The organism is Fundidesulfovibrio agrisoli (assembly GCF_022808715.1).
Classification (GTDB): Bacteria; Desulfobacterota; Desulfovibrionia; order Desulfovibrionales; family Desulfovibrionaceae; genus Fundidesulfovibrio; species Fundidesulfovibrio agrisoli.
The window spans coordinates 1-201,830 of the sequence record NZ_JAKZKX010000005.1; the positions used below are offsets into that span (position 1 = coordinate 1).

A 201,830-nucleotide genomic window follows, 5' to 3' on the forward strand; every position below is an offset into this window, starting at 1 on the left:
CCGCGCGGCGCAAGCCGACATATCGGAAGAATATCGTCATGCGCCGCACGGGCAGGGCCGCTCGGATGACAACACGGTTCACGGCGGCAGCCCGGGGAATGAGGCCTCGCCCTGAGACTTCGTTCCGGGTGGGCATCCGCAGATTTCGAGGGATGGACGTATCGGCACGGGGTGTCGAAGCCGGACGCGAAGCCATATGGGAGTCGAGAGGGAGGAACTCCCTCTCGCGGGGTCCAGGGGCGGCGCCCCTGGCCGCCGGAGGCGTCTCCCCGCCTTTTATACCTGCTTCAGAGCGTCCAGATCGGCCCGGATGGCCGCGCTGACCTTCTCGGCGAAGGCCATGGCGATCTTCTGGGCGTCTTCCAGGCTGCCGAACTTGTCCTTGAGGCTGCGCTGGCCCACCTGCACCTTCCAGCCCGCCGGGGTCAGCCGGTCGTAGACCACCGTGACCAGCAGTGCCTTGCCCAGGCTCATGTAGTAGGTCGAATCGTCGTGCTTGGTCCATTCCGGGGCCATGGTCGACTCCTTGGCATCGTGTGCCGCCACGCGTAGCATGCACCCCGCCAAATAGCTATGTGGAGGGGTTCATGTTCGTCGTCATCCTGAATTATATCAAGCCTGTCGAGGAAATCGACCGCTGGCTGGAGGAGCACCGGGCCTTCCTGGCGGAGAACTATGCAGCGGGGCGCTTCATCGCCTCGGGGAGGCTGGAGCCGCGCACGGGCGGAGTGATCCTGGCCAGGGGCGGGAGCAAGGCGGAGCTGGAGACAATCCTTGAGGCCGACCCCTTCAAGCGCGAGGGCCTGGCCGCATACACCGTGCTGGAGTTCCTGCCCGCCATGCACGACCCTCGCTTCGCCCCCTTCGTGGAGGGCGGGGCCTAGTTCAGGCGCGCTTTTCCGGGTTCGGCGTCCGCCTGGGAGAGGGTCCTGGTGGTGAGCTTCATCACGCCCATGTCCGCGAAGGTGGTGGCCTGGCGAAGCACGATGGAGTCCTTCTCGGTCACTGTGAAGCTCTGGCCCAGGGTGACGGGCGTGTTGGAGGCGAACACCTGCACCATGGCGGCGGGGCCGTTGCCCTGCACGTCGGCCAGGGTGTAGCGGCCCGGGGCCAGCTGCAGCGGTTTGTCCGGCGACCAGGGCACGGTGAGGGCCTTGCCGTCCTGGGTGGTGAGCACCAGGGAGTGCACCACGCGGGGCTTGAGCACGATGGTGAACTTGTCCTTGGCCTGGGACGCGGGCAATCCGGGGGTCTCGCGCACCACCTCGCAGACCACGTCGCCGCCCGGCTGGGGAGCCAGGAATTTGGGGATGAAGCTCTTGGGGTCCAGGATGATCTCCTGCCCGGCGTCCTGCCCGTCGTTCTTGCCCACGCGGCTCACATAGCCCTTGAGGTTGAGCACCTCGTCCTTCTTGCTGCCCCAGACGCCCTCCAGCACCAGCTGGTCGCCCTGCACGGCCTCCAGCGTGCCCCCAGCGGGCACGTGCACCAGCTTGCCGCCCAGCCAGCACACGAACTTCGTCGGCCCGGACTGCTCCGGCGCGGGCCAGGAGCCTGTCCATTGCAGGGTGGCCTTGGCCAGCACCTGGCCGTCGGAGCGCACGTCGAGGGTCTGGAAGGGGGCCAGGGGCAGGCGCGGGGCCTTGGCCAGGTTGAAGCCCGGCCTGTCGGAGGCGAACACGGCGGTGACGGGGCTCAGACCGGCCTGGTCCTGCGGGGGCTCGCAGCGCACGTCCAGCGTGGCCCCGGGGGCCAGGCTCAGGGCGGGCTTGCGGGAGTCGAGCTCCCGGCCGTTGACCACTATCTTCAGGTCGCGCGGGGGGTAGGCCTTGAGGTCCTGCGGGCGCGGCTCAGGGGCGTCCACCTCGATGCCGAACTGGCGCAGGAAAAGCACGGTGCCCTTGAGCTGGGCCGAGACCTTCCAGCCCAGGTCCGTGATGTTCTTGCTGACCTCCAGGGCCACGGCCGGAATGCCCACGCGGGAGAGGGCGTAGTAGGTGAGGGACTTGCGCTGCTCCAGGTATTTGGAGCGGTCGTTGAAGGTGTCCATGTTGAAGAGCTGGAAGTGGTACTCCTTGGGGGAGACGCCCTCGTTGAGCCTGGCCAGCACCTGCCTGGCCGCGCGCTCCAGGTTGGCCACGTTCTTGTAGCCCACCGCGTCGATGATCACGGACTGGCCGTAGCGATTGGGGCCGCGCAGGTCCGAGACCTTGACCGGGTTGTAGAAGCCCGAGCCCTCGTGCAGGTGGATGAGCGCCTGGCTCTGGGAGACCAGGAAGCGGATCAGGCGGGCGAGCCTGTCCTCGTAGAATTCGTTGTAGTCCTGGTCGAAGCGGCGGTTGAGGTCCACGTTGATGGCGCGCCTGCGCTCGTGGATGGAGGGGGGGTTGGCCCTGGGCACCACGATCACGGTGCCCTTGCGCACCTTGGCCCTGGTGAGCAGTTGCGCCGTGAGGAAGCCGCCGGTCTCGTCGCCCTGGATGCCGCCCTGCACGAACACGGTGGGGCCGGGCTTCTCGCCGCGCAGGAAGTGCACGTCCAGCGCGTACTGGGTGCCGGGGAAGAAGGTGACGACCTCGGCCCAGGCCGGCATGGAGAAGAGCAGAAAGAGGATCAGCGCAAGGCTACTGCGTTTGAGCAAGGGGATAGGTCTCGCTGAAGATTGTTTTGCCCGTGCCGTTGGCCAGCACCAGCCTGAACCCGAAGACCTGGGCCGGGTCCAGCCCCTGGGGCAGGGGAGCCTGCACGGACACCTGCTTGAAACGCTGGATGTTGAAGGTCAGCTCGTCCTTGCCGGGCTGCACGGGGAACACCGCGCCTTCGCGGCTGATGGCCAGCAGCTGCCCGCCCCCGGCCTGGGGCTGGGGCATCAGGTTGGAGAGGTCGAACCCGGCCTGGACGCCCTTGGCGTCCGCCTTGGCCCGGAAGTTCTCCACGGCCACCTGGCCCAGGTCCACGCGGCCCATGATGTCCGCCAGGTCGAAGCCCGCGGGCTTCTCCGGAGCGGGGGCGGGGGCGGTGGCGTTCTTGCCCTGGTCCTTCCCGGTCTTGGCGGCCTGCTGCGCGGGTTGGGCGGGCTGGGTCCTGGCGGCGGCGTTTTCGATGCCCAGGCCCGCCAGCAGTTGGGCCAGTTCGGTGGGGTCGGAGGTCTGCAGGAGCTTTTCGATGTTCTGCAGGCGCTCCAGCTTGAGCAGCGTCTCGGAGAGGCGCTTCTCCACGTCGCGCTTGGCGGTCTGCACCTCCTGGGTGCGCCGCCAGAACTCGGCCGCGCCGAACAGCCCGCCCGCGGCGATCAACAGCAGCAGCACCAGGAGGTAGGTGAAGGCGCGGATCCAGCCCACGCGCAGCCTGAGCCTTCTGGCCGGTTCCTGGTCACGGAACCAGATGATGTTGATCTTGCCGTTCGGGGCCATGCTACATCTTGCTCCAGTCCTCTTCGAGGATGGCCCAGCCGTTCCCGACGGGGCCAAGAACCAGCTTCTTGCGGCCCTTGTCCGCGTTGCCGTCCTTGCTGGCGTACTCCTGCACGAACTCCACCTGCACGCCGTCCTGGGTGAGGCTCATCTTCATGTCGCGCAGGGCCACCTTCTTGGGGGCCTTGCTGCCCGTCCAGAGCTGCTGCTTCTGCTCCCGGATGGCGGACTTGCCCCTGCGGTCGCCCTGCACGGCGTTGTCGGCGTAGTACTGCATGTAGTCCGCCACCTTGCCGCGCTCCCAGGCCTGGCGCCAGGCCTCCACCAGGGTGGTCACGTCGGGGCGCACCCGGGCCAGGTACTTGCCTTCGAGGCCCAGGCTCACTTCGTCGTAGTCCATGCCCACGATGACGAAACGGCCCTTGTCGTTGCGCTGCCAGTAGAGGCGCTTGATGCCCTCGCTGCTGAGGGTGGGCGAGCGGTAGAGCTGCCCGAAGTAAGTGACCCAGTAGTCGGGGCCCTGCACGGCGCGCACGTCGTCGAGCAGCACGTGGATCCAGGGCAGCTTGGCGAAGAGCTGGCGCTTGTGGCTGCGGAACTCCTCGAAGGGTTCGCCCTGGGCGATGGAGAACTTGGCCGCGTCGTGGAAGGCGAAGAAATCCTCGGTCTTGCGGGACCAGGCCTTGGCCCACTCCAGGGTGGCGGCCACAACCTCCTGGGCGTCCTTGTTGGCGGCGGGGTTGTCCTTGGACCAGTGCACCGAGTTGGCGATGACCACGGGCAGCACGCGCTTGGTGAGCATGGGGTCCAGGTCCTTGACGTCGCCGTTGTTCAGCGCCACGCAGCCCCGGCTCTCGTTGGGGGTGATGGGCCTGCCCCGGCCGTGGATCCAGATGCCGGAGCCCTTGCGGTTGTTGATGATGTCGATGGGGTTGGGATAGTTCAGCGTGAAGGCCAGGTCGCCGTAGAGGCCGAAATCCAGCCCGCTGCTGATGCGCTGCTTGATGAAGTAGACGCCCTCGGGAGTCTTGAGGTCTCCCTCGCGCCACTTGGTGCCCGGCTCCTGCCCTGTGGTGCAGGGGAGCTGCTTCACCGGCTGCAGCGGGCTCTTCTGCTCGAAGAACCAGAAGGTCTGGGATGACTTGTCCACCGCCAGGAAGCGCTCGGGGCCGTAAGGGTCGGCCTTGAGGTCGGCGGTCCAGCCGTCGTCGGCCCTGGCGATGCCGGAGAGCGTGAACAGGAACAGGGCTGCCGCGATGCAGCCGGAGGTGATGGAACGTGCGTGTGGCAAGGCCACGGTCTTGCTCCTCCTTGAGTAGACGGTGGTCTGAAAGTTCCTCAGCTCCCCTTGGCGGCCACCAGGTCCGCCCGGGTGAAGATGGGCAGCAGCTCGTACCCGGCGGCGGCCAGGTTCTCGCGGCCGCCTTCCTGGCGGTCCAGCACGGTGAGCACGGCCACTATGTCCAGGCCGGCGTCGCGCACGCGCTCGCAGGCCTTGAGCAGCGTCCCTCCGGTGGTGACCACATCCTCGAGCATGGCCACCTTCTGCCCGGGGGCGAAGTTGGCCAGGCCTTCCAGGAACTGGTTGGTGCCGTGTCCCTTGGACTGCTTGCGCACGATGAAGCCGGGCAGGGGCCGCTTGCGGATCCAGGAGACCACGGTGACCGAGCTGACCAGGGGGTCGGCGCCGAGGGTCATGCCTCCGACGCCCATGACGTCGACGGATTCGAGCATGTCGCAGAAGATGGACCCGATCAGAAACGAGCCTTCGGGGTGCAGCGCGGTGGGCTTGCAGTCGAAGTAGTAGTCGCTCTTGCGGCCCGAGGTGAGGACGAAATCGCCCTCACGGTAAGACTTTTCCAGAATCAGTTGCGCGAGCCGCTGTTTCACGATCCGAACACCCTCTTGAATATGAAATCGGCCTGTTTGAGAAAATTCGCGGGATTGAAGATTTCGTCGAGCTTGTTTTCACCCAACTTGTTGACGATGGCCCTATCACGCCGCACTTCGTCGGAAAAGAGCTTTTTTTCCGCCCAGCAGCGCATGGCCACGCCCTGCGTGAGCTCGTAGGCCTCCTGCCTGTCCATGCCGGCGTCCACCAGGGCGATGAGCACCGCCTGGGAGAAGAACAGCCCGTAGGAGCCCCAGAGGTTGCGCTCCATGTTCTCGGGGATGATGCGCAGGTTGGAGAGCAGGTTGGCCAGGCGGTGCAGCATGTAGTCCGCCAGGATGGTGGAGTCGGGCATTATCACGCGCTCCACCGAGGAGTGCGAGATGTCGCGCTCGTGCCACAGGGGCATGTTCTCCATGGAGGCCAGGCCGTTGGTGCGCAGCAGGCGGGAGAGCCCGGCCAGGTTCTCGGCCGAGATGGGGTTCTTCTTGTGGGGCATGGCCGAGGAGCCCTTCTGGCCCTTGCCGAAGCCTTCCTCCACCTCCAGCACCTCGGTGCGCTGCAGGTGGCGCAGCTCCACGCAGATGCGCTCGATGCCGCCGCCCAACAGGCCCAGGGCCGTGAAGTACTCGGCGTGCCTGTCGCGCTGCACGATCTGGGTGGAGATGGGGTCCGGCGTGAGGCCCAGCAGCTCGCAGGTGATGGCCTCCACCTCGGGGGTCACGTAGGCGTAGGTGCCGACCGCGCCCGAAATCTTGCCGATGGCCACGCCCTGCACGGCCCGGGCGAAGCGCTCCCGGTGGCGGGAGAACTCGGCGTAGAACCCGGCCATCTTCAGGCCGAAGCTGGTGGGTTCGGCGTGGATGCCGTGGGTGCGGCCCATGCACAGCCTGTCCTTGTGGGTGTGGGCCATCTCCTTGAGCACGCCGAGCAGCCGGTCGAGCCCTTCCAGGATCTTCTCGCCCGCACGCTTGAGCAGCACGCCGTTGGCCGTGTCCACGATGTCGGAGCTGGTGCAGCCCAGGTGGATGAAGCGGGCCGAGGGGCCCACGATCTCCTCCACGCTGGTGAGGAAGGCGATGACGTCGTGGCGGGTGCGCTCCTCGATTTCGAGGATGCGATCCACGTTGATGTCGGCCTTGTCGCGGATGGTGCGCATGTCCTCTTCGGGGATGCGCCCCAGCCTGTGCCAGGCTTCGCAGACGGCGATTTCGACTTCCAGCCAGACGCGGAACCTGTTCTCCAGGCTCCAGAGGCGGGCCATATCCGGGCGAGAGTAGCGGTCGATCATGTGTGGGGGGGTGGGGGTATGCCCGCTTGCGCGGGGCGTATAAACAGGCAAGGCAGCCTAAGCTGCCTTGCTTACCAGCACATTTCGTCAGTTGCCGGATGCGCAGGTCGCCCCGCAGCCGGCGGCGCAGGGCGAGGATTCCGATTTGGCCGCCGGTGCGGGTTCGCTGGCGGACGCTTCAGTTTTTTTTTCACCCGGCTTGGAGTAGAGATCCGCGTACCAGCCGCCCCCCTTCAGGACGAAGGACGTGCTGGAGATAAGGCGCTCGGCCTTGGCCCCGCAGACGGGGCAGGGCACTTGTCTTTCGGCGAAGTCCCTCTGCCACTCCTCGAAAGTCTGCTGGCATTCGTTGCAGCGGTATTCGTAGATAGGCATGGTTTGCTCCTTGGAAAACAAAAACGTAACAGCACCGGAGATAAGCAGCCCCGGCGCTATTGTCAAATATGGCAAACGCTCAGGCTAGGACTTCTTGGCGGCCTTGGCCTCGCGGATGCGCTCCTTGTTGCGCTCCTGGCGGCGTTTGCGGCGGCGGTCCAGCTCTTTTTTGCGCTCGATCTTCTTGTGGGCCATGATGATTCCTCCTGGGCGGTGCGAACTCGAAAGAAGGCCCCTATGCCATACGTAACGGTGCTGTCAACAATGAAGGCTCTCAGGGGCGAAACGGAAAGAAGGCAATGGAGGCCTCCGGCGGCCAAAGGAACTTCGTTCCTTTGGAATCCCTTTCCGCTTCGCGACCGTTTTCGGCCCGGCGTCCCTGGCCCAGTGTCCCTTGACGGCGTACCCGGCGACCCGGCGGGACTCCCGGACCGGCTTGCCCGCTGCCGGGGCATGCGCTAGCGGGGAGCCATGGAATCTGAAGCCGACCGGATAGTTGGGCTGTACCGCCGCCATGCCCGCGCCTGGGCGGAGGCCCGGGGCGACAGGCTGATCGAAACGCCGTGGCTGGACAGGTTAATCGGTCTTCTGCCCGAAAGCCCCGCCGTTCTCGACATCGGCTGCGGGCCGGGCGTGCCCATAGGGCGCTACCTGATGGAGCGTGGCTGCCGCCTGACCGGGGTGGACTCGGCCCCGGAGATGATCGCCCTGGCGCAGAGTAACCTGGCGGAGGGCAATCTGGAGAAGGGCGGCCTGCCGCAGGCGACTTGGCTCGTGGCGGACATGCGCTCGCTGGATCTGGGCCGGGCCTTTCAGGGCATCCTGGCCTGGGACAGCTTTTTCCACCTGCGCCAGGAGGACCAGCGCCGCATGTTCCCCGTCTTCAGAAGGCATGCGGCCCCACGCGCCGCGCTCCTCTTCACCAGCGGGCCGTCGCGCGGGGAGTCCATGGGCTCGTTCCAGGGCGAACCCCTTTACCACGCCAGTCTGGACCCCTCGGAATACCGCGCCCTGCTCGACGAGAACGGCTTCGAGGTGGTGGCGCACATGGTCGAGTATCCGGCCTGCGGCCGCCACACGGTCTGGCTCGCCCGGCTCAGATGAGCGGAACACCTCGCCTGGCCTGGGCGGCTTTTCCCCGGCCTCTCAAGGAACTTCGTTCCTTTGGAATCCTTTTCCGTTTCGCGCCCATCATCGGCCCCGCGTCCCCGGGCAGGCCCACAGGCCAGACTCAAACACTCAATGCCAAACCGGGGTTCCAAGGGGCGAAGCCCCTTGGCCGCCGGAGGCCTCCTCCCCAAAATACCACCGCACCATCTCACGCCATCAGCTTGAGGGCCTCCCGGGCGGCGGCCTCCACCAGCAGCGGGCACCTGGACTTGAACAGCCCCTTGTCCGCCGCCTCCTTGATGCCCGCGTCCGTGGCCATGTCGGTGCCGAGCAGGGCGGAGCAGTCCAGGTCGCCGAACTCGCCTTTCATGGCGGCCACCAATTGCCGCACCTTGAGCTTCACCGCCTCGGGCGAGGCGCTGTCGCTGTCGCGCCCGTAACGGAGCCCCAAGGCCATCATGGCCCCGGTCACGGCCCCGCAGGTCAGCCCGCTCCACATGCCCGCGGCGAAGGGCGTGGTGACGCGCGTGACCGCCTCCGGCGTCAGCCCTGCCGCGGGGCCAAGCGCCTCCAGCACGGCCTGCGTGCAGTTCCAGTGGGAGAGGAAGCGCTCCCGCGCGAAGGCGGGCGCGTCCGCCCCGGCGGGGGCGGCCGTCGGGGTGCCCGCTTTGAGCGAGATGCCGGCGGCCAGCGCGGCCCCGGCGCAGCAGGCTCCAGCCATAAACATGCGGCGGTTGACAGCCATGAAAACCCTCAGTTCAGATGTGGCGGCCTGCCATCAGGCCAATGCTTCTTAGATATGGTTACTTCCTGGGTGGAAGTAAAGACCCTGATAATTCGCCGCACTGCACCGGCCTGTGGCCGATAGCAGCCCGTGGCGGTGGGATCGCAGAAAAATGACCTCCGGCCTCGGCGCGGATTCGGACAGGTGCTCAACCAGGGGTGGGATCGCCGCACAAAAAAAAGCCCCCCGGCCACGGCGCGGGGGGCTTCTTCGTGCGTATCGGGAGGCTATTCCGAGACGATGCGCTCCTGCGCTTCGGTCAGCAGGAACTCGCCGCGCTCGATCTTGGCCTTGAGCAGCTGGGCGATCTCCAGGGAGAGGGCGTAGCTGGTCAGGGGCACGGTGCGCACGGTCTGCTCGTTGACCTTGATCTCGCCGCTCTTGAGCTCCTCGAAGGTGGGCTGGGCCAGCACGTTGTTGATGCCGGCCTGGTAGTCGTGCCCGTAGTCGCGCACGGGCATGGTGATGTCCGCGTCGCTGACGCCGGTGAAAAAGGCCATGTCCTCGTCAAGGATGGGGATGGGAATGCCCACGCCGACCGACAGCGAGCAGCCGTAGCCCAGGATGGAGACGCCGCGCACCCACTTGGGGTCCATGCCCGCCTTCATGTCGCCCTTGAGCATCAGGGTGCCCGAGGCCGTCAGCGGGATGCCGCGCTCGTTGCGGGCGGGCTTGGGGTTGTGCTGCGTGCCAGCGCCGATGACCCAGCCCGTGCCGCCGCCCAGCCAGATCTTGGTGCCCAGGCCGATGGTGCGCAGATAGGGGTCGTTGAACAGGGGCGAGAGCTGGCCCGCGGTGGCGTAGTTGGCGTTGCGCATGCCGGGCTTGAGCGGGCCCATGTAGGTGTAGGCCACGGCGCTGCCCGTGTTCACGGCCACGTTGTAGCTCTGGTAGCAGTTGCGGGGGTTGAGCAGCTGGGCGTACTTGAGGTCCGCCAGGGTCACGGACTTGTCCAGCTCGCGCCGGGGGTAGCAGTCCGTGCCGTAGGCCAGGGCCTTGAGGCGCACGGCCTTGCCGCGCAGCAGATCCTCGATGACGTGGCCGCCGCCGTAGGTGAAGCGCCCTGGGTGCACCTTGTTCAGGGGGTCGTCGCTGCGGGGCTCGGTGCAGCCCAGGTAGGCGTCCACGGCGGCAAGGCCCGCGTAGCAGGGCACGTCGTTGAGCCACACCTGCGAGGCCTTCATCACCGGGGGCTCTTGCCCGAAGTTGAACAGCATCCCCGAGGAGCACATGGGCGAGAAGGTGCCCGTGGTCACCACGTCCACTTCTTTGGCCGCCGCTGTCTTGCCTTTGGAGCGCACCAGGTCCACCATTTCCTCGGCCGTGAGGATGACGGCTTTTCCCTTTTTGATGCGCTGGTTGATCTCAGCTATGGTTTTCGTAGGCTGGGCCATGCCTCTTGCCTCCATTGGAATCGCAAAATGAGGGCGGATCATGCTCAAAATCGCCGCGCTTGGCAATGGGCCCAGGAGCCCCGCCCGCCGGTTGTTGCGGTCCGGCCCGGATTGGACTAGGCCCTAGGCGTCCCGAACGCCGTCTTTCCCGGTACGTCCGTGCTCAAGAACACACTGCGCAGCCATCTTTTGCAGACAGTCACCGAGGCCGACCTCCAGCGCTGGTTCGACCCCCTTGAACTGCTGCACGACAAGGACTCCTCCGAAGTGGTGGTGGAGTTCCCGCACGCCTATTTCGCCCAGTGGTTCGACGCCCGCGTCAAGGAGCACTTCGAGAAGCAGCTCGGCCTGCTCATGGGCCAGGGCTGCGTGCTGCGCTACCGCAGCGGCACCCGGGACCAGGGGCTGGAAGCCTCCATGCCCAGGCCCCAGCCCGTGAGCGTGGATTTCCCCTTCGGCCACGAGTACACCTTCGAGCAGTTCTTCACCAACCACAAGAACCTCTTCCCCCTGGCTTCGGCCAAGGACATAGCGCAAACCCGCGACCCGAAGTTCAACCCGCTGGTCATCCAGGGCGAACCCGGCACGGGCAAGACCCACCTCATGCGCTGCATGGCCAACGAGGTGAGCAAGGGCGTGGACAAGAAGCTCGTGTTCGTGGGGGACATGGACGAACTGGCCGAACTCTACGTCTCTGGCAGCAGGGACCCCGGGCAGAGCGTGCGCACCGGCCTGGCCGCCTGCAAGGCATTCTTCCTGGACGACCTGCACCGCCTGGATAACTACCCGCTGCTGGCATCCGAGATTCTGAGCCTGTTCAACGCCTACATCAACTCGCGCAGCCTCATGGTCTTCACCACGGCCATGCCCCTCGGAGCCTGCGCCGGGCTGCCCCCCGAGCTGCGCACGCGGCTCGAAAGCGGTCTCATGGTCCAGCTCGCCCCGCCGGACCTGGACGTGCGCATGAAATACGTCCAGGACCGCAGCCAGAAGAAGCAACTGCAACTGAGCAAGTCCCAGATGCTCACCCTGGCCCAGAGCCACAGGGATTTCCGCGGCCTGCTCGGAGTGCTCAACAAGTTCCAGGCCTTCCGCGAGCTTCTGAAGCGCGACATATCGGACGCCATCTTCGAGAACATCCTGGGCCGCTCCAAGACTGCCAAGGCGGCCAAGGCCACGCCCGATTCCATCCTGGAACTGGTTGCCGAGCGCTTCAAGGTGGACAAGCGCGACCTGCTGGGCTCCAGGCGCACCAAGGACCTGGTCCTGGCCAGACAGGTGGCCATGCTGCTCTGCCGGGAGGAGCTGGGGCTCTCCTACCCGGCCCTGGGCAAGCTCTTCGGCGGGAAGGACCACTCCACCGTGCTGTACGGTGTCAAAAAAATCCATAAATTGCAGAACAATAGTAACGATATGAAAAATCTTGTGAACTCGCTGCGGAAAAGCTGTCAGCAAACGAACGCCTGAGTCGCCTTCCGGCCCCTGAAAACGCCGTCCGGTTCGTTTCCCGCACGAGGATAATCACTTTTTTAATGTTTCATTCAAGCTGGTTGCGTGCATTTGGAACAAAAGCGGCCCCTCTACAAAAGCTACTAATTTTTTCAAATACCCTTGAGTAGGAAGAAGAGACGCCTGTTCCTTCCGGGCGGATGGGAGAAGAACCTAAGTGCGGCCCAGCCTCCCGGATGAAAACCCGCGAGAACTGGACGGGGCCTGTCCGGGCTGTGCCGGTGCAGGACATCCCTCCAGACCGGAACATTCCAAAAATGGTGGCCCTGGTTTCTTTTTCCCCTTGCAGGCAGGGCGGTCCCTGCGCGGGGAATGAAAAGAGCTCCTAAAGGGAGAGAGGCAATCAGAAGAAGGCGCATGCGCCGGACCGGCGCCGTCCGTCCTTGGGCAGATTCCCCGTATCGCCCTGACCCCACCAGTGAGTCATCAGGTCGCACGCGCGCAATGGTCGAACAGGCCGGGGAGCGGATCTCCGGTTGCGAGTCCTCCGGGCGCGTGCGCGCCATGGAACCCTGAGCCTGACGAAGCCTCCGGGAGGGTGTTCGAGGCGGTGTTTCCCGTGATCGGGCGAAGCTGAAGTCGTCGTGTTGTTTATGACATGGCGCGCCCCAGGGGCCTGCGCCTAAGGCTCTCGCGTCCTGTTTTCCGGGCCGGGGAGGGCGGCCTTGCGGGGCTTGGCCCGGTCCCCGCGGCGGGCTGGCGCTTCGGCCCGCCAACCCGCGCCATTGCTTGATCCACAAGGGCTTGTGCTTTGGTTTTTTTTCCGTATACTCCCGCTTGCCCCAACTATGATCCAGACAATTCCCGACCATAGCCGCCCAAGGAGATGACCCCAATGTTCGTCAAGGTCACCAGAACCGATATTATCGAAGGCCTGCAGAAATCCGCCAACATCATCCCCGCCAAGACCGGGGCGGCCTTCCTGCGCACCATCTGGCTCTCAGCCGAGAACGGCGCTTTGCGGATCATGTCCACCGACTCCTCGCTCGAGTTCGTGGGCTCCTACCGCGCCGAGGTGGTGGAGCAGGGCCTGTGCGGCGTGCAGGGCCGCTCCTTCTTCGATCTGGTGCGCAAGCTGCCCGCCGGCGAGATCCAGCTCAAGCTCGACCCCACCGGACAGACCCTGCTGGTCAGCCAGGCCGGGCGCAACTACAAGCTGCCCACCAGCGAGAAGAGCTGGTTCCAGCCCTTCGCGGAGTTCCCCCAGGGCGAACACGTGATGTGGTCGGGCGACTTCCTGCAGGAGCTCATCGACCGCGTGTTCTTCTGCGTCTCCGACGAGGACACCATGGAGGCCATGGCCTGCATGTACATGCGCGCCGTGGAGGAGAAGGTCGAGGTCTGCGGCCTGAACGGCCACCAGTTCGCCATGTGCGGCTTCGTCAACGACGACGTGCGCGGCATGCTGCCCCCCGAGGGCGTGCTCATCCAGAAGAAGTACGTGCTGGAGCTCAAGAAGTGGCTCACGGCCGACGAGATCGAGCTGGCCATCAGCCAGAAGCGCCTGTTCTTCCGCACGCAGGACCAGCGCGAGAGCTTCAGCCTGCCGCTCTCCTACTTCCAGTATCCCGACTACAAGAGCTTCGTTGGCAAGCTCTCCACCCCGGGCGTCTCCGAGCTGCAGGCCGAGAAGGCCGCGCTCTCCGAGGCCCTGGACCGCATTTCCATTTTCAACACCGACAACAACCGCTGCACCTACTTCCAGCTCGAGACCCCCGGCCAGCTCACCCTGCAGTCGCAGGGCAACGACACCGGCGCGGCCACCGAGTCCATGGAAGCGGGGTTCGCCGGCGAGCTCAAGAAGATCGCCTTCCCCACGCGCGACCTGCTGGAGATCCTGGGCCACTTCCATTCCCCCAAGGTGCGCTTCACGCTCACCGGGGCCGAAGGGCCTTGCGGCATCACCGGTGAGGACGACGCCGACTACCTGGTCATCATCATGCCCATGAAGATCGTGGAGGAGACGTACTACAGCGAGGAAGCCTCCGCATGAACCAGCCTTCCCAGCCTTCCGGTAAAACGTACGACGCCGCATCCATAACCGTCCTGGAGGGGCTCTCCGCCGTCCGCAAGCGCCCCGCCATGTACATAGGCTCCACGGACATCCGGGGCCTGCACCACCTCGTCTACGAGGTCATGGACAACTCCATCGACGAGGCCATGGCCGGGTATTGCGACCGCATCCGGGTGGTCATCCACCAGGACAACTCGGTCACCGTGGCCGACAACGGCCGCGGCATCCCCGTGGACATGCACCCCAAGGAGAACCGCCCGGCGGTCGAAGTGGTCATGACCGTGCTGCACGCGGGCGGCAAGTTCGACAACGACGCCTACAAGGTCTCCGGCGGCCTGCACGGCGTGGGCGTCTCCTGTGTGAACGCCCTGTCCGAGCACCTTGAGGTCACCATCAAGCGCGGGGGCTTCCGCTACCGCCAGCGCTACGAGCGCGGCGTGCCCGTGACCCCGGTGGAGAAGCTGGGCGAGGCCGAGGGCACCGGCACCACCGTGCGCTTCCTGCCCGACGAGGAGATCTTCGAGACCGCGGACTTCAACTTCGCCACCCTGTCCAAGCGCTTCGAGGAGCTGGCCTACCTCAACTCCGGCCTGACCATCGAATTCAAGGACGAGCGCACCCAGGAGGAGGCCCAGGTCTTCCATTACGAGGGAGGCATCCGCCGCTTCGTGAAGGACCTCAACTCCGGCGAAATGGCCATCCACGAGCTCATCTCCGGCAGCGCCACCGTGGACTCCACCATGGTGGACTTCGCCCTGCAGTACAACGCGGGCTACAAGGAGCAGATGCTCACCTTCGTCAACAACATCCGCACCCAGGAGGGCGGCACCCACCTGGCGGGCTTCAAGACCGCGCTGACCAGAGCCATCAACGTCTACGTGGAGAAATCCGGGCTCATCAAGAAGCTCAAGCAGAAGCTCACCGGCGACGACGTGCGCGAAGGCCTCACCGCCGTGCTCTCCGTGAAGATTCCCCAGCCGCAGTTCGAGGGCCAGACCAAGACCAAGCTGGGCAACTCCGAGGTGGCGGGCCAGGTGGCCAAGGTGGTTTTCGACGCGCTCAACACCTACTTCGAAGAGAACCCCAAGGACGCCAAGCTCATCGTGGACAAGAGCGTTGACGCCGCCCGCGCACGCGAAGCAGCCCGCAAGGCCAAGGATCTGGTGCGCCGCAAGGGGGCCCTGTCCGACAACGCCTTGCCCGGCAAGCTGGCGGACTGCCAGTCCAAGAGCCCGGAGCTCTCCGAACTGTTCATCGTCGAGGGCGACTCGGCAGGCGGTTCGGCCAAGCAGGGGCGCGACCCCAAGTTCCAGGCCATCCTGCCGCTGCGCGGCAAGATCCTGAACGTGGAGAAGACCCGCTTCGACAAGATGCTCGGCAACAAGGAAATCAGGGCGCTCATCACCGCCATGGGTCCGGGCATCGGCGAGAACGAGGTGGACCTGGAAAAGCTGCGCTACCACAAGATCGTCATCATGACCGACGCCGACGTGGACGGCGCGCACATCCGCACCCTGCTCTTGACCTTCTTCTACCGCCAGTACCAGGAGCTCATCGAGCGCGGCTACCTCTACATCGCCCAGCCCCCGCTCTACCGGGTGCACAAGGGCGACTGGGAGCGTTTCATCAAGGACGAGAAGGAGCTCTCCGAGTTCCTGCTCTCCCGCGTCACCGAGGACCTCTCCATCACCTGCCAGAGCGGCGCCGTGTTCAACAACGGCCCCCTTCAGGAGATCCTGGCCAAGATCCAGCTCCTGCAGACCCGCTTCGGCGAGGCCCAGCTCTACGGCATCCCCGAGCCCCTGCTCTGGGCCTTCCTGGACCACCCCACCCGCATCCAGCCCGCCGACTTCGAGGACGGGGGCGAAAATGCGGGCAACAATGGGGGAATTGGCGCCCTGCGCACCTTCCTGGCCGAGCGCGAGTACACCCTCACGCTGGACGTGGAGCAGGACGAAGCGGGCGAGAGCCGCACCTGGTGCGTGTTCGTGAACCGCAACGCCGTCAAGACCAGGCTGGCCATCGAGTTCTTCTCCTCCCGCGTCTACCGGGCCTGCTGGAACACGCTCAACGAGCTGCGCCAGACCCTCGGCGGCGAGGAGTTCACTCTGACCCGCAAGGAAGCCAGCCAGAGCGTCCAGGGCGTGTTCGGCCTGCTCAAGACCGTGCTGGACGAGGCCCACAAGGGCATCAACATCCAACGCTACAAGGGCCTGGGCGAGATGAACCCCGTGCAGCTCTGGGAGACCACCATGAACCCGGACAAGCGCACCTTCCTGCGCGTCTCCATCGACGACGCCGTGGAGGCCGACGACATCTTCTCTGACCTCATGGGCGACAAGGTCGAGCCCCGGCGCGAGTTCATCGAACGCAACGCCCTCTCCGTGAAGGAGCTCGATATCTAGGTTGTGCCCGGTGGAGCAGGGCGGGGGAGAGCCTCCGGCGGCCAAAGGGCCTTCGGCCCTCTGGACTCCCTTATAGGTCTTTGCTTCCTGGAACACTTCCGGCTGATCGAGAGAACTTTGATTATTTAAAACGGGATTCCAAAGGGCGCAGCCCTTTGGCCGCCGGAGGCCTCTCCCAAACCGCACCCCGCCCCCGGCGCCGAACACCATACGAGGCATCACGTGCTCGACCAGAACGCTGAAGACAACAAGAACATCTCCATCGAGGAGGAACTCAAGAAGTCCTACCTCGAGTACTCCCTTTCGGTCATCGTGGGGCGCGCCATTCCGGACGTGCGCGACGGCCTCAAGCCCGTGCACAGGCGCATCCTCTACGCCATGCACGAGCTCTCCAACGGCTGGAACAGGCCCTACAAGAAGTCCGCGCGCATCGTCGGCGACGTCATCGGTAAATACCACCCCCACGGCGACTCCGCCGTGTACGACGCCCTGGTGCGCATGGCGCAGGACTTCTCCATGCGCGACCCCCTGGTGGACGGCCAGGGCAACTTCGGCTCCATCGACGGCGACGCCGCGGCGGCCATGCGTTACACCGAAGTGCGCATGTCCCGCCTGACCAGCGAGTTTTTGGGCGACATCGAGAAGGAGACGGTCGACTTCCGGCCCAACTACGACAACTCCCTGGACGAGCCCTCGGTGCTGCCCACCAAGGTGCCCAACCTGCTGCTCAACGGCAGCTCGGGCATCGCGGTCGGCATGGCCACCAACATTCCGCCGCACAACCTGGGCGAACTCTGCGACGCGCTGCTGCACATCGTGGATTCGCCCGATTGCAGCGTGGATTCGGTCATCGCCCACATCCACGGGCCGGACTTCCCCACCGGGGCCTCCATCTACGGCGGGCAGGGCCTGCTTGACGCCTACCGCACCGGGCGCGGCTCCATCAAGATGCGCGGCACTGTTGAGATCGAGCCCCAGAAAAAGGGCCACGAGCTGGTGGTCATCCGGGAGATTCCCTACGCCCTGAACAAGTCCACCCTGGTGGAGAAGATCGCCCAGCTCATCAACGAGAAGAAGATCGACGGCGTCTCCGACCTGCGCGACGAGTCCGACCGCAAGGGCATCCGGGTGGTTCTGGAGCTCAAGCGCGGCTCCATCCCGGACATCGTCATCAACAGCCTCTACAAGTTCACCCCGCTGGAGACCAGCTTCGGCATCAACATGCTGGTGGTTGCGGGCAATCGCCCGGCACTGCTGAACATCAAGCAGATGCTCACCTACTTCCTGGACCACCGCAAGGAAGTGATCCTGCGCCGCTCCCGCTTCGACCTGCGCAAGAGCGAGGAGCGTGCCCACATTCTGGAAGGCCTGCGCATCGCCCTGGACAACATCGACGAGGTGGTGCGCCTGATCCGGGCCTCCAAGACGCCGGTGGAAGCCAAGGAACGCCTGATGGAGCGCTTCGCCCTGTCGGAGCGCCAGTCCCAGGCGATCCTGGACATGCGCCTGCAGCGCCTGACCAACCTGGAGCGCGAGAAGCTGCTTGAGGAATACGCCGAGCTGCTCAAGCTCATCGAGTACCTGCGCTCCATCCTGGAGAACGACGAGGTGCTGCGCGGGGTCATCCGCGACGAAATCAAGGATCTCAAGGAGAAGTACGCCACTCCCAGGCGCACACAGGTGCTGGAGAGCCTCGAAGGCATCGACATCGAGGACCTCATCCCCGACGAGAACGTGGTCATCACGCTGTCGCGCCGGGGCTACATCAAACGCACCCCGCTGGACACCTATCAGCAGCAGCGCCGTGGCGGGAAGGGCATCGCCGGAGTGCACACCTCCGGTGAGGACTTCATCCAGAGCTTCTCCATCACCACGAACCACCAGTACCTGCTGCTCTTCACCAACCTGGGCAAGATGCACCAGCTCAAGGTGCACCAGATCCCCGAGGGCTCCCGCACGGCCAAGGGCCAGCACATCGCCAACCTGCTGCCCATGGACAAGGAGGAGTTCATCGCCACGGCCATCACCATCCGCGAGTTCTCCCCAGAGCGCTTCTTCCTGTTCGTGACGCGCCGGGGCATGGTCAAGCGCACCGCGCTGGACCTGTACAAGAACGTGCGCGTAGGCGGCATCCGGGCCGTGAACCTGAACGAGGGCGACGAACTGCTGGACGTGAAGGAAGTCCCCTCCAACGCCGAGATCCTGCTGGCCACCGAATACGGGCAGGGCATCCGCTTCAGCGTCTCCGACGTGCGGCCCATGGGCCGCAGCGCCACCGGCGTGAAGGGCATCGCCCTGGCCGGGAAGGACCGCGTGGCCTCGGGCGTCGTCTTCGGCGACCCGGACCGCAACCAGGTGCTCACCGTTTCGGCAAACGGCTTCGGCAAGCGCTCCGACGTGGACCTCTACCGTTTGCAGACCCGCAGCGGCAAAGGCGTTATCAACATGAAGGTCACGGCCAAGACCGGCCACGTCGTCGGGGCGGCCCCTGTCTCCGAGACGGACGACATCCTGCTGCTCACTTCGGCCAACAAGATCATCCGCACCTCTGTTGCATCTGTGCGCAACGTGGGCCGCGCCGCCCAGGGCGTGACCCTGGTGGCCATGGACAACGGGGACCAGGTGGTCGGGTTCGACATCGTGGAATCCGAATCCTCGCCGACCCAGCAGCCCGAAAAACCCGATACCGTCTAAATGGGCCGGAATCTGCTCTATATCGCGTTGGCTGGCTCGGCTGGAACCCTGGCCCGTTTTTTCCTTTCAAACGCGGTACAGAGGATTTGTGGGGCCGACTTTTCCTGGGGCACCTGGGCGGTGAACGTGCTCGGGTGCTTCCTGTTCGGCCTTGTCTGGGTGCTCTCGGAGGAGAGGTTCCTGTTCTCCTCCGAGACCCGGCTCATCATCCTGGTGGGCTTCATGGGAGCCTTCACCACCTTCTCCACCTACATCTTCGAGAGCGCCGCTTTCGGCACCAGCGGCGACATGCTGCGCATGGCCGCGAACCTGCTGGGGCAGAACATAGCCGGATTCGCCGCCCTGTTCCTGGGCATGGCCAGCGGGAGGATCGTCTGATGCAATGGACCACCCTTGAGCGACTGCGCATGTACATGGGCGAGAACGACCGCCATGAAGGCAAGCTCACCTACGAGCACCTGGTCCGCCGGGCCTCTGAGCATGGCCTGGCCGGAGCCACCGTGCTGCGCGGCATGATGGGCTACGGCGGTCACAAGCAGATCCACACGGCCAAAATCCTTGTGCTCTCGGGCGAGATGCCTGTGATCGTGGAGATCATCGACAGGGCCGGCAAGCTGGAGGATTTCTGCCGGGACAACGAATCCGCCCTCTCCAACGTGCTGGTCACGCGCGACAGCGTTTCTGCCTGGGTGCGGGAGAAGCCCGGGGAGTAGGGGGGTCAGTCGGCCCTGATCGGGCCTTTGCCGAAGCGCAGCTTCATGACCATGATGGACAGCGTGAGCAGCAGGCTCACCCCGTTGGCGGCCATGACAGCGATGGAATCGATGACCACCCCGTAGAGGAACCAGAGCGCCACCCCGGAGCAGAGCAGCATGTACATGCGCAGGGAGATGTCCTCCACGGAGCGCGTGCGCCAGGTGTGCAGCACCTGGGGCAGATAGGAGGCCGTGGTCAGGCATCCCGCCGCGATTCCCAACCCTTCCTGAAACAGCTTTTCCACCAGCAACCTCCCCTTTGACAGCGCAACCAACCTCATACATGATCGGCCAATGCTGCCACACCACCTGAAATTCACCGTGCATCACGGCGAGCGCGTGCACCTTGGAGTAACCGGGAGCATCGCAGCGTACAAGTCCCTTGAGCTGCTGCGCATCCTTAGCGAGCTTGAGCTCATCGTGAGCGTCACGCTCACGGAGGCGGCAACGCGCTTCATCACCCCGCTGAGCTTCGAGTCGCTTGGCGCGAGCCACGTCTATTCCGGCATGTGGACCGGGTCGGACAGCGCCTTCGGGCATTTGGAGCCCTCCCAGGAAGCCCGCTGCATGGTCATCGCCCCGGCCACCGCCAACACTATCGCCAAGCTGACGCACGGCATCGCGGACGAGATCCTCTCCACGCAGGCCCTGGCCTTCGCCGGCCCCATGCTGGTGGCGCCGGCCATGAACCCGCGCCTCTGGGACGCCAAGCCCACGCAGCATAACCTGGCCATGTTGCGGGATCGCGGCGTGACCGTCATCGAGCCCGAGTGCGGGCAGATGGCTTGCGGCGAAACCGGCAAAGGGCGCATGCCCAACCCGCACGACATCGCCGCGCAGGTGCTCAAAGCCATGACCAACCCGGACATGGCCGGCACCCGCGTGCTGGTCTCGCTCGGCCCCACACGCGAATTTTTCGACCCCGCGCGTTACTGGTCCAACCCTTCCACGGGGCTCATGGGGGCCGCCCTGGCCATGGCCGCCTGGCTGCGGGGCGCGGACGTGACTGTTGTGCACGGGCCGGTGGACCTCTGGCTGCCCGGCAGCATCCGGCGAATCCCCGTGCAGACCGCGCAGGAGATGTTCGAGGCCTGCACCGGCATCTGGAAACAGCAGGACTACGGCATCATGACGGCGGCGGTCTCCGATTTCTCTCCGGTTCCGTACGGCAACGAGAAGTTCAAGAAGCGCAGCCTTGATTCCGACGAGATCATGATCCCCTTCAGGACCAACCCCGACATCCTGCGCACGCTCGGTGCCATCAAGGCGGAGGGGCAGAGGCTGCTTGGCTTCTGCGCCGAGACCTCCGACCTCGCCCGCTACGCCTCCATGAAGCTCAAGGAAAAGAACTGCGACATGATGGTGGCCAACTCCATCGCCGTCACGGGTCCGGGCGCTTCCAGCGGCTTCGCGGCCAAAACCAACCAGGTGCTTGTGGTCGATTCCCTGGGCCGCAGCGAGCAGTGGCCCACGCTGAGCAAGACCGAGGTGGCCTGGAGGCTCCTGGAATGGATGACACAACTTTTGCCTTGAGCGGCCCTTTCCGGGTGCTGCATCAGGCCGGTATCCGCTATTTGCTGCCTGGACCACCTCCTCAGAAACGAGTGGACGTCCCTTCTGGTTCGGCCCCCGGGCAGGAGGCCACCCCCTCGCCCTCCAGTGTTCAGGAAGTTCCGTTTGAGGCCCCTTGGACCGATTTCCTGGCCAAGGTTCCTGCCTCGCCCATCTTCCTGTTCACCTACAAAGCCCTCGGCGCCGACCTGGCTGGGGGGGGCTCCTCCGAGCGCTCCGCTTTGTGGCGCTCGATTGTCGGGGCCCTGAGCCTTCCCCGTGGCAGCGTCGGCTTCTGGCCCTGCCTGCGTCCCGGCACCGAGGATGACCCGGTTCCCGCACCCCAGTTCGGCGAAGGTCTCCGGCGCATCGCACCCCGCGTTCTGGTTGATTTTTCTGCCGAAGGGGAGGGCGGGTTCGCGCGTCGCTGCTTGATGGATGCCAACGCTGCTTTCGGCCTGAACATTTCATATTTCCCGGCGCCATCGCCGGAAGAGCTGCTGCTTGCTGGTCCGGAGGGTTGCAACACAGTGGCCCGTCAACTTCTGGAGCTTCTGCAAGCGGGCTGACCGCCAAGGCTTGACAAACCCGCACCCCCCTCATTACCAGCACTGCATTCCACAAGAACTGCAAAAGGCCCATTCGCTCACGCACACGCCACGCCATATCACACCGAAGGATCGTTCATGAAATTCCTCATTACCGGAGCGGCCGGATTCATTGGCTTCCATCTTTCCCGGCGGCTTCTCGGCATGGGACACACCGTTGTCGGCCTGGACAATCTCAATCCCTACTATTCGGTGGCCCTGAAGAAGGACCGCCTGAAGATGCTCCAGCAGTCCGAACAATTCACCTTCGTGAAGGCGGACCTTTCCGATCAGGAGGCCATCAGCTCCCTGTTCTCCACCAATCAGTTCACCCACGTGGTCAACCTGGCCGCCCAGGCGGGCGTGCGCTACAGCCTGGAAAACCCCATGGCCTACGTGCAGTCCAACATCGTGGGCTTCACCAACCTGCTGGAAGGCTGCCGCCACAACAACGTGAAGCACTTCGTGTTCGCCTCCTCCAGCTCGGTGTACGGGCTCAACACGAACATGCCGTTCTCGGTGCACAACAACGTTGACCACCCCATCAGCCTCTACGCGGCCTCCAAGAAGTCCAACGAGCTGATGGCCCACTCCTACAGCTACCTCTACGGGCTGCCCTGCACCGGGCTGCGCTTCTTCACCGTGTACGGCCCATGGGGCCGCCCGGACATGGCCCTGTTCCTCTTCACCAAGGCCATCCTTGAGGATCAGCCCATCCAGGTGTTCAACCACGGCAAGATGCGCCGCGACTTCACCTACATCGACGACATCGTGGAGGGCGTGGTGCGCGTCACGCAGCACATTCCTTCCGCCAATCCCGACTGGGACAGCAACAAGCCCGACCCCGGCACCAGCGTCTGCCCCTACAAGATCTACAACATCGGCAACAACAACATCGTCGAGCTCTCCGCCTACATCGAGGCCATCGAGAAGGCCCTGGGCAAGGAAGCCAAGAAGATCATGCTGCCCATGCAGCCCGGCGATGTGCCCGCCACCTTCGCCAATGTGGATGATCTCATCGAGGATGTCGGTTTCCGCCCCGCTACCAGCATCGAATACGGCATCTCAAAATTTATCGAATGGTACCGCGACTACTACAAGGCCTGATTCTATTGACAGCGTGGCGAGCGTTCCTTACGACATCAAAGGATTTCATTTCACCCCGCAACGACCACAATAAAGGTAATGGAGATGGATTTCAGCGCGTTGAAAGCCTCGATGGATGAGACCTTTCAGAAAATTCTGGACCTGACCCAGGACGGGCAGATGCCCGACGAGAAGCTCGCCAATCAGTTCGCCCGCCTCACCACGCAACTTCACATGCAGGCTGACGAAGCCTGGGCTGGTGAAGCTGAAGATTTCGCCCATCTTGCCAACCAACTGCTCCAGGCTGTGAAAAAGGGCAAACGCGAAGATTCTATCCGCCTTGTGGATTCCCTTCAGGACGCCCAGGACTACTGCCATCGGACCTACAAATCCTAGATTGTTTCACGTGAAACAATCCGGGTGACTACCGGAGGATCGGTGCTATGGCCCGATGCATTGTGATCGCCAACCAGAAGGGTGGGGTGGGCAAGACCACTACGGCCGTCAACCTGGCCGCGGCCCTCGCCGTGATGGAAAAAAAAACCCTGCTGATCGACTGCGATCCGCAGGGTAACGCTTCAAGCGGCCTGGGCATCTACCCGGACGACTTCACCGAGAATCTCTACTCCGTTCTGTACGAGCCCGCCAAGGCCAGGGAGGCGGTCTACGAGACGTCCTTCCCATATCTGCACGTGCTGCCCTCCACCTCCGATCTTGTGGCGGCGGACATCGAACTGGTGGATAAGCCGGGCCGTGAAATCTTTCTGCGCAACCTCGTGGGGGAGCTGGGCGACGAGTACGAGTTCATCCTGCTGGACTGCCCGCCCTCGCTCGGCCTCGTGACGCTCAACGCGCTGTGCGCCGCCAACGAGCTTCTGGTGCCCCTGCAGTGCGAATACTACGCCCTGGAAGGCGTGGCCCAGTTGCTCAAGACCTTCGAACTGGTGCGCAAGCGCTTCAACACCGGGCTGCAGCTCCTGGGCGTGGTCATGACCATGTACGACGGGCGCAACAAGCTCAACCGGCACGTGAAGCGCGAAATCTGGAAGTGTTTCCCCAAGCACCACTTCGAAACGCTCATCCCGCGCAACGTGCGCGTGTCGGAAGCGCCGAGCTACGGCATGTCCGTCATCGGGTACGATGTGAAGTCCAAGGGTGCGGAGGCCTATCTGGCCCTGGCCAAGGAAGTGCTGTGCAGGGTCCCCGCCTGAGCGGGGTGAGAGAGTGGGATCAAGGGCAGGAGCCGGGTGGCTCCTGCCTTTTTATTTTTCAACGAAGGGGCGGCAGTCCACGTCGATGTGCTTCTTGAAGTGCTTCTTGATGATGCGGGCCTTGCACTTCTGGCACTGGAAGTTGACCAGCCCGCCCAAGCTGGCAGAACGCAGCCTGAACACGCGGGGCTCGTCCTTCTGCCAGTCCTCGGTGTGGGAACCGCACTGCTTGCAGCTCACGTCGGTGGGCAGGGGGTAGTCGAAATCCCAGAACTGGATCAGGGCCTCCCAGTCCTTGATGGGTTCGGGCTGCTCCTTGACGCTCTCGGGCGAGAGCGCTTCAAGGGCTTTGTCGATCACAGGGGAGAGGGCAGCCTGGGCCTTGAGCCACAGTTCGGGGCTCAGCCAGATGCCTACCAGGTTGCGGTCCTGGTCGTAGAGGGGTTCAAAGTGGTTTTTCAGGCCGGGCACGTCATCCTCCAGGGATAAAGACGGTTAGAGTCGGGTGGTTGCGGTTGCGTTTGGTTCAGGCTTGAGGGTAAGGAGTTCGAAGATGATGTCAAGAAGTGCGCACAATGCGGCGAAGGGGGGGCCTATGGCCGGAGCGAAAGGTTTGGGACGCGGACTCGACGTCCTGCTCAAGGGCATGGCGGTGGATCGCGATCACCCGGAAGTGACGGTGCTCAAGCTGGAGGACATCGTTCCCAACCCGCGCCAGCCCAGGCTCGAATTCGATCCCCAGGCCCTGAAGGACCTGGCCAGCTCCATCAAGGAGCAAGGCGTGCTCCAGCCCATCCTGGTGCGCCCGCTCAAGGGCGCGGCCCACGGCTACGAGTTGGTGGCGGGGGAGCGCAGGCTGCGCGCCAGCAAGCTGGCCGAGCTCACCGAGATTCCCGCCATCGTCCGCGAGGTCAGCGAGGAGCAGAGCCTGGCCCTGGCCCTCATCGAGAACCTGCAGCGCGAGAACCTCAACGCCCTGGAAGAAGCCAAGGGCCTGGACCAGTTGCTCAACGCCTTCGGCCTGAGCCAGGAGGCCCTGGCCCAGAAAGTGGGCAAGAGCCGCTCCACCGTGGCCAACAGCCTGCGCCTGCTGCAACTGCCACAGGCCATTCAGGACAGCCTCTTCCAGGACGGCATCAGCGCGGGCCACGCCCGGGCCCTGCTCGCCATCACCGACCCCGCCGTGCAGGAGGCGCTCTGGAGCCGCATCGTGGAGCGCGGCCTCTCGGTGCGCGAAACCGAGGACATGGCCACCCACTGGAAGCAGCACGGCGTGCTTCCCGACGTGCTGCCCGGCCCGGTTGAGCCCACGCCCAAGGGAGCGGTCAGAAAGCGCCCTGTGCTGCCGGAGGAGCTGGCGGGCATCCAGGGCCGTTTGCAGGGTAAATTCAACCCCAAAGTGAAGATCAGCGGAGACCAGGGGCGCGGCAAGATCACCTTCAGCTATGCCTCGCCGCAGGAGCTTCAAGCCCTGCTGGAGGAGTGGGGACTCGCCGATGGCTGAGAGCCCGGCCCCCCCGCCTCTGCCTGACACGCAGGCCCTTGCCGCGGCCGTGGACCGTCTGGCCGGGGTGCCGGTGCTGGTGGTGGGCGACGTCATGCTCGACCACTATCTCTCGGGCGATGCGGAGCGCATCTCTCCCGAAGCGCCGGTGCCCGTGGTGCAGGTCACCGGGGAGCGGCACATGCTGGGCGGCGCCGGCAACGTGGTGCGCAACATCGCGGCCCTGGGCGGCAGGCCCGAGCTGGTGAGCGTTGTTGGCGCCGACGGTCCAGGCCGCGCCATCCAGGATCTGCTCGGGCGCGAGGGGGTATCCTGCCATCTGGTGGCCGAGAAGAACCGCAAGACCACCATCAAGACCCGGGTCATCGTGCGCAACCAGCAGATGGTGCGCGTGGACAGGGAGGACACCGCCCCCCTGACCGGGCAGAGCCTGGCGGCGCTGGAATCCATCCTGCGGGAGGTTGCGGCGGGGCACGGCATCGTGGTGGTTTCCGATTACGGCAAGGGCGTGGTCAGCGAATCGGTGATGCGCGTGCTGCGCTCCCTCAAGGAGGAGCGGGGCGGCGGCCTCACCGTGCTGGTGGACCCCAAGGTGGTCAACACCGGGCTGTATACCGGGGTGGACCTGCTCACGCCCAACGCCAAGGAAGCCGGAGAGATGGCGGGAATCCCCGCCAAAGGCCGCGAAGGCGTGATCCGCGCCGGCCTGGCCATTTTCAAGAGGCTGCGCTGTGCCCAGCTCTGCGTCACGCTGGGGCCGGAGGGCATGGCCGTGTTCACCAGGCCGGGCTCGGTGCTGCACGTGCCAACGGTGGCGCGCCAGGTCTTCGACGTCACGGGGGCGGGCGATACGGTCATGGCGGTGCTGGCCCTGGCCCTCGGTGCGGGCATGGCCCTGCCGGAGGCGAGCATCCTGGCCAATTACGCCGCAGGCTACGTGGTGGGGCAGGTTGGTACGGCGACCGTGGGCCCGCGTGAGCTGCGCGAGGCGCTCACCACGCTGCGCCAGCCCGACGTGGAGCGCTGGCTGGAAATTCAATAAGGTGGTTCGTCATGTCCGATGAGCAACAAACGCCCTGGACAGCCACTGCCGACCAGGCCGCAGGGTCGGCCCGCATAGAAGGCGAGCTTGATTTCACCAACTCCCTGGCCGTGCGGGACTGGCTGAAGGATCTCTGCGCGCAGACCACCGGAGAGCTCAAGCTGGACCTGGAGGGCCTTCGCTACATCGACAGCTCCGGACTGGCCATCCTCATCGAGATACGCAAGTTTTTGGCCGCGAAGCAGCGCGGCATACGCATCCTCAAGGTGTCGTCCCAGGTGAGCAAGCTCTTCTCCCTGACCCAGATCGGCGAGCTCTTCGGGATATAGGCGGTTGTCATGACGGGCGATTTCGAAAGATTCATCTGGCTCGTCAACCGTCTCCTGGGCTGCCTGCGCCATCCGTTCACCCGGAAGCCCTACATGCGCTGGCAGACCTGGCGTCATTTCGCCTGGATCGGCGCGGACTCCCTGCCCATCGTCAGCGTCATCGCCTCCTGTACGGGCATCATCCTGGCCCTGCAATCCGCCGCGCAGTTGGAAAAGGTCGGCGCGCTCTCCTACGTGGCCAACCTGGTGGGCATCAGCATCGTCATGGAGCTCGGCCCGCTGCTCACGGCGCTCATCCTGGCGGGCAGGGCGGGGGCGGCTTTCACGGCCGAAATCGCCACCATGAAGATCTCGGAGGAGATCGACGCCCTGGAGGTCATGGGGCTGGACAGCGTGCGCTATCTGGTGTGGCCCAAATGCGTGGCCATGTTCCTGATGATGCCCCTTCTCACGCTCTGGGCGGACTTCACCGGCATCATGGCCGGCGGGCTGTTCTCCACCTTCGTGCTGGGCCTCTCCGGCCCCGGCTACTACGAGCAGACCGCCAGCTTCATCAGCATGCGCAACCTGTTCTCGGGCCTCATCAAGAGCTTCGCCTTCGGCCTGGCCATCACGCTCATCGGCTGCTGGCAAGGCTTCCTGGCCAGGGAGGGCGCCCTGGACGTGGGCACCCGGACCACCCGCTCCGTGGTGCAGTCCATCTTTCTGATCGTCCTGCTGGATCTGTTCTTCACCGCGCTGACGTACATGGTTACCTGATATGGGCGAGGACTGGCTTACAGGACACGGCGCCCCGGACGTCACCCTGGAGGGTGTCAACGCGGGCTACAACCACCGGCTGATTTTGCAGGATATCAACACGGTGCTGCCCCAGGGGCGCATCTCCGTCATTCTTGGCGGGTCCGGGGGCGGCAAGTCCACGCTGCTCAAGACGATTCTTGGGCTGTTGCCGCCGTCCTCCGGGCGGGTGCTCATCGGCGGAGAGGACCTCTACAGCCCGGAGGGCGCATCCTTGAGGGACATCCGCCGCCGCATGGGCGTGCTCTTCCAGGATGGGGCCCTGCTGGGTTCGCTGCCCCTGGGCGAGAATGTCGCCTTGCCCTTGCGCGAGCACACCTCACTGGATGAGGAGACCATCGAGACCGTTGTGGCGCTCAAGCTTCGGCTGGTCGGGCTGGAGCAGTTCTCGGGCTATTTCCCGGCGGAGCTTTCGGGCGGCATGCGCAAGCGGGCAGGGCTGGCCAGGGCGCTGGCCATGGACCCGCGCATCCTGCTCTGCGACGAGCCGACCTCCGGGCTGGACCCCATCACCGCGGCCGACCTGGACCAGATGATCCTGGAGCTCAAGGAGGCCTTCAACATGACCGTGGTGGTCGTCTCGCATGACATGCAGAGCGTCTACCGCATCGCGGACAACGTGGTCATGCTGAACAAGGGCCGCACGGTGTTCCAGGGAGGGGTCCAGGCCCTGCGCGAGAGCGCGGACCCGTTTCTCAGGCAGTTCCTCGACCGTCAGCCATCCAAGCGCCAGCCGGTGCGGGAAAAACAATAGGAGCAGGCACGGTGTTCTCCAAGACAGCTCACGGCCGCAACATGGCCAAGGCCTTCGGCGCCATCGTCCTGTGCCTGGCGATACTGGGGGCATTCAGCGTGGTGCTGGGCGGGTTCCGCTTCTGGGAAACGCTCGACGTCTACAACCTGCGCTTCCGCAGCGTGAAGGACCTCTCCGCCGGCAGGCCCGTGAAGTACGGCGGGCTTGACGTGGGGCGGATCCTCTCCATCGGTGTGGACGGGGAGGACCCGCGCCTGATCCGCGTGGTCATCGGGCTGAGTTCGCCCGTGCCCATCCGCGAGGGCGTGGTGGCCAGGATCGCCCAGAAGGGCCTTGTGGGCGATTATTACGTCTTCCTGGACCCGCAGGGCACCCTGGGCGAGGTGCTGCCCCCCGGCTCGTTCATCAAGACCATGGAGACCGTGGACATCGCCCAGCTCGCGGGCATGGCCGGGGAGATACTTTCGGAGCTCAGGCCCCGGCTGGAGCGGATCGCGGAGCACATTGAAGATGTGCTCAGCAATGAAAATGCTGCCAACATCAAGGAATTGATGGAGAAAGCGCCAAAGCTCGTGGAAGAGCTCAACACGACGGCCATGCAGGTCCGCTCTGATTTCAGCACCTTCGCCACCAGCGGCAAGGGGACGGCGGAGCAGGCCACCAAGGCCCTGAAAACATTCGATGAAACGATGCGCTCCATACAGGTGGAGGTCGACAAGACCTTGGCGAGCATGCGCGGGGAGATCCACGCCGTGGGCGACTTGACCAGCACCGTGCACAAGGCCGTGGCGCACGACCAGGCCCAGGTGGAGGACATCCTGGCAAATATCGAGCGCATGAGTGAGGATCTGAAGCAACTGTCCTCCCGCCTGCGCGAGAGGCCCTGGGAGCTTTTGCAGAAGCCGCAGGAGGGGAAGAAATGAAGCGCCATCCGTTGATGTGGCTCGTGCTGCTGGCCGCCTTGAGCGGCTGCATGGGCAAGCCCGGCCCGGCGGAGCAGTATCTGAGGGTGCTTGGCCCCGAGCCTGACTGCGCCAGGGCCTCACAGCCGCAGGCTGGCGCGGCTCGCATGCCGGTGCTGGCGGTGCGCCCCTTCAAGGCCCTGGACGCGCTGGACCGGCAGGGCGTGATGATTGCCGAGGGCAAGGTCATGCAGGCCAGCCAGCGCTGGTACTGGGAGGCCAGCCCGGGCAGGCTCGTGGAGCAGTCCGTGGTGCGCGCCGCATGCGGTGAAGGCCTCGCGGCCGCATGGCCGGTGCGTTCCACCACGGAGGCCAGCGTGTGGGTCTCCGGGCTGGTGAGCGATTTCTCGGTGCACACCCGGGAGATGAGGGTGGTGCTGAGCGTGGAGTGCCAGCTCTGGGACGCCTCGGGTGGGGTGGCCCTGGGCAGCGGGACCTTCACGGCGCAGGCGCCTGTGGCGGCGCTTGACGCCGGGGCCGTTGCCGAAGCCGGGGAAAAGGCCCTGAACGATGTCTCCGCGCGGATCGCCCAGTGGGCCAGGCAGTCGCTGCCCGCGGGCTCCAAGGCGGGCAAGTGATGTTCAAGGCCATCGCGATCGTCGCGGAGGAGCGCATCCGCACGGCTATGGAGCGCGGCGAGTTCGACAACCTGAGCTGCGCGGGCCAGCCCCTGGACCTCGACGACGACGCCCACGTGCCGCCCGAGCTGCGCATGGCCTACCGTCTGCTCAAGAACGGGGGCTACCTGGAGGACGACACGCGCCTGGAGCGCGAAATCCAGAACGTGGAGTCCCTGCTGCCCCGTGACGGGGAGGAGCGGGCCAAGCTGCGTCAGATGCGCAAGCTCCAGGTGATCGAATCCAGGTTCCAGGAGAGGGCTGGTCGCGGCCTGCGGGTCAGGGATGACGATCCCTATTACGACAAGGTCGTGGACGCGGTCGGCGTGAAAAAACCCAAGGAGCGGCCATGAGCATGAACAATCAGGAAAGTCCGACATGCGCGCCGGAGCTCATCAGACGGTTGCAGGCCATCCCCTTCGTGCGGGTCACCCCCGAGGGGGATGTGCTGATACCATCGGACAAACTGGACGATTTCGTGCGCCGGTACCTGGAGCTCACCGACAGCCGGGAGCACATGGAGCGGCTCCTGGCGTATGTGCGGGAGGATAACCGGTGCGATCCCTCGGGATCGGCGGACTAGGGCGTGAGGAACCTTCGCCTCGGCATCGTCGCCGGTTCCCTGCTGGCCTGGTGCCTGTTCCCTTCAGGCTGCGGCACCTCCTGGGCCCAGAACTGCGACAACCCGGCCTCCGACCAGGACTTGGCCGAGTGCGCCGGGCTTCGTCTGCGCGCCGCGGAGCGCGACATGGCCGTGCTGTTGGACAGGCTGGAGCAGTCGGAGGACAAGGAACTGGTGGAGGCCCTGCGCGGCTCCCAGCAGGCCTGGACGGCCTGGAGGGAGGCTGAGGGCAGGTTGGCGTCAGTTGGTGCCAGGGACCCGCTGCTCAAGCTCTACGCCCGCAAGAAGCAGGAGGCCCAGATGACGGAAGACCGCGTGAAGGATCTCAAGAGCCTGGCAGAGTGATCCAGGCGGCCGTCCCGGCCGCCTCTCCTACCGCTTTCTGAAAGAACATCCCCACATGGCCTCGCGCAGAGGCAACCCGGGCTGCGGTTCGGCCATGCCGGTTCGCTCCCATCCGGCCTTTTCCAGGAAAGCGGCCTGGGCCTCGTTCTCGCCCTTGGTCATGGTGCACGTGGCGTAGACGAGGGCCGAACCCGAAGGCATGAACTGGGAGAGCTGCTCAAGGATGGAACGCTGCAGCTTGGCCAGGTTGCGCACGTCGGCCAGGGTGCGCTTCCACTTGGAGTCGGGCCTGCGGCTGAGCACGCCGAGCCCGCTGCAAGGCGCGTCCACAAACACTGTGGCGGGTTTGGAATGAAGCGGCGGCTTGGAAGCGTCGGCCAGGAACACCAGCGGTTTGTTCAAGCCCAACCTGAGGATTTCCCTGTCCAGCCCGCGCAGCCTGCGCATGTTGGAATCGGACGCCCACACTTCTTCATGTCCCGCTTCAAGAAGCGCGGCGGTCTTGCCGCCGCGCCCGGCGCAGCAATCCCACACCGGCCCCTTCCAGGCGGGCGCGTCCAGCTTGGCCAGCAGGTAACCCGCGGAGACGGTCTGGCGCGAGAGCCTGCCCTGGGCCTCGGCCTCCAGCAGGCCGGGGTCGGCGGCGGAAAGCGAGGAGGGCAGGGCGGCGAAGTAGGGGAAGGCCCCGGCGGCCCACTCGTATGTTCCCTCGATCTTGGCGTAGAATTCACGGGCGTCCGGCCTGGCGGCGTTGACGCGCAGCCCGGTCAGCGGCGGCAGCAGCTGGGCCTCCATGAGCTCCTCGGCCCGCTTGTGGCCGTAGTCGTCCATCCAGAGCTTCACAAGCCAGTCCGGCAGGGAGTACCAGGCCGCCAAAGCCTGTGTATTGCGATTGGCCCCCGATGTGTAATACTCACGTTTCATGGCGTCCGCGCCCAGGGCCTGGATGCGGCGCAGCACGGCGTTGGCCAGGTTGGCCTGGGTCTGGCCCAGGCGGGCCTTCACCGCGTTCACGGCCCAGGAGAGCGTGGCGTGGGGCGGCACGCCGTCCAGGAACAGCAGCTCGTAGATGGCCACGCCCAGCACCCGCATGATGAGCGGGTGCGTGCGCTCGGGCTTGGAGAGGTGCCTGGCGGCCAGGTGTTCCACGCGGCCTTTGTAGCGCAGGTAGCCGTAGACCAGCTCCGTGGCCAGGGCCTTGTCCCTGGGGTCGGGGGAGAGGGAGCGCAGGGTGGCGTCCAGGCCGGCCTGGAGGTCCTGCCCGGAACCGCCGCCCACGGGAAGGATGCGCTCCAGGGAGGCCAGCGCGGCCATCCTGGAGGGGGGAAGAATCTGTTCGGCGGGCATCAGGCTTCTCCGTGTTTGCTGTCGAGTAAGGGGCCGGGCTTGGGGGCGAGCCTGGGGATCACAGGGGCGGGAGCGGCCTTGGAGCCGAGGAAGTGGCGCAGGGTGTTTTCCAGTACGGTCAGGGGGACCAGGGTGTCCAGGCAGGGGCCCTGGGGGCGTTCGTTGAGCACGCCGAAGACGGGCAGGGGGTAGGCGTCCTGGATGCCGCTGGCCAGGTCGCGCTCACAGGCCACGGCCACGATGAGCTTGGGCCGCTTCTGCACGATGATGCGCCGGGCGATGGTTCCGCCGGTGGCGATGGCCATGTGCACGCCGTAGGCCTCGGTGAGGGCCAGGAGCCCGTGCACCGGGCACAGCCCGCAACGCTTGCAGTTGAAGATGTCGTAGGTCAGGCGCACGGAGCAGCGCGAGGACTGCAGGCAGTGCGGCAGCAGCAGGAGCACCTGGCCGGGCTCGTAACGCTTGCCCTCGGCCAGCACCAGCTCGTTGTTGACCTTGATGAAGGAGTTGCGCACCCGCTCTTTCGAGATGCCGAAGATGCGGGCGATGATGATCATCAGGGGCAGGAAGAGCTTGATGGTCAGGCCGCGCATGCGCCGGGTGAAAGGCAGGTGCCGCCCCAGGGCCACGGAGAAGGTCAGCCCCAGGCAGGCCCAGAGCACGAACAGGATGGCCACGCCCATGAGCGCGCCCCAGGCCGGCACCGCCAGCGGATGGATCTGGGCCAGGCCGATGGTGGGCACGATCCACAAGAGGGCCAGCACGCAGCAGACAACCAGGGTGCTGGCGCTGATAAGCCCGATGAACAGGCGCTTGCGTGAGCTTTCGGCGATTTCCATGTGGGTTCAGACTAATTGGTTTGCGGGGAAAAGCAACATGCCGCCGGTATAACCCCGAGCGGGCAGGGGAACTTCAGGAGAGGAAGTCCGCCGGGGGAGGGCACACCGGGGGCAGAGACGGGTCCATCTTACTCAGGTAGCCGCAGGCGAAGGCGGTGGCGTCCATGAATTTCTTGCCCGCGGGCTGCACCGATGGAATGTAATAGGTTCCATTGGCGCAAGCTATGGCAAGCCGCCCCGACACAAGCCCCAGGACGCATCCTGGAGGGGTTCCTGGGGGTAAGTCATGCGAATAGCTGCCAGGAGCGGCCAGAAGGCGAATCTGGCGATTTTCGCCCTGTACGGGAAGCATGAAGGCGGCGCCCGGTCGGGGGGACATGGCGCGGATGCGGTTGTGCACCTGCTCCACGGTTTCGTCCCAGCGGATCAGGGCGTCCTCGCGGGTGATCTTGGCCGCGTAGGTGGCGAGGGCGCCGTCCTGGGGCTCGGGCTCGACCTGTCCGCCCGCGAGCAGGTCAAGGGCCTCCAAGGCCATCTCCCCGCCCAGGTCGGCCAGGCGGTCGTGCAGGCCGCCCGCCGTTTCGTCGGGGCCTACGGGAATGACGCGCCTTGTTAGCATGGGGCCGGTGTCCAGGCCCGTCTCCATGCGCATGATGGTGATGCCGGTCTCGGTGCAGCCGTCCATGATGCAGCGCTGGATGGGCGCGGCCCCGCGGTAGCGCGGAAGGATCGAGCCGTGCACGTTCCAGGGGCCGAGCGCGGGGATGTCCAGCACGGACTTGGGCAGTATCAGCCCGTAGGCGGCCACCAGCAGCACGTCCGGGTTGTAGGAGGCCAGCTCGGCCACGTGCTCGTGGCACTTGAAGTTGAGCGGCTGGAGCACCTCGATGCCGTTCTCCAGGGCCAGCACCTTCACCGGGCCGGGCACGCACTTGTGGCCCCGGCCGCAGGGGCGGTCCGGCTGGCAGTAGACCGCCACGACCTCGTGGCGGCACGATGCGATCACCCGGCGCAGCACGGTGGCCGCGAAGTCCGGGGTGCCCATGAAGACGATCCTCAAGCTCACCCCTCGGCCTTGCGGGCCTTGAGCCACTTCTTGACCTTGTTGTCGTACATGGCCCGCTTGAGGCGGCTGACGTGGTCGATGAACAGAACGCCGTCCAGGTGGTCGATCTCGTGTTGCAGGCAGATGGCCAGGATGCCGTCCGCCGGAATCTCGACGGGCTTGCCCTCCAGGTCGGTGGCCTTGACCACCACCTTCTCGGAGCGGCGCACCTTGGAGCGGAAGTTGGCCACGGAGAGGCAGCCTTCCTCATCGTCCACCTGACCCTCGCGGGAGACGATCTCCGGGTTGACCAGGAACATCAGGTCCGTGCGCTCGTCCGGGCCGGAGACGTCCACGGCGATGAGCCGGCAGCACTCGCCCACCTGGGGGGCGGCCAGGCCCACGCCGCGTTTCTCGTACATGGCCTCGGCCATCTCCTCGGCCAGTTGGCGGATCTCGGGGGTGATCTCGCAGATGGGCTCGGCCTTCTTGCAGAGGATCGGGTCGGGGTACTTGAGTATCTTTCTGGCCATGGCTCAGGACGCTTCCTTGCCGGCAGTCTGCTCTGCGGCTTCCTTGCCCGGGGCTCCGGGGGCGGCTGCTTCCTTGGCCACGCTCTCGCGCAGCTTGATGCCCAGCTCGCGAAGCTGCTTGGCGGCAACGGGGCTCGGGGCCTCGGTCATCAGGCAGGTGGCCTTCTGGGTCTTGGGGAAGGCGATGACGTCGCGGATGGACTTGGCCCCGCTCATGAGCATCACCAGCCGGTCCAGGCCGAAGGCGATGCCGCCGTGCGGGGGCGCGCCGTACTGCAGGGCGTTCAGCAGGAAGCTGAACTTCTCCTCGGCCTCGGCCGGGTCGAAGCCCAAGGCCTCGAACATGGCGTTCTGCTTCTCAAGTGTATGGTTGCGGATGGAGCCGCCGCCGATCTCGTTGCCGTTGAGCACCAGGTCGTAGGCGCGGGCCAGGGCTCCGGCCGGGTCGGTCTTCAAAAGTTCCAGATGGCCGTCCTTGGGCGAGGTGAAGGGATGGTGCTTGGCCACCCAGCGCTTCTCCTCGGGGTCGTGCTCCAGCAGGGGGAAGTCCGTGACCCAGAGGGGCTTGAACTGGCCTTCGTCGATGAGGCCAAGGCGCTCGCCCAGCTGCACGCGCAGGTTGCCCAGGGCGGCGTTGACCATGTCGGAGGCGCCCGCCTGGAAGAACACGATGTCGCCAACCTCCAGGCCCAGGCGCTCGGCCAGGGCGGCGCGCTCGGCGTCGGAGAAGAACTTGGCGATGGGGGACTGCCACTCGTTCTCGCGGATCTTGATCCAGGCCAGGCCCTGCGCCCCGTAGATCTTCACGAACTCGGTGAGCTCGTCGATCTCCTTGCGGGTCATGGTCTCGCCGCCGGGCACCTTGAGGCCCTTGACCAGCTCGGCCTTGGCGAACACGCGCAGTTCGCAGCCGCGTACGATGTCCGAGACGTCGGTGAGCTTGAGGCCGAAGCGCACGTCGGGCTTGTCCACGCCGTAGTCGCGCATGGCGTCGGCGTAGGTCATGCGGGGGAAGGGACTCGGCAGCTCCATGTCCAGGCACTCGGAGAACAGGGTGCGGATCATGTTTTCGGCCATGCCCATGACCTGCTCCTCGTCCACGAAGCTCATCTCGATATCGATCTGGGTGAACTCGGGCTGGCGGTCGGCGCGCAGGTCCTCGTCGCGGAAGCATTTGACGATCTGGTAGTAGCGGTCCATCCCGGCCACCATGAGCAGCTGCTTGAACAGCTGGGGCGACTGGGGCAGGGCGAAGAACTGGCCCTGGTTCACCCGGCTGGGCACCAGGAAGTCGCGCGCGCCCTCGGGGGTGGACTTGGTGAGAATCGGGGTCTCCACCTCAAGGAAGCCCAGGCCGTCAAGGTAGCGGCGCACGCTCTGGGCCGCCTTGGAGCGCAGGATGAAGTTCTGGGCCAGCTTGGGGCGGCGCAGGTCCAGGTAGCGGTACTTCAGGCGCAGGGCCTCGCCCGCGTCCTGGCGGTCCTCGATGGTGAAGGGCGGGGTCTTGGAGGTGTTCAGGAGCTTCCAGTCGTTGACGACGATCTCCACCTCGCCCGTGACCATGTTGGGGTTGGCCATGCCCTCGGGGCGGGGGCGCACGGTGCCCTTGATGGCCAGCACGTACTCGGAGCGCACCACGTGGGCGCGGGCGTGGGCCTCGGGCGCGTGGTCCGGGCTGAAGACGACCTGGGTCAGGCCCTCGCGGTCGCGCAGGTCGACGAAGATGAGGCCGCCGTGGTCGCGGCGGAACTGCACCCAGCCCATGAGGCAGACGTCCTGCCCGATGTCGGCGGCGGTGAGCTTGCAGCAGCTGTGCGTGCGGCGCCAGTCGCCAAGGGCGTCGGTGGCGCGGGGGGTCTCGTCGGGGGAGGTGATCTGGTCCATGAGGCGTATGCTCCGCTGCCCGCTAGGGGGCTATGATGTCCAAAAGGGTGTCTTGGGAAACGGTTTCCTGGGTACCGGCCAGCATGTTCTTTACCACCACGGTGCCATCGGCCAGCTCGGATTCGCCGAGGATCAGGCAGTAGCGCGCGCCGGACTTGCCCGCCTGGCGCATCTGGGCCTTGGCGGACTTGGCCGCCAGGGCGCACTCGCCGGAGAGCCCGGCGGCGCGCAGCTTCTGCGCCAGCAGGAGCCCGGCGTCCAGGCCCTGGGCGCCGAGCACGGCCAGGTGGAAATCCGGCGCGGCGGCTCCGGCGTCGCCCATGAGCAGGGCCAGGCGCTCCATGCCGCAGGCGAAGCCCACACCGGGCAGGTCAGGCCCGCCGAGGTTCTTCACCAGGCCGTCGTAGCGCCCGCCGCCCGCAACCGCGGACTGGGCCCCGATCTTGCCCGAGGTGACCTCGAAGGTGGTGCGCACGTAGTAGTCCAGCCCGCGCACCAGCCTGGGGTTCAGCGTATAGTCGAATCCTGCCGCGTCAAGGACGCCGGTGACAGTGGCGAAGTGGGTGCGGCAGTCGTCGCAGAGGTAGTCCGAAATCAGGGGCGCGCCCTTGGTCAGCTCCTTGCAGCTTGGCACCTTGCAATCCAGCACGCGCAAGGGGTTGGTCAGCTTGCGGCGCAGGCAGTCCTCGCAGAGCTGGCCGCCGTCGAAGCCCTTGAAATAGTCGTTCAGGGCCTGCTGGTAGGCGGGGCGGCAGTCAGGGCAGCCCAGGGAGTTGAGCTCGAAGTTGAGTTCGCCGATGCCGATCTCCGTGAGGAAGTGCCCCAGCATGAAGAGCATCTCGGCGTCCAGGTGGGCCGAGGGCGAGCCGAAGGCCTCCACGTCCAGCTGGTGGAACTGGCGCATGCGGCCCTTCTGCGGCCGCTCGTAGCGGAACATGGGGCCGTAGGTGAAGAGCTTGGTCAGCTCCTCCTGGGCGTGCAGCGCGTTCTCCACGTAGGCGCGGACCATGCCCGCCGTGGCCTCGGGGCGCATGGTCAGGGAGCGGCCCTTGCGGTCGGGGAAGGTGTACATCTCCTTCTGGACCACGTCCGTCTCCTCGCCGATGGAGCGGGAGAAGAGTTCGGTGCGCTCCAGCACGGGGACGCGGGCTTCCTTGTAGCCGTATTGGCCGAAAACCCGGCGCGCGGCGCTCTCGAGGCGTTCGAAGACGGTGGCCTGATCCGCGAGCAGATCGGCGAAACCTTTGATTTTCTGGATTTTTTCCATAGGGAACCCCAGGGCGGCGTGCGCCCGGCAAAAGAGGGCTGTTAGCCCCAACACCTCGGGTTGTCAAAAACTCTTTGTGGGCTGCGCCCCCGCGAAGGAGAGCAGCGGCGTCAACGGCGGCTCCGCGGTGAGGTCCGCCGCGCATACGCAGTAGGCCCCCACCGGCAGGGGCAGCACCATCTTGCCCAGCCCCCACAGGGGCGGGCCGTCGCGCCAGGCGCACTCCGGGAAGGGCAGCACGCTGGCCTCCCGGACCGGTGCCAGGCCCAGGGCCTCCCGCAGCATGCGGTGCATGGCCCAGGGAGTGTACCATTTGGCCTTGGCCAGCAGCCTGTGCCTGCGGGCCGAGAACCGGTAGAGCGAGAAGGCGTTCACGTAGCCCACGATCACCCCGCGCCGGGCCACGCGCGCCGCTTCGCGCAGGGCCAGCTCCGGGTCGTCCAGGTATTCGAGCACCGTGAGCAGGGCCACGTAGTCGAAGCTGTCCGGGTCGTAGGGCAGATGCATGGCGTTGCCCACCGAGCACTCCACCCGTTCGCCCAGGCGGTGCCGGGATGCGGCAACCATCACCGGGGAGGCGTCGCAGCCGGTGACGTCGAACCCGGCCCGATGGAAGAACTCCAGAAACATGCCCGGCCCGCACCCAATCTCCAGGAGCGTGCGCCCCCGCCTGGGCCAGCAGGCGGTGAGCTTCTCGATCAGGCGGCATTCCTGGGCGAAGGCGTAGGCCCCGCGCGGGGTGGCCAGCCAACGCTCGTAGAGTTCAAGGTCGCTTCGGTCCCAGTACATGATGTCATTCCATACGTGGAATCGGGGAGCGCGCAAGCGGCTTGCGGAGGGCTAGCACGCGGGTTCACCTGGCGAAACGGTGAAAATACGAACCATCCCTGGCGAATAGCTGGCTTTCGACCCCGGTGAGCTCGGCGCGCAGCACCGTACCGGCTGGAAGCGGGGCGGGCAGCCGGACCAGATAGTCCGCTCCGATGGGGGTCCAGCCGTCTCCTGTGCCCAGGAGGTCGAAAAGTGGCGTTTCCGGCTCGCCCTCGTGTTCCAGCAGCAGCCGCACCCGAGAGCCGACGCCGCTGACGCGCGGGGAGAAGGCCAGGTAGTTGACGGGCTCCGACAGCCTGAACCGCATGGACGCGATGCGGTCCCCCCCGGGGGTGGCGTAGGTGAAGCCTTCGCCCTGCGCCACGACAGGGGCTTCACCCCCGGGGGCGGGCTCAACCGTGAGCGCCACTGGCACGCGTTTTCCGTGGTCGAGGCGCAGGTAGCTCTGGCTGAGGTCCTGCAGGTAGGCGCGCGGATACCCGGCGAGCAGGGGCTCCCCGTAGCCGTGGAAACCGGCGGAAAAACCCATGAGCCTGACGGTTGAGAAATTGAGGCCCGGATAGACGGGCGTCAGGGGCATGGCCGTGAGCTCGACGGTCAGCCGCAGGGTTTTGTAGGCCTTGTCGCGGGGAATGGTGATGAAAGCCGAGCGGAGTGGGTCGGGCCAGGCCGTGACGAAGGCCGTGCACTCCGGTTCGTCGTCGAAGCGGGCCAGCACCCTGAGGCTGTTGCCCTTGCCTGCAATTTCGTAATCGATGCGGCAGGAGATGAGCTGGGGGAAGCTGCCGGTCTGTTCGCTGAAGTCGTAGCTCACGCGGCTGGGCTCGCCCACGCGCGTGGGGCAGACCCCGTCGCCGAAGTTGGAGGCGAATTGAACGCTGTTCCAGGCGGAAGTCTTTGAAATGAAGTCGCCGGGGGTCATGGAGACGGCGCGCCGGTAGGGCAGGGAGGTCACGGCGGGGGAGGGGTCCCTGGGGATCCGCCACTGGAGCAGGCGTTTCCCGCCGATGAGCTCCTCGTGCGTTGGCGGGCCGAGTTGCCGCGCCAGCGCCTGGGCCGAAGCGCCGAAAAAGGCGTCGCCGTAGAGGGCGAAACCGGCGGACGGGTCCTGGGGCGTGGCGCTGTTCTCCACCATGTAGTTGCGGCGCACGTTGTTGGCGTAGAAGTACTCCAGCGCGTTCCAGGCATCGTCGGAACTCATGCCCATGATGTCCGTCCTGGTGAGGCGCTGGGCCATGGCCGCGGCCAGTTGGCGTTCGCACTCGCCGCATTGGGCCGGGTCGAGGATGTCGCCACCGGAAAGCCGGTGCACGGCCGGCGGGATCAGCAGCAGGGCGGCCAGGAAGGCGATGACCGCCGGCGCGGCCCGCCCCGGCAAGAGCCTGGCCGCCAGGGCCCCCAGCAACAGGGCCAGGAAGGGCACCAGGGGCTGGACATAGCGGTAGACCACGTAACCGTGTTTGAGGATGAGCAGAATCACCCCGGGCAGAGCGAACGCCAGAGCCAGGTGGCGAAGCACGTGGGGGGCCCGCGTGCACCAGCGGGTGAAGGGGTAGGCCAGGGCGGCGGCGCACAGCAGCAGCACCGCAGGGAAATATGGCTGCCCAGCGAGCGCGGGCCAGGGGAGGCTGAATTCGAGGACCTGCCTGTAGGCCAGGGTGATGGGTGCTAGGATGTCGATGCGGCTGGAGTTCGAATTGACGAGCGCACCCCCCTTAAGCACGACCGAGATGAACGGAAGCACCGGCAGGGCCGAGAAGGCGAAAGAGAGAGCGAACAGGCCGAACGTGGCCTTGGTGAGGGTACGTGTGCGCAGCAGCTCCAGAAGGACGACCACGGCGAAGCCCACAACAAGCACCGCGGACATGTAATGGCACATCACGCCCAGGGCATTGCACAGGGTGAAGCCCGCCAGGTGTTTCAGCGAGCGGCGGCGGAACCAGTGCAGAAGGAAATACATGCCCCCGCACACGAACAGGACCGACAGGGCATGGGGGCGGATCATATCCCCGCTGCCCCTGGCCAAGGGGGAGGCCGCCATGAGCAGGGCGGCGATCATGCCGGCCGGCCTGGAGATGAAATCCCGCCCGGTGGCGTACACCAGGGCCACCGTGGCCAGGAAGGCAGCCGTTGAAATGAGCCTGAAGAAGGCGGGCTGGTCCATGACCGTGGACGCGGCCTTGATCAGGTAGTGGTAGTAGGGCGGGTGCATTTCCACGCTGGCGGCCCAGTGCCAGATGTAGGACAGGGGCGTCCGGGACATGATGAGCACGAGGGTCTGGTCCCAGTCGATGCTGAGGGTATCCAGCCCGTGGGTGCAGATCAGAAGCAGGCAAGCCAGCACGGCGTACAGCAGGAGGCTGTAAAACCGGCCTGATTCATTGGGGCGTGTGCTTGGCATGGCGGCGTGCAATAGGTGGCGATGAGGCCCGGACTCACACGCCGGGCGGTGGGCCGGGCCGCCGGGTGCGCACCCGGCGGCCCGCCTTATTGTCTAGCTTTTCTTTTCCTGCTTGGCCCAGGAGTCGCGCAGGCCCACGCTGCGGTTGAACACCAGCCTGTCCGGCCCGTGGTCGCGCCTGTCGGCCACGAAGTAGCCCAGGCGCTCGAACTGGAAGAAGTCCTCGGGCTTGGCAAGGGCCAGGCTCGGCTCCACCGGGCAGGCCGGGAGCGTCTTCAGGGCCTCGGGGTTGATGTAGTCCTTGAAATCCTTGCCTTCCTCCACGTCCATGGGGTCGGCCTTGACGAAGGAGCGGTCGTAAAGGCGCACCTCGGCCCAGGCGGCGTGCCGGGCAGAAACCCAGTGCAGCGTGCCCTTGACCTTGCGGCCGTCGTCTGACCACCCGCCCTTGGTCTTGGGGTCGTACTCGCAGACGATCTCCGTGACTTCGCCGGTCTTGGGGTCCTTCACCACGTCCACGCAGGTGACGTAGTAGGCGTGGCGCAGGCGCACCTCCTTGCCGGGGGAGAGGCGGTGGTAGCCCTTGGGCGGCACTTCCCTGAAGTCGTCGCGCTCGATGTAGAGCTCGCGCGAGAAGGGGATGCTGCGCGTGCCCAGCTCGGGCTTTTCCTGGTGGTTGGGGCACTCGAAGGTCTCGGTCTGGCCTTCGGGGTAGTTGCGGATGACCACCTTCACGGGGTCGAGCACGGCGAAGGCCCTGGGCGCGCGGTCGTTCAGGTCTTCGCGCAGGCAGGCCTCCAGCATCTCGATCTCCACGGTGTTGGCCGCGCGGGCCACGCCGATGCGCTCCGCGAACATGCGCAGGGATTCGGGCGTGTAGCCCCTGCGGCGCATGCCCTGCAGGGTGGACATGCGGGGGTCGTCCCAGCCGGTGACGTAGCCCTCCTCCACCAGTTGGATCAGCCTGCGCTTGCTCATGACCATGTAGGTCAGGTTCAGGCGCGCGAACTCGTACTGCCGGGGCCGGGCGGGCACGGGCAGGTTGTCCAGCACCCAGTCGTAGAGCTCGCGGTTGTTCTCGAACTCCAGGGTGCAGATGGAATGGGTGATGCCCTCCATCGCGTCGGAGATGCAGTGCGTGTAGTCGTACATCGGGTAGATGCACCACTCGTCGCCGGTGCGGTGATGGTGCGCGTGGCGGATGCGGTAGAGCGTGGGGTCGCGCATGACGATGTTGGGCGAGGCCATGTCGATCTTGGCCCTGAGCACCCGCGCCCCGTCGGGGAATTCGCCCGCGCGCATCCGGCGGAAGAGGTCCAGGTTCTCGTCGACCGTGCGGTCGCGCCAGGGGCTGTTCAGGCCCGGCTCGGTCAAGGTGCCGCGCGTCTCGCGGATCTGCTCGGCGGTCTGGTCGTCGACGTAGGCCAGGCCCTTCTTGATGAGCAGTTCGGCGTATTCGTAGAGCTTCCCGAAGTAGTCGGAAGCGAAATACATGCGGTCGTCCCAGGTGAAGCCCAGCCAGCGCACGTCGGCCTGGATTGCGTCGACGTACTCCTGCTCCTCCTTGGTGGGGTTGGTGTCGTCGAAGCGCAGGTTGCAGGTGCCGCCGTACTCCTTGGCGACGCCGAAGTTGAGGCAGATGGACTTGGCGTGGCCGATGTGCAGGTAGCCGTTGGGCTCCGGGGGGAAGCGGGTGGCCACGGCGGTATGCTTGCCCGAGGCCAGATCCTCGGAGACGATGGTGCGGATGAAGTCCAGATGCTCTTTGGCGTTGTCGCTCATGCGTGCGTCCTTTTCACCTTTTGGGTTAACCAGGAGGCAATAGGGAAAAAGGCGCGTGCGGTCAAACGCCGCGCCAGCGGGGCTTCGGGGCCGGACGCCTTGCCGGGCGGACGGCCCGGATGGAAAGGGGCGGGTGGCGCGTGGAGAGCGCCTCCTGCCCGGGCAGGGTTGCCGGGGCCTGGCGCAGCAACTGGGCGCGGGCGGAGCGGGGCGGTTCAGGGTGCGCCCGGGGCTCCCAGTCCGATGGAGACCCCGGGCGGAAGATCAGTCCTTCTTGGGCAGCTGGTCCGTTCCGTGGACTTCGTAGACTTCCTTCTGGGCCAGCTTGAACTCGTCGATGTCGAAGTCGTAGCCGTTCTCGCGGATGAAGGCCCAGTTGCACTCGGCGTCCTCGCACTGGTTGACCTTGCGGCGGAACTCCGGGTCGTCGCGCATGCGCTGCATGTATGCCTTGGCGGATTCGATGCTCATGAAAAGCTCCTTGGGTTCTGTGCCTTGTAAAATAAGCGGTTTACCAAAAATGGCAAGAATCGTTCTTGGCGATAGATTTTCTTGATAAGCCGTGTGCCTGGTTATAGACGTGAATCATGAAACTGAGCACCCAGCAGCGCGAGCGCATCGCGGCGACCCTGGACGAGAAGTACCGCTCCGTGGCCTCGGCCCCGGAGGGGCAGTTCCAGTACCCCACGGGGCAAGCCGGCCTGGACGGCCTGGGCTACGAGCCGGGCTGGTACGCCCACATCCCGGGGGAGGTGCGCCGCTTCTTCTGCGGCGTGGGCAACCCCTTCAAGGCCGGGCTGCCCGCGCCGGGGCAAAGCGTGCTGGACGTGGGCTGCGGCGCGGGCGTGGACACGCTCGTTGCGGCAGCCCTGGTCGGCCCGGAGGGCCTGGCCTGCGGGGTGGAGCGGTCGTTCCCCATGCTTGAGCGGGCCTGCCGCAACCGCGAGGCCTGCGGATTCGTGGAGGCTCAATTCGTGAGCAGCGTGGCCGAGGCCCTGCCCTTCGCGGACGGGAGCTTCGACATGGTGATCTCCAGCGGGGTCTACAACCTGGTGGTGGACAAGCGCGAGGCGCTCCAGGAGGCATACCGGGTGCTGAAGCCCGGCGGTAGGCTCCAGGTGGCGGACCAGATGCTGGTCGGGCCGCCGCCCATGAGCGAGGAGGAGGCCGCGCTCTCCTGGTTCAGGTGACAGGGCGGCGCCATACCGGGAACGGAGTTCCTGGCCATGCTTGGTGAGATAGGGTTTGTGGAGGCTGTGAGCCTGGGCGAGAGCGGGTTCAAGAGCTCCAGGGTGACTATGGGGATGGTGTTTGCGGCGGTGAAGCCGGAGAAGTGAATATCGGACCGAGAGGGCGCTGCCCTCTCGGGCTCTCCCGCCAAAGGGGTTCCCCCTTTGGAATCCATTTCCGCTTCGCGTCGATCTCCTGAGGGGCGTCGCCCGATCGGAAACCCGTCGCCGGGGTCCGGGGGGAGGCACTCCCCCCGGCGGGGGCCAGGGGGCGGCGCCCCCTTCGTCCAACCCCTTTCAATCTTCGTTAGTCGTCGCCGCGTTCGCTCGCCGTCACCAGCTGCCCGCAGGCGGCGAAGATATCCTTCCCCTTGCTCTTGCGCAGGGTCACCGTCACCGACTTGTCCCACAGGATCTTCTGGAACGCCTCCACGTCCGCCGGGTCCGGGGCCTCGTAAGGCAGCCCGGGCGACGGGTTGTAGGCGATCAAATTCACCTTGCCCTTCACGTGGGACATGAGCCGCACCAGCTCTCTGGCGTGTTCCGCGCGATCGTTCACTCCCCCCAGCAACACGTATTCGAAGGTCAGCTTCTCGCGATGGGCCAACGGGTACTGCCGCAGAATCTCCATGAGCTTGTCCAGCGGCAACCGCGCGGCCTTGGGCATGAGCCTGGCCCGCAGCTCCTGCGTGGGGGCGTGCAGCGACACGGCAAGCGACCCCAGGCCCGTGCGCCCGAACTCCAGGATGCCCGGCACGATGCCCACGGTGGAGACCGTGATGCGCCGCGTCGAGATATCCAGCCCCTGCGGGTGACGCAGCGACTCCAACGCGTTGACCAGGTGCTCGAAGTTGAGCAGAGGCTCGCCCATGCCCATGAACACCAGGTTGCGCAGCCGAAGCGCGCTGCCGGAGGCCTCCAGGTCGGCCCGGGCCAGCAGGATCTGGCCCAGGATCTCCCCGTGGGTCAGGTTGCGCTTGAGGCCCATGGTGCCCGTGCTGCAGAAGGTGCAGCCCATGGCGCACCCGGCCTGGCTGGAGAGGCACTGGGTGATGTGGGTCTTCTCAGGGATGAGCACCGTCTCGATCTGGGCGCCGTCTGCAAGCTCCAGCACGAACTTCACCGTGCCGTCGGAGCTTTGCAGGCGCTTGGCCACCCTGGGCAGCACGATGCAGGAGGACTCCTCCAGGCGGGCGCGGAGATCCTTGGAGATGTTGGTCATCTCCTGCGGGGAGGCCACGGCGTTCTGCCAGAGCCACTGCCAGACTTGTCGGGCCCGGAAAGGTTTCTCCCCGAGCCCGACGATGAAGTCCTCAAGCTGATGGAAGTTCAAATCCAGAAGATTCGGCTTCCCTTGGGTATCGGTCATCCCTTGAGCTGCTCCCGTGCGGTGTACTTCTTCACGAAGTCCACGGCCTGCTCCACGGTGGCCACGTCGCCCATGACCTGGGCCTTGAGCAGGGCGTCGCGGATGATGCCAACGCCCGGTCCGGGGGGCATGGAGAGGATGGTCATGATCTCGTTGCCGTTGAGCAGCGGCTCGAGCTCCTCCTCGCGGATCTCCGTGCGGTCGAGCATTTTGAGGTTGTGGTTGAATTCCTTGTAGTTGCCGTTGCGGGCCTTGATGTCGGCGCGGGCCAGCTCGATCAGGCGCGGGTACTCGTCCAGGCTCTTGAAGCGGCGGATGCCCTTGTCCGTGAGCATGAAGTGGAAGCGCATGTGCTGGCGCACCAGGTGGCAGATCAGCTCCATCTCGTCCGGGGCCATGCACAGCCGGGCCAGGATCTTGCGGACCACCTTGGCGCCCACGCGGTGGTGCTGGTGGAAGGTCCAGTTACCGTCCACGATCTCGGCGGTGTAGAGCTTGCCCACGTCGTGGAAGAGGCAGGCCAGGGTGCCGAACCAGTCGTAGGGCAGCTCCTCGGGGTAATGGCGCATGACCTCGAGGGTGTGGTCGAAGACGGATTCGTCCTCGGTCTCGTTCTTTTTCTGCTTGATGCGCGCCAGGGCGGCCACCTCGGGCAGCAGGGCGTGCAGGATCATGGATTCGTAGAGCAGACGCACGAACACGTGCATGTTCTCGGCCTCGACCTTGCGCCACTCGTTCATGATCTCGGAGACGGGCACGTAGTCCAGCACGCGCTGGCCGCCGCGCAGGATGGCCATCCAGGTGTTGGGGCCGATGGGCAGGCCGAAGTTGGCGGAAAAGCGCATGGCGCGCACCGCGCGCAGGTAGTCCTGCTTGAGGGTCTGGTCCTGGATGCCCTTGAAGCGCACCACGCCCTCGGAGAAGTCCGCGAAGCCGTCGTGGGGGTCTTCCACGGTGGGCATGTAGGGGCAGGCGAAGTAGTCGGGCATGTTCTCGCGCTCGGCCAGGGTCTTGGCCAGGCGGGGGGTTAGGCGCACGAGGCACTCCTCGGGGTGGGAGGCGTCGGCACTGTTGGACTGGTAGAAATGCAGGACTGTGTCGCCCTCGATCACGCGGGCGAAGCTGTCGCCCCCGTCGCGCTCCACGTTGGGGATCAGCTTCTGCAATTCGTCGAAGGCCACGTCGGTGCAGATGTCCAGCTCGGGCTGGGCGTCGGCGGTCAGCAGGCTCTTCTGGAGCTTGGCGTTGATGACGTAGGCGTCGTACCCGTTGCGGATGATGGCCTTGCAGATAGCGACGGCGTCTTTGAACGGCTGGCTCATGAACACTCCGGATGTTACGAAACGTGTTTGCCCGCCACGTAGAGCGCTTTGACCACGCCGGTCAGCTCGCGCCCCAGCAGCGGGGTGTTCTTGCCCTTGGACAGGAGCGCCTGGGGCGTGACCTTCCAGCGGGCGTTGGGGTCGAAAAGGATGAAGTCCGCAGGGTCGCCGAGCTGGAAGCGGTTCAGCGGCAGGCCGAAGATCTCGGCCGGGCGCTGGCACCAGGCGCGGATCAGGGCCTCGACTGACAGCTCCCCGCGCGCGGCCAGCTCCCAGGTGACTGAGAGGGCCGTTTCAAGCCCGGAGATGCCGTTGGGGGCCTCGTCGAAGGGGGTCTCCTTCTCGTGGGCGGCGTGGGGGGCGTGGTCCGTGGCCAGGGCGTCGATGGTGCCGTCCTCAAGGGCGGCCAGCAGGGCCTGCCTGTCCTCACCGGTGCGCAGGGGCGGGTTGACCTTGGCGTTGGTGTTGTAGCCCTCGCAGGCCTCCTCGGTGAGGATCAGGTAGTGCGGGCAGGTTTCGGCGGTCACGGGCGCGCCCTTGGCCTTGGCCGCGCGGATGATCTCCACGCTGCGCCTGGAGCTGATGTGCGCCAGATGCACCGGCACGTTCAGGTATTCGGCCAGCAGGCAGTCGCGCGCGGCCTGGATAGCCTCGCTGATGTCGGGGTTGCCGCGCAGGCCCAGGCGGGCGCTGACCACGCCCTCGTTGACGCCGGTGGCCGGGGCCAGCCAGGGGTCCTCGCAGTGGTCGATGACGGGCACGCCCAGGTCGGAGGCGTATTCCAGGGCGCGGCGAAACAGTTCGGAGTCGGACACGGGCCGGCCGTCGTTGGAGAAGGCCTTGCAGCCGGCCGTCTTCAGCTCCTCCATGGGGGCCAGGATCTTGCCCTCGAGTCCTACGGTGAGCGCGCCAACGGGGTAGAGCCTCGGCCCGCGCGGGTGGGAGCGGGCTGCCTTGTCCAGCATGGTTTCGGTGATGGGGGCCTGGTCGTTGACGGGGTCGGTGTTGGCCATGCACATCACGCTGCCGAAGCCGCCCTTGGCGGCCGCGGCCAGGCCGGTGGCGATGGTCTCCTTCCACTCCTGGCCGGGCTCGCGCAGATGCACGTGCACGTCGGTGAGGGAGGGCAGCAGCAGAAGCCCCTCGGCCTCCACCACCTTGGCCCCTTCGGGCGCGGGCTGCGAGCCGGAGGGGAACACGCCCAGAACGCGGCCCTTGGCCACGAACAGGTCCACATAGTCCTGAGGGGCCTGCGCAAGCGCGGCCCGGCGCACCACGAGATCAGCTTGAGACACGGGCTACTCCTTGCGTTCCTTGCGGGTGAGATAGAGGTGGAGCAGCGCCATGCGCACGTCCACGCCCGAGGACACCTGGTCCAGGATGAGGCTCTCCGGGGCGTCGGCCAAGTCCGAGGCGATCTCCCAGCCGCGGTTGATGGGGCCGGGGTGCAGCACCACGCAGTTCCTGGCCGCCTTGGCCAGGCGCGCCATGTTCATGCAGTAGCGGCGGGAGTACTCGCGCACGTCGGGCAGCAGCCCGGCCTGCTGGCGCTCCAACTGGAGGCGCAGGCACATCACGGCGTCCACGCCGCGCACGGCCTCGTCCAGGTCGTTGAACACGGGCACGTTCCAGCTTTTCACCGCGTGGGGCATGAGCGTGCGCGGGCCGCACAGGCGCACGTTTGCGCCCAGCAGCCGCAGCAGATGCACGTTGGAGCGCGCCACCCGGCTGTGGGCCACGTCGCCCAGGATGAGCACGGTCTTGCCTTCAACGCCGCCCCAGCGCTCGGTGAGGGTGAAGGCGTCCAGCAGGGCCTGGGTGGGGTGGGCGTGCCAGCCGTCGCCGGCGTTGATGACGGCGCAATCAAGCCGCTCGGCGATGAACTGGGCCGCCCCGCTCATGTTGTGGCGCATGACGATGCCGTCGGGCTTCATGGCCTGCAGGGTGAGCACCGTGTCCTTGAGGGACTCGCCCTTGACCAGCGAGCTGCCGCTCTTGGCCAGGGAGAAGGTGTCCGCGGAGAGGCGCTTGCCCGCCACGTCGAAGCTCGTCTTGGTGCGGGTGGAAGGTTCCGCGAAGAAAAGGATCACGGACTTGCCCTTGAGGATGGGCACCTTCTTCACGGGCCGGGAGTTGATCTCCTGGAAGGACTTGGCCGCCCTCAGGATTTCAAGGGCATCCGCCCTGGAAAGCTGGGTGACGTCGAGAAGATCCTTGTGTGGCCAGGTCATAGGGCTCCTTGGGGATGGTGGGGGTGGCCGAAATATGCACCCGCCATTTTCCATAGGATTCGGCCGGGCGTCAATCGCGCAGTGCTCGCTCCAGCGCGGAGGGCAAAACGGCCGCGCGCGCGGCTTTGCCGGGTGTAAGCGCCCCCAGGCGGGCGAAGCCGAGCACCCGGGCTGCGTTGGTTGCAAGCAAGCCCACGGATTCGCGCAGGGTAATAGGGCAGAACTCCAGCAGGGCCGCCAGTTCCGCCCAGATGTCCAGGTCCGGGGCGGAGGCCAGGGAGTCGGTTCCCAGACAGCAGGGCACGCCCGCGTCCAGGAGCGCCCGTACAGAGGCCCGCCCCACGCCGATGACCGCGTTGGAGCGGGGGCAGAGGCAGACGGTCGCCCGGCTGGCGGCCAGCCGGATGATGTCCTGCCCGGAGAGATGCACGGCGTGCACCGCCAGGGTGGACTGGTCCAGCAGGCCCAGTTCGGCGGCCCAGGCCACGGGGCTGAGCCCCGGTGCGGCGAAGGTGGGGGGCAGGATGCGCTGGCGCATGAAGTCCGCGAAGGCTCCCGAGCCCTGGGCCAGCAGCTCGACCTCGCCCTCGTGCTCGGCCAGGTGCAGGGAGAAGGCCTTGCCGTGGGCCGAGTCCCAGGCTTTGGCCCGGCGCAGTGCCTCCGGGGCGGTGGAGTAGAGCGCGTGCCCGGCCAGGCTGCCGCCGGGGCTGGGCGTGATGGACGAATCGTCATACGAATAACCGAACACTTCGTGTTGGATAACGTAATCCAGCGGCGCGGTTTTCAGCACGGCGGCCACTTCCGCGCCTTTGCGCGTGGCGATGTCGGCCACGGCGGCCGTGCCGACGGCCTCCATCTGGCTCACGGCGGCGCGCACGGCGTCCGGGGAGAATTCCCCTACGGGCTGGGCGATGAGCCAGCGCACCCACTCCAGGAAGCCCGCGCCGAGCACGGGCGGCAGGCCAAGGTGGGAAAGCTCCAGGTGGCAGTGGGCGTTGACGGGCGCGGGCACCAGGGTGGCGGCCCCCATGTCGCGCACGTCGGCCGGAGCCCGGGCCTTGAGCTCGCGCCAGGGGCCGGTATCGGCCACGAGGCCGCCGCAGACGATGATCGCGCCGTCCTCGATGATGGGAGCGTCGGGAGAAGTCAGCACGCGCCGGGCGCGCAGAACGTAGCTGCCGGTATCAGTCATTTTGCACGTCCAGTTGGAAATCGTCCCTGTCTTCAAAATACACGCGCTCGCGCTCCAGGCCCAGCCCGGCATACGGCTCCGCCAACTCCCTGGCGTGGCCCCAGAAGCCGCCGCTGGCGCTCGCCGGGGCGCGCAGACTGTCGGCGCGCCTGCCGCCCAGCAACTCCTCCACATGCCTGTGCAGGGCCAGGGCTCGAACCCGCATGCCGAGAGCCGGGTGGGTGGGCCCGGCCAGCACGGCGGCCTCCAGGTCCGGCTCGTGGGCCAGGCCGATGCGCGTCACGGCAATTCCGGCGCGCCAGAAGCGCAGCACCGCAGGGGCCAAGGCCGCGATGGCCCGCTCCAGGCTCCAGGGTTCATACCCGCCCGCGCGCCAGAGCTGCTCCAGCCCCGTGCCTGCCAGCACCAGGCAGGGGTGCAGGCGCACGGCCTCGGGGCCCAGCGCCACAGTCTGTTCCACATCCCGGCTGAAATCCTCGGGGGTGTGCCCGGGCAGGCCGGGCAGCAGGTGCAGGCTCAGACCGAGCCCCGCCTCCCGCACCGCCTGGCAGGCCGCGAGCGAGGCTTCCGCCCCGTGGCCGCGCTGGGCGAGGCGCAGCGCGTGTTCGCTGAAGGTTTGCACGCCCAGTTCCACCCTGTCCAGCCCCTGCGCGGCCAGCGCGCGCAGCAGTCCCGCCGGGGCGCGGTCCGGCCGGGTGGAGCAGCGCACGCCTGAGACCGCGCCGCGTTCGCGGTGCGGTCTCGCGGCCGCCAGGAAGCGTTCCATCCACGCTTCAGGCAAGCCCGTGAAGGTGCCGCCGTAGAAGCCGACCTCCAGGGGGGCGTCCGGCCGGGCAGCCTCCAGGTTTTGTTCCAGAAATGCGAGGGCCTGCTCCAGCGAGGTGGTCTTCACGCCGGTCTGGGCGTGCTGGGCGCAGAAAAGGCAGCGCCCCGGGCAACCGGCCAAAGGTAGGAATACCGGCAGGATGCGAGGCCTGGCCTTGCTTGGCGCGGGGTGGGCGAACTTCAGGGAGGCCCCACGAGGGCACTTGTTTTGAATTCCCTCTTGCAAAAAAAAATCTCCCAAGCTACCAAATGGTTATAGTGCTGGTGGAACGCCAGCGGCTTCGATTCGAGGTGCCCATGTCTGCCGATTGCCTCTTTTGTAAGATCGTACGCGGGGAAATACCCTGCGCCAAGGTCTACGAGAACGACGCGGTTCTCGCCTTCCTGGATATCGCCCCCGTGAACAAGGGCCACACGCTGGTGATTCCCAAGGCGCACCACGCCGACATCTACGATCTGCCCCCCGCCCTGGGCGCGCAGCTGCTCGAAGCCGTACAGGCCGTGGGCGCTTCGTTCAAGGGGGCGCTGGGCGCGACCGGCATGAACCTGGGCATGAACAACGGGGCTTCCGCCGGGCAGATGGTTTTCCACGCCCACTGGCACCTGATTCCCCGCTTCGAGGGCGACGGCTTAAGCCTGTGGCCCCAGAAGAGCTACGCAAACATCGACGAAATGAGCGAATTGGCCCGGAAGATAGCGTCTTATATCCGATAACCCCTCGACGCCCCTGGAGGACGCCATGAGCGGGAAGACCCTCACGAAAGCTGAAATCGTGGATTACATCTACGAAAAGACCGAAAAGAACCGGGCGGAAGTGAAAGTCCTGGTGGACAACCTGCTCGAAATCATGAAGCAGGCCATCAAGCGGGACAACTCCCTGCTTATCTCCGGCTTCGGCAAGTTCGACGCCTATGACAAGCGCGCCCGCAAAGGCCGCAACCCCCAGACCAGCGACTCCATCGTGCTGCCGCCGCGCAAGGTGGTGGTGTTCCGCCTCTCGCGCAAGTTCCGGGCTGAGCTCAACCCGGACGAAGAACTCTAGCCCCTTCCCGCAAGGAGCTTCAGGGCGGGCGGTTTCCCCCTAAGGGATGCCGCCCGCGCTCCATCGCCCCCGCATGCCCTCCGCACGCCACGGGCGCGCTCTTGAGGTGCGCGCCGTGGTGCTCAGGCACATGCCGCGCCCGCCTTGTCGCCCTCTCAACCGACGCGTCCGCCCAACCCGCAGCGAAGCAATGCGGGAGTCCAGAGGGGCGAAGCCCCTTTGGCCGCCGGAGGCCCTCTTCAAACACGCGGTAGCACCCCGGGGAAAGCCTCCGGCGGCCAAAAGGCTTCGCCCTTTGGATTCCCTTTCCGGGATGCTTGGGGCGTGGGGAATCTTTGGCTGGCGCGACCCCATGCCTGGAGCCGCGAGCCCTCGGGCAAAGGCGCATACCCCCGTCCCCAGGGCAAAACGTGCGGCGGCCCCGGCCTCCCGGCGTTGCTCGTTATACCCCTCCCGGTCGCAGCTCAGTCCCTGGCGAGCACGAAGCAGTCCGGGAAGTCGGCGGAGAGCCGCTCCTGCGCGGCCTGGGCCTCGGCCAGGGTAGGGAAGGAGCCCGCCTGCACCCGCCAGAGCATCACGCCGGTCTGGTCTCCCTGCTGGATGCGGGTGTCCGGGTAGCCGCGCGCGGTCATGCGCGCCTTGAGCCGCTCCGCGTTGGCGGTGACGGCGAAGGCCCCCACCTGGACCGTGAAGGGGCCGGGCAGCTGGCCCTCCTTCATGCCGGGCACGTCGCCCTCGGTGCTCAGGCGCACCCTGGTGGTGCCCCGGCCGTGGAAGCCCAGGGCCTTGGCCCCGGCCGGGGTCAGGTCCACGCAGCGCCCGGCCACGAAAGGCCCCCGGTCGTTGACGCGCACCACCACCGAGCGGGAGTTCTCCAGGTTGGTCACGCGCACCATGGTGTTGATGGGCAGCACCTTGTGGGCGCAGGTAAGGTCGCCCGAGTGCAGGCGCTCGCCATTGGCAGTGGTCTTTCCGGAGAACCAGCCCGGTTCGTACCAGGAGGCCAGGCCCTCCTCCTGGTAGCCGTCGGCGCTGGCCAGGGGGCGATAGGTATGGCCCTTGATGGTGTAGGGGCGCTGCGTGCCCTTGCCCGCGGGCTTGGGCGCGTGGGAGGCGCAGCCGCAAAGGGCCATCGCCAGCATGAGGCCCATGGCCAGCGGTAAAAGCCATTGCAGGGCGCGCGGATGGAGTTGTTTACGTGTGAAGCACATGCCCCGAGGCTAGGGGAAACAAAAAATGTGCGCAAGAGTGTTGACATTCCGGGGCGAGCGGCATAGGAACGCTTCTCCGCCGCGCTGGGGGATCGTCTAGCGGCAGGACTATGGACTCTGACTCCATCAACCTAGGTTCGAATCCTAGTCCCCCAGCCAACTCACATAGCGCGTCCCCATCGTCTAGCCTGGTCCAGGACGACGGCCTTTCACGCCGTTAACAGGGGTTCAAATCCCCTTGGGGACGCCAAAGAAAAACAGGGACTTACGGAAGAAACGCCGTAAGTCCCTTTTTCTTTCCCCACACTCTTCCCCACACGCCCACGGTTTTCCGCACAAAACCCCACACCGGTGGGCAGGGTGGTTGTCCCTATTGCTGGTCACTTTTTACCCCCAAATTAATACAAAACTACGCGTGGAATTACGCAGTCGGTCCAGATTTGGGGACGCCCAGACATTTGCCCCCCCTCCCCGATTTTCATTTTGCACGCGCGAAGAAATGGGAGCGCATCCGGTCTACGGCACGACGGCTCCAGACATTTGACCCGCCCCTTGTCCGTTCTGTCCCGCTCCTGTGCCTAGGCTGCCAGCGACCAACTTTTACCAACCTCGCCCTGTCTATGCAGATGCGGGGGGATGGAATCGTTCCGTATAGTTATGCACAAGCCCCGAATGTAAAAGGCCCGCCCTCGGAAGAGGACGGGCCAAAGTGGAATGCTCCCCGTGCGGTGCGCAACGTCCGCCTATTCGGCCAGAGGCCGGGGTCTGTGCGTCTGACAGGCCATCAACGGGGAACAGTTTGGCAATATGCTTCCGTGGGTCGTTCTGGCAACCCGGATCGGGTCGAGCTAGGAAAGCGAACGGCCCGCCCCTGAAAGAGTGCGGGCCGAACAGTTGATGCCGGGCATCGCTGGGCGCTTGTCCTGCTAGCCGATCTTTGCCTTGATTTGAGCCATCATGTCCCGGCCCGTCGTGGCTTCTTTCATGGTCGCCCACCAGAAGAGGGCCTTGCCGTCACTTTTGCTTTCCCACAGTTCGCCCATGTTCTTCTTGTCCTGGTCTCCAGCCTCCAGGTGCGCGCCCTTGTATTCCACAACCATGATCCGGCCATCTTCGAGCAGGGCCACGAAATCCGGGTAGAATTTATGGCCGTTGGAAAGAGGCAGCCAGAATGACGTCTTGGGGAAGCTGTCCAGGTTCCGTACCCACCATTTCACCTTGGGGTGTGCGTCAATGATTTGGGCGCACTGGAACTCTTCCCCCTTGTTTTTCAGGTCGCGGATCACGGGGTAGAAGTGCTTGCGGAAATCGAAGCGCCCGGCGTAGGCGGGCAGGTTTTGCGGGTAGGCGTCCGGCAGGAAGCGGAAACCGTAGTCGAAGCGGGTTTCCACCTTGGCTTGCGGCGCGAAGAGCAGCGTTTGATAGTCTCCTTGAGGGATTGGAGGCGCAGCCGGGCGATCTTGTTTTTCAGGGCCGCCGCAAGCGCGTATTTGGCCCGGCACCCCCTCTCGCACTCCAGGACGGTCGCGCCAAGCCGCGCCCGTAACGTGACGTCACGATAGCATAAGATGCTTGACAGTGATTGAATTACGGAGCAAATGTTATGTTGCGATGCTTATTTAGTTTGTATTTTGCAGGTGGAACCGATGAAGACTGGCCTTGATGACAATTTAAAGACTGCTGAAAGACTTGCCTTAATAGCAATAATTGGCATGACATTCGTTTTACGCTTCCATGCCATCGGCACGCCTTCGATGTGGTGGGACGAAATGCTTGTCCCACTTATCGCATCAAAGCCGATTGCTTATATCTTGGAACGAGCAAGGCTTGAGGACTTTCACCCGCCATACTACTATCTACTAATCAAGGCGATTTGTTTCCTCGGGAAATCAGACACTGTATTACGCATTCTTTCGGCGTTGGCAGGGGCTGTTTCTGTCTTTGCTATTTACAGACTCGGCTTGGTTTTGAAAGGCAAAACTGCTGGCATCATCGCAGCGGCGATTCTTGCCGTCTCTCCGTATCACGTCCTGCTCTCAAGACAAGTCAGGCCGTATACGATTATCTTTATGCTGAGTTGCATTACACTGTACTTCGGCGTGTCATTCATCAGAAGTAAATCACGCAATGACCTTTTGAAGCTGGTCGTTTTCAACGCCATTTTGGGACTTTGGCATTACTCGACATTCCTCTTTTCCGCTTCAAGCTATGCAGTCATTCTCATCATCTGTGCAATGCGACGTGAAAACCGCGCATGGAACATTGGCATTGCCATCGCTGGCGGAATTTGCTCCGTCCTTCCAGCTTATCTGTTCTACCATGCGTCCGCATCCGAAGTCATGTCTGCAACATATCTACAGCCTGCTACACTCTACTTCGGCAAACTATTGGAGTGCATCTGGAATGACAAGTCTTTGCCTGCTTACGTTGTAGCTGGCATCCTCTTTGTTCTCGGCACGGTAGCCCTTTGGAGAAAAGGCAAGATTGAAGCAACCTACCTGCTCTGCATCCTGCTTGTTCCCCTCGCGATCCTGTGCGCCTTCAAATACGGCAGCTATTTTAACTTTTGGCATCTGTTCGTACTGGCTCCTGCCGCCCTGGTGCTTATCGCCGCAGGACTGGACGTTGTGTTACGCAAAGCCTGGCCAATCACCTTCGCCGTGGCTTTCTGTTTTGCGCTCTTCCTGTTCCATCTGACCTTGAATCATGATCGCTTTTACGCCGAATGGAGCCACACAGGGCACTATAAACAATGGGCCCATGACGTTCTCGCACACAACAACGACAACGCCTTGTGGACTTTTCAGGACGGCTATGACGCTGATGCGACTGAATGGTATATGAAAGAACGCGAAGGAACACGCTTCAGCAACTACACCGACAACCCGGCAGACCGCTTTTACAAGCTGCATTTCCTGCGATTCAGCGACATTGACTTTGCCGGAAAAGACGAAGATTTTGTCCTGTACGCCGACAGATCGCAAGAATTGGCCACCTTCGGACGGGCCAAGCTCTATCAGCTTGAAATCGACAAGCGCTCCGAGCATGTTATGCAGTCCCTACCCTATGCCCTTTCCCTGTCCGGCGATCCCAGCGGCATCTTGAAACATGCCTCCACCGTTTCAAACATTACGTTCCACCCCTACTTTAAAAGCTCGGCGATCACCTTCAGACCCGAAAACCCCGGCGTCCTGCAATACGCCCTCCGCAATGGGACCGGCCAAGCACCTCCCTACTTCATTGCGGTGGATATCTTCACAAGCTCGACCTATCCGAAGAATGTTATTCGCATCTCGTATCGCTTTGACTCTGGAGATTGGATTGACGGTGGTGTTTTGAACTGCGCCTCTGAACCCCAGCACAATAAACTTATTGTCCACAGGGCGAATTCATTCGAACAAATGGACTTCCGAATTCAGCTCATGCCGGATCATAACGCGCCTTCCATGACTGGCAATCCATCCGGCACTCTCCGCCTGAATAAGCTGCAATTCTACTGCAACACAGTCTCCGGCGAAGAATTTTCTTCTCATTCCTTGATGACTTCCGAACAAGGCATCGGAGAAATCGAACCCACTCTGCCCAAAGCTTTCCGCTGGTCTGATGGGCCGCAAACTCAAATTCAATTTTTCACCGTGACGTCTCGCAAGATCATGCTTGACTTTCAGATGAACAACCAACTCCCTGGCCAGGATATCTCCATCATGTTCAACGGCCAGGCCGTTCATAAATTCGACAACATGCCTGTCGCTCCGTGGCTGCACTCTTGGCTGACGCTTCACGAAGAATTGCAAAGCGCGCCAGGCATGAACACTTTGGAAATCACCTATTCGAAGTGGAATCAGAAAGATGAACCGGGGGGGAAGGTCGTCCTGTCCGAAATCGACTTGAGGCCCATGGGCGTTGCCATCGGGCGACTCCTGCTCAACCTCGATCAACCTGCCAACGAAGATTGGCACGTGATCTACTAGCCAAACCCGCCAGGGCCGGAGCCTGGCCCTGGACACGGCGTTGCACGGCCTGCCACTCCCCGCCGTTGACCCGAACGCGGAATACCAACTTCAGCGCGTGGCCCAAGCCTTGAAACGAAACGCTGGATTTGCCGTCAGCCCAGCGAGTCCAGGTAATGAGCCCGGCCTTTCCCGCGTCAAAAACGCCGTCCCTATGCAGGCTCCGCACCTCCAGGCGCAACATATCCCCCGTCGTTTGCTTCCCTCCAGACCGGCCCGAACCATATCCGCCCATGCGCCCTCCGATGGTTTATCGAAATCATTTGGCTTAACGCAGCTGTTTGATGCCTGAAAAACACGCGCAACCAAGGCGGGGCTTGGGTTCAGGGCGGTTTCTCAAAAGTGCGGAAAATGCACGTTTCAGGGGCGTTAATTCCGCCATCTCCGCCAGCCGCCGCCGGGCTTCGGCCTGGATCGCAGCCGCCCAGCGCGGGAGCAGGTGCGCGGGCTGCCCCTCTTTCTGCTGGCCAAGCCAGGCGATGACCCCGCGCGGGTCACGCTCGAACGCGGCCAGTGCCTCCAGGTTGGAGGCGTCGGCAGGAATGGAAGCGGAGTCTTCGCGTATGGGGCTCCGGTCAGAGCCGTTTTCTCCCGGGGCGGAGTGCTTTGGGGGTGGGACAAAACTGGCCGCGAAATCTGCGTTTTGTCCCACCTGTTTTCTATCTGTCTCACGGAATGTCCCATAATTTGTCCCACGCGGGACAGACAGCAAAACCTTGGCGGCCAACGCCTTCAGGCTGGCGGGCTCATTTCCTGTCCCACCGCCTGTCCCACGCTCTGGGGTTTTGTCCCACTGTCCCACGCTATAGGGAATGGGACAGTGGGACAGGGGAGCGCTCGGGGTAGGGGCGCTCATCTAAGCCGCCTTCAGCTTCTTGACCATCCGGTGAACGGTGGACCGGGCAATGCCCGTTTCCTCGGCAATATCCCGGACCGTCATGCCTTCGGAATGCAGCGCCTGCACCTGGGCAAGGCGCACGTCCTCTATGTCCTTGCAACGCCAGACCAGGGCCTCGCCTTGGGCATCAAGCGTGGCCTCGAAACTCTTGGCTTCATCACCGCAGATGCCCCGCGCCTTTTCAAGATGGACCTCGAAGCGCGCGCCCTCTTCCTGCCGGTAGTCCGGCGGACGTTTCAGGGCTATCACGGTGTCGAGCACGTCTTCCCGGCTGGACGTGCCCCGCTGCTGGCCGCCCTTGCCCGCGTGGTGAATCAGGCAGACGCTCAGGCCGCGCTGGCGCAGGCCAAGCATCCACTCCTGTACGGGCAACCAGCCTTCGGCGTCGTTTTCCCGGCCAGCACGCGCCAGTGTGGCCAGGTTGTCCAGAATAACCAGGTCCACACCTTCCAAGTGGGGCAGCAGAGCCGCCTGCCCCTCGGGAGTAGCCAGGTTCGGCATTCGCGCTCCGATGCCTTGGAGGTCCGGCGTGATGAAGCGCAGCCAGTCCGGGCCGGGCAGCTCCTGTTCAAAACCGGTCACGATGGCCGCCAGGCGTTCCTGCATGGTGCTGGCGGGCATCTCACCGTCCAGGTAGAGCACGCGGCGGGGCTGGGGAGCCTGCCAGCGGAACACCCGCTGCCCGGACGCCACGGCATAGGCCAGCGTCAAGGCCACGAACGTCTTGCCTACGCCGCGCGGAGCGTAGATCATCACGAGGCCCTGGCGTGGAATGACGGGGTTCAGGAAGTATTCCCGCTGCGGCAACTGCATGGAAAGGAGCTGCGCTGCGTCCGCCACCACGAGGCGGGGCTTGCCCGCCACGACGGCGGCTCCGAGGTTGCAGGCCATTTGAGCCAGGTCGGGCAGGTTGGCGGAAAGATCATGGCCGCCGTCATACAGCGCGAGGCCCACGCCGATGACCTTCCGGCGCGCGGTCATCTCCTTGAGAATCCCCAGATGCTCCGGGAAGTTCCCCAAGCAGCCCAGGCTTGCGATTTCCGCCAGCCGAACGGAACCGCCCACGGTGTCCAGTCTGCCCAGGCGGGACAGCTCATCCGCCAGGGTCAAGAGGTCTACGCCCTTGCCGTTGCTGCGCAGCGCTAGCATCGCCCCGTAGATGGAGCGATGGTCGGGCGCGTGGAAGTCCTCGGGTGTCAGGCTCTCCGCAGCCAGGGTCAGGCGCTCCGGTTTGAGGATGGAGGCGGCCAGCACTGCGGCCTCCGCATCCGGCGCGGCAGGGGGCGACTTGGATAGGTCTATTGCCTTGACTCGTGAACAGGGCTCCGGCAGAAAGAAGGTGTTGCAGCTTCTGTTTTCAGCACTACCCCGGTGGCCGCCGGGGTTTTGCTTTTTCTGGGCGCTACTCATGGGCAGCACCCTTGCCAGGGTTGATCCGGTGTGCGTCCAGGAACGCGTCCAGGTCTTCCAGACGATAGCGGACGCTGCGCCCGATTTTCAGGTAAGGCGGGTCTTGCCGCTCGAAGCGGCGCTTCTGAAGCGTGCGGACGGAAAGGCCCAGGTGTTCGGCGGCTGCGCGTTCGTTGAGGGACTTGTGGGGGCTGGTCATACGGCGCTCCTGTTGTGTGTTGTCAGCGGATTCTGTCTGAAATGCCTTCATTTCTTTTTCCTCCTGAACAAAAAAAGCCCGGCTAAACCGCATGGTGTGCGGTTCAGCCGGGCTGTAGGTGGCCTTTTGGGCGCTACGGTTGCCGGACGCTAAGGCCGTGTGGCCTTATGTCTGTTGGAATATCACAGGTTGTTCTTTTGGCGTTCCAGATGCCATGTGAACGCCGAATAGGATCATGCCCGTGAATCCTCGCGCTCTCGCGTTGAGCAGAACGCCGCCAACATTCTCCAGTACAGGGATTAGCCTGGGGTGTATCCCAGAAAAAACGTCATGAGACAGCCCTGTGGGCTGCTTGTCCTTGATGGACATTAAAAATCTCCTTTGGGCGGCTATGGTCGGGAATTGTCTGGATCATAGTTGGGGCAAGAAAAGCGTAACACAGGGAAAGCCAAAATCAAGTACCCTTGTACCAGGGCAAAATGCGGTTGTAATAATCTGAAATCACAGGTTATTATGCAACACCGTCTACTTGTCGCTACAAAAAATATCATTAAATATCGAAATGTTACGCGTGTGGATTGGGTGGCAATAGCGTGCGGATCATGAACCTCGTATTGGGCGAGTTTTGGAGTAATATCCTGAAATAAAATAGTTTAAATTTCAAGGTTGAGGTTCTGGCGGCAAGGAAACCTTGTCGGGGGACACGCTCGATTTGTCGTTTCAAGTCCGTCAATGATGAAGACGGCGGGGATAGACTGCACTTAACGTGGGGGCCGCTATCCCCCTTGGGGCTGTCAGGTTGGTAGCGTGCTGAGAGAGACTGATGTTCAAGGAGGTAGGACGCCTCACAAACCCTACACGCACCGCAACGCCTCACCGCCTTTCATGGGGGGCCTTTGCTTCGTCGTAGTGGTCGTATGCGTCCATTTCCAAGGAATCCCAATCGGACGCGAGAGCCTCCAGGCGGGCACGCGTCTCCTTGGCTTCGAGCACGGTCAGCCCGAACACCTCAACCGGCCTACCTGCGGAGCGTTCCGCCAGCCGGTCCTGGATGGCCTTCCACTCCTCAACTGGGATCAGCACGGCCAGTTTGTTCCCGGCGTCATCCGTCACGTACTGGATGCTCATTGCGTTGCCCCCACTTGGGTGCTGCGGCAATCCCGTAGGAATGCCGCAGGCCCTTCATGGTCTCAATTCCCCATCACGCTCTCTATCGGTCCTGGCTGCGGCTGTCCATATTGACCACGTTGGCGCTCCTGGCTGCGTCCTGCCCCTTGGCGGCCAGTTGTCCAAAGATATCCCCGGCTACGTCCGAGGCCCGCTTCATGGCTTCATCCCGCAGGTGGGCATAGCGCTTGGTCATGAGCGCGTTTTTGTGGGTGAGCAGCTTTTGCAGGGCGTACAGGTCCACCTCGCCGCTCGAAGCCAGGGTGGAGGCGAACAGGTGCCGCAGGCCGTGCAGGGGTCGAAATTCAGGGGGAAGCCCGGCCCGGGCCTTGATCTTGTTCGAGGCAACCTGGATGGTCCGCCGCTGTCCGCCGCCCTGGCCGGGGAACACAAACGGGCTGCCCGGCGTGGGGGAGTGTTCCTCAAGAACCCTGCGGGCCATCGCGTTCATGGGTATCTTCTGGCTCTTGCCGCCCTTAGGCGCGCGGATGTGGATGAAGCCGCGCTCGAAATCCAAGTCGCGCCACTCCAGCTTGAACAGCTCTCCCCGGCGCATCCCGGTGTAGAGGGCCAGCAGCATGAGGCTCCTGGCCTGGAGGTTTGTTTCCGCCTCCAAAGCCTGGAGCAGGCGGGCCAGCTCCTCCGGGTTCAGGTCTTCCGTGGTTTCGTTGTCCACCAGGGGGATGGTGATGTGCAGCTTGCCCGGTCCCGGCGCTGCTGCAAGGCCCTTGATCTTCCCGAAGCGGATGATGCGCTTGAGCAGGGCCAGCACATGCTTGACCGTCTGGGGGCTCTTGGACTTGAGCAGCTTTACCCGCAGGCGGTCCACTTCCAGGGTGATGATCTGGGAGGGCTCCTTGTCGCCGAAAGGGGTCAGCAGATACTTCTTGAAGCGGGAATCGTCGCTGCGCAGGGTGTGTGCGCCGGGGCGCTCGGGATGATGCGCCTTGTACTCTTCCCAGAGCTTGGCCAGGGTCCAGCGTCCGGCCTCGGCATCTCGCGCGGCCCGCTCCGCCTCTCGCCGCCGTGCGTTGGATTCCTCCATGCCTTCCATACGCCGGGCGCGTAGGGCGTTGGCCTTCGCGGGGGTCATGTCGTCCTGGAACTGCCGCCCCGCCTTTTCCTCTACCAGCTTCCCGTCGCGGCGGTAGCGGATGTAATAGATGCGCTCAGGCTTGCCGGTGGCGACCGACTTCGCTTCGATGAAGGTTACGCCGGGGTACTGCGTCTTGATGCGTTTAGCGGCAGGCATGACAGGCTCCTTTCGGTGTTGCCTGGGAGAGCCGTCAAATTTCTTCCCCACACTCTTCCCCACAGGCAAGCTGTAAATAGAGGGTAGGGTGGAGAAGTCAAGAGTAAATAAAATCAATGATTATCGTAGATATGACGGCAGTGGAGAAGCGCAGGAAAATGTATGGTTATGGCCTTTCACGCCGTTAACAGGGGTTCAAATCCCCTTGGGGACGCCAAAGAAATCAAGGGTCTACGAAAGTAGGCCCTTTTTTCTTGGCCCTGGAAACAGATTGTGGATACAGATTTTAAGCCTGCTGGATCAAAGCCAGTGGGCATTTGTTGTTTTGGCACACAGGGCCGCGTTTCTGAAAAACGTCGTTGAGCACGATAGCGGCCCACCGCAGGTTATGCATGTACTTGGCTGCCGTGGTCGCTGACGTTCGCCGAAGGATAGCCTGCATGTTATCCAGGGGTACCCTAGCCTTATCAAGGAGACTGGCGCTCAGATACAGGATGGCGGGCCACGATCGGCACTGCAACTGAAGGTGTAGTGTTAATCCCTCCGACGATCTCTCATTCGTGCAACTAGTGATTGAATGTTTTGATGAAAGTCTCCTTCTGAAAAATCCTCCCATCTCAAGTCGTAGAGCAGCATCTTGATGTGAGCAGGCATGACCGACATTAAATATCTTGGGTCGACTAGCGTAATCGGAATAATATAATCCATATAATTATTTTTAGCAGCGTACTCTACTGCAACTTCAATCTCTGCGATTGTAGCTGTGGAGAAGATGGAAGTTTGAGTTAGTAAAAATAAGACGAAACCGCAGTCAAGTGCCTCACGAATCAAGGATGTCATTGATTTGGAAAAGTCAGTTCCAAAATCTAGAAAACTTTTTAAAATATAGTCGTGCTTTTCGAGCTCTTTAGCGATATTAACGCCAACATCCAGATCATCCCTTGTATGATTAATATAAACAGTGGCACGCTTGATCAGTCTGTTAATCTTGTCAATTTGATCATGAAGTGGGCCGTTCAGGTCAATGGCTTCATAATACTTCCCAGTAAGTTGTTTTATATAAGAGACTTCATTCTGAACCCATTTTGATTTTTGTGCATTCTCACTGTCACACAAAAGAAACCATGAGCGTGATTCAATCTCAAGCTTTATCAATCTGTCAAGCTCTTGGTCATCATCCATGCATTTAAGAAAGAATAAAAGCGGTCTGTTCCCTTTTTCTTCAAGATAGTTGCGGACTTTCCGGACCTTATTCCAGTCCTTATTAGAGTGAGACAGAAATATCCAGGCACCGTCTTTTTCCATGGAGTCACCTCTTCCGCTTCTAACGGTATATATCTACATCTCTGGTCAGTTAAGTGCAATTACAGGCTTTGCAGTCTAATTCTTGAGTAGCTGGTCGGCTATGGCTACTACTTGAGATTGCGTATGGAGACGTGCGTAGGCCGTATATATGGCCCTATGGTCTCTGTGTCCATGCAATTAATCGGAATCGGTAGCTAATCAAGTGCGAATTGGGTGGGACAACATTTCTTTCACGCCGTTAACAGGGGTTCAAATCCCCTTCGGGACGCCACGAAAATCAGCGGCTTACGCCACAAGCGTAAGCCGCTTTTTCTTTGCTCCGCATCGCAGTCATGCCTCGGCGCCTGCTTGGCGCGGGCGGTCTCTTATCACGAAGAAGCCACATGCCGTCGGGGGCCTCGCAGGCGGGCCCCGCCGGAGCCGACCCGCTTCGCCGTGCCGGGAGCGGCCAGGCCGTCTACTTCGCCTTGCGGTAGGTGCCGCCGAAATAACCCGACATGCCGCACTCGCCGCCCTTGGACTCCACGTCCACCACGGCGGCGTCCCCCTTGAAGGAGATGGTGAACTTGATGCCGTCGTCCCTGGTGCCGCCCTTGGCCGGGAGGTCGTCGTCCACGCGGCCGCCGCCCTCGTCCATGGGGGTCTCGAAGGTCTCGAAGTCGCACATCTGGCCGTTGCTCGTGCTGGTGGTCTTGAACTTGAAGACGTAGCCCGGCCCCATGCGCGAGATCGTCATGGTGCCCTTGTAGCCGCGCTCGTTGTAGACGTAGCGCCCGGTCACGTCCCTGGCCTGGCATTCGCCGGCCGGCGACAGGCCCAAGGCCGCCAGGGCCAGGGAGGCGATGAGAAACCCTTTGACCATGCGTTCGCTCCTAAACGGTCGGTTGCGCGCCCACGGGCGGGGCGCGTGCGGGATCATACGATACGCAACCGGCCGAGTCTGTAAGGGGAATCCCGGGTATGCGGTCGCGGCCGCAGCATCGCTCCGGGCGGCTTCCGCTTTCGTTTTCTTCCGATCAATCCCGAGGCCGGGCCGCATCGGCTGCGCGCGCCCGAGGGCCGCCCCCGGGCGCGCTCCCCTTATTGAGGCCTTTCGCCGTTGGATTTCATGTGTTCCTGCATGATCCTGCGCACCTCGCGGATGGCCAGCGGGTTCTCGTGCGCGCCGTGGCCGGACTTCACGATCAGCTCCGTCCGCGCCCCGTCCAGGTGCGAGCTCCAGTAGGGCACCACGCCGTCCGTCCCCCCGGCCACCCCGGCCTTGTCCTCGTTGCCGATGATGGAGTGGAAGGGCACGGCCACGGGCATGGAGGCCGTGGTGGTGAGCATGGGGTTCTTGGGGGAGAGGCTGTCGATTCCGGTGGGCAGGCCCTTCAGTTCGACGCCCGCCTTGGGCGTGCCCACGGTGGCCAGCAGCGTGGCCCCGGCCTTGGCCAGGGTCAGGGGCAGGGTCACCAGGGCCCTGCCGATGCTGCCGATGGTGCCCAGGGCCATCGCCGAGCCCCGGTGCGGGGTGCTGATGAACACCGCCTCAGTGATGAAGGGCAGCGGCTTGTAGAAGAAGGACTTGTTCAGCAGCTCGCGCACGTCCGGCGGCAGGTTCAGCTCGGAGGGCTGCTTGGCGGAGAACAGGTTCCAGAGCCGGTCCCCGCTGTCCTGCACCATGGCCTTGCTCAGCAGCCCGCCCATGCTGTGCCCCACGATGAGCATGTTGTTGAAGGCGGGGTTCCTGCCCTCGGGGTCGTAGGTGCGGCGCACGTGCTCCAGGGAGTCGCGCAGCAGCGTGGCCGAATAGAACACAGGGTTTCCCGTGGGGTAGGAGAAGTACCAGAACTGGTAGCGCTCCCTGAGCTCCGGGTCGCCCATGAGCCCGTTTATCATGGGCAGCCAGGTCATGGGCGAGCTGATGAGCCCGTGCACGAACACCACCGGTATCTTGTCCGGCTGGTAGGGCTGGAGCATGTACAGGCCCTGGGCCGCCTTCATGGCTTCGGGGTCCATGAGGCCCTTGATGCCGCCCTCCGGCTTGGCGTGGGCGGCCATCCAGGCCAGGGGCGTGGTGGTGTCGGACTCCAGGGGCACGGTCTCGGCCCCCACCTGCACGGTGCTGGCGCGCATGGGGTCGTAGAGTTCCAGGCTGCTCCGGTAGACGGCCCCGCCGCCGGGGTCCGCTCCCGGTTCGGTGTCGATGCGCAGGAAGAGCGTGGCCGCCAGTACCTGGCGGACCTTGGGCAGGAAGCGGTCCTCGGGGCGTTCATCCTTGGGCGAGCCGTCGCGCACCAGTATGAGCGGCACGCCCATGCCGGGCAGGGAGTAGGTGACGTCCAGCCCGGAGACGGCGAACTCGAAGGCCAGGTGCACGTCGGAGATGTCCTCGGGGTCGAAGGGCAGCCCGCTGCGCCGCTCCTCGAGCACCAGGGACCCTGCGGCCAGGGGCAGGGCCAGCCCCTTCTCGAAGCGGATGCCCGCCTTGCGGGCGAACAGCAGGTACCGCGTCAGGGAGCGGTTGTGGAACTCGGCCGCGAGCCGCATGTTGGGGCGCAGGTAGCTTTGCGGCGTGGCGACCCTGGGGTCGAACAGGAACAGGTAGGCGTAGAGCGCGCAGGAGAGGTCGTAGCGCGCGGCCTTGTCCGGCTGCGCGGCCAGGCTCTTGGCCTGGAGGTGCGACAGCTCCACCAGGGCGAACAGCGTGCCCAGGCCCGGGTCGGCGTGGTACTTGGCGTCCAGGCGGGCGATGAGGCCCTCGGGGTCGTTCTCCCATTGGGCGGCCATGTCGCGCTGCTTGAGGAAGCCCAGGGTGAGCTCGCTGGGCCTGGAGGAGTTGATGGCGCTGCGGTCCAGGGCGTCGAAGCGCTGCGATATGGGGCTGGGCTTGACCGTGACCCCGGCGCAGCCCGACAGGGCCAACACCAGCAGGAGAAGGGCCAGCACGGTCAGGGCGGCACGGCGTGCCTGGCCGGGGGCGCCCGCTCCGTCTCGGAAATCGTGGGTGTTCATGCTCCGCCTTGTCGTCAGGTGTTGGGGGGTCGTGGGTGAGCCCTCCCTTTCGTAGGCCAAAGCAAATCCGGCGTCGAGCGTCGATTGCGCGCCGGGCCAGGCAGGCCGGCTCCCGCCAGGCAGTGGTGCGGCCATGACGGACGGTCGCGATGCCGGATCGGAAAAGGAGGAGGCCATCTTCCGGCCGACGAGACGTATCTTCCGGCAGCTAAGATGCAAAACAGGCCGCGCGACACGAAAGTAACGGGGTGGATCGCCCGTGCAACACAAGACATACTTTGGCGGGAGGAATGAACGTCGGTTCGCGCGGGTGATTGGCGCAGCCGCAATATTGGGGTAGGCTTGGCGCAAGAATCCATTCCATACCGGGGAGACCCGGAAACGGAGCCGCCCATGCGCCTTCACCCGCCAACCCTCGGGCCGAGCCTGGCCCTGCTTCTGATCGCCTCGCTCCTGGCCGCCTGCGGCCACGAGGCTCCGCCACCGGCCGTGAGGACGGTCACGGCCCGCACCAACGTGCTCAGCGTGGAGGAGGCCGTGGAGTGCCGCTCCTTCCCGGCCCAGGTGGAGTCGCGCAACAGCGTCACCCTGGCCAGCAAGCTCTCCGGCGCGGTGGTTGAGGTCATGGCCCGCGAGGGCGCGGCCCTCAAGGCGGGCGACCCCATCATGCGCATCGACGACAAGGACCTGCAAAGCCGCGCCCAGGGCCTGACAGCCTCCGCCGCCCAGGCCGCCTCCGAGCGGGAGGCCCTGGAGGCCCGCGCCGCCCACGCCAAGGCCAACCTGGAGCGGCTCACGAAGCTGCTGGCCCAGAAGGTCATCAGCCAGGACGACTACGACAAGGCCAGGACGGAATACCTGGCCCTGGCCCGCGAGGTCGAGGCAAACGCCGCGCGCGAGAGGACAGTTGCCGCCCAGAAGGAGGAGCTCAAGTCCCTGGGGGCGTACACCCGCATCGCCGCGCCCTTCGACGGCGTGCTGGCCCGGCGCTACGTGGACCTGGGGGCCTTCGTGAACGCCGGGCAGCCCCTGGCCATGATCGACGACGTGGCCAGCGGCTTCGACCTGGTGGCCCAGGTGGACGAGAGCCTGCTGCCCGGGCTCAAGCTGGGCCAGCAGATTGTGGGGGCCGTGCCCGCGCTGGGGCCGGAGCCCTTCGCGGCCAAGGTGAGCGCCGTGGTGGGCCGGGTGGACCCGGCCAGCCGTACTTTCAAGCTCAAGGCGGAGCTGCCCAAGGCCGGCGCGGCCCAGCCCAAGGCGGGCATGTACGGGCGGGTGTTCCTGCCGGTGCGGACCTCCAAAAAGCTGCTGCTGCCCCTTGATTGCCTGCGCATGCGCGGGGACCTCCCGGCGGTGTTCGTGGTGGGGCCATCAGGCACGGCGGAGTTCAGGGTGGTCAAGCCGGGCGGGCGCTTCGTGAAGGTCATGCTGGAGGGCAAGCCCTTCCTCACGGATTCCGAAGCCTTCGACGCGCCCGGCGCGCCCGGCTACGTGGAGGTGCTCTCCGGGCTCTCCGGCGGTGAGCGCGTGGTCTGCTCCGCCACGGAGACCCTGCGCCAGGGCGACCGCATCGCCGAGGCGGGCCAATGAGCGCCCACGAGCCCCCCAAGCCGCACGGGCACGACGCCCTCACGCGCATCACCGCCTACTTCGTGGACTCCAAGCTGGTGCCCCTGGTCATCCTGGCGGCCCTGCTGCTGGGCGTGTTCGCCGTGACCGGCACCCCCAGCGAGGAGGAGCCGCAGATCGTGGTGCCCATGATCGACATCCACGTCTCCATGCCCGGGGCCGGGCCCAAGGAGGTGGAGAACCGCGTGGTCGAGCCCATGGAGAAGCTCCTGTGGGAGATACCCGGGGTGGAATACGTCTATTCAACCGCGCAGGACGGCGCTGCGCTCACCGTGGTGCGCTTCAAGGTGGGGGAGGACACCGAGAAGAGCACGGTCAAGACCTACGCCAAGCTCTACCAGCACCTGGACTGGATTCCCCAGGGCTGCTCCCAGCCCATCCTCAAGCCGCGCTCCATCGACGACGTGCCCGTGGTGGCCCTGACCTTCCACGGCGGCGGTCTGGATTCGCGCCAGCTGCGCACGGTGGCCCTGCAAGTCAACGAGGAGGTCCGGCGTATCCCCGGCGTTTCGGAAACCTCGGTTATCGGCGGGCGCAAGCGGGCCGTGATGGTGGAGCTGGACCAGGAGCGCCTGCGCGCCAACGGCCTGGACGCCGTGGACGTGCTGGAGGCCCTGCGCGGCCAGAACCAGGGCGAAACCGTGGGCGAGACCATGCAGGACGGCCAGGCCGTGTCCGTCCGGCTGGACAACTTCTTCCGCTCGCAGAAGGAGCTGGCCCGCGCGGTGCTTACCGTGCGCGATTCACGGCCCGTGTACCTGGGCGACGTGGCCAGGATCACCGACGGCTTCGACGAGCCCGGTGACTACGTGTTCTTCCTGCGCGGGCGCGCCTCCAAGGCTGCCAAGGGCCAGACCCCGGACATGGAGCCCGCCGTGACCCTCACCGTGGCCAAGCGCGCGGGCGAGAACGCCACCCGGCTGGCCGAGGAGGTGTTCGCGCGGGTGGAGGGGCTCAAGGGCTTCGTTATCCCCGCCGGGGTGGAGGCGGAGACCACCCGCGACTACGGCGAGACGGCCCGGGCCAAGGTGCACGAGCTTCTGGAGCACCTGCTCCTGGCGGCGCTCTCCGTGGGCCTGATCGTGGCCCTGTTCCTGGGCGCGCGGGCCAGCCTGGTGGTCATGGTGGCCGTGCCCGTGACCCTGGCCGTGACCCTGGCCGTGTACTGGCTGCTGGGCTACACGCTCAACCGCGTCACGCTCTTCGCGCTCATCTTCTGCATCGGCATCCTGGTGGACGACCCCATCGTGGACGTGGAGAACATCGTGCGCCACCTGGACCTGCCGGGCAGCGCCAAACGGCCCTTCAGCCAGGTCATCATCGAGGCCGTGAACGAGGTGCGCGCCCCCCTGGTGCTGGCAACCTTCACGGTCATCGCGGCCATCATGCCCATGGCCTTCGTGGGCGGGCTCATGGGGCCGTACATGCGGCCCATGCCCATCGGGGCCTCCCTGGCCATGCTGCTCTCCATGGGCGTGGCCTTCGTCATCACCCCCTGGACCTCCAAGCGCGTGCTGGGGCGCAGGCCCGCCAAGGCCCACGCCCACGGGGACGACGCGGGCACCAGGCTCTACAAGCGGCTCATGGCCGGGCTCATCAGGCAGCCGCGCAAGCGCTGGGGCTTCCTGGCGCTGGTGGGCGGCCTGCTCCTGCTGGCCTGCGCCCTGTTCCCGCTCAAGCTGGTGCTGGTGAAGATGCTGCCCTTCGACAACAAGAGCGAGTTCCAGGTGGTGGTGGACATGCCTCTGGGCACCCCCCTGGAGCAGACCACCCGCGTGGCCGGGGAGCTGGCCTCCGAAATCCTCAAGCGGGGGGACGTGGCCGACGCGCAGGTTTATGCGGGCACGTCCGGCCCGTTCTCCTTCAACGGGCTCATCCGCCACTATTACCTGCGCCGGGGCCAGAACGCGGCGGACATCGCCGTGAACCTGGCCCCCAAGGGCGAGCGGAGCCTGCAAAGCCACGAGGTCGCCAAGCAGGTCCGCCTGGCCCTGGCTCCCATCGCGGAGAAATACGGGGCCAGGCTCAAGGTGGCCGAGGTGCCCCCCGGCCCCCCCGTGATCCAGACCCTGGTGGCCGAGATCTACGGCCCGGACGACGCGGGCAGGCTCAAGGTGGCCCGCCAGGTCAAGGAGGTCTTCGCGCATACCCCCGAAGTGGTGGACGTGGACTGGTACGTGGACGACCCCCAACCCGAGCGGCTCATCCGCATCGAGCGCGACAAGGCCCTGGCCAACGGAATCGAGCCCAGGCGCGCCCTGGAGGCGGTCACCACGGCCCTGCGCGGCACACAGGCCGGGCTGCTGCACGACGAATCCGCCCAGGAGGACGCCCCCGTGGTGGTGCGCCTGCCTCTGCGCGACAGGGCCCACGCCGACGACATCCCCGCCATCCCCCTCCGGGGGGCGCAGGGCCAGATGGTCTCCCTGGAGCAGATAGCCAGCATCCAGGAGCGCACGGTTCCCTCGGCCATCTACCACAAGAACCTGCAGCCCGTGGTCTACGTCACGGGCGACATGGCCGGCAAAGAGGAGAGCCCGGTGTACGGCATGGGCCGCATCACCCGGGAGCTCGAGCGCCTGGGCTCGGAAGGGCAGGGGGCCTGGCAGGCGGGCGGCCGCGAGCCCCTGCCGGTGCTCTACACGGCGCAGCCCAAGTCCCTGGCCGGGTACTCCATGAAGTGGGACGGCGAGTGGCAGATCACCTACGAGGTCTTCCGGGACATGGGCATCGCCTTCGGCGTGGTGATGATCCTGGTGTACATCCTGGTGGTGGGGTGGTTCGGCTCCTACACCACGCCCATCGCCATCATGTCGCCCATTCCGCTCTCGCTCATCGGCATCATCCCGGCCCACGCCCTGGCCGGGGCCTTCTTCACGGCCACCTCCATGATCGGCTTCATCGCCGGGGCGGGCATCGTGGTGCGCAACTCCATCATCCTGGTGGACTTCATCGAGATGCGCAGGCGCGAGGGCGCCAGCCTCGAGGACGCCGTGGTGGAGGCGGGCGCGGTGCGCTTCCGGCCCATGCTGCTCACGGCCATCGCCGTGGTGGCCGGGGCCTTCGTGATCCTGTTCGACCCCATTTTCCAGGGGCTGGCCATCTCGCTCATGGCGGGCGAGGTGGCGGCCACCGTGTTTTCGCGCATGGTGGTGCCGGTGATGTACTACCTGGACCAGCGCCGGGCGGCCGCCGACGGCTGACGCCTGCCCCTGGAACTCCGGCGGTTTGTCACCGCAAGCTGTGAAAGCGTGACCCGTTGGACAATATTGACATAATTGGTATTCCTGAACACGGAGTGCCGAAATGAAACAGCAGGATCTCGTAGCTGCCCTGGGAACCCTCGGTGACCAGGAGCTCAAGGACGTTTTGGATCGGGTGGCCCAGGCCCGCCAGTGTGTTGGGGCGGTGCTGCCGCGCAGCGGCCCCGGCAGCGGTCACGGCTGCGGCCCGGACAAGGCCCCGGGGGGCGGGGGCAAAGCCCCGTGCCCGGCCATGGCCTTCGAGGTGCCCGGCGAGGTCAAGCACCTGGATTTCATCCACCTGCACGACCTCACCGAGGCCTTCCGCCACTGGTACGAGAGCGCCAAGAGCCCGGCGCGCAAACGCGCCCGGGGCCGCATCTGGATGCTCTATCTGCTCATCCGCTACGGCGCGCTCAAGCTGGGCGAGGCCCTGGCCGTGGACGACCGCGCCGACTTCGACTTCGAGCGCGCCTGCGTCATCATCCGCGGCGACAACGACCGCGAGGTGCAACTGCCCCGCGAGATAGCCAACACCCTGGCCAGGCTCCTGGACGACCCCATGAACGCCTCCCTGCGCGGCGAGGTCTTCCGGCTGGACCAGGGCTTCGTGCGCCGCAAGTTCTACGAGCGCGCCCAGGAGTGCGGCATCCCCAAGGACTACATCAACCCCCGGGTGGTGCGCCACTCGCGGGCAGTGGAGCTTCTGCGCGGCGGGCTGCCCCTTCAGGTGGTGCAGGCCATCCTGGGCCACCAGAGCATCACGCTCACCGCGCAGTACGTGGCCTTCTCCGACGACGACGTCAGCCGAATCGTCAACCACTACATCCTGAAGGAAAGAAAGATGAAAACAAGCGCGCGCAACGCGTTCACCGGCAAGGTCAGCAACATCCGCAAGGGCCAGATCCTCTTCGAAGTGGAGCTGACCACCCCAAGCGGCCTCAAGGTGGTCTCCACCATCACCCACGACAGCATGGACACCCTCAAGCTGGAGCTGGGTTCGCCCGTCACGGCCACGGTCAAGGCCCCCTGGGTCATCCTGGTCAAGGACGACATGAAGTTCAAGACCAGCGCCCGCAACAAGTACGCGGGCAAGATCGTGAGGATCACCGAAGGCCAGATCGCCGCCGAGGTGGTGGTGGAGCTGCCCGACGGCACCAAGGTCTGCGCCCTGGTCACCGACGAGTCCGTGAAGAGCCTGGACCTCAAGGTGGGCGACGATATCTGCACCCTGTTCAAGGCCTTTTCCGTCATCCTCAACGCCGAATAGGCGCTTCGCGGGGCGCGTCAGGCGCGCCCCGCGCCCCTTCCCTTGAGGGTTCAGTTTATCCGCATTGTCCTGTAAGAAGCCCCCTGGGCGGCCGCAGCCGGAAGCGCGGCGGCCCCCACGGAGGTTCACGATGCTTATCCGTACGATCATTCACGCGGCCTTGGCCGCGCTGCTCCTGGCCGCGCCCGCGGCCGCGGAGACCATAACCTTCCAGGGCAAGACCTTCAGCCCCAACGGCTACGACCTGGGCACCCCCCACGCCTCCGAGGCCGACCTCAAGGCCTTCGAGGCCGAGGCCAAGGCCCAGAGCGCCAAGAAGAAGGACGACGAGGAGGAGACCCTGGTCCGCCCCTTCACGGGCTCCATCAAGATCATCAAGGTCCTGGTCAACATCGGGGACACGGTGGTGCCGGAGCAGCCCCTGATCGAGTATTCGCTGCCCCTTTCGGTGGTGGAGTCCGAGCTGCACAGGCTCTCCAGCTATGACCTGCGCATGCTCGACACCCAGGTGGAGCGCCTGCAGATATCGCTCGACAAGCGCAACGCCGATTACAAGGAAATCAGGATGCGCGCCGAGCGCGGCCTGGCCTCCGACCAGGAGATGACCGACGCCCGGCGCGAGATCGACCTGGCCCGCATGAAGCTGGAGATCAACCGCCAGCTCTACAAGGCCGAAAAGGACCAGCATCAGGTCTTCGAGGAAATCTTCGCCTCCAAGTTCGGCAAGGTGAACCCCAAGGCCCAGAAGCACCTGACCTTCACCGGCAAGATCCAGGCCCCGGACGCCGGGGTGGTGCTGGCCATCAACCCGGCCATCATGCCCGGCATGGAGATCAACAAGCCCACCTACGTCATGCGCATCGGGCCAATCGACCCGCTCATCATCCGGGCCCTGGTGCACGAGTCCCTGGTGGTCAAGCTGCGCGAGGGCGACAAGGCCAAGGTGAGCTTCGACGTGCTGCCCGGCAAGACCTTCGAGGCCGTGATGAGCCGGGTGGGCATCTCCTCCGCGCAGTCGGACCCGCAGTTCCCCTCGCACTACGAGGTGCAGCTGACCCTGCCCAACCCGGACAAGAGCCTCCGGGAAGGCATGCGAGGCAACGTCACCGTGGAAGTGCCCGATACGCCCCGGAGTTAGGCCCCGCCAGTCAGCCGTCCCCCATTCCGGCCCGGAGTGCGCCACGAACGCGCTCCGGGTTTCGATTTTCGCGGCAGCCTGTCGGGAATTGCCTGCTGGCGAAATCCGCCAGGCCAGGCTCCGGGGCTTATGCCCCCACGGCGGTTTCGCGCTCACCGGAGCGCGGCTCGAACCCCTCGCCCATGTGAAGCCGCGCGCCGCCCATGCGGTCCTCGTAGACTTCGCCCCATTGGCGCAACTGGTCCAGAATGGGCACCAGCCCCGCGCCGAGCTCCGTGAGCCCGTACTCCACCCTGGGCGGCACCTCGCGGTACACCGTGCGGTGCACCAGGCCGTCCGCCTCCAGCTCGCGCAGTTGGCGGGTGAGCATGCGCTCGGTCACGCCGGGCATGCCGCGCCTGAGCTCGCTGAAGCGCAGCACCCGCGCCTCCGAAAGATGATACAGGATGATGGGCTTCCACTTGCCGCCCATCACTTGCAGGGTCAGTTCGAAAAAACAGCGGTACTGCCTGCCGTTCAACTCCTTGGTCTTGCACGCCTTGGCCATGGCTCGCCTCACTATACAAAATGATAGTATGGCACATTTCAGACCATACTTGCGTTTTTATCCGCAAGCCCGCATATGGCAGCCAAGAACACCACGCGTCAAGAACGCGCAGGAGGTCACACGCATGAAAGCCATCGCCATCAACGGCAGCCCGCGCAAGGGCGGCAATACCGAAACCCTGCTCAAGGCCGTGCTCGCCCCGCTGGAGGAAGCCGGCTGGGAGACGAGCCTGGTGCGCATCGGGGGCAAGAAGGTCCGGGGCTGCAAGGCCTGCTACAAGTGCTTCGAGCTCAAGAACGACCGCTGCATCATGGATAACGACCTGCTCAACGAGACCCTCCGGGCCGTGCTGGAGGCCGACGCCCTGATCCTGGGCTCGCCCACCTATTTCGCCGACGTCTCCGCAGAGATGAAGGCCTTCATCGACCGCGCGGGCCTGGTCTCCATCGCCAACGGCGGCCGCCTGGCGGGCAAGATCGGCGCCTCCGTGGTGGCCGTGCGCCGTGGCGGGGCCACCCACGTCTTCGACACCATGAACCACCTGTTCCAGATTTCGGGCATGATCATCCCCGGCTCCACCTACTGGAACATGGGCTACGGCCTGGCCCCGGACGACGTCTGCAAGGACGCCGAGGCCCTGCGCAACATGGGCCACCTGGGCAGGATGATCGCCTGGCTGGGCGAGGTGGTGGTGAAGAACAAGGCCACCATGCCCGGCATGCCCGCCGTGGGCGAAGGCTGAGGAGGCGCGCCATGCCGCAGGTGACCGTGGTGGCCACGCTGGTGGCCAAAAAGGGCTGCGACCAGGAACTGGAGAAGCTGCTGAGGGGCCTTGTGGGCCACTCCCGCAAGGACGAAGGCTGCGTCCAGTACGACCTGCACCGGGGCATCGAAGAGCCTCGCGCGTACGTGTTCTACGAGATCTGGGAGAGCATGGAGCTCTTGCAGAAGCACTCCAAGACCCCGCATCTGGAGGCGCTGCAGCGCGACGGGGCCGCCCTGATCGAAAGCAGGGACATCAAGGTGCTGGAGAAGATCGCCTAGGAACGGGGCGGAAGCACCCAGCCAAATAGAAAGCCCCTGTCCCGTTTATGCGGGGCAGGGGCTCTGTTGTTCTAGCGTAGGTCGGAGGCTCTATTTCTTTGGCCGCTTGAACCAGGCGGCGATGCCCACCAGCCCGATGATCCAGCCCAGACCGCCGACGATGTCGCGCATCCTGGCGGACTGGTCCTGCTCGGCCATGCGGGCCAGTTGCAGGCGCAGGGGGGCCAGCTTCTCCTCCACGATGGGGGGCACGGCCTTGGCCACGGCCTGTTCCACCAGCGCGGCCAGCCTGGCCTCATCCATGGTTCCGGCTGGCGCGGCTGGCGTGGCAATCGCGGCCGGGGCGCCAGCCGAGGCGGGGGAGGAGGGGGCCGGGGCCGCGTTGGCGGCCAGGCCCTGGTTCTGCCCCAAATCCTGAGCGGTGAGGGTGTAATCGTTCTGGTGGCCTTCCCCGGCCTTGAGCACCAGGCGCAGCGGCGGGGTGTAGGAGGCGGGAAGGGGGATGCGGAAAGCTCCGTCCGCCCCGGTGCGGCCCTGGGCCACCACCGCGCCGCTGGCGTCGTACACCTCCACGGGCGAGTCCATGGCCTTGCCGCCCCCGCTGAAATAGGCCTCGCCCACCAGCGCGCCGTTCTCGGCCACGGCGAACACGTTGACCTTGTGGGCCAGGGCGGGCGCGGCGCAAATGAGGCAGGCCAGCAGCGGGAGGGCGGCGAAAGCGCGCACGGCTATTTCCCCGCCACGGGGTGGAAGTAGACCCAGATCACCCCGCCGAGCTCCACCTTCTTGTCCTTGCCGTCCTTCTTGAGCCTGGCGTCGTCGTCGGTGAGCGCGGCGAAGCCCCACCAGCCCGCCCAGGGCGCGGCGTAACTGAACACCCCGGCCCCGTCGGTCTTGACCACCTGGGTCACGTAGGCCTCGCCCGGGGCCTTGCGCGCGCCGTCGGCGTTGAAGAACTCCACCTCCACCTCGGCGTTGGCCAGGGGCTTGCCCTTGTGCAGCACCTTGCCCGTGAACACGTTGCCCGCGTACAGCGCGAACGGCTTGACCATGGGGACGATCTCGAGCTTCTGGCCCAGGGGCTTGTCCCACCCGTCCTCGCCGCCCAGGGCGCTGACCACGGTCTTGGTCAGGTGCAGGATGAATTTGTCCTCAGAGGGCTCGAAGTAGGGCTGCGGCGTGACCGTGAACATGTACACGCCAGGGGCCTTCACGGCGTAGTTGGCCATCCAGGCCTGCTTGCCGTCGATGGCGGCGGGTTTCAGGGACGCGCTCACGTCCTCGGGTTTCCCCTTGCCGGTGACTTCGAGCTTGGGCTTGGCCATGTCCATGCCCTGGTTCTCCATGGGGTGCCAGAAGCGGATATCCAGGTTGAAGGCCTTGGGGCCGTCCTTGGTGACGATGTTGCGGTCGGGCACGACCATGCCGAAGTGGGCCTGCGCCGGTACGCACAGGGCGAGCAGGGCGAGCAGCGAGAGCAGGGCGACGCGGGACATGGAGTTCCTCCTGGTGTTATGGATCGGCAGATCGTGTAACCCAGGTAATACGAATTTACAATGCGTGTTACCGGCCTATTTGCGGGCCAGCACCTGCCGCCAGTCGTCCCCCACCATCTTGAGCAGGGCGGCCCGGGCCACCAGGTCGTAGCCGGAGCGGGCGTAGGCCGGGTCATGATAGATGGAGTCCATCTGCGTCACCACGTCCTCCATGGGCAGCGGCATCAGGGCCTTCATGCAGGCCTGGCCCTTGGGCGTGTCGCCCATGCGCTGGTTGCACAAGCCCACGGCCATGTCGCCGAAACCCTCCAGGAAGAACATCTTGGCGAACTGCTCCGCCCCCAGCCAGGTCTGGGCGAAGGTGGGCTTGGAGCCGGAGCTTTCGGGGATGAAGGCGTCCAGGTCGATGGGCCAGAGCCAGGGGTAGTCGAAGAGCAGGTTGTCGTCGAACTGCGGGTCGCGGATGGGTTCGCCGGTCTCCTTGAAGCGGATGCCCTTGTCCTGCGCCATCTGCAGGCTGCGGTAGGCGGTCAGGATCATGGGCTGGCGCTGGTAGAGCGGGTCGGAGGCGAAGTGGTCCATGTTGGTGACGGCCTGGTCCACGCGCACGCGCTTGAGCTTGGGCTCGCCCGGGGTGATCTCGGCGAAGGCGCGGGTGCCGGCGGCCGCGCCGGTCATGTAGCACTTTTTCGCGTTGGCGGGCATCTTGGCCCAGGAACCGGTGGAGGTCCTGTCCTGGCCTTGGGCTTGCGCTTGGGCCTCGGGCAGGACGCAGTCGGGGGAGAAGAGGGCGGCGAGCAGGAGCAGTGCCAGATTGAGGCTTAGACGCATGGGGGGTCTCCGCTGGTTGAGGTGTGGGCGCAGTGTAGCCCGGCCCGGGAGCGCGGGCAACGCCGGAATGTCTCCCCCGCATTGACGGGGTGTGGCGGCTGGCTTTATTCGGTGGATCTGATGCGCCTTCCGTGCATCCCAGAGCTTTCCGAGCCCCGCGCGGGGTTCACAACCGGCCGCAGCGCCAAAGGATGACCCCATGCCCAACTTCGCCGCGAACCTCTCCATGCTGTTCACGGAGATGCCCTTCGAGCAGCGTTTCGCCGCAGCCGCCAAAGTGGGCTTCAAGGCCGTGGAGTACCTCTTCCCCTACGACTACCCGCCGGAGCGGCTGGCCGCCCTGCTGGCGGAGAACGGGCTCAAGCAGGTGCTCTTCAACCTCCCCGCCGGGGACTGGGCCGCCGGGGACCGGGGCATCGCGGCGGACCCGGCCCGCGTGGGCGAGTTCCGCGCCGGGGTCGACCGGGCCATCATCTACGCCCGGGCCCTGGGCGTGAAACAGCTCAACTGCCTGGCGGGCAAGGAACGCGAGGACGCGCACCACGCCGACCAGTGGGTCACCCTGAAGGAGAACCTGCGCTTCGCCGCCGACCGCCTGGCCGAGAACGGCCTGACCCTGCTGACCGAGTTCATCAACCGCCGCGACATGCCGGGCTTCTTCCTCCACACCCTGGAGCAGGCTCTGGCCATGGTGGAGCAGGTGGATCGGCCCAACCTGTTCATCCAGTACGACGTGTACCACGCCCAGCGGGCCGGGGGCGAACTGGCGGCCAGCCTGGCCCAGAACCTGGGGCGCATCGCCCACGTGCAAATCGCGGACAACCCCGGCAGGCACCAGCCCGGCACCGGTGAGATCAACTACGGGTTCCTGCTCAGCGAGTTGGACCGCCTGGGCTACGAGGGCTTCGTGGGCCTGGAGTACGTGCCCAGCCCGGACACCGAGTCTTCGTTGGCCTGGCTGCAAAGGCACGGCTTCTCGCTCTAACCGCCGTCACCGGAGGACGACGCCATGAAGAAGATAGGATTCATCGGTCTGGGGATCATGGGCAAGCCCATGTGCCGCAACCTGCTCAGGGCGGGCTATCCGCTCACGGTCTGGAGCCGGACCCGCAGGGATGTGGACCTGCTGGCGGCGGACGGCGCGGTGGCGGCGGATTCGCCCAAGGCCGTGGCCCGCAACTCCGAGATCGTCATCACCATGGTGCCCAACTCCCCGCAGGTGCGGGAGGTGGTGCTGGGGCCGGGCGGCGTGATCGAGGGGGCCGAGCCGGGCTCCATCCTGGTGGACATGAGCTCCATCGCTCCCCTGGCCAGCAAGGAGATCGCCTCCCAACTGGCGCTGCGCGAGATCCGCATGCTGGACGCCCCGGTGAGCGGCGGGGAGCCCAAGGCAGTTGAAGGCACGCTTTCCGTGATGGTGGGCGGCGCGCAGGCCGATTTCGACGAGTGCCTGCCCGTGCTCAAGGCCATGGCCTCGTCCGTGGTGCGCGTGGGCGAGATCGGCGCGGGCAACGTGACCAAGCTGGCCAACCAGATCATCGTGGCCCTGAACATCGCGGCGGTGTCCGAGGCCTTGACCCTGGCCACCAAGGCCGGTGTGGACCCGGAGCTGGTCTATCAGGCCATCCGGGGCGGGCTGGCGGGCAGCACCGTGCTGGAGGCCAAGGCCTCCATGATGCTCGCGGGCGACGTGAAGCCGGGCTTCAAGGTGAACCTGCACGCCAAGGATCTCTACAACGTGCTGGAGACCTCCCACGAGCTCAACGTGAGCCTGCCGCTGACCGCGCAGGTCATGGAGATCGTGCAGGCGCTCAAGGCGGAGGGCTTCGGGGATTCGGACCACAGCGCCATCATCCGCTACTACGAGAACCTGGCCAAGGTGCAGGTGCGGCGCTAGTGTGCCTTTTACTGGTTGGGATTTTATAGCCGCGTCCGTGTGAACGGGCGCGGCTTTTGTATTTATTGGGTGGGCCAGCCTGTGGCGTCGCGCGTCCCGGCGGGGCGATCCTAGCTGCCGGGCCTGCGGCCCTCTGGCGAAGCGCCAGCTCGGGATCACCCCGCCGGGACGCGCGACACCACAGACTGGCCAGCGGCAACACGTGGCCTGCGTGATGAAGCGATTGGGGGGGGAGGGGCGCGGTATCCGGCCCAGCGCGAAGCTATATGGGATTGCAAAGGGAGGAACTCCCTTTGCCCGCCGGAGGCATTCTTCACTCCGTGCTTTTCGTCTCCCGGCTTCTCAGGTCAGGGCTTCCCCGGCGCGCAGCTTGGTCCTATAGCCGGAAATCTCCTCCTCCATGTCGCGCAGGCGGGCCAGCACGGCCTGCTCTTCGTCCGTTCTGGCCAGGACGGCCTGAACGGCCCCGTGGCGGATCACCAGCCGCCTGTGCGCGGAGAGGGCCAGCACCGGGTCGTGCGTGGCCATGACCACGATCTTGTCGCTTTTGACCAGCAGCTCCAAGGCGCGGCGCTTGTCCACCCCGGCGTTCTCGATCTCGTCGATGAGCAGCACGGGCGACCAACTGAGCAGGGCCGTATCCGCGATCATGAGCGCGCGGGACTGCCCGCCCGAGAGCTGCGTGAGCTGCGCGTCCGGCCCGAAGGCCTCCCCGGCCAGCTCGTTGGCGGCCTCGAACACCTGCCGGGCCACGGCGTCGGGGTCCCGGGCCTCGCGGCTCAGGGCGTGGGTGCGCAGGAAATCCATGACCTTCATGTCCAGCACGAAGTTCATGTTCTGGGTCAGCTGGGCCACCAGCCTGCCTTGCAGGGCGAAACGCCCGTCCGCAGTGGGGGCCGCGCCGTCCAGCAGCAGGGTGCGCCCGGTGGGGGTGTCCGCCGCGGCCAGGGACTCGATGTCGGAGAGGAAACGACTCTTGCCCGCGCCCGTGGGGCCGAGCAGGGCGGTCACCTCGCCCGCGCGGAAGTCCACGCCGTGGGCTTCGGGATTGCCGGACTTGTCCCGCCCGGCGGTGAGGGTCATGGAGCGCAGGCTCAGGATGGCGTTTTCACCCGTCATGGCGGGCTCCGAAGTCGGCCTTCTTCACGTTGCCCTTCTGGTAGCGCGAACCGATGCGCGTCTCGCTCAGGCAATAGGAGCACACGGCCGCGGGCATGGAGAAGCGCAGCTTCATCTCGGTCACTCCGTCCACGGCCGGGGCCTCCTTGAGGATGGCGGCCAGGTCCAGGCAGCCCTGCCCGGTGAGGCCGTTGACGTTTCGTATTACGGCCCGTTTGTTCATCTGGCGGATGCGGTAGCGGTATACCTCGCGCTCCGCCTGGGAGACCAGGTCCCCCTTGGTGACCACCACCAGGTCGGCCATGCGCAGCATGGGGCCGATCTTCTCCGGGGCGTCTATGCCCATGAGGTTGTCGATGACGCACACGCCGAGCACCCCGCGCAGGTGCGGGGAGCAGCGGTTGCACAGCCCGGCAGTCTCGATGACGCAGCAGTCCGCCCCGGTGGACTGGGCCCAGGCGAAGGCCTCCTCCAGGTTGGTGGCGAAGAAGTGGTCCGGGCAGAGCCCGCCGGAAAAGACCACGGAGACGGGCACCCCCGCTGCCTTGTAGAGTTCGCCGTCGCGGCTTTGCAGGCAGTCGAACTTGATGACCGCGCAGTTAAGCCCGGCCTGGGCCAGATGCCCGCAGGCCCGCGCGATGACGGAGGTTTTGCCGCAGGAGGGCGGCCCGGCCACGGTGACGAGCTTCATCTAAGCCCCGCCGTCATCTTGCGGAAGGCGTCGCCCAACTGGTCCCGCAGGGAGTTGACGTCGTGGCGGGCCACGAAGTCCCAGCCGACCCACTTGAGCGAGGCCCCCTTGGGCAGGGGCGAGGGGCCGGAGAGGCCCAGGGGCGCGAACCAGGCCGCGCTCTCGATGGTGGAGAAGCCGTTGGCGAAGAAGTCCAGCACGGGGCGCATCCTGGCCAGGCAGTCCTTGCGGGCCAACAGGTAGAGGGGGCTGGCGGCCGCGCCGTCCTCGGGCCAGACGATCTCCACGTGGGGCGGCTGCTTCACGCTGTGGGCGAAGAAGGCCGGGATGATGTAGATGGAGCCTGCGTCCGGCTCGTTGGAGCCAGCGATCTTGGCCATGCGCGAGGAGTGCATCAGGCCTTTGACGTTGGAGGCGAAGTCCCGCAGGCCCTCCAGGGCGTAGTCCTTGAAGAGGTTGAGCAGCACGGCGTCGGCCATGTCGTCGCCGTCGCCGCACATGACCAGATGGCCCTTGTAGCGCGGGTGCATGAGCTCCGCCCAGGTGCGGGGCACGGGCAGGGGGCCCAGGCGGCGGGTGTCCGCCACGAAGATGTAGGGGGTCGCGCCGTAGACGGTGTAGGCCCCGGCCGGGTCCATCATGCCCGCGCGCACGTGCAGGGGGCTGATGTTCTCGGGGCGCACGGCCTCGAACACGCCCGTCTGGACGAAGCGCTCCACGAAAGGCTTGCGCCAGAAGTCCCCGAAGCCGATGGAGGCGATCACCGCGGGCAGGCGCTCGGGGTCGGTCTCCTTGTAGACGGGGTCGTAGGGGTCTATGGAGGTGCAGCCCATGGGGATATGCCAGGTGAACTCCTGGGAGGTGCCCGCCACCGAGGCCGCAAGGAGCTCGATTCGGTCCTTCACGGCCAGCTTCACGGGGCAGGGGGCGTAGAGCAGCAGGTCGACGGGTTCGCCCGGGCCCTGGGCGGTTTCTTCGCTGCCCATGGACTTGATCTGGGCCATCAGTTCCTGGAGGCCTTCCATTGCGCACACTCCTGACGCGCGGTAGCGCGTTGCTGCAAAATTGTCGGGCGAGCTACAAAATTGTATGGTTTTCGGGCCCGCACGGCAGGTCCGTGGGGCCTGCAAGGGGTTGAGCAACCGCCGTGCCAGCCTCGGCATGGTATGGACCCCTGTGCCCGGACCGTTGTAACGTGATGCGCGCCGGAAACGACAGCTACACGACACACCTGACGTTCCCCTCCCGGGAGAGCGCGAGCCGAAAAGGAACAATCATGCCCTCTGAACAATACACGCCGGATCGGCCGGGCGCAAAACGCCGCCTGGCGCTCTGGGTCCTGCTGGCGGCCCTCGTGGCTGCCGGGGCGGCCTGGAAACTCCTCGGCCACGGCCCGGACCGCCCCGCGGGCGACACCCCGCCTGCGGCCCAGGGCCAGAAACCGGGCCAGGGTCCAGGCCAGAAACCGGGCCAGGCCTTCAAGCCCGTGGTGGGCGCGGCCAAGGCCGCCCGGCGCGACGTGAACGTCTACCTTTCGGGGCTGGGCAGCGTCAGCGCCCTGAACACAGTCACCGTGCGCAGCCGCGTGGACGGCCAGATCATGGAGATCCGCTTCCGCGAGGGCGACATGGTCAAGGCCGGGGACGTGCTCGTGCAGGTGGACCCGCGCCCCTTCCAGGCCCAGCTGGACCAGGCCCAGGGCCAGATGCTGCGGGACAAGGCCCAGCTGGACAACGCCCGGCGCGACCTGGCCCGCTACGAGCAACTGGTGCACACCGGGGCCATCGCCCGCCAGCAGGTGGACGCGCAGGACTCCCTGGTGCGCCAGTTCGAGGGCGCGGTGCGCACCGACCAGGGGGCCATCGACAACGCCAAGCTCCAGCTGACCTACAGCCGCATCACCGCGCCCCTCACCGGGCGGGTGGGCCTGCGCCTGGTGGACGTGGGCAACATGGTCCGCGCCACGGACCAGACCGGGCTGGTGGTCATCACCCAGGTGCAGCCCATCGCCGTGGTCTTCACCCTGCCGGAGGACGTGCTGCCCCGGGTGCAGTCCAGCATGGCCGGGGGCCGCACGCTCCAGGTGGAGGCCTTCGACCGGGAGCAGAAGCGCCTGCTCGCCACCGGCGAGCTGCTCACCCTGGACAACCAGATCGACCAGGCCTCGGGCACCGTGAAGCTCAAGGCGCAGTTCCCCAACGCGGACATGGCCCTGTTCCCCAACCAGTTCGTCAACGCCAGGCTGCTGGTGGACGTGGTCAAGGGCGCGGTGGTGGTGCCGGCCTCCGCCGTGCAGCGCGGGCCGCAGGGCGCGCAGGTCTGCGTGCTGGGGGCGGGCAACGTGGTGCAGGTCCGCAAGGTGGACGCCTCGGACAGCGTGGGCGGCGAGGTGATCGTGCGTTCCGGCGTGAGCGAGGGCGAGACCGTGGTGGTGGACGGCGCGGAACGGCTGCGCGACGGCCTCCAGGTGGAGGTCAAGGGCGAGCCCGCAAACGAAGGCGGGGCAGCGCGCCAGGGCGGCTGATGAACATCTCCGAACTCTTCATCCGCCGCCCGGTGGCCACCACGCTCCTGATGGTGGCCATCATGCTGGCCGGAGCCGTGGCCTACCGCCAGTTGCCCGTGGCGGCCCTGCCCCAGGTGGACTACCCCACCATCCAGGTGCGCACCTTCTACCCCGGGGCCAGCCCCGAGGTCATGGCCTCCTCGGTGACGGCCCCGCTGGAGCGCCAGCTGGGCCAGATGCCCGGCCTCACCCAGATGACCTCCAACAGCTCCGGCGGGGCCAGCGTCATCACGCTGCTCTTCAGCCTGGACCTGAGCCTGGACGTGGCCGAGCAGCAGGTGCAGGCGGCCATCAACGCCTCTTTCAACTTCCTGCCCAAGGATCTGCCCAGCCCCCCGGTGTACAGCAAGGTCAACCCGGCGGACGCGCCCATCCTGACCCTGGCGCTCACCTCGGCCACCATGCCCCTGACCCGCGTGGAGGATCTGGCCGACACCCGCTTCGCCCAGAAGATCTCCCAGCTGCCGGGCGTGGGCCTGGTGAGCCTCTCCGGCGGGCAGCGCCCGGCCGTGCGCGTGCACGTGAACCCCACGGCCCTGGCCTCCTACGGCCTGACCCTGGAGGACGTGCGCGCCGCCGTGGGCGCGGCCAACGTGAACCTGGCCAAGGGCGGGTTCGACGGCCCCAGGCAGGCCTCCATCATTTCAGCCAACGATCAGCTCTATTCCTCCGAGGAATACAAGCCCCTCATCATCGCCTACCGGGCGGGCGCGCCCGTGAAGCTCTCCGACGTGGCCGACCTGGAGGACGCCGCCGAGGACGAGCGCCAGGCCGCCTGGATGAACCAGACCCCGGCGGTGGTCATGAACATCCAGCGCCAGCCCGGGGCCAACGTCATCGAGGTGGTGGACCGCATCAAGTCCCTGCTGCCCCAGCTCAAGGCCTCGCTGCCGCACTCGGTGGAGGTTGCCGTGCTCACGGACCGCACCACCACCATCCGGGCCTCGGTGGAGGACGTGCAGTTCGAGCTGCTGGTGGCCGTGGCCCTGGTGGTCATGGTCATCTACCTGTTCCTGCGCAACCTGCCCGCCACGCTGATACCGGGCGTGGCCGTGCCGCTCTCCCTGGTGGGCTCCTTCGGGGTGATGTACCTCTTGGGCTTCAGCCTGAACAACCTCTCGCTCATGGCCCTGACCATCTCCACGGGCTTCGTGGTGGACGACGCCATCGTGATGATCGAGAACGTGGCCCGCTACGTGGAGCAGGGCATGGAGCCCTTCGAGGCCGCGCTCACGGGCTCGAAGCAGATCGGCTTCACCATTCTCTCGCTCACGGTGTCGCTCATCGCGGTGCTCATCCCGCTGCTCTTCATGGGCGACGTGGTGGGCAGGCTGTTCCGCGAGTTCGCGGTGACGCTTGGGGCCTCCATCCTAATCTCGGCCTTCGTTTCGCTCACGCTCACGCCCATGATGTGCGCCCGGCTGCTCAAGCACGTGAAGCCCGAGGAGGAGGGGGCCTTGCACAGGGCCACCCAGCGCTTCTTCGACCGCGTGATCGAGCTTTACGGGTCCAGCCTGCGCGTGGTGCTGCGCCACCAGGGCCTGACCCTGTGCGTTGCCGTGGGCACGCTCGCGCTCACGGTGGTCATGTACGCGTATTCGCCCAAGGGCTTCTTCCCCCAGCAGGACACCGGCGTGATCGTGGGCGTTTCCGAGGCCCCGCAGTCGGTCTCCTTCGCGGCCATGAGCCGCCGCCAGCAGGCCCTGGCCGAGGTCATACTGCGCGATCCGGCGGTTGAGAGCCTGTCCTCCTTCATCGGGGTGGACGGCACCAACCCGGCCATGAACACCGGGCGCATCCAGATCAACCTCAAGCCGCTTGAGGTTCGCAAGATCAGCGCCGCCCGGGTGATGGACAGGCTGCGCCCGCAGCTGGCCGAGGTGCCCGGCGTCTCGCTGCACATGCAGGCCGCGCAGGACCTCAGCGTGGACGTGCGCCAGAGCCGCACCCAGTTCCAGTACACCCTGGAGGCCCCCAGCGCGGACGAGCTCAACACCTGGGCCCCGCGCCTGGTCAAGGCGCTGCGCGTAAGCCCCGAGCTGGCCTCGGTGAGCAGCGACCAGCAGGACCAGGGCCGCCGGGTCATGGTGAACATCGACAGGGCCACGGCCTCGCGCCTGGGCATAACGCCCCAGCAGATCGACGACGCGCTCTACGACGCCTTCGGCCAGCGCCAGATATCCACCATCTTCACCGAGCTGAACCAGTACCGCGTGGTGTTGGCGGCCAAGCCCGAGATGCGCGACAACCCGCAGGACCTGGGCTCCATCTATCTGCGCTCGCGCGACGGAAAGCAGACCCCGCTCACGGCCATCGCCGCCATCAGCGAGACCACCGGGCCGCTGGTCATCAGCCGCCAGGGGCAGTTCCCGGCAGTGACCATCTCCTTCGACGTGGCCAGGGGCGGCTCCCTGGGCGGGGCCGTGGAGGCGGTTGACAAGGCCGTGAGGGAGACGGGCCTGCCGCCCTCGATCCAGGGCGACTTCCAGGGCACGGCCAAGGCTTTCCTGGCCTCGTTGGAGAACGAGCCCATCCTGATTCTGGCGGCGCTCATAACCGTGTACATCGTGCTGGGCGTGCTCTACGAGAGCTTCATCTACCCGGTGACCATCCTCTCCACGCTGCCCTCGGCGGGCGTGGGCGCGCTCCTGGGCCTGGCGCTCTTCGGCATGGAGCTGGACGTGCTGGCCGTCATCGGCATCATCCTGCTCATCGGCATCGTGAAGAAGAACGGCATCATGATGGTGGACTTCGCCCTGGAGGCCGAGCGCGAGCAGGGCGCGGCCCCCGAGGAGGCCATCTACCAGGCCTGCCTGCTGCGCTTCCGGCCCATCATGATGACCACCATGGCCGCGCTGCTGGGGGCGCTCCCCCTGGCCCTGGGAGGGGGCGTGGGCTCCGAGCTGCGCAGGCCGCTCGGCGTGTGCATCATCGGCGGCCTGGTCATCAGCCAGATGCTCACGCTCTACACCACGCCGGTGATCTACCTGGCCTTCGACAGGATCGCCCGCAGGTTCTCGCACCGCAACGGTGAGGAGGGCGCATGAGCGCCGGCCCGGAACAGACCGGCCCGGAACAGGCCGGCACTGAGCACGCGCCGGGCCAGAGCCCCGAACCCGCCCGCAGCCGCACGGACGCGGCCCTGCGCGGCCTGAACCTGCCCGGCGTGTTCATCCGCAGGCCCGTGGCCACCACGCTGCTCACCCTGGGGCTGATGCTGGCGGGCATCGTCAGCTTCCGGCTGCTGCCGGTCTCGCCCCTGCCGCGCGTGGACTTCCCCACCATCTCGGTCAACGCAGGGCTGCCCGGAGCCGACCCCGAGACCATGGCCACCTCCGTGGCCGCGCCCCTGGAGCGCCAGTTCGGGCGCATCGCGGGCGTCACGGAGATGACCTCCACCAGCTTCCGGGGCTCCACGAGCATCACCCTGCAGTTCGACCTGGACCGCAACATCGACGGGGCCGCGCGCGACGTGCAGGCCGCCATCAACGCGGCCCGCAGCCAGCTGCCCGCCAACCTCCCCAACAACCCAACCTACCGCAAGATCAACCCGGCGGATGCCCCGGTGCTGATCCTGTCGCTCACTTCGGACACCGTTTCGCGTGACAAAATGTATGACGTGGCCTCCACGGTGCTCCAGCAGAAGATCGCCCAGCTGGGCGGAGTGGGGCAGGTGTTCGTGGGCGGCGGCGCGCTCCCGGCGGTGCGCGTGGAGCTCAACCCCGCCGCGCTCTCGGCCTACGCCATCGGCCTGCAGGACGTGCGCGCCGCCCTGGCCGCCACCAACGCCAACGCACCCAAGGGCCAGGTGGCCGACGCCGACACCGCCTGGGACATCCAGGCCAACGACCAGTTGCGAAGCGCCGCGGGCTACGACTCCGTGATCGTGGCCTACAAGGACGGCAGGCCCGTGCGCCTCACGGACGTGGCCAAGGTGGTGGACGGCGTTGAGGACGTGCGCACCCTGGGGCTCATGAACTCCACCCCGGCGGTGATGATAATCATCTTCCGCCAGCCCGGGGCCAACATCCTGGAGACGGTGGACAACGTGCGCGCGCTCATGCCGCAGCTCCAGGCCAGCCTGCCCGAGGGGGTGAAGCTCTCGGCCGTGGTGGACCGCTCCCCGCCCATCCGGGCCTCCCTGGCCGAGGTGGAGCTCTCCCTGGTGATCTCCTGCGCGCTGGTGGTGCTGGTGGTGTTCTGCTTCCTGCGCACGCTCAGGGCCACGGCCATTCCTGGCGTGGCCGTGGTGGCCTCCCTGGTGGGCACCTTCGCCGTGATGTACCTGCTGGGCTACAGCCTGGACAACCTCTCGCTCATGGCCCTGACCATCGCCACGGGCTTCGTGGTGGACGACGCCATCGTGGTGCTCGAGAACATCACCAGCCACCTGGAGCGAGGCGAGACGCCCCTGCGAGCGGCCCTGAACGGCGCGCGCGAGATCAGCTTCACGGTGGTCTCCATGAGCGTCTCCCTGGTGGCGGTGTTCATCCCCATCCTGCTCATGGGCGGCATGGTGGGCAGACTGTTCCGCGAGTTCGCCATGACGCTCTCGGCGGCCATCTTCATTTCGCTGCTGCTCTCGCTGACCGCCACGCCCATGATGTGCGCCCTGATGCTGCCCAGGGGCGGCAGCGGCTCAGGAGCCAGGACCAGGCTCGGCGTGCGGGCGGGCAACTGGTTCGAGGCCCTGCGCGAGGGGTACGCCCGCTCCCTGCGCTGGTCGCTGGGGCACAGGCGGCTCATGCTGCTGCTCACGCTGGTCACCCTCGGGCTGAACTTCTGGCTCTACGCCGTGGCGCCCAAAGGCTTCTTCCCCCAGCAGGACACGGGCCGCCTCACCGGCGGGATCCAGGCCGCGCAGGACATCTCCTTCCAGGCCATGAGCGGCAAGCTGGCCCAGGTGGTGGAAGTCATCCGCTCCGACCCGGACGTGGAGTACGTCATCGGCTTCACCGGGGGCGGGGGGGGCGGCGGGGCCACCACCAACACGGCCAGGCTGTTCGTCACGCTCAAACCCCTGGGCCAGCGCAAAATTTCGGGCGAGCGCGTTATGGCGCGGCTGCGGGGCAAGCTGGGCGCCATCCCGGGCGCGCCCACCTTCTTCCAACTCGTGCAGGAGCTGCGCGTGGGCGGTCGGGCCAGCAACGCCATGTACCAGTACACCCTGCAGGGCGAGAGCTTCCAGGAGCTCAACACCTGGGCCCCCAAGGTGTTCGAGGCCATGCGCGGGCTCAGGCAGCTCACGGACGTGAGCAGCGACCAGCAGGACAAGGGCATGGAGACGCGCGTGGTCATCGACAGGGACACGGCCTCCCGCCTGGGCATCTCGGCCCGGCTGGTGGACAGCGTGCTCTACGGCGCGTTCGGGCAGTCCCAGGTGTCGACCATCTACACCCAGCTCAACCAGTACCATGTGGTCATGGAGGTGGACCCGCGCTACTGGCAGAGCCCCGAATCCCTCAAGGACATCTTCGTGACCTCCGCGTCAGGGAAGATGGTGCCGCTCTCGGCCATCGCCCACATCGAGAACAGGCCCACCTCGCTGGCCGTGAACCACCAGGGGCAGTTCCCTTCGGTCACGGTCTCCTTCAACCTGGCGGAGGGGGTCTCCCTGAGCCAGGGGCTGGACGCCATCCAGGCCGCCACCCGCAAGCTGGGGCTGCCCGGCGCGGTGCAAGGCACCTTCCGGGGCACGGCCCAGGCCTTCCAGAGCTCGCTCAAGAGCCAGCCCCTGCTCATCCTGGCGGCCCTGGCCGCCGTGTACATCGTGCTGGGCATGCTCTACGAGAGCTACGTCCACCCCATCACCATCCTCTCCACGCTGCCCTCGGCGGGCGTGGGCGCGGTGTTGGCGCTCATCCTGACGGGTACGGAGCTGAACCTCATCGCCATCATCGGCATCATCCTGCTCATCGGCATCGTGAAGAAGAACGGGATCATGATGGTGGACTTCGCCCTGGAGGCCGAACGCGGGCAGGGGCTCGAACCTGTGGAGGCCATCTATTCGGCCTGCCTCAAGCGCTTCCGGCCCATCATGATGACCACCATGGCCGCGCTGCTGGGCGCGCTGCCCCTGGCCATCTCCCACGGGTCCGGGTTCGAGCTGCGCAGGCCGCTGGGCATATCCATCATCGGCGGGCTGCTGCTCAGCCAGATGCTCACGCTCTACACCACTCCGGCCATCTACCTGACCCTGGATTCGTTCAGCAAACGCAGGCAGGCGAAGAAGGCGACTTTGACTGCGGGGGACTAGCCGTAGCGTTGCCTTTCGGTAACTCATGTGTTACCATTCTGCATGGGCATCGAGGTTCAAGAATACCTGGACGAGAGGGGAAAATCCCCGTTTGCCCATTGGTTCGTGACCTTGGACGCACACGCAGCGGCCAAGGTCGCCGCGGCCCTCTACCGCCTGGAGCAGGGCAATTTCTCCAGGGTCGAGGGTGTCGGAGGCGGGGTGTTCGAGTGTAAAATACATTTCGGGCCGGGCTACCGGGTCTACTTCGGCAAGGATGGCGAAAGGCTGGTCATCCTGCTCGGTGGCGGCTCCAAGAAGCGGCAGGGTGCGGACATTGCCGCCGCCTCGGCCTGCTGGCAGGATTACAAGAGGCGGAGACGCTAAAGGGCGGACTATGGCGCTTACACGTGGATTTCGGGCGACTCTGCTGGAGCGCGCCCAGCAAGATGCGGAGTTCCGGCAGGCCATGCTCGTGGAAGGCATCGACGCCATGCTGGCCGGGGATGTGGCGACAGGCAAGGCGATCCTGCGGGACTACATCAACGCCGCCATCGGCTTCGGCCCCCTGGCGGAAGCGACCAACATACCGGCGAAAAGCCTTATGCGCATGCTTGGACCCAAAGGTAATCCCCGGGCGGACAACCTGTTTCACATCATCCATCATCTACAGGACCGGGAGGGCATCCATCTGGGCGTCGGCCCCTGCTGAACGCATGGCCTGCCCGGGCGCTGGATCGCCCGGCATTAGGCCCTAGCCCGCCTTATTGACCACCAGCTTGTCGCGCAGGCGCAGCGCCGGGAAGAGCCGCATCCACAGGGCCACCACCACCAGCGTCCCGATCCCTCCCAGCACCACCGACCCCACCGCGCCGAACAGGGCGGCCGTCACGCCGGACTCGAACTCGCCCAACTGGTTCGAGGTGCCGATGAAGATGGAGTTCACCGCGCTGACCCGGCCGCGCAGATCGTCGGGCGTTTCCAACTGCACCAGGGTGGAGCGGATCACCACGCTGACCATGTCGCTTGCTCCCAGGCAGGCCAGGGCCGCAAGCGACAGCGGGAAGGAGGTGGAGAGCCCGAACACCACCGTGGACACGCCGAACACGGCCACGGCCCCGAACATCTTGTGCCCCACGTGGCGGTTGAGCGGCACGCGCGCCAAAAACAGCGACATGGAGAGCGCCCCCACGGCCGGGGCCGCGCGCAGCATGCCCAGGCCCCAGGGGCCGGTGTGCAGGATATCCTTGGCGTAGACGGGCAACAGGGCCGTGGCCCCGCCCAGCAGCACGGAGAACAGGTCCAGGGAGATGGCCCCGAGTATTTCCGGGCGTGAGCGGATGAAGGAGATGCCCCCCAGCACCGAACGCAGGTTGGGCGGCTCGCGGCGGGCCTGGGGGGCCTGCCGGGGTATGGAGAACATGGCCGCCGAGCCCAGCACGAAGCACACGGCGCACACGCCGTACACCGCCTGGGGTCCGGCCGCGTAGAGCGCGCCGCCCAGGGCCGGGCCGACGATCACCGCGCTCTGCCAGCCCGAGGCGCTCAGGGCCAGCATGCGCGGCAGCATGGCCGTTTCGGCCAGGCCCGGCAGCAGGGCCTGCATGGTGGGCATCTCGAAGGAGCGGGCCGCGCCGATGGCGAAGGCGCAGGCGTAGATGGCGTGCTGGTCCACCAGCCCGGCGAAGCTTCCGGCGGCCAGCGCGGCGGCCAGCACGCCCTGTGCGGCCTGGCAGGCGAACACGATGCGCCTGCGCTCCATGTGGTCGGCCGCGTGCCCCACCACCAGGGTCAGGGCCAGCTGCGGCAGGAACTGGGCCAGGCCCACCAGGCCGAGGCTGAGCGCGCTGCCCGTGAGCTCGTACATCTGCCAGCCAACGGCCACGGTCATCATCTGGTAGGCGAAGCCCGAGGCCACGCGGGAAAGCCAGAAGCGCTTGAAGGAAGGATTGGAGAAGACGGACGTCTGCATGTCAAAGCCCCCTGGGGTCGAGGGGCTTGCGATGGCTCATTCCCCAGGCGAGGTCAAGCCCGGCGGCGGGGCGATCTCCACGCGGTTCCGGCCCGATGCCTTGGCCCGGTACAGGGCGTCGTCCGCGCGGCGCAGCATGCAGGCCACGTCGTCCCCCGGGTGGTAGGCGGCCACGCCGAAGCTGGCCGTCACGCGCTCCACCGGGGGCAGCGGCGCGCAGGCCAGCACGGAGCGCAGGCGCGAGGCCAGCTCGCCCGCGGTATCAAGCCCCGTCTCGGGGCACAGCAGCAGGAACTCCTCCCCGCCCCAGCGGCCCACCATGTCCATCTCGCGCACGTTGGCGGAGAGGATGTCCGCCACCTGCACCAGCACGCTGTCGCCCACCAGGTGCCCGAAGGTGTCGTTCACGGTCTTGAAGGAGTCCACATCCAGCAGGATGACGGAGAACTGTGTGGCGTAGCGCCTGGCGCGCTGCACTTCCGCCTGGAAGGCTTCGTCGAGCTTGTGGCGGTTGTGCAGCCGGGTCAGGCGGTCGGTCTGCAGGAGCACCTCCAGGGCGCGGTTCTTGTCGTCGAGCTCCTGGTTCTTGAGGTCCAGCAGGGTGTAGGCCTCGTTGAGGCGGTTCTTGGCCTGGGCGAACTCGATGTGGTTCTTGACCCTGGCCAGCACGATGGGCGGGCTGAACGGCTTGGTGATGTAGTCGATGGCCCCCAGGCTCAGGCCCTCCAGCTCGTTGGTCTCGTCGCTCTGGGCGGTGAGGAACACCACCGGAATGGAACGGGTGGCCGGGTTGTCCTTGAGCCTGCGGCAGACCTCGTAGCCGTCCATCTCCGGCATGGAGATGTCCAGCAGCACGAGGTCGGGCGTGAAGGATTCCGCCAGGGACAGAGCCATGTGCCCGTCCGTGGCGAAGCTCACGGAGTAGCTTTCCTTGAGGAGCTCCCGCAGCAGCTTGATGTTCACCGGCATGTCGTCGACGACGAGCACACGCGGCCTTACGGCGCCTGCTGTCATAGATGCCTTCAATCGGGCTGGAGTCTGGTCTCCAGCTCCTTGAGCACCGCGAGGGCGGTTTTGTAATCCAGTTGGGAAAGGTGGTTCTCCAGCTCGTCGAGCAGGGGGGCGTGAAGCCCGTCCGATGCGGCCCGCAGCCTGGCCAGCGTGTCCGCCGCGTCCATGTCGTGGGCCTGGAGCTGGGCGCGCAGGCCGTGCGCCAGGGCCAGCAGCGCCCGCGGATCGCCGGCGGGGCTCGCGGGGCCGCCAGGGGCGTGCCGGGCCCCGGTTCGGGGCCCAGCACCGGGCAAGAATCCAGGCAGGGCGTCGAGCCCCTGGCGCACCGTCTCCAGGGCATCCAGCAGCCGGTCGATGATGGGCTGCAGGTCCAGGTTGGCGCCGTCCTTCAAGGCGAGTTCAAGATGCTGCGCCGCCTCGTACACGCCGCCAGCGGCCATGTTCGCTGACACGCCCTTCATGGCGTGGACCATCCCCGGCAGCTCGTCCGGATTCTCGCGGAGCCCGCGGCGGAGCTCGTCGGGGAAGGCGCGGACCTGGGCCGCGAACCCCTTGAGCAGCTCAAGGTACACGGCCGCGTTGCCCATGACCCTGGCCAGGCCGGCCTGGATGTCGATTCCCGGCAGGGATTCGGGCAGGGCCGTGGGCGCGGGCTCCTGGCCCTGCTCCTGCCCCGGCTCCTTCGTGGCGTCGCCCTGCGGGGTGGCCTGGCGGCCGGCCTTGGGAGGTATCCAGCGCAACAGGGCGGAGAACAGTTCGGCCGGGTCGATGGGCTTGCCCAGGTGGTCGTCCATGCCCGCTTCCAGGCAGCGCTGCCGGTCCCCGCTCATGGCGTGGGCGGTCATGGCCACGATGGGCAGGTTCCTGAGCCGCTCCACGGCGCGGATGGCCGCCGTGGCCTGGAAGCCGTCCATGCCGGGCATCTGGATGTCCATGAGCACAAGGTCGAAGGGCTGGGCCAGCACCTTGGCGATGCCTTCGGAGCCGTTGCCCGCCACGTCCGTCGAAATTCCGGCGTGCTGGAGCAGCTCCACGGAGACCTGCTGGTTGAGGGGGTTGTCCTCCACCACGAGCACCCTGGCCCCGCGCAGGTCCTCCAGGCGGGAGGCGTCCACGCCTTCGGCAGGCGGGGGAGGGGGCGTCGAGGATGCCCCGTTCTGGCCGGAGGCGCGCCCCAGGACCTTCAGCACCGCGTCGAAAAGGTTGGACTGGGTGAAGGGCTTGGTCAGCACCATGTCCACGCCGGAGCTCGTGGCCTCCGACATCAGGCCCATGCGGCTGTAGGCCGTGAGCATGAGCAGCGCGGGCTGCTTGTGGATGCGCAGGCTGCCGCGCACGCGCCGGGCCAGCTCCAGGCCGTCCATGTCGGGCATGAGCAGGTCGATGAGCGCCAGGGCGAAGGGGTCGGCGGGGTCGGCCTGCTCCAGGATGCGCAGGGCGTCGCGCGCATTGGAGGCCGCGCTCACCTGCAGCCCGTAGCTGCGCAGGAATTCCGACACCAGGGCCAGGGCGTTGGCGTTGTCGTCCACGGCCAGCACCTTCAGGGAGCGCAGGGAGGGCTCCGGCGCGTAGCGGCGGCGCTTTTGCCCCTCCACGCCGAAGACGGCCGTGAAGGTGAAGGTGCTCCCCGCCCCGTATTCGGATTCCACCGTGAGCTGGCCGCCCATGAAGTCCACGAGGCGCTTGCAGATGGCCAGCCCCAGGCCCGTGCCGCCGTATTTGCGGGTGATGGATCCGTCCGCCTGGGAGAAAGGCTTGAACAGGTTGTCGAGCTGGCCGCGGGTCATGCCCACGCCCGTATCCCGCACGGAGAAGCGCAGCACGGCCTTGCCGTCCTGTTGGCTGTCCTGGGCGATGCGGATTTCCACCTCGCCCTTGTCGGTGAACTTGAGCGCGTTGCCCACCAGGTTGAGCAGCACCTGGCCCAGGCGCAGGGGGTCGCCCATCAGGTCGGTGGGGACGTCCGGCTCCTTGCGCATGATGAGCTCGATCCCCCGCTCCCCGGCGCGGGCTCCCAGCACGTTGGACACGTCGGCCAGCACGTCGTCCAGGGCGAAGGGCACGCGCTCCATGTTGAGCTTGCCCGCCTCGATCTTGGAGAAGTCCAGGATGTCGTTGACGATGGCCAGCAGGGAGCGGGCGGAGGAGTTGATCTTCTTCAGGTAGTCCCGCAGGCGCGCGGGCTCGTCGCTGTCCAGCCCCAGGCTGGAGAAGCCCAGGATCGCGTTCATGGGGGTGCGTATCTCGTGGCTCATGTTGGCCAGGAACTCGCTCTTGATCCTCGTGGCGGACTCGGCGGCCAGGTTGGCGGCGCGCAGCCCCCGCACGGCCCCCTCCAGCTCGTCCTTGGCCTTGGCCAGCTCTCCGGTGCGCTGGCTGACCTTGGTCTCCAGGTCGCCCACCAGGCCGCTCATCTCGGTGGCCATGGAGTTGAAGGTTTCGGCCAGTTCGCCGAACTCGTCGCCGGATTCCACCTCCACCCGGACGGCCAGGTTCCCGGAGCGCAGCGCGGCGGCCGAATCAGTGAGCGCCACCAGCTTCCGGGTGACCGAGGCGTTGACCACCCAGGCGATGAACAGGGCGCAGACCAGGCCCAGCAGGGCGGTGACCGCGATGATCGCCGTGGCGGAGCGGCTCACGGCGTCGATGTGCGCCCTGGTGCGGTTGACCTCGGAGGTCACCAGGGCCTTGAGGTCTTCCGAGATGGGGTCCACGGCCCGGGATTGAAGGGCGAAATCGTTGAATTTGCCCGCTATGGCCGTGTCCACGTTGGCGATGTCCTCGCCGATGGAGGAGGCGTTGCGCAGGATCTCCCTGGCCTGGGCCTTCTGGTCGGCGTTGAGCTGCTTCGAGCCCGCCAGGGCCTTGCCCAGCAGGAAGCCCTCGTTGAGCGCGGCCTGCATGTCCGGGCGCTGGCGTGTGAGCTGGTACTGCTTCTGCTGGGCCAGCATCTTCAGGTACAGGCGGGAGAGCTCCTCGCTAGCGTCGGCCAGGGGGGCCAGCGCGGCCATCTGTCCGTCCAGCCTGTCCTGCAGGCCGGTCTCGGGCGCGGCGAGGATGGTCACCAGGTCCACGAGTTCCAGGAAGGTCTGGGTGAAGCGCTTGGCCGACGAGAGGTAGAGGTTGATGTCCACGTTGCGGCGTTGCAGCGCCTCGCTGACGTCCGGGCCGGAGACCAGGCGCTTGAGCTCGTCGCTCAGGGCCACCACCCGGGCGATGGCCGCGATGGAGGGCTGGAAATAGAGCTCGTGGGCCTTGCTGAAGCCCACCGAGGGGTAGTTGAGGAAGAAGTCGCGGTGCAGGCGGCGGGCCTTCTCCAGGCCGGCGTCCATCTCGTAGACCCGCTGCCTGATCTCGGCGCTGTTCAAAATCACGTTCTCGGCGTGGCGCACCGAGGCCAGGGCGAAGAAGCTCACCGCGGCCACGAGCGTGAGCGTGGCCAGCAGCAGGGCGAAGGACAGCCCGAGCTTGTAGGTGATGGAGAGGTTGCGCCAGAACGACGTGACGATCTTCATGCAGGCCTAACGGGCATTCCCGGGCGCGTAGGTGAAGAGCACGTTGGCCCGCAGGCCATCCACGCCCTTGGAGAGGTCGTCGAGGCGCAGCACGTTGAAGCGGGGCGGGGCGCAGTCCCCGAATTCGTTGCAGCCGAGCGTGCCGGTGACGCCCCGGAAGCCCGCGGTGGCGTAGAGCGCGTCGCGCAGGGCCTGCCTGCCCACGTGCAGGGTGCCCTTGGAATCCCTCTTGGCCACCTTCTCGATGGCGTCGAAGAGGATGTTGGCCGCGTCGTAGGCGCTCTGGTAGTACATGGTGGGCGGGTCCATCTTGTACCGCTCGATGTAGGCCTGGCGCAGGGCGGCGACCTCGGGGGTGAGGTCCGGGGGGGTGGGGCCGACGAAATACATGCCCAGCGCGTCCTGCTGCACGTCCGCCAGGAAAGTGGCCTCGATGAGCGAACCGTCGCTCATCAGGGCGATGTTCTTCATCTCCGGCATCTGCCTGGCCTGGCGCAGCACGTGGTTGCCCTCGGGCTGGAACAGGGGGAAGAACAGCAGCTGCGCCCCGGAGTTGACCGCCCCCGTGAGCACGGGGGCCATGTTGGTGTCGCTCTTGTTCACCGTGGCCGAAAGGGTGATGCGCCCGCCCAGGCGCTCGAATTCCTGCTTGAAGCCCTCCGTGAGCCCGGAGGTGTAGATGTCGCCGTCGTTGACCGTGGCGGCCTGCCGGATGCCCAGGGTCTTGAAGGCGTAGGTGGCGGCGGCCGGGCCGGAGGCCTCCTCGTTGGGGGCGGTGCGGAAATATCCGGGCTGCCACTTGGGGGCGCGCCTGCCCGCCACCGAGGTCAGGAAGGGGGCGCTGTTGTTGCCGGAGATCATGGAGAGCCCCGCCTCGGACATGACCATGGACGCCGTGGCCGCGTCGCCCGAGCAGGTGGTGCCGAAGATGGCCAGGACGGCCGGGTCCGCCACGAGCTTGAGCGCGGTGTTGGCCCCGCCTTCGGGCCTGCACCCGGTGTCCTCGGTGGGCAGGTCGACCGTGCGCCCGGCCACCAGGCCGCCGCGCTTGGCCAGGGCCAGCTCGAGGCCGCGCACCTGCTCCTGGCCGAGGCTGGCCACCTTGCCCGAGAGGGCTTGGATCACGCCGATTTTCACGGGGTCGTCCGGCCCGAGGTCCACACAGCCCAACTTGTCCGAGCAGACAAAGGGCTCGGGTTTGCCGGAGCAGGCCGCGATCAGGGCGGCCGCAAGCGCACAGGCTAGGAGGGCGCGGGAAAGGAAACCGCTGGAGGGGGTGCCGCTGGGCTGGCGTCCAGCGGGCGACCCGGTTCGGGCAATGGTCATGGACACTCCGTACAATCGATATTTCTGCGAGTATTCGGCACTGCACCGCGCCCTCAGACTAGCCTATGCCGGATGCTCCCACAATGGTTTTCCGGCAGAAAAACATGTCCGTCCGGGGTGTTCAGCCAAGGCCAGAGGCCGACGCCCAGGGCCATGGAGTGCGTGGCGGCGTGCAGGCGCTTCTTGCTCTCGGAGCCGATGAAGCCTTCCGCGTTGGAGACGCCGACGCCCTCCAGGCGGGAGGCGTCGCGCTGGAACAGAGCGAAGATGCACAGGATGCCGTTGAAGCGGGTGCCGATGGAAAAGGAGCGCATGGTAACCCTTGTGAGGGGGCAGCGGGTACGCCCGGCGCGCCTGGGCGCAGTGGGGCGGGGCTTCACAAGCGGCGGCAAATGAAGCACTATCGCGCCCTTCGCACAAGGATGCCCGTCATGTCCCAAAAACAGACCGGCCCGGGCCTGGCGGCCGGGGCCTTCTCCTTTCTCTGTTGGGGGATGCTCCCCCTGTACTGGCGATTGCTGGACGGGGTCGCCGCCCTGGAGATCAGCTGCCACCGCGTGGTCTGGTCCGGCGTGCTCACCGGGGCGCTGCTGCTGGCCCTGGGCCGCATGGGCGAGGTCCGCAAGGCTCTCTCCAACCGGCGGGACCTGGGCCTGCTGGCCGTGAGCAGCGCCATGATCGGCGTGAACTGGGTGCTCTACATCTGGGCCGTGAACAACGGCCACGTGCTGGACGCCAGCCTGGGCTACTACCTGAACCCCCTGGTGAACGTGGTGCTTGGTATGGCCGTGTTCCGCGAGCGCCTGAACAGGCCCCAGGCCGTGGCCGTGGGGCTGGCAGCATGCGGGGTTGCGGTGCAACTCGTGGGCGTGGGCAGCCTGCCCTGGATCGCCCTGTCCCTGGCCGTGAGCTTCGGCATCTACGGCATGGTGCGCAAGCTGGCGGCGGTGGAGTCCCTGCCGGGGCTGTTCGTGGAGACGGCCTGCCTGGGCCTGCCCGCCGCCGGATACCTCGTCTGGCGGGCCTCGCAGGGCGTGGGCGGCATGGGCGGCGGAGGCCTCATGCAGGATATTCTGCTGGTGGGCGCGGGTGTGGTCACCACGCTGCCGCTCTTGACCTTCGCCTTCGGGGCCAGGCGCATCAGCCTGACCACCCTGGGCGTGCTGCAGTACATCAGCCCCACGGGCATGTTCGTGCTGGGCATCCTGGTCTACGGCGAGGAGCTCGGGCTGGCCAGGGCCGTGACCTTCGCCCTGATCTGGGCGGGCGTGGCGCTCTACACCGTGGACGGGGCCATGCGCCTGCGCGGCCTGGCGCGGCAGGCCGCCGCGAACCGCTGAAGCCGGGCAGGATGACGGAGGACTCATGCAGGAACTGGATTTTCGCGTGGACGAGGCCCTGTGCGTACGCTGCGGCGAATGCGCGCAGGATTGCCCGGCGTCGGTGATCGTCCTGGACGACCTGCCGCGCCTGGAAAACCCCCAGGGTTGCATCCGCTGCCAGCACTGCCTGGCCGTGTGCCCCACCGGGGCGCTCTCCATCCTGGGCCGGAACCCGGAGGACAGCGAGCCCCTGGAGGGCCGCCTGCCGGACTTCCGCAGCCTGGCCGTGCTGGTCAAGGGACGGCGCTCCGTGCGCCGCTACCGGCAAAAGAATCTGGACCCCGCGCTGGTGCGCTCCCTCTTGGACGCGGCCTGCCACGCGCCCACCGGGGTCAACTCCCAGGGGGTGCTCTTCACGCTGGTGCCTGGCCTTGAGGCCATGCAAGGGGTGCGCGCGCGGGTGCTGGACGCCCTGGAGCGGCTCAAGCGGGAGGGGAGGTTGCCCGAAGGCTACATGGGGCGGGTGCTGGGCTGGGCCGTGAAGGTCTGGCGGGAGCAGGGCCGCGACGCCGTGTTCCGGGACGCCCCGCACCTGCTGGTGGTCAGCGCGCCGGAGTCCGTCCCCTCGCCCGTGGAGGACTGCCTGGCGGCCCTGACCAGCTTCGAACTGCTGGCCTGCGCCGCCGGGGTGGGCACGCTCTGGAACGGCATGGTCATGGCGGCCCTCACGCTCTGCCCGGAACTGCGGGAGCGCCTGGGCATCCCGCAGGATCACCGCCTCGGCTACGCAATGACCTTCGGGCTGCCGGACGTGGCCTATCACCGCACCGTGCAGCGCGGCCCGGCCCGGGTGAACGTGGTAGGCTAGCAGCCTGTTGAAAAATCCCTGCTGACATCGTCGCTCAATACAAGCCAAACCCACGCGTAGGAGAACTACGCGTCGGGCTTGCCTTTTTTCTTGCGCCTTGCCAGCGGGTTTTTTGAACAGGCCGCGAGAATCGGCTTTTCAACGGACAGCCAGGCCGGAACGCTCAGGAATCGCCGCCCTCGCCCATGGCGCAGACCAGGGCGAACTCCTCCTCGCTGACGGGCATCACCGAAAGGCGCGAGCCCCTGCGCAGAAGCTCCATCCCGGCCAGCCCCGGCACGGCCCGCATGGCCCCAAGGGGCACCGGGCGGGGGAAGATGCGCTCCAATTGCACATCCACGGCGTACCACTGGGGCTTCTCCGGCGGGGACTTGGGGTCGTAGTGCCTGTCCTCTGGGTCCCAGGCGGTGGGGTCGGGGGAGGCTTCGCGCACCACGCGCGCCACGCCCACGGCCGAGGGGTCGGTCACGCTGTGGTAGAAGAGCACCAGGTCGCCCGGGGCCATGGAGTCGCGGATGAAGTTGCGGGCCTGGTAGTTGCGCACCCCGGTCCAGGAGGTGGTCTGGTCCTTCTCTTGAGAGAGGTCCTGGATGGAGTAGCAGCCGGGCTCGGTTTTCAGAAGCCAGTGTCTGGGCATGGGGCGTCCTTGGCGTGGCGGGGGGTCAGCGCTGTCCGGCGGAGAGCAGGCCCATGACCTCCTCCAGCACGGCCGGGTTGGGCCGCGCGGTGAGGAACTTGCCCTGGCGCTCGGTCTCCACCAGCCCGGCGTTCACCAGTTCCTTGAGGTGGTGGGAGATAGTCGGGGCCCCGATGTTGAGCCTGGCCATGATGTCGGAGACGCAGCACTCGCACCCGGCCTGGAAGTCCCGCCGTTCGCCCCGGACGATGGCCAGGTAGATCTCCAGCCGGTTGGGGTGGGAGAGGGCCTTGAGCACCTTGGCTGCCTGCTGCGTGTTCATGCATGGACCTGCTTGGGGATTTCGACAATCGTCAAATCGAAAGTGCACCGCCCCAGGCCGGCTTGTCAAGCGCGGGCCGGGCCGGGGAGGGGGTGGCGTCCCCGGCCTGGCTGCAGTGGCGGGTTATTCGTTGGCCGCGTCGATGAGCTTCCTGTCCGGGGTGAAGATGACGCGCTTCTTGCCGCCCCCGTCCGACTCGGAGCGCCACTCGCCGATGCCCTCCAGGTAGGCCGTGTCCTTGTTCTTCACGGCGTTGGTGATGACGGAGCCCACGATGGTGATCACTTCGGCCGCGTCCTCGTCGGTCTTGATGCACTGAGGCATGGCGCTCTTGAGAACGTTCACGAAAGTCTTCAGATCGGCGGACATGGATACCTCCCAGAGGTTGTGGGGTAGGGTGGAGGGACACGCAGCCTGTAACGCCAGACGACTTCCGAAAAAATAGAGGGGTATGGAGCAGGGGCGCGAAGCCGCCCCGGATCAGCCGCCTACGGGGCACTCCTTGGAGTGGCGGCAGTAGCTGTGCACGAACTGGCGCAGCTCGGCGGCGAAGGCGGTGCACTCCTCGCCGTTCAGGCATTTGCGCACGTCCTCGTTGTCCAGGCAGGAGCTCATGCTGTGCTGGCCCTTGCCCAGCCGGACCTCCCAGGAGTCCATGCGCGGGTCTTCGAGGACCTCCAAGGTCACACCGTATTCGACGATTTCCGGGAACATGCTCCTGATTCTGGTTTCGATGGCCTGTGCGTCGACTTTCATGGACTGCCTCCGCAAGGAACGGCACGGGTTGTGGGCCGCGTTCCCGCCGGGAGGGACCGCGGTCCGTTCGGATCGCCTGGCCCGGCCCGGCTAGGGCCGCACGATGTGCACGGGCACCTTGGCCCGCTCAAGAATCTCCCTGGCCACGCGCCCAAGGCCCGTCTCCCCGCCGGGCCTGGCCCCCAGGCCGTGGCCTCGGCTGGTCATGACCACCATGTCGGCCTTTTCGGCGTCGATGGCCTTGAGGATCTCGGCGGCGGGCTCGCCTGCCACCAGGCGGACCTTGAGCCTGGGGCAGCCCTTCAATGCCTCGCCGCAGATGTGCTCCAGCTTGGCCTTGGCCTGCTCCACCTCCCAGCCCTGGAATTCCTGGATGAGGTCCGGGCTGGGGTAGTTGCCGTAGGCCGGGAAATAGGAGCAGAGGTCCACGCTGACGTACATGACCACCACGAGGGCGCCGTACTTTTCCGCCAGGGAGAGAACGTGCCCGGACGCCTTGAGCGAGCCGGGCGACAGGTCCGTGGGCCAGAGGATGGTGCGTACTTCCATGGTTCCCCCTCGAACAGGTTGGAGTGGAGAGGAATACGACCCTGCCACACTAGCGCCGGGAGGGGAAAATGCAAGGGGAATCCCGGCGGAAACGGGCAACCTCGCCCGCATGGGCGCGCCGCCCGCGAGTGCGGCCCTTGCGAGCGCGGCTGGCACGCGTTATTGTATGACAAAGATTCTTTCAGGATATCCCATGCCCAAGCCTTCGCCTCTGGCCCTGGACAAGCTCCGGGCCGTCTGCTCCCCCGAATCCATCCCCTGCTGCGACAGCACCGCGCTGCCGGAGGCCGAGGCCTCCGACGCGGCCTTTCAGCCCCGGGCCCTCTCCGCGCTCGAGCTGGGGCTTTCGCTCAGCGGGCGCGAATACAACATCTACCTGGCCGGGGAGCCCTACCAGGGCCGCACCTATTTCCTCAAACGCTTCCTGACCCCGGTGGCGGCCAAGGCCCCCACGCCCCCCGACATCGTCTACGTGCACAATTTCGAGGACGAGGACCGCCCCGCCGCCCTGACCCTGCCCCCCGGCGAGGGGCGCAGGCTCAAGGCCGAGGCCGCCAAGGCCGTGGCCGCCGTGAAGGACGAGATCCCCGTGCGCTTCGAGCAGGAGGGCCACCTGGCACGGCGCCAGAGCCTCCAGCGTGATTTCCAGACCGTGCGCGAGGAGCTGTTCTCCGAAATGGAGGAGCGCGCCGCCGAGCAGGGCTTCAACCTGGACGTAGACGAGCAGGGCGGCATGACCCTCTACCCCCTGGTGGAGGGCAAGGTGGTCAGCGACGAGGACTACGAGCGAATGGACCCGGAGCTGCGCAAGTCCCTCAAGCAGCAGGGCGACGAGATCCTCTCCGACATGGGCGGCTACATGCGCACCCTGGCCGCCGAGGACCGCACCTACCGCGAGAACGAGAAGAAGCTCGACCAGCAGACCGTGGGCGAAGTGGTGGACTTCCACTTGGAGCCCCTGCTGGCCGAATTCGCCCACCAGCCTGACGTGCTGCGCTTCCTGCGCGGGGTGCGCCAGGACGTCATCGAGAACTACGAGGGCTTCCTGGCCAAGGAGGCCCCGCCCATCCCCGTGCATCCCGGGCAGGACCAGGGGCTCGGCCCCGACGACCTCATCGCCCGCTACGAGGTCAACCTCTTCGTGGACAACTCCCGGCTGGAGGGCGCGCCCGTGGTCATCGAGGACCACCCCACCCACCACAACCTGCTGGGCTGCGTGGAGCGCGAGTCCGACTTCGGGGCGCTCTACACCGACCACACGCTCATCAAGCCCGGGGCCATCCACCGCGCCCTGGGCGGCTTCCTGGTGCTGCGCATCGACGACCTGGCCCACGGGGCCCAGGCCTGGGAGGGCCTCTTGCGCGCGCTGCGCTCCGGCCTGTGCCGCATCGAGGACCCCGCCGACGGCGAGCAGGTGCGCACCCGCACCATCGAGCCCGAGCCTGTGCCGCTCACGGCCAAGGTGATCCTGGTGGGCACGGACGAGGCCTACGAGGTGCTGCTCTACGGCGACGAGCGCTTCCAGAAGCTCTTCAAGTTGAAGGCCCACCTGCAGGACCACATCCCCCGCACCCCGGCCAACGAGGCCGCGCTGCTCTCCATGCTGGGCCGCGTCATCGACGAGGCCGGGCTCAAGCCCTTCGACAGGGGCGCGCTGGCGGGCCTCGTGGAGCAGGCCTCCGCCCTCTGCGACGACCAGACCCGCCTGACCCTGCGCCTGCCGCTCCTGCGGGAGCTCATGTGCGAGGCCTCGGCCCTGGCCGGCATCCGCGGCAAGGACATGGTGGACGCCGGGGTGCTGCGCGCCGCGCGCGACGCCAGGCTGTTCAGGGCCAACCTCCTGGAGGAGGAGTTCCTGGCCGAGTACGACCGCGAGATGATAAAGGTCTCCACCTCGGGCAGCGCCGTGGGCCGGGCCAACGGGCTTTCGGTGCGCATGTACGGCGACTTCGCCTTCGGCCTGCCCCACCAGATCGCCAGCACCGTGGGCGTTGGCCACGGCGGCATCCTGGACCTGGAGCGCGAGGCCGAGCTTGGCGGGCCCATCCACACCAAGGGCATGATGATCCTCAAGAGCTACCTGGTGAGCCAGTTCGCGCAGGACAAGCCCGTGGTGCTCACCGGCAGCCTCTGCTTCGAGCAGAGCTACGCCGAGGTGGAGGGCGACTCCGCCTCCGGCGCGGAGCTGGCCGCGCTGCTCTCCGCGCTGTCGGGCGCGCCGCTTGACCTGTCGCTGGCCTTCACCGGCGCGGTGAGCTCCTCCGGGGCCATCATGGCCGTGGGCGGGGTGAACCAGAAGATCGAGGGCTTCTACGAGGTCTGCCGCCGCAGAGGGCTCACGGGCCGCCAGGGCGTGCTCATCCCGGCGGACAACGTGGTCAACCTCATGCTGCGCGAGGACGTGCTGGAGGCCGTGGAGAAGGGCCTGTTCAACATCTACCCCCTGCGGAGCATCGAGGAGGCCATCGAGCTGCTCTCCGGCATGCCCGCCGGGCAGCGCGGCCCGGACGGCCTGTTCCCCGAGGGGACGCTCTTCAGGCTGGTGGACGAGAAGCTGGCCCGATTCGCCGCCCTGGCCTCGCGCTGGTCCGGCATGAACCGTCTGAACTGCGAGCCCTGAGCCATGTCCAAATCCTGGATCAACGAAAAGCTGCCCGAGTTCGTGCGCGACATGCTGCGCGACCTCTGCCTCTCCGCCGACATCCTGGAGAGCCAGTTCGCCATCTTCGACCGCACCTCCCAGCTCTCCTTCGAGGTGTTGCACTCCCTGGTGGGCGAGGAGATGAACAAGGGCCTGCTCTGGCGCCTCAAGGACACCGCCCACCACCTGTTCCGCAACGACGGCAAGCAGCTGCTTGCCGGGCAGTTCCTGGACTGGTCCATCGGCTACATCTTCCACGAGACCATGAAGCTCAAGGAGGACGCCTACCAGCAGCAGAACTACGGCCCCTGGTTCCGCGAGCTCATGGACCAGGAACTCCCGGAGGAGGACCACGTCATCTCCCGCGAGCTGTTCCAGGTGGTGCTGCAGACCACCGAGTCCATCCGCAGGGAGATCGCCCGGGTGCGCTTCTTCTTCGCGCGCTGCCGCAAGCTGCTGGGCGCCTATCTGGAGGACCAGGGCGAGAACCCGCTGCTGGGGCGCTTCCTGTTCGAGCAGAACGCCCTGGTGCGCAAGTTCTTCGGCCCCGACTTCGAGGACTTCACACGCGCCGTGTACCGCAACCAGCCGGAGATGCTCTACGTCATGGCCGCCCAGAGCCTGCGCCAGGGCGGCTGGATGACCCACGCCGCCGAGGCCGCCGGCGCCGCCTACGAGCTTGCCCCCGCGAACCCCCGCGTGTTGCGGGAAAAGCAAATCGTTGATACCTGGATGGAACGAATGAAGGCTTAAAAGTCACATTTTTCGGAAGGCCCGGCCCCCGCTCAGGGGCCCGCCGCCAGCCCGCCGCGCCATCGCCCTCAAGGAGGAAGTCCCCGCCATGTCCCTGATGCATCTCAACCGTTCGCTCCACCGCCTGCAGAACAGGGAGAAGCCCGAGCTCTATCGGGAGCTGTTCCCCTACACCAAGGTCAGCCGCGTCAGCTTCGACGACACCATGGTTCTTCCCCGCCCCGCGGAGAAGATGTTCATCACGGACACCACCTTCCGCGACGGCCAGCAGGCCCGCCCGCCCTACACCGTGCGCCAGATCGCGCACATCTTCGACCTGCTGCACAAGCTTGGCGGCCACTCAGGGCTTATCCGGGCCAGCGAGTTCTTCCTCTATTCCGACAAGGACCGCCGCGCCGTTGAGGCCTGCCTCGCCAAGGACTACAAGTTCCCCGAGGTCACCGGCTGGATCAGGGCCAACAAGGCCGACCTCAAGCTGGTCAAGCAGCTGGGCCTCAAGGAGACGGGCATGCTCACCTCCGTCTCCGACTACCACATTTATCTCAAGCTCGGGAAAGACCGCAAAGCCGCCATGGCCGACTACCTCTCCGTGGTGGACCAGGCCCTGGAGTGGGGCATCGTGCCGCGCTGCCACTTCGAGGACGTGACCCGCGCCGACATCTACGGCTTCTGCATCCCCTTCGCCCGCGCGCTCATGGCCCGCAGCAAGGACGCGGGCATGCCCGTGAAGATCCGCCTGTGCGACACCATGGGCTACGGCGTGCCCTACCCCTCGGCCTCCATTCCGCGCAGCGTGGCCAAGGTGGTGCGCGCCTTCACCGACGAGGCCGAGGTGCCCGGCGAATGGCTGGAGTGGCACGGCCACAACGACTTCCACAAGGTGCTCATCAACGCGGCCACGGCTTGGCTCTCGGGCTGCTCCGGGGCCAACTGCACCCTGCTGGGCTTCGGCGAGCGCACCGGCAACGCCCCGCTGGAGGCCATGATAATCGAGTACGTCTCGCTCACCGGCGAGGACGACGCGGCCAACACCCAGGTGATCTCCGAGATCGTGCGCTACTTCGAGGAGGAGCTGGACTACAACGTCCCCGCCAACTACCCCTTCGCCGGGCGCGACTTCAACGCCACCTCGGCGGGCATCCACGTGGACGGCCTGGCCAAGAACGAAGAAATCTACAACATCTTCGACACACAGAAGATCCTGGGCCGCCCGGTGCCGATCATCATCACGGACAAGTCCGGCAAGGCGGGCGTGAGCTACTGGATCAACACGGAGCTCGAGCTGGAAGAGGAACAGCAGGTGGACAAGCGCCACCCCGCCGTGGACAAGATCTACTCCCGCATCATGGAGGCCTACGAGGCCGGGCGCAACACCTCCTTCTCCAACCAGGAGATGAAGACCCTGGTGAAGCGCTACATGCCCGAGCTCTTCGCCTCCGAGTTCGACCACCTCAAGAAGCTGGCCCACACCATCGCCTCGCAGCTCATCCTCAAGCTCTCGGAGCAGCCCTGCATCAGCGAACTGGAGGTGGCCCCGGCCACGGAGTGCATGGCCACCTTCCTCTCGGACTACCCCTTCATCCAGTTCATGTACCTGACCGACACCACGGGCAAGCTGGTCACCTCCCACGTGGCCAACCCCGTGGACAGGCCCAAGTACGCCTCCATGACCGAAGGGGTGGACCAGTCCGACCGCGAGTGGTTTATCCAGCCCATGCAGAACGGCAAGCTGCACATCACGGACTTCTACCGCTCCACCTTCACGGGCAAGCTCTGCCTCACCGTTTCCGTGCCCGTGGCCAACGAGCGCGACGAGATAACCGGCGTGCTCGGCGCGGACATCCGCTTCGAGGAGCTGCTCAAGCGCCACAGCGACCTGGAAGATGCCGAGTCCCTGGGCGAAGCTGACTGAGAGCCCCTTCACCCTTCCGCTGACACTCATGGCGGCCATCCTGGCCGTCTCGGCGGCGGGGTTCTGGTGGTTCGAGTCCGGCACGCAGGCCGAGCCGGTCGGCTTTTTCGAGGGGCTGTGGTGGGCCATGGTGACCCTGTTCACCGTGGGCTACGGCGACTTCGCCCCCAAGACCGTACCCGGGAGGCTCCTGGGCATGGGAGTCATGGCCTCGGGCATCGGCCTGGTCTCCGTGCTCACCGGCACCATGGCCTCGGCCATGGTGGAGCGGCAGACCATGAAACGGCGGGGGTTGCTGCGTTTGGACAAGCAAGGACACATCCTCATCCTGGGCTGGAACAGCCACGGCCGCATGCTCGTGGAGCACCTGCGCCGCCTGCCCGACCTGTCGGGCGCGCCCGTGGTGCTGGCCTCCGAGATGGACCCGGCCGAGTTCGAGCAGGAGGCAGAGGCCATGAACCTCGGCCCGGCGCTCTCCTTCGTGCGCGGCAACCCGGCGCACAGGGCCGTGCTGGAGCGGGCCAACCCGGCCAAGGCACGCCTGGCCTACATCCTCGCGGCGGACGACATCCCCGGGGAGGAGGCCGACAACCTGAGCGTGCTCACCGCCCTGACCCTGCGCTCCCTGGCCCCCGACCTCACCGTCTACGCCGAGGCCATGCACGACCAGAGCCGCGACCACCTGGTCCGCGCGGGCGTGACCAAGGTTCTTGGCCGCGAGGAGCTCACCGGCCGGACCCTGGCCTTCATGGCCTCCCACCCCGTGATGCACGACGTGCTGCGCGCCCTGCTGGGCGGCCTGCCCGGCGTGGGCAAGGGCGGCTACTTCCGCTACCGGCCCATGAGCGCGGCAGAAAAGAAGTCCACCTGGGTGGAGCTGGTGCGCCAAAGCCTCGAAGCCAGCGGGCAGCTCCCCCTGGGCGTGTGCCGCCTGCCGCGCGAGCTGCGCCTCTCCGACGTGCTGGACGCCTCCGAAGGGCTGGACCGCTTCGTCATGGAGCTGATCCAGACCTCGGGCCAGAGCGACAGCCTGGGCCAGCGCGGCTCCGAAGTCGTGCTCAACCCCGGGCCTGAGCTGGCCCTGGAAGGCTACGACGGAATCGTCTTCATGGACCGGAAGTCGTGATGGACGTGCGCTGGAAGGACATCGGCCTGCTGCGCGGCCTGGACGAGGCGGCCCTGGCCAAGGTGCGCCCCATCTTCGAGCCCCGCCAGTTGGAGGCGGGGGCCCGCGTGATCGTGGAGAACGAGCCCGGGGAGGAGATGTTCGTGCTGGTCAAGGGCAAGGTGCGCATCGTCAAATCCATGCTTCTGCCCGTGGACGCCTCGTCCCTCGGCGGTGTCGATCCGGCCAAGGTGCTGGCCACCCTCACCGGGGAGGCGCTGCCCTTCTTCGGCGAGATGGGCCTTGTCACCGACCATCCGCGCTCCGCCACGGTGGAGACGCTGGAGCCCTCCACCTTCCTGGTCACGGACAGGGCCAGATTCTTCGACCTGGTGCGCCGCGAGCCGGAGCTGGGCTGCCGCCTGCTCACCGCCCTGGCCGTGCGCATGGCCGACCTGGTGCGCTCCGGCAACCAGCAGGTCATGAAGCTGACCACCGCGCTCGCCCTGGTGCTCTCCGGCAAGAAATGAGCGAGTCCCCCGCCGCATCCGGGGCCGAGGAGCCCGGCCTGACCCACCGCGACATCGCCGTGGCCCTGGGCGTTACCGTGACCACGGTCAAGAGCTACCGCCGCAAGTTCCCGGAGTTCTTCGCCGGGGCCTCGGGCTCGCGGCCCATCCGCTTTCCGGCCCGTGCGGGGCAGGTCTGCGCGCGCATCCAGGCCCTGTTCGGGCGCGGCTACGCGGTGGAGCAGGTGCGTGAGCGCCTGGCCCTGGAATTCGACCTGCAGGAGCCCTCCATTCAGGAGCCGCCCGGCAAGGAAGCCCGCCCCGTGCCGCCCCCCGGAAGCCCGGAGAATCCCCTGGCCGCCCCGGACCCCCTGGCCCGCATCGAGGGCCTGCTGGAGGGGTTGTTCTCCATCCAGAACCGTACCCACTCCCTGCTGGCCGACCTGCTGGCCAGGCTGGACACCGTGGCCGACGCCCTGGCGGCCCAGCAGCCACAGGCTGCGGCGCAGGCCAAACCCGCACCCAAGCCCTCGGCGCCGGTTCGTGCGGCCGGACCCGCAGCGGTGAGGCCCCCGGCGGAACTCCTGGGCCTGCCCGTGGTGGTGCTCTCGGGCGACGGCGAATATCTGGGCGTCAGCAGCAAGGGCGGGAAGGCCTTCTCCTTGGAGCAGTTCGAGGAATTTCTCGTCAACCGGGCCAAGGGCCTGGGGCCGGTGGAGCCCCGCTGGCGCGGGGCCGGTCAGGAGTGGATTCTGGGCCTGCGCAGCGGCGGGCAGAGCCATGACCATCATTTCGTCCGGGCCGTGACGCCCAAGGGCAACGCCGTTGCCCGCTTCTCGGCCCTTTCCGTGGGCGGGCGCGCCGAGTCCGACGCGGCCTTGCAGACATTCCTGCGACAGGTCAAGGAGTCGCTGGCCCAATGAACGGTTCCCCGGATCAGTTGCGCCAGCGGCGCATGCGCTGCGAGGAGTTGGCGGAGAGCGCCGCGCTCCAGTTGGAATCCCTGCGGGACGCCCTGGACGCTGGCGGAATGGAGGATTCCACCCGCCTGGCCCGAGAGGCCGAGCAAAACCTGCGGGAGCTGGCCGCCCTGACCCTGCTGCCCGAGGCGGCGAACGGGCTGGAGCCGGGCTGGTCCGACCCGGGCTCGCTGCACGCCTTCCGGCGCGCGGGCCTGGAGGCCCTGGAGCGCTTGCGGGCGCGCTACGCCGCCCTGTGCGCCGGGCCGTGGCAGGACGCCGGGGACATCCTCGGGCGGGACTCGGCGCGGAGGCTCGCCTTGCGGACGGTCTGCGCTATGCTGGCCGCCGCCGCGATCTTCGGGGGGTGGTGGCGCTGGCAGGAGGCGCGCAACGCCCGGCTGGCCGCCGGGCTGGCCCGGGTGCGGGCGGAGACCGCCCTGGAGGCCGTGCGCCTCATCGGCCGGGCCTGGACCCAGGCCGCCCGGTTCGCGGGGAAAACTCCGGCGGACGTGCCCGCGCTCAAGGATTTCGATGTCTGCCTTGGTACCGACTTGAGGCTCGCCGCGCCCGACGCCCCGTGCAGGCAGGCCTGGAAGGCGGCAAGCGAACAGCTCTTCACCGGGGCCGTGCCCCCGCCCGGCAACGCCGATGCCGCCCCGTCCGAGGTCCAGCGCGACCCCTGGGGCTCCCCTTATGTCCTGAGCATCGATCCGCAGGGCAGGGGGCGGGTGGCCTCGCCTGGGCCGGACGGCCGTCTGGGCACCCCGGACGACATTTCAGAGACTCTGCCCTGAACTTCTCCCGCTTCCTGTCCTTCCGTCATTTCCTTTCAGGCACCGAGAGCCGCGCCCGGCAGTAGGCGGCCGCGTCCGTGGCGGCGGCCAGCAGGGCCGGCCCGGCAACCCCCGAGGCGACCTCGCCCAGCAGCGCGTCGCTCTGCAGCGGGGCGGGCTGGGTCCAGTCCATGGTCACGAGCATCACGGCCTGCATGGCCTGCCGCCCCTGGGGCGCGTCCCGCCCGAAGTCGTATTCCAGAACGTAGCACAGGTTCGCCCCGGCCTTGGCCAGGGCCGCCCTGTCCTGCGCGGTGAAGCTGCGGCCCTGGGCCGTTTTGCCCACCAGGGCGTCCAGGTTGAAGATGCCTGTGGCCCGGGCCAGGGTGCTGCCGTCATGGCGGGGCGTGGCCGACCAGGCCACCCGGGTGAAGAGGGGGCAGGCCCCGAGGAGTTCCCCCAGTGGGCGCGCCGGGGCCACGGGGTGGCGCAACTCCTTGAGGCGCGCCACCTCGTCGCGCCCGCAGGCGCACAGGAGCAGAGCGGCCAACAGGAAAGCTGTAGTACGAATTGTAACCAAAATGAAAACGACAATCAGTCGGCGCTGTTGAACGTCCCGCAGTTCTCGCAGGAGAAGCCGTAGAAGCGGGCCTCTCCGTCCACCACCTCGATCTCCACGTGGTTGATGTGCCCGCACTTCTCGCACTGGATCATGGCGATGCCGGTCTTGGGGTTGTAGAGGCATTCCTCGCCGCGGATGATGACGGTCTCGGTGAAGCCTTCGTCCATGGTGCGGCCTCCTTTGGGGTTTGAGCCAGGATAGCCGGACTCGGAGGCTGTTGGCAACGGCTAGAACACGGCGCGCCAGAGTGCCACGAAGCACAGCCCGGCCAGCACGGGGCCGAAGAAGCCCTTGGTGCGCCAGGCCAGCAGGCTGGTGAGGGCGGAGGCCCAGAGGAAGGCGTTGTCGAAGCTCAGGTTCAGCGCCCCCTTCTCCAGCAGCACGGACTGGGCCAGCAGCGCGCCCAGCACCGCCGGGGGCACCACGGAGAGGAAACGGCGCAGGGCCTCGGGCATGGGGCGCGAGGCGAAGAACAGCGCCGGGACCACGCGCGGCAGGTAGGTCACCGCGGCCATGCCCAGCACGGTCAGGAGGATCGTTTGCTGGTCCATGGGGTGAAGGCCGCGGTGGCGGCGGCGATGACGGCTCCGGCCAGGGTGGCGTAGGCCGAGGCGTCGGTCTGGGAGATGATGAGGGCCAGGGAGCCGCCCAGCACGGCGGCCAATATGTGCGCGGGGCTCAGCAGCTGCCCCACCAGCAGCACCGCGAACATGGCGGGCAGGGCGTAGTCCAGTCCCAGGGGCTTCACGTCGGGCACGAAGCCGCCGGCAACGGCCCCGGCGATGCCGCCCACGATCCAGCCGGTGTGGGCCAGCAGGTTGATGGCCAGCGTCTTGCGGGCGCTGAGCTGCCGGTTGTGGAAGCGCGTGGCGTGCAGGGCGAAGGTCTCGTCGGTCATCTCGAAGCAGAAGCGGGCGATGCGCCGCACCGGCCAGCTTGCCAGGAAGGGCGAGAGCGCGGCGGAGAACAGCACGTGGCGCAGGTTCACGATGAAGGCCGTGGCGATCACGCTGGAGGCGGGAGCGCCGGAGCCGATCATGTCCACGGCGATGAGCTGGGCCGAGCCCGCATACACCAGGATGGACATGAGCCCCGTGTTGGCCAGGGAGAGCCCGGCCTTCACGGCCAGCACGCCGTAGGCGAAGCCCACGGGCAGGTAGCCCATGATGATGGGCAGGGCCTGCGAGAGGGCGGAGGGCTCGTCCCGCTGGGCGGTATGGTCGTCTTGAGCGTGCTGCATAGGGGGGATTTGGCTACTCCTCGCTGGAGCCGGGGTCAAGGCCTGCAACTGGGCCGGAGCCCGGGCCAAGGCCGCCCGACTGGGGGGCGGCTGGCGGTTTCGGGCCGTTTGGGCTAGGGTCGCCCATGCGCGCGACCGAAAACACCCGTTCCATCGTCACCACCTGCACCCGGGACTGCCCCAGCTGTTGCGGCCTGCTGGCCGTGGTGGAGGAGGGCCGTCTCACGGCCATCAAGGGCAATCCGGCCCATCCGCTGAACAAGGGCGGCTGCTGCGGCAAGATGAAAGCCTACGTGCGCCGGGTCTACAGCCCGGAGCGCGTCACCAGCCCCATGCTGCGCATGGGCGACACCTGGCGGGCCATCGGCTGGGGCGAAGCCCTGGACCTCTGGGCGGACAGGATCAAGGCCTTCGCGGCCGAGTCCGGGCCGGAGTCCATCCTGCACTATCAGGGCTACGGCGAGCGCACCGCCCTCACCATGCTCAACGAGCGCTTCTTCGCCCACCTGGGCGGGGTCACGGGCCTGGCGGGCTCGCTCTGCTCGGGCACGGCCTACGCGGCCATGGCGCAGGATTTCGGGGTGCGCGTCTCCCACGACCCATTGGACCATCTGAACTCACGCACCATCATTCTCTGGGGCCGCAACCCGGCGGTCACCCAGTTCAACATGACCCGCATCCTGGCCGAGGCCCGCAAGCGCGGCGCGGATATCTGGCTGGTGGACCCTGCCGCCACCGAAAGCCTCACCCTGTGCTCGCGGCACATCCAGCCCCGGCCCGGTGCGGACGTCCACCTGGCCCTGGGCGCGGCCCGCGCCGCCCTGGAAAACGGCTGGGTGGACCAGGCCTTCGTGTCGGAGCGGGCCACGGGGTTCGAGGCCTTCCGGCGCATCGCCATGGAGGCCACCGTGGAAGAGCGCGCCGCCCTGGCCGGCGTGTCCCCGGCGGACGTGCGCGCCCTGGCAGGAGCCATGTGGCACGCCAAGCCCGCCGCCATCCTGCTGGGCTGGGGCATGCACCGCCACGTGGACGCCCACCTGGGCGTGCGGGCCGTCGACGCGCTCTCGGCCATGACCGGCAACGTGGGCCTGCCCGGCGGCGGCGTGAGCCAGGGCTTCGAGGAGTACGGCCCCTACGACCAGTCCGCCTGGGGCTTTGATCTGCATCCGCCCCGGCGCAGGCTGCTCATGGCGCGCATCGGCCGGGAAATTCTGGACGCAACGGACCCGCCCATCCGCATGATCGTCACCAGCGCGGCCAACCCCGTGTGCATGGCCCCGGACAGCGGCGTGGTGGCCGAGGCCTTCGGAAGCAGGGAGTTCGCCGTGCACCTGGGCCACTTCCTGGACGACACGGCCCGCCTGGCCGACCTCTTCCTGCCCTGCGCAACCTATCTGGAGGAGGACGACGTGGTGGCCGCCTACGGGCACAACTACCTCGGCCCGGTGAACAAGGCCGTGGAGCCAGTTGGGGAGTGCCGCCCCCAGTTCGACATCTACCAGGACCTGGCCGGGCGCTTCCCCTTCGCCGGGGACTACGTGCGCCCCAGGGACGAATGGCTGCGCGCGCTGTGCAAGCCTTTTCTCGACAAGGGCTTCACCCTGGAAGAACTCAGGCGCGGACCCCAGCGCGACCCGGACGCCCCCATGGCCCCCTGGGCCGAGGGGCCTTTCGCCACGCCGGACGGCAGGTTCCGCTTCCTGGACGAGGCCCCCTCCCGCCCCGTGGCTGATCCGGGCCTGCCCCTGTGGCTTCTGACCATCGGCAGCGCGGAACACCTCTGCTCCGAGCTGACCCTGGCCGAACACGCCCCCCTGCCCACGGCGCGCATCCACCCGGAAACAGGGACCGCCCTGGGCCTGGCCGACGGCTCGCCCGCGCTCCTGCACAACGCCCAGGCCGACGTGGCGGTGCTGGTGACATTCGACGCGGCCCAGCGCCGCGACGTCTGCCTGTGCGCCCGCGGCGGCTGGCTGGCCGCCGGGCACGGCCTGAACCGCCTGGCCCCGGCCCGGGCCAGCACGTTGGGCTCGGGCACCCCGTACTACGAGACGCGCGTCACCCTGCGCCCGCTGCCGCCAGGCTCCGCCCAGGGGCAGCCGGTTGACAGGGGACCCTCCGGGAACTAGCGTCCACCGGTTTTCCACAGCAATAACGCCCACGGAGGCTCCGTTTTATGCTCCCCATTCCGGTTACGGTTCTCACCGGCTATCTCGGCGCGGGCAAGACCACGCTGCTCAACCGCATCCTCACCCAGGAGCACGGCAAGCGCTACGCCGTGATCGTCAACGAATTCGGTGAGGTAGGCATCGACAACGAGCTCGTGGCCCACAGCGACGAGGAAATCTTCGAGATGAACAACGGCTGCATCTGCTGCACCGTGCGCGGCGACCTGATCCGCATGGTGGGCGGGCTGATCCGCCGCAAAGGGCAGCTCGACGGCGTCATCATCGAAACCACGGGCCTGGCCGACCCCGCGCCCGTGATCCAGACCTTCTTCCTGGACCAGGAAACCAAGGAGCGCACCGCCCTGGACGCCGTGGTCGCCGTGGTGGACTCCCGCCACTTCCAGGGCCAGCTGGAGCGCAGCGCCGAGGCCCGCGAGCAGGTGATCTTCGCGGACGCGGTGATCCTCAACAAGTGCGACCTGGTGGACGAGGCCGGGCTGGAGGAGGCCCGAGCGCGCATCCGCGAGCTCAACCCCTCGGTGGAGATCATCCCGGCCACGCGCTGCGACGTGCCCCTGGAGAAGGTCATGGGGCGGCGCTCCTTCGACCTGCTGCGCCTGCTGGACATCGAGCCCGAGCTGCTCGACGAGGGCGCGCACGAGCACAGCCACGGGCACGTGCAGTCCGTCTCCCTGGTTTCGGACAAGGCCGTGGACTTCGAGCGCTTCAAGAAGTGGATCGGCGAGTTCCTCAACGCCCAGGGCCAGAACGTCTACCGCTGCAAGGGGATCCTGCATCTGCCGGGCGAGAAGCAGCGGCTGGTGTTCCAGGGGGTGCACATGCTCATGGAGATGGGTTTCGGGATGCCCTGGAAAGAGGGCGAGCAGCGCGGCAGCAAGGCCGTGTTCATCGGCCGCGGCCTGGACAGCCTGGCCCTGCAGATCGCCTTCCGCGACTGCCTGGTGACGTCATGACCGCCGCCAGGGAGCTGGGCTCCGGCATGCTGGAGTGGGACCTGGGTGCCTACCCCGAGCGCGCCGCCTTCAGCGCGGACAGCGCGGAGATGGCCTTCGCCCTGGGCGACGGGCGCATCGCGGTCATCGACCTGGACGGCCTGGAGGCGCGCTTCCGCGCCCCGCACGAGGGCGGCTCCTGCATGTCCCTGGCGGCGCATCCCAAGGGCGGCTGGCTTTCCGGCGGCGACGACGGCAGGCTGGTCTACACCTCGCCCGCCGGCGAGTGCACCGTGGTGCATGAAGTCCCGGGGCACTGGCTGGAGGTCATGGCCGTCAGCCAGGACGGCGGCACGCTGGCCGTGGCGGCCGGGCGCACGGTGCTGGTGTTCGACCTGGGGCTGGGCTCCATGACGGAGTACGGCCCGCACCAGGGCAACGTCTCCGGGCTGGCCTTCAGCCCGGCCGGGGGCATCCTGGCGGCCACCCACGTGGGCGGCGTCTCCCTGTGGGACCTGGACGAACCCTCCGAGCCGATCTTTCTGGAGCTGCGCGGCCTGAACCTGGCCCCGGCCTTCTCCCCGGACGGCAACTTCCTGACCTGCGGGCACCAGGAGAACGCCATCCACGTGGTGGACCTGGCCTCGCGCAAGGTGTTCCAACTGGGCGGCCTGCCCGCCAAGCCCGGGCAGCTGGGTTGGTCGCTGGACGGGCGCTACCTGCTGCACACCGGAACCCGGGCCGTGGTCTGCTGGCCCGTGCCGGAGTGCTTCAGCCAGAACCCGGAGCCCGTGGCCTTCGCCGTGCAGGAGGAGGCCCGCATGACCGCCCTGGCCGCCAACACCCGCATCCCCTTCGCGGCGGCCGGGTTCGGCGACGGCACGGTGCTCCTGGCGGAGCTCAAGCGCTTCACGGCCTTCCCCCTGGGGCTGGACCCGGTGTCGCCTGTCTCCTGCCTGTGCTGGAGCGGGGCGGGGCTGCATCTGGCCTGCGGCATGGAGGACGGCCGCGCCGCCCTGCTGGACCTGGGCAAAATGCTCTCGGAGGGTTGAACATGAAACGATTCATCCTGCTCATCCTGCTCACAGCCGCGTGCGTTCCGGCTACCGCCCAGGCGGCCGAGTTCGACGCGGTGAAGACCCGCCTGACGGCCGACGGCATCCCGGCGGCCCAGGTCAAGGCGGCGTTCTCCAGGCCGGACGTGCGCTTCAGCGTGGACCCCATGGGCAAGAAGCTCCTGGAGATGTACACCTCGAAGTTCGGCTCCGACGTGGTGCGCGAGCTCCAGAAGCGCTTCACCGAGCTGGGCTACTTCAGCGGGCCCGCCAACGGCAGGCCGGACTACCTGTTCCGCAGCGGCGTGCGGGCCTTCCAGCGCGAGCACGGCATGCCCGTGGACGGCCGCTACAGCCTGGACATGCTCACCCTGGCCCAGCAGGAGCAGGCCAAGGCCCCGCAGCAGGTGCAGGACGACCTCAAGGCCCTGGCCGCCAGCGGCCCGCCGCAGATGTACGAGGCCATCATCACCCCCGAGCGCCTGGGCGAGGCCAAGGAGTTCTACCTGGCCAACAAGGCCGTGCTGGACGAGGTGCGCCAGCGCTACGGCGTGCCCCCCGAGGCCACCGTGGGCCTGCTCACCGTGGAGACGCGCGCGGGCAAGTTCCTGGGCGACAACCTGGCCCTGAACAACCTGGCCAGCATGGCCGCCAGCTCCAAGGCCGCCACCGTGATGAGCGTGTTCGCGGGCGAGAAGGTGACCCCCGAACGCATGGCCTGGCTCGATTCCAAGGCCGCCGAGAAGGCCGCCTGGGCCTACTCCGAGCTCAAGGCCCTGTTCACCTACGGGGAGCGCAACAAGCTCGACGTCGCGGCCATGCCCGGCTCCATCTACGGGGCCATCGGGGTGAGCCAGTTCATGCCGTCGAGCCTGTTGCGTTTCGGCGTGGACGGCGACGGGGACGGGGTGGTGGACATCTTCAACGTGCGCGACGCCGTGAACTCCATGGGCAACTACCTGCGGGCCCACGGCTTCACCGGCAACCTCGAGGACGAGGCCACGCTGCGCGAGTCCCTTTTCCGCTACAACCACTCCGAGACCTACGTGAACACGATCATGGCCGTGGCCCACTACCTCAAGGGGGGGCAGGCCCTGCCCTAGGCCCTTTCCCCATGCTGACGGCGGGCCTGCTTCGTTTCACGCGATACGGTTCGCCCGTCGCCGGAAACAGCTCCGTGAGTATTGTGTCGCGCGAGGCATACTGCTATGATAGACGCCTCATAAATTCATCCTTTAACGGTCGGGGTTGGCGCGGGCGGACGGCATGAGCATGTGGATTCCCCTGGAGGAGCTCAAACCTGGCATGTTTGTCAGTTCCTTCGACCTTTCCTGGTTCCGCCATCCCTTCGTTTCCTCGCGCCTTGGCGTCATCCGGGACCAGCGGCTCATCGACGAGCTGCAGCGCCTGGGTGTGCGCCACGTAGAGATCGACCCCGCCCGAGGCAGCAAGGGCGGGGCGGCCTGCCATGCCGGCCAGGCCACGCCCGACGCCTTCGAGCACACCACCGAAGGGTTCGGCCCCCCGCCCCGCTTCGACCCGCCGCAGGCCGGGAGAACCGAGCCCGCCGGCGCCACGGCGGACCTGCCCCCGGTGCCGCCGCCGACCGACCCGGCCCGCACGGCCCGTTTCGCCCGCAAGCTCTTCGACCAGGCCATGCGCTCCACGCGCAAGCTCACCCGGGGCGTGGTCGGCGGCGAGCAGTTGGACGTGGACGAACTCAAGGACCTCGTGGGGCACCTGATAAGCTCCGTGCACACCAACGAAGACGTGCTGCACAACCTCCTGCTGCTCAAGAGCTTCGACGACTACACCTACACGCACTCCGTGAACCTCGCCGCGCTGGGCGTGCTGTTGGGCGAAGCCATGCAACTGGATCGCAACGCCCTGGAGATCGTGGGTTTGGCGGGCATCCTGCACGACGTGGGCAAATGCCTGGTGCCCAAGGAGCTCATCGCCAAGCCCGACAAGCTCACCAAGGAAGAGTTCGAGGTGGTCAAGCAGCACAGCCGCCTGGGCCACGAGCACCTCAGGGCCCAGAAAGGGGTCGACCCCCTGGTGCTGCGCGCCACCCTGGAGCACCACGAGCGCATGGACGGCAGCGGTTATCCGCACGGCCTCAAGGGTGACGCCATCCATCCGCACAGCTACCTGGTGAGCATCGTGGACGTGTTCGACGCCATCACCTCCGACCGGGTGTACCACGGGCGGGTTTCGGCCCACACGGCCATTCGCACGCTCTTCAAACAGCGGGACAAGGCCTTCCCCAAGGACATGGTGGACCTGTTCATCAAGCGCATGGGCGTGTTCCCGGCCAACAGCGTGGTGCAACTGCGCAACGGCTGCTACGCCGTGGTCTCCCGCCAGATCGAGGGGAGCCCGCTGCACCCCGAGGTGATCGTCATCTGCGACGAGAACCGGGTTTCCGTGCCCAGGCGCAGGGTCAACACGCGCAGGCTCTGCGAGGAGATGGGCCGCAAGGAGTTCGAGATCGAACGCAACGTGGAGCCCGAGGAGATGACCTGCCCCTTCCTGTCGCAGGGCGGCGCGTAGACTGTCCGAACCCCCGGTGTGGCGGGCGCAGATCGGAGGCCGCATGCTGACATCCGGCGCTGTGGCGGAGTTCATCCGCAAATCCGTCCATCTCCCTGGGTGCTGCTCCTGGCGGGGCGCGGTCAGCAAAGCTACGCTCCGGGCGGACCTGATGGCCGGGCTCACCGGAGCGGTGATCGTTCTGCCGCAGGGCATCGCCTTCGCCATGATAGCCGGGCTGCCCCCCGAATTCGGGCTGTACACCGCCATCGTCCCCACGGCCCTGGCCGCCGTTTTCGGCTCCTCCCTGCATCTGATCTCTGGGCCCACCACGGCCATTTCCATCGTCATCTACGCCAACCTCTCGGCCATGGCCGAGCCGTTCTCCGCGCCCTACATCGCCCTGGCCCTGGGCCTGACCCTGCTCACGGGGGTCTTCCAACTGGCCTTGGGCCTGGCGCGCATGGGCGGTCTGATCAACTTCGTGTCCCAGTCCGTGATGACGGGCTTCACCATGGGGGCGGCAGTGCTCATCGGCCTGGGACAGCTCGGGAACATGCTGGGCGTGGAGCCGCCCAAGGGGCCGCTGCACAAGCTGGTTGCCGCCCTGCCGGACATGATCGGCCGCGCGGAACCCGCCACGCTGGCCGTGGGCGCCGCCTCCCTGTGCGCGGCCCTGCTGTGCAGGCGTTTCGCCCCCAAGTGGCCAGCCCTGCTGGCCGGGATGCTGGCCGGGGGCCTGCTGGCAACCGTCCTGGGCGGCGAGGAGGCGGGCATCCGCATGGCCGGGGCCCTGCCGGGCGGGCTTCCGCCGGCATCATGGCCGCTCGGGGCATGGTCCTCCCTGGGCGATCTGGTCCCCGGCGCGCTGGCCGTGGCCATGCTGGGCCTGGCCGAGGCCGTGTCCATCGCCCGGGCCGTGGCCGCGCGCACGGGCCAGCGCCTGGACAACAACCAGGAGTTCTGCGCGCAGGGCATCTCCAACCTGGTGGGGAGCTTCTTCTCGTCCTATGCCTCCTCGGGCTCGTTCACGCGCACCGGGGTGAACCTCCAGGCCGGGGCCAGAACGCCGGTGGCGGCCATCGTCTCCGCCGCGGCCGTGGCCCTGGCCGTGCTGCTCATCGCCCCGCTCACGGGGCGGCTGCCCCTCGCGGCGGTGGCAGGGGTGCTGCTGGTGGTGGCGGGCGGGCTCATCCACTGGCGCGACATCGAGCGCATCTGGCGCACCAGCCGCCTGGAGGCGCTGGTGATGGTGCTCACGGCGGTCTCCAGCCTGGCGGTCAACCTCGAGTTCGCGCTCTTCGCCGGGGTGATGCTCTCGCTGCTGTTCTACCTCAACCGCACCGCGCACCCGCACTTCATCGTGCTGGCCCCGGACCCCTCGGGCAGGCGCAGGCGGCTGGCCAACGCGGCGGCGCGCAACCTGCCGGAGTGCCCGCAGATCAAGATCCTGCGGCTGGACGGCTCCATATTCTTCGGCGCGGTGAACCACATCTCGGAGGAGCTGCACCACATCCTGGCGGCCAGCCCGGGGCAGAGGCACGTGATCGTGGTTGCCAGCGGGGTGAACTTCATCGACGTGACGGGCTGCCAGATGGTCTTCCAGGAGGAGACCTCCCTGGTCAAGGAGGGACGCAGGCTCTACCTGTGCTCGCTCAAGGGCGAGGTGCTCGACACCCTGCGGCGGGGCGGGTGCATGCAGGGCCTGGGCAAGGGGGAGGTGTTCGGCAGCAAGTCCGAAGCCGTGCGTGAGGTGCTCAAGAATATCGACTACGACATCTGCTGCCGCTGCGAGGCCAGGGTGTTCACGGAGTGCGCGGGCATCTCACAGGGGTATTGCCCGCTGGAGTAGGGGGCCTGCTCAGCAGGAATTGTCTTCGGTGATGCGGTCCTTGCCGGTGCGCTTTGATTCGTACATGGCCATGTCCGCCTTGTGCAGGATGGTCTCCAGGGATGCGCTGTGGTCCTGGCAGGAGACAGCGCCCACGCTGCATGTCAGGGGCCAGCCGTTCTCGCGCATGGCCCTGAGGACCATGTTGTGGATCTTGTCCGCCACTGTTCGGGTTTCCTCCGGCCCGATCTCGGGCAGGAGCACCGCGAACTCGTCGCCGCCCAGCCTGGCCACCAGGTCGATGGAGCGCACGTTCTTCACGATGGTCTGGGCGATGACCTGCAGGGCCTTGTCTCCGGTGAGGTGGCCGCGGGTGTCGTTGAGTGTCTTGAAGTTGTCCGCGTCCACGATGAGCAGGTTGAGGGGTTTGCCGAAACGCCTGCAGCGATCCAGCTCCAGGGTGGCCGCCTCGTAGAAGTGCTTGCGGTTGGCGATGCCGGTGAGCTCGTCGGTGCGGCTGGCCCTGGCCTCCTCCAGGTAGGTCTCGTGCAGTTCGCACAGCAGCCAGGCGAAGCTGGCGAACACGAGGAAGGTGATGAAGAAGTTGGAGTAGAGCGAAAACGCTGAGCTGACGACCTCCCCCGAGAGGATGTCGGTGATTGTCCGCGATGCGGAGCAGGCCAGGCTCGTTACCAGGCCGCCGCGCAGCCCCGTTGAGACCGTGGCCACGAAGACCGGCAGCAGGTACAGTATGGCAACGCTTATTTCATAGGTGGTCAGGTAGTCGAGGTACCCCACCACGCCGAGCATCAGGATGCACAACAGCACACTGCGGCACTTCCCCAGATTGGGCAGCTTGACCAGTATGGCTTCCCGCAGCAACCGCCTAGTTCTTGATGACATTCTTTACTAATAATGAATATTGTGACGATGTTCAATTTCAATTGTGAGTGGGCATGCCCGCTTCACCGGCGCGGGCCGCATCCTCCAGCCGCCGGACGCGCTCCAGCACGGGCGGATGGGTGTAATGAAGCCAGACGGCGAGGGGGTGCGGATTGAGGTTGGCAAGATTGGCCACGCTGAGCTCCTTGAGTGCCCCGGCCAGGGCCTTGGCGCGTTCGGGGCTGTCGGCGGCGAAGGCGTCGGCCTCGAACTCGAAGCGCCTGGAGAGGGCGTTGGCCGAGGCCGCCAGCAGCAGGGCCAGGGGCTGATAGGCCAGGGCGAACACGGCCAGGCCAACGTGCACCGAGGGCTGCGCCACCCCGAACGCAAGTTGCAGGGGGGCGCTGGCCAGCATGGCCTGGAGCACGGCAAGCAGCAGGCCCGTTTTGAGCATGGCCGTGACGAACCCTTTGAGGATGTGCCTGCGCAGGCTGTGCCCCACCTCGTGGGCCAGCACCGCCACCACTTGTTCGTGTGACAATCTGTCCATCAAGGTGTCGTACAGACTGATGCGCTTCTTCCGGCCAAGCCCCGTGACGAAGGCGTTGGCCTTGGCCGAGCGGCGCGAGCCGTCCATGACGAAGATGCCGTCGAGCCCGATGCCGTGCCTGGCCGCAAAGGCCTCGATGGCGCTGCGCAACTCCCCTGGCGGCAGCGGGGTGAAGCGGTTGAACAGGGGCAGCAGCCAGGCCGGCCCCAGCCAGAGCATGAGCGCCGTGAACCCCGCCACCACGCCCCAGGCCGCCAGCCAGGCCGCCGAGCCCAGGCGCATGTAGGCCCAGATCACCCCGGAGACGAGTGTGCCGCCCAGGATGGCCCCCAGGGCCAGGCCTTTGAGCCGGTCGGCGATGAACAGGCCCGGCGTTGTGCGGTTGAAGCCGAAGCGGGCCTCCAGCCGGAAGGTTGCGTACACGTCGAAGGGCAGGCTCAGGACGGCCTGGGCCAGGGCCAGCCCGCCCAGGAAGGTCAATCCCACGCCCAGTTCCCCCAGGCCCAGCCGCCCGGCCAGGCCGCGCGCCAGGGAGTCGGCCCAGCCGATGCCCCCGGCCAGCACGAAGGCGCAGGCCAAAAACGTATCGAAGCTCTCGCGCAGTTGCTCCAGCCGGGCTCCGGCGCGCATGTACTCCTGGGAGCGGCGGTACTGGCCGGGGTCGAACACGCCTTCGAATTCGGGCGGGATGACGTCGCTCAGGCAGCGGAGGTTGAGCCGCCGCGCCAGCCCGGTGACAAGATAGCTCAGCACCAGCGCCGAGAGGACGAAGAGGGTTGGGCCGTTGAGCAGCAAGCGGGACTCCTTGCGAGCGGGGTTGTCCGGGGGAGATATACCCGGCCGGGCCTCCCGGCAACCGGGCCAGGGTTTCAAATTGTTAACCCGTGGCGAGGGTGCGGGCGGCGATCAGGCGTGCTATCGTACCCGCAGAGGACGCCCGCCGGGAAGGAAATGGTTCCGCTCCGGCGCGCGCGGGAGATATCCATGCGAATGAGCACGGCAGCATTGGCGGCGTTGGCCCTGTGCCTGGCTTCGACAGCCACGGCGCAGGCCCGCAAGGTCTACGTCTACGAACCTCCGGCGGTGATCGTCACCCCAGGCTACCCCCCGCCGCCTCCGCCGCCCCCGCCTCCGGTCCGGGTGTACCGGGTGCCGGTGGTCAACTACTGGTACTACCCGGCCTGGAACGTCTACTGGGACCCGGTCGCCGGGATGTACTGGTCGCGCCAGGGCAGGCACTGGGTGCTGGGCGGCCTGCCGCCGCAGGTGCATCCTCACCGTCTGGGCCGCTACTACGTGGTGCCCGCCGAGGAAGGCAGGCCCTGGAAACGGATGAAGTAGCCGCTCCGAGAGAACTCAAAGGCCCCTCCCTTGCGAGGGGCCTTTCTTGTTTCAGGGCTTCACGTCTGACCCGCAACACCCAACCCGGCCCTGGCCTGTCCCGTCCCGGCCCAGCGTCGCCGCCTTGCGCAACCAGACACGCCGTTTGTGCAGGCATCTGCACTTCGCGCTGCACAAGCCCCTTAACCTGTGTTGATATCATGGAACATTTCCGTGGCATCAACCATGCAGAGGCAGCCGCGCCCACAATGTGGGCGCATGACAGGAGGATACGGTCGTGTTGCACTTCGCTGTTTTGACGATCCCGATGGAATTGCTGCTGACGCTGCTTTGGGTCTCGACCTGGGCAGTGGCCATGATATGGCTCATTAACAGGAATGGAACGAAGGCCCGGGCCGCTGCGCGCTCGGGTGCGCCCGCCGGCGCCGGAAACAGGGCCGTTACGGGTTCGTCGGCTTCGGGGGCCGCAAGGATCGGGCCCGGAACAGGGTTGCTGCGGTGATCGCGGCCCCGAAGGCTGTCCGGGCGCATTGTTCCGGTACGAAATGATCCGCTATGGGAGGCGTTCTCCCAAAGGAGGAATACGAGGCATGACGATGATATCCCAACACGTGAAAAAGGTCGTGGCGGTGTGCCTCGCCCTGTTGCTGGTGAGCTCCCTGGCCTTTGCGGGCATGGGCGGCGGTGGCGGAGGCGGTGGTGGATCCGGTGGAGGGGGCTCCGGCGGTGGCGGCGGAGGAGGCGGACACAGCTCCTCCGGCGGCATGGGCGGGGGCAACTCCGGCGGCGGCATGGGGGGCGGCATGGGCTCCGGCAGTTCCGGTTCAGGCATGGGCTCAGGATCGGGCATGGGGTCTGGCATGGACTCGGGCGCGGGCATGGGGTCTGGCTCCATGATGAACGGCTCTCCCGGCATGGGCACCCCCGGGCAGATGCAGCCCCAGGACATGCCCGGCCAGATGCAGCGGCAGGACGAACCCAGCCACCTGCAGCCCCGGAACATGCAAGGCCGTCCCCCGGCAAGCGGCGGCCAGCAGCCCGGCCAGCAGCCGGGCCAATAGTATCGCGCCGCCCGGCGCGGCATAAAAAAAGCCCGGCGCAAGCCGGGCTTTTTTCGTTTCAGGGCTGGCGCAGCCTATTTCATCGCGGCCCCGTACGCGGCGGACTTCACCGAGCGGGCGTAGCGGCGCAGCATGCGCGAGGGCAGGGGCTTCTCCACGGGCTTGAAGGCCGCGCGGCGGGCCGCCATCTCCTCCTCGGAGACGAGCAGCTCCAGCTTGCGCGCCGGGATGTCGATCTGGATCTTGTCCCCGTCCTTGACCAGGCCGATGGGGCCGCCCTCGGCCGCCTCGGGCGAGATGTGCCCGATGGCCGGGCCGCGCGTGCCGCCGGAGAAGCGCCCGTCCGTGAGCAGGGCCACGTCCGAGCCCAGGCCCATGCCCATGATGGCCGCCGTGGGGGAGAGCATCTCCCGCATGCCGGGGCCGCCCTGGGGGCCTTCGTAGCGGATGACGATGGCCATGTCGGGCTTGATCTCCCCGGCCAGGATGGCCGCGTAGGCGGTCTCTTCCGAGTCGAAGCAGCGTGCGGTGAGGGTGCGCTGCATCATCTCCGGGGCCACGGCGGACTGCTTGACAACCGCGCCTTCCGGGGCCAAGGAGCCGCGCAGCACGGCGATGCCGCCCTTCTCGGAGTAGGGGGCCTTGTCGCGGATCACGTCCTCGTCGGCGATGACGGGCTTGATCTCGGCCAGGTTCTCGCCAACGGTCTTGCCGGTGACGGTCATGAGCGAGGTGTCGATGAGCCCGCGCTTGGCCAGGGCCTGCATCACGGCGGGGATGCCGCCGGCGCGGTGCAGGTCCTCGATGTGGTGGTGGCCTGCGGGCGAGAGCTTGCAGACGTTGGGGGTGCGCGCGCTGACCTCGTCGAAGATGTCCAGGGTCAGGTCCAGGTCGGCCTCGGCGAAGATGGCGGGCAGGTGCAGCACCGTGTTGGTGGAGCAGCCCAGGGCCATGTCCATGGTCACGGCGTTGGCCACGGAGGCCTTGGTCACGATGTCGCGGGGCTTGATGTCGCGGGCCAGCAGCTCCATGACCTTCATGCCCGCGTACTTGGCCAGGCGCACGCGCGCGGCCGTCACCGCCGGGATGGTGCCGTTGCCGGGCAGGGCCAGGCCGATGGATTCCGACAGGCAGTTCATGGAGTTGGCCGTGAACATGCCCGAGCAGGAGCCGCAGCCCGGGCAGGCCTTCATCTCCAGGTCGCAGAGCTGCTCCTCGTCCATCTCGCCGCGCTTCACGCGGCCCACGGCCTCGAACACGCTGATGAGGTCCACCGGGCCGCCCGCGGAGGAGCCCGCCAGCATGGGGCCACCCGAAATCAGGATGGAGGGGATGTTCAGCCGCAGCATGGCCATGAGCATGGCGGGCACGGTCTTGTCGCAGTTGGGGATCATCACCAGGGCGTCGAAAGGGTGCGCCGTGGCCATGATTTCGATGGAGTCCGCGATGATTTCGCGGCTGGGCAGCGAGTAGCGCATGCCCGCGTGGTTCATGGCCAGGCCGTCGCACACGCCGATCACGGGGAATTCCATGGGCGTGCCGCCGGCCATGCGCACGCCGGCCTTGGCCGCGTTGGCGATGGTGTCGAGGTGCAGGTGGCCGGGGACCACCTCGTTGGCGGAGTTGACTATGCCGACCAGGGGGCGGTCGATTTCCTCTCGGGTCAGGCCGAGAGCGTGGAGCAGGGAGCGGTGGGGGGCTTTCTCCAGCCCGCCGGTCATGAGTTTGCTGCGCATGGCGGCTCCTGGGAGTGGGATGAGCCGTGGATAGCCCCAAAGCGGCGCGAAGTCACCCCCCAGGGCATGAGGAAGGAAATAAGGGCTGATGGCAGGAAGGAGCAATTCTTAAAAAGCCTTAACAAACAGGAAAAAAAAGCCGGAGCTCTTTCACTACGCCTCGGTTTGGGATACGTTCGAAATAATCGCGCCAGAGATTGCCCCGCATCGCAATGCAGTGTGACCTGCTCGCTCAAGAGGTTGTGTTCATGGCTACAGAATCATTTGAATCAGAATTCGCTGACCGCGTTCCGTCGGAGACTCCCTACGCCCGTTCGCAATGGGAGGAGGCTCCGGTGGGCCTCGCTGCCACTGACCAGGACGGCGCATTGCTCCGGGTAAACTCCCGGATGGGGGAGATGACGGGCCTCTCGCCAGAAGCCCTGGCGGGCGCGCCCCTGGAGGCCTTCCTCTCCAGCTCGGGCGAACCCTTGCAGGATATGCCCGTCAAGGCGGCCCCGACCCGCAGGCTCTCCCTGCGGACCTCCTCCGGCAGGGAGATCCCCGTGGCGGTGCGCTCCGTGCCTGTGCGCTCCGGAGATCAGGAGCAATTCCTGTGGGCCCTGATGGAGATCCCCGAGGCAGGCATCGGGGAATGCCGCACGGAGCTGCTCCGCGAGCGCGAGGAGCACGGCCGCGCCGCCAGCTTCAGGAGCCGCTTCCTGACCAACGTCAGCCGGGAGATGCGCACCCCCCTGAGCTCCATCCTGGGCATGGTCCGCCTGCTGCTGGACAGCGAACCCACCCAGGCCCAGCGCGACATCCTGGAGGACATGGAGACGGCCGCCTCTTCCCTGCGTTTCGTCATGGACAACCTGCTGGACTACACCGACACCGAATCCGGCAACGACGTCCACGCCGCCTCGGATTTCGACGTGCGCCAGGTGCTCGAGGCCGTGCTGGAGGCGTTCTCCCGCGCGGCCAGCCGCAAGGGGCTGGTGCTCTCTCTGGAGGTCGCGCAGGATGTGCCGTCGAACGTGCGGACCGATCAGGCCCGGCTGCGCCAGGTTGCGGCCTGCCTGCTGGACAACGCGGTCAAGTTCACCTCCGCAGGTAAGGTCGCCGTGCGCGCCAGGATGGAGACCCCGGGCCTGCTCGTGCTGGAAGTTGAGGACACCGGCATCGGTCTGGACGAATACGGCATGTCCGCGCTGCGGGACGCCCCGGCCAGGGCGGCCCTCCTCGGCCGCTGGCGGCACCCCGGCGCGGGCCTGGGCCTCGCCGTGTGCAAGCGCCTGCTGGAGGCCATGGGCGGCGCCATCTCGGCCCGCAACGCAATAGGCGGCGGGGCGGTGTTCACCTGCATCATCCCGGTGGGGCTGAGCGAGCAGGACGCCGATGGTCCCGCCCACGAAGCCTCGGAGGCCCACCAGTTCCAGACGGGCGGCGGATCGAAGGCCTCCCTGCGCATCCTGCTGGCCGAGGACAACGCGGTGAACAGGCGCTTCACCACCAAATTCCTGATCCAGCGCGGGCACAGGGTCACGGCCGCCGAGAACGGGCGGGCGGCCCTGGACGCTCTGGCCCGCGACGTCTTCGACATCGTGCTCATGGACATCTCCATGCCCGAGATGGACGGCATGGAGGCCACCCTGGCCATCAGGGGCCACGACGGCTCCCGGTTCGACCCGCGCATCCCCATCGTGGCCGTCACTGCCCACGCCATGCGCGGCGACGAGGAGCGCTTCCTCGAGGCGGGCATGGACGCCTACCTCTCAAAACCCCTGGACCTGGAGCATTTCGAGCGCGTCATCCTGGAAGTCTGCTCGGTCTCAGTGGCCTGCCCCGCCGAAGCGGAAAAGGCCCCGGCAAAACAGGCTGAAACCGCGGCCCCCGCCCCGAGAGGGGGAGAACCGTTCGACACGGCCCAGCAGGCCAGGCGCTTCGCCAACATGGGCGACATCCTGCCGGAGCTGCTGGCCCTGTTCGTCAAGAACTGCGGCTCCACCCTCGATTCGTTGCGCGCGGCCATGGAGGGGGGCAATCATTCCGAAGCCGTCCGCGCCGCCCACACCCTCAAGGGCATGGCGGCCGTGGTCTGCGCCACGGGCGTGGAAGCCGCGGCCCAGGCTCTGGAGAAGGCGCTCTCGAACCAGCCGGGCGAGAATCACGGTCACCTGTGCGAGCGCCTGGAACTCCAGGTGGCGCTGGCCATGAACCATTTGCGTGCGCCAATAGGCGGCCCCAGGTGAGCGAATACGCCGAGCACGACCTGGACGCCGCGGGCGTGGGCCTGGTGGAGAAGCGCCTCTTCACCTTCGCCCAGGATGAGCCCATGCCCCTGGAGAGCGGCGCCGTCATCGGCCCCGTGACCCTGGCCTACGAGACCTACGGCGCTCTGAACCCCGACGGCTCCAACGCCGTGCTGGTCTGCCACGCCCTCACCGGCGACAGCCACGCCGCAGGTGTCTACAGCGGCTCCGACCCCAAGCCGGGCTGGTGGGAGGTGATGATCGGGCCGGGCAAGGGCATCGACACCAACCAGTATTTCGTCATCTGTTCCAACGTGCTGGGCGGCTGCATGGGCTCCACCGGCCCGGCCAGCGTCGACCCGGCCACGGGCCAGCCCTACGGGCCGGACTTCCCGGTGCTCACCATCGGGGACATGGTCAGGGCGCAGAAGGCCCTGCTGGACCACCTGGGCGTCAAGCGCCTGCTGGCCGCCGTGGGCGGCTCCATGGGCGGGATGCAGGTGCTGGAGTGGGCCGCGCGCTACCCCGACAGGCTCGTCTCCGCCATCGCCCTGGCCACCGCGCCCCGGCATTCGGCCCTGCAGATCGCCTTCCACGAGGTGGCCCGCCAGGCCATCGTGGCCGACCCGGACTGGAACGGCGGCCGCTACTACAGCTGCTGCAAGCCCGCCCACGGCCTGGCCGTGGCCCGCATGATCGGGCACATCACCTACCTCTCGGACGAGGCCATGCGCCACAAGTTCGGCCGGGGCCTGCAGGACAGGGCCGACTTCTCCTTCAGTTTCGACGCCGACTTCCAGGTGGAGTCCTACCTGCGCTACCAGGGCCGCAAGTTCGTGGAGCGCTTCGACGCCAACTCCTTCCTCTACATCACCCGCGCCGCCGACTACTTCGACCTGGGCGCCACCCACGGCAGCGGCTCGCTCACCAAGGCGTTCTCGCGCGGCAAGGCCCGCTTCCTGGTGGTCTCCTTCAGCTCGGACTGGCTCTACCCCACCTACCAGTCCCGCGAGCTGGTGCAGGCCCTCAAGCGCGCCGGAAAGGACGTGAGCTTCTGCGAGATCGAGGCCCACTGGGGGCACGACGCCTTCCTGCTGGACAGCCCCCGCCTGGCCGGGCTCATCTCCGGCCACCTGGAGCGCACCAGCCGCGACCTGGCCAGGGGGATTCTCTAGATGCGTTACGATCTCGACCTCATCGCCTCCTGGATCGCACCGGGATCGCGCGTGCTGGACCTGGGCTGCGGCCAGGGCGAGCTGCTGGAATACCTGCACCAGGCCAAGAACGTGCAAGGCTACGGCGTGGAGCAGGACGAAGCCAAGGCCGCCGAGGGCATCGCGCGGGGCGTCTCCATCCTCCAGGGCGACATCACCCTCGAGGTCATGGACTACCCCGACCACTTCTTCGACTTCGTGGTGCTCTCCCAGACCTTGCAGCAGGTGGCCGAGCCCCTGGAGCTCATCCGCCAGATGCTGCGCGTGGGCCGCAGGGCCGTGGTCAGCTTCCCCAACTTCGCCCACTGGCGCGGCCGCTGCCAGATGTTCTTCCAGGGCCGCGCCCCCGTGACCCCGGAGCTGCCCTACGAGTGGAACGACACCCCCAACATCCGCGTCATCACCCTGGTGGACTTCAAGCGCTTCTGCGTGCGCCACTCCATCCCGGTCATCGAGGCCGTGGCGGTGAAGACCGAGCCCTCGGCGCGTACGGGCCTGATCCTGAACTGGCTGCCCAACCTGCGGGCGACCAACGGAATATTCCTGCTGGGAAGATAGGAGAGGGGGGATGCCTCCGGCGGCCGAAGGGAGTTCCTCCCTTTGGAATCCGTTTTAGCTTCGCGTTTTACCCGCGCCGCCCCCTTCATTGACATCCCCCCTCCGACCGGATAGCGCAGGCCCCACAGGTGCCCAGCAATGGGAGAATAGGGAATCCCGTGCAAATCGGGAGCGGTCCCGCCGCCGTAAGTTCCATGCGTGTCCGCCCCTTCGCGCGCCACTGGGGTATCCCCCGGGAAGGCCGGGGCGGACGGAACGAGCCGGAAGACCTGCCTGTGCCTCACACCATGCTTCCAGCAGGGCAACGGGCTATTGCCGTGCATGGATCCCAGAAGGGCGAATGCGGGCCGCTTCTTCATCCGGAACCGGGTGGAGGGCGGCCTTTTCTTCTCCCTTCCAACTAGCCGCAAAGCGATGGAGTATCCGTTATGACCCTCGTGAATGCGCATGCCTTCCGCAGATGTGCGACGCTCATCCTCGCCCTGGCGATCCTGGCCGCGGGGTGCGGCCTCGCGGCCGCCCACGGCGAAGGCAAAAAGGCCGACAAGAAGGGCGTTCTGCTGGTGGCCTTCGGCACCAGCGTCGAAGGCGCCGACGGCGTCTACGCGAACATCGAGAAAAAGGTCCGCGAGGCTCTGCCCGGCGTTGAAGTGCGCTGGGCCTATTCCTCCAAGATGATCCGCCACAAGCTCGCCAAGGAGAAGAACGCCCGGCTGGATTCCCCGGCGGAGGCCCTGGCGAGGATGATGGACGACGACTTCTCCCAGGTGGTGGTGCAATCCCTGCAGACCATCCCCGGCGAGGAGTTCCACGCCCTGCGCGAGACGGCCCAGGCCTTCTCGGGCATGCCCAAGGGCATGAGGCAGGTGGTGGTCGGCTACCCGCTCCTCGCCACCACCGCCGACCTGGAGAAGGCGGCCGAGGCCCTGCTGGCCGGCGCGCCCGAGGCCCGCAAGCCCGGCGAGGCGGTGGTCTTCGTGGGCCACGGCACCAGCCACCCGGCCAACGTGTATTACGCCGGGCTGCAGTACCACCTCTGGAAAAAGGACCGCGCGGCCTTCGTGGGCACGGTCGAAGGCGCGCCCACCCGGGAGGACGTCATCCGGGAGCTGAAGCAGGCCGGCATCAGGAAGGCTTATCTGGTCCCGCTTCTGGCGGTGGCCGGGGACCACGCCCGCAACGACATCGGGGGCGACGAGCCCGGCTCCTGGAAGTCGGTCCTCACGGCGCAGGGCGTGGCCTGCGAGCCCGTGCTCAAGGGCACGGCCGAATACGGCGGCGTTGTGGACATCTGGGTGGAGCACGTGAAGCAGGCCTTCGAGCGCCTGTAAGAGCCCATGCCCCGGAAGGGGAGGGCGGGGAACCGCATGAGGGGAGTCGAACCGCTCCTGGCGCTGTGCGTGGCGCTCACCGCCCTGGCGGCCGCAGCCGCCGGGGCCGTGCCCGTGCCCGCCGCCGACGCGGCGCGGGTGCTGGCGGGCAAGCTCCTGGGGCAGGAGGGCTGGCTGGCCGGGGTGCCCGCCATGAGCGTGGCCCTGGTCTGGGACGTGCGCCTGCCGCGCATCGCCTGCGCCCTGGCCGTGGGCGGCTCCCTGGGCCTCTCCGGGGCGCTGTTGCAGGGCGTGCTGCGCAACCCCCTTGCGGATTCCTACACTTTGGGGGTCTCGGCGGGCGGAGCCTTGGGGGCCTGCCTGTGCCTGCTGGCCGGGTTCACGGGCCTGGGAGCGTTGTCCGTACCGGCATGGGCCTTGGCCGGTTCGCTCGGCGCGCTGGCGGTGGTGCTGCTCATGGCCCGAGCCGGGGGCGGCTTCGACGCCGTGACCCTGGTGCTGGCCGGGGTGATGGTGGCCGCCACTCTCCAGGCGGGCATCGGGTTCGTGAAGTTTCTGGCCGGTGAGAACGTGGCCGGGCTGGTGTTCTGGCTCATGGGCGGCTTCTCCGCCAAGACCTGGGCCGAGACGGCGATCGCCTGGGCCGGATTGGGGCTGGCCCTGCCGGTTGCCCTGGCCTTCGCCCGCGACCTGGACGCCCTCTGCCTGGGCGACGAGCAGGCCGCGGCCCTTGGAGTTGCGGTGGAGCCCGTGCGTCTGGCCCTGCTGGCGTCCGCCGCCCTGATGACGGCCTGCTCCGTGGCGGTCTCCGGCATCATCGGCTTCGTGGGCCTGATCGTGCCGCACATGGCCCGCATGGGCGTGGGGCCTGGGCATTTGCGGCTGCTGCCCGCCTCCATGCTGGGGGGGATGCTGCTCCTCTTGGGGGCGGACACCCTCTCCCGCGCGGCCCTGGCCCACGAGGTGCCCGTGGGCGTGCTCACGGCGCTGCTCGGCGGCCCGTATTTCTGCCTGCTGTTCCTGCGCGGGCGGGGAGGGCGCGCCAATGGTTGAGGGGGGGGCTGAGCGCGCGCTGCTGGAGGCCAGGGGCCTCACCGTGGAGCGCGGCGGCCGCGCCGTGCTGCGCGGGCTGGACGTGGCCCTGGCTTCGGGCGAGGTGCTGGGCGTCATCGGCCCCAACGGGGCGGGCAAGACGACCCTGCTGCGCTGCCTGGCCGGCCTGCAGGCCCCGGCTTCGGGCGAGGTGCTGCTGGAGGGCCGGTCCATCCAGATGGTCCCCCGCAGGGAGCTGGCCCGCACCGTGGCCTATTCGCCGCAGGAGACAGAGGACCGCTTCGGCTTCACCGTGCGCCAGGCCGTGCTCATGGGCCGCCATCCCTGGCTGCCGCGCTTCGGCCCCACGCCGGACGAGGAGTGGGAGGGGGTGGGGGCGGCCCTGGCCGCGCTCGACCTGGAAGGCCTGGCCGAAAGGCGGGTCACGGAGCTTTCCGGGGGCGAGAAACGCCGCGTGGCCCTGGCCCGCACCCTGGCCCAGGGCGGGCGCGCCGTGCTGCTGGACGAACCCGCAGCCGGGCTGGACATCCGCCACGCCATCCTGGCCCTGCGCGTCTTTGCGCGGCGGGCCTCGCGCGACGGAGCGGGGGTGGCGGTGGTGCTGCACGACCTCAACCTGGCGGCCATGTTCTGCGGGCGGCTGCTCCTGCTCCAGGAGGGCGGGGCGGCGGCCTGCGGCCCGGTGGCCGAGGTACTGACCGAGGAGAACATAGCCCGCGTGTTCGGGGTCCGCTCCAGGATGGACGGGGGGCACGTGCGGTTTCTGGAGGCTTGATGCGTTTTGTGCTGGCTTGCGCCATCGCCTTGTTTTGCATATTGCCGGGCCCGGCCCGCGCCGGGGATTCCCCGCGCGTGGTCAGCCTTTACGCGGCGCACGCAGAGAACCTGGCGCTCATGGGTGCGGCGGGCGTGCTGGTGGGCGTGAACGAACCCATGGGCAACCTGCCCGTGCTCTCCGCCCGGGACGGGGCCGAGGCCATCGCGGCCCTCAAGCCCGACCTGGTGCTGGCCCGGCCCATGCACCGCACCATGCAGCCCGGCTTAATCGAGCAGCTGGAGCGCCTGGGCGTCAAGGTGGCCTGCCTGCAGCCCGCCTCGCCCTCGGAGCTGGAGCCCTACTGGCTGGAGCTGGGCAGGCTCACCGGGCACGAGGCCCAGGCCCGTGGGATGGCCGAAGCCTTCCGCCGCGAGCTGGCGGCGCTGGAGGCCGTGGTCGCCAAGGTGCCGGAGGGGGAGCGCAAACGCGTGTATTTCGAGTCCATCCACCGCCAGATGAAGACGGTGAGCCCGGGCTCCATGGCGGCCTTCGTGCTGGAGCGCGCCGGGGGGATCAACGCCGCCCCGGACGCCGAGCCCGTCTCCGGCAGCAACATCGCCCTGTTCGGGCTGGAGCGGCTGGTGGCCGAAGGGGACCGGGTGGACGTGTATTTGGCCCAGAAAGGCCCCATGAACCCGGTGAGCGTGGAGGAGATCGCGGCCACGCCGGGCCTCTCCGGGCTCAAGGCCGTGCGGGAGGGCCGGGTGTATCTGGTGGACGAGGCATTGACCAGCAGGCCCACGCCGCGCCTGGCCCAGGGGGCGCGGCAGGTGGCCATGCTTTTGTACCCGCAATTGTTCGGAACAGACGGAGTGGCGAAGTGAGTTCGACCGGAACCTTGCATGCCGTGGGCGTTGGCCCCGGCGACCCTGACCTGCTGACCATCCGGGCCGTGAAGGCCCTTGGGGCCTGCGCCGTGGTGTTCGCGGCGGCCTCCACCAAGAACGACCACTCCCTGGCCCTGGCCATCGCCTCCCCGCACATGCGCCCGGACACCCCGGTGGTGTCCCTGGGTTTCCCCATGACGCGCGACCAGGCCGTGCTGGAGGCCGCCTGGGAGGCCAACGCCCGGGCCGTGCTGGACGTGCTGGACCAGGGGCGCGACGCGGCCTTCATCACCCTGGGCGACCCCATGACCTATTCCACGTTCCTCTACCTCTGGCGCACCATCAAGGCCATGCGCCCGGACGCGCGCGTGGAGGTGGTGCCGGGCGTCAGCTCCATCCAGGCCGCGGCGGCGGCCGCCGGGGTGGGGCTGGCCGAATCCGGCGAGAACCTGGCCGTGCTCTCCGGCGTGGACGACCCCGTGCGCCTGCGCCGCGCCCTGGAGGCCTGCGACAGCGCGGTGATCCTCAAGGCCTACCGCAGCTTCCCCATGCTGCGCGAGCTGCTGGGCTCCATGGGTCTGGCGGACAAGGCCGTGCTGGTCAGCCGTTGCGGCCTGCCAGGCGAGGCCATCGTGCGCGGGCTTGCGGAGGCGGGCGAGAGGCCGCCGTATTTCTCGCTGATTCTGGTGAAAAAATAATCAGACAATAAAGCAAGTTAATGCGGCATGTTACGGGCCGGGCGGGGTGCAGACCCCGCCCGGCCCGCCGTTTTTTCGGCGAGAGGCCCTAAAGAAAAGGCCTGTCGCGTTCGATAAGCGCTTCAGAAAGGGTGCACTAGAGCGCGACGCCCTTCCGGGGGGAGGGGAGAAGTCGTGCAGGCAAGGATGCCACCACTATTCAAGGAGGAATCGCGATGTCACTGGTAATCAACCACAACATGATGGCGGCGAACGCCACTCGCAACCTGTCCAACTCTTACGGCAAGCTGGCGGTTTCGACCAGGCGCCTCTCTTCGGGCCTGCGCGTGGGCACGTCCTCGGACGACGCGGCCGGCCTGGCCGTGCGCGAGCTGATGCGCGCCAACATCGCCTCGCTCAACCAGGGCGTGCGCAACGCCAACGACGCCGTCTCCATGATCCAGACGGCCGACGGCGCGCTGGGCGTCATCGACGAGAAGCTGATCCGCATGAAGGAGCTGGCGACCCAGGCCGCCACCGGCACCTACACCTCGGACCAGCGCCTCATCATCGACTCCGAGTACCAGGCCATGTCCTCGGAGATCACCCGTATCGCCAAGTCCACGGACTTCAACGGCATCTACCTGCTCAACGGCAACCTCTCCGGCACCACGCACTCCGGCACCGGCCTGGTTCCCACCGGCAAGCTCAAGGTGCACTTCGGCAACAACAACTACTCCGCCTCCGACTACTACTACGTGCAGATCAACTCGGCCACGGCCTCGTCCCTGGGCGTGGGCCAGGGCGCGGGCGCGGGCAAGGCCGGGCGCTCCATCTCCACGCAGGATCTGGCCCAGAAGGCGCTCTCCGCCCTGAACAAGGCCATCGTCTCCAAGGACAAGATCCGCGCCAACCTGGGCGCCCTGCAGAACCGCCTGTCCAACACGGTGCAGAACCTGCAGATCCAGGCCGAGAACCTGCAGTCCGCAGAGTCGCAGATCTCCGACGTGGACGTGGCCACCGAAATGACGGAATTCACCCGTCAGCAGATCCTCACCCAGTCCGCCGTGGCCATGCTCGGCCAGGCCAACAACCTGCCCAAGATGGCCCAGCAGCTTTTGGGATAAAAGAGGGAACGAGAGCCTCCCTCTCCTCCGTTGGCCGGGGTGTTACGAGCGCCCCGGCCTTTTTTTATGTTTTCTGACCCCGTGAGGGCTAAAGCTTTTCGGGATTCCGCCGATTAGAGGCGCGGATCATCCCCCTGAAACCCGGTCCGGTTGTTCGGCGCCGGGGGATTGGCCGGGGGGATGGAAACAAGGCAAGGACGCCGCTTACCATTCACGGAGGAATCACCATGGCTCTCGTAATCAACCACAACATGATGGCGATGAACGCGTCCCGCAACTTGTCGAGCTCGTACGGCAAGTTGGCTGTCTCCACCCGCCGCCTGTCCTCAGGCCTGCGCGTGGGCACCGCTTCTGACGACGCGGCCGGTCTGGCTGTCCGCGAGCTGATGCGCGCGAACATTTCTTCGCTCAACCAGGGCGTCCGCAACGCCAACGACGCCATCTCCATGATCCAGACCGCCGACGGCGCGCTCGGGGTCGTGGACGAAAAGCTCATCCGCATGAAGGAACTGGCGACTCAGGCCGCTACGGGCACCTACACCTCTGACCAGCGCCTCATCATCGACTCCGAGTACCAGGCCATGGCCTCGGAAATCACCCGTATCGCCAACGCCACGGACTTCAACGGCATCTACCTGCTCAATGGCAACCTCTCCGGCTCCACCCACTCCGGCACCGGCCTGGTTTCCACCGGCAAGATGAAGATCCACTTCGGCACCAACAACTACTCCGCCTCCGACTACTACTACGTGCAGATCAACAGCTCCACGGCTTCGTCCCTGGGCGTCGGCGCGGCCGCCGGCGCGGGCAAGGCCGGGCGCTCCATCTCCACGCAGGATCTGGCCCAGAAGTCCCTGGACGCCCTGAACAAGGCCATCGTCTCCAAGGACAAGATCCGCGCCAACCTGGGCGCCCTGCAGAACCGCCTGTCCAACACGGTGCAGAACCTGCAGATCCAGGCCGAGAACCTGCAGTCCGCAGAGTCGCAGATCTCCGACGTGGACGTGGCCACCGAAATGACGGAATTCACCCGTCAGCAGATCCTCACCCAGTCCGCCGTGGCCATGCTCGGCCAGGCCAACAACCTGCCCAAGATGGCTCAGCAGCTGCTCGGCTAGTACTGGCGAGCTTCCAGGCATCCGGCAAAGCCGGGCCGCTCAGCGGCCCGGCTTTTTTTTCGCCGAATCCCGGGGCCTGTCGGAGGTTTTGGACATCAAATCAAGCAATGCCGGATAGTAAGGGGGCGAAACAAGGCGCGGGGCCGGGCCTAAAGGATTTCCGGAACCGGACGATAGGAGTGTCACAGCGGCGCCGCCACCCACAAACCACAAACCGGGGAGCGGGAAAAGGTCTCGCGGCGGACCGCAGGCAAGGAAGCCAACAAAATTCACGGAGGAATCACCATGGCTCTCGTAATCAACCACAACATGATGGCGATGAACGCGTCCCGCAACTTGTCGAACTCGTACGGCAAGCTGAGCGTCTCCACTCGCCGCCTCTCGTCCGGCCTTCGCGTGGGCACCGCTTCTGACGACGCCGCCGGCCTGGCCGTTCGCGAACTGATGCGTTCCAACATCTCTTCGCTCAACCAGGGCGTCCGTAACGCCAACGACGCCATCTCCATGATCCAGACCGCCGACGGCGCCCTGGGCGTGGTGGACGAAAAGCTGATCCGCATGAAGGAGCTGGCGACCCAGGCCGCCACCGGCACCTACACCTCGGACCAGCGCCTCATCATCGACTCCGAGTACCAGGCCATGGCCTCGGAAATCACCCGTATCGCCAACGCCACGGACTTCAACGGCATCTACCTGCTGAACGGCAACCTCTCCGGCGCCACCCACTCCGGCACCGGCCTGGTTTCCACCGGCAAGATGAAGATCCACTTCGGCACCAACAACTACTCCGCCTCCGACTACTACTACGTGCAGATCAACAGCTCCACGGCTTCGGCCCTGGGCGTCGGCGCGGCCGCCGGCGCGGGCAAGGCCGGGCGCTCCATCTCCACGCAGGACCTGGCCCAGAAGTCCCTGGACGCCCTGAACAAGGCCATCGTCTCCAAGGACAAGATCCGCGCCAACCTGGGCGCCCTGCAGAACCGCCTGTCCAACACGGTGCAGAACCTGCAGATCCAGGCCGAGAACCTGCAGTCCGCAGAGTCGCAGATCTCCGACGTGGACGTGGCCACCGAAATGACGGAATTCACCCGTCAGCAGATCCTCACCCAGTCCGCCGTGGCCATGCTCGGCCAGGCCAACAACCTGCCCAAGATGGCCCAGCAGCTGCTCGGCTAATCCGGGAAATAGAACCGATTCCAGCCGGCCGGCCCGCCCAGGCGGACCGGCCGGCTGAACGGTTCGGCGCGGGGTTTGCTATCTTCCGGTCAAGGCGAACTGCCCCGGCAATTATTTCCCAGGGGGACGGTCATGGCGATCGGAGACGTAACAGGCGGAACCACCACATCCGGCCAAGTAACATTCACCGGGCTCGGCAACGGCACCGACTTCAACAGCCTCATCCAGAAGCTGGTGCAGGTCGAGCAGTCCCGCGTGAACATCTACCAGACCTGGAAACAATCCTGGCTGGACAAGAACGTCGCGTTCAAGGCCCTGAACACGGAGATGCTCACCCTGCGCTCCAGCCTGCAGAGCATGGACACCATCGGTGAGTTCCTGAAGAAGACCGCAGCCTCCACCAATTCCGACGCACTCACCGCCACGGCGGGCGGCGACGCCGAAACCGGCACCACCAGCTACACCGTGGCCCAGCTGGCCAAGAACAAGACCATGGTCACGGGCACGGGCTACGCCTCCCTGACCCAGAACATCAACACCCTGGGCACGGCCGCCAAGTTCACCTACACCTACAAGGGCGTCACAGTCAGCAACGCCATCCCGGCCAACTGCACTTTGACCGACCTGGCCGCCATCATCAACGTCAACTCGGCCAACAAGGGCGTGCGCGCCTCCACGGTCTTCGACGGCACCAACTACTACCTGCAGCTCAAGGGGCTGGACACCGGCGCGGCCGCGTCGCTGGTGGTCTCCGGGGCCTCGACCCTGCCGAATTTCAAGGCGGCCAACTTCAGCGTCACCCAGAACAACCAGGACGCCAAGCTCAAGATCAACGGCTGGCCGCTCTCCAACGCCTACATCACCCGGCCCACCAACACCATTTCGGACGTGGTGGCGGGTCTGACCCTGTCGCTCAAGTCCTCGGGCTCGGGGCTCATCACCGTGAACACCGACATCGACTCCGTGGTGGAGAACGTCAAAACGTTCGTCACCCAGGTCAACAAGGTGCGCTCCATGATCCGGGACCTGACCAAGGTGGACTCCACCACCAAGCAGGCCTCGATCCTGACGGGCAACTACGGCCTGCAGATCTGCGACTCCATCATGAAGAACATCACGGCGGCCGACGGCGTGGGCTTCAGCCATAGCACGGACAAATACACCTCGCTGTCACCCCTGGGCCTCTCAACCGACGCGGTGGAGGGCTCCACCACGGAGGGCCTCATCACGCTGGACGAGGCCATGCTGCGCAGCCAGCTCGCCTCCAACGCCAACGCGGTGGGCCTGATCTTCGCGGGCACCTACGTGGGCGATACGGACAGCTCCGACATCAGCTACTCCTCCTACATCAGCGGGCTGACCAAGGCGGGCAACTACAAGGTCAGCTACACCGTGACCGCCGGCAAGGTCAGCGCGGCCACCATCGGCGGCCAGCCCGCCACCTTCGACCCGGTCAAGAACACCATCACGGGCAAGGCGGGCACGCCCGCGGCCGGTATGGTCGTGCAGGTGAACAACAACACCGACGGCAGCTACACCCACACGGTGAACCTGCGCCTGGGCAAGGCGCCGGAGCTGGTCGACGAACTGGCGGACCTGACCAACGCGGACACAGGCCCCCTGAACATCCTGCAGAAGAACTACGTGACCATCTCCGACAACATCCAGAAGAAGATCGACTACGAAAACAAGCGCATCTCAGCCTATGCGCAGAGCCTCAAGAACAAGTTCTCCAAGCTGGACGCGCTGCTTGGCACCTACAACCAGCAGCAGACCAGCCTTGCCTCCCAGATCACGCAGATGAGCAAGTCTTAGGGCTCCAAGGAGTAATTCACCATGCAAAAGGCGGCGCAAGCATACATCCAGACCCAGGTGAACACCGTCACCCAGGGCGACCTGGTGATCATGCTCTTCGACGGCTGCATAAAGTTCCTGCGCCAGGCCAAGGAGGCCATGTCCGACAAGGACTACGCGCGCAAGGGCGTCCTCATCTCCAAGGCCCTGGACGTCATCGCCGAACTGCAGAGCAGCCTGAACCTGCAGAAGGGCGGGGAGGTGGCAGAGAACCTCTCCAAGCTCTACCTGCTGTGCTCCACCAAGCTGCTCATGGCCAACATGAACATGGACCAGGGCATCGTGGACCAGGTCGTGAACATGCTCTCCGGCGTGCGCGACGCCTTCGCCCAGATCAACACCCCCGAGTTCGTGCCCCAGGCTCCCGTCGCCACGCAGCAGGCCCGCAGCACCGGCCCCGGCCTGGCCACCGCGGGCATGGCCGCCCCGTCGGCGGGCGCGCCCGTGCACAAGGCCTTCGCGGCCTACTCCCAGGCCAAGAAGTAGGGGGCCGGCGACCGGGCGGGCAGGGCCGCGCGCTCTGGACGCTGGGCGCGCTTTGGGCAATAGTGCCGCATGCGCCATGAACCGCCTGTCCGCGTGCTGCACGTGGTCAAGTCCCTCGGCCTCGGGGGCACCGAAAAGGCCATGCAGCTCCTGGCCGCCAACCTCGACCGCTCCGTTTTCGCCCCCTTCGTGCTCAGCGCCGGGGACGGCCCCCGCCGCGCCAGGCTCAAGGCCGCGGGCATCCCGGTGATCCTCGGCGGCGACCTCTACGAAACCCTCCTGCAACTCAAGCCGGACGTGGTGCACCTGCACCGCGCGGGCTGGCCCGAACCCGAACTCACCACCCCGCTCAAGCGTTTCCGGCCCCGCCTCGTGGTGGAGACCAACGTCTTCGGCCGCCTGGACGCCAGCACCGGCGGGACCGTGGTGGACATGCACCTGCTGGTCTCGCCGTTCTGTCTGCGCCGCCTGCTGGCCCACCACGGCCCCCAGGTGGACCCGGCGAAATACGGCGTGCTGCCCAACCCCATCGACACGGACCTCTTCGCGGCCTGCTGCCCCGGGCCGGATCTTTCCCGAAGGACGGCCGTGCGCGTCTCCCGCCCGGACCCGGGCAAATGGTCGCGCCTGAGCTTCGAGATGCTGCCCATCCTGGCGCGCTTGGCCCCGGATTTCGTGTTCCGGGTGCTTGGGGCCACCCCCGAATTCGAGGATTTCATCCGCACCCAGGGCCTTGCGGCCAACGTGGAGCTGCTGCCCCAGGTGGAGAGCGACGAGGAACTGGCGGGGCTGTTCTCCCGCTGCGCCGCATTCGCCCACGGCTGCGACACGGGCGAATCCTTCGGCATGGCCATCGCCGAGGCCATGGCCTGCGGGCTGCCCGTGGTCACGCATCCGGCCCAGGGGGATCGCGACAACGCCCACCTGGACCTTGTGGAGCACGGCGTCACCGGGCTGGTGGCGGACACGGCCGAAGACTACGCGGGCGCGCTACGCTGGCTCTGGGACAATCCGGACGAGGCCCGGCGCATGGGCCAGGCAGGGAAGGCCAAGGTTGCGGCCAACTACCGGGCGCAGCTGGTGGCCGAGAACCTGGGCAGCCTCTACCTGGACCTGCTGGGGCGGCGCTGATGGACCCCTTCGCCCCCTACACCGCCCAGGCGCTCTCCTTCCGGCTGGCTGGCCAGCCCGAGGACTACCCCGTGGGGCCGTACCGTCCCGGCGCGCTGGACGCTGGCCTTCGCCAGGCCGTCCGGGCCGGGCACTGCGTGCTGCTGGGCGCGGGCTCGGGCGCGGCATTGGCGGACATCCGCGCCCGCCTGCCCGAGGGCGTGGGCCTGAGCGTGTGCGAGCTCTACCCGGACAGGGCCGCGGCCATGGCGCGAATCGGGGCGCAGGCCGGGGCAGGGGAGGCCTGGCTGCTGGCCGACACCTCCGAGACGGCCCTGGCCTGGATGCTCTTTTCCGCAGGCCTGGTCCCGGGGCGGGCCGCGTGCCTGCTCAACCCCGAGGTGGCCGACCCGGCCGCCAAGGCCCGCTTCAAGACGGTGCAGCGCCTGCACGCCGCCTATTCCCCCCTGGAAATTCCTTCCGCCCCGGCCGACTGCCCCTCGCTCTGCGTGGCGGCCATCCTCCACCCCGGCGAGCCGGACCTGGAGGGCTTTTTCGCGGCCCTGCCCCGTGCCGCGAGCGAGGCCGTGGCCCTCTGGGACGCCCCGGAGCCACCCGCGCATTCCCCGGCTTCGCCCATCCCGGTGCGCCATCTGGCCCACCCCCTGGGCGCGGACTTCGCGGCCCAGCGCAACCGGCTGCTGGCCGCCTGCCGAACGGACTGGGTGCTCATGCTCGACGCGGACGAGCGCCTGGACCCGGCCCTCGCGGCCATGCTGCCCGGGTTGACCGCACAGGATCGATGCGCGGCCTTCGCCTTCCCCCGGCGGGCCGTGGGGCCAGGGGGCGTGAAGGTGGGCTTCGGTCTCTGGCCGGACCTGCAGTTGCGTCTGTTCCGGCGGCTGCCCGGGCTGCGCTTCGTGCGGCCCGTGCACGAACGGCTGGAGGGGCTCTCCGGGCCTACAGGGCTGTGCGTGGGGGCTGGCATCCGCCACCTGTGCGACAGCCTCAAGCAGGCCGGGGCCATCGACGGCAAGCTGGCCCTGTTCGACAAGGCCGCCGGGCGGGCGGGACTGCACCGGCGCAGCGGGGAATACCCCGCCGTGCCCGAGGCGTACCTGGCGGGCCTGCCGGGAGCGGCGCTGGTGGGGCAATGGCCCGAGTCGGTCAGCTTCCTTCCCCTTTGACGTTGATTTGCGCGCCGAGGCGGGCTAATGCCAGATGAGGCCCATCGCCATGAAAGGTTACTGATGCGCATCGTCTGCCCACAATGCGGGTACAGCAGGGACATCCCCGAGGATAAGATCCCGGCCCGCTCGAGCATCGCAAGCTGTCCCAAGTGCTCCTTCCGCTTCCGCTTCCGGGGCTTTCAGGCCCAGCCGGAGCGGCAGGACGACTTGGCGGAGCCCGTCTACCCGCCCAGGCCCTCGCGCCCGGCGCGGGAGCCCGAACCTGCGTCCAGGCCCCCGTTCGAAGCGCGCTCCCAGCGGCTCTACACCGGCGAGGATGAACAGCCTCCCTACACCCAGGCCCCACCCAGGCCCCAGGCCCGCTGGCTGCCCGACCCCGAGCCCGAACCGGCCGCCCCAGCCTCTCGGGACTTGCCCCCCCGCGATCCGGCGCCCGGAACCTACGAGCCCCAGGACGGCCCCTACCGCCAGCCCCCCTCCGACCGCTACGGAGCGAACCTCCCCGGCGCCGAAGAGGACGGGACGGCCGCGCCGCGCCGCGCTTACAGGGCGCAGGCCGCGCCCGCGCAGCCTTTCGAGCCCGAGGCGGTGGTGTCCTACCCGCCGCCGCGCCCCTCTGCGGAGCCCGAGCCCGTGGCGGAAAGTCCGGCCACGGAGACCCGCCCGCAGATCCATTTCCCCGAGCCTCCCCCGGCCGAGCCTCTGGCCCCCGCGCCGGTCCCGGCTCCTGAACCCGAGCCGGAGCCGGAATCCACGGAGCACCGCGAGTGGAACCTGCCGCCCACGTCACCCAGGCCCGACCCCGCGCCCAAGGCGGCCCGTGAGGATTCGGAAGCCCCGGCGGGGCAGCAGCAGGCCCAGGCCCAGGCCGGCGACGACTCCGTGCGCGACATCTGGGCCCGCTTGCAGGCCATGGGCGCCAAGCCCGCCGCGACCCAGGCCCCCGGCGCGACGCGCCAGAGCCAGCAGGGCCAGTCCGGCGAACCCAGGCCTTCCGCGCAATCCGGGCCGGAGACCCTGGCCCCCTGGGAACAGCTTGAGCATTTCGGGGTGATCCCGGCCTTCACGCTCACGGCCAAGAACATCCTGGCCAACCCCGGCGACTTCTTCGACCAGCTGCCCTCGGGCACGGGCAAGGTCCGGCCCCTGATCTTCGCGGTGGCCGTGTGCATGGTCACCGTGCTCTTCGGGCTGGTCTGGAACTTCTTCGGCATGGGTCCCAACCTCTCGGAGCTGGGGCGCACCGAGTGGTTCCAGGGCCTGGGCGCGGGGGCGCTGGGCAGGCTGGCCTGGGTCGGCCTGGCCCCCATCCTGGTCACGGCCTTCGTGTTCCTGGATTCGGCCCTGGCCCACCTGCTGCTGGGGCTGTTGCGCGCGGCCGCCAAACCCTACGAGGACACCTTCCGCACCGTCTGCTACGCCGGAGGCCCCTGGCTCCTGGCGGCCTTGCCTGTGCCGTATTCGTATCTTATACCTGTGGTGCTCATCTGGCACATGACCCTCCAGGCCATCGGCCTGAAGAAGCTGCACAGCGCGGGCTACCCCCAGGTGCTGGCGGCCGTGCTGGTGAAGTGGTCCATGTATTTCATGGCCTCGTTCGCCATACTGCACCTGCTGCTGACGCGCAGGTAGCGCGGGGAGGTTCGGGCCCATGGTCGCCTGGCTCAAACGCATGCTTTCAAGCCTGGTGTCGCGCAGACGCATAGCCCGCGACACGGGGCCTGTCGCGTTCCAGACCCTCTCCAAGGAGATGCGCGAGCTGGCCGAGATCGCCAGCCGCGTCTGGCCGGACGAGCCCTCCTTCCAGTCCCGGATCAAGAGCATCCAGGAAGAGATGGACCAGCTCGACGAACTCACGGCCAAGCCCGAATTCCGCCTGCTCCCCCTGCAGAAGAGGGTGGAGCTGCGCGAAAGCCTGCTGCACTCCAAGACGCAGCTCATGGACACCGTGTCCACAGCGCCGCCCCCGACCACCCGGCCCCAATAGGCCCCCAGGCGCGATTCTTGCTTCGAATCAGAAAATCACCTCCCGCGAGGACGGATTATGAAACGCTTGCTCCTTGCCGCGGCCCTTGCCGCCTTGACCGCCTCTTGCGCGCTTGATCCCAAGATCGCCGAGCAGTCCACGCTCTACGTGGACGTGCACGTCAAGCGCAACAACCCCTCCGTGTACGTGCAGCCCATGAACGCGCCCACCCGGCCCTTCAAGGCCGTGGTGCTGCCCTTCGCCGTGCAGCAGGACATCACCAACGCCCGCCACCTCTCCAAGCAGCTCACCGAGGTGTTCGCCAACACCTGGATGCAGGATCAGGTGTTCCCGGCCATCTTCTACGAACCCTCGCAGGAGGGCCTCTCCAACGAGCAGGCCATCCTCGTCGGGCGCGACCGCGGCGCGGACTGCGTGGTGGTGGGCCGCCTGGCCTACATCCTGGCGGGCGGCACCCGCTCGGATTCGGCCGTGTCCCTCTCCTTCGAGATCATCGACGTCAACTCCGGCCAGCGCATCTGGTCCATGGCCCAGGCCGGGCGCATGGACCCGGACCGCAGCGCGGACTTCGTGCTCTTCAAGCGCGAGAGCCGCATGCCGCAGGACCCCCTGTGGTCCATCATGACCGCCCTGGGCCACGACACCGGCGGGGCCATCAAGAAGTGGAACACCGGCATGCAGTACCAGAGCCCGGGAGCCACCAGCGCGCCCGTCTCCATCCCCAAGGACCACGCCCCGCCCCCGCCGCCCAAGGCCCCGCTCCAGAGCTCCAAGCTGGAGAACTAGGGGAGGGAAGGGCAGGAGGGAAGAGGCCTCCGGCGGCCAAAGGGAGTTCCTCCCTTTGGAATCCTTTATAGCTTCGCGTCGATCTCGGGCAGCGCCATCCGCGCTGCCCGTTTTTTGTTGGCGGCCCAATGGTTCGCCAGAACGGGAATGGCGTTTTTCCTGTCGCAACCCGACCGCGCTTGCATGTTCCCCCTGGCCGTTGCGCCGCGCCACCAGGACGATCATCGCGCTGGCGCTTGCGCCAGAGGGCCGCAGGCCCGGCAGCTTGATCGTCCTGGTGGCGCGGGGCGGCGGCCAGGGGGAACATCGAACCGGAGTTTGCGCCGAGGGGCCGCAGGCCCGGCAGCTTGATCGGCCGGGTGGCGCGCAGCGGCTCCAGGGGGTACACCCAGACGAAATTCGCGCCAGACGCGGCCACTCCAGAACCCGGCGTCTTCCCATCCGGCCAGGAATGACTACTATCCTCCATGCTTTCCGGCGCTTGTAATCCCGGCCGCCGAAAATGTGATCCAAGTCCTTTCGGACCGGGGGGAAAAATGCTAGTCCCCCCTTCCACACAAGTTTCAATCGAGGTCATAGCATGATTGGCATCTCCAAGCTTTACTGCGGTACCGTGGAATCCTCCGACGCCCTGCGCTACGGACGCCACTCCGGCAAGCTGCCCTCCCACCTGCTTCAGTTCTCCAAGGACAAGAAGCCCGTGGTGGTCTGGAACATGACCAAGCGCTGCAACCTGAAGTGCGTCCACTGCTACGCCAAGGCCATCGACGAGACCGGGAAGGACCCCATCTCCACCGAACAGGGCAAGGCCCTGATCGACGATCTCGCCTCCTACGGCGCGCCGGTCATGCTGTTCTCCGGCGGCGAGCCCCTGGTCCGGCAGGATCTGGTGGAGCTGGCCCACCACGCCGTGGGGCGCGGGATGCGCGCGGTCATCTCCACCAACGGCACGCTCATCACCAAGCAGAAGGCCAAGGAACTCAAGGAAGTGGGCCTCTCCTACGTGGGCATCTCGCTCGACGGCATGGAGGAGATCCACGACAAGTTCCGCGCCGTGCCCGGCAGCTTCAAGAAGGCCCTGCAGGGCATCGAGAACTGCCAGGCCGAGGGCCTCAAGGTGGGCCTGCGCTTCACCATCAACAAGCGCAACTGGACCGAGGTGCCCCACCTGTTCGACCTCATCCGCGACCTGGAAGTGCCCCGCATCTGCTTCTACCACCTGGTCTACTCCGGGCGCGGCTCCGAGCTCATCAAGGAAGACCTGGACCACGCCGAGACCCGTCAGGTGGTCGACCTCATCATGGACCGCACCCGTCAGCTTTTCGACGCCGGGCACGAGAAGGAAGTCCTCACCGTGGACAACCACGCCGATGGCCCGCACGTGTACTACCGCCTGCTCAAGGAAGACCCCAAGCGCGCCGAGGAGGTCATGGAGCTGCTCCAGTTCAACGAGGGCAACAACTCCGGGCGCGGCATCGGCTGCATCTCCTGGGACGGCCAGGTCCACGCCGACCAGTTCTGGCGCAACCACACCTTCGGCAACGTGCTGGAGCGGCCCTTCTCCGAGATCTGGGACGACCCCAACATCGAACTGCTGGCCAAGCTCAAGAACAAGAAGGAGCACGTGGGCGGCCGCTGCAAGGACTGCCGCTTCCTGAACATCTGCGGCGGCAACTTCCGCGCCCGCGCCGAGGCCTACTACGGCGACGTCTGGGCGCAGGACCCCGCCTGCTACCTGACGGAAGAAGAGATCAAGAAGTAGGGAAGACAAGGGGCGCCGCCCCTTGACCCCGCCAGAGGGACGGAGTTCCTCTGGACTCCCTTCCGGCTTCGCGGGATTCGCGAGTCGATGCTGGGGGTTCGGCGCGAAACGCGCCGAAGGATAGTGCACTCATGACCCGCCGGGACGAGCGCCGCTTCGGGCGCGGTCCCGGCGGTTTATCTCGGGCCGTACCCGCCCACGAATCCCGCGAAGCGGTCGCGGGGTCCAGGGGGATCATCCCCCTGGCGGGAGAGTCCGGAGAGGGCAGCGCCCTCTCTGGCCGCCGGAGGCATCCCCTTGCCCCCGGCAACCTTCAGGAGGACGCCAATGTTCGACTTCCATCGCGGCCGCCGCCTGCGCCGCACCCCGGCCATGCGCGACCTGGTGCGCGAGACCGCGCTTTCCCGCAACGACCTCATCATGCCCTATTTCGTGGCCGAGACCGGCCCGGCGGACATGGTCAAACCCATCGGAGCCATGCCGGGCCAGAACCAACTCGGCATGAAAGCCCTGGTGGAGCGCGTGGCCAAGGCCGTGGACAAGGGCCTGCAGTCCGTCATCCTGTTCGGCATACCCAACGTCAAGGACCCGGTTGGCAGCCAGGGCTACGCCGAGGACGGCGTGGTGCAGCGCGCCGTGCGGGAGCTCAAGGCGAAGTTCCCCAAGCTGGTGGTGGTCACGGACGTGTGCCTCTGCGAATACACCTCCCACGGCCACTGCGGCGTGCTGGACGGGGAGGGCAGGGTGCTGAACGACCCCACCCTGGAGCTGCTGGCCCGCACCGCGCTCTCCCATGCCCAGGCCGGGGCGGACATCGTGGCCCCCTCTGACATGATGGACGGCCGCGTGGCCGCCATCCGGGCCGTGCTGGACGGAAACGGGTACGAAGAGATACCGGTTATGTCATACGCGGTGAAGTACGCCTCCGCGTTTTACGGGCCGTTCCGCGAGGCGGCGGAGTCCGCGCCCAAGAGCGGGGACCGCAAGTCCTACCAGATGGACCCGGCCAACTGGCGCGAGGCCCTGCGCGAGGCCGCGGCGGACGTGGCCGAGGGCGCTGACTTCCTGATGGTCAAGCCGGCCGGCCCGTACCTGGATATCATCAGGCTCGTGCGCGACAACTTCGACCTGCCTTTGGCCGCCTACCAGGTCAGCGGCGAGTACTCCATGATAAAGGCCGCGGCCCAACTGGGCTGGATCGACGAGAAGGCGGTCATGCTGGAGTCGCTGCTGTCCATCAAGCGCGCCGGGGCGGATTTGATCCTGACGTATTTCACCGAAGACATGCTGGACAGGCTGTAGGAGGGCGGACGTGCATCCTCATTCCAAAGGACATCCCGGCCCGCAGCTTGCCGGTTCTCCCGGCGCGGGACATGCCGGGGGCGGCCACCCCGGCGGTCATCCTCTCGGCCATCCGGGCGCCATGCCCAAGACCCTGCCCAACGGCGCGCCCCCGGTGCGCCTGGTGGCCTGGGAGATCACCCGGCGCTGCAACCTGGCCTGCAAGCACTGCCGCGCCGAGGCCCACTTCGAGCCCTACCCGGGCGAGCTGAGCAACGCCCAGGCCAAGGCGCTCATCGACACCTTCCCCGAGGTCGGCAACCCCATCATCATCTTCACCGGCGGGGAGCCCCTCATGCGCCCCGACTGGGACGATCTGGTGGCCTACGCCAACGCCAAGGGCCTGCGCTGCGTCATGGCCCCCAACGGCACGCTCATCACGGCGGAGAACGCCCGGCGCATGAAGGAGGTGGGCATCCAGCGCTGCTCCATCTCCATCGACGGCCCCGATCCCGAGACCCACGACGAGTTCCGTGGCGAGAAGGGGGCCTTCGCGGGCGCGCTGCGCGGCATCCAGCACCTGAAGGACGCCGGGATCGAGTTCCAGATCAACACCACGGTCACCAAGTCCAACCTGCACAACTTCAAGAAGATCTTCGAGCTGTGCGAGTCGCTCGGGGCCAGCGCATGGCACATCTTCCTGCTGGTGCCCACGGGCCGCGCCACGGAGATCGCCGCCCAGGTGATCACGGCCGAGGAGTACGAGACCGTGCTCAACTGGTTCCACGACTTCCGCAAGACCACCTCCATGCAGCTCAAGGCCACCTGCGCGCCGCATTATTACCGGATCATGCGCCAGCGCGCCAAGGAGGACGGCGTGCCCGTGACGCCCGACAACTTCGGGCTGGACGCGCTCACGCGCGGCTGCCTGGGCGGCATCGGGTTCTGCTTCATCTCGCACTCGGGCACGGTGCAGCCCTGCGGCTACCTGGAGCTGGACTGCGGCAACGTGCTGGAGACGCCGTTCCCCGAGATATGGGAGAAGACGGAGTGGTTCAGGAAGTTCCGGGACCAGAAGCAGTACGAGGGCAAGTGCGGCCCCTGCGAGTACCACAAGGTCTGCGGCGGATGCCGGGCCAGGGCCTTCACCATGAAGGGCGACCCCATGGCCCCCGAGCCGCTGTGTACCTACCAGCCCAAGCGGGGCGGGGAGAAACCCGAAGGCCACGGGGGTTTTGCCTCCGGCGGGCAAGTGGAGTAGAGTGGTCCGCATGGACGCATACGACCGCAAGATTCTCGACATCATCCAGTCCGGCTTCCCCATCGAGGAGCGGCCCTACGCCGCGGTGGGCGAACAGCTCGGCCTCACCGAGTCCGAGGTGCTGGCCCGCGTGAGGGCGCTTAGGGCCAAGGGCGTCATCCGGCGCATCGGGGCCAACTTCAGCTCGGGTTCCCTGGGCTGGCAGAGCACGCTGTGCGCCGCGCGCGTGCCGGAAGCGCAGATCGAGGCCTTCGTGGCCGAGGTCAACTCCCACCACGGGGTGACCCACAACTACCTGCGCGACCACTCCTTCAATGTCTGGTTCACCATGATCGCGCCGGACATGGCCGCCGTGCGGGCCACCCTGGCCGAGATCACCCGCAAGACCGGCATCTCCGTGCTGAACCTGCCCGCCGAGGAGCTCTTCAAGATCAAGGTGGACTTCGCCATGGAGGGCGCATGATCCTCTCCCCCTCGCTGCTCTCGTCCGATTTCGGCCGCCTGGCCGAGGAGCTGACAGCCCTGGAGGCCGCCGGCATCCCCTGGGTGCACTGGGACGTGATGGACGGGCTGTTCGTGCCCAACATCACGGTGGGGCCGCTGGTCATCAAGAGCCTGCGCCCGGTGTCCAAGCTGTTCTTCGACGTGCACCTGATGATCGAGCGCCCGGAGCGCTACCTGGCCGATTTCGTCTCCGCCGGGGCGGACCTGGTCTGCGTGCACGCCGAGAGCACGCACCACCTGGAGCGCGCCGTGGCCGAGATCGCCCGCCTGGGCGCGAAGCCCGCCGTGGCGCTCAACCCGGCCACACCCCTCTCCGCCGTGGAGTACCTGCTGCCGCAGCTCTCCATGGTGCTGGTGATGAGCGTGAACCCCGGATTCGGGGGGCAGTCCTTCATCGGGTTCTGCATGGAGAAGATCCGCTCCCTGCGGGCCATGATTAAGGCCCAGGGCGCTGAGACGCTCATTCAGGTGGACGGCGGCGTCACCCTGGAGAACTGCGCGGAGATCGTGCGGGCCGGGGCGGACGTGCTGGTGAGCGGCTCGGCCTTCTTCGGCTACCCGCCCTACGCCGAGCGCTTCGCGGCCTTCAACCGGGCCGTGGAAGCCGGTCGCTGACCGCCATGACGCGCACCCGGGACGACCTGGCCGAGGCCATCAGGGACCACTTCATCTGCGTCCTCGGGCTGGGCGAGAGCGCGGCCCGCTCCCTGGTGGGCACCAGCCGGGACGCCCTCAGGCGCTCCATGGCCTCCCTGGGCGAAGCCATGCGCCAGGGCGACCGCGAGCGCACGGCCTTCTGGGCGCACAACGTGAAGGGCAACCTGCTCAACACGGGGCTGAAGGAGCTGGCGGTGCTGGCCCTGGCCATCGAACGGGCGGCCGACGAGCCTGCCGCCCTGCTGCCGCTGGAAACCCTGAACAAGCTGGCCCGCGAACTCTCCCCTTTTCTGTCCTGAGCCGGTTTCCCGGGCCTTGTGGGCCACTAGCCATCCAGGCCGCGCCGTGCTAAGGGGCGTCGGTCTTTCAATCCCCTCTGCAACGGAAACAATGTGAGCAACGAGCGAATTTTCGTGGCGGGCCACCGGGGGCTGGTGGGCTCGGCCGTGGTGCGGGTCCTGGAGGGCCGCCCCGGTTGTGAGGCCGTCACCCGCACCCGGGCGCAGCTCGACCTCACCGACCAGGCCGCCGTGCGCCGCTTCATGGCCGAGGTCAAGCCGCACAAGATCGTGCTGGCCGCGGCCAAGGTGGGCGGCATCCACGCCAACAACACCTACCCGGCCGAGTTCATCTGGCAGAACTCCATCATCCAGTGCAACGTCATCGACGCGGCCTACCGTGAGGGCGTGGAGAAGCTCGTGTTCCTGGGCTCCTCCTGCATCTACCCCAAGTTCGCGCCCCAGCCCATGACCGAGGACTGCCTGCTCACCAGCGCCCTGGAGCCCACCAACGAGTGGTACGCCGTGGCCAAGATCGCGGGCATCAAGATGTGCCAGGCCTACCGCCGCCAGTACGGCTTCGACGCCGTGAGCCTGATGCCCACCAATCTGTACGGGCCGGGCGACAACTTCGATCTGCAGAACTCCCACGTGCTCCCGGCGCTGCTGCGCCGCTTCCACGAGGCCGCGCAGACCGGGGCCGAGAGCGTGACGGTGTGGGGCACGGGCAACGTCTGCCGCGAGTTCCTGCATGTGGACGACTGCGCCCGCGCCATCGTCTACTGCATGGACAACTACTCCGACGAGCGCATCGTCAACGTGGGCACCGGCGAGGACGTGACCATCCGCGAACTGGCCGAGACTGTGGCGCGCGTTACGGGCTTCAAGGGCCGCATCGAATTCGACCCCACCAAGCCCGAGGGCACGCCGCGCAAGCTGCTGGACGTCTCGCGCCTGAAAGCCCTGGGCTGGAGCCCCGCCATCGGGCTGGAGCAGGGCATCGCGGGCACCTACCGCTGGTTCCTCGACAACATCCATACTCTGCGCGGCTAAGACTGCGCGGGAAAAGAGCGTCTATGCGTTTCGAATCCATCGTGCTCGTCAGCCACGTCACGGACCTCTCCGGCCCATCCGAGGCAGTTGAGAACTACCTCAAGAGCCGCTCCAAGCGCCTGGGGGTGATCTACCACCCCTTCCACTACTGCGCGGACCGCCGCTCCCGCATGAAGGAGTACGACGGAGCGTTCCTGCGCCGCGAGGTCAAGGAGGGCGGCTGGGCCCTGCCCCCGCTGCTGACCTACGTCAAGGACGCGCTCTTCACCCTGTTCTACTTCCTGCGCCTGGGCGGGCGCTTCGAAGTGTACCTGGGCGCGGACCCGCTCAACACCGTGGTGGGGGTGATCCTCAAGAAGCTCGGGCTCACGCGCTTCGTGATCTTCTACACCATCGACTGGATGCCCGAGCGCTTCGCCAACAAGTGGTTGAACGCCATCTACCACTGGCTGGACCGCTTCTGCGTGCGCAACTGCGACGCGGCCTGGAACATCTCCCCGCGCATCGTGGACGTGCGCCGCTCCCAGGGGCTGCCCGACAGCCGCAACATCCTGGTGCCCGTGGGCGTGGACCTGGAGAAGATCGAGCTGCCGGACAAGTCCGCCACGGAGCCCGCCGCCCTGGTGCTCTTGGGCGCCTTGGCCCCCTCCAAGGGCGTGGACCTGGTGATCGACGCCTTCCCCAGCCTCAAGAAGCGCTTCCCGCAGCTGGCCCTGCACGTCATCGGCAAGACGCCCCACGACGCCGTGGAGGACGGGGTGGTCTACCAGCCCTACGAGCCACGGCTCAAGGCCCTGGGCGAGGGCGTGGTGCTGCACGGGGCCAAGCCCCACGACGAGGTGCTGGCCATGCTGCCCGGCTACGACATCTCGCTGGCCCTCTACAAGCCTTCCCCCAACAACCTCTCCCAGTGGGCCGACCCCTCCCGCGTGAAGGACTATCTGGCCTGCGGCCTGCCCGTAATCATCACTCCCGTGCCCGAGATCCACAAGGATATCGCCGAACTGGAGGCGGGCATCGTGGTGGATTACGAGGTGGAGCCCCTGGCGGAGGCCATCGGCTCCCTGCTGGCCGACCCGCAGAAATGGCGCAGGATGCGCGAGAACGCCCTGGCCTACATGCAGTCCTACTCCTGGTCCGCCATTCTGGACGGGGTGTTCGAGAAGTCCTTCAAGGCCTAGCGGATGCGCGAACCGGTGAAGAAGCTCCTGGCCGTGGCCGTCGTGGCCGGGCTGGCCCTGATCTCCTTCGCCGGGGTCCTGGCCAGGCCGGGCATCGTGGGCCACACCTGGGACTGGGGCGTGCCCAACTTCCTGGAGCAGTACCGCTCCATGGCCGAGCACCACTTCTCCACCTGGGACGCCTACTTCGAGACGGGCCGCTACCACTACTTCAAGCTGGAGCTGCTCTACTGGCAGCTCATCACCCCCCTGGCCCGCATGGGCGGGGAGTGGATGAGCAAGCTCCTGCCCCTGTGCTTCGTCACGGCCTCGGGGCTGGCCATGCTGCCCCTGGCCCGGCGCTTCGGACTGAACTGGTTCTACGCCACGCTGGCGGCGCTGTTCTACGCCCTGTCGCCCTACACCTACAGCCGCGTGGTGGCCGGGCACATGCCCATGCTGGCCGGGTTCGCCATCATTCCGCTGCTGCTGCTGGCCTACTTCACGCTGCTGGCCTCCATCCGGGAGCGCGGGCGCGTGGCCCCGCGCGCGGCCATCGTCTGCGGGCTCCTGCTGGGGCTGACCTCCCTGCACCCCAGCGTGGGCGTGAGCAGCGCGGCCATGCTCGGGCTGTTGGGCCTGCACGCCGTGGTCAAGGGGCCGGAGCGCTGGAGGGTGCTGGCCTCCACCGGGCTGGTCTTCGCCCTGGCGCTGATGATGAACATCCACTTCATGGCCCCCTTCCTGGGCGACTACCTGGGCAAGGGCGCCATCCGCCACGGCTGGGGGCTCTCGGCCTCGGCCAAGGGCGAAGTCACCGTGGACACGGAACTGCCCATGCGCGAGGGGTTCCACCAGTCCACCAGCCAGCCCGTCGACGCCGTCATCCGCCTGGACCTGCGCCCCGGCATGGACACCGAATACGCCTTCCCGGCCCCGCCGGGCCTGCGCGCGCCCTGGGTGCTGGCCTCGCTTGTGCTGGCCGGGCTGGCCCTGTGCTCCTTCACGGCGCGGCGCATGCGCCGCGACCCCGACCAGGAGGACACCCTGCGCGCCCAGAACGCGGGCATGTTCGTGGTGGCGCTCACGGGCGTGCTGCTGGTCTGCGGTTCGCGCACGCCGTTCGGGGTTGCCTTCTACCAGTGGGTGCTCAAGGGCTTCGTGCCCATCCTGTTCGCGGCCTTCTCCAACACCACGCGCTGGCTGCCGCTGATCGTCACGGCCTACGCCCTGCTGGCCTTCCAGCTCCCCCAGGCCTGGGAGGAGCGGGGCAGCGCCAGGCGGCCCTGGCTGGTCCGGGCGGCCCTGGCAGGGGTGCTGCTGGCGTTCGTCTCGCCCTACCTGGGGCAGAGCCTGCTCTCACGCGCGCCCAAGGACGCCGTGCCCCAGCCCCTGGCCCTCAAGCACACGCCCATCCATCCCGAGGACGCCAAGGTCTACGCCTTCCTGCGCGACCAGCGCGCCTGGGGCCGCGTGGCCTACCTGCCGCCGGTGGGCATCAGCTGGCCCGGGGATTCGCCCTACAGCTACGAGTGGAGTTCGGCCTACTCGCCCAAGCCCTTCTTCCTGGCCTTCTACAACAACCCCCTGGGCAGCGAGATCATCTCCAGCATGTACGCCGAGCAGCCCAGCCCCAACCTGGACCGCCTCTTCGGGCTGGCCTCGGTGCGCTACCTGATCTACCCGCACGACAATTTCTTCATCTCCTACCAGGATTTCCAGCCCGGCTACCTGGGCGAGCCCGTGGTGGACGGGTTCAAGAACTACAAGCCCGTTCTGGACAAGGCCCTGGCCCTGCAACACGGCCTCGTGCTGGAGAAGCGCTTCGCCAGCGTGGACATCTACCGCAACCCGGACGCCGCGCCCGGCGTGTTCGCGGCCTCGCGCCTGCTGGCCGTGGCCGACGCCACGGGCCGGGGAGGCAACCTGACCGCGGCCGTGCTGCCCGACGTGGTGGGCATGCCCCTCTACGAGCCCGGGCAGGCCGTGATCCCTGCCGGGGAGTCCCCGGAGTTCCTGGCCCTGCTGGGCAGGATCATGGGAAGCGGGGAGGCCGGCGAGAATGGCCAGAAGGGCCTGGAGCGGGCCTTCCTCACCGACCGGTCAGGCAAGCGCCAGGCCCTGCTCTACAGGGGCCAGGCCTACGACCTCCCCTCGGTGGAGTTCACCCGCCAGGGGCCGACCACCTGCCGGGTGCGCCTCACGGGAGTGAAGTCGGGCTTTCCGCTGCTCTTCCAGGAGACCTTCCACGAAGGCTGGAAGGCCTACCTGCTGCCCGCGGGCGAGCGCCCGGCCCAGGCGGCGGGGCAGGCTTCCGCCGTTGCTACCGCCGCAGCTTCCTCCGCTCCCGGCGGGGTCGCTGCCGCCGCCGCTTCCGGCCCGGCCGCCGGATCCCCGGCCCCGGGGGCTTGCAGGCCGCCGGACGACGGGGGGCAGGGCATCCCGGCGGAAACCGCGAAGCTCCTGGGCTCCTACCGCATCTTCCCGGACAACCAGGATTTGCAGGCCACGCCTGAAGAGCTGTGCCGGTACCTGGAGCGGGGCTGGGTGAGCACCCTGGGCGACGGCCGCACCCGGACCAGGGCGCTGCTGGAGTACGGCCCGGGCGGCAGGGTTGAGTCCGAACAGGCGCTGAGTTGGAACGTGGGCTTTGTTTCCAAGCGCTTCGTGAGCACCGTGCAGAACGACAACCTGCCTTCCACGCCGTTGGACGCCACCTGGCGCGAGGGCGCGATCGAACCCGCCGTGGCCGTGGGCCCCGGCTTCGACGCCCTGGCCCCGGCCTCCTGGAGGGTTTCCGGGGCCGCCGAAGGCAAGGCCATGCCCTGGCCGGAGATGCTGCATTGGCAGGCCAGCGGCTACGGCAACGCCTGGTGGATCGATCCGGCGCTGCTGCCCGCGCTCGGCCCCGAGGCCGCGCGCTACGCCCGGCCCAACCCGGCGGGCGGAGTTGATATCGACCTGGTGATCGAATTCAGGCCCCAGCGCTACTACCTGCTGGGCCTTGCGGTATCCGCTTTGAGCGTGGCCCTGGCCCTGGCCGCCCTGGGCGCGATCACCGTGGCCCAGCGGCTGCGCGTGCGGAGGCTCAATGTCTAGGTACGGCATCCTGCCCGAGGACAAGCCCCGCTGGCCCTGGACCATGGGCCTCGTGCTCCTGGGCGCGCTCACGGCCCTGGCCTGCATGCGCTACCTCTCGCTGCGCTCCACCGTGTTCGACCTGGGGGTGTTCGTCTGCAACCTCACGGCCATGAGCCAGGGCGGGGAATGGTGGCGGGCGCTCAACGGCCACATCCAGCCCGTGCTCTGGCTCTACGCCTGGCTCATCCGCCCCCTGCCGGACTGGCTCACCCCCCTGGGACTCATGGTGGCCCAGGCCTTCATGCTGGCTCTGCCCCTGCCGTTTTTGGGCAGGCGCTACGGGGTGTTCCCGGCCCTGGCCTACTTCGGCTACTTCGCGGTGTGGCACAACGGGCTGTTCGACTTCCACCCCGACCACCTGGCCATCCCCATCGGCTTCTGGTTCTTCTTCCGCGTCCAGGACGAGGACCCCTGGGGCGCGGCCCTGGCCGCGCTGTGCCTGTGCCTCGTGAAGGAGACCTTCGCCCTGCAGGCCGCCATATTCGGCGTGTACCTGGCCTTCACGCGCGGCGGCGGACCGGCCGGGGTGTTCGTGTTCGCGGCGGGGCTGGCCTGGTTCTGGCTGGCCACGGCCAAGCTGATCCCCTTCTTCACCATGGACACGGGCGTTGGCGTCACGGCCGGGGCTTTCGCCTGGATCGGGGGCTCCTCCGTGCTGGGCAAGGCCTGGTGGGTGCTCACCCACCCCTTCGGCACCCTGGGCCACATGCTGGGCGACCCGCGCAAGCTCAAGTACCTGGCCGCGCTGTTCGGCTCCCTGGCCTTCCTGCCGCTCTTGAGCCCGGGGCCGCTGTTCACCATCCTGCCCACCCTGGCGCTGTCGCTGCTCTCCACGCGGCCAGACTACTACTCCGTCACCAACCATTACACGGCCGGGCTGGTGGCCCCGCTCATCGTGGCCTTCGCCGGGGCCCTGCCCCTGGCCGCCGACGCCGTGAACGCCCGCAGCGGCAGGCTGGACCGCTGGGCCGGAACGCTTTTCATCGTCCTGCTGGCCGGGCACGTGCTCCTGGCGGCCTCGCCCCTCTCGGTGCCCTTCTGGCGCGGGGGAGGCTTCGGCGGCTTCTGGCCGGACGACCGCGACACGCGCATCATCCGGGCCATGGAGAAGACCCTGCCCGACGACCCCGCAAAGGTGGTCATCACCCAGAACAGCCTGAACTGGGGCAAGGCCGTCACGCGCTACTTCGCCAACAGCTTCCCCCTGGCCGTGTTCGAGCCCCACCTGGCGCAGGATTCCAGCCAGGCCACCATGAGGGACTTCCGCCGCTTCATCCTCACCGGGGCCAAACCCGAATTCCCTGTGACGCGCAGCCTGGCCGACTACGTGGTGCTCGACCTCAAGCGCCCCTGGTTCGTGGTGGACCAGGGCTGCGAATGGAGGGACGGGGCCTGCCGCGACCAGGCCGTGGCCGACGCCTTCCGCGAGAACGTGGAGCGCGCCAGGAAGGAGTTCGACACCGTGCTGGAGGATGACGGCTTCCTGATCCTCAAGCGGAGGGAGCCATGAGGCGCGCCCTGGCGCTGCTCGCGCTCCTGCTGGCGGGACTGGCTGCGGTCGCGCCGTGCCGTGCCGCCGCTCCGGCCGAGGGCAAGCCCCTGGCCCTGCCGCCCGCGCTGTTCGGGGCGCGGAACCCGGGGGAGGGCGCCGCCGTGGAAGGCGAGATGCTTGGGCGCGTGGCCATGCGCAAGGTGAAGTACTCGCGCGTGCTGGCCCAGCGGGAGCTGCCCCTGCCCAGGCGCGGCAACGCCCCCACGGGCGCTCTCGAAGTGCTGGCTCTGGCCGGTGCGGATTCCGGCCTGCGCCTGGGCGACAGCAACGAGGCCCGCCTGGATTACCTCACCGGCGACCCCGACCATCCCGGCCGCCTGGCCTTCTGGGCCGAGTTGGCCACGCCCGGCGGCGTGCGCTTCTACGCGGGCGACCCCCTGGAGACCGTGGACCGGCTGACCCCGCGGTGGGCCGACGGGGCCGGGCGCGACGCCGTGGACGTGGCCGGGGCGCGCTGGCTCTCCAAGGGCCTGCGCTATCAGCTTTCGCGCCTGCTGGACCGCGAGCCCGACGAGGACTGGCGCACCTCCCAGGACGGCCTCTCTGCCTTCGTGCAGCGCCGCTTCCGCAAGGACGTCACGGACGTGGGCGCGCTGGACGTGGTGCTGCTGCGCGGCCAGGACGTGCAGGTGAACCTGGTGGTCTCCCTGAAGCCGGACGGCTCGGGCAAGACCGTTCTGGACTGGTACGCCATCCCCAAGCGCCTCTTCGACCTGGGCGACGGCCGCGCCGTGCTGCGCCTGTACCTGGGCCGCCACCTGCGGGAGCTGGCCCCGGGCGTCGGCAAGGTCACGCTCAAGGAGCTGGCCTTGATGTTCTACAAGCAGAACGTGGAGGAGGTGGCCCAGGCCCGCAACGTGGAGAAGATCCTCTTCGTGCCTTCCGGGCTGGACCCGGCCTGGACCGCGACCCACGGCCTGCCGCGCCTGCTGCCCTCGCGCGCTAGGGAGCTGTTCCAGGGCAGGGGGGAGCTGGCCGCCAACCTGGAGGCGCTCTCCGGGGCCGGAACGGATGCGTCGATCAAGGGGTTCGGCCTGATCCAGTCCGCCCAGGATTCATCCCAGCCCTTCTCGCTGACCCTGGAGGCCGCGCGGCTGGCCAAGGTCGCCCCCCGGCGGGACGTGCCCGCCATCCTGGCCGCCACCGAGGAGCGCTGCCGCAGCTTCGGGGCCGCCTGCGACCCGGATTCGCCCAGGGGCTACGCCTCGCAGAGCCCCCTCTGGAGTCTGGATTTCCAGGCCCTGGCCGGCGGCCCCGGCGCGCGGGACGACACGGCCGTGCGCCCAGCCCTGGCCGAGAATCTCTTCAAGGCCACGGGCAGGCTGGGCTTCAGCGGCGCGCCGGACGGCCTGGGCGTGGAATGCGCCGGCGATTCCGTCACGCTGGAGACGGGGACGGCCTTCACGCCCTCGCCAGCAACCGCCTACAGCCTCTGGCTGGAGCTGGGCAGACACCGCGCCGGGCTGGCCGGTGTCGAGGCCGAGGCCTGGGGCGGCGGGCGCAGCGTGCGCGTGGCCGTGAAGCCGGGCTTCCCGGCGGTGTTCCCCGAGTTGCCGCCCAAGGTCGAGGGTGTGCGTCTGATCTTCACCGGCGCGGGTTCGCCCGGGGGGCAGGACTTCGGCTTCACCCTGCGTAGGGCGGCGCTGCACGCCCAGAACACGGCCGCCCCACACGAGGGCCTGTTCGAGGCCCGCTACCTTTTCGACGAGGCCCTGGAGCCCGCCGTGGACGCGCAGCCGGACGGCTCCGTGCGCCTTGGGCTCACCGGCCCGGCGTTCGCCCCGCAGTGGCTGGTGCTGGACGTGACAGCCGCGCCCTGGACCGTGAACGATCCCGCGCCCAGGCTGGAGCTTGCCTTCGGCTCCAAGAAGGCCTCGGTGCCCCTGGCTTCGCCCAGCTCGCGCCTGGCGCTCTATCTGCCCGCGCTGCTGGGGCCGCAATCACCCGCCGCATTGGCCGCAGCATGGCCCGCCGTGAGCGTCACCTTGAGCGGCGGCGCTCCTCACGGAGCCGGGGGCGGCACTTGGAAGTGCACCCGCGCCGTGCTCTCCGGGCAGCGCCTGACCACCTGGCCCCAGGTGCTGGGCGGCGAACCCCTGCTGGACCTGGCCGGGGCCGCTCGCGGCCTGGAGGGTCTGGACGCCTCCGGCGCGGCGGACATGGCCGCCGCGGCCGTGTGGCTGCCCATGGGCAAGGCCGGGCTCTCCCCGGCTTCCGGGCCGCTGCGCTTCCTGCGCAACCCCTGGCTCGAGGTCGAGGCCCTGATGCTTGCCGACGCGTCCGGCCCCGAACTCTCCACCCTGGCCCGCGCCCCGGAATCCGGCGGCGGGGCGGGGTCCGGACGCAGCGCCAAGTGGCTCTACGCCCTGGCCCTGCTGCCTATGGCCGGGCTCGTCTGGCTGGCTGCCCGCAAGGGTCTGCTTGCCGCCGGGCTCGCTAGCGCGCGGCGCTGGCTCGACGGGCCTGCCCAGGGCAAGGCTTCGCTTCGCGCGTGGCTGCTGCTCGCCGGATTGTGCCTGGCCGCCGCCCTGGCGGGCGGGCCGAAGCTCGCGCAAGGCATCGGCATGCTGGGCTCCACCCTGGCGGTGCCGCTCTGGCGGGCCTGCCGCCCGGCCCTGGCCCGGCGCTGGCCGCGCCTTGCCAGCACCTCAGGGATTCATTATTGCTCCGGCTTCCTGGCCTTGTCGGCTCTTGCGGCGCTCATCCGCCTGACCGGGCTGGCCCCCGTGTCCGAGCTCTTTGGCCTGTGCGGCCTGTGGCTCTTCATCGCGGCCCTGCTCGGGCCGTCCACATCCAGTCCGTCACGCACCGGGGGAGCTTCGTGAAACGTTTCCTGCAACAGAATTTCATCATCCTCGTGCTCATGAACTCGGGCAACGTGTTCAACTACCTGTTCCAGCTCACCGCCGGACGGGCCATGACGCCCGACGAGTTCGGCAGCTTCAACGCGCTCAACTCCATGCTCTCCATCATCGCCGCGCCCATGGCCATCGTGCCGCTCATCATGGCCCGCTTCACGGCCGGGTTCGCGCTGGAGGGAATGGGCCGGGTGCGCGGGCTGTTCAACCAGGCCGCGAAGTTCGCCCTGGCCGCCGCCGTGGTGGTGGGCGTGCTCGGGCTGCTGGCCGGGCCCCTGATGCGCGATTTCCTGCATTTCACCGAGATGGGGCCGATCTATGTCTCCGTGGGCATGCTGGTGGTGCTCCTGCTCATGCCCGTGCCCTGGGGCATGCTCCAGGGGATGCAGCGCTTCACGGGCTACGGCGTGTCCGGGGCCAGCAACGCCTGCCTGCGCTTCGTGGCCAGCCTGGGGCTGCTCACGGCGCTGGGCTGGGGCGTCTCCGGCGCGGTGCTCTGCGGCATCGTCGGCGCGGCCGCCCAGACGGCCCTGGCCATGTTCTTCCTCAAGGATCTGCTGCGCGTGCCCGCCACGCCGCTGCCCGCGGGCTTCCACCGCGAGGTGGGCCGCTACGCCCTGGGCATGATCGTCAGCTCGGTGGTTGGCATGTGCCTGAACAACCTGGACCTCATCCTGGTGCGCCACTTCTGCCCCGGCTCCGAGGCCGGGCTCTACGCCACGGCGGCCATCCTGGGGCGCATCGCCTTCTTCGGCCCCTCCGTGCTGGTGAGCGTGCTCTTCACCGAGGCCGCCTCGGCCAAGGCGCGCGGCCAGGAGGACAACAAGAGCCTCTGGACCTCCACGGGCATGACCCTGCTGCTGGGCGGCGGGTACGCCCTGGTCTGCTTCCTGGCTTCCAAGCTGGTGGTCACGCTTCTCTTCGGAGCGCAGTACGAGGCCGCCGGGCCGCTGCTGGCCGTGATCGCCGTGGCCATGGCCATGCTGGCCACGGCCAACGTGTTCTTCGTCTATTCCCAGGCCCGGGGCGAATTCGGCTTCATGTGGCTGCAGGGCGCCGGCGTGGCGATCTTCGCGGCGCTGGCCCTGCTCTACCACGAGAGCGCCATGCAGGTGGCCAGGATGCTCCTTATCTCCATGGCCTTCATCCTCGCCTCCACCCTGGTCTGGTTCGGGCTCAAGTCCCGCAAGCCGCGCCCGGCGCTTTAAGGAGCATGCCATGAAATCTTCCGCAGCCGCCTTCTACGAGTCCCTGCGCGCCCTCACCCGCGAGATCGTCTACACCGACGCCTCGGGCCGGACACTCACCCTGGAGGAGGGCATCGAGGCCGCCGCCGCCTGGATCGTGGAACGCACCGCGGCCGGGGGCAAGCTCATGTTCGTGGGCAACGGGGCCTCGGCGGCCATCTCCTCCCACATGGGCACCGACTTCTGGAAGGCCGGGGGCATGCGCGCCATGGCCTTCAACGACATCGCCGGGCTGACCTGCATCGGCAACGACTTCGGCTACCCCCACCTGTTCGAGAAGCCCGTGGAGATGTTCGCGGACCCCGGCGACATCCTGGTGTGCATCAGCTCAAGCGGCCGCTCCGAGAATGTGCTGCTGGGCGCGAAGGCCGCCAGGGCCAAAGGCGCGGGGGTGCTGACGCTCACCGGCTTCAAGGCCGACAACCCCCTGCGCGCCATGGGCGACGCCAACTTCTACGTGCCCGTGGAGGCGTATGGGCCTGTGGAGGTGCTGCACCACTCGGTGTGCCACTGCCTGCTGGATACCATCGTGGCGTCCAAGGGGCGGAGGTAGGCGCGGGCGCACCGGCCTCGCCGGGTGGTCTGAGAACTTCAGGGAGGCTGGCATGAGCTATAGCGTGAAGGACATTTTGCGCCTGGAGGTGGCCCCCGCGCTGGGCTGCACCGAGCCTGTGGCCGTGGCGCTCGCCGCCGCCGCGGCCGTCTCGCTGCTGCCCGGGAAAGCCTTCGACAGCCTGGACGTCTGGGTGGACCCCAATGTCTACAAGAACGGCCTGGCCGTCTCCATCCCAGGCACGGGCGGCCTCTCCGGCCTGGATACCGCAGCCGCGCTGGGCGCTGCGGGGGGCGACCCGGCCCGCCGGCTCGAGGTTCTCGACACCCTGACGCCCCAGGCCCTGGACCAGGCCAAGGATCTGCTGGGCAGGGGCAAGGTGGGCCTGCACCTGCTTTCGGACAGGCGCGGCCTGCACGTGCGCGTGGAGGCCCGCAAAGGGAGTTCCGTGGCGGAGGCGGTCATCGAGCAGCACCACGACCATATCGTCTCGCTCTCCCTGGACGGCAACCCCGTCGAGGACTCCCCCCTGCTCAGCGCCGGGCGCGGCGGGTCGGCAGGCGTGGCCGAACTCGAGGCCTGGCTCAAGGAGCTGCCCCTGGACCGGCTCATCGACCTGGCGGATGAACTGGACGATGACGACATGGCCTTCCTGGAGGAAGGCGTGCGCCACAACATGGCCCTGGCCGATTACGGGCTCAAGCACGGACCCGGGCTGGGCGTTGGCAAGACCTTCGAGCGCCTGGTGCGCCAGAAGCTCATGCAGAAGGACATGTTCCTGGCCGCGCGCATGCTCACCTCCGCCGCTGCCGACGCCCGCATGGACGGCGTGAAGCTGCCCGCCATGAGCTCGGCCGGGAGCGGCAACCACGGGCTCACGGCGATCCTGCCCATCTGGGCCGTGAAGGACTACGTGGAGTGCGACCACCACACCGTTCTCACAGCCATAGGCCTGAGCCATATCATCACCGCGTACGTGAAGTCCCACACGGGCAGGCTTTCGGCGGTCTGCGGCTGCTCCGTCGCGGCCGGGGCGGGGGCCACGGCCGGTGTGTCCTACCTGCTTGGGGGCGACGTGCACCACGTGGCCGGGGCCATCAAGAACCTCATGGAGGACCTGGCCGGGGTCGTCTGCGACGGGGCCAAGGCCGGGTGCGCCCTCAAACTGGCCACGGCGGCCGGGACCGCCGTGCAGGCGGCGCTTTTCTCGCTCCATGGGGTCAAGGTCAAGCCCACGGACGGCATCATCGACGCCTCCCCCGAGCAGACCATGCGCAACGTGGGGGCGCTCAGCACCGAAGGCATGATCGAGACCGACCGGACCATCCTCGACATCATGCTGGCGAAGCAAATCGCCGGCCTGGCCTACTAGCGGGGCGGCCTCGAACAACACGCCTCACATAATGCGGACGGCGTGCATGAACACAAACAAAGCCCCCCGGCGCGCGAGCGCCGGGGGGCTTTTCAGTCATTCAGGCTGAACAGGTTCAGCGGGCGGCGGTCAGGATGTCGCGGCTGACTTCGCGCACGTTGGCCGTGCCCGTGAGCAGCATGGCCGAGACCAGCTCCGAGCGCATTTTGTTCAAGAGCGCGGCCACGCCCTCGGCCCCGGCGCCGAACGCGCCCACGGCCATGGGCCTGCCTACCAGCGCCGCATCCGCGCCCAGGGCCAGCAGCTTCAGCACGTCGGAACCGGAGCGCACGCCGCCGTCCGCCAGGATCACGGCGCGGCCCTTGATCTTGTCCGCGATCGCCGGGAGCACCTCGGCCGCGCCGGGGGTGGAGTCCAGCACGCGCCCGCCGTGGTTGGAGACCACGATGGCGGCAGCGCCGGCGCCCACGGCCAGCTGGGCCTCGTCCGGGGTCATGACGCCCTTGACGATGAAGGGCAGGCTGGTGGCGGCCACGATCTCCTTGAGCTCCACGAAGGTCTTTGGGCCCACGGGCTGGCCCTTGAGGGCCATGGTGATGAGCCCCGCGCCGTCGATGTCCATGCCCACGGCCACGGCTCCGGCCTGCTCGGCCTGGCGGATGCGGGCGATGATCTCGCTCTGGGCCCTGGGCTTGATGAAGGGCACGCCCAGGCCGCCGTGCTTGGCGATGGCGGCCACGCCGCCGTCGTACATGGCCGCGTCCGCGCCGTCGCCGGTCATGCCCATGGTCCCGGCGGCTTCGGTGCCCGCGATTATCATCTCGGAATAGACGTCCTCGGGGAGCTTGCCGCCCATGTTGTAGCTCACGCCGGTCATGGGCGCGGCCAGGATGGGCATGGAGAGCTTCCTGCCGAACAGGGTCAGGCTGGTGTCGGCCTCGCGCGCGCCGTGGATGGTGCGCATGTTCAGCCGCCAGTTCTTCAGGGCCTCCAGGTTGGCCATGAAGGCCGAACCCGTGCCCGAGCCGCCCATGCCGGGCACTTCCCCGGCGCAGGCCCTGCCGTCGCAGGCCGGGCAGACCCGGCAGTATCCCTTCATGTCCTCGCGCGCCTTTTTGCGCATGGCTGCCATATCCATATGCGAAACCTCCGATGAGTCGTGGTTTGGGTGCGGAATCCGAATCCTCAGTGCATGGGCACGTTGCCGGCCGACTTGCGCCCGGCGCGCATGAGCGCCACTCCGGGCAGGCAGCACAGGCATAGCACTCCAAGAAGCCTGAAGTTGTCAATATAGGCCATCATGCTGGCCTGCTGGGCGAGCATGGCCTGGAGCACGGCCAGGGCCTTCTGCTTGGCGGCGACGGGGTCGCCCAGCTGGCTCATGTAGGCCGAGATGTCGTGCAGGTAGCGCTGGAACAGGGGGCTTGTGGCGTTCAGGTTGCGGGCCAGCTCCGCCTGGTGGCTCTGGGCCCCGCGCGAGATCAGGGTGGTCACGGCGGAGATGCCGATGCTGCCCCCCAGGTTGCGCATCAGGTTGAAGATGCCCGAGGCGTTGCCCATCTGCTCGTTGTGCAGTCCGCCCATGGCCATGGTGGTCAAGGGCACGAAGATGATGCCCATGGCCAGGCCCATGGCCACGTTGGGCACGATGATGTCCGACATGGAGATGTCGAGGTTGATGCCCGCGAAGTGGAAGCAGACCAGGGCCAGGCCCGTGAAGCCGCAGCCGATGAACACCCGGCTGTCTATCTTGCCGATCATCTTGCCCACCAGCATCATGGCCATGACCGCGCCCACGCCGCGCGGGCTGATGGCCAGGCCGCTATCCAGGGCGGAGTAGCTCATCAGGCTCTGCAGGAACAGCGGCAGGAGCGACACGGAGCCGTAGAGCACCACGCCGAGTATGGTCATCATGAAGGTGCCGGCGGCGAAGTTGCGGTTCATGAGCACCCGAAGCTGCACGAGGGGCGACCTGGCCCGCAGCTCCCAGAGCACGAAGGCCAGCATGGAAAGGCCCGAGATCACGGAGAACCAGAGGATCCAGGGGGTCTCGAACCAGTCCTCCTGCTGGCCCTTGTCCAGCACGATCTGGAGCGTGGCCAGCCACAGGGCCATGAGCGCGAAGCCCACGTAGTCCACGCCGCCCGCCTTGGCCCGAGCCTTGGCCAGGTAGGGCGGATCCTCGATGAGGGAGTGGCACAACAGCATGGCCAGGGCCCCGAAGGGCAGGTTGACGTAGAAGATCCAGCGCCAGGAGTAGTTGTCCGTGATCCAGCCGCCCAGGGTCGGGCCGATGATGGGGGCCACCACCACGCCCAGGCCGAAGATGGCCATGCCCACGCCGCGCTTCTCCGGCGGGAAGCTCTCCATGAGGATCGCCTGGGAGAGCGGCTGCAAGGCCCCACCCGCCGCGCCCTGCACCACGCGCCAGAACACCAGCGCGCCCATGCTGGTGGCCGCGCCGCAGACGGCCGAGGCCAGGGTGAACACGGCGACGCAGGCCAGCAGGAAGCGCTTGCGCCCGAAGCGCACCGCGAGCCAGCCCGTCATGGGCAGCACCACGGCGTTGGCCACCAGGTAGCTGGTGAGCACCCAGGTGGCCTCGTCCAGGGTGGAGGAGAGGTTGCCCGCCATGTAGGGCAGGGCCACGTTGGCCACCGAGGTGTCCAGCACCTCCAGGAACGTGGCCAGCATCACGGCCAGGGCGATGAGCCAGGGGCTGTGCTTGGGCCGCCAGGCGTCGGATTTGTGCGTCATGGGCCTAGCGCACCTTGACGGTGGGCACCACGGACATGCCGGGCGCCAGATGCATCTGGGCCTCGACGGGCAAGGCGTCGAACACGATCTTCACGGGCACGCGCTGCACCACCTTCACGTAGTTGCCCGAGGCGTTCTGGGGGGGCAGCAGGCTGAACACCGCGCCGGTGCCCGCCTGGAGGCTCTCCACGCGGCCGCTGACGGCCTGGTCCGGGTAGGCGTCGATGACGATGCTCACGGGCTGGCCGGGCTTCATCCCCTTGAGCTGGGTTTCCTTGAAGTTGGCCACGATCCAGAGGTCGTCCTGCACGAGGCTCATGACGGCCTGGCCCACCTGGACGTAGTCGCCGGGCTCCAGGGCCTTCTTGGTGACGCGGCCGGAAACCGGGGAGGCGATCTCGGTGTAGGAGAGGTCCAGCCGGGCCTGGTCCACCGCGGCCTGGGCCTTGTCCACACCGGCCTGCGCCGTCTGGATCTTGGTGGCGGCGAGGTCGGCCTGGGCCTGGGCCGAGAGCTGGCGTTTGCGCGCGGAGAGCAGCGCGGCCGCGTTGGTGCGCGAGAGGGTGTCCGCGTTGTCACGGGCCTGCTGCGACACCGCGCCGGACTGCACCAGCTGGTTGTAGCGGCTCAGGTCCGTGGCGGCGTTGGCGGCCTGGGCTTCGGCCGAGGCTGTGTCCGCCTTGGCCTGCTCCACCGAGGCCAGGGAGGACTGGTGCTGGGCCTGGGCCTCGGCCAGCTTCTGCTGGGCCTCGGCCAGGTCGGCCTCGCTTTGCTGCAGCTTGACCTTGAAGGCGGCGGGGTCGATGCGGGCCAGGAGTTGGCCCTTCTCGACCTTCTGGTTGTCCTCCACCTTGACCTCCAGCACGCGCCCGGCCACCTGGGGGGCCAGGTTGGTGACGCGGCCGGTGACAAAGGCGTCGTCCGTGGTCTCGAAGGCCCGGGCGGCCCACCACCAGTGCCCGCCGTAGGCCAGACCCGCGGCGGCCACCATCAGGAGCAGGATTTTGGGGAGGTTGCGGCGCGGCTTCGCGGGCCGGGCCTGGTTGTGCTGGTCGGCGCCCCCGGCGGGGGCGGTTCCATGACTCGTGGACGTCTCTTTCATAAAGCCTACTTCTCGCAAGCCCCAAGGTAATTTGTATCCAGCCGGACCTTGGAGAGCAGGCTCACCAGGGTCTTGAGCTCCTCCTTGCTGAGGTCGCCCATGACGTTGTTGTGGTTCTCGAAGAGCAGGGGCAGCACGTCGTCCAGGATCTTCTGGGCCGAAGGCAGCAGCTCGATGCGCACCACGCGGCGGTCGGCCTGATCCTCCACGCGGCGCACCAGGCCGTCGCGAACCAGGCCGGAAAGCACCGCGGAAACCGTGGGCGTGGTCACGCCCGCCAATTCGGCCAGCTTGCACACGGGCACTGGGCCTTCCTCTTTCGCAAGCAGCGCGAGCACCAGGAAGCGGCCGTAGGACAGGCCGAGCTTGGAAAGCCTGCGCTCCACGTTGTGATGCAGGATCGTGCCCGTGCGCAGCACGTGCAGATACGCTTCGGTGACCAGGACATCCAGGTTGGGGTAGCGCTTGGCTTTCTCGGTGAGCACCTGGTAGCTGGGCATTTCCTTCAAAATCATAACGTCCCTCCGGGCATCGTTTGCTGCCTAATAATTAGCTGCCTAATGTTTGTAAAGGGGAAAAATGAGCACACCATTGTTGCGGGAGGCGAAGAGGCAGGTCGTAAGTAGGACGTTCGCGGTGCGGGAGCAGTTACAGCCGGAGCCCGGGGAGTGCGCGATGCGGACGCGCCCCTGGGCGGAAGGCTGGCCTTCCGCCCAGGGGGCGCGGGGCCGTACTAGAGCCAGGCGACCCGCAGGGGCTTGCGGGGCGGGGCCAGGGTGTAGCGGAACTGGGGCCGCCCGAGCATGAGCCCGGCGTGGACCTCGTTGCCCTCGGGGATGCCCAGGGCCTTGGCCACGGGCGGATGATTCCTGGCCGCGAACATGAGGATGCCAGCCCAGCAGGCGCCCAGGCCCATGGAGGCGGCGGCCAGCTCCATGTAGGTGGCCGCGATCACGCAGTCCACGCTGCCGATCAGGGCGTCCTTGGGGGCGTGGGCCACGGCCACGTGGGGCGCGCCGCGCAGCACCACTTCCTGGCCCTTGTCCCAGAGCTCGATGTAGAGCGGCATCACGTTGTTAGCCCGCATCCAGTCCACAACCAGCCCCGCCAGGTCGCGGCAGGCCTGCGGGCCGGAGAGCACGTTCCAGCAAACTTCCTGGGCGTTGACCCCGGTGGGGGCGTAGCGGGCGGTCTCCAGCAGGGTTTCCAGCACGGTGCGGTCCAGGGTGTCGGGCTTGTAGGCGCGCACCGAGCGGCGCGAGCGCATCAGCGCGGCCAGGGCCTCGGGGGCCACCGCGTCGATGCGCGCGGGCACGAAGCCGTCGGTGGCCAGGCGGGTGTGGCGCAGCGCGCCGTGAGGGCAGACGGCCTCGCAGTGGCCGCAGTCTATGCAGGCGCTCTCGGGGTCGGCCACTGGCCGCCCCTCGGCGTCGGGAACCAGGCACTGCTTGGGGCACACCCGCATGCAGATGCCATCCTTGCGGCACAATACCTCGTCGACTTGAATCAGGCTCATGGGGCCTCCTGTTTGCGGTGAGTGTGTCCGCATTGCATCCTTGCGGGCCGCCCGCGCAAGTAGGCACTTTTTCCTCCGTACCGGCCCCGCAGTATAGTGAGGGCGGTATTGACCCTTTACGGCACCCGCCGTATCCAATTCCCTGCCTGAACCAGCAAGCAAGGAAGCAGCCATGCCCTCCCAGACGCCTCCCTCCTCCTGTCAGGAGCGGCAATACGCCGGAAAACGCTACACCTGTTCCGTGGAGCTGGCCCTGCACGTGATCGGGGGCAAGTGGAAGCCCCTGGTGCTCTGGAGGCTGGGAACGCTCGGCACCAGGCGCTTCGGGGAGCTGCGCCGCCTGCTGCCCGGAGCCTCGCAGAAAATGCTCACCCAGCAGCTGCGGGAGATGGAGGCGGACGGCCTGATCCTGCGGCAAGCCCACGCCAGCGTGCCGCCCCGGGTTGAGTATTCCCTCACCGAGCGGGGGCGCAGCGTGATGCCCGTGCTGGAGATGCTCTGCGCTTGGGGCAAGGATTTCGAGCGCGATGTGGCCAAGGGCCTGATGGGGGCCGGGAGGACCGGGCAGGTTTTGGCGGAGGGGAAGGAAGGTGCGGCCGAGCCGGAAGAGGCGGCCTACTCGGAATAAAGCGTGCGGCAGGAGCGCTGGCACCAGGCGTGGCCGCCGCCGATGGAGCGCGAGCAGGACAGGGTGTGGCCGGACTCCAGCTTGCGCTTCACCTCGTCGCAGCCTTTCAGGCAGGTGGCCAGGTCCGGGTCGTGGCTGCTGACGCCGCGCAGGTAGGTCTCGCAGATGCCCACGCTGTCGCAGGCGTCGTTGCGGCCCCCGGCGGAGTGGCAGAAGCCCAGGAATTCCGTGCCCGTCATGGGGCCTCGGGCGCAGCCCAGGGCCAGGGCGGCCAGGGCCCCGGCGAGGCATACGAAGAGCAGAGCGCGACGGGTCATGGTGCGTAGTCCTCGCGGTTCAGCCGGGCAGGGTTTCGAGGTGGTTCTTCACGTCCTCGATGAGCCTGTCCAACCCGCTGACTGGCCCAAGGTCGTCCCCATAGGCCCGCAGCAGCGGCATCAGATGCGTGTAGTTGCGGTGCAGGAAATAGTAGTCGTGCACGCGCAAGTCTATGTAATCCAAAAGAAAGTTTATGCAGACCAAGCCCGGCGAAGGGGACTTGCGCCTCTTCCAGGTGACGAAATCCACCAGCCAGCGCAGGGTTTCGGCGTCGATGTTGGGGAGTTCGGTGCGTTTCGCAGTTTCGATGTCCATGATGCCGCGCAGCGGTTAGACGTTTTCCCCAACGGCTCCCGGGGCGGCCGCACGCTGCGGCAGGCCGCATCATAGACGGGGGGCGCTCCATTGCGCAAGCCCGTCTACGTCAAGATCTTCGAGAGAACCCACACGTACCCGGCCGAAGCCAGGAGCTGGCAGACCGTCACCGGCACGCCGTAGCGCAGGAAGCGCACGAAGGAGACGGGGCTGCCCTGCGACGCGCAGATGCCCCCGGCCACCAGGTTGGCGGAGGAGCCGATGAGCGTGGCGTTGCCGCCCAGGGTGCCGCCGAACATCATGGCCACGAATACGGGCAGGGTCTGGTCCGGCCAGTCGGTGAAGGCGATGCCCATGGCCTCCTCGGGCACGATCTGGGTGAGCACGAAGTAGCCCTTGGTCAGAAGCACCGCCGCCGCCACAACGGGGATATTGGCCAGGAAGCCCGAGACCAGGCCGATCCCGCCCATGAGCACGATGCCCACCAGCAGGAAATCCTGCCCGAACGCGCTCTGCATGCCCCGCGAGAGCCCGCCCAGGGCTCCGGTTTTGGTGACCTCCTCCACGTAGCACATCATGCTGAAGATGAAGATCAGCGTCTTCCAGTCAATGTCCCTGAAGACGTTCTCCAGGGGCTCCACCTTGTAGGAGTACATGGCCAGCAGCGCCAGGCTGGCCCCGATGATCGCCGCCGAGGGCGGAACCACGGGCCTGGGCAGGTATTCGCCCACCAGGAAGAGCGCCACCATCAGGGCCATGGAGAACACGGCGAACAGGCAGAAGCCGGGGCGGGCGATGGGCCCCGGGGCCAGCCCCTCGGGCAGGGCGCGCCGGGCGCGCCACACGCCCCTGAAAAGCACGGGCATCAGCGGCACCACGACCAGGATGGCCAGCACGCCGCCCAGGCTCACCTTGCGCAGATACTCCACGAAGCCCAGCCCGGCGGCCTGGCCCACCAGGAAGGTGGCAGGGTCGCCCACCAGGGTCAGCAGCCCGGCCGCGTTGCTGAGCATGGCCACCATTATCAACGGGCCGACGAAGTCCACCTCGAGCTCGCGGCAGACGCGCACGACGATGGGCGCGATGAGGATTACGGCCGTGGCGTTGGGCAGTATGGCGCAGACCACCGAGGTCAGCACCGCGGTGTAGAGCAGGAATCGCTTGCCGCTGCCTTTGGTCAGGATCAGGAAGCGGGTGCCGACGTGTTCGAAGACGCCCGTTGGCGCCAGCACCCTGGCCACGACCATGCCGCCGAAGAGCAGTGCCAGCGCGCCCTGGGAAACCATGACCGCGCGCATGACGTCGCTGTTGGAGATGATGCCCAGCAGGGTCAGGGCGCACAGCCCCAGCATGCCCGCGAGGGCCATGTCCATCAGGTTGCAGGCGATGACCAGGATGACCGCCCCGAACACGGCGAAGATAATGTGGGCTTGATATTCCGGCATGGTGCGCTTTCCTTGGGCGAGGGCGTGTTCAGAAGGGGGGGGCGTACATCAGGCCGCCGTCGGACCAGAGGCGGTTGCGGCCCCTGTCGAGCCGCAGGGGGCTCGCGGAGCCCAGGTTGCTCTCGAACATCTCGCCGTAATTCCCCGACGCGGCCACGGCCCTGAGCATCCAGCCCGGCGCGAGGCCCAGGGCCTTGGCAATGGCGTCCGCGTCGCCCAGCGTGCGCCGGGCGGCCCCATCGCCGAGGCTTTGCCCGCCATCCGCGAGGGCCTTCGCAGCGCCGTCGCGGGTCAGCCCGCATTCCTCGGCGTGCACCAGGGCCGCCAGCACGCTGCGCACGGCCAGCAGCCACTCGGCGTCGTCCGAGCGCACCACGGGAGCGATTATCTCGTAGTTGTTCGCATCGCGCAGCACGGCGTATTCCGCCGCCCCGGGGCCAAGCGAGGAGAGGAACCCCGCCAGCACGACGCCGTCCGCGGTCAGGGCCTTGCACTGCCCTGCCAGGAAGACGTCCCGGGCCTGCTCCGCGCTGTTGCAGTACAGCGGCGTCATGCGGATTCCGTTGGCCGCGGAGAAGTCCTCAAGATCCTGGGCGTGGGTGGTGCCCTTGACGATGCACAGGCTGGCCCCGTCGAGGCCCTTGGCGTCGCGGATGCCGTCGGCGGTGCGCACCATGAAGCGCTGGGCCGTGTACAGCAGTGGCCCGGCGAAGCTCACCTTCAGTTGGGCCTCGCGGCCGATCGTCCAACTGGTGTTCCGGCCCAGCAGGTCCACCTGCTTGGCCAGCAGGGCGGGGAAGCGGCCGGCGGTCTCCAGGGGAAGGAAGCTGACCTTGGCGGGGTCGCCCAGCACTGCGGCGGCCACGGCCCGGCTGAAGTCTATCTCCAGGCCGCGCCAGACCCCGTCGGCGCCCGGCTGGGAGAGGCCCGGCAGGGCGTTGCTCACGCCGCAGCGCAGTTCGCCCCGTTTCTTGATCATCTCGAAGGTGTCCCCCGCCGCGGCGGGGGCGGCGAGCAGCGTCAGGGCCGCAAGGGCCAGGGCGAGAACGCGCGTCATGGGCTGCCTCCGGTTGTGCGTGCTATCCGCCTTATCTATGATCCAATGGGAATCGATAGGCAAGCATGCGTAGCGCGAAGACCGAAGTTTTTCGGGTGGATATGTGAAGGCCGAGGGATGGCGCATCCCGGGCGGGGGGGGGGCCCCCGGGGCCCCCCCGCCCGGGGGGGGGCCGCGGGTGGTGGTTTGTGCCGGCGGTGGGGTGGCGCACGCGGGGGGGGGCCCCCTCGGGGGGGCCGCGCCCGGGGCGTGGGGCAAGGCTATTTGATGAAGCGGACCTGGCGGTTGATCTCTTCGATGATGGGGCCCTTGCTCTCGTTGTAGCGGGCCTTGTTCTCCTCGAAGAGGTTGTTGCCTTCGGTGTCGATGGAGATGATCAGGGGGCCGAACTCCTTCACGCGGCAAACCCAGAGGGCCTCGGGCATGCCCAGGTCCTCCCATTCCACGCGTTCGATCTCCTCCACCTCGGTGGCGGCCAGCACGGCGCAGCCGCCGGGGAACACGGCGTGCAGGGCCTTGTGCTTCTTGCAGGCCTCGGCGGTCCTGGGGCCCATGCCGCCCTTGCCCACGATGAGCTTGACCCCGGTGCGCTCGATGAACTCGTCCTCGAAGCGCTCCATGCGCATGCTGGTGGTGGGGCCGATGGAGATCATCTTCCAGCCGTCGCCGTCCTTCACCACGATGGGCCCGGCGTGGAAGATGGCCAGGCCCTCGAGGTCCACGGGCAGCTCCCGGCCCAGCTCGATGAGGCGGCGGTGGCCCACGTCGCGGCAGGTGACTATGTGGCCGTTCAGGAAGACCACGTCCCCCACGCGCAGCGAGGCGATGTCCTCGCTTACGATGGGCGTGTTGAGGATCTTTTTCACAGCACGGCCTCCTTGTGCGAGAGGATTTCGTAGGACAGGTCCGGGGCGATGCGGATGGTGCCCCGCCGGTGGGCCCAGCAGCCCACGGACACGCCCACGCCGATGGTGGAGGGGTGCCTGGCCGAATTCTCGATGTGCACGCCCAGCACCGAGGACTTGCCGGAGAGGCCCTGGGGGCCGAGGCCCACCTCGTTGAGGCCCTTTTCCAGCAGCAGCTCCATCTCGGCCGCCTGGGGGTTGGGGTTGCGGGTGCCGATGGGGCGCAGGATGGCCTTCTTGGAGAGCATGGCCGCCGTCTCCACGGAGGTGGAGACGCCCACGCCCACCAGCAGGGGCGGGCAGGCGTTCACCCCGTAGGAGGTGATGACGTCGAACACGAACTGCACCACGCCCTCGTACCCGGCCGAAGGCATGAGCACCTTGGCCGCGCCGGGCAGGCTGCAGCCGCCGCCCGCCATGTACACCTCGATGGTGACGCAATCGCCCGGGACGATGTCCCACTCGATCCAGGGCACGCGGGTGCCGGTGTTGTCGCCGGTGTTCTTCTCCACGAAGGTCTCCACCGCGTTGTGGCGCAGGGGGGCGTCCTTGGTGGCCCGGCGCACCGCCTCGCCCAGGATCTCCCGCAGCTCGCCCAGCAGGGGGAAGCCCGCCCCGGCGGTCACGAAGTACTCGATCACGCCGGTATCCTGGCAGCATGGGCGGTCGAGCTTGTCGGCGGCCTCCTGGTTCTCGAACATGGAGTCGTAGACCACGCGCGCCAGGGGGCTGTCCTCGCCTTCGCGCAGCTGCGCCAGCTTGTCCAGCACGTCCTGGGGCAGGCGCTTGCCCACGTATCCCGTGAACTTGGCCATGATCTCCGTCAGGGACCGTTTGGCCTCTTGCTTGTCCATTCGCAAGCTCCTTGTGTCGTCTGTACGCCGTCGGCGGCGCGTTCAATGCCGCGGGCTCAGCAGGTGAGGCCGATGGTGGCCAGCTGAGCCTTGATCTTCTCCGCGCTGCGGGTCAGGGCCGCGCGCTCCTCATCGGTGAGCTCGATCTCCCTGATCTCCTCCACGCCGTTGGCCCCGAGCTTCACGGGCACGCCCACGAAGGCCCCGGAGATGCCGTACTCGCCGCTGAGGTAGGCCGTGCAGGGCAGTATCTTCTTCTTGTCCATGACCACGGCGGCCACCATCTGCGTCACGGCCGAGGCCGGGGCGTAGAAGGCGCTGGTGTGCATCAGCCTGATGATCTCGGCCCCGCCGTCGCGGGTGCGGGCCACCAGCTCCTCCAGCTTCTCGGCTGGCATGAGCTCCGGCAGGGGGATGCCCGCCACGGTGGAGTAGCGGGGCACGGGGACCATGTCCTCCCCGTGCTCGCCCAGCACCATGGCCTGCACGTTCTCCACCGAGACGTTCATCTCCTTGGAGATGAAGTACTGGAAGCGGCTGGCGTCCAGGATGCCGGCCATGCCGGTGATGCGGGCGCGCGGTATCTGCCCGGCCTGCATGGCCACGTGGCACATCACGTTGAGCGGGTTGCTCACGATGATGTAGAAGGCGTAGGGGCTGTACATGGCCGCCTTGGTCACGCACTCGCGCACGATCTCCGCGTTGATCTTGAGCAGGTCGTCGCGGGTCATGCCCTCCTTGCGGGTGGCCCCGGCCGTGATGACCACGATGTCGGAGTTCCGGGTCTGCTCCAGATCCTCCCCTGAGACGCATACCGGCTCCAGCAGGTCCACGGGGCTGGCCTCCAGGATGTCCAGGGCGATGCCCTGGGCCTTGCCGGGGCTGCGGTCCACCAGCACGACCTTCTTGCAGAGCTTTCGCTCGATGAGCCTGCGGGTGACGGCTCCGCCCACGTTGCCCGCGCCGAACACGGTGATCTTTCCGTTCATGTGTGTGGCCTCTGTTGGATGTTTCGCGGCCTAGTCCTTGAGCATGAGCATGTAGGGGAAGTCGATGCCCACCAGCGCCGCGATGAAGATGACGCCGAAGACGAAGCCTAGGGTCCAGAACTCCTTGCGGGTGATGTAGCCGCATCCGTAATACACGGGGCTGGGGCCGGTGGCGTAGGGCGTGAGGATGCCCATGAGCCCGAGCGTCGCGCAGATCAGGATGGAGAAGGTCTTCATGGGAATGCCCGGGATGCCCATGGCCGTGGCCAGGATCACGGGCAGGAGCGCCGTGGTGTGCGCCGTGAGGCTGGCGAACATGTAGTGGATGAAGAAGAACAGCAGCACCAGGGCCACCATCAGGGCGTTGACCGAGAAGCCGGACATGGCCCCCGCCGCCAGCGCCGCGAACCACTTCAGGAAGCCCACCTTGCCCAGGCCGTCGGCCAGGGCCACCAGGGTGCCGAACCAGCAGAGCACGTTCCAGGCGGTCTTGTGGCTGGTGATGTCGTCCCAGGTGACCACCTTGGTCAGGATCATAAGCGACAGGGCCATCAGGGCCACCACGGTGGCGTCGAAGAGCTTGCCGCCGAATATCCACAGCAGCAGGGCGAACACGGCCAGGGATGCCATGGTCAGCTCCTTGGCGGTGATGGAGCCCATCTTGGCCAATTCCTCTCCGGCCCACTTGGGGGCGTCCTCGCTGCGTTTGATCTCGGGCGGATAGATCACGTAGATCAGGAAGGGCGTGGCCACGAAGAGCAGGATGCAGGCCGGGGCCAGGTGCACGAACCATTCGGTCCAGCCGATGGTGAGCTTGGTGGTCTTCTCCAGGAGCGAGAGGGCCAGCAGGTTGGGCGCCAGGGCCGTGAGGAACATGGTGCTGGTGATGCAGGTGGTGGCCAGGGCCGTCCACATCAGGTAGCCGCCGATCTTGCGGGCCCCGCTCTCGGGCGTGGAGCCGTAGAGCGGCGGGATGTTCTTGATGATGGGGAAGATCACGCCGCCGCTGCGCGCGGTGTTGGAGGGCGTGAAGGGGGCCAGGGCCAGGTCCGCCAGGGCGACCGCATACCCGAGGCCCAGGGTGCTCTTGCCCAGGGTCTTGATGAGAAGCAGGGCGATGCGCTTGCCGAGCCCGGTTTTCTCGTAGCCCATGGCGAACATGAAAGCCACGAAGATGAGCCAGACCGTGCCGTTGGAGAACCCGGAGAGCGCCCAGCGCACGGCGTCGGCCGTGGTGGGGGCCTTGTCTGCCGTGGCGGGCACCAGGTTCAGCGCCGCGGCCAGGGTGACGCCCATGAGCCCCGCGGCGGCCGCCGGGATGGGCTCGATGACCAGCGCCGCGATCACCGCCACGAACAGGGCGAAATAGTGCCAGGCGTAGGGCTGCAGGCCTTGGGGAGTGGGGACGAACCACAGGGCGAGCCCTATGGCCAGCGGGAGTACGGCCTTCCAGTCGAGTTTCATGCGCTGCTCCTTTGCGTTTGGCCCCGCCGCGCACTCCGGCGCGGACGGGGACCGGTTCGTCGAACCATGACCGTGAGGGAAGGAGCAGAATCCGTTCCAAAAATAACGTACAATTATCTCAACATGTTGCTGGCTTGCGTCGCAGGTGTGAAACGGCTATGTCTCAAATCGTTTCAATCTGTCGCGTTCTGTCGCACGGGGGGCTCATGGATACCATCGCCTTCATCGCCCTGCACGGGGGCATGCTCGAAAACGCCAGGCAGGTCTTCGCCGGGGTCCACGACGACATCCGCCTGGCCGAGGGGCTCATGGACGGCGCGGCCGAAGCCGCCTCCAAGCTGGCCGCCGCCGGGGTGGAGGTGGTCATCTCCCGCGGGGCCACGGCGCGCTGCATCCAGCGGGCCCTGCCGGACCTCTCCGTGGTGGACATCTCCACCTCCAGCATGGACCTGCTCACCGCCCTGCACCGGGCCAAAGCCCGGGCGGAGCGCATCGCGGTGGTGGCCTATCCGCCCATGTCCGACGGCGCGCGGGAGATGGGGGCCATGCTCGGGGCCGAGGTGAGCGTCTACGGCTGGGAAACCCAGGAGGACATCGCGCCCGCGCTCCAGCGCGCCAGGCAGGACGGGGCCGGGATCGTGGTGGGGGGCTACATCACGGCGCTCATCGCCGCGCGCCTGGGCGTGCCCTGCCAGCCCGTGGAGAGCGGCGCGCAGAGCCTGCTGGCCGCCGCGCGCGAGGCCAAGCGCATCGCCCACGGGCGCGGGGTGGAGAAAGCCAAGAGCCAGCTCATGCGCGCGGTGCTCACCTCCACGGACAACGGCATCCTGGCCGTGGACAGGCGAGGGGTGGTCACGGTGCTGAACCCCGTGGCGGGCAGGCTCCTGCGCATGACCGAGGCCGACGCCGTGGGCCGCCACGTGGGCGAGGTCTGGGCGCGCTCGGGGCTGGAGCGCCTGCTGGAGACGGGCCAGGGCCAGGCCGGGCAGGTGGAGCGGGTGTTCGACCAGGAGATCATGTGCGCGCGCACCGCCATCAACGTGCGCGGGGAGACCGTGGGCGCGGTGGCCACCTTCCATGACGTGCGCCAGATCCAGAAGATGGAGGCCACGGTGCGCAAGCGCATCCTGGCCTCGGGCCACGTGGCGGCCTCCCGCTTCCAGGACATCAGGGGCGAGAGCCCGGCCCTGCGCCAGGCCCTGGCCATGGGCGCGGACTACGCCCGCACCGCGGCCACGGTGCTCATCCACGGCGAAACCGGCACCGGCAAGGAGCTCTTCGCCCAGGGCATCCACAACGCCAGCGCCCGGCGCGGCGGGCCCTTCGTGGCCGTGAACTGCGCGGCCCTGCCCGGGCAGCTGTTGGAGAGCGAACTGTTCGGCTACGTGCCAGGGGCTTTCACCGGGGCCAGCCAGAAGGGCAAGCCGGGCCTGTTCGAACTGGCCCACGGTGGCACCATCTTCCTCGACGAGATAGCGGAGATGGACCTGCCCACCCAGGGCAGGCTGCTGCGCGTGCTGCAGGAGAAAAAGGTCATGCGCCTGGGCAGCGACCAGGTGATTCCCGTGGACGTGCGCGTGGTGGCCGCCACCAACAAGGACCTGGGCCGCCTCGTGGCCGCCGGGGCCTTCCGCGACGACCTCTTCTACCGCCTCAACGTGCTGCGCCTGCGCCTGCCGCCCCTGCGCGCCCGCCGGGAGGACATCCCCGGCCTGGCCGCCCACTTCCTGGAGCAGGCCTCGGGCCAGAGGGCGCAGCAGCAGGGCTTCAGGCTGGAGGAAGGCGCGCTGGCAGCGCTGCATGCCCACTCCTGGCCCGGCAACGTGCGCGAGCTGCAGAACGTCATGGCCCGTGTGGTGGCCGTGCACCGCGAGCAGGACATCTCAGGCGCGCTGATACGCAGCCTCCTGGACGACCCCCCAGCCGGGTGCGGCCAGGGCGAGCCCGCTTCGGCCGCGCCCGCCCCGCGCCACCCAGGGCAGGAGCGCGTCCGGGAGGCGCTGGAGCGCTGCGGGGGGCGGGTGAGCGAAGCCGCCAGGGAGCTGGGCGTCAGCCGTTCCACGCTTTGGCGCAGGATGCGGGGGCAGAAGAGCCCGTCCGGGCTTTGATCCCAAGTGCAGGGGATCATGACGGTTTACAAATTTGGCAGTGATGATCTTTACCAGACCGGAAAAGTGTGCAATTGCAGATGTGGATAATCGGGCGTCAGTAGTCGCCAGCCGTCCGGGGGGCAAGCCGGATGGCGCTTTCGCCCGCCTGCACCTGGTCTCTGCATGACGCCGCATCCACTCCGGAACAATTGCGTCGGGAATGACGCGCGGGACAAGATCCTGCTGGTGGACGACAGGAGCGAAAACCTGACGGCCCTGGCCTGCGTTCTTTCCTCGCTGGACGTCGCCTGCGTGCAGGCTCTCGGCGGGGAGCAGGCCCTGCGCGCAGCGCTCAAGGACAGCTTCGCCCTGGCCATCGTGGACGTGCGCATGCCCGGCATGGACGGCTACGAACTGGCGGGGCTGATGCGAGCCCAGCCCGAGCACCGGGCCCTGCCCATCATCTTCCTGACCGCCGCCGCCTACGACGAGGGCCACGTGTTCAAGGGCTACACCTCCGGCGCGGTGGACTTCCTGCACAAGCCCGTCAACCCCGACATTCTGCTGGGCAAGGTCGGGGTGTTCCTGGAACTGCACAGGCAGCGCAAGGAGCTGGGCGAGAAGGTGGCGGAGCTCACGCGCATCAAGGAGGAGCTGGAGCGGGCCAACTTTGCGCTCTTGCGCATGTCCATGGCCGACGGCCTGACCGGGCTCAACAACCGCCGAAGCCTCGACGACGCCCTGGAGCGCGAATGGCGCAGGGCCGCCCGGGAGGGCAGGCCCGTGTCGCTGGTCATGGCGGATATCGACTGCTTCAAGCCCTACAACGATTTCTACGGCCACCTGGAAGGCGACAACTGCCTGCGCGAGGTGGCCAGGATGCTCTCGGGTGCTGCCAGGCGCCCGGCGGACTTCGTGGCTCGCTTCGGCGGCGAGGAGTTCGCCATGGTGCTGCCCGGCACGGACCACCCCGGCGCCATGGAGCTGGCCGAGGAGGTGCTGGCCAGGGTGCGCATGCTGGCCATACCCCATGCCGGTACGGAAGTGGACGGCGTGCGGCACGTGACCCTGAGCCTTGGCGTGGCCACGGCCTGCCCCAGCGAGGATTCCCAGCCCCAACACCTGCTGGACGCGGCCGACAAGGCCCTCTACGAGGCCAAACGGGGCGGCCGGGACAGAGCCTTCGGCGTGCGCTGCGTCATGGACGGCCCCGCCTGCCTTTGCGAGTGGGACTGAGCGGCCAGCCGCTCAGCCTCGGCTCCCGGCCGGGACCAGATTCCCGGCGGTTCCGGGCAGAAGCCTGGAGAGCACCTCCCGCAGGGCTTGCATCTCCATGGGTTTGGTCAGGTATTCGTCCATCCCCGCCGCCAGGAACCTGTCCCTGTCGCCGGACATGGCGTGCGCCGTGAGCGCCACCACCGGCACGTCGCGGTTGATGGTGCCGCCGTTGCGCAGGCGTCTGGTGGCCTCCAGCCCGTCCATCTCCGGCATCTGGATATCCATGAGCACCACGTCGAAGCGGCTTTGGGTCAGGATGTCCAGGGCCTGATGGCCGTCCGACACGCCCACGGGCTCGAAGCCCAGGTGTTGCAGGAAGCGCACGGCGGTCAGGCGGTTCATGCTCTCGTCCTCCACCACGAGCACCCTGTTGCCCGGCTTGTCGGCGGGGCAGCAGGCTCTGGCCGCGGGCTTGGCCGCGCGCCTGGGTTCGGGATTGGCGTACAGGGGCAGGGTGACGTGCATCTCGGTGCCGTGGCCCAGCTCTGTGGCTATGCTCAGGGTGCCGCCCATGAGCTCGACCAACTGCCGCACGATGGCCAGACCCAGGCCCGTGCCTCCGAAGCGCCTGCTGTAGCTGCCCTCCACCTGGGTGAACATGCCGAAGATGTGGCCCACCTTGTCCTCGGGGATGCCGATGCCCGTATCCGTCACGCTGAAGTGCAGGTTCACGTGGTCCTGCCGGGGGCAGTGGGGCAGCGTGTACACGTCCAGCAGAACGTGGCCGGCGGTGGTGAACTTGATGGCGTTTCCGACGAGGTTGAACAGTATCTGGCGCAAACGGCTCGGGTCGCCCACCAAGCGGGCCGGAACGCCGGGCGCCACCCGGGCCTCGTAACGGATGCCCTTCCCGGCGGCCGCGTCGCAGAAGGAGGCCACGATGGGCCGGATGACCTCCTCCATGTCGAACTCCTCGTCCACCAGCTCCAGCATCCCGGCCTCCACCTTGGAGATGTCCAGGATGTCCGAGAGGATGCGCAGCAGGCTCCGGCTGGAGGAGAGGGCGTTGTCCACGTAGTCCCTGAGTTCGGCCTCCATGGGCATGGACTGGGCCAGCTGGAGCATGCCCATGATGCCGTTCAGGGGCGTGCGGATCTCATGGCTCATGGTGGCCAGGAACTCGCTCTTGGCCCGGCTGAGCGTCTCGGCTTGGCTCTTGGCGGCCTGGAGCTGGGCCTCGATGGCGATGCGCCGGGCGATCTCCTTCTGAAGGGCCGTGTTGGTGCGCTGCTGCGCCGCCAGCAGGCCTTCGAGCTGCTCCTTGCTTTGTTTGAGGGCCGCGTTGCCCTTGTGGATCTCCAGGAAGACGTGGACCTTCTGCAGCAGGAACTCCGGGTTGAAGGGCTTGGTGATGAAGTCCACCGCGCCGGAGCGGTAGCCCAGGAACTGATGGTAGTCGTCGGAGTAGACCGCCGAGAGGAAGATGATGGGCGTGTTCCGGGAGGCCTCGTCCATGCGCAGCAGGCGGGCGATCTCGAAACCGTCCATCACGGGCATCTGCACGTCCAGGATGGCCAGGGCGAAGGTGTTTCGCAATGCCTGGCGCAGAGCCTCGTCGCCGGTGGTGGCCTTGACGATGTCCGCGCCCAGGGGGGCCAGCACGCTCTCCAGCGCGATCAGGTTCTCGGGCTTGTCGTCCACGATGAGGATTTTGGGCGTCGGCGTCACGGGCGGCTCCTGTCGGGCGGTGTGGCCCCACTCTCGAGGTCAGGAAAAACAGGGTGGGGCTTCGGGGCCAGGTCGAGCAGCAATTGCGCTATGGCGTCCAGTCCGAGCACGCGCCAGGGGGAGGCGTGGGTCACGGCGGAGCGCGGCATGGTCGGATGCTCGGCGGTGTCCGGGTCCTGCACGACGGTCAACCCGCCGAGTTCGTTGATGCGCTTGATGCCGTTCGTGCCGTCGCTGCTGGCGCCCGTGAGCAGCACGCCCAGCAGCCCCGGGCCATAGACCGAGGCCGCGCTCTCGAACAGCACGTCGATGGATGGCCGGGAGTGGCAGACCTTGGGGTCCGCCGAGAGGGAGAGGGTTTTGTCCCACTCGATGAGCAGGTGGTAGTCCGGCGGGGCGAAGTGGGCGACGCCCGGCAGGAAGGGGTCCTTGTCCTGCGCGGGGCGCACCGGGATGCGGCGCCCAGGGGCCATGTGCAGGGGGAAGTCCTCCCCTTGCCCGGGGTGCACGTGCAGCACGATGGCCACGGGCAGGGCATAATCGGCCGGGAGCGCCGTGAGGATGCGGGAAAAGGCGGCCCATCCCCCCGCCGAAGCCCCCATGACCACGGCCTGCATACTGCGCGCCGGGCTCATGTGGGCGCGCCCCAGTGCGCTGCAAGGTAGGTGGCTCCGGTTTTCCTGTAGATCCGCCACTTCTCGTCGAGCATGTCGTAGTAGTCCGCCAGTTCGGTGAAGCGCAGGGTCTCCTTGCTGCCCAGGGCCAGGATGCCGCCGTGCACGAGGCTGTCGTCGAAGAGCCCGGCCGCCCTGCATTGCAACTGGGCGTCGAAGTAGATGAGCACGTTGCGGCACAGGATCAGGTGCATCTCCCCGAAGACGCCGTCCGTGGCGAGATTGTGCATGGCGAAGGTCACGTTCTTCTTCAGCGAGCCGTCCACGATGACGCTGTCGTACTCGGCGTGGAAATAGTCCGACAGGGCGGCCTTGCCGCCTCCGGCCAGGTAGTTCCCGGCGAATTTCTTCATGGTGTCCAGGGGATAGATGCCCGCCTTGGCCTTCTCCAGGGTGCCGGCGTTGAAGTCCGTGGCGAAGAAGGTGGTGCGGTCGTAGATGCCTTCCTCCTTGAAGAGGATGGCCAGGGAGTACACCTCCTCCCCGCTGGCGCACCCGGCGTGCCAGACTTTGATGAAGGGGTAGGTCTTGAGGTAGGGCACCACCTTCTCGCGCAGGGCCAGGAAGAAGGGCGGGTCCCGGAACATCTCGGTGACGTTGATGGAGAGGGCGTCCACCACGCGGATCAGGAAGCCCCTGTCCGAGAAGACCTTGGGCAGCATCTCGATGACGCTCGAGTGGCCCGTGGCGGCCATGAGCCCCCGCATGCGCCGCTGCAGCGAGGCCCTGGCGTAGTTGCGGAAGTCGTACCCGTAACGCCGGTAGACCCCCTCCAGAAAGAGGTCGATTTCGAGCTGTTCGAGTTCGTGCTGTTCCATGGCCGTCTCCGCCGGGCGCCCGGCCTATTGCGAATAGAGCCAGACCCGCAGCTTGGAGAGCAGGCGGTCCAGGTCGACGGGCTTGGAGAGGTAGTCGTTGGCGCCGGCCGCTATGCAGCGCTCCCTGTCCTCCAGCATGGCCTTGGCGGTCAGGGCGATCACCGGCATCTCGGCCAGGCTGGGGATTTGCCTCATGGCGGCCAGGGTCTCGTAGCCGTCCATCACGGGCATCATGATGTCGAGCAGCACCAGGTCCACCTCCTGGCCGGACTGGAGCGTCTCCAGGGCCTTGCGCCCGTCCTCCGCCTTGAGGACGTTCAGGCCGTGCTCCCGGAGCACGTGGGACAGGGCGAAGAGGTTGCGCATGTCGTCGTCCACCAGGAGGATGGTCTTGCCGCGCAGGGCCTTGTCCTTGTCGTAGAGGGTGGCGATGAGCTCGCGCTTCTTGGGCGGCATGCTCTTGACCATCTGGTGCAGGAACAGGGTGGTCTCGTCGATGAGCCGCTCCTCGGACTTGACCCCCTTGATGATGATGGATTCGGCGTGGCCGCGCAGGGCGCTCTCCTCCTCCTTGGTCAGTTCCCGGCCGGTGTAGACGATGACGGGCGGGATGTGGCCCCCCTTGTTGGCCCCCAGGCGGTCCAGCAGCTCGAAGCCGGTCATGTCCGGCAGGCCCAGATCCAGGATCATGCAGTCGTAGTCGCGCTGGCGCAGGGCCTCCAGGGCCTGTTCGCCCGTCTCCACCTCGCGGATGCGGATGCTGGCGTCGGAGAGCAGGCTGCACACGCCCTTGCGCAAGGCCACGTTGTCCTCCACCACCAGCAGGTCCTTGACCTTCTTGGACATGATCCCTTCGAGCTGCTCCAGCGCCGCGTCCAGGCTCTCGCGCGAGGCGGGCTTGCCCAGGAAGCCCACCGCGCCCCTGCGCATGGCGTCCAGGTTGCCCTCCTCGGCGGACATGACGTGCACGGGGATGTGGCGCAGGGAGGGGTCCTGCTTGAGCTCCTCCAGCACCTGCCAGCCGTTCATGCCCGGCAGCCGGATGTCCAGCACGATGCCGCCCACGGGCAGGGTTCGCGCCAGGGCGATGCCGTCCTCGCCGGTGGGGGCGTGCAGCACGAGCAGGCCCTTGGCCCGGCACTGGTCCATGAGCACGCCCGCGAAGGCCAGGTCGTCCTCCACGATCAGGATGAAGGCTTCGTCCCCGGGGTCGGCGTCGCGGTCGTCGGGCAGGGAGGGGGCCTGCTCCGCCGGTTCACAGGCCCGCGCCTCGGGGGCCTTGGGCCTGGCCGTGGCGGCGCTTTCAAGACGGGGCGCCTCCTGCGCGGAGATCTCGAGGTGCGCAGGGATGACCAGGGTGAAGGTGGAGCCCTGGCCGGGCGAGCTGACGAGCTTGAGCTCGCCGCCCAGCAGCCTGGCCAGCTCCCGGGAGATGGTCAGGCCCAGGCCCGTGCCCCCGAAGCGCCTGTCCGTGCCGCCTTCGAGCTGGCGGAAGGCCTCGAAAATCTCCTGCTGCTTCTCCTGCGGGATGCCCACGCCGGTATCCGTCACCGAGATGGCCAGCGCCCTTTCGGGGCCCAGGCCCCCAAGGCCCGCGCACTCGGCCGGTGTGGGCTTGCGGAAGCTGAGGGTCACCGTGCCCGTGTCGCAGAATTTGACCGCGTTGGAGAGCAGGTTGCGTATGATTTGTTCCAGGCGCTGCCGGTCCGTTCGGATCACCTGGGTGAGGTGGGGGGCCGTCTCCAGGGCCAGGGCCAGTCCCTTCTCCTCCGCCAGGGGTTTGAAGCCCGCCATCATGACCTGTCCCAGCTCCGCCAGGGAGATGTCCTGCGGGGTGATGGTCATGCGCCCGGCCTCGATCTTGGAGAGGTCCAGGATCTCGTTGATGAGCGCCAGCAGGTCGTTGCCGCTGCGGTGGATGATGGAGGCGTACTCCACCTGGTCGGCCTCCATGTTCCCGCGCTGGTTCTCCATCAGGCTGCGCGAGAGCAGCAGCAGGCTGTTGAGCGGGGTGCGCAGCTCGTGCGACATGTTGGCCAGGAACTCCGACTTGTACCGGGTGGTCTGCTCCAGCTCGCTGGCCTTGAGCTCCAGGCCCTTGCGGATGTTGTCCAGCTCCACGTTCTTCAGGCCCAGCTCGGCGCGCTGCAGCTCCAGGGAGCTGTTCTTGCCCGCCAGCTCGTCGTTGATGGCGGACATCTCCTCCTGCTGCTGGCGAAGTTCCTCTTCCGAGCTGCGCAGGGCGTTGGCTTGCTGCTCCAGCTCCTCGTTGCTGGCCTGCAGCTCCTCCTGCTGGATCTGGAGCTTTTCGGCCTGGAGCTGGGTCTGCTCCAGCAGGGCGCGCTGCCTGTCCTGGCTTTCCACGGTGTTGATGGCCACGCCCACGGCGTCGCAGGCCACGCGCAGGAATTCGAGCCGGTTGCCGGCGATCTCCTCCAGGGAGCCCAGCTCCAGCACGCCCTTGACCTGCCCGTCGTGCATGATGGGCACCACCACGATGTTGCGCGGCTGGGCGTCGCCCAGGGCGGAGTTGATGCGGATGTAGCCCTCGGGCACGTTGGCCAGGGAGATGACCTGGCGCTCCAGGGCCGCCTGGCCCACCAGCCCCTGGCCCAGCGCGAAGCCGTCGGCGAGGTCCTTGCGCATGGTGAAGGCGTAGCTGCCCGTGAGCCTGAGGCTGCCATCCGCCAGGATGTAGAGCGCCCCTATCTGGGCGCCCATGTATTTGGCCAGGAAAGATGTCACGGAGTCGCTCAGCTCGCGCAGGTCGTGCTCGCCCGCCAGCAGCGCGCCCAGGTTGTTCCGCCCGGTCTTGACCCAGCTCGAGTACGTCGACGCCTCGGCGGCTTTGCGCAATGCCGCGGACATCCGCACCAGCGCCGTGCCCAGGGCGTCGCTTGAGTCCGGGGTGTCGTCCGCGCTGCTGAAATCACCGGCGGTGATGGATTCGGCCAGGCGGATCTTGGCGTTGAGGTTCCCGCGCTTGAAGCGGAAGGCGTCGGCCAGTTGGCCCACCTCGTCCCCGGAGTGGTAGGTCAGCTCCTCACCGAGGTCGCCGCGCGAAATCTGCGTCAAGCGCTGGGTGACGAGCTTCAGGGGCGGAACGATGGTGCCCGTGATGTACCTGGCCACCAGCATGCCGCACAGGCAGGCCAGCAGGATGCACGCCGCGAGGAAGTATATGGCCCTGGTTCCCGTCTCGGCGGCCTTCTTGTTGAACTCGGCGGCCTTGTTGGTGGCGAAGTCGATCATGGCCTGGGTCTTGTGGATCAGCTGGAGGGTGTGATCCCTGGCAGCCCGGACCGCCTCGCGTTGCGTCGCTTCGGGCAGCTTGTCCCTGTGGGCCTCCTGGGCCTTGTCGATGAGCACGCACCATTCATTGAAGGAGGCCTCGGCCACGGCGATGTCCGCCTGGTTGCCCAGGAACCGCTCGTGGACGAGCAGGAACAGCTCGCGGATGTTCTTTTCCGCGTCCCGGAGCTGGCGGCTGAACTGGTCCAGCTTGGACGGGCTTACGCCCGGGTCCATGTCCGCCAGGATGGTCTCCACCATGCGGATGTGGCCCCTGATGTCGCGCATGGCGTTGGTGACCGTATAGGGGTGGTCGTAGAGGTCGGAGGTCAGGGTGGAGAGGCTTTGGGCCTGATAGATGGCGAACAGGCCGACCAAGGCGGTGATAAGGGTGATCAGCCCGAATCCGGCTCTGAGTCGGGTGCCGATTCCCAGGTCGCTCAATTTCATGCGCGGTCCTTACGTCTTCGCGGTGGAGACTGGCGGGAGAGGATATACACTTTTGGCTTTCCCGCACAATAGCCGCAACGGCCCGAGAGTGCAATCGTGCGGGTTGCCGCCCCTGGATGGCGGAATCCCTTGTATTATCCGCATGTGTCAGGCTATACAGGCTTGTCCTGATGGCGCATCGGTGTGCGCTGGGGCTTATGGCGGTTTCGATTGCTCGATCAGACCAGACCCTAGAGAGGAAGCTGTATGACGAAATTCTTCAGAGGCATCCAGGGATCGTTGTTCGGCATCGTTTTCATCCTCCTCGCCATCGTCCTTGGGGGCGTGGTCGCCTATGTCTCCTCATCCTCCAAAAGCTCCACTGTGGAGATGCAGACCAGGAACTTCCAGGTGGTCAACGCGGCCATGGCGGACGTCCTGCAGGACTTTCTGTCGCGCTGGCGCTCCGAGGTGAAGTTCCTGGGCAACAGCCAGGCCGCCCTGGACTTCCTCACCAACGACACCGAGGCCACGCGCGAGCGCGTCGCTGAAATGCTCAAGAACCTGACACAGAAGTCCGACCTGATCGAGGCGGCATTCATCTACCCCCCCACGGGCAAGACGGACTTTTTGTATTCCCAGGGCCAGAAAAAGGACAACCTGGACCTGCACGACCGCAAGTACGTGGTGGAGTCCCTGGCCGGAAAGCCCGGCGAGCTTCTGCTGCCCTTCAAGAGCCGCATGACCGGCAACTACCTGGTGGCCTTCGGCTTCCCGGTGCTCAAGGACGGCAAGGTCGTCGGCGGGGTGGCCATCTCCATCACGCTCAAGAACATCATGGACCAGTACATCGACAAGGTGAAGGTGGGCAACAAGGGCTACCCGTACGTCATCAGCAGCGGCGGCGTCACGGTAATGCACCCGGACCGGGAGCTGATCGGCAAGGATCTCTCCGGCATGGCCTTCATGAAAAAGGTGCTGGCAAACAAGGAGGGCACCGACACCTACGAGTTCGAAGGCAAGGAGAAGGTGCAGGTCTGGAAGCACGTGCCCGATTCCAGCTGGATCGTGGGCACCACCGCCTACGAGGAGGATCTGGCCGCCCTGGCCATCGAGCAGAGCAAGGTGCTCATCGGCATTGGGCTGGCGGCCGGTCTGCTGATCCTGGGCGTGGTGATCGCCTTCATCCGCGCCCTGGTCCTCAAGCCCGTGGAGACGCTCATGGACTACACCGAGGCCATCGCCGGGGGGGACCTCGCGGCCGAGGTGGGCGGGAGGCAGCGCTTCGAACTGGCCAGGCTGACCGGTAACATCCGCTCCATGGTGTCGACGCTCAAGCTCAAGATATCAGAGTCCGAACAGGCCCAGGAGGCGGCGCGCCAGGAGAGCCTCAAGGCCTGCGAGGCCACGGAGCAGGCCGAGGAGGCCACGCGCAAGGCTCTCTCCGCCCGCTCGGAGGGCATGCTGGACGCGGCCCGCAAGCTGGAGGAGGTGGTGGGCGTCGCCACCGAGGCGTCTGGCGAACTCTCCATGCAGATCCGGCAGTCCACCCGGGGCGCGGACGAGCAGTCCCAGCGGGTGGGCGAGACGGCAACGGCCATGGAGCAGATGAACGCCACGGTCCTCGAAGTGGCCAGGAACGCCTCCCAGGCTGCCGAAACGTCAGACAGCGCCCGCAAGCGAGCCCAGGACGGCCAGGGCATCGTGGGCGAGGTGGTGGCCAGCATCGGCGAAGTGCAGAATCAGGCCCTGGAGCTCAAGAACGACATGGGTACCCTGGGCAGGCAGGCCGAGGGCATCGGGCAGGTGATGAACGTGATCTCCGACATCGCGGACCAGACCAACCTGCTGGCCCTCAACGCCGCCATCGAGGCGGCCCGCGCGGGCGAGGCGGGCAGGGGCTTCGCGGTGGTGGCCGACGAGGTGCGCAAGCTGGCCGAGAAGACCATGACCGCCACCAAGGAGGTGGGCGACGCCATCAGGGGCATTCAGGAAGGCACGCGCAAGAACATGGACAACGTGGACCGGGCGGCCAAGGCCATCGAGGACGCCACCGGCCTGGCCAGGAAGTCCGGCGACTCCCTGCTGGAGATCGTGCGCCTGGTGGACCAGGCCTCGGACCAGGTGCGCTCCATCGCCACCGCCTCGGAGGAGCAGTCCGCCGCCAGCGAGCAGATCAACCGCTCCATCGAGCAGGTGGCCGGAATTTCGGCGGAGACGGCCCAGGCCATGGGCCAGGCCTCGCTGGCCGTGGAGGAGCTGACCAGGCAGAACCAGGTGCTCCAGGGGCTCATAGACGACCTCAAGTCGGAAGGGGGCGAGGCGCCTTCGGCCCTGCCCAGGAGAACCCTGGCGCTCGTGAAATAGGAAGAATCAAGCCAGCGGGTGAACACGCCCGGGGACGCGGCCACGGCCCGTTCCCGGGCGTCGTTTTTCCGGCGGGCGGGCTCAGCCCGCGGCCTGGGCCAGCAGCCCGTGCAGGGCCGCGAAGGAGCCTTCCAGGGTCTCGGCCTCGCCCACGCTCTGTTGCAGATAGGCGCGGATGGGGCCGATCATGCGCAGGGCCTGGTCGATCTCGGGGTTGGCCCCAGCCTGGTAGGCCCCGATGTTCACCATGTCCTCCACGCGGCGGTAGGTGGCCAGCATGCGGATGACCTCACGCCCGGCCTGGAGGTCCTCCTTGCCGGTCACGTCGGAGCGCAGGCGGCTGATGCTCTTCAGCACGTCTATGGCCGGGAAGTGGCCCTGGTCGGCCAGGTCGCGGGTGAGCACCATGTGCCCGTCCAGGATGGAGCGCACGGCGTCGGCGATGGGCTCGTTGAAGTCGTCGCCGTCCACCAGCACTGTGTAGATGCCGGTGATGGAGCCTGCGGCGCTGCGGCCGGCGCGCTCCAGCAGCTTGGGCAGGTGCGCGAAAACCGAGGGGGTGTAGCCGCGGGTGGTGGGGGGCTCGCCCGCAGCCAGGCCCACCTCGCGCCCGGCCATGGCGAAGCGGGTCACGGAGTCCATCATCAGGATCACGTCCGCGCCCTGGTCCCGGAAGAATTCGGCCATGGCCGTGGCCGCGTAGGCCGCGCGCATGCGCACCAGGGGGCTCTGGTCCGAGGTGGCCACCACCAGCACGGAGCGGGCCAGGCCCTCGGGGCCCAGGTCCTTCTCGATGAACTCCACCACCTCGCGGCCGCGCTCGCCCACCAGGCCGATCACGTTCACGTCGGCCTTGGTGTTGCGCGCGATCATGCCCATGAGCGTGGACTTGCCAACGCCCGAACCGGCCATGATGCCCACGCGCTGGCCCTTGCCCAGGGTGAGCAGGCCGTTGATGGCGCGCACGCCCACGTCCATGGGCTCGCTGATGCGCGGGCGGCTCATGGGCGGGGGAGGGTCGTTGAACAGGGGGTAGTAGCGCCTGGGGTCGATGGGGCCCTTGTCGTCGATGGGGTTGCCGAAGGCGTCGATGACGCGGCCCAGGAAGCGCCTGCCCACGGGCAGCAGGGGCGGGGTGGCCGTGTTGCGGATCAGGCAGCCCTGGCCGATGCCGCGCAGGTCGCCGTAGGGCATGAGCAGGCAGGAGTCGTCCCGGAAGCCCACCACCTCGGCCGGGATGCCCGCATCCTCCCTGGTGGAGCCCTCGGGCAGCAGCTGGCAGACCGCGCCCAGCGGGGCCTTGATGCCCTTGCCCTCGGCGATGAGGCCCACCACCTTGCTCACCTTGCCGTAGGTGCGCACGGGGTCCAGGCCGTCGAGCAGGCTCAGGCAGGCTTGTGCGTCCATGGGGTCAGGGCTGGGCGTCGTCGAAGCCGACGCGGTCCAGCAGGTCGGAAATCTGTTCGAAGCGGGTGTCCACGGAGTTGTCCACGATGCCCGCGTCGGACTCCAGGCGCACGCCTCCGGCCTCCAGGCTGGGGTCCGCCTTGACGCGCCAGTGGCCCATGCCCTGGTGGGCCTTCTTGGCCTCCTCCAGCAGGTGGGCCACGGTCTCCTCGTCCTGGGGGCTGACCAGCACGGTGAAGCCCTTGCGGGTGTCCATCAGGTCGATGGCCTGGTCCAGCAGGTTGGAAAGTATCTCCTGGCGGCGCTGGGAGAGCTCGGTGTGCAGCACCTTCTCCACCGCCATCTTGAGCAGGGCGGCGAATTCCTGACGGTGCACGGCCCACAGCCTGGGGCGTTCCGCCTCGATGCCCTGCATGGTCCCGGCCAGGGTGCCGCCCATGGCGGCCAGCTGGGCCTCGCAGGCCTGGGACGCCTCGACCAGCCCCTGCTGGAAGCCTTCCTCCCGGGCCTGGGCGCGCACGGCCTCGGCCTCGGCCAGGGCCTGCTCCAGGATCTCGCGGGCCTTGGCCTGGGCCTTGGCCCGGACCCTGGCCCAGAACTCCAGCTCGGTCTTCTCGTCCAGGGTCTGGGTCTTGGCGCCCTCGATCTCGTGGACGGTCATCTCGGCGGGGCCGTTGGCCCCGACGCCCATGACCACCCTGGCGTTGCCGGGCAGGAAGCCCTGCGTGGAAGCATCAGATGAAGACATCGCCGCCGCCCCTGCCGATGGCTATCTTGCCCTCGGCCTCCAGCCTGCGCACCGTCTTGACCACGTTCTGCTGGGCCGCCTCCACGTCCGCCAGGCGGACGGGGCCCATGATCTCCAGGTCTTCGCGGATCATGGTGGCCGCGCGCTCGGAGAGGTTCTTGAAGAACTTCTCCTTGAGCTCGTCGGAGGCGCCCTTGAGGGCCTGGGTCAGCTCCTCGTTGGAGACCTCCTTGAGCAGCTCGCGGATGGAGCGGTCGTCCAGAACCTTGACGTCCTCGAACACGAACATGAGGTTGCGGATGTCCTCGGCCATCTGGGCGGACTCCTCCTCGATCTCGGAGAGGACCTCCTCCTCCGTGGCGCGGTCCACCGCGTTGAGGATCTCGGCCACCGCGGGCACGCCGCCCACCTTCTTGCCTTCCTTGCCGCCCATGGCGATGAGCTGGTTCTGCAGCACCCTGTCCACCTCCACGAGCATCTCCTCGGCCACGGCCTCCAGCCTGGCCAGGCGCAGCAGCACTTCGGCGCGCACGCCCGAGGGCAGGTTCTGGAGCAGCTCCGCGGCCTGGTCCGGCTGCAGGTGCCCCAGGATGAGCGCCAGGGTCTGCGGATGTTCGTTGCGCAGGATCTGCGCCAGGATGCGCGGCGAGGTGTTGCCCAGCTCCTGGAAGGGGATGGGGCCGGAGGTGATCTCCAGCGAGTCCATGATGTATTTGGCCGTGTCGGAGTCCAGGGTCTTGCTGAGCATGCGCTTCACGGTGTCCGCGCCGCCCACCAGCAGGTCCTGACCGTACTGCATGGACTCGTTGAACTCCCTGAGCACCTCCTCAACGTCCTCCTTCTCCACGGTGTCGATTTCCAGCATGGCCTTGGAGATGCGGGCGATGTCGCCGCGCTCCATGCGTTTGAACACCTCGGAGCAGAATTTGTCGCCGAGCGCCAGGCAGAGAACGGCGGTCTTTTGCGGTCCGGTCAGGTTCATGGCTTAGGAGGCCTCCTGCTTGAGCCACCCGCGCAGGATCAGGATGGCCTGCTCGGAGTTTGTTTCGAAAAGCTGCTGCGCCAGAATCTTGGCGTTCTCCAGGCGTTTGGAGACTTCCACATGTTCGGTCTCCTCCTCCTCCGGTTCGGCCAGGGCGATGCGGCGCTCGCCCTCGGGCAGGCGGCTGATCTGCTCGATCTCCTCGCGGGTGACGCGGGGGCGGATGAGCGCCATGACCACCGGGCGGACCACCAGCAGCAGGAAGAGGAACACCAGCAGGCCGTTGAGGAAGGGCTTGCCCAGGCGCTGGGCGTATTCCAGCATGTTCTGGGTCAGGCTGGGCTCGGTGTAGAGCTCGCGCTCGCCGAAGGCCATGCTGCTGACTTCGATGGTGTCGCCGCGCCTGGAGTCGAAGCCCACCGCGTTGGACACGGCCTGCTTGATGCGCTCCAGCTCTTCGGCGGACCTGGGGATGAACTTCACTTCCTTGCTGTTCGGGTCCTGAATGTAGTCCACGATAACCGCGACCGAAAGGCGCTGCAACTCCCCGGAGGGGGAGACGATCTCCTGCTGTTCGGAGTCGATCTCGTAGTTGGTCATGCGCTTTTCCGAGGCCTGGTCCACCTTGTTCTGGGTGCCGGAGAAACCGTCGCCCCGGAAGTTGGTCTCGGGCACGGAGCCGTCCACGTTGGCCTTCTGGTTGGTGGAGGATTCCTCGCGCGTCTCGGAGCGCACCACGGTCTTGTTGGGGTCGAAGCTCTGGCGCTTGGTGACCTTCTGGGAGAAGTCCAGGTTGGCCGAAACCTTGGCGATGGATTTGCCGCCGCCCACGATGGGGGTCAGCAGTTCCTCGATGCGGCGCTCCAGGTTGTTCTGGTAGTTGTTGCGGAACTCGAACTGGGAGGAGGTCATGCCGTCGATGCTGCCGCCGTCCTTGGCCTGGTAGACGATCTTGCCGGCCGTGTCGGTGATGGTCACGCGGCTCGGGTCCAGCCCTTCGACGCTCATGGCCACGAAATTGACGATGCCCTGGACCTGCTTGGGCTCGAGCTTGGCTCCGTTCTTGAGCGTGAGCACCACCGAGGCGCTGGGCTTGCGCTGCTCCTCGATGAAGAGGCTGCGCTGGGGCAGCACCAGGTGCACGCGGGCCTTCTCCACTTGGGGGAACTCGCCGATGGTGCGGGCCAGTTCGCCCTGCAGGGCGCGCTGGTAGTTGATGCGCTGCACGAAGTCGGTCTGGCCCACCTTGGTGTCGTCGAAGACCTCGAAGCCCAGGCCCGCGCCGCGCAGCTTGCCGTCGCCGGCGATGCGGATGCGCGTCTCGCTCACGAATTCGGCGGGCACCAGGATGGTCTGGCCGTTGTCCTCGATCCTGTAGGGGGTCTTGGAGGCCTTGAGGTTCTCCATGACGCGCCCCGCGTCCTCCTGGCTCAACTTGGAGAAGAGCACCTTGTAGTCGGGCTGGTTGAACCAGAAGATCATCAGCGCGAAGGCCGCCACCACGGAGACGGCCACGCCCGCGAACAAGACGCGCTGGGCCATGGTGCGGGCGGCCCAGAAGCGGGTGGCCTGTTCCCAGAGGGATTTGAGCAGTGCGGGCATGGGGTGCTTCTCCTTGTGCTAACCGGCTAGAAGGGCATCTTCACGAGTTCTTTGTACATATCCAGAACCTTGTTGCGCACCGTGGAGGTCATGGACATGGCCAGCCCCGCCTTCTGCAGCTGGATCATCAGCTCGTGCACGTTCTGGTTCTCGCCGGTGGCGAAGGAGGAGACCATCTGGTCCTTCTTGAGCTGCTCCGCGTTGACCTCGCCCACCGAGTTCTTGAGCGCGTCCATGAAGCCGGACTTCTGCGCGCCCCCGGTTTTGCCCAGGCCCTGCGAAACGGTGCTTTCCGCGCTGCGGGCGGAACCCTGGGCCTGGCCCAGCGCGGTGCGGTAGGCGTTCATGGCGATGGAGTTGATGGCCATGGCGTCTCTCCTAGCGGCCCATCTCGAGGGCCTTGTTGTACATGGCCTTGATGGTGTTGATGGTGGAGGTTTCGGCCTCGTAGCTGCGGGTGGCCTGGATCATGTTGGTCATCTCTTCCACCACGTTGATGTCGGGGTAGCTGACGTAGCCGTTCTGGTCGGCGTCGGGGTGGCCGGGCTCGTAGACCTGCTTGGCCGGGCGGCTGTCGTTGACCACGCCCGTGACTCGCACGCCCTGGAGCTCCTGGCCCAGGGCTTGGTCCATGGCCTTGCCGAAGGGCGTGACCCTCGTGGATTCGAGCGCCACGGACTTGCGCTGGTAGGGTCCTTGCCCGTCGGCCGTGCGCGTGGTCCTGGCGTTGGCCAGGTTCATGGAGATCACGTTCATGTAGGTGCGCTGCGCGGTCAGCGCGGACCCGCCGACGTCGAGTGCGGTCAGGAAGTCCATGATTACCTGCCTCCATCCATGATGACTTTCTGGATGCCGTCGAAGTTGGATTTCATCACCGTGGTCAGGGCGTTGTACATGAGGGAGTTCTTGGCCATGGTGGTCATTTCCTTGTCCATGTCCACGGCGTCGGCCCCGTAGATGGTGCGGGGCTTGAATTCCTTGAGGCTCTCGCCCTTGTAGGCTTCCACGTCGAAGGTGCCCGGAACGTGCTTGCCGCTGGTGCGGCTCAGGTTGTCGCGCATCTCCTGGGAGCCGATGGCCTGCTGGAGCTGGTTCTCGAACTCCAGAGTGCGGGCCTTGTAGCCGGGGATGTTGATGTTGGCCAGGTTGGACACGACGAGGTTTTGACGCTCCAGGCGCAGGTCCATCACCTTGGCGATCAGGGGGGTGTTGGCTCCGTATAAGTCCGACATGGCGTCGCTCCTTGGGTGGCGGCGGATTTTTCCCGGTGTGGCGCTTGACGCCGCGCCGCCTCGGCACTCTGGCTAGCAACAACCGTTCCAATTGTTAACGCAATGAAATTGCAGAACTTGAATCGCAAAAGCGCCCTCCGGCACGGGAGGTGCTCCCCCTCGCGGCGGGAGAGCCCCGGCGGCGGAAATTGCCTGGAACAAGGCTTGGCACAGGCCTTGCTAAGTGGTTTCCGCCGACTTGCCGGTCCCCGGGAGGGACGTGAACGGCAAGGGCGGATTGTTCGAGGGGAGGCGGGGGCCAGGAGGGTTCCCCACAACGCGCAAGCGAACTGATGAGCGCCAGGCCCGGGAGGGATATCGGCCTGATTGTTCACGCACCGGAGGGGACTGTCATGAGTGGTCATCTGGATTACGAAATCAACAAGGAACTGGGCGAGTGCTACCTGTTCATGGGCGACCTGGAAAAGGCCGAGGAATACTACCTCAAGGCCGCAGGGGCCAACGGCAGCCACCCCGCCCCCTATCTGGGGCTGGCCACGGTGGCCGTGCACCGCAACAACCTGGACGAGGCCTACGGGCACTACCGCAAGGCCGCGAACCTTGAGGCCGGCGACAAGGCCCTGGCCGGCATGGGGCTCATCGAGATGGAGAAGGGCGAAACCGAAACCGCTTTCGACCACTTCAGCCAGGCCCTGGAGTTCAACCCCGAGAACATGGTCGCGCTCTACAGCCTGATCCGCCTGGGGCACGGCACCGGCCGCGTGGCCGAGGTGATGCCCTACCTGGAAGGCTACCTGGCCATCGACCCGCTCAAGCACGACATCCGCTACACCCTGGCGGGCTGCCTGGTGGTCGAGGGGCGCGAGGCCGAGGCCAAGGCCCAGCTGGAGCGCATCCTGGAGCACGACCCCACCCACGCCTGCGCCACTGAGCTCAAGGTGCACCTGGAGCGGGCGGCCTAGCCGGAAATTTTCAACGAATCTCCCCTCCCCCATTGGTTTCCGGTCCGGTTCGCTCCCGGCGGCCGGACCGGGAACCAACCAAAAGCCTGGGGAGGGCCCGGCCCACGGGTTGCCAAGAGCCGCCGGATTTGGCACTGCCAAGCAAAAAGCGAGGCAGACATGGAATTATTGCCTATCCGCAGGGCCATCCTTTCCGTCACCGACAAATCCGGCCTGGCCGAGTTCGCCGCGTTCCTCTCCGGCAACGGTGTGGAGCTGGTCTCCACCGGCGGCACCAAGAAGGCCATGACCGACGCAGGCCTGCCGGTGACGGCGGTCGATCAGGTCACCGGCTTCCCCGAGATGCTCGGCGGACGCGTCAAAACCCTGCACCCCCACATCCACGCGGGCATCCTGGCCGACAAGGACAACCCCGAGCATCTTGAGACCCTGGAGAAATTCAGCCTCAAGCCCTTCGACCTCATCTGCGTGAACCTCTACGACTTCGCCAAGGCCGTGGCCCAGAAGGCCGACCTCAAGGCCGCCGTGGAGCAGATCGACATCGGCGGGCCCACCATGCTGCGGGCCTCGGCCAAGAACTTCCATTCCATCCTGGTTGTGCCCTCCCCGGCGTACTACGGCGAGATCACCGAGGCCCTCAAGGCCAACAAGATGCAGGCACCCCTGGCCCTGCGCCACAAGATGGCCCTGGAGACCTTCAAGGCCACCTCGGCCTACGACGCCATGATCGCGGAGTACCTGGGCCGGGCCTAGTGTCGCAGCGGCGGGCCGCACAGGAGGAGGACCTCCGGCGGCCAAAGGGAGTTCCTCCCTTTGGAATCCCCTCCGGCTTCGCGGGAGAGGCAATATGTCGGCCCCCGGAGCGGCCTCGCGGCCGCTCCGGGGGCTTGACGTTCTCCCGCGCCCCCCTTGCCTCCGGCCCTGGGCTGTCCTACATCAGCGGGGCAGGGGCCCGCTTCGGACGGAGCGCCCCGGGAGGTTCCCCATCGCCAGCAAAGCCCAAGGCAACACCGAAGGACTCAAACCCAGCCAGCTCAAGGCCCTCGAGCGGCTCTACACCCGGCGCTATCCCCCCCAGGCCGGCTACACCCCGGACCAGGCCCGCGAACTGGCGGCCATCTCCCACGGCATCGGCAGGCAGGTGGGCCTGCTCATAGACCGCAAGGGCAGGCCGGACATGGTCCTCGTCGGGGAGCCCCACGCCATCTACATCCCGGAGCTTCCCCGCGCCCGCCTGGGCTCGGGCCGCCTGCGCGGCCTGCGCCTGCTGCACACGCACCTGCACGACGCCGGGCTGGACAAGGAAGACCTCACGGACATGCTCTTCCTGCGCCTGGACTCCGTGGCCGCCCTGACCGTGGACGACATGGCCGCGCCGGACCGGCTCTACGCCGCTCACCTGCTGCCCAAGACGGCCGAAGGCGAGGGCGGCGACCCCTGGGAGGTGCTGCCCCCGGCCCCCTGGGACCGCCTGGACCTCGACTTCGAGGCCATGACCCAGGCCCTGGAGGACGAGTTCGCCCGGCTGGACCAGCCCGTGGCCGGGTCCGAGGCGGGCGTCTCCGACCGGGCCATCATGGTGGGCGTGGGCAGCGCCCCGCGCCTGGAGCTGGAGGCCTCCCTGGACGAGCTGGAGGCCCTGGCCTCCACGGCCGGTCTCAAGGTGACGGGCAGGGTGCTGCAGCGCGTGCCCCAGGTGAACCCGCGCACCATCATCGGCAAGGGCAAGCTCTCCGAGCTTGAGATCATGGCCCTGTCCTCGGGCGCGGCGGTGCTGCTTTTCGACGGGGAGTTGACCCCGGCCCAGATGCGCAACCTGGCCGACCTGACCGAGCGCAAGATTCTGGACCGCACCCAGCTCATCCTGGACATCTTCGCCCAACGGGCCACCTCGCGCTCGGGCAAATTGCAGGTGGAGATGGCCCAGCTCAAGTACACGCTGCCCCGGCTGGTGGGTAAGAACCCGGCCATGAGCCGGCTCATGGGCGGCATCGGCGGGCGCGGCCCCGGCGAGACCAAGCTGGAGGTGGACCGCCGCCGCATCCGCGAGCGCATCACCCGCATCAAGCGCGAGCTGCAGGAGCTGCGCAAGCAGCGCGCCCAGATACGCGACAGGCGGGCCAAGGCCGGGCTGCCTATCGTCTCGCTGGTGGGCTACACCAACGCCGGGAAGTCCACGCTGCTCAACACCCTGACCCAGTCCGAAGTGCTTGCCGAGAACAAGCTCTTCGCCACCCTGGACCCCGTGAGCCGCAGGCTGCGCTTCCCGCAGGAGCGCGAGCTGGTGCTCACGGACACGGTGGGCTTCATCCGCCAGCTTCCCAAGGAGCTCAAGGAGGCCTTCCAGGCCACCCTGGAGGAGCTCGAAAGCGCGGACCTGCTCATCCTGGTGGCCGACGCCGGACACCGCGAGCTGGCCGGGCAGGTTGAGGCCGTGGAGTCCATCCTGGAGGAAATGGAGCTGGATAAGGTTCCGCGCATCCTGGCGCTCAACAAGTGGGACACCCTGGACGAGGACGGCAAGGCCTGGGTCATGGGCCGCTATCCCGACGGCGTGCCCATCTCCGCAAAGGCGCGCCCGAGCCTGGAACCCCTGGTGAATGAAATTTTATCGCGCCTGAAATGGGAAAAGGACTTGCCAACCTGAGCGAAAGCCGATAGACGACTCTTCCTCGCGCCGAGGTAGCTCAGTTGGTAGAGCAGGGGACTGAAAATCCCCGTGTCGGGAGTTCAATTCTCTCCCTCGGCACCACGAGAACACAAGGGGTTACGGTAACAAGCCGTAGCCCCTTTTTCGTTGTGCGGAGAATTTGTCCCAAGCCCGTTTCACTAAATATAAAGTAGGCTAGGGAGGTGGTGCTTGTGGGGAAAAGGTCACACGGCAATTTGAAGGTTGAAACGTTCGACAAGCCTTCCGTGCTGGTGAGGAAGGGAACTCGAGTGCCGCGCTCAATCTCGCCAATACACTGGAGGGAGAGCCCGGAGAGTTCAGCCATCCGTTCCTGAGTCAACTCGCTATGGCGGCGTAACTCAATAATATTCTACCCGAACTGTTTTTGAATGGTGCTCATTTCCTGACTCTAGTGGTAGGTACGGGAAGAATATTGAAGGAATATGCGACGACCGATTATATTTTGCTTGAATCGCAAGCCCGATAATTGCTAATATTGGTCTCGTTGAGGCGGTTGGCGTGGCTTGTGGGGTCGAAGTGAGCAGGCGAACTTTCCGACAAAGAATCGGGCCAAGTCCTTCCGCAGGATCAATCCAGGATGAGTCTGGAAATCGATAATACGATTAGACCTACAACCTAGATGATGGGCTTCAGCGCGGCAGCGTTGTTCATGCGGTAATCCCCCCAATAAAAGGTTGTTCTGAAAAGTAGAATTTTCTCGTAAACCCAGGCGAGGAGATTTTACATGAAGACGTCCCGCTACTCCGACAGTCAGATCCTGAGCATCCTGAAGCAAGCCG

The 201,830-nt window shown here is 67.0% G+C and carries 181 protein-coding genes, 3 tRNA genes and 1 riboswitch; of the genes, 99 read left to right on the top strand and 85 right to left on the bottom strand.

Annotated elements, in window-relative coordinates; all coding sequences use genetic code 11:
* Positions 1-276: 276 nt before the first annotated feature.
* A complete protein-coding gene (locus MLE27_RS05005) occupies positions 277-516 on the bottom strand; it encodes a hypothetical protein (protein WP_243310797.1) in 240 nt (79 codons plus the stop codon).
* A gap of 71 nt (positions 517-587) precedes the next feature.
* On the opposite strand from MLE27_RS05005, the gene MLE27_RS05010 reads away from it, so the two are divergent.
* Positions 588-884, top strand: coding sequence for a YciI family protein (locus MLE27_RS05010; protein WP_243310798.1), 297 nt, complete (start codon positions 588-590; stop codon positions 882-884).
* On the opposite strand, the gene MLE27_RS05015 is transcribed toward MLE27_RS05010, so the two are convergent.
* The 6 genes from MLE27_RS05015 to MLE27_RS05040 form a co-directional block, all read right to left on the bottom strand.
* Complete coding sequence (locus tag MLE27_RS05015) at positions 881-2,641, bottom strand: M99 family carboxypeptidase catalytic domain-containing protein (RefSeq protein WP_243310799.1); 1,761 nt, start codon at positions 2,639-2,641, stop codon at positions 881-883. The genes MLE27_RS05010 and MLE27_RS05015 overlap by 4 nt on opposite strands.
* Positions 2,625-3,413: a hypothetical protein gene (locus tag MLE27_RS05020; protein ID WP_243310800.1), complete on the bottom strand. Its 789-nt coding sequence runs from the start codon at positions 3,411-3,413 to the stop codon at positions 2,625-2,627. The genes MLE27_RS05015 and MLE27_RS05020 overlap by 17 nt, the downstream gene beginning before the upstream one ends.
* A 1-nt stretch (position 3,414) precedes the next feature.
* The gene (locus MLE27_RS05025) at positions 3,415-4,704 is read right to left on the bottom strand and encodes a L,D-transpeptidase family protein (RefSeq protein WP_243310801.1); all 1,290 of its coding nucleotides are present in this window, start codon (positions 4,702-4,704) and stop codon (positions 3,415-3,417) included.
* 47 nt (positions 4,705-4,751) lie between these two features.
* The gene (pyrE, locus tag MLE27_RS05030) at positions 4,752-5,303 is read right to left on the bottom strand and encodes an orotate phosphoribosyltransferase (RefSeq protein ID WP_243310802.1); all 552 of its coding nucleotides are present in this window, start codon (positions 5,301-5,303) and stop codon (positions 4,752-4,754) included.
* On the bottom strand, positions 5,300-6,595 hold the full coding sequence (gene purB, locus MLE27_RS05035) for an adenylosuccinate lyase (RefSeq protein ID WP_243310803.1): 1,296 nt from the start codon (positions 6,593-6,595) through the stop codon (positions 5,300-5,302). Before purB ends, pyrE begins: the two co-directional genes overlap by 4 nt.
* Positions 6,596-6,682: 87 nt before the next feature.
* Complete coding sequence (locus MLE27_RS05040) at positions 6,683-6,970, bottom strand: FmdB family zinc ribbon protein (RefSeq protein WP_243310804.1); 288 nt, start codon at positions 6,968-6,970, stop codon at positions 6,683-6,685.
* Positions 6,971-7,441: 471 nt separating this feature from the next.
* On the opposite strand from MLE27_RS05040, the gene MLE27_RS05045 reads away from it, so the two are divergent.
* A complete protein-coding gene (locus MLE27_RS05045; protein WP_243310805.1) occupies positions 7,442-8,074 on the top strand; it encodes a class I SAM-dependent methyltransferase in 633 nt (210 codons plus the stop codon).
* A 214-nt stretch (positions 8,075-8,288) separates the two neighbouring features.
* Here the strand turns inward: MLE27_RS05045 and MLE27_RS05050 are convergent, their stop codons facing one another.
* A complete protein-coding gene (locus MLE27_RS05050; protein WP_243310806.1) occupies positions 8,289-8,825 on the bottom strand; it encodes a C-GCAxxG-C-C family protein in 537 nt (178 codons plus the stop codon).
* A gap of 266 nt (positions 8,826-9,091) precedes the next feature.
* Complete coding sequence (locus MLE27_RS05055) at positions 9,092-10,258, bottom strand: homocysteine biosynthesis protein (RefSeq protein ID WP_243310807.1); 1,167 nt, start codon at positions 10,256-10,258, stop codon at positions 9,092-9,094.
* 159 nt (positions 10,259-10,417) lie between these two features.
* On the opposite strand from MLE27_RS05055, the gene MLE27_RS05060 reads away from it, so the two are divergent.
* The 6 genes from MLE27_RS05060 (at position 10,418) to MLE27_RS05085 (ending at position 19,593) form a co-directional block, all read left to right on the top strand.
* Positions 10,418-11,725, top strand: a complete 1,308-nt coding sequence (locus MLE27_RS05060) for a helix-turn-helix domain-containing protein (RefSeq protein WP_243310808.1) — start codon at positions 10,418-10,420, stop codon at positions 11,723-11,725.
* Positions 11,726-12,602: 877 nt separating this feature from the next.
* A complete protein-coding gene (gene dnaN, locus MLE27_RS05065; protein ID WP_243310809.1) occupies positions 12,603-13,760 on the top strand; it encodes a DNA polymerase III subunit beta in 1,158 nt (385 codons plus the stop codon).
* The gene (gene gyrB, locus MLE27_RS05070) at positions 13,757-16,186 is read left to right on the top strand and encodes a DNA topoisomerase (ATP-hydrolyzing) subunit B (RefSeq protein WP_243310810.1); all 2,430 of its coding nucleotides are present in this window, start codon (positions 13,757-13,759) and stop codon (positions 16,184-16,186) included. Before dnaN ends, gyrB begins: the two co-directional genes overlap by 4 nt.
* Before the next feature lie 222 nt (positions 16,187-16,408).
* Positions 16,409-18,880 carry a DNA gyrase subunit A gene (gyrA, locus tag MLE27_RS05075; RefSeq protein ID WP_243310811.1) on the top strand — a complete coding sequence of 824 codons (2,472 nt, stop codon included), beginning with the start codon at positions 16,409-16,411 and terminating at the stop codon, positions 18,878-18,880.
* The gene (locus tag MLE27_RS05080; RefSeq protein ID WP_243310812.1) at positions 18,881-19,258 is read left to right on the top strand and encodes a fluoride efflux transporter FluC; all 378 of its coding nucleotides are present in this window, start codon (positions 18,881-18,883) and stop codon (positions 19,256-19,258) included.
* A complete protein-coding gene (locus tag MLE27_RS05085) occupies positions 19,258-19,593 on the top strand; it encodes a DUF190 domain-containing protein (protein ID WP_243310813.1) in 336 nt (111 codons plus the stop codon). Before MLE27_RS05080 ends, MLE27_RS05085 begins: the two co-directional genes overlap by 1 nt.
* 5 nt (positions 19,594-19,598) lie before the next feature.
* Here MLE27_RS05085 and MLE27_RS05090 read toward each other — a convergent pair whose 3' ends face one another.
* The gene (locus tag MLE27_RS05090) at positions 19,599-19,880 is read right to left on the bottom strand and encodes a SemiSWEET transporter (protein ID WP_243310814.1); all 282 of its coding nucleotides are present in this window, start codon (positions 19,878-19,880) and stop codon (positions 19,599-19,601) included.
* Between the two features lie 49 nt (positions 19,881-19,929).
* Here MLE27_RS05090 and coaBC point away from each other — a divergent pair, with 49 nt between their 5' ends.
* The 5 genes from coaBC (at position 19,930) to MLE27_RS05115 (ending at position 24,070) form a co-directional block, all read left to right on the top strand.
* The gene (gene coaBC, locus MLE27_RS05095; RefSeq protein ID WP_243310815.1) at positions 19,930-21,168 is read left to right on the top strand and encodes a bifunctional phosphopantothenoylcysteine decarboxylase/phosphopantothenate--cysteine ligase CoaBC; all 1,239 of its coding nucleotides are present in this window, start codon (positions 19,930-19,932) and stop codon (positions 21,166-21,168) included.
* Positions 21,144-21,755 (top strand): hypothetical protein, encoded by a 612-nt coding sequence (locus MLE27_RS05100; protein WP_243310816.1) that lies wholly within the window; start codon positions 21,144-21,146, stop codon positions 21,753-21,755. The genes coaBC and MLE27_RS05100 overlap by 25 nt, the downstream gene beginning before the upstream one ends.
* A 117-nt stretch (positions 21,756-21,872) precedes the next feature.
* On the top strand, positions 21,873-22,880 hold the full coding sequence (locus MLE27_RS05105) for an NAD-dependent epimerase (RefSeq protein ID WP_243310817.1): 1,008 nt from the start codon (positions 21,873-21,875) through the stop codon (positions 22,878-22,880).
* An 84-nt stretch (positions 22,881-22,964) separates the two neighbouring features.
* A complete protein-coding gene (locus tag MLE27_RS05110; RefSeq protein ID WP_243310818.1) occupies positions 22,965-23,255 on the top strand; it encodes a GAK system XXXCH domain-containing protein in 291 nt (96 codons plus the stop codon).
* Between the two features lie 47 nt (positions 23,256-23,302).
* A complete protein-coding gene (locus MLE27_RS05115) occupies positions 23,303-24,070 on the top strand; it encodes a ParA family protein (protein ID WP_243310819.1) in 768 nt (255 codons plus the stop codon).
* A 51-nt stretch (positions 24,071-24,121) separates the two neighbouring features.
* Here the strand turns inward: MLE27_RS05115 and MLE27_RS05120 are convergent, their stop codons facing one another.
* Positions 24,122-24,541 carry a hypothetical protein gene (locus MLE27_RS05120; protein ID WP_243310820.1) on the bottom strand — a complete coding sequence of 140 codons (420 nt, stop codon included), beginning with the start codon at positions 24,539-24,541 and terminating at the stop codon, positions 24,122-24,124.
* Between the two features lie 142 nt (positions 24,542-24,683).
* Here MLE27_RS05120 and MLE27_RS05125 point away from each other — a divergent pair, with 142 nt between their 5' ends.
* From MLE27_RS05125 to MLE27_RS05170, 10 genes are read left to right on the top strand one after another with little or no spacing between them, the layout of a single operon-like run.
* Positions 24,684-25,574, top strand: a complete 891-nt coding sequence (locus MLE27_RS05125) for a ParB/RepB/Spo0J family partition protein (protein WP_341482505.1) — start codon at positions 24,684-24,686, stop codon at positions 25,572-25,574.
* On the top strand, positions 25,567-26,616 hold the full coding sequence (locus MLE27_RS05130; RefSeq protein WP_243310822.1) for a bifunctional heptose 7-phosphate kinase/heptose 1-phosphate adenyltransferase: 1,050 nt from the start codon (positions 25,567-25,569) through the stop codon (positions 26,614-26,616). Before MLE27_RS05125 ends, MLE27_RS05130 begins: the two co-directional genes overlap by 8 nt.
* An 11-nt stretch (positions 26,617-26,627) precedes the next feature.
* Positions 26,628-26,945 carry an STAS domain-containing protein gene (locus tag MLE27_RS05135; RefSeq protein WP_243310823.1) on the top strand — a complete coding sequence of 106 codons (318 nt, stop codon included), beginning with the start codon at positions 26,628-26,630 and terminating at the stop codon, positions 26,943-26,945.
* Between the two features lie 9 nt (positions 26,946-26,954).
* Positions 26,955-27,704, top strand: coding sequence for an MlaE family ABC transporter permease (locus tag MLE27_RS05140; RefSeq protein WP_243310824.1), 750 nt, complete (start codon positions 26,955-26,957; stop codon positions 27,702-27,704).
* A 1-nt stretch (position 27,705) separates the two neighbouring features.
* A complete protein-coding gene (locus MLE27_RS05145; protein ID WP_243310825.1) occupies positions 27,706-28,497 on the top strand; it encodes an ABC transporter ATP-binding protein in 792 nt (263 codons plus the stop codon).
* Between the two features lie 11 nt (positions 28,498-28,508).
* Positions 28,509-29,420 (top strand): MlaD family protein, encoded by a 912-nt coding sequence (locus MLE27_RS05150; protein ID WP_243310826.1) that lies wholly within the window; start codon positions 28,509-28,511, stop codon positions 29,418-29,420.
* Positions 29,417-30,037, top strand: a complete 621-nt coding sequence (locus MLE27_RS05155; protein WP_243310827.1) for an ABC-type transport auxiliary lipoprotein family protein — start codon at positions 29,417-29,419, stop codon at positions 30,035-30,037. Before MLE27_RS05150 ends, MLE27_RS05155 begins: the two co-directional genes overlap by 4 nt.
* Positions 30,037-30,429, top strand: coding sequence for a DnaJ family domain-containing protein (locus tag MLE27_RS05160; protein ID WP_243310828.1), 393 nt, complete (start codon positions 30,037-30,039; stop codon positions 30,427-30,429). Before MLE27_RS05155 ends, MLE27_RS05160 begins: the two co-directional genes overlap by 1 nt.
* Entirely contained in the window at positions 30,426-30,659 is a 234-nt protein-coding gene (locus MLE27_RS05165; protein WP_243310829.1) for a hypothetical protein, read from the top strand. The genes MLE27_RS05160 and MLE27_RS05165 overlap by 4 nt, the downstream gene beginning before the upstream one ends.
* Positions 30,660-30,662: 3 nt before the next feature.
* Positions 30,663-31,043 carry a lysozyme inhibitor LprI family protein gene (locus MLE27_RS05170; protein ID WP_243310830.1) on the top strand — a complete coding sequence of 127 codons (381 nt, stop codon included), beginning with the start codon at positions 30,663-30,665 and terminating at the stop codon, positions 31,041-31,043.
* Positions 31,044-31,070: 27 nt separating this feature from the next.
* Here MLE27_RS05170 and MLE27_RS05175 read toward each other — a convergent pair whose 3' ends face one another.
* The 10 genes from MLE27_RS05175 to MLE27_RS05220 form a co-directional block, all read right to left on the bottom strand.
* Entirely contained in the window at positions 31,071-32,390 is a 1,320-nt protein-coding gene (locus tag MLE27_RS05175) for a transcription antitermination factor NusB (RefSeq protein WP_243310831.1), read from the bottom strand.
* Positions 32,390-33,229: a DUF116 domain-containing protein gene (locus MLE27_RS05180; protein WP_243310832.1), complete on the bottom strand. Its 840-nt coding sequence runs from the start codon at positions 33,227-33,229 to the stop codon at positions 32,390-32,392. The genes MLE27_RS05175 and MLE27_RS05180 overlap by 1 nt, the downstream gene beginning before the upstream one ends.
* 73 nt (positions 33,230-33,302) lie before the next feature.
* The gene (gene fmt / locus MLE27_RS05185; RefSeq protein WP_341482507.1) at positions 33,303-34,295 is read right to left on the bottom strand and encodes a methionyl-tRNA formyltransferase; all 993 of its coding nucleotides are present in this window, start codon (positions 34,293-34,295) and stop codon (positions 33,303-33,305) included.
* Positions 34,292-34,807 (bottom strand): peptide deformylase, encoded by a 516-nt coding sequence (gene def, locus MLE27_RS05190; protein WP_243310834.1) that lies wholly within the window; start codon positions 34,805-34,807, stop codon positions 34,292-34,294. The genes fmt and def overlap by 4 nt, the downstream gene beginning before the upstream one ends.
* Positions 34,808-34,810: 3 nt before the next feature.
* Positions 34,811-36,691, bottom strand: coding sequence for an aspartate--tRNA ligase (gene aspS, locus MLE27_RS05195; protein ID WP_243310835.1), 1,881 nt, complete (start codon positions 36,689-36,691; stop codon positions 34,811-34,813).
* Positions 36,692-36,713: 22 nt separating this feature from the next.
* Positions 36,714-37,958 carry a histidine--tRNA ligase gene (gene hisS, locus MLE27_RS05200; RefSeq protein ID WP_243310836.1) on the bottom strand — a complete coding sequence of 415 codons (1,245 nt, stop codon included), beginning with the start codon at positions 37,956-37,958 and terminating at the stop codon, positions 36,714-36,716.
* Between the two features lie 63 nt (positions 37,959-38,021).
* Positions 38,022-38,747: a class I SAM-dependent methyltransferase gene (locus MLE27_RS05205; RefSeq protein ID WP_243310837.1), complete on the bottom strand. Its 726-nt coding sequence runs from the start codon at positions 38,745-38,747 to the stop codon at positions 38,022-38,024.
* Between the two features lie 64 nt (positions 38,748-38,811).
* Positions 38,812-41,190 carry an ArnT family glycosyltransferase gene (locus tag MLE27_RS05210; RefSeq protein ID WP_243310838.1) on the bottom strand — a complete coding sequence of 793 codons (2,379 nt, stop codon included), beginning with the start codon at positions 41,188-41,190 and terminating at the stop codon, positions 38,812-38,814.
* A 93-nt stretch (positions 41,191-41,283) separates the two neighbouring features.
* Positions 41,284-42,972, bottom strand: a complete 1,689-nt coding sequence (locus MLE27_RS05215; RefSeq protein ID WP_243310839.1) for a glutamine--tRNA ligase/YqeY domain fusion protein — start codon at positions 42,970-42,972, stop codon at positions 41,284-41,286.
* Between the two features lie 264 nt (positions 42,973-43,236).
* Positions 43,237-43,443, bottom strand: a complete 207-nt coding sequence (locus MLE27_RS05220; protein ID WP_243310840.1) for a Nif11-like leader peptide family natural product precursor — start codon at positions 43,441-43,443, stop codon at positions 43,237-43,239.
* A 116-nt stretch (positions 43,444-43,559) separates the two neighbouring features.
* On the opposite strand from MLE27_RS05220, the gene MLE27_RS05225 reads away from it, so the two are divergent.
* Positions 43,560-44,309 (top strand): methyltransferase domain-containing protein, encoded by a 750-nt coding sequence (locus MLE27_RS05225; RefSeq protein WP_391899684.1) that lies wholly within the window; start codon positions 43,560-43,562, stop codon positions 44,307-44,309.
* A 199-nt stretch (positions 44,310-44,508) separates the two neighbouring features.
* On the opposite strand, the gene rlmN is transcribed toward MLE27_RS05225, so the two are convergent.
* The 6 genes from rlmN to MLE27_RS05255 form a co-directional block, all read right to left on the bottom strand.
* Complete coding sequence (gene rlmN / locus MLE27_RS05230; RefSeq protein ID WP_243310842.1) at positions 44,509-45,570, bottom strand: dual-specificity RNA methyltransferase RlmN; 1,062 nt, start codon at positions 45,568-45,570, stop codon at positions 44,509-44,511.
* Entirely contained in the window at positions 45,567-46,892 is a 1,326-nt protein-coding gene (locus MLE27_RS05235; protein ID WP_243310843.1) for an HD domain-containing protein, read from the bottom strand. Before MLE27_RS05235 ends, rlmN begins: the two co-directional genes overlap by 4 nt.
* Positions 46,893-46,906: 14 nt before the next feature.
* Positions 46,907-48,187, bottom strand: a complete 1,281-nt coding sequence (locus MLE27_RS05240; RefSeq protein ID WP_243310844.1) for a dihydroorotase — start codon at positions 48,185-48,187, stop codon at positions 46,907-46,909.
* Positions 48,188-48,190: 3 nt separating this feature from the next.
* Positions 48,191-49,123, bottom strand: a complete 933-nt coding sequence (locus MLE27_RS05245) for an aspartate carbamoyltransferase catalytic subunit (protein ID WP_243310845.1) — start codon at positions 49,121-49,123, stop codon at positions 48,191-48,193.
* A 70-nt stretch (positions 49,124-49,193) separates the two neighbouring features.
* Positions 49,194-50,315 carry an amidohydrolase family protein gene (locus MLE27_RS05250; protein ID WP_243310846.1) on the bottom strand — a complete coding sequence of 374 codons (1,122 nt, stop codon included), beginning with the start codon at positions 50,313-50,315 and terminating at the stop codon, positions 49,194-49,196.
* Entirely contained in the window at positions 50,308-51,381 is a 1,074-nt protein-coding gene (locus tag MLE27_RS05255; RefSeq protein ID WP_341482508.1) for an elongator complex protein 3, read from the bottom strand. Before MLE27_RS05255 ends, MLE27_RS05250 begins: the two co-directional genes overlap by 8 nt.
* A gap of 56 nt (positions 51,382-51,437) precedes the next feature.
* On the opposite strand from MLE27_RS05255, the gene MLE27_RS05260 reads away from it, so the two are divergent.
* Together MLE27_RS05260 and MLE27_RS05265 are read left to right on the top strand one after the other, a co-directional pair.
* Positions 51,438-51,854 carry an HIT family protein gene (locus MLE27_RS05260; RefSeq protein WP_243310848.1) on the top strand — a complete coding sequence of 139 codons (417 nt, stop codon included), beginning with the start codon at positions 51,438-51,440 and terminating at the stop codon, positions 51,852-51,854.
* Between the two features lie 25 nt (positions 51,855-51,879).
* Positions 51,880-52,182, top strand: coding sequence for an integration host factor subunit alpha (locus MLE27_RS05265; protein WP_243310849.1), 303 nt, complete (start codon positions 51,880-51,882; stop codon positions 52,180-52,182).
* Positions 52,183-52,646: 464 nt separating this feature from the next.
* On the opposite strand, the gene MLE27_RS05270 is transcribed toward MLE27_RS05265, so the two are convergent.
* Entirely contained in the window at positions 52,647-53,393 is a 747-nt protein-coding gene (locus MLE27_RS05270) for an SPOR domain-containing protein (RefSeq protein ID WP_243310850.1), read from the bottom strand.
* An 85-nt stretch (positions 53,394-53,478) separates the two neighbouring features.
* Between MLE27_RS05270 and MLE27_RS05275 the strand changes: the two genes are divergently transcribed.
* Together MLE27_RS05275 and MLE27_RS05280 are read left to right on the top strand one after the other, a co-directional pair.
* Positions 53,479-53,552, top strand: a tRNA-Gln gene (locus MLE27_RS05275).
* 13 nt (positions 53,553-53,565) lie between these two features.
* Positions 53,566-53,643 (top strand) — tRNA-Glu (locus MLE27_RS05280).
* Positions 53,644-54,319: 676 nt separating this feature from the next.
* On the opposite strand, the gene MLE27_RS05285 is transcribed toward MLE27_RS05280, so the two are convergent.
* A complete protein-coding gene (locus MLE27_RS05285) occupies positions 54,320-54,895 on the bottom strand; it encodes a hypothetical protein (RefSeq protein WP_243310851.1) in 576 nt (191 codons plus the stop codon).
* 144 nt (positions 54,896-55,039) lie between these two features.
* Here MLE27_RS05285 and MLE27_RS05290 point away from each other — a divergent pair, with 144 nt between their 5' ends.
* On the top strand, positions 55,040-57,364 hold the full coding sequence (locus MLE27_RS05290) for a glycosyltransferase family 39 protein (RefSeq protein WP_243310852.1): 2,325 nt from the start codon (positions 55,040-55,042) through the stop codon (positions 57,362-57,364).
* 895 nt (positions 57,365-58,259) lie between these two features.
* Here MLE27_RS05290 and MLE27_RS05295 read toward each other — a convergent pair.
* The 8 genes from MLE27_RS05295 to MLE27_RS05330 all read right to left on the bottom strand — a co-directional run bounded on the left by MLE27_RS05295 (position 58,260) and on the right by MLE27_RS05330 (position 66,631).
* Positions 58,260-59,711 (bottom strand): AAA family ATPase, encoded by a 1,452-nt coding sequence (locus MLE27_RS05295; RefSeq protein ID WP_279355690.1) that lies wholly within the window; start codon positions 59,709-59,711, stop codon positions 58,260-58,262.
* Positions 59,704-59,910, bottom strand: a complete 207-nt coding sequence (locus MLE27_RS05300; protein WP_243310854.1) for a helix-turn-helix transcriptional regulator — start codon at positions 59,908-59,910, stop codon at positions 59,704-59,706. Before MLE27_RS05300 ends, MLE27_RS05295 begins: the two co-directional genes overlap by 8 nt.
* Before the next feature lie 165 nt (positions 59,911-60,075).
* Positions 60,076-60,279 (bottom strand): hypothetical protein, encoded by a 204-nt coding sequence (locus tag MLE27_RS05305; RefSeq protein ID WP_243310855.1) that lies wholly within the window; start codon positions 60,277-60,279, stop codon positions 60,076-60,078.
* Between the two features lie 504 nt (positions 60,280-60,783).
* Positions 60,784-61,038, bottom strand: a complete 255-nt coding sequence (locus tag MLE27_RS05310; protein WP_243310856.1) for a hypothetical protein — start codon at positions 61,036-61,038, stop codon at positions 60,784-60,786.
* An 82-nt stretch (positions 61,039-61,120) separates the two neighbouring features.
* Positions 61,121-62,329, bottom strand: a complete 1,209-nt coding sequence (locus MLE27_RS05315; RefSeq protein WP_243310857.1) for a tyrosine-type recombinase/integrase — start codon at positions 62,327-62,329, stop codon at positions 61,121-61,123.
* Positions 62,330-62,863: 534 nt separating this feature from the next.
* A complete protein-coding gene (locus MLE27_RS05320) occupies positions 62,864-63,634 on the bottom strand; it encodes a toll/interleukin-1 receptor domain-containing protein (RefSeq protein WP_243310858.1) in 771 nt (256 codons plus the stop codon).
* A 457-nt stretch (positions 63,635-64,091) separates the two neighbouring features.
* Positions 64,092-64,496, bottom strand: coding sequence for a hypothetical protein (locus MLE27_RS05325; RefSeq protein WP_243310859.1), 405 nt, complete (start codon positions 64,494-64,496; stop codon positions 64,092-64,094).
* A gap of 218 nt (positions 64,497-64,714) precedes the next feature.
* Positions 64,715-66,631: an esterase/lipase family protein gene (locus tag MLE27_RS05330; RefSeq protein ID WP_243310860.1), complete on the bottom strand. Its 1,917-nt coding sequence runs from the start codon at positions 66,629-66,631 to the stop codon at positions 64,715-64,717.
* 393 nt (positions 66,632-67,024) lie between these two features.
* Here MLE27_RS05330 and MLE27_RS05335 point away from each other — a divergent pair, with 393 nt between their 5' ends.
* From MLE27_RS05335 to MLE27_RS05350, 4 genes are all read left to right on the top strand, one after another.
* Positions 67,025-68,221, top strand: coding sequence for an efflux RND transporter periplasmic adaptor subunit (locus MLE27_RS05335; protein ID WP_243310861.1), 1,197 nt, complete (start codon positions 67,025-67,027; stop codon positions 68,219-68,221).
* Entirely contained in the window at positions 68,218-71,463 is a 3,246-nt protein-coding gene (locus MLE27_RS05340; protein WP_243310862.1) for an efflux RND transporter permease subunit, read from the top strand. The genes MLE27_RS05335 and MLE27_RS05340 overlap by 4 nt, the downstream gene beginning before the upstream one ends.
* A gap of 103 nt (positions 71,464-71,566) precedes the next feature.
* Positions 71,567-72,772, top strand: a complete 1,206-nt coding sequence (locus MLE27_RS05345) for a TOBE domain-containing protein (RefSeq protein ID WP_243310863.1) — start codon at positions 71,567-71,569, stop codon at positions 72,770-72,772.
* A gap of 130 nt (positions 72,773-72,902) precedes the next feature.
* Positions 72,903-73,910: an efflux RND transporter periplasmic adaptor subunit gene (locus MLE27_RS05350; protein ID WP_243310864.1), complete on the top strand. Its 1,008-nt coding sequence runs from the start codon at positions 72,903-72,905 to the stop codon at positions 73,908-73,910.
* A gap of 127 nt (positions 73,911-74,037) precedes the next feature.
* Here the strand turns inward: MLE27_RS05350 and MLE27_RS05355 are convergent, their stop codons facing one another.
* Positions 74,038-74,457 (bottom strand): winged helix-turn-helix transcriptional regulator, encoded by a 420-nt coding sequence (locus MLE27_RS05355; protein ID WP_243310865.1) that lies wholly within the window; start codon positions 74,455-74,457, stop codon positions 74,038-74,040.
* 124 nt (positions 74,458-74,581) lie between these two features.
* Here MLE27_RS05355 and MLE27_RS05360 point away from each other — a divergent pair, with 124 nt between their 5' ends.
* Both MLE27_RS05360 and MLE27_RS05365 read left to right on the top strand, forming a co-directional pair.
* Positions 74,582-75,199, top strand: coding sequence for a flavodoxin family protein (locus MLE27_RS05360; RefSeq protein WP_243310866.1), 618 nt, complete (start codon positions 74,582-74,584; stop codon positions 75,197-75,199).
* An 11-nt stretch (positions 75,200-75,210) separates the two neighbouring features.
* On the top strand, positions 75,211-75,501 hold the full coding sequence (locus tag MLE27_RS05365) for a putative quinol monooxygenase (protein WP_243310867.1): 291 nt from the start codon (positions 75,211-75,213) through the stop codon (positions 75,499-75,501).
* 90 nt (positions 75,502-75,591) lie between these two features.
* Here MLE27_RS05365 and MLE27_RS05370 read toward each other — a convergent pair whose 3' ends face one another.
* From MLE27_RS05370 to MLE27_RS05380, 3 genes are all read right to left on the bottom strand, one after another.
* On the bottom strand, positions 75,592-76,227 hold the full coding sequence (locus MLE27_RS05370; RefSeq protein ID WP_243310869.1) for a hypothetical protein: 636 nt from the start codon (positions 76,225-76,227) through the stop codon (positions 75,592-75,594).
* A 2-nt stretch (positions 76,228-76,229) separates the two neighbouring features.
* Entirely contained in the window at positions 76,230-76,997 is a 768-nt protein-coding gene (locus tag MLE27_RS05375) for a DUF4198 domain-containing protein (RefSeq protein ID WP_243310870.1), read from the bottom strand.
* A gap of 75 nt (positions 76,998-77,072) precedes the next feature.
* Positions 77,073-77,828 carry a hypothetical protein gene (locus MLE27_RS05380; protein ID WP_243310871.1) on the bottom strand — a complete coding sequence of 252 codons (756 nt, stop codon included), beginning with the start codon at positions 77,826-77,828 and terminating at the stop codon, positions 77,073-77,075.
* 199 nt (positions 77,829-78,027) lie between these two features.
* Here MLE27_RS05380 and hyi point away from each other — a divergent pair, with 199 nt between their 5' ends.
* Positions 78,028-78,813, top strand: a complete 786-nt coding sequence (gene hyi, locus MLE27_RS05385; RefSeq protein WP_243310872.1) for a hydroxypyruvate isomerase — start codon at positions 78,028-78,030, stop codon at positions 78,811-78,813.
* A gap of 24 nt (positions 78,814-78,837) precedes the next feature.
* Positions 78,838-79,725: a 2-hydroxy-3-oxopropionate reductase gene (gene garR, locus MLE27_RS05390; RefSeq protein ID WP_243310873.1), complete on the top strand. Its 888-nt coding sequence runs from the start codon at positions 78,838-78,840 to the stop codon at positions 79,723-79,725.
* Positions 79,726-80,067: 342 nt separating this feature from the next.
* Here garR and MLE27_RS05395 read toward each other — a convergent pair whose 3' ends face one another.
* The 3 genes from MLE27_RS05395 to MLE27_RS05405 are packed head-to-tail and all read right to left on the bottom strand — an operon-like array spanning position 80,068 to position 82,560.
* Positions 80,068-80,844 carry an ATP-binding cassette domain-containing protein gene (locus tag MLE27_RS05395; RefSeq protein ID WP_243310875.1) on the bottom strand — a complete coding sequence of 259 codons (777 nt, stop codon included), beginning with the start codon at positions 80,842-80,844 and terminating at the stop codon, positions 80,068-80,070.
* Positions 80,834-81,535: a GTP-binding protein gene (locus tag MLE27_RS05400; protein ID WP_243310876.1), complete on the bottom strand. Its 702-nt coding sequence runs from the start codon at positions 81,533-81,535 to the stop codon at positions 80,834-80,836. The genes MLE27_RS05395 and MLE27_RS05400 overlap by 11 nt, the downstream gene beginning before the upstream one ends.
* The gene (locus tag MLE27_RS05405; protein WP_243310877.1) at positions 81,532-82,560 is read right to left on the bottom strand and encodes an ABC transporter substrate-binding protein; all 1,029 of its coding nucleotides are present in this window, start codon (positions 82,558-82,560) and stop codon (positions 81,532-81,534) included. Before MLE27_RS05405 ends, MLE27_RS05400 begins: the two co-directional genes overlap by 4 nt.
* A 251-nt stretch (positions 82,561-82,811) precedes the next feature.
* Between MLE27_RS05405 and MLE27_RS05410 the strand changes: the two genes are divergently transcribed.
* Genes MLE27_RS05410 through MLE27_RS05430 form a run of 5 tightly spaced genes read left to right on the top strand, consistent with a single transcriptional unit; the run spans position 82,812 to position 91,048 of the window.
* A complete protein-coding gene (locus tag MLE27_RS05410; protein WP_243310880.1) occupies positions 82,812-84,059 on the top strand; it encodes an MdtA/MuxA family multidrug efflux RND transporter periplasmic adaptor subunit in 1,248 nt (415 codons plus the stop codon).
* Entirely contained in the window at positions 84,059-87,148 is a 3,090-nt protein-coding gene (locus MLE27_RS05415; RefSeq protein ID WP_243310886.1) for an MdtB/MuxB family multidrug efflux RND transporter permease subunit, read from the top strand. Before MLE27_RS05410 ends, MLE27_RS05415 begins: the two co-directional genes overlap by 1 nt.
* Complete coding sequence (locus tag MLE27_RS05420; RefSeq protein WP_243310887.1) at positions 87,145-90,357, top strand: multidrug efflux RND transporter permease subunit; 3,213 nt, start codon at positions 87,145-87,147, stop codon at positions 90,355-90,357. The genes MLE27_RS05415 and MLE27_RS05420 overlap by 4 nt, the downstream gene beginning before the upstream one ends.
* Before the next feature lie 42 nt (positions 90,358-90,399).
* Positions 90,400-90,723, top strand: coding sequence for a type II toxin-antitoxin system RelE/ParE family toxin (locus MLE27_RS05425; RefSeq protein WP_279355700.1), 324 nt, complete (start codon positions 90,400-90,402; stop codon positions 90,721-90,723).
* A 10-nt stretch (positions 90,724-90,733) separates the two neighbouring features.
* Positions 90,734-91,048 (top strand): helix-turn-helix domain-containing transcriptional regulator, encoded by a 315-nt coding sequence (locus MLE27_RS05430; RefSeq protein ID WP_243310889.1) that lies wholly within the window; start codon positions 90,734-90,736, stop codon positions 91,046-91,048.
* A gap of 42 nt (positions 91,049-91,090) precedes the next feature.
* Here the strand turns inward: MLE27_RS05430 and MLE27_RS05435 are convergent, their stop codons facing one another.
* Genes MLE27_RS05435 through MLE27_RS05455 form a run of 5 tightly spaced genes read right to left on the bottom strand, consistent with a single transcriptional unit; the run spans position 91,091 to position 98,474 of the window.
* Complete coding sequence (locus MLE27_RS05435; protein WP_243310890.1) at positions 91,091-92,308, bottom strand: MFS transporter; 1,218 nt, start codon at positions 92,306-92,308, stop codon at positions 91,091-91,093.
* 36 nt (positions 92,309-92,344) lie between these two features.
* Positions 92,345-93,295: a diguanylate cyclase gene (locus tag MLE27_RS05440; protein ID WP_243310891.1), complete on the bottom strand. Its 951-nt coding sequence runs from the start codon at positions 93,293-93,295 to the stop codon at positions 92,345-92,347.
* Positions 93,296-93,330: 35 nt separating this feature from the next.
* Positions 93,331-96,834, bottom strand: coding sequence for a response regulator (locus MLE27_RS05445; protein ID WP_243310893.1), 3,504 nt, complete (start codon positions 96,832-96,834; stop codon positions 93,331-93,333).
* 6 nt (positions 96,835-96,840) lie between these two features.
* Complete coding sequence (locus MLE27_RS05450) at positions 96,841-98,160, bottom strand: branched-chain amino acid ABC transporter substrate-binding protein (RefSeq protein ID WP_243310894.1); 1,320 nt, start codon at positions 98,158-98,160, stop codon at positions 96,841-96,843.
* 53 nt (positions 98,161-98,213) lie between these two features.
* Positions 98,214-98,474 carry a hypothetical protein gene (locus tag MLE27_RS05455; protein WP_243310895.1) on the bottom strand — a complete coding sequence of 87 codons (261 nt, stop codon included), beginning with the start codon at positions 98,472-98,474 and terminating at the stop codon, positions 98,214-98,216.
* A 117-nt stretch (positions 98,475-98,591) separates the two neighbouring features.
* Here MLE27_RS05455 and rarD point away from each other — a divergent pair, with 117 nt between their 5' ends.
* Both rarD and MLE27_RS05465 read left to right on the top strand, forming a co-directional pair.
* Positions 98,592-99,500: an EamA family transporter RarD gene (rarD, locus tag MLE27_RS05460; RefSeq protein WP_243310896.1), complete on the top strand. Its 909-nt coding sequence runs from the start codon at positions 98,592-98,594 to the stop codon at positions 99,498-99,500.
* Between the two features lie 25 nt (positions 99,501-99,525).
* Complete coding sequence (locus MLE27_RS05465) at positions 99,526-100,350, top strand: nitroreductase family protein (RefSeq protein ID WP_243310898.1); 825 nt, start codon at positions 99,526-99,528, stop codon at positions 100,348-100,350.
* A gap of 163 nt (positions 100,351-100,513) precedes the next feature.
* On the opposite strand, the gene MLE27_RS05470 is transcribed toward MLE27_RS05465, so the two are convergent.
* From MLE27_RS05470 to MLE27_RS05490, 5 genes are all read right to left on the bottom strand, one after another.
* Positions 100,514-100,987 carry an EVE domain-containing protein gene (locus MLE27_RS05470; RefSeq protein ID WP_243310900.1) on the bottom strand — a complete coding sequence of 158 codons (474 nt, stop codon included), beginning with the start codon at positions 100,985-100,987 and terminating at the stop codon, positions 100,514-100,516.
* Positions 100,988-101,012: 25 nt separating this feature from the next.
* Entirely contained in the window at positions 101,013-101,309 is a 297-nt protein-coding gene (locus MLE27_RS05475) for an ArsR/SmtB family transcription factor (RefSeq protein ID WP_243310901.1), read from the bottom strand.
* Between the two features lie 123 nt (positions 101,310-101,432).
* A complete protein-coding gene (locus MLE27_RS05480; RefSeq protein ID WP_243310902.1) occupies positions 101,433-101,678 on the bottom strand; it encodes a hypothetical protein in 246 nt (81 codons plus the stop codon).
* 111 nt (positions 101,679-101,789) lie between these two features.
* Positions 101,790-102,065 carry a hypothetical protein gene (locus MLE27_RS05485; RefSeq protein ID WP_243310903.1) on the bottom strand — a complete coding sequence of 92 codons (276 nt, stop codon included), beginning with the start codon at positions 102,063-102,065 and terminating at the stop codon, positions 101,790-101,792.
* Between the two features lie 90 nt (positions 102,066-102,155).
* Complete coding sequence (locus MLE27_RS05490) at positions 102,156-102,614, bottom strand: universal stress protein (protein WP_243310904.1); 459 nt, start codon at positions 102,612-102,614, stop codon at positions 102,156-102,158.
* Between the two features lie 193 nt (positions 102,615-102,807).
* Between MLE27_RS05490 and MLE27_RS05495 the strand changes: the two genes are divergently transcribed.
* The 7 genes from MLE27_RS05495 to MLE27_RS05525 all read left to right on the top strand — a co-directional run bounded on the left by MLE27_RS05495 (position 102,808) and on the right by MLE27_RS05525 (position 111,290).
* Positions 102,808-105,234, top strand: coding sequence for a Lon protease family protein (locus MLE27_RS05495; protein ID WP_243310905.1), 2,427 nt, complete (start codon positions 102,808-102,810; stop codon positions 105,232-105,234).
* Positions 105,235-105,237: 3 nt separating this feature from the next.
* The gene (locus tag MLE27_RS05500; protein WP_243310907.1) at positions 105,238-106,008 is read left to right on the top strand and encodes a hypothetical protein; all 771 of its coding nucleotides are present in this window, start codon (positions 105,238-105,240) and stop codon (positions 106,006-106,008) included.
* 88 nt (positions 106,009-106,096) lie between these two features.
* A complete protein-coding gene (locus MLE27_RS05505; protein WP_243310908.1) occupies positions 106,097-107,920 on the top strand; it encodes a triose-phosphate isomerase in 1,824 nt (607 codons plus the stop codon).
* Positions 107,892-109,046, top strand: coding sequence for a potassium channel family protein (locus MLE27_RS05510; protein ID WP_243310909.1), 1,155 nt, complete (start codon positions 107,892-107,894; stop codon positions 109,044-109,046). Before MLE27_RS05505 ends, MLE27_RS05510 begins: the two co-directional genes overlap by 29 nt.
* On the top strand, positions 109,046-109,555 hold the full coding sequence (locus MLE27_RS05515; protein ID WP_243310910.1) for a cyclic nucleotide-binding domain-containing protein: 510 nt from the start codon (positions 109,046-109,048) through the stop codon (positions 109,553-109,555). The genes MLE27_RS05510 and MLE27_RS05515 overlap by 1 nt, the downstream gene beginning before the upstream one ends.
* The gene (locus MLE27_RS05520) at positions 109,552-110,457 is read left to right on the top strand and encodes a hypothetical protein (protein ID WP_243310911.1); all 906 of its coding nucleotides are present in this window, start codon (positions 109,552-109,554) and stop codon (positions 110,455-110,457) included. Before MLE27_RS05515 ends, MLE27_RS05520 begins: the two co-directional genes overlap by 4 nt.
* Positions 110,454-111,290, top strand: a complete 837-nt coding sequence (locus MLE27_RS05525; RefSeq protein WP_243310913.1) for an FAD-binding oxidoreductase/lyase — start codon at positions 110,454-110,456, stop codon at positions 111,288-111,290. The genes MLE27_RS05520 and MLE27_RS05525 overlap by 4 nt, the downstream gene beginning before the upstream one ends.
* A 25-nt stretch (positions 111,291-111,315) precedes the next feature.
* Here the strand turns inward: MLE27_RS05525 and MLE27_RS05530 are convergent, their stop codons facing one another.
* From MLE27_RS05530 to MLE27_RS05545, 4 genes are read right to left on the bottom strand one after another with little or no spacing between them, the layout of a single operon-like run.
* Entirely contained in the window at positions 111,316-111,819 is a 504-nt protein-coding gene (locus tag MLE27_RS05530; RefSeq protein ID WP_243310915.1) for a hypothetical protein, read from the bottom strand.
* A gap of 44 nt (positions 111,820-111,863) precedes the next feature.
* On the bottom strand, positions 111,864-112,058 hold the full coding sequence (locus MLE27_RS05535) for a hypothetical protein (RefSeq protein WP_243310917.1): 195 nt from the start codon (positions 112,056-112,058) through the stop codon (positions 111,864-111,866).
* A gap of 60 nt (positions 112,059-112,118) precedes the next feature.
* Positions 112,119-112,442 (bottom strand): AzlD domain-containing protein, encoded by a 324-nt coding sequence (locus tag MLE27_RS05540; RefSeq protein ID WP_243310918.1) that lies wholly within the window; start codon positions 112,440-112,442, stop codon positions 112,119-112,121.
* On the bottom strand, positions 112,418-113,131 hold the full coding sequence (locus tag MLE27_RS05545) for an AzlC family ABC transporter permease (protein WP_243310920.1): 714 nt from the start codon (positions 113,129-113,131) through the stop codon (positions 112,418-112,420). The genes MLE27_RS05540 and MLE27_RS05545 overlap by 25 nt, the downstream gene beginning before the upstream one ends.
* 125 nt (positions 113,132-113,256) lie before the next feature.
* On the opposite strand from MLE27_RS05545, the gene MLE27_RS05550 reads away from it, so the two are divergent.
* The 6 genes from MLE27_RS05550 to MLE27_RS05575 all read left to right on the top strand — a co-directional run bounded on the left by MLE27_RS05550 (position 113,257) and on the right by MLE27_RS05575 (position 121,691).
* Entirely contained in the window at positions 113,257-115,260 is a 2,004-nt protein-coding gene (locus MLE27_RS05550) for a molybdopterin-dependent oxidoreductase (protein ID WP_243310921.1), read from the top strand.
* A gap of 47 nt (positions 115,261-115,307) precedes the next feature.
* On the top strand, positions 115,308-116,273 hold the full coding sequence (locus MLE27_RS05555; RefSeq protein ID WP_243310922.1) for a CobW family GTP-binding protein: 966 nt from the start codon (positions 115,308-115,310) through the stop codon (positions 116,271-116,273).
* The gene (locus MLE27_RS05560; RefSeq protein WP_243310923.1) at positions 116,270-117,304 is read left to right on the top strand and encodes a WD40 repeat domain-containing protein; all 1,035 of its coding nucleotides are present in this window, start codon (positions 116,270-116,272) and stop codon (positions 117,302-117,304) included. The genes MLE27_RS05555 and MLE27_RS05560 overlap by 4 nt, the downstream gene beginning before the upstream one ends.
* A gap of 2 nt (positions 117,305-117,306) precedes the next feature.
* Complete coding sequence (locus MLE27_RS05565) at positions 117,307-118,410, top strand: lytic murein transglycosylase (RefSeq protein WP_243310924.1); 1,104 nt, start codon at positions 117,307-117,309, stop codon at positions 118,408-118,410.
* A 163-nt stretch (positions 118,411-118,573) separates the two neighbouring features.
* Entirely contained in the window at positions 118,574-119,860 is a 1,287-nt protein-coding gene (locus MLE27_RS05570; RefSeq protein ID WP_243310925.1) for an HD-GYP domain-containing protein, read from the top strand.
* Positions 119,861-119,903: 43 nt separating this feature from the next.
* Positions 119,904-121,691, top strand: coding sequence for a SulP family inorganic anion transporter (locus tag MLE27_RS05575; RefSeq protein WP_243310926.1), 1,788 nt, complete (start codon positions 119,904-119,906; stop codon positions 121,689-121,691).
* A gap of 9 nt (positions 121,692-121,700) precedes the next feature.
* On the opposite strand, the gene MLE27_RS05580 is transcribed toward MLE27_RS05575, so the two are convergent.
* Entirely contained in the window at positions 121,701-122,498 is a 798-nt protein-coding gene (locus tag MLE27_RS05580) for a GGDEF domain-containing protein (protein WP_243310930.1), read from the bottom strand.
* A 112-nt stretch (positions 122,499-122,610) separates the two neighbouring features.
* Positions 122,611-123,897, bottom strand: coding sequence for a M48 family metallopeptidase (locus MLE27_RS05585; protein WP_243310931.1), 1,287 nt, complete (start codon positions 123,895-123,897; stop codon positions 122,611-122,613).
* A 189-nt stretch (positions 123,898-124,086) separates the two neighbouring features.
* Between MLE27_RS05585 and MLE27_RS05590 the strand changes: the two genes are divergently transcribed.
* Complete coding sequence (locus MLE27_RS05590) at positions 124,087-124,443, top strand: hypothetical protein (protein WP_243310932.1); 357 nt, start codon at positions 124,087-124,089, stop codon at positions 124,441-124,443.
* Between the two features lie 590 nt (positions 124,444-125,033).
* Positions 125,034-125,504: a hypothetical protein gene (locus tag MLE27_RS05595; RefSeq protein ID WP_243310933.1), complete on the top strand. Its 471-nt coding sequence runs from the start codon at positions 125,034-125,036 to the stop codon at positions 125,502-125,504.
* 74 nt (positions 125,505-125,578) lie between these two features.
* Here MLE27_RS05595 and ilvD read toward each other — a convergent pair whose 3' ends face one another.
* The gene (ilvD, locus tag MLE27_RS05600; RefSeq protein WP_243310934.1) at positions 125,579-127,240 is read right to left on the bottom strand and encodes a dihydroxy-acid dehydratase; all 1,662 of its coding nucleotides are present in this window, start codon (positions 127,238-127,240) and stop codon (positions 125,579-125,581) included.
* Between the two features lie 248 nt (positions 127,241-127,488).
* Between ilvD and MLE27_RS05605 the strand changes: the two genes are divergently transcribed.
* The 32 genes from MLE27_RS05605 (at position 127,489) to MLE27_RS05760 (ending at position 165,461) form a co-directional block, all read left to right on the top strand.
* Positions 127,489-129,471, top strand: a complete 1,983-nt coding sequence (locus MLE27_RS05605; RefSeq protein WP_243310935.1) for a response regulator — start codon at positions 127,489-127,491, stop codon at positions 129,469-129,471.
* Positions 129,468-130,646: a homoserine O-acetyltransferase MetX gene (gene metX, locus MLE27_RS05610; protein ID WP_243310936.1), complete on the top strand. Its 1,179-nt coding sequence runs from the start codon at positions 129,468-129,470 to the stop codon at positions 130,644-130,646. Before MLE27_RS05605 ends, metX begins: the two co-directional genes overlap by 4 nt.
* The gene (metW, locus tag MLE27_RS05615; protein WP_243310937.1) at positions 130,647-131,243 is read left to right on the top strand and encodes a methionine biosynthesis protein MetW; all 597 of its coding nucleotides are present in this window, start codon (positions 130,647-130,649) and stop codon (positions 131,241-131,243) included.
* A 109-nt stretch (positions 131,244-131,352) separates the two neighbouring features.
* Positions 131,353-131,534: riboswitch (cobalamin riboswitch) on the top strand.
* Positions 131,535-131,671: 137 nt separating this feature from the next.
* The gene (locus MLE27_RS05620) at positions 131,672-132,574 is read left to right on the top strand and encodes a sirohydrochlorin cobaltochelatase (RefSeq protein ID WP_243310939.1); all 903 of its coding nucleotides are present in this window, start codon (positions 131,672-131,674) and stop codon (positions 132,572-132,574) included.
* Positions 132,575-132,610: 36 nt separating this feature from the next.
* Complete coding sequence (locus MLE27_RS05625; protein ID WP_243310947.1) at positions 132,611-133,627, top strand: FecCD family ABC transporter permease; 1,017 nt, start codon at positions 132,611-132,613, stop codon at positions 133,625-133,627.
* Positions 133,620-134,402 carry an ABC transporter ATP-binding protein gene (locus MLE27_RS05630; RefSeq protein ID WP_243310949.1) on the top strand — a complete coding sequence of 261 codons (783 nt, stop codon included), beginning with the start codon at positions 133,620-133,622 and terminating at the stop codon, positions 134,400-134,402. Before MLE27_RS05625 ends, MLE27_RS05630 begins: the two co-directional genes overlap by 8 nt.
* Positions 134,402-135,268: an ABC transporter substrate-binding protein gene (locus MLE27_RS05635; RefSeq protein ID WP_243310951.1), complete on the top strand. Its 867-nt coding sequence runs from the start codon at positions 134,402-134,404 to the stop codon at positions 135,266-135,268. Before MLE27_RS05630 ends, MLE27_RS05635 begins: the two co-directional genes overlap by 1 nt.
* Positions 135,265-135,969, top strand: coding sequence for a precorrin-2 C(20)-methyltransferase (gene cobI, locus MLE27_RS05640; protein ID WP_243310954.1), 705 nt, complete (start codon positions 135,265-135,267; stop codon positions 135,967-135,969). The genes MLE27_RS05635 and cobI overlap by 4 nt, the downstream gene beginning before the upstream one ends.
* A 215-nt stretch (positions 135,970-136,184) precedes the next feature.
* Complete coding sequence (locus MLE27_RS05645) at positions 136,185-137,075, top strand: flagellin N-terminal helical domain-containing protein (protein WP_243310955.1); 891 nt, start codon at positions 136,185-136,187, stop codon at positions 137,073-137,075.
* 227 nt (positions 137,076-137,302) lie between these two features.
* Positions 137,303-138,193 carry a flagellin N-terminal helical domain-containing protein gene (locus tag MLE27_RS05650; RefSeq protein WP_243310961.1) on the top strand — a complete coding sequence of 297 codons (891 nt, stop codon included), beginning with the start codon at positions 137,303-137,305 and terminating at the stop codon, positions 138,191-138,193.
* A gap of 285 nt (positions 138,194-138,478) precedes the next feature.
* Positions 138,479-139,369, top strand: a complete 891-nt coding sequence (locus MLE27_RS05655) for a flagellin N-terminal helical domain-containing protein (protein WP_243310963.1) — start codon at positions 138,479-138,481, stop codon at positions 139,367-139,369.
* Between the two features lie 132 nt (positions 139,370-139,501).
* Complete coding sequence (gene fliD, locus MLE27_RS05660; RefSeq protein WP_243310966.1) at positions 139,502-141,184, top strand: flagellar filament capping protein FliD; 1,683 nt, start codon at positions 139,502-139,504, stop codon at positions 141,182-141,184.
* A 21-nt stretch (positions 141,185-141,205) separates the two neighbouring features.
* Positions 141,206-141,709 (top strand): flagellar export chaperone FliS, encoded by a 504-nt coding sequence (gene fliS / locus MLE27_RS05665; RefSeq protein ID WP_243310968.1) that lies wholly within the window; start codon positions 141,206-141,208, stop codon positions 141,707-141,709.
* A gap of 69 nt (positions 141,710-141,778) precedes the next feature.
* Positions 141,779-142,840 (top strand): glycosyltransferase family 4 protein, encoded by a 1,062-nt coding sequence (locus MLE27_RS05670; protein ID WP_243310970.1) that lies wholly within the window; start codon positions 141,779-141,781, stop codon positions 142,838-142,840.
* The gene (locus tag MLE27_RS05675; protein ID WP_243310972.1) at positions 142,840-144,006 is read left to right on the top strand and encodes a glycosyltransferase family protein; all 1,167 of its coding nucleotides are present in this window, start codon (positions 142,840-142,842) and stop codon (positions 144,004-144,006) included. Before MLE27_RS05670 ends, MLE27_RS05675 begins: the two co-directional genes overlap by 1 nt.
* A gap of 63 nt (positions 144,007-144,069) precedes the next feature.
* Complete coding sequence (locus MLE27_RS05680; RefSeq protein ID WP_243310974.1) at positions 144,070-145,641, top strand: YIP1 family protein; 1,572 nt, start codon at positions 144,070-144,072, stop codon at positions 145,639-145,641.
* Positions 145,642-145,660: 19 nt separating this feature from the next.
* Positions 145,661-145,996: a hypothetical protein gene (locus MLE27_RS05685; protein ID WP_243310976.1), complete on the top strand. Its 336-nt coding sequence runs from the start codon at positions 145,661-145,663 to the stop codon at positions 145,994-145,996.
* Between the two features lie 57 nt (positions 145,997-146,053).
* Positions 146,054-146,782, top strand: coding sequence for a hypothetical protein (locus MLE27_RS05690; RefSeq protein WP_243310978.1), 729 nt, complete (start codon positions 146,054-146,056; stop codon positions 146,780-146,782).
* A 580-nt stretch (positions 146,783-147,362) separates the two neighbouring features.
* Positions 147,363-148,544, top strand: coding sequence for a 12,18-didecarboxysiroheme deacetylase (gene ahbC, locus MLE27_RS05695; protein WP_243310980.1), 1,182 nt, complete (start codon positions 147,363-147,365; stop codon positions 148,542-148,544).
* Between the two features lie 327 nt (positions 148,545-148,871).
* Positions 148,872-149,846 (top strand): porphobilinogen synthase, encoded by a 975-nt coding sequence (hemB, locus tag MLE27_RS05700; protein WP_243310982.1) that lies wholly within the window; start codon positions 148,872-148,874, stop codon positions 149,844-149,846.
* A gap of 10 nt (positions 149,847-149,856) precedes the next feature.
* Positions 149,857-151,086, top strand: coding sequence for a heme b synthase (gene ahbD / locus MLE27_RS05705; protein WP_243310983.1), 1,230 nt, complete (start codon positions 149,857-149,859; stop codon positions 151,084-151,086).
* A gap of 10 nt (positions 151,087-151,096) precedes the next feature.
* Positions 151,097-151,549 carry a siroheme decarboxylase subunit alpha gene (ahbA, locus tag MLE27_RS05710; protein ID WP_243310986.1) on the top strand — a complete coding sequence of 151 codons (453 nt, stop codon included), beginning with the start codon at positions 151,097-151,099 and terminating at the stop codon, positions 151,547-151,549.
* A complete protein-coding gene (gene rpe / locus MLE27_RS05715; protein WP_243310988.1) occupies positions 151,546-152,205 on the top strand; it encodes a ribulose-phosphate 3-epimerase in 660 nt (219 codons plus the stop codon). Before ahbA ends, rpe begins: the two co-directional genes overlap by 4 nt.
* 5 nt (positions 152,206-152,210) lie before the next feature.
* Complete coding sequence (locus tag MLE27_RS05720) at positions 152,211-152,546, top strand: hypothetical protein (RefSeq protein WP_243310990.1); 336 nt, start codon at positions 152,211-152,213, stop codon at positions 152,544-152,546.
* 93 nt (positions 152,547-152,639) lie between these two features.
* Positions 152,640-153,578 carry a GDP-L-fucose synthase gene (gene fcl, locus MLE27_RS05725; RefSeq protein ID WP_243310992.1) on the top strand — a complete coding sequence of 313 codons (939 nt, stop codon included), beginning with the start codon at positions 152,640-152,642 and terminating at the stop codon, positions 153,576-153,578.
* Positions 153,579-153,601: 23 nt separating this feature from the next.
* Complete coding sequence (locus tag MLE27_RS05730) at positions 153,602-154,759, top strand: glycosyltransferase (RefSeq protein WP_243310995.1); 1,158 nt, start codon at positions 153,602-153,604, stop codon at positions 154,757-154,759.
* A 3-nt stretch (positions 154,760-154,762) separates the two neighbouring features.
* Positions 154,763-157,837 carry a hypothetical protein gene (locus MLE27_RS05735; RefSeq protein ID WP_243310996.1) on the top strand — a complete coding sequence of 1,025 codons (3,075 nt, stop codon included), beginning with the start codon at positions 154,763-154,765 and terminating at the stop codon, positions 157,835-157,837.
* Entirely contained in the window at positions 157,830-159,389 is a 1,560-nt protein-coding gene (locus MLE27_RS05740) for a DUF2079 domain-containing protein (protein ID WP_243310998.1), read from the top strand. Before MLE27_RS05735 ends, MLE27_RS05740 begins: the two co-directional genes overlap by 8 nt.
* A complete protein-coding gene (locus MLE27_RS05745) occupies positions 159,386-162,256 on the top strand; it encodes a hypothetical protein (protein WP_243311000.1) in 2,871 nt (956 codons plus the stop codon). The genes MLE27_RS05740 and MLE27_RS05745 overlap by 4 nt, the downstream gene beginning before the upstream one ends.
* Positions 162,253-163,497, top strand: coding sequence for an MATE family efflux transporter (locus MLE27_RS05750; RefSeq protein WP_243311002.1), 1,245 nt, complete (start codon positions 162,253-162,255; stop codon positions 163,495-163,497). Before MLE27_RS05745 ends, MLE27_RS05750 begins: the two co-directional genes overlap by 4 nt.
* Positions 163,498-163,507: 10 nt before the next feature.
* On the top strand, positions 163,508-164,089 hold the full coding sequence (locus tag MLE27_RS05755) for an SIS domain-containing protein (protein WP_243311004.1): 582 nt from the start codon (positions 163,508-163,510) through the stop codon (positions 164,087-164,089).
* Positions 164,090-164,141: 52 nt separating this feature from the next.
* Positions 164,142-165,461: an L-cysteine desulfidase family protein gene (locus MLE27_RS05760; RefSeq protein WP_243311006.1), complete on the top strand. Its 1,320-nt coding sequence runs from the start codon at positions 164,142-164,144 to the stop codon at positions 165,459-165,461.
* A 115-nt stretch (positions 165,462-165,576) separates the two neighbouring features.
* On the opposite strand, the gene MLE27_RS05765 is transcribed toward MLE27_RS05760, so the two are convergent.
* From MLE27_RS05765 to MLE27_RS05785, 5 genes are all read right to left on the bottom strand, one after another.
* A complete protein-coding gene (locus tag MLE27_RS05765) occupies positions 165,577-166,599 on the bottom strand; it encodes an alpha-hydroxy-acid oxidizing protein (RefSeq protein WP_243311009.1) in 1,023 nt (340 codons plus the stop codon).
* Positions 166,600-166,646: 47 nt separating this feature from the next.
* Positions 166,647-168,218, bottom strand: a complete 1,572-nt coding sequence (locus MLE27_RS05770) for a DHA2 family efflux MFS transporter permease subunit (protein WP_243311013.1) — start codon at positions 168,216-168,218, stop codon at positions 166,647-166,649.
* Between the two features lie 4 nt (positions 168,219-168,222).
* Positions 168,223-169,320, bottom strand: a complete 1,098-nt coding sequence (locus MLE27_RS05775) for an HlyD family secretion protein (RefSeq protein WP_243311015.1) — start codon at positions 169,318-169,320, stop codon at positions 168,223-168,225.
* Positions 169,321-169,325: 5 nt separating this feature from the next.
* The gene (locus tag MLE27_RS05780; protein ID WP_243311017.1) at positions 169,326-169,835 is read right to left on the bottom strand and encodes a MarR family winged helix-turn-helix transcriptional regulator; all 510 of its coding nucleotides are present in this window, start codon (positions 169,833-169,835) and stop codon (positions 169,326-169,328) included.
* 218 nt (positions 169,836-170,053) lie between these two features.
* Positions 170,054-170,836, bottom strand: coding sequence for a nitroreductase family protein (locus tag MLE27_RS05785; RefSeq protein WP_243311019.1), 783 nt, complete (start codon positions 170,834-170,836; stop codon positions 170,054-170,056).
* Between the two features lie 172 nt (positions 170,837-171,008).
* Between MLE27_RS05785 and MLE27_RS05790 the strand changes: the two genes are divergently transcribed.
* On the top strand, positions 171,009-171,464 hold the full coding sequence (locus MLE27_RS05790; protein WP_243311020.1) for a winged helix-turn-helix transcriptional regulator: 456 nt from the start codon (positions 171,009-171,011) through the stop codon (positions 171,462-171,464).
* Here MLE27_RS05790 and MLE27_RS05795 read toward each other — a convergent pair.
* The 8 genes from MLE27_RS05795 to MLE27_RS05830 all read right to left on the bottom strand — a co-directional run bounded on the left by MLE27_RS05795 (position 171,452) and on the right by MLE27_RS05830 (position 178,811).
* On the bottom strand, positions 171,452-171,781 hold the full coding sequence (locus MLE27_RS05795; RefSeq protein ID WP_243311022.1) for a hypothetical protein: 330 nt from the start codon (positions 171,779-171,781) through the stop codon (positions 171,452-171,454). The genes MLE27_RS05790 and MLE27_RS05795 overlap by 13 nt on opposite strands.
* A 19-nt stretch (positions 171,782-171,800) precedes the next feature.
* Positions 171,801-172,097 (bottom strand): hypothetical protein, encoded by a 297-nt coding sequence (locus tag MLE27_RS05800; protein WP_243311024.1) that lies wholly within the window; start codon positions 172,095-172,097, stop codon positions 171,801-171,803.
* Between the two features lie 104 nt (positions 172,098-172,201).
* On the bottom strand, positions 172,202-173,542 hold the full coding sequence (locus MLE27_RS05805; protein ID WP_243311026.1) for an ArsB/NhaD family transporter: 1,341 nt from the start codon (positions 173,540-173,542) through the stop codon (positions 172,202-172,204).
* Positions 173,543-173,570: 28 nt separating this feature from the next.
* The gene (locus MLE27_RS05810) at positions 173,571-174,599 is read right to left on the bottom strand and encodes a transporter substrate-binding domain-containing protein (RefSeq protein ID WP_243311028.1); all 1,029 of its coding nucleotides are present in this window, start codon (positions 174,597-174,599) and stop codon (positions 173,571-173,573) included.
* A 260-nt stretch (positions 174,600-174,859) separates the two neighbouring features.
* On the bottom strand, positions 174,860-175,465 hold the full coding sequence (gene ttdB, locus MLE27_RS05815; protein WP_243311029.1) for a L(+)-tartrate dehydratase subunit beta: 606 nt from the start codon (positions 175,463-175,465) through the stop codon (positions 174,860-174,862).
* On the bottom strand, positions 175,462-176,358 hold the full coding sequence (ttdA, locus tag MLE27_RS05820) for a L(+)-tartrate dehydratase subunit alpha (protein WP_243311031.1): 897 nt from the start codon (positions 176,356-176,358) through the stop codon (positions 175,462-175,464). Before ttdA ends, ttdB begins: the two co-directional genes overlap by 4 nt.
* A 56-nt stretch (positions 176,359-176,414) precedes the next feature.
* A complete protein-coding gene (gene mdh, locus MLE27_RS05825; protein WP_243311033.1) occupies positions 176,415-177,347 on the bottom strand; it encodes a malate dehydrogenase in 933 nt (310 codons plus the stop codon).
* Positions 177,348-177,377: 30 nt separating this feature from the next.
* Positions 177,378-178,811, bottom strand: coding sequence for an anion permease (locus MLE27_RS05830; protein ID WP_243311035.1), 1,434 nt, complete (start codon positions 178,809-178,811; stop codon positions 177,378-177,380).
* 206 nt (positions 178,812-179,017) lie between these two features.
* Here MLE27_RS05830 and MLE27_RS05835 point away from each other — a divergent pair, with 206 nt between their 5' ends.
* Together MLE27_RS05835 and MLE27_RS05840 are read left to right on the top strand one after the other, a co-directional pair.
* Positions 179,018-180,919: a sigma 54-interacting transcriptional regulator gene (locus tag MLE27_RS05835; protein WP_243311037.1), complete on the top strand. Its 1,902-nt coding sequence runs from the start codon at positions 179,018-179,020 to the stop codon at positions 180,917-180,919.
* Positions 180,920-181,147: 228 nt separating this feature from the next.
* Entirely contained in the window at positions 181,148-182,137 is a 990-nt protein-coding gene (locus MLE27_RS05840; RefSeq protein WP_243311043.1) for a GGDEF domain-containing response regulator, read from the top strand.
* Between the two features lie 12 nt (positions 182,138-182,149).
* Here MLE27_RS05840 and MLE27_RS18120 read toward each other — a convergent pair whose 3' ends face one another.
* Genes MLE27_RS18120 through MLE27_RS05860 form a run of 4 tightly spaced genes read right to left on the bottom strand, consistent with a single transcriptional unit; the run spans position 182,150 to position 189,080 of the window.
* Complete coding sequence (locus MLE27_RS18120; protein WP_243311044.1) at positions 182,150-183,847, bottom strand: response regulator; 1,698 nt, start codon at positions 183,845-183,847, stop codon at positions 182,150-182,152.
* Positions 183,844-184,482: a chemotaxis protein CheB gene (locus tag MLE27_RS05850; protein ID WP_243311045.1), complete on the bottom strand. Its 639-nt coding sequence runs from the start codon at positions 184,480-184,482 to the stop codon at positions 183,844-183,846. Before MLE27_RS05850 ends, MLE27_RS18120 begins: the two co-directional genes overlap by 4 nt.
* On the bottom strand, positions 184,479-185,339 hold the full coding sequence (locus MLE27_RS05855; protein WP_243311052.1) for a CheR family methyltransferase: 861 nt from the start codon (positions 185,337-185,339) through the stop codon (positions 184,479-184,481). Before MLE27_RS05855 ends, MLE27_RS05850 begins: the two co-directional genes overlap by 4 nt.
* Before the next feature lie 24 nt (positions 185,340-185,363).
* Positions 185,364-189,080, bottom strand: a complete 3,717-nt coding sequence (locus MLE27_RS05860) for a response regulator (RefSeq protein WP_243311053.1) — start codon at positions 189,078-189,080, stop codon at positions 185,364-185,366.
* 246 nt (positions 189,081-189,326) lie between these two features.
* Between MLE27_RS05860 and MLE27_RS05865 the strand changes: the two genes are divergently transcribed.
* Complete coding sequence (locus MLE27_RS05865) at positions 189,327-191,426, top strand: methyl-accepting chemotaxis protein (protein ID WP_243311055.1); 2,100 nt, start codon at positions 189,327-189,329, stop codon at positions 191,424-191,426.
* An 81-nt stretch (positions 191,427-191,507) separates the two neighbouring features.
* Here MLE27_RS05865 and MLE27_RS05870 read toward each other — a convergent pair whose 3' ends face one another.
* The 7 genes from MLE27_RS05870 to flgB are packed head-to-tail and all read right to left on the bottom strand — an operon-like array spanning position 191,508 to position 197,397.
* The gene (locus MLE27_RS05870; RefSeq protein WP_243311057.1) at positions 191,508-192,833 is read right to left on the bottom strand and encodes a FliI/YscN family ATPase; all 1,326 of its coding nucleotides are present in this window, start codon (positions 192,831-192,833) and stop codon (positions 191,508-191,510) included.
* 4 nt (positions 192,834-192,837) lie between these two features.
* Complete coding sequence (locus MLE27_RS05875) at positions 192,838-193,581, bottom strand: FliH/SctL family protein (protein WP_279355694.1); 744 nt, start codon at positions 193,579-193,581, stop codon at positions 192,838-192,840.
* Positions 193,568-194,563: a flagellar motor switch protein FliG gene (gene fliG, locus MLE27_RS05880; protein WP_243311059.1), complete on the bottom strand. Its 996-nt coding sequence runs from the start codon at positions 194,561-194,563 to the stop codon at positions 193,568-193,570. The genes MLE27_RS05875 and fliG overlap by 14 nt, the downstream gene beginning before the upstream one ends.
* Positions 194,564-194,566: 3 nt before the next feature.
* A complete protein-coding gene (gene fliF / locus MLE27_RS05885) occupies positions 194,567-196,165 on the bottom strand; it encodes a flagellar basal-body MS-ring/collar protein FliF (protein ID WP_243311060.1) in 1,599 nt (532 codons plus the stop codon).
* 26 nt (positions 196,166-196,191) lie between these two features.
* Complete coding sequence (gene fliE, locus MLE27_RS05890) at positions 196,192-196,533, bottom strand: flagellar hook-basal body complex protein FliE (RefSeq protein ID WP_243311061.1); 342 nt, start codon at positions 196,531-196,533, stop codon at positions 196,192-196,194.
* Between the two features lie 10 nt (positions 196,534-196,543).
* On the bottom strand, positions 196,544-196,981 hold the full coding sequence (gene flgC / locus MLE27_RS05895) for a flagellar basal body rod protein FlgC (RefSeq protein ID WP_243311063.1): 438 nt from the start codon (positions 196,979-196,981) through the stop codon (positions 196,544-196,546).
* Positions 196,982-196,983: 2 nt separating this feature from the next.
* Positions 196,984-197,397 (bottom strand): flagellar basal body rod protein FlgB, encoded by a 414-nt coding sequence (gene flgB, locus MLE27_RS05900; RefSeq protein ID WP_243311065.1) that lies wholly within the window; start codon positions 197,395-197,397, stop codon positions 196,984-196,986.
* Positions 197,398-197,789: 392 nt separating this feature from the next.
* Here flgB and MLE27_RS05905 point away from each other — a divergent pair, with 392 nt between their 5' ends.
* The 4 genes from MLE27_RS05905 (at position 197,790) to MLE27_RS05920 (ending at position 201,111) form a co-directional block, all read left to right on the top strand.
* Positions 197,790-198,359 (top strand): tetratricopeptide repeat protein, encoded by a 570-nt coding sequence (locus tag MLE27_RS05905; RefSeq protein WP_243311067.1) that lies wholly within the window; start codon positions 197,790-197,792, stop codon positions 198,357-198,359.
* A 159-nt stretch (positions 198,360-198,518) separates the two neighbouring features.
* A complete protein-coding gene (locus MLE27_RS05910; RefSeq protein ID WP_243311069.1) occupies positions 198,519-199,112 on the top strand; it encodes an IMP cyclohydrolase in 594 nt (197 codons plus the stop codon).
* Between the two features lie 94 nt (positions 199,113-199,206).
* Positions 199,207-201,006 (top strand): GTPase HflX, encoded by a 1,800-nt coding sequence (hflX, locus tag MLE27_RS05915; protein WP_243311071.1) that lies wholly within the window; start codon positions 199,207-199,209, stop codon positions 201,004-201,006.
* Positions 201,007-201,035: 29 nt separating this feature from the next.
* A tRNA-Phe gene (locus MLE27_RS05920) sits at positions 201,036-201,111 on the top strand.
* Positions 201,112-201,830 lie beyond the last annotated feature (719 nt).

Excerpts from the sequence above, each read along its gene's own strand:
- MLE27_RS05005 (WP_243310797.1), bottom strand. The coding sequence starts at position 516 with ATGGCCCCGGAATGGACCAAGCACGACGATTCGACCTACTACATGAGC.
- MLE27_RS05010 (WP_243310798.1), top strand. The coding sequence starts at position 588 with ATGTTCGTCGTCATCCTGAATTATATCAAGCCTGTCGAGGAAATCGAC.
- MLE27_RS05020 (WP_243310800.1), bottom strand. The coding sequence starts at position 3,413 with ATGGCCCCGAACGGCAAGATCAACATCATCTGGTTCCGTGACCAGGAA.
- purB (WP_243310803.1), bottom strand. The coding sequence starts at position 6,595 with ATGATCGACCGCTACTCTCGCCCGGATATGGCCCGCCTCTGGAGCCTG.
- MLE27_RS05040 (WP_243310804.1), bottom strand. The coding sequence starts at position 6,970 with ATGCCTATCTACGAATACCGCTGCAACGAATGCCAGCAGACTTTCGAG.
- MLE27_RS05045 (WP_243310805.1), top strand. The coding sequence starts at position 7,442 with ATGGAATCTGAAGCCGACCGGATAGTTGGGCTGTACCGCCGCCATGCC.
- MLE27_RS05050 (WP_243310806.1), bottom strand. The coding sequence starts at position 8,825 with ATGGCTGTCAACCGCCGCATGTTTATGGCTGGAGCCTGCTGCGCCGGG.
- MLE27_RS05055 (WP_243310807.1), bottom strand. The coding sequence starts at position 10,258 with ATGGCCCAGCCTACGAAAACCATAGCTGAGATCAACCAGCGCATCAAA.
- dnaN (WP_243310809.1), top strand. The coding sequence starts at position 12,603 with ATGTTCGTCAAGGTCACCAGAACCGATATTATCGAAGGCCTGCAGAAA.
- gyrB (WP_243310810.1), top strand. The coding sequence starts at position 13,757 with ATGAACCAGCCTTCCCAGCCTTCCGGTAAAACGTACGACGCCGCATCC.
- MLE27_RS05080 (WP_243310812.1), top strand. The coding sequence starts at position 18,881 with ATGGGCCGGAATCTGCTCTATATCGCGTTGGCTGGCTCGGCTGGAACC.
- MLE27_RS05085 (WP_243310813.1), top strand. The coding sequence starts at position 19,258 with ATGCAATGGACCACCCTTGAGCGACTGCGCATGTACATGGGCGAGAAC.
- coaBC (WP_243310815.1), top strand. The coding sequence starts at position 19,930 with ATGCTGCCACACCACCTGAAATTCACCGTGCATCACGGCGAGCGCGTG.
- MLE27_RS05100 (WP_243310816.1), top strand. The coding sequence starts at position 21,144 with ATGGATGACACAACTTTTGCCTTGAGCGGCCCTTTCCGGGTGCTGCAT.
- MLE27_RS05105 (WP_243310817.1), top strand. The coding sequence starts at position 21,873 with ATGAAATTCCTCATTACCGGAGCGGCCGGATTCATTGGCTTCCATCTT.
- MLE27_RS05110 (WP_243310818.1), top strand. The coding sequence starts at position 22,965 with ATGGATTTCAGCGCGTTGAAAGCCTCGATGGATGAGACCTTTCAGAAA.
- MLE27_RS05115 (WP_243310819.1), top strand. The coding sequence starts at position 23,303 with ATGGCCCGATGCATTGTGATCGCCAACCAGAAGGGTGGGGTGGGCAAG.
- MLE27_RS05130 (WP_243310822.1), top strand. The coding sequence starts at position 25,567 with ATGGCTGAGAGCCCGGCCCCCCCGCCTCTGCCTGACACGCAGGCCCTT.
- MLE27_RS05135 (WP_243310823.1), top strand. The coding sequence starts at position 26,628 with ATGTCCGATGAGCAACAAACGCCCTGGACAGCCACTGCCGACCAGGCC.
- MLE27_RS05140 (WP_243310824.1), top strand. The coding sequence starts at position 26,955 with ATGACGGGCGATTTCGAAAGATTCATCTGGCTCGTCAACCGTCTCCTG.
- MLE27_RS05145 (WP_243310825.1), top strand. The coding sequence starts at position 27,706 with ATGGGCGAGGACTGGCTTACAGGACACGGCGCCCCGGACGTCACCCTG.
- MLE27_RS05155 (WP_243310827.1), top strand. The coding sequence starts at position 29,417 with ATGAAGCGCCATCCGTTGATGTGGCTCGTGCTGCTGGCCGCCTTGAGC.
- MLE27_RS05160 (WP_243310828.1), top strand. The coding sequence starts at position 30,037 with ATGTTCAAGGCCATCGCGATCGTCGCGGAGGAGCGCATCCGCACGGCT.
- MLE27_RS05165 (WP_243310829.1), top strand. The coding sequence starts at position 30,426 with ATGAGCATGAACAATCAGGAAAGTCCGACATGCGCGCCGGAGCTCATC.
- MLE27_RS05175 (WP_243310831.1), bottom strand. The coding sequence starts at position 32,390 with ATGCCCGCCGAACAGATTCTTCCCCCCTCCAGGATGGCCGCGCTGGCC.
- MLE27_RS05180 (WP_243310832.1), bottom strand. The coding sequence starts at position 33,229 with ATGGAAATCGCCGAAAGCTCACGCAAGCGCCTGTTCATCGGGCTTATC.
- def (WP_243310834.1), bottom strand. The coding sequence starts at position 34,807 with ATGGCCAGAAAGATACTCAAGTACCCCGACCCGATCCTCTGCAAGAAG.
- aspS (WP_243310835.1), bottom strand. The coding sequence starts at position 36,691 with ATGGACCAGATCACCTCCCCCGACGAGACCCCCCGCGCCACCGACGCC.
- hisS (WP_243310836.1), bottom strand. The coding sequence starts at position 37,958 with ATGGAAAAAATCCAGAAAATCAAAGGTTTCGCCGATCTGCTCGCGGAT.
- MLE27_RS05205 (WP_243310837.1), bottom strand. The coding sequence starts at position 38,747 with ATGTACTGGGACCGAAGCGACCTTGAACTCTACGAGCGTTGGCTGGCC.
- MLE27_RS05210 (WP_243310838.1), bottom strand. The coding sequence starts at position 41,190 with ATGCCAAGCACACGCCCCAATGAATCAGGCCGGTTTTACAGCCTCCTG.
- MLE27_RS05215 (WP_243310839.1), bottom strand. The coding sequence starts at position 42,972 with ATGAGCGACAACGCCAAAGAGCATCTGGACTTCATCCGCACCATCGTC.
- MLE27_RS05220 (WP_243310840.1), bottom strand. The coding sequence starts at position 43,443 with ATGAGCATCGAATCCGCCAAGGCATACATGCAGCGCATGCGCGACGAC.
- rlmN (WP_243310842.1), bottom strand. The coding sequence starts at position 45,570 with ATGACCGATACCCAAGGGAAGCCGAATCTTCTGGATTTGAACTTCCAT.
- MLE27_RS05235 (WP_243310843.1), bottom strand. The coding sequence starts at position 46,892 with ATGAGCCAGCCGTTCAAAGACGCCGTCGCTATCTGCAAGGCCATCATC.
- MLE27_RS05245 (WP_243310845.1), bottom strand. The coding sequence starts at position 49,123 with ATGACCTGGCCACACAAGGATCTTCTCGACGTCACCCAGCTTTCCAGG.
- MLE27_RS05250 (WP_243310846.1), bottom strand. The coding sequence starts at position 50,315 with ATGACTGATACCGGCAGCTACGTTCTGCGCGCCCGGCGCGTGCTGACT.
- MLE27_RS05260 (WP_243310848.1), top strand. The coding sequence starts at position 51,438 with ATGTCTGCCGATTGCCTCTTTTGTAAGATCGTACGCGGGGAAATACCC.
- MLE27_RS05265 (WP_243310849.1), top strand. The coding sequence starts at position 51,880 with ATGAGCGGGAAGACCCTCACGAAAGCTGAAATCGTGGATTACATCTAC.
- MLE27_RS05270 (WP_243310850.1), bottom strand. The coding sequence starts at position 53,393 with ATGTGCTTCACACGTAAACAACTCCATCCGCGCGCCCTGCAATGGCTT.
- MLE27_RS05290 (WP_243310852.1), top strand. The coding sequence starts at position 55,040 with ATGAAGACTGGCCTTGATGACAATTTAAAGACTGCTGAAAGACTTGCC.
- MLE27_RS05295 (WP_279355690.1), bottom strand. The coding sequence starts at position 59,711 with ATGAGTAGCGCCCAGAAAAAGCAAAACCCCGGCGGCCACCGGGGTAGT.
- MLE27_RS05300 (WP_243310854.1), bottom strand. The coding sequence starts at position 59,910 with ATGACCAGCCCCCACAAGTCCCTCAACGAACGCGCAGCCGCCGAACAC.
- MLE27_RS05305 (WP_243310855.1), bottom strand. The coding sequence starts at position 60,279 with ATGTCCATCAAGGACAAGCAGCCCACAGGGCTGTCTCATGACGTTTTT.
- MLE27_RS05310 (WP_243310856.1), bottom strand. The coding sequence starts at position 61,038 with ATGAGCATCCAGTACGTGACGGATGACGCCGGGAACAAACTGGCCGTG.
- MLE27_RS05315 (WP_243310857.1), bottom strand. The coding sequence starts at position 62,329 with ATGCCTGCCGCTAAACGCATCAAGACGCAGTACCCCGGCGTAACCTTC.
- MLE27_RS05320 (WP_243310858.1), bottom strand. The coding sequence starts at position 63,634 with ATGGAAAAAGACGGTGCCTGGATATTTCTGTCTCACTCTAATAAGGAC.
- MLE27_RS05325 (WP_243310859.1), bottom strand. The coding sequence starts at position 64,496 with ATGGTCAAAGGGTTTCTCATCGCCTCCCTGGCCCTGGCGGCCTTGGGC.
- MLE27_RS05330 (WP_243310860.1), bottom strand. The coding sequence starts at position 66,631 with ATGAACACCCACGATTTCCGAGACGGAGCGGGCGCCCCCGGCCAGGCA.
- MLE27_RS05335 (WP_243310861.1), top strand. The coding sequence starts at position 67,025 with ATGCGCCTTCACCCGCCAACCCTCGGGCCGAGCCTGGCCCTGCTTCTG.
- MLE27_RS05340 (WP_243310862.1), top strand. The coding sequence starts at position 68,218 with ATGAGCGCCCACGAGCCCCCCAAGCCGCACGGGCACGACGCCCTCACG.
- MLE27_RS05345 (WP_243310863.1), top strand. The coding sequence starts at position 71,567 with ATGAAACAGCAGGATCTCGTAGCTGCCCTGGGAACCCTCGGTGACCAG.
- MLE27_RS05350 (WP_243310864.1), top strand. The coding sequence starts at position 72,903 with ATGCTTATCCGTACGATCATTCACGCGGCCTTGGCCGCGCTGCTCCTG.
- MLE27_RS05355 (WP_243310865.1), bottom strand. The coding sequence starts at position 74,457 with ATGGCCAAGGCGTGCAAGACCAAGGAGTTGAACGGCAGGCAGTACCGC.
- MLE27_RS05360 (WP_243310866.1), top strand. The coding sequence starts at position 74,582 with ATGAAAGCCATCGCCATCAACGGCAGCCCGCGCAAGGGCGGCAATACC.
- MLE27_RS05365 (WP_243310867.1), top strand. The coding sequence starts at position 75,211 with ATGCCGCAGGTGACCGTGGTGGCCACGCTGGTGGCCAAAAAGGGCTGC.
- MLE27_RS05375 (WP_243310870.1), bottom strand. The coding sequence starts at position 76,997 with ATGTCCCGCGTCGCCCTGCTCTCGCTGCTCGCCCTGCTCGCCCTGTGC.
- MLE27_RS05380 (WP_243310871.1), bottom strand. The coding sequence starts at position 77,828 with ATGCGTCTAAGCCTCAATCTGGCACTGCTCCTGCTCGCCGCCCTCTTC.
- hyi (WP_243310872.1), top strand. The coding sequence starts at position 78,028 with ATGCCCAACTTCGCCGCGAACCTCTCCATGCTGTTCACGGAGATGCCC.
- garR (WP_243310873.1), top strand. The coding sequence starts at position 78,838 with ATGAAGAAGATAGGATTCATCGGTCTGGGGATCATGGGCAAGCCCATG.
- MLE27_RS05395 (WP_243310875.1), bottom strand. The coding sequence starts at position 80,844 with ATGACGGGTGAAAACGCCATCCTGAGCCTGCGCTCCATGACCCTCACC.
- MLE27_RS05400 (WP_243310876.1), bottom strand. The coding sequence starts at position 81,535 with ATGAAGCTCGTCACCGTGGCCGGGCCGCCCTCCTGCGGCAAAACCTCC.
- MLE27_RS05405 (WP_243310877.1), bottom strand. The coding sequence starts at position 82,560 with ATGGAAGGCCTCCAGGAACTGATGGCCCAGATCAAGTCCATGGGCAGC.
- MLE27_RS05410 (WP_243310880.1), top strand. The coding sequence starts at position 82,812 with ATGCCCTCTGAACAATACACGCCGGATCGGCCGGGCGCAAAACGCCGC.
- MLE27_RS05415 (WP_243310886.1), top strand. The coding sequence starts at position 84,059 with ATGAACATCTCCGAACTCTTCATCCGCCGCCCGGTGGCCACCACGCTC.
- MLE27_RS05420 (WP_243310887.1), top strand. The coding sequence starts at position 87,145 with ATGAGCGCCGGCCCGGAACAGACCGGCCCGGAACAGGCCGGCACTGAG.
- MLE27_RS05425 (WP_279355700.1), top strand. The coding sequence starts at position 90,400 with ATGGGCATCGAGGTTCAAGAATACCTGGACGAGAGGGGAAAATCCCCG.
- MLE27_RS05430 (WP_243310889.1), top strand. The coding sequence starts at position 90,734 with ATGGCGCTTACACGTGGATTTCGGGCGACTCTGCTGGAGCGCGCCCAG.
- MLE27_RS05435 (WP_243310890.1), bottom strand. The coding sequence starts at position 92,308 with ATGCAGACGTCCGTCTTCTCCAATCCTTCCTTCAAGCGCTTCTGGCTT.
- MLE27_RS05445 (WP_243310893.1), bottom strand. The coding sequence starts at position 96,834 with ATGAAGATCGTCACGTCGTTCTGGCGCAACCTCTCCATCACCTACAAG.
- MLE27_RS05450 (WP_243310894.1), bottom strand. The coding sequence starts at position 98,160 with ATGACCATTGCCCGAACCGGGTCGCCCGCTGGACGCCAGCCCAGCGGC.
- MLE27_RS05455 (WP_243310895.1), bottom strand. The coding sequence starts at position 98,474 with ATGCGCTCCTTTTCCATCGGCACCCGCTTCAACGGCATCCTGTGCATC.
- rarD (WP_243310896.1), top strand. The coding sequence starts at position 98,592 with ATGTCCCAAAAACAGACCGGCCCGGGCCTGGCGGCCGGGGCCTTCTCC.
- MLE27_RS05465 (WP_243310898.1), top strand. The coding sequence starts at position 99,526 with ATGCAGGAACTGGATTTTCGCGTGGACGAGGCCCTGTGCGTACGCTGC.
- MLE27_RS05470 (WP_243310900.1), bottom strand. The coding sequence starts at position 100,987 with ATGCCCAGACACTGGCTTCTGAAAACCGAGCCCGGCTGCTACTCCATC.
- MLE27_RS05475 (WP_243310901.1), bottom strand. The coding sequence starts at position 101,309 with ATGAACACGCAGCAGGCAGCCAAGGTGCTCAAGGCCCTCTCCCACCCC.
- MLE27_RS05480 (WP_243310902.1), bottom strand. The coding sequence starts at position 101,678 with ATGTCCGCCGATCTGAAGACTTTCGTGAACGTTCTCAAGAGCGCCATG.
- MLE27_RS05485 (WP_243310903.1), bottom strand. The coding sequence starts at position 102,065 with ATGAAAGTCGACGCACAGGCCATCGAAACCAGAATCAGGAGCATGTTC.
- MLE27_RS05490 (WP_243310904.1), bottom strand. The coding sequence starts at position 102,614 with ATGGAAGTACGCACCATCCTCTGGCCCACGGACCTGTCGCCCGGCTCG.
- MLE27_RS05495 (WP_243310905.1), top strand. The coding sequence starts at position 102,808 with ATGCCCAAGCCTTCGCCTCTGGCCCTGGACAAGCTCCGGGCCGTCTGC.
- MLE27_RS05500 (WP_243310907.1), top strand. The coding sequence starts at position 105,238 with ATGTCCAAATCCTGGATCAACGAAAAGCTGCCCGAGTTCGTGCGCGAC.
- MLE27_RS05505 (WP_243310908.1), top strand. The coding sequence starts at position 106,097 with ATGTCCCTGATGCATCTCAACCGTTCGCTCCACCGCCTGCAGAACAGG.
- MLE27_RS05510 (WP_243310909.1), top strand. The coding sequence starts at position 107,892 with ATGCCGAGTCCCTGGGCGAAGCTGACTGAGAGCCCCTTCACCCTTCCG.
- MLE27_RS05515 (WP_243310910.1), top strand. The coding sequence starts at position 109,046 with ATGGACGTGCGCTGGAAGGACATCGGCCTGCTGCGCGGCCTGGACGAG.
- MLE27_RS05520 (WP_243310911.1), top strand. The coding sequence starts at position 109,552 with ATGAGCGAGTCCCCCGCCGCATCCGGGGCCGAGGAGCCCGGCCTGACC.
- MLE27_RS05525 (WP_243310913.1), top strand. The coding sequence starts at position 110,454 with ATGAACGGTTCCCCGGATCAGTTGCGCCAGCGGCGCATGCGCTGCGAG.
- MLE27_RS05535 (WP_243310917.1), bottom strand. The coding sequence starts at position 112,058 with ATGGACGAAGGCTTCACCGAGACCGTCATCATCCGCGGCGAGGAATGC.
- MLE27_RS05540 (WP_243310918.1), bottom strand. The coding sequence starts at position 112,442 with ATGGACCAGCAAACGATCCTCCTGACCGTGCTGGGCATGGCCGCGGTG.
- MLE27_RS05545 (WP_243310920.1), bottom strand. The coding sequence starts at position 113,131 with ATGCAGCACGCTCAAGACGACCATACCGCCCAGCGGGACGAGCCCTCC.
- MLE27_RS05550 (WP_243310921.1), top strand. The coding sequence starts at position 113,257 with ATGCGCGCGACCGAAAACACCCGTTCCATCGTCACCACCTGCACCCGG.
- MLE27_RS05555 (WP_243310922.1), top strand. The coding sequence starts at position 115,308 with ATGCTCCCCATTCCGGTTACGGTTCTCACCGGCTATCTCGGCGCGGGC.
- MLE27_RS05560 (WP_243310923.1), top strand. The coding sequence starts at position 116,270 with ATGACCGCCGCCAGGGAGCTGGGCTCCGGCATGCTGGAGTGGGACCTG.
- MLE27_RS05565 (WP_243310924.1), top strand. The coding sequence starts at position 117,307 with ATGAAACGATTCATCCTGCTCATCCTGCTCACAGCCGCGTGCGTTCCG.
- MLE27_RS05570 (WP_243310925.1), top strand. The coding sequence starts at position 118,574 with ATGAGCATGTGGATTCCCCTGGAGGAGCTCAAACCTGGCATGTTTGTC.
- MLE27_RS05575 (WP_243310926.1), top strand. The coding sequence starts at position 119,904 with ATGCTGACATCCGGCGCTGTGGCGGAGTTCATCCGCAAATCCGTCCAT.
- MLE27_RS05590 (WP_243310932.1), top strand. The coding sequence starts at position 124,087 with ATGCGAATGAGCACGGCAGCATTGGCGGCGTTGGCCCTGTGCCTGGCT.
- MLE27_RS05595 (WP_243310933.1), top strand. The coding sequence starts at position 125,034 with ATGACGATGATATCCCAACACGTGAAAAAGGTCGTGGCGGTGTGCCTC.
- ilvD (WP_243310934.1), bottom strand. The coding sequence starts at position 127,240 with ATGCGCAGCAAACTCATGACCGGCGGGCTGGAGAAAGCCCCCCACCGC.
- MLE27_RS05605 (WP_243310935.1), top strand. The coding sequence starts at position 127,489 with ATGGCTACAGAATCATTTGAATCAGAATTCGCTGACCGCGTTCCGTCG.
- metW (WP_243310937.1), top strand. The coding sequence starts at position 130,647 with ATGCGTTACGATCTCGACCTCATCGCCTCCTGGATCGCACCGGGATCG.
- MLE27_RS05620 (WP_243310939.1), top strand. The coding sequence starts at position 131,672 with ATGACCCTCGTGAATGCGCATGCCTTCCGCAGATGTGCGACGCTCATC.
- MLE27_RS05625 (WP_243310947.1), top strand. The coding sequence starts at position 132,611 with ATGAGGGGAGTCGAACCGCTCCTGGCGCTGTGCGTGGCGCTCACCGCC.
- MLE27_RS05630 (WP_243310949.1), top strand. The coding sequence starts at position 133,620 with ATGGTTGAGGGGGGGGCTGAGCGCGCGCTGCTGGAGGCCAGGGGCCTC.
- MLE27_RS05635 (WP_243310951.1), top strand. The coding sequence starts at position 134,402 with ATGCGTTTTGTGCTGGCTTGCGCCATCGCCTTGTTTTGCATATTGCCG.
- MLE27_RS05645 (WP_243310955.1), top strand. The coding sequence starts at position 136,185 with ATGTCACTGGTAATCAACCACAACATGATGGCGGCGAACGCCACTCGC.
- MLE27_RS05650 (WP_243310961.1), top strand. The coding sequence starts at position 137,303 with ATGGCTCTCGTAATCAACCACAACATGATGGCGATGAACGCGTCCCGC.
- MLE27_RS05655 (WP_243310963.1), top strand. The coding sequence starts at position 138,479 with ATGGCTCTCGTAATCAACCACAACATGATGGCGATGAACGCGTCCCGC.
- fliD (WP_243310966.1), top strand. The coding sequence starts at position 139,502 with ATGGCGATCGGAGACGTAACAGGCGGAACCACCACATCCGGCCAAGTA.
- fliS (WP_243310968.1), top strand. The coding sequence starts at position 141,206 with ATGCAAAAGGCGGCGCAAGCATACATCCAGACCCAGGTGAACACCGTC.
- MLE27_RS05670 (WP_243310970.1), top strand. The coding sequence starts at position 141,779 with ATGCGCCATGAACCGCCTGTCCGCGTGCTGCACGTGGTCAAGTCCCTC.
- MLE27_RS05675 (WP_243310972.1), top strand. The coding sequence starts at position 142,840 with ATGGACCCCTTCGCCCCCTACACCGCCCAGGCGCTCTCCTTCCGGCTG.
- MLE27_RS05680 (WP_243310974.1), top strand. The coding sequence starts at position 144,070 with ATGCGCATCGTCTGCCCACAATGCGGGTACAGCAGGGACATCCCCGAG.
- MLE27_RS05685 (WP_243310976.1), top strand. The coding sequence starts at position 145,661 with ATGGTCGCCTGGCTCAAACGCATGCTTTCAAGCCTGGTGTCGCGCAGA.
- MLE27_RS05690 (WP_243310978.1), top strand. The coding sequence starts at position 146,054 with ATGAAACGCTTGCTCCTTGCCGCGGCCCTTGCCGCCTTGACCGCCTCT.
- ahbC (WP_243310980.1), top strand. The coding sequence starts at position 147,363 with ATGATTGGCATCTCCAAGCTTTACTGCGGTACCGTGGAATCCTCCGAC.
- hemB (WP_243310982.1), top strand. The coding sequence starts at position 148,872 with ATGTTCGACTTCCATCGCGGCCGCCGCCTGCGCCGCACCCCGGCCATG.
- ahbA (WP_243310986.1), top strand. The coding sequence starts at position 151,097 with ATGGACGCATACGACCGCAAGATTCTCGACATCATCCAGTCCGGCTTC.
- rpe (WP_243310988.1), top strand. The coding sequence starts at position 151,546 with ATGATCCTCTCCCCCTCGCTGCTCTCGTCCGATTTCGGCCGCCTGGCC.
- MLE27_RS05720 (WP_243310990.1), top strand. The coding sequence starts at position 152,211 with ATGACGCGCACCCGGGACGACCTGGCCGAGGCCATCAGGGACCACTTC.
- MLE27_RS05730 (WP_243310995.1), top strand. The coding sequence starts at position 153,602 with ATGCGTTTCGAATCCATCGTGCTCGTCAGCCACGTCACGGACCTCTCC.
- MLE27_RS05735 (WP_243310996.1), top strand. The coding sequence starts at position 154,763 with ATGCGCGAACCGGTGAAGAAGCTCCTGGCCGTGGCCGTCGTGGCCGGG.
- MLE27_RS05740 (WP_243310998.1), top strand. The coding sequence starts at position 157,830 with ATGTCTAGGTACGGCATCCTGCCCGAGGACAAGCCCCGCTGGCCCTGG.
- MLE27_RS05745 (WP_243311000.1), top strand. The coding sequence starts at position 159,386 with ATGAGGCGCGCCCTGGCGCTGCTCGCGCTCCTGCTGGCGGGACTGGCT.
- MLE27_RS05755 (WP_243311004.1), top strand. The coding sequence starts at position 163,508 with ATGAAATCTTCCGCAGCCGCCTTCTACGAGTCCCTGCGCGCCCTCACC.
- MLE27_RS05760 (WP_243311006.1), top strand. The coding sequence starts at position 164,142 with ATGAGCTATAGCGTGAAGGACATTTTGCGCCTGGAGGTGGCCCCCGCG.
- MLE27_RS05765 (WP_243311009.1), bottom strand. The coding sequence starts at position 166,599 with ATGGATATGGCAGCCATGCGCAAAAAGGCGCGCGAGGACATGAAGGGA.
- MLE27_RS05770 (WP_243311013.1), bottom strand. The coding sequence starts at position 168,218 with ATGACGCACAAATCCGACGCCTGGCGGCCCAAGCACAGCCCCTGGCTC.
- MLE27_RS05775 (WP_243311015.1), bottom strand. The coding sequence starts at position 169,320 with ATGAAAGAGACGTCCACGAGTCATGGAACCGCCCCCGCCGGGGGCGCC.
- MLE27_RS05780 (WP_243311017.1), bottom strand. The coding sequence starts at position 169,835 with ATGATTTTGAAGGAAATGCCCAGCTACCAGGTGCTCACCGAGAAAGCC.
- MLE27_RS05785 (WP_243311019.1), bottom strand. The coding sequence starts at position 170,836 with ATGAGCCTGATTCAAGTCGACGAGGTATTGTGCCGCAAGGATGGCATC.
- MLE27_RS05790 (WP_243311020.1), top strand. The coding sequence starts at position 171,009 with ATGCCCTCCCAGACGCCTCCCTCCTCCTGTCAGGAGCGGCAATACGCC.
- MLE27_RS05795 (WP_243311022.1), bottom strand. The coding sequence starts at position 171,781 with ATGACCCGTCGCGCTCTGCTCTTCGTATGCCTCGCCGGGGCCCTGGCC.
- MLE27_RS05800 (WP_243311024.1), bottom strand. The coding sequence starts at position 172,097 with ATGGACATCGAAACTGCGAAACGCACCGAACTCCCCAACATCGACGCC.
- MLE27_RS05805 (WP_243311026.1), bottom strand. The coding sequence starts at position 173,542 with ATGCCGGAATATCAAGCCCACATTATCTTCGCCGTGTTCGGGGCGGTC.
- MLE27_RS05810 (WP_243311028.1), bottom strand. The coding sequence starts at position 174,599 with ATGACGCGCGTTCTCGCCCTGGCCCTTGCGGCCCTGACGCTGCTCGCC.
- ttdA (WP_243311031.1), bottom strand. The coding sequence starts at position 176,358 with ATGGACAAGCAAGAGGCCAAACGGTCCCTGACGGAGATCATGGCCAAG.
- mdh (WP_243311033.1), bottom strand. The coding sequence starts at position 177,347 with ATGAACGGAAAGATCACCGTGTTCGGCGCGGGCAACGTGGGCGGAGCC.
- MLE27_RS05830 (WP_243311035.1), bottom strand. The coding sequence starts at position 178,811 with ATGAAACTCGACTGGAAGGCCGTACTCCCGCTGGCCATAGGGCTCGCC.
- MLE27_RS05835 (WP_243311037.1), top strand. The coding sequence starts at position 179,018 with ATGGATACCATCGCCTTCATCGCCCTGCACGGGGGCATGCTCGAAAAC.
- MLE27_RS05850 (WP_243311045.1), bottom strand. The coding sequence starts at position 184,482 with ATGAGCCCGGCGCGCAGTATGCAGGCCGTGGTCATGGGGGCTTCGGCG.
- MLE27_RS05855 (WP_243311052.1), bottom strand. The coding sequence starts at position 185,339 with ATGGAACAGCACGAACTCGAACAGCTCGAAATCGACCTCTTTCTGGAG.
- MLE27_RS05860 (WP_243311053.1), bottom strand. The coding sequence starts at position 189,080 with ATGAAATTGAGCGACCTGGGAATCGGCACCCGACTCAGAGCCGGATTC.
- MLE27_RS05865 (WP_243311055.1), top strand. The coding sequence starts at position 189,327 with ATGACGAAATTCTTCAGAGGCATCCAGGGATCGTTGTTCGGCATCGTT.
- MLE27_RS05870 (WP_243311057.1), bottom strand. The coding sequence starts at position 192,833 with ATGGACGCACAAGCCTGCCTGAGCCTGCTCGACGGCCTGGACCCCGTG.
- MLE27_RS05875 (WP_279355694.1), bottom strand. The coding sequence starts at position 193,581 with ATGTCTTCATCTGATGCTTCCACGCAGGGCTTCCTGCCCGGCAACGCC.
- fliG (WP_243311059.1), bottom strand. The coding sequence starts at position 194,563 with ATGAACCTGACCGGACCGCAAAAGACCGCCGTTCTCTGCCTGGCGCTC.
- fliF (WP_243311060.1), bottom strand. The coding sequence starts at position 196,165 with ATGCCCGCACTGCTCAAATCCCTCTGGGAACAGGCCACCCGCTTCTGG.
- fliE (WP_243311061.1), bottom strand. The coding sequence starts at position 196,533 with ATGGCCATCAACTCCATCGCCATGAACGCCTACCGCACCGCGCTGGGC.
- flgC (WP_243311063.1), bottom strand. The coding sequence starts at position 196,981 with ATGGACTTCCTGACCGCACTCGACGTCGGCGGGTCCGCGCTGACCGCG.
- flgB (WP_243311065.1), bottom strand. The coding sequence starts at position 197,397 with ATGTCGGACTTATACGGAGCCAACACCCCCCTGATCGCCAAGGTGATG.
- MLE27_RS05905 (WP_243311067.1), top strand. The coding sequence starts at position 197,790 with ATGAGTGGTCATCTGGATTACGAAATCAACAAGGAACTGGGCGAGTGC.
- MLE27_RS05910 (WP_243311069.1), top strand. The coding sequence starts at position 198,519 with ATGGAATTATTGCCTATCCGCAGGGCCATCCTTTCCGTCACCGACAAA.
- hflX (WP_243311071.1), top strand. The coding sequence starts at position 199,207 with ATGTCGGCCCCCGGAGCGGCCTCGCGGCCGCTCCGGGGGCTTGACGTT.